Here is a 230,686-nt window from a genome sequence, read left to right on the forward strand (position 1 = left end):
TGCTGCGCGCCTGGTTCTCGATGAGGTCCCGCTCCTTCTTCAGCTCCTCGTGGATGATGCGGACGGCGAGGGCGCTCGCGACCTCGCCCGCGGCGTGCCCGCCCATCCCGTCGGCGACCACGAAGAGCGCGAGCTTCTTGTCGACGAGGTAGTTGTCCTCGTTGTGGTCCCGCATGCGGCCGACATCGGTCGCCGCATAAAACCTGATGTTTTCGGACAGGCCCATCGGTTCGGGCAGGCTAACCGAGGGCGCGGGAGGAAATCACTACCGATTGCGCCCACCACGAACCAGGCGGTGGAGGACGTCGACGGACGACCTCCTCCCGTCCATCGCGCCCTCACCGCGCCCGGGGCGTGGCCGCTGGCGTGCGGCGCGTGCGGCGCGTGCGGCGTGCGGCGTCGGGCGACGCTCGGGGGGCGGGTGGGGAATCGACCGCGTGGCCGCGGTTGCGAGCGGCGGTACATTCAGAGCGCGTAGAATGGGGGTTGTATGCGGCTCGTCCTCTTCGATAACACCGACGTCGGGTGGGGTAGCGCGCGGCGGGCGAACGGCGCGAGGCGGCGCGATGACGCGGCGGCGCGCGCGCGCCCAGCAGCGGCCGACGCCGCCGGTTCCGCCGAGACCGGGGACCTCGAGGTCCTGGGCGAGGCCGTGGGCGCGACGATCGGGCTCACGCCGATCTGGCGCGCCGGTGCGCTCCTGCACCGCATGACGGGCGCGGCCGACGCGTGGCAGTCCGCCGCGAGCTGGGCCGAGGCGCTCGGCTGGGCGGCGCGCGCGGCGCGGGAGCGCGGCCGGAAGATCGCGTCGCTGCAGGCCTGGGGGCACGGCGGCTGGGGGTACATGCGCATGGGCGAGACGCGGCTCGACGAGGCCGCGCTCCGGCCCGGCTCGCCGCTCGATGAGGCGCTCGACGCCCTGAGGGCCGAGCTCGCGGGGCCGGACGCCGTCGTGTGGCTCCGCTGCTGCAGCGCGTTCGGGCACACCGGCCGGTCCTTCGCGCAGGCGCTCGCGAGGCGGCTCGGCTGCCGCGTCGCGGGGCACACGTACATCATCGCGTTCTACCAGAGCGGGACACATTCGCTGCGCCCGGGCGAGACGCCGTCGTGGGATCCAGACGAGGGCGTGCGCTTCGCCGGCGGGATGCCGACCGGCGCCAAGTGGTCGTCGCACGGGGCGCCGAACACCGTCTCGTGCCTGGCGGGCGATCTTCCGCAGGGCTACTGACGCCGAAGGCGCGGGTGAGGCCCCGCCGCGGGCGAGGCCCGGCTCGCTCGGGCGCTCGACCCGCGCCGCCGCGCCGGCGTACGCTGCCGCCATGACGTCGTCCGGAGCGCAGCGAGCGCGCGCGCTCGATCTGCTGAGCCGCGGAGACATGGCAGGCGGGATCGCCGGGCTCGAGGCGCACGTCACGGGCGCGCCGGACGACGCGGGGGCGTGGCTCGCGCTCGGCGCCGCGTACGCGGCGGAGGAGCGCTGGGCGGACGCGGCGAGCGCGCTCGCGCGCGGGGTGGAGACCGGCGGAGGGGAGCAGATCGAGGCGCGCCTCGCCTACGCCCGCGCCCTGGTCCGCCTCGGCCGGCTCGACGAGGCGGCCGCGGAGCTCCGGCGGGGCGCGGCGATCGAGCCGCCCGATCCGCGGGCGCTGCGCGAGCTCGGGGTCGTGCTCTACGATCTGCGCCTCTACGACGAGGCGGCGCGCTGGCTCGCGCGCGCGTGCGAGGCTGCGCCGGAGGACGCGCGGGCGGCCTTCGCGCTCGGGCTCGCGCACGAGGCGCGGCGGGAGATCGCGCCGGCCATCGCGGCCTACCGCGAGGCGGTGAGGCGCGCGCCCTCGTTCGCCGACGCCCGGCTCACGCTCGCGGACGCGCTCGCGTCGATCGGGGAGCACGACCGAGCGCTGGGCGAGCTCGAGGCGCTGCTCGCGCGCGAGCGGAGCCACGAGCAGGCGGCGAGGAACCGCGAGGTGCTGCAGCGCGCGCTCGCCGAGATGCGCGCGCGCCGGCTGCTCGGCAAGACGGAGCGGGAGCTCGCGCGGTCGGCGCTCGTCATGGAGGCCCAGCTCAGGCGCCGCGAGGCGCGCGCGGCGCCCGCGACGGCGGAGGGAGCGGCGGCGCGGCAGATCGTGCGCTACACGGCGCCGCTCCTCGAGCTCCACGTGACCCTCGACTCCCCGAACAATGGCCCCGGGAGCGGCGCGATCGAGGCGCTGCACCTGGCGCTGACCGATCCGGACCGCGCCGCGCGCGCCGAGGACGACGTCTTCAAGGTCACGGTGATCGGCGAGGACGGCCGGCAGGCGCCGGTGAGCTACGCGACGGGCGCGTCGCTCACGCTCGTGCGCGAGGCGATCGGCTGCCCGATGACGCAGGCGAGCGCGCTCTATACGTCGCTGCTGAAGGGGAGCCCCTCGGTCGACTGGGGCGGCGCGACGCTGCGGTTCGCGAGCGTGCCAGGCACCGGAGCGGCGCCCGGCGGCGAGCGGCACGGCCTCCTGGTCGGCCAGCGCGACTAGCCTCGGCTCGGCGGGGCGGCGCCGCGGGGCGCGTCGCCTGGCGCGATCATCCCGAGATCGAGCAGCGAGGAGTAATGCCCGTCCGGCGCGAGGATGACGTGGTCGACAAGCGGCACGCCGATCACCTCTCCGGCGGCGGCGACCGCGTTGGTCATGGCCACGTCCTCGGGCGACGGCGCCGAGTCGCCGCTCGGGTGGTTGTGCACCAGGACGAGCGCCGAGGCCGCGTCGGAGAGCGCGGCGCGAAGGATGTCCCTGGCCGTGACGGAGCACCCGTGGAGCCCGCCCTGCGCGACCCTGCGCGCTCCCCTCATCCCGTTGCGGCCGTCGAGCGAGATCACCCACATCTGCTCGTGATCGAGCGGGCCGAGCTGCGCCGCGCACCACGCCGCGATCGAGGCCGAGGTGCGCACCGGAGGCCGCGGGCGCACCGCGCGCTCGAAGGCGCGCCGCCCGAGCTCGAGCGACGCGGCGATCCGGAGCGCCTTCGCGAGCCCGAGGCCGGGGTGCTCGGCGAGCGCGTGCGGGCCGAGCCGCGCGAGCCCCTCCAGCCCCGCGAAGCGCGAGAGGAGCGCGGCGGAGACGAGCGTCACGGGGGTGCCGACCAGCCCTGTGCCGAGCACGATCGCGAGCAGGTCGGCGTCGCCGAGCGACCAGATCCCTTCCTCGAGCGCTCGCTCTCGCGGGCCGACGAAGGCGGCCAGCGCCGCGGGGTCGTCGGTGCACGTCTCGGGGAGGTGATCAGGGAGCAAGGCGGCGCGCTTCCACGGGCTCATGCGCGAGCGACAAGCACGCGGCGGGCCCGCCTGCCGGCCCGGGGCGCCGCGGGGGCGCGCGCGACGGCGAGGCGGCGGAGCGGCGGCGGAGGGTGGCGGCCGCCAGGCCCTCGCGCCGTCGCGCCCTCGCCCGGAGCGCGAACGACGACGCGCGCGCGTCACTCGACGCGGACGATCGTCTCCGCGGGGAGGCTCTCGGCGAACGCGTCGCGCGCCGCGCGCACCCTCGCCTCGACGAGGCCGTCGAACGTGAGCTTCGTGCGGTACTCGACGCCGGACCACCTCGGATAGGAGCCGATGTCGACGTCGCGGTGGGCCTCGACCACGCGGTCGAGCATCGGCTTGAGCTGCCCCTCGTCGAGCGTCGTGAACACCGCGAGCGAGACGAACGGCGCCCCGCCGGAGAGCTCCGCCTGGATGAGCGCCTGCTTGGCCCGGAAGATCTGCGGCACGCCGGGCAGCATCCACACGTTGCGCATCACCACGCCGGGCCACGCGGCGCTGCCGCCGGTCACGAGCCGCGCGCCCTCCGGGATGCGGGCCATGAGCAGGTGCCCCTCGGTGAGCCGATCGCCATAGTAATCGCGCAGGAGGCTCTCGATGTTGGGCGCGCTGACCACCGGCACGCCGAACGCTCGCGCGACGCCCGCGATCGTCAGGTCGTCGTGCGTCGGGCCCACGCCGCCGCTCGTGAAGACCCAGTCGTGCGACGCCGCGAGCGCCCGCACCTCGGCGGCGATCACCTCGAGCTCGTCGAGCACCATGACCGCCCGCTCCAGCCTGACGCCGAGCGCGCGCAGGGTGCCCGCGAGCACGACCAGGTTCTCGTCAGCGATCTTCCCGCTGAGCAGCTCGTTGCCGATGATCAGCGCCGCTGCGGTCCTCATGTCACCCTTCTTCCGCTCAGCTCTCGAACTCGCGCGTCACCGGGCGCCCGTCGGCGTCCATCCCGAGCAGCTCCTCGACGCGCTTCTCCGCGCGATCGAGGCGCTCCTGCGCCGACCGCGAGAGGCGGATGCCCTCCTCGAAGAGCGAGAGCGCGCGCTCGAGCGGCAGGTCGCCGCCCTCGAGCTCCGCGACGATCTTCGCGAGGCGGCGCGTCGACTCCTCGAACGACATCGCGTCGGCGCCCGCGGCCGCGCCGCCGCTCCGCGGAGCGCGGTCGGCCTCGGCCTTCGCCGGCGCCCCGGCGGCGCGGGGCTCCGCGCTCGATTCGACGCGTGACTCGACGCGTGGTTCGGCGCGTGATTCCACGCCCGCGTCGCCCTCGTCCGTCGCGTTGCTCATCGTCGTCATGAGCCAGGGTCCCCCGGGGGTGCGGCCGGCGCAAGCAGGACGGCGCTCGCGCCGGGCGGCACCGCCGGCACGAGGAGCACGCCGTCGGGATCGGCCACGACAGGGACCGCCAGCCCATCCGGCCGGACGAGCCGTGCGGGGCGCGAGGAGGCGCTCATGGACGCGCTCCGGTCGTTCGGGACGATGGCCACCCACACGACGCCCGTCGCCAGCGCGGAGCGCGGCGGATCGAGCGCCCGCGCGTCGACGCCGGAGAGGGCGGCCCGCGCGAGCGCGCGCACCCCTTCGTCAGGATCGAGATCCCGCGCCGCGACGAGGACGCGCCCGCGCTGCACCTCGGTGCGCCGGGACAGGCCGCGGACGATCGCGCGGCGCACCGCGGGGTCGTCCTCGAAGCGGTACGCGCGGGCGAGGAGGGAGACGCTGTCGGGCATGGGGTCGCTCCCGAGGCCGAGCGCGACGTGCGCGCGCACGACGGGATCGCTCCCCTCGAGCAGCCGCTCGATCCTGCCGCGGACCACCTCGTCGTCGCGGGCCGCGAGTGCGCGGGCGGCGAGCGGCGACAGCGGTCCGCCCGCCTCTGCGAGCGCGGCGAGCCGCGAGGTCGCGATCGCCCCGCCCCCGGGCTCCGCGAGCAGCGCGACGCCGGCGGAGATCGCCGCCGCGTCGGGCGCCGCGTCGCCGCTCTTCGCGGCGCTCGCGTCGCCGCCCGGCGCCGCGGCGCCCGACGCGGCGAGCGCCGCGAAGAGCGGCGCGAGGGCGGCGAGGGCGCGCTCGCCCCGCGCGAGCGCGCCGCGCGCCGCCGCGTGGACCGCCGCGCGATCGCAGGAGGACGGGGAGCAGGCGCCGACGACATCGACCGCGTCGCGGAGGCCGAGCGCCACGGCGCCGAACACCCCGACGGCGCGATCGCTCGACCCCTTCGGCGCGGCGAGCGCGGCGAGCAGCCGCTTCTCGAGCGCCTCGGGCGCGTCGCGCAGCGCGAGCCCGCGGACCACCCCGGCGCGCAGGCCGAGCCTGCGGAGGTCCGCGTCCTTCGCCGCGCGCGCGCCGTCGAAGAGCTCCGCGACCGCGGCCCGCGCCTCGGCCCCCGGCATCGTCGCCAGCGCGAACGCGGCCGCCGTCGCGAGCTCGGGGCGCTCGCTCGGGAGCCGGCGCAGCTGCCGCGCCGCCTCCGCGCCGCCCGCGCGGCCGATCGCCGCGACCGCGCGGGGCCGCGCGTCGTCGGGGAGCAGCGGGAGAGAGCGCGCGAGCGCCGGCACGAGCCGCTCCGCCGGCGCGAGCTCGGCCAGCCTGAGCCCCTCCATCCGCCCGAGCTCGGATCCGAGCAGCGCGGCCACGGCGTCCGGCGCCTCCGGCGCGCCGAGGTAGACGAGGATCTCCGCGGTCGGCTCGAAGAGCCCCGGCTCCGGCTTCCGGAGCCACGCGCGGGCCTTCGCCAGCGCCGCCTCGTCGCCGAGGCGCGCGAGGGCGCGCGCGGCGGCCACCTGCGCCGCCCTGTCGCCGCCCTCGAGCATCGGCCGGAGCGCCGCGATCGCCCGGAGATCGCCGAGATCGCCGAGGAAGCTCGCGAGCGCCGGCTCGAGGCGCTTGCGGCTGCCGAGCAGGAGCTGGAGCGACGCGGGCGGGTGCGCCTTGAGCGCGCGGGCGGCGGCCTCGCCCGCGGCCCCGCCCTGCACGATCGCGTTCACGAGCACGCCGAGCGCGCGCCGCTCGCCGGTGCGCGCGAGCGCGAGGGCGGCGGTGCCGCGCAGCACCTCGCCGAGCGGCGAAGCGGCGCCGCGCGCGGGCGCGCTCTCCGAGAGCTCGCGCGCGAGGAGCTGGCGCACGCTGTCGCGCTGCGCGTGCGGCGCGAGCGCCCGCACCGCCGCGAGGCGCGCCCTGGGATCGCGCGCCCCCGGGGCGCCGTGCTGCTCGAGCGCGGCGAGCAGCGCGCTCACCGCCTCCTCGGTGCCGATCGCCCCGAGCCGCTCGATGCCGCGGAGCCGCGCCGCCGGGTCGCTCGACGAGAGCAGCCGCTCGCCGACGGGCACGCCGAGGCTGCCGCGCAGCGGCGTCGCGCCGGCCTCGGCCCCCGCGGGCGCCTTGCCGCCTTCCTCCGCGGCCTGCGGCGCCCGGGCGGTCCGCGCGGCCGGCTGAGGCGCTGCCGAGCCCGCCATCGCGGTGGCCGCGAGCGCCGCGGCGAGGCCCAGGGCGCGGGGGGTTCCAGGGAGGAATCGCATTCGCTGCACCGCACTATCCCGCGATCGACGGCCCGCTGTCACGCCCCAGGCCAAGCCGTGTCAGCGCCGCGTGACAGCCTGGAATTTGATGGAAGCACGCGCTAGGTCGACCTACCGTGCAGCCGCGAAATGCGGCTGTGAGAGAGGTGAAGCTTGATCGACCTGGTACGGACACTGGAAAAGGCCATCACGGTCTCCGCCGGCAAGGCGTGGCCGGTCTTGCGGCGACTGAGCCGCCTCGGCGGCGAGCCCAGGCCGTTTCACCCGAAGTGGAGCGACAAGCCGATCCCGAGGGGCGGCGAGCGCACGGCGCCCCCGCTCGGCTGGCCTCGCGAGACGGACAGCCTGTGCCCGCGCTGCGTCAAGGAGGCGCGCGCCGAGATCCTGAGTGGCAGGGCGGACTGGACCAGGCTCATCACGGACAACCCCGGTGAGATCCGCGCCAGCATCGTCGCGCGCGAAGGGCGCGTGGTCATGGAGAAGACGTGCCCGAAGCACGGCTTCTTCTCGGACACGATCTCGATCGACCCGGCGTTCCTGGCGCGGATCGAGCGCCTCTTCGGCGGCCGCGACGTCGAGATGACGAAGGACAGGATCCACGACCACGGCTCGAGCACCATCCGTTACGGCCGCGGCGCGGTGCTCACGGTCGACCTGACGAACCGCTGCAACATGATGTGCGACCCGTGCTTCATGGATGCCAATCAGGTCGGCTACGTGCACGAGCTCTCCTGGGAGGAGATCACGCGGATCCTGGACGACGCGGCGGCGGTGCGCCCGCGCCGCCAGATGTCGATCCAGTTCTCCGGCGGCGAGCCGACGCTGAGCCCGCACTTCCTCGACGCGATCCGGTACGCGCGCGAGAAGGGGTACTTCGCGGTGCAGTGCGCGACGAACGGGATCCGCTTCGCGGACGAGCCGGGCTTCGCCAGGAAGGCCAAGGAAGCGGGCCTCCGGATGGCGTACCTGCAGTTCGACGGGGTCACGAACGAAGCGAACGGCCACCGGAAGATCGGGAACCTCTACGACGTGAAGCTGCGGGCGATCGAGGAGCTCTCGGCCGCCGGGATCGACGTCATCCTGGTCGTGACGATCGTCAACGGGGTCAACAACGATCAGGTGGGGCCCATCATCGACTTTGCGGTCCAGAACGCCGACAAGATCACGGTCGTCAGCTTCCAGCCGGTCAGCTTCACCGGCCGCGACGAGGACATCTCCGACGAGCTGCGCGAGAAGCAGCGCTATACGCTGAGCCACCTCGCGCACGACATCGCCCGGCAGACCGGCGTGACCGACCCGCTGCGCGACTGGTTCCCCCTGTCGGCGCTCAGCCCCTTCGGCAACGTGACCGACCTCCTCGACGGCCCCGACAAGGACTGGGGGCAAATCAACTGCGGCTGCCACCCGAACTGCGGGATCGGGACCGTGCTGTTCGTCCACAAGAAGACGAAGCGGATGGTCCCGCTGCTCGACTTCATCGATGTCGAAGGGCTGCTCTCCGATCTGCGCGCGATCTTCGACGCGGGGCGCGGCCGCGCCCTCACGAAGGCGCAGGTCGTCGCGGCGCTGCTGCGCCATTACCAGCCGGACAAGGCGCCGCCCGGCTTCCACCTCGCGACGCTCGTGAAGCAGTTCATGAGCCAGACGGGCGCCGCGCACGCCGGCGAGGGCGACGCCCGCGAGTACGAGTGGCGGGTCCTGTTCGTCGCGGGCATGTGGTTCCAGGATCTGTTCAATTACGACTTCCGCCGCACCGAGATGTGCATCATTCCGTACGGAACGCAGCTCGGCGAGATCAGCTTCTGTGCGTACAACACCGGGGCTGGATGGCGGAACATCCTCGAGAAGATGAAGGCCAACGCCACCGTGGCCGAGTGGTACAAGAAGCACGGTAGGCACCCTGTCTATGCGAAGAATCAGGATCTTCCTTTACCGGCCTACGACAACCCCCTAACGATCATCGAGCACGACCTTGCGTTGCGCGAGCGCGAGCAGGGCGGCGCGCGCCCACGGCGGGCGGCCCGGCGGCTGCCGATCGTGAGCTGATCGTGAGCTGATCGCGCCTCCTCCTCCCACGCCGCGCGCGGCACCACAGCCCCGGATCGCCGACAGACAGGTCACGTGAGCCCCTGGGCTCGGCGCCTCTGGGCTCGGTGATCAGTCGCAGGGCGCCTCACATCGACACAGAGTCCGGTTCTCCTCGCGGCCGTGTGGGCCGTGTGGGAGGAGCACGCGCTCGCGCGAGCGGCGCGGGAGTCGTGGAGAACGCACCACGCATGGTGTAGTCTGGTCACGTGACCTTGCACGCGGGCCGCTATGAGAGCTTGCGCGCCATCGCGTCAGGCGGCATGGCGACGGTGTATCTCGGGCGTGCCGTGGGCGCCGGCGGGTTCGAGCGCCTCGTCGCCCTGAAGATGATGCACCCGCACATCGCGGCGGAGCCCGAGTTCGTCGCGATGTTCCTCGACGAGGCGCGCCTCGCGGCGCGGGTCCGCCACCCCAACGTCGTCGCGACGTTCGATCTCGTCGAGGACCCGCTGTTCCTCGTCATGGAGTACATCGAGGGGCCGTCGCTGCACAACCTGCTCCGCACGTGCGCGCGGGCGAAGCGGCCCGTCCCGCTCGGGATCGCGCTCCGCATCTTCCTCGACGTGCTCGCGGGTCTCCACGCCGCGCACGAGCTCACGGGGAGCGAGGGCGAGCCGCTCAACCTCGTGCACCGCGACGTCTCGCCGCAGAACGTGCTCGTCGGCGTCGACGGCATCGCGCGCATCACCGACTTCGGCGTGGCCCGCGCCGAGACGAGGCTCGTGTCGACGCGGGGCAACGCGCTCAAGGGCAAGCTCGCCTACATGGCGCCCGAGCAGATCCGGGCCGCGAACGTCGATCGTCGCAGCGACGTGTACTCGGCCGGCGTGGTGCTCTGGGAGATGCTCACGGAGGAGCGCCTGTTCAAGGCCGACAACGACGGCGCGCTGCTCGCGCAGATCCTCGAGGGCGCGCCCACGGGTCCGCGCGGGGTGGTCCCGTCGGTGCCGACCGCGCTCGACCAGATCTGCCTGCGCGCGCTGCGCACCGACCCCGACGACCGCTTCCCGACCGCCGCGGCGTTCGCCGAGGCGCTGGAAGACGCGGCCACGCAGACGCCGGGCCTCGCCGTGTCGTCGCCCCGGGCGGTGGAGGCGCTCATCAAGGAGGTCGGTTTGCGCGGGCCGCCGGAGGGCCTCGGCGGGCCGGTCAGCGCGCGGAGCGGTCCCGCGTCGGCGCCCAGATCGGTGCGATCGCCGCTGAGCCAGCGCTCTCCGTTGAGCGATCGTCTGCCCCTGAGCCAGCGCGCTCCGTCGAGCGATCGTCTGCCCCTGAGCCAGCGCGCTCCGTTGAGCGATCGTCTGCCCCTGAGCCAGCGGAGCGCCGAGGCGGCGCCGGACAACTCGGGCGTCGAGGGCAGCGCGCCGGGGCTGGGCGCCGTCGTCTCCGAGGCCGTCTCCCGCGGCCGGCACCACATCGTGCGCCGCCGCGTGCTCGCCAGCGCCTGCGCGGTCGCGCTCACGCTCGGGGCAGGCGCCTTTCTCGCCGTCGGCCAGCGCGAGCCCGCCGCTCCCTTCACGGCGGAGAGCGCCTCTGTCTCCCGGATCTCGTCCTTCTTCCCCGCGGCCGCGGCGGCCAGCGGGCCGGTCCAGGCGGACGCGCCCGGGCATCCCGGCGAACCGGCGGGATCCCCGGTCCCCGGCGGCTCCGCTCAGGGCGCTGTTCCTGACAGCTCCGCTCAGGGCGTGATTCCTGGCAGAGCCGCCCAGAGCTCCGCCCCGGGCTCCGCGGGAAGGCCCGCACAGGTCCCTGCTCCCACCGCGAACCGTGCGACGAGCCCCGCTCCGCGGCCGAGCTCCAGAGCGGCCCCGCCCACGGCCGTCAAGCCCAGGACGAGCCGGCCCGACACGCGCACGACCAGCGGATCCACGGCCCCGACGGCGAAGCCGGCCACCCGCTCATCGACCGTTCGGAGCGCGGCGCCGAAGACCCCGCCAAAGGCGCCAGAGCCGAAGCGGAGCGCTCCACGGACGACCTCCCGGACGCCCTTCAAGCCATCAGGCCTGTGACGCACACAGGGCTGTGACGCACGACGTCACTGCGGAGATAGCCCAAGACGGTAGCTGCGCATGGCCCCAGCGCGCCCCCCGGGCCGAGCCATGATCCTTTTCGCCACCTCGTCCAACACTCCGACCATGGAGACACGTCCAATACCCCGACGACCGCGAGCACCCGCGACCTCGGCGCCGATAGCGCGACGTCGGGTCGCGCTATCGCACATTGAACGCGCCGCAGCGTGGCCTACATGCTCACGGAAGACAGCAGAACGTCAGTGGTCGCCTCACGAGCGCGATAGGGGAGGTAGGCTATTCTTGTCGTGGGGCGGTATGTGCTCGCCCAAGTGAAAGACGCGCCGCACGTCGGACGTTACCCCGGGGGGAACCAGCTCATGCGCTCGCTTTTCGAGCAGGTCGTCGAGTGCTGTGGCCTCGCGCCCGCGTTCGCCAGAAGGATCATCCAGGAGGCCTGCGAGCGGTGCGACGTGTCGCCGCCCGAAGCGATGACGCCAGCCGATCTCATCCGCTCGCTCCCGCACATCCGCCAGGCCCTCGGCGTCTTCCTCGATCCTGGGGAGGTGGCGCTGAAGACGGCCGCGATGCGAGCCCTCGTCAAGGGCTCCTGGCCGTCGATGGCCGCGGTCGTCCCCCCTGATTCGAACCAGGAGAGCCGGACGGCTCAGGACGAGCCCAAGGTCAAATCGAGCTCGTAGAGCTCGTAGTGCGAACGCCGCATTCCGAGCGCGACATACGTCGACTGCGCTCGCGCGTTCGCGGTCTCCACGTACAGGCGAATGCCGCATACGTCCCCCGCGTCCGCCGCCATCTCGTGGACTCGCCGGTACAGCGCCCGGAAGACCCCGCTGCGCCGCTGCGCGGGGGTCACATAGACGGACTGGATCCACCAGAAAGTGCCGTTTCTCCAGTCACTCCATTCATAGGTTATCATCAGCTGCCCGGCCATCTCGGACGCGTGCTCGGCCACCAGATAGAACCCTTTGGCCTCATCCGCGATCAGCGCGGCGGCGCCGCGGAGGGTGGTGGCGGCATCCAGCACCTTGCCCTCCGTCTCGAGCGCCATGGCCCGGTTGTTCGCCGCGATCAGCGCGGCGTCGGTGGGCGCCGCCCGGCGGATCACGAGCGCTGTCACGAGGCGACCTCCCGGCGGGCGTCGCAGGGACGCTCTCCGCCCGTACGGCCGGAGAGCTCGGGAGCGCGGCGTCGGATCGACATGGCCGACCCCATAGCGCGGGCAGCACGGCTGCTCAATCACTACGCGCACGCACGACGCGCGGCGCCTCGATCCAGCGACGAGCGCGGCCGGCGATGACCGGTCGCGAAGGCGTCGCCGCGGCGCGTTATGTTTCAAGGAGCGATCCTCGATGGGCGCGCGCGGCGCGCGGCGCGCGGTCCGTGGCTCGGCCGCGCCGGCGGCCTCTTGCGCCGGTTGGCGGAGGTTGTGCTCCTCGCCCGATCGCGCATACCCTCCGGGCGCCGAAGCCTCCCGGAGGGTGACCCTTGACACTGCTCGTCAGCGACTCGATTGCCCAGCGCGTCCAGCGGCTGGAGATCCCTTTCAACAGCTTCGGGGTCGATCCTTACGGCATCTCCCAGAAGCACCTGGGTCTCTTTTTCTCCCTCCTGGACTTCTTCTATCATCACTACTTCTCGGTGGGCGTGACGGGCCTGGAGAACGTCCCCGCGCGCGGGCGGGCGATGCTCGTCGGCAATCACTGCGGGGGAGTCGCCATCGACGGGGCGATGGTGGTCGCGTCGATGTTCTTCGAGATGGATCCGCCGCGCCTGGCCGAGGGGATGGCGGAGAAATTCATCAATCGCCTCCCCTTCACCTCGCTCTGGTCGAGCCGCACAGGGCAGTTCACCGGCCTCCCCGAGCACGCGAGCCGCCTCCTCGAGGACGAGCGGCTGCTCATGGTGTTCCCCGAGGGGGCGCGCGGCACCGCCAAGCTCTACAGCGAGCGCAACTCGCTCGTGCACTTCGGGTCCGGGTTCGTCCGGCTCGCGATGAAGACGAGGACGCCCGTCATCCCCTTCGGCTTCGTCGGCGGCGGCGAGGCGGTGCCGACCATCGCCAACTCGTACACGATCGGTCGGCTGTTGGGGGTGCCGTACATCCCCATCACCCCGTACCTCATCCCGGCGCCGCTGCCGGTCCAGCTGGAGATCACCTACGGCGAGCCGATGACGTTCGCCGGGACCGGCGCCGAGGAAGACGAGGTGATCCTGGGCCACGTCGAGCAGGTGAAGGCGAGGATCGCCGAGCTCATCGAGGCAGGCCGAAAGCGGCGCCGCGGGAAGCTCTCGCTGGACTGGCGCGGCGCCACGCCGCCCAGGCCCGCCTCATCGAAGGAGCACGCATGAGGGTCCTCATTCCAGGGATCACCGGCCAGCTTGGCCGCATGGTCGCGACGCGCCTCCTCGAGGAGGGGCACGAGGTGATCGGCATCGACCGGCGGCCGTGGCCGAGCGCCCCGGCCGGCATCGAGATGCACAACGTGGATCTGCAGAAGCGCGCCGCCGAGGACGTGTTCCGCAAGGCCCGGCCCCAGGCCGTCATCCACATGGCGACCGTGACGCACCTCGTGGAGCAGACGGAGGAGCGGTATCGGATCAACCTCGGCGGCACGCGCGTCGTCTTCGACAACAGCCGCGCCTGCGGGGTCGAGCACGTGATCTTCGTCGGCCGACACACCTACTACGGCGCCGGCCCCGAGTCGCCGCTCTACCACACGGAGGAGGATCCTCCGATGGCGGTGTCCACCTTCCCCGAGCTCGCCGACCTCGTCGCGGCCGATCTCTACGCCTGCACGGCGCTCTGGCGCGCTCCGGAGCTCTGCACGACCGTCCTCCGCATGTGCTACACGCTCGGCCCGACAGGCCACGGCACGCTGGCGAGCTTCCTCCGCGGCCCCCACGTCCCGTACGTGCTCGGGTTCGACCCGCTGTTCCAGTTCATGCACGAGCAGGACGTCGTCACCGCCATCTGCCTCGCCCTCGAGAAGCGCATCCGCGGCGTCTACAACGTCTCTGGCCCGCAGCCTGTGCCCCTGTCGCTCATCATCCGGGCGGCGGGCCGGGTGGCGGTGCCCCTCCCCGAGTTCGTCCTGCGCAACGCGCTCGGCCGCTTCGGCCTGCCGAAGCTCCCGCGCGCGGCGCTGACCCACATCAAGTACCCCGTCGTCGTGGACGGGGCAGCGTTCCGCGCCGCGACCGGGTTCAAGCACGCCATCGACGAAGCCCAGGCCATCCGCGAGTACCGCGACGCCCACCCGGTCCCGGCGAGCCGCTCCTGAGCCGGGGATAACCTCTCATGAGATAAGGAGGTCCCGATGTTGTCCGAGAAGGTCAAGCAGTTCGCGCCGGCCAGGCTCACCGCGGACATCGGCGATCTGCCCGAGCCGGAGAAGAGGGCGCTCGCCAAGCTCATCGAGGCTTCGCGGCAGCTCGATCCCGTGTTCGATCGGCAGGCCTACGCCGGGAACCCGGAGCTCCGCGAGGAGCTCGTCGCGGACGGCACCCCGGAGGGGCGGGACAGGCTCGCCTACTTCGACATCATGCGCGGCCCATGGGACAGGCAGGATCACCACCGCCCCTTCGCCGTCGACGAGCCCCATCCGCCTGGCGCCGGCTTCTACCCGGAAGATCTCTCGGCCGACGAGCTCAACGCGTGGATCGAGCAGCACCCGGGCGACAAGGAGGCCTTCACGAGCCTGTTCACGCTCATCCGCCGGGACCAGGGCCGGCTCGTCGCCGTGCCGTACAGCCAGGCTTATGCGGCGTGGCTCGGCCTCGCCGGCGCGCTCCTCGAGGAGGCCGCGGCGCTCACCGCGAGCGAGAGCCTGCGACGGTTCCTGAGGTCCCGGGCCGCCGCGTTCCGCTCCGACGACTACTATGCATCCGACAAGGACTGGATGGACCTCGACAGCCGCGTCGAGGCGACCATCGGCCCTTATGAGACCTACGAGGACGAGCTCCTCGGCCTCAAGGCCTCGTTCGAGTCGTTCGTCACGGTGAGCGACCCCGACGCCTCCCGGAAGCTCTCGAAGTACAAGGAGCTCCTCCCGGAGATGGAGCGCAACCTGCCTGTCCCCGAGGACGTGAAGACGGCGCGCGGCGGGGAGAGCCCCATCCAGGTCGTCGACCTCGTGTTCAGCGCTGGCGACGCCCGCAAATCGGTCCAGACGATCGCGTTCAACCTGCCGAACGACGAGCGCGTCCGCGCCGAGAAGGGGGCCAAGAAGGTCCTGCTCCGCAACGTCATCGAGACGAAGTTCGAGCTGATCATGCGCCCCATCGCCGAGCGCATCCTCGACCCGGCGCAGCTCGATCACCTGTCCTCCGACGCGTTCTTCAACGAGACGCTCTTCCACGAGCTCTCGCACAGCCTGGGCCCTGCGTTCACGACCGTGGGCGGGGAGCGGGTCGAGGTGCGGATCGCGCTCGGCCCGACATACTCGGCGCTCGAGGAGGCCAAGGCCGACGTGATGGGCGCTTACAACGTCCTCTTCATGATCCATCTAGGCCACTTCGCGGCCGATTTCAGGGAAAAGCTCCTCATCTCCTATTTCGCAGGGCTCTTCAGGAGCACCCGCTTCGGCGTGGCCGAGGCGCACGGCAAGGGGGCCGCGCTCCAGATCAACCGGTTCCTCGAGGAGCGCGCCGCCCGCTTCGACCCGGCGACACGGCGCTTCACCGTCGACGCCGCGGAGCTCGAGGCCGCGATCACCCGCCTCGTCCGCGACCTCTGCATGGTGCAGCACCGCGGCGACAGGCAGGCCGCCGGCGAGCTCCTCGCCAGGTACGGAGAGGTCTCGGAGCCAATGCGCCAGGCGCTCGGCGGCCTCGAGGGGATCCCGATCGACATCCGGCCGATCTACCCGCTCGCCGGCGAGTGAGCCGCCGGCGAGCGGCGCTCACGGCCCGATCTGCACGAGGAACGCGTCGCCGGCGCCCCGGCTCGTGGCCGTGGCCGCCCCGAGATCGAGGACGCCGTCGAAGCGGCCGGTCACCCAGCTGTCGCCGAGGAGATCGACGGCGACGGCGGTGCCGCGCTGCTCGCCCGAGTCGCCGAACGAGCGCAACCAGATCGGGTTGCTGGCAGGGTCGAGCTTCGCCACGAACACGTCGGCGGCGCCCATGGCGGAGTCCGCCTCGTTGCCGATGTCGAGGCTCCCCTGGAAGGAGCCGGTGAGGAGGATGTTGCCCGCCAGATCGACCGCGACGGAGGCGCCCTCCTGATCGGCGTCGTCGCCGAAGTCCTCGCACCACTGGAGGACGCCGTTCTCGTCCAGCCGGAGGAGGAAGATGTCCTTGTCTCCATTGCTCGTGAGCAGCGACTCGCCGAAGGAGATCGCTCTCCGGAACGAGCCGGTCACGAGGATGTTGCCCGCTCCATCGACGGCCACGCCGAGCGCTTCGGCCGCGTTGGTCGCGTCGGCCGCCTTGCTCCAGACGTGATCGCCCGAGGGGTCGAGCTTCGCGACGAACAGGTCGGTCTTGGCCTCGGTGGTGAGCGGCTTCTCGCCCCCGAAATCGACCTCCCCGCTGAACCAGCCGACGACGATGATGTTGCCGTCGCCGTCGACGGCGACGCCCGTGCCGGCCTGATCTCCCTTGCCGCCGAGCCGCTTGGCCCATTCGACGTGGCCGGCGGCGTCGAGCTTGGCCAGGAAGGCATCGCTCCTGCCGTGGCTCTCCAGGGTGAACCGCTCGCCCTGACGGCCCTCGCCAAAGTCGAGCGTGCCCGAGAACTCGCCGGTGATGAAGGCGTTCCCCGCCTGATCCACGGCGACCGCCGCCGCCTGTTGCGTGGCCTCGTCGCCGAAGCGCCGGCTGAACCGGTGCGCCCCGGTCGCGTCGAACCGCGCCACGACGACGTCGGCGCGGCGGCCGGCGCCCGCGAGCACGCCGCCGCCGAAATCGACGTCGCCGGCCACGCTGCCCGCGAGCACCACGTCGCCCCCCGGCGCGAGCGCGACCGCCCGGGCGACGCTGTCCGCGAAGCGGCGGCCGAACCGGAACCGCCCCTCGCGCGTGGAGGCGTCGCGGGAGAACGAGACGAGAAAAGAGTCCGGCTCGGCGAGCGCGCCCAGCTCGTCCGACGGGCCCGCGCCGAGATCGGTGCTGCCCGACGCCGAGCCGACCACCACGACGGCGTCGGCCGAGGCGGCGATGCCCAGGCCCTGCTGAGCGCCGGCCCCGCCGAGCGCGACGCTGTGCACGGGATCGCCCGTGCACGCTCGCCCGTCGCAGTTCTCGTCCTCGGGCGTGGCGCAGCTCTCGAACGTGGGCAGCACCTGGCCGACGCAGGCGCCGACGTCCGTCCCGTCGTCATTGCACGCGGCGACGCCGCCCACGCAGAGGCCGACGCCCTGCGTGCCCTGCGGCCCCGCGTAGCAGGCCGCCTCGGTACGGGGAACGCAGATCTCCTGCTCCTCGCTGCCGCCGCCCGCCCCCACGCCGCCGCCGCCGGCTCCCCCCTGGCCCACCGGCGCGGGATCCGCCGCCACGTCGGGGAACGGCGCGATGAAGGCGCACGCGCCGAGGCCGGTGCAGGCGAAGGCGAGCGCAGCGACGACGCCCGCTCCGGGGCGATGTGCGCCGCTCACAGCACTCCCTGCACGGCGACCCCGGCGCCGTCCGCGCCGACCCATGGCGAGAGCGCCGTCGGGCCGGGGGTGCGGGGCGCGGGCGCAAGCCGCCGCCCGGCGGCGTCCGGAGGAGCCGCGGGCGAGGAGGACGAGGGCCAGAAGAGGTACGTGGCGACGCCGCCTGCGATGAGGGCGGCCCCGGTGAGCACCGTGCTCGTGACGGCGAGCGCTTGCCCGCGGTCGTGCAGCGCCTGCCGCTCGCCCAGCGAGCCCGGGGCAGGGTTCGCGTTCTTCTTCAGGAAGCTGTGCCGCACGTCGTACGCCACGACGCCCGTGACCACGGCGCCGGCTGCGAGCGCGGCCGCCGTGCCCCCGACGACCACCGGCGAGATGCGCGGGCCGGGCGCGGGCGCGCTGGGCAGCGCCCGGCGCGCGGGCGCGATCGACAGCAGGACCGCGGGCGATCGCTTGCGGCCGAGATCGGCCCGCAGCTCGACGACCGCGCCCGTCTCGGCCTGCACCGACGCCTCGAACCGCGCCGCATAGTTCTCGGCCTCCACCACGACCCGCCGCGCCCCGGGGCTCACGAGGATGGCCGCGCCGACGAGCGCGGCGTGGATCGGCTCACCATCGATCTCGACGCGCACGCCGGTCGCGTCCTCGGGCAGCTGCAGGACGATCTGCGACGTCTTCACGCGGAGCTTCTCTAGTCGTGCCCGCGACTCCCTGGCGAGCGCGAGCTCGTTCCGCGCGGTCGCGCCGGACGCGGCGAGCTCAAATGCGTTGAGCGCCTCGACGACGTGGCCGAGCGCTTCATGACAGACCCCGAGGTGATACCAGAGAGGCGGGGACACGACGATCTTGCTGATGCGCTCGTACGTCTCCAGCGCCTCTGCCCACCGGCCGCCGTCCTCCGCAGCGAGGCCGAGCGCGAAGAGGCGCCGCGCGGACGCGAGCTCCGCGGCGCTCGGCTTGTGGGGCGCAGCGAGAGCCGCAGTGTCGCTCGCGACCGGGGCCGGCGGCGCGCGCCCGGCGTCCTCCGGGGGAGGCTCGGCGAACGCAGCCGGACCGACGCCGACCAGGGCGAAGAATACCACTCCGCCGATGGTGATCCGATGCTTCACCCACGCCTCCTTCCATCACCAAGCGATAGAGGCAGTCTAACCGTACTCACGCAGATCGATCCTCGACAACTGGAAAATTGTTTGAGATTGGCGTCCGATCCTGGAACGCTCTTGCACGACCCGCCTGGAACACTCTCCCACTGTCGGTGAGGGCTTCAGCATGGTCGGATTCACGACGACACAGGAGTCGCAGGTACGAGCTGTGATAGCGCCCGTCGATCTTGTGCCAGGCCAGCTTCTCGGCCGCTATGAGCTGCTGATCGCCATCGCGCAGGGCGGAATGGGGACGGTGTGGGCGGCCCGAGAGCGCGGCGGGGCGGCGGGCGACAAGATCGTGGCAGTCAAGACGATGCTGCCGGCGCTCTCCAGCGATCCGCGCTGCAAGCGCATGTTCCTCACGGAGTCGCGCATCGCGGCCCGGATCAAGCACCCCAATGTGTGCGCGATCCTGGATCAAGGTGAGCAGAGCGGGGTGCTCTACTTCGTGATGGAGTGGATCGACGGCGACGCGCTCGTGGCGCTGCTCGGCGGCAGCACCCGCAAGCAGGGCAGCCCGCTCCCCCTGCCCGTCGCGGTGAGGATCGCGATCGAGGCGGCGCGGGGGCTCCATGCGGCCCACGAGCTACGGGACGACGGCGGCGCGCTGGTCGGGCTCGTTCACCGGGACGTCTCGCCGCACAACATCCTGATCACGCGGGACGGCTCGGTCAAAATCGCCGATTTCGGCGTGGCCAAGGCCATGGCGCAGGTGGACAACCCGACGACCAACACCGGGCACATGAAGGGCAAGATCCTCTTCATGGCGCCCGAGCAGGTCTATAGCGAGCAGCTGGACCGGCGGTCCGACGTCTTCGCGCTCGGGATCGTGCTCTATCAGCTGACGACGGGCACCCACCCGTTCGCCGCCAGCCACGACCTCGCGACGATGGCGCGCATCGCGCGGCCCGAGCCGGTCGATCCGCCGGGCACCCTCGTCCCCGGGTACCCCGCCGCGCTCGAGGCGGCGGTGATGCGCGCGCTCGCCAAGGATCCGGCCGAGCGCTTCGCGACGATGGCCGAGCTCGCGGACGCGCTGGAGGCGGTGAGCGCCGATCTCGGCAGCCGCCCCGGCGAGGTCACGGGGTACATCCGCAACGCGCTCGCCGCGCGCACCGCGCGTCGCGCGGCGCTGATCAAGGACGCGCTGCGCGCCGCGGAGGGCAGATCGCGGGGGCGCCCCCCCTCGCGCCTGGACCCGCGCCGCCGCGCCCGGACGATCGCCACCGCGGCGGCGCTCGTCGCCTCGGGCGCGCTGCTCGGGGCGGCGACGCTCCTGTGGATCGGCCTCGGGGAGGGCCCCGGCGCGCCGCCCGTGGCGGTGCCCGCGGCGCCGGCCATCGCGGTGGAGCCGCGCCCGGGGGTCGTCACCGCCGAGCCGCGCGCCCCGGAGCCCGCGCACGTGTCAGAGCCGGCCCCGTCCACCACGCCCGCGGCGCCGCCGTCCTCCACCCCCGCCGCGAGCGCGAGCCCGCCTCGCTCCCGATCGCCTGGCGAGACCGGGCGCGCCAAGTTCCGCGAGCCCGGCTTCTAGCGCGCGCCGGGGCCCCGCCCCGCGCCGACGAGCGCGCGCCGGGGCCCCGCCTCGCGCCGACGAGCGCGCGCCGGGGCCCCGCCTCGCGCCGAGGAATATTCGAGAGGCGCCGGTTGTCCTCGGGCGGCCGGGCTTGCTATGAGCTCCCACCCGTTATGCACGACGTACGCGCCCTGAACGAGCTGGTCGCCAAAGAGAGCGCCTTCATCGACACCCTGCTGAGCGAGGTCGGCAAGGTCATCGTCGGTCAGACGTACATGATCGAGCGCATCCTCATCGGGCTGCTCACCGGGGGGCACGTCCTCCTCGAGGGCGTCCCGGGCCTCGCCAAGACGCTCACGGTGCGGACGCTCTGCGACGCCATCCACGCGAAGTTCTCGCGGATCCAGTTCACGCCGGATCTGCTGCCCGCCGACCTCATCGGCACCGTCATCTACAACCACCAGAAGGGCGACTTCACCTCCAAGCTGGGCCCGATCTTCGCGAACCTCGTGCTCGCCGACGAGATCAACCGCGCCCCCGCGAAGGTGCAGAGCGCGCTCCTCGAGGCGATGCAGGAGCGGCAGGTCACGATCGGCGACACGACCTACCCGCTGCCGAGCCCGTTCGTGGTCATGGCGACCCAGAACCCGATCGAGCAGGAGGGGACCTACCGCCTCCCGGAGGCGCAGGTCGACAGGTTCATGCTCATGGTCAAGGTCGGGTACCCCGCGCGGGCCGAGGAGCGGCAGATCATCGACCGCACGACGTCCGCGATCGAGGGCAAGGCCGCGAAGGTGACGACCCCCGAGGAGCTCGTGTCCGCGCGCAAGGTCGTGCGCGACGTGTACATGGATGATCGCGTGAAGGACTACATCGTGGACGTGGTCTTCGCGACGCGCGAGCCCGGGCAGAAGGGGATGCGGGAGCTGAGCAGCCTCATCGAGTACGGGGCGAGCCCGCGCGCCTCGATCGCGCTGGCGCTGGCGGCGCGCGCGCACGCCTTCCTGCGCCACCGGGGCTACGTCACGCCGGAGGACGTGAAGGCGATCGGCCCCGACGTGCTCCGGCACCGGGTCGTCCTGACCTACGAGGCGGAGGCCGAGGAGGTCACGTCCGAGCAGATCGTCCGGCGCGTGTTCGAGGTGGTCGAGGTGCCGTGATCAAGGCCTCCGGCTCGAAGAACCCGCTGCCGCCGGAGCTCCTGAAGCAGCTCCGGCGCATCGAGATCCGGACGCAACGGCTCGCCAACGAGCAGCTCTCCGGGACGTACTCGTCCGTCTTCAAGGGGCAAGGGCTCTCGTTCCGCGAGGTGCGCGCGTACCTGCCCGGCGACGACGTGCGCTGGATCGACTGGAACGTCTCGGCCCGCATGAGCGAGCCGTTCGTGAAGGTGTTCGTCGAGGAGCGCGAGATGACCGTCATGCTGGTCGTCGACGCCTCGCAGAGCGAGCAGTTCGGCACGCGGCGCGCGTCGAAGGCGCGCGTCGCCGCCGAGATCGCCGCGCTCTGCTCCTTCAGCGCCATCAAGAACAACGACCGCGTGGGCCTCGTGCTCGCGACCGAGGCCATCGAGAAGCTCGTCCCGCCGAAGAAGGGGGACAAGCACGTGATGCGCGTCATCCGGGAGATCCTCGGGCACGAGCCGAAGTACACGGGGACGAACCTGAAGCTCGCGCTCGAGACCCTGGTGAAGGTGGCCAAGCGGAGGAGCGTGGCCTTCGTGATCAGCGATTTCTTCGCCTCCGGCTTCGAGCGCTCGCTCTCGCTCGCGAGCGCCAAGCACGACGTGATCCCGGTGATGCTCGTCGACCCGCGCGACGAGGAGCTGCCCGACGTGGGGCTCGCGACGTTCGAGGACCTGGAGACCGGGGAAGAGGTCGTGGTGGACACCGGCGATCGGGCGGTGCGCGACCACTACCGCGCCGCCATGCGCAAGGTCCGGAGCGACCGCGACAAGCTGTTCAAGAAGCTCGCGCTCGACGCCGTGGTGGTGAAGACCGGCGAGAGCTTCGTGAGCCCGCTGCGCGACCTGTTCGCCAAGCGGGCGCGGAGGCTCAGGCGATGAGGACGCGCCGCTCGGCGGTCCACGCCGCGCGCGGCGCGAGCCCGCTCGCGTGGGCCGCGCTGGCGACGGCGCTCGCGTGCGCGGCGCCGGCGCGATCGCAGCCGGACGCTGGCGGCGCCGGAGGGCCCGCCGCTGACGACACCCCGCCGCCGCCGGCGCTGCCGACCCCGGCCCCGGCAGCGCCGGCGGCGAAGGAGCGCGGCGAGAGCGTGTGGGCCTCGTGCGCGGAGCACGTGCCGCCCGGCGCGACGCGCCCCCGGATCGAGGAGACGTTCCCGAAGAACGGGTTCAGCGGGTACGCGGCCCACCTCGAGATCACCGTCACGCACGGCAAGGGCGAGACGGTGCTGCCGGAGGGCTTCAAGGTCCAGGGCGACAGCGACGCCGCGCGCGCGATCCAGAAGGCGGGGTTCGTCCTGCCGGAGGCCGACGCGGGCGCGGGGCCGACCAGCACGACGACGGCGACCGACGCCGGCGCCACGACCAAGCTCGTCATCCCGTTCGTCCCGCTGCCCAAGGAGCCCGGGAGGAGCGCCCTCCTGCTGCCGCCGGTGCCGATCGCCGTGTCCCGCGCGAGCGGGGAGCTCGTCACCGTCTGCACCCGGCCGCACGAGATCGTGATCGAGGACCCGATCGCCAACGAGCGGGATCCCAAGGTCAAGCCGAACCCGCCGCCGAGGCCGCAGCGGGAGGAGTGGGTGCTCGCGAAGCAGCTCACGGTCGGCATCCTCATCGGCGCGGCGCTCGGGCTGCTCGTGGCGTGGCTGGTCCGGCGCTGGCTGCGCCGGCCCCGCGTCGTGGTCGCGCCGCCGCCCAAGCTGCCGTGGGTCGCCGCGCTCGAGGAGCTCGAGGCGCTCCGGCGCTCCGACCTGCTCGGCGAGGGGCGGACCGGCGAGTACTTCGATCGCGTGAGCGACTGCGTGCGCAAATACCTCGGCGCGCGGTACGGCTTCGACGGCCTCGAGACGACGAGCGACGAGATGCGGGAGCTGCTCGCGCGGGTGCGCCCGCCCGTGCCGGTGCTGCCGCAGATCGCGCGGTTCCTCGCCGACTGCGATCTCGTGAAGTTCGCGCGCCTCCAGCCGAGCGAGGCCGACTGCCTCACGGCGCTCGACGACGGCGAGAACATCGTGCACCGCACGACCCCGCCGGCGGCGCGGCCCGGCGACGGCGCCGGCCCCCGGAGCTCGCCCGCCGGCGGGCAGCAGCCGCCCGCTCGCCCGTCCGGGGCGCCGGAGGAGGCGCCTTGAGCCGCACGAAGCGCGCATCGCTCGCCCTCATCGCGACGCTCGTCGTCGCCGCGCTCGCCTGCGTGTACCCCTACCTCGCGCGCCGCGAGGCCTGGTCCTCGGCGAGCTGGCAGAACCCGTGGTTCTTGCTCGCGCTCATCGCGGTGCCCGTCGTCTGGTACTGGGGCATCTTCGCGGAGGACGCGCGCAGGCCGCGGCTCCGGCTCGGCACGGTCGCGCCGCTCGCGCGCGGGCCGCGCGGCCTGCGCAGCCACCTGCGCGACCTGCCCGGCGTGCTGCGCGCCGTGGCGCTCGCGCTGCTCGTCCTCGCGATGGGGCGGCCGGTCAGCGTGCTCCGCGAGCAGCGATCGGACGACAAGGGCATCGACATCGTCGTGGCGCTCGACCTGTCGGGCTCGATGCGCGCGATCCTCGACGCGCGGCCGAGCGACCTCCCCGGCCAGCCGAAGCTGCCGCGCGGCAAGCGGCTGACCCGGCTCGACACGGCCAAGCTCGTCCTCCAGGACTTCATCAGCCGCAGGAGGACCGATCGCCTCGGCGTCGTCGTCTTCGGCAAGGCCGCCTACGTGCTGTCGCCGCCGACGCTCGACTACCACCTGCTGACGCAGATGGTCTCGCAGATGACGCTCAACGTGATCGACGGCAGCGCGACGGCGATCGGCGACGCGCTCGGCACCGCGGTCGCCCGCCTGCGCAGGAGCGACGCGCAGTCGAAGGTCGTCATCCTCCTGACCGACGGCGACTCGAACGCCGGGGCCATCTCCCCCGAGTACGCGACCCACCTCGCGACCTCGCTCGGCGCCAAGGTCTACACGATCCAGATCGGCACCGACGACGAGGTCGAGGTCGAGGACGGCATCGATCTCTTCGGGCAGCCGCGCTACGTGCGCCACCGCTTCCCGGTGAACCCCGCGCTGCTCCAGGAGATCGCGCAGAAGACCGGCGGCGCGTCGTACGTGGCGACCGACGCGAAGGCGCTCGCGGACAGCATGCACGACGTGCTCGACCGGCTGGAGAAGACCCGCTTCGAGGCGTCGAGCGCCGCGTACGAGGATCTCTTCCCGTTCCTGCTCCTGCCCGGGGTGTTCCTGATCGGGCTCGACGCGCTCCTGCGCGCCTGGCTGCTCCGGAGGTTCCCGTGAACTTTGCGGCCCCCTGGTTCCTGCTCGGGACGGCGTTCGCCGCGCTGATCGGCCTCCTGCTCATCCTCGGCGGCTTCGGCGTGGCGCGCGCCATCAAGCGCTTCGGCGACGAAGATCGCGTGAAGGCGCTCACCACCGCCGATCCGGCGAAGCGCCGCGCCTGGAAGGGCGTGCTGCTCGTGCTCGCGACGGCGCTCGCGTTCGTGGCCGCGGCGCGCCCCCAGTACGGCAAAGGCACGCGGCTCGTGCCGGCGACCAACGTCGACGTGGTGATCGTGCTCGACTACTCGAAGAGCATGTACGCGCGCGACGTCGAGCCGTCCCGCATCTTCCGGGCGAAGGTCGAGGTCGCCCGCCTCATCAAGGATCTCGAGGGCGCGCGCTTCGGCGCGGTCGCGTTCGCCGGCGAGCCGATGGGCTTCCCGCTGACCGCCGACGGCGCGGCGATCGCGCAGTTCTTCCGCCAGCTCGACCCGAACGACATGCCCATCGGCGGGACGGCGATCGCGCGCGCGCTCGACCAGGCGAACGAGCTCCTGAGGCGCGATCCGAAGTCCGCCGAGCACAAGCGGATCATCCTGCTGGTCACGGACGGCGAGGACCTCGAGGGCTACCCGCTGAGCGTCGCCCAGGCGATCGGCGCCCAGGGCACGACGATCCACGTCGTTCAGATCGGCGGGCGCACGCCGGAGCCGATCCCGGAGATCGGCCAGGACGGCCGCATCGTCGGGTGGCGGACCGATCGCCAGGGCAAGCCGCTCACGACCGAGCTGTCGCTGTCGGGCGAGCAGCAGCTCGCGTCGATCGCGCAGGCGACGCCGGGCGGGCAGATCATCCGCGCAGAGAAGGGGACCACGGGCATCGAGACGATCGCCGCGGAGCTCAGGCGGCAGATGAAGAGCGAGCTCTCGGAGCGGGTCGAGACGGTCTACGCGGACGTCTACTTCTACCCGCTCGGCCTCGCGATCCTGCTCCTCATCGCCGAGGTGTTCCTCAAGGACGCTCCGCGCCGTCGCTTCGTGGCGACACACCCCGAGGCCGCGCCGAAGCGCGCCGGGCTGCTGCAGAAGGGGCGCCCGCTCGGCGCGGACCTCGCGGCGGGAGCGGGGCCGACGCCTCGGGGCAACGCGGGAGGGCAGCATGCCGCGTCGTGATCGCAAGCGCGTGGATCTCGCCGGGTTCTTCGCGCGCCGCGGGCGCTGGATCGCGATCGGGCTCGCCGCCGCGTGCCTCACCGGGGCCGCGTTCTCGGCGGCGACCGGGTGCAGCGGGTGGGATCCGACGTCCCCGTTCGAGCGGAACGCGCCGGCGGTCGACCAGGCGATCCGCGATCTCGACGCGGGCAACCTCGAGTCTGCCGCGCAGGCCCTCGAGAGCTACCTGGGGACGGGCGCGTGCAGCGACGCCGGCATCGGGCTGCCGGACTCCGTGCGCCAGAAGCCGAACGGCTCGTTCGATCTCGGGCTGACGCTGTTCCACCTGGCCGAGCGCTACGGTCATCGGTTCGGTGACGAGGAGCTCGCGGACGGCGGGCCGGAGCAGGAGCAGAGCGACGCGCTGCGCGGGATCGAGATCGACTGCGCGCTGGTCCTCGTGAAGGCGATCGGGGCCGATCCGAGCGTGCCGGCCGACCTGCGCGCGCGGGCCCGCTACCTCTCGGGCAACCTCGAGTTCTTGCGGCGCAAGTACGAGGATGCGGTGACGTACTACGACCAGGCGCTGGCCATCATCCCCGGGGTCCTCGAGGAGGCCGGCGGCGACGGCGTCGGCCGGGACGCGGCCTGGAACCGGGCGATCGCGCTGCGGCGCATCGAGGACCAGAAGGACGCCGCGCCGCCGGACGCCGAGCCCGATGCGCCGCCGGACGCCGAGCCCGACGCGCCGCCGGACGCCGAGCCCGACGCGGGCGACGACGGCGGCGAGCCTGACGCGGGCAACGACGGCGGCGAGCCTGACGCGGGCGACGACGGCGGCGGCCAGGACGCGGGCAACGACGGCGGCGACCAGGATCAGAGCCCCGACGCTGGCCCGCAGGATCAGACGCCCGACGCCGGCGCACCCGAGCAACCCGAGCCGCCGCGCGAGCAGCCCCAGGAGCCGCCGCAGACCGGCCGGCAGGACGATCGCATCCTCGACCAGCTCGAGGAGGCGCCGACGTATCAGGAGCAGGAGGCGAAGAACAAGGCCGGTATGCGGCGCGGCCGCGGCATGGAGGACAAGTGACGCTCGCGCTCGCCCCCCCGCGCCTCGCGCCGCTCGCGGCCGCGCTGCTCGTGGCGTTGCTCGCGTTGATCGCCCCGCTCCGCGCGCGTGCCCAGCAGCAGCCGGAGCTCACGGCGCGCGCGAGCTCCACCGACGTCGAGGTCGGCGAGCCGTTCACGGTCGAGGTGAAGGCGCTCGTCGAGCGCGGCGCCGGCATGCCCTCCGATCCGGAGCTGCGTGTCCCGCCCGACCTCTCCATCGTCTCCGGACCGAGCATCGGGACGCAGATGAAGACGCAGCTCGGGGGCGGCGTCATGATCACGCAGCTGGGCATCAGCGCGACGTGGCAGATCGTCGCGAACAAACCCGGCCGCTACACCATCCCGGGGCCGACGATCTCCTGGAACGGCAGGCGCCTGCCGGCGGCTCCGATCCTGATCAAGGTCACGCCGGCGAGCGGGCGGCCTCGCCGGCCGAGCAACCCGTTCCTGTTGCCCGGCGGCCCGCTGCAGGGCTTCCCGTGGCCGTTCGGCGGTCCGGGCGGCATGTTCGACGACGAGGCGACCCAGGACGAGCCCGAGGCCGAGGCGACGGAGCTGGCGATGCCGCGCGAGCCCGACCCGGTGGTGTTCCTGCGCGCCATCCCCGACAAGACGACCGCGGTGGTCGGCGAGCAGGTCACGGTCTCGTTCTACCTGTACTTCCGCGAGAACGCCGAGATGACCGAGCCCCGCGCGACGCCCGCGCCGGACTTCCTTCGCCACACGCTCCTCGAGGACCCCCGCACCGAGCGGCCCGTGTACACGCGGGTCGGCGGGTACCGCTATGCGGCCCGCCTCGTCGACAAGCTGGCGCTGTTCCCGCTGAAGACGGGCGAGCTGCGCACGGGCAGCATGCAGACGCGCATCACCGGTCGCCGGATCGGCGCGCGCGTGCTGCGCGAATCGAACGACGTCGTCGTGAAGGTCACGGAGCCGCCCCTCGCCGGCCGCCCGTCCGGCTATGCCGTCGGCGACGTCGGTCAGTTCACGCTCAAGGCGACGGTGCAGCCGCGCCAGATCGAGCAGGGCGGCTCGGTGGCCGTGAACGTGCAGATCGCGGGCACCGGCAACTTCCCCCAGTCGCTCCGGGTGCCGGAGCGGACCGGGCTCGACTGGCTCGACCCGGAGAAGCGCGACGCGATCGAGCCGCGCGGCGGCGCGATCGGCGGCACCCGATCGTTCGGCTACGTCGTCCGGATCCAGGAGAGCGGCGCGGTCGATCTCGGGAAGATCGAGCTCCCCTACTGGGATCCGGCGCAGAAACGCTACGTGGTCGAGCGCGCCGAGCTCGGCGTCGTCCAGGTCAGCCCGGTGGCTCCTCCGGCGTCGTCCGGGCCGCCGTCCAGGGCGCCTCTCGCCGAGGGCGACGGCGCCGGCCGTGGCGCGCCGTTCGCCGGCATGCCGGGTCTCCGCACGTCGCTCGGCCCGCACACCCCGCCCGCGACGCTGCCCCTCGACGGCGCGCCGTTCTGGCTGCTCCTCGCCGCGCCGCCGCTCGCCGTCACGCTGTTCGGCGCGGGCGATCGGCTCTTGCGCCGGGCGCGCGATCGCCGCGCGGCGGGCGCGACCTCGCCCGCCCGGCTCGCGGCGATCGCCCAGCGCGAAGCGGAGGAGGCGGCCGCTCAGGGAGATCTCGGGGCGACGGCCGCGGCGATCGAGCGCGCGGTGCACCGGGCGATCGAGTCCGCGACGGGCCTCCGCTCGCGCGGCGTCCTGCTCGCGGAGCTCCCGGGCGAGCTCGGCCGGCGCGGCGTCCCCGGGCCGCTCTCGTCGCGCGCGTGCGAGGCGCTGGCCGCGTGCGAGGCGATCCGGTTCGAGCCGACCGCGCAGGAGGGCGGCGGCGCCGCCGCCGCGGCGCTCGTCGAGCAGAGCCGCGCCGTCGTGAACGAGCTCTCGCGATGGAAGCCCGCATGAACGGCCGCCGCAGGCGCCTCTTCGTCGGCGCGCTCCTCCTCGCTGCCAGCCTCGCGCCGGCGCTGCCGTCGAGCGAGGCGCGCGCGCAGCCGGCGGAGTCCCCGGAGGTGATGTTCCAGGAGGGCACGGCGGCGCTCGGCCGCGGCGAGTACGGCGCGGCGATCGACACGTTCGAGCTGCTCGCCGACCGCGGCTTCGTGCACCCGGACGCGAGCTACAACCGCGGGCTCGCCTACGTCACGCGCGTCCGCGAGGGCGCGGATCGCCCCGGCGACCTCGGCCGGGCGGCGGCCGCGTTCGAGGAGGCGCTGCGGCTCCGTCCGGGCGACGCCGACGCGGATCGCGCGCTGGATCTCGTGCGCGCCGAGATCACCCGCCGGCGCTCGCGCCGCGCCACGGATGCGGTCGACGTGCGCCCGACGCTCGGCCGGGTCATCGTCGGCCTCGCCTCGGAGCGCACGTGGGCGGCAGCCGCGCTCCTCGCGTCGCTGCTCCTCGCCCTGGGCGTGGTCCTGCGGCGCCGCCCTGCCGGCCCTGCGCACGTCGCGGGCAGCGTCCTTGCGCCGACGGCGCTCGTCGCGCTGCTCGCGCTGGTGCCGCTCACCTATGCGGCGCGGCACCTCCGCCTCACGACCCGGGCCGGCGTCGTGGTGGTCCCCGAGGTCCGGCTCCTCGACGAGGACGGGCGCGCGCTGCCCCGCGCGGAGCACAGCGCGATCCCCGAGGGTGCGTCGGTCGAGGTCGGCAGGAGATCGGGCGGGCTCGCGGAGGTCCGCTGGGGCGCAACGGAGGGATGGGTTCCGGCGTCGAGCATCCGGCTGCTCGCTCCATGAGCCGCGCCATCGTGTGCTAGGTTGTCCGCGTGTGGGTACGCCGCGCAGCCATTCGCCCCGTCCCCTCGTACGCTCAGGTGCCGGCGCGCGTCCTGTCCGAGATCGAGGATCAGCTCGCCGAGGATGACGACGACTCGCGCAAGCAGCTCGACGACGCGTTCACGCGCTTCGAGCAGACGCAGCCTGCGCTCGCGGACCGGATCTCCTCGGTGCTCTCCGGCCCGCTCGACGAGACGGCGCTCGCCCTCGGCTATTTCCTGACGCTCGCGATCTGGCTCGCCTTCGACGAGCTGTTCGGTCAGGACCTCGACGAGGTCACCGAGACGGCGCTCACGGGCGTCGAGGAGTCGCTGAACCTGGACGAGCAGATCCGCCTCCACGATCCTGCCGAGGCGGTCGACTCGGACGACGTCATCGCGATGGAGCAGCCCGACGTCCTCGCCTTCGTGCAGGAGCACCTCGACGCGGCGCTCGAGGCGAACGCGCACGAGGTCGACGTCGACGACGTCCACTCGATCTACCGGGTGGTGCTGATCGAGGTCCTGGCCCTGAGCTACGCCGTCCGCCCGCCCTCGAACTGGGTAGCACTGACGACCGAGTTCACCGCCTAACGCGTCTCCCCCGTCCCTCCACCTCCTTCTCTGGACCACGCCGCCAGAGCGGCGTTCACCCGCACAGGAGACGGGCCCAGATCGGCGTTTTCGGCGCACAGGCGCACTCCAGTGCGCCGAGCACCGAAAACGCCGAGGTGGGCCCGTATCCGCAGCGGGTGGACGCCGCTCCTAGTGTGCTGAGAAGGTGGCTAGGAAGGCTGGCATCTCGGCGCTGCGGCCGTCCTGGAGGAGGACGGTTCGGCGCGGGGCGTTGATCGCGTCGAGCACGGCGACGAGCTCGCGGAACGGCGTCTTGTCGTCGCTGTGGAGCACGGCCTGATCGGCGCGGCGGTCGCTCGGGGCGCGGTGCTCGCCGCTCCGCTCCCACTCGCGCTGGATGGCCTCGCCGAGCTCTCTGTAACGGATCGCGGTGGCTCCCGCCCCGCCGATCTCGACAGGACGTTTGGGGACGCTCACCTCGCTCAGGACAGTCGCGCCCTGCTTCCACACGAGGTTGAACTGGTCCTCGCCGACGTGGACATGCATCGTCCTGAGAGGCTCTTTCTGGCACTCCTCACCGCACCCCGCGGCGGCAGGCACCTCCGCGCTGGTCTTGAGCCGCGAGTTCGTGACCCACACCGCCGTGATGAGCAGGAAGGCGATGGTCACCATCAGCAGATCGATGAACGGAATCATGTTGATCTCGCTGTTTCTCGCCCGCCTCTCGCCACCTCCCACGTCGACGCCCGCCATGGCTGCCTCCTCGTGTGCTCGTGTTGTCGCGGCGCACGCGCCAGCTCCGCGGCCGCGCTGCGATAGGAGGACAGAGCGCGGCGCGCGCCGGATGTTCCTGGAAAGCACCAACGTCCGCTCCCCCGCCACGGGTGAACCGCTCGCGCGGGTGGGCCGCGCCGGCGATCCCGATGAGCGCGACGAGCGCACTCTCAGGCGGCCCACACTCCGCATCGTCCACTATTTCGGAGGCGCTTCACTCCGCCCAGCCGCAAAAAGACGCAACGCGTCAACATAAAGCAGCCTCATCCTTGGACGCTCTGAACATGGACAGGGCGGACGAAAAGCTCGATTTTCTCGGCATAGGAGCAGAGGCAGGTGCTCGTCGACACGGACGACAGGGCGTCGTGCCGTCCTCGGGCCAACGCAGCGTGCCGACCCTCGTGCGTCATGGCCGAGCTGTCCCTTGACAGACAATCCGTTATAACGGATGATGGACCTACGGGTTGGAGGTGAAGCGGATGCGCCCCCAGAGTGCTCAAGTGATCGACCTCGAGGAATACCGGCAGCAGCGGCGAGCGGCTCGGAACGAGCATGCTCCCGAGAGCGACAGGAAGACGTTGTCGGGCGGCGCATTGACCATGCATGTCGCCCTCTGGTGGTTCCCGATGTGGACGTGGATGCCCGTCTGGCAGATGCGATGAAGACCGTCCGTCAGAACACGCCACGGAGCTCGCCTGGGCTCGTTTCCGGCGATGGGCTCGGCGCGTCGTTGCCCGTGGAGGGCTACCAGAACGGCGTCCAAGCGTCCGCCGTATCGGCGGGGCGCCCTTCATCGCCCGCTGGACCGCGCTCGCAGCGCAGACCGGAGAGCGTCGCTGGCCCCGCGAGCTCGTACTCCAGCCGCGCAAACGGAGAGGGGCCGCAGCGGGACGTGGACGAGGCCTCTGGAGACGCCTGGGCCTACGAGATGGCCCCGCAGGACGCCTCCTCGGCGCTCACCGGCATCGTCGGGGCCAACCTGCGTCGCCTCCGGACCAAGCGAGGGCTCTCCCTCGAGCGGCTGGCGAAGGCGTCCGGCGTGAGCCGGGCGATGCTCAGCCAGATCGAGCTCGGCCAGAGCACGCCGACGATCAACGTGCTCTGGAAGATCGCGCGGGCGCTCGGCGTGCCCTTCTCGGCGCTGATCAGCGACCAGTCGCTCGGCGGCACGTCGCTCATCCTGGCCGCGCGCGCCAAGGTGTTGACGTCGCATGACGGCTCGTTCACGTCCCGCGCGCTGTTCCCGTTCGACGTGCCGAGGACCGTCGAATTCTACGAGATCACGCTCGCGCCCCTCGCCACGGAGCACGCGGATCCTCACCCGCCGGGCACCGTGGAGAACCTCGTGGTGACCTCCGGAACGCTGGAGATGGTCGTCGGCGCCGAGCGGCATGTGCTTGCGACCGGCGACGCGATCATGTTCGACGCCGACGTGCCCCATCAGTACAGGAACCTGACCGATCAGCAGGTCATCCTGTACCTGGTGATGACGTACGTCGAGAAGACGGGCTGACAGGGGCGCTCGACAGCTCGGATCACCGAGGCGCCAGGACGCCGAGGGGAAAAGCACGTCTCCCGGCGCTGCTCTTCTCCCTCCGGTGCCGCGGCGACTCCGTGTGTTCTGCGCTGCGCTCGGGAAATGCCGGCCGCGCCGCCGCGCTCACCTGGATATGCTGGCGACGTTCGAGCCGGCGCCCATGTTGCTCGTGCCGCTCGCGCCGACGCCCATGCCCATGCCGGTGCTCATGCACATCATCATCGGCATGTTGCCGCACATCATCATCATCGGCATGCCCATTCCCATCATCTTCATGATGGCTTCACAGCGCTGGCGCAGCATGTCCATCCCCATGCCATCCATGGGAATCATCTTGCAGACCATACCCTCTTTATCCATCTCACAGGTCATCCGCGCCATGATCGGCATCTGACCCATCATTCCCATCATCTGGGGCATCATTCCCATCATCTGGGGCATCATTCCCATCATCTGGGGCATCATCCCCATCATCTGGGGCATCATTCCCATCATCTGGGGCATCATTCCCATCATCTGGGGCATCATCCCCATAGGCCCCATCATCGGCAGGCTCATCATCGGCATCATGGTGTTTCCCTCCGCGCTGCGCTGGTTTCGTTCGCGGTCCAGGCTAGGTGCTCGCGTAGGTAGGGGCAAGCAACGCCACCTGGCCGCGCCCCTTTTCCTCCGATGGAGCAGACAGGTCGCCGCCCCCGACGGATGCTGCGCCGGTTGAGCTCGATGCCCACGTGTGGTTGTGCTCGTTCGGACAGTCGATGACAGGTGGAGCTTCATGAACCGCGCGGCCTCACTCCGGGCAAAGGACATGGACGCCACGTCTCAGCCCCCGAGATACGCGGGTAGCTCCGCATACCGCTTCTGCCCGAGGACATGAATGTTCGGCGCGGTGCAGCGTCGCCCCTGGCCTGCCGGACGCGATGGCGGGCCGAGGCGAGGCCCACGGAATCGACCGCTGACCGACGCCGGCCAAGCATCACGCCGCGGCGTCGCGCGCCCGTCCGCGCTATCATCGCGCCGCCTCGTCCCGGGCAGCCTGGCCCTCGCCGCATGTCCCAGCCCCCTACCGCGCCCGCGTTCGCCGAGATGACCGTCGGCGCGCACCGCCTCGCGCTCCTCAAGGACGGCGCGCAGGCGTACCCGGCCATGCTCGAGGCCATCGCCCGCGCCCGGCGCACGATCTGCCTCGAGACGTACATCCTCCGGGGCGATCGCACCGGCCAGCGCTTCGCCGAGGCGCTCATGGAGCGGGCGGCGGCCGGCGTCGAGGTGAACGTCCTCTTCGACGCCTGGGGCTCTTCCGTGTCGTCGTCCTTCCTCGACGGGCTCCGCCGCGCCGGCGTCCGTCCCCTCGCCTTCCGCCCCCTCGACCTCTCCGCCCCCCTCGGGAAGGTCGCCCGCCGCGACCACCGCAAGGCGCTCATCGTCGACGGTGCGGTCGCCTTCACGGGCGGCCTCAACCTCTCCGACGACTACGCCGCTCCGGAGGATGGCGGCGCCGACTGGCGCGATACCCACCTCCGCATCGAGGGCCCCGCCGCCGCCGAGCTCCAGTACTTCTTCTTGCGCACATGGCAGCGCACAGGCGGCGCTCCCATCGACGACGAGCGCTACGGCTACGCCGAGCGCAGGCCCGACCCGGCCGTGCAGATCATCAGCAACGACCTCCCCCGCCGGAGGCACCGCCACGGCATCCGCGAAGCCTACCGGCTCGCCATCGAGCGCGCCCGGCGCAGGATCTTCATCACCAACGCCTACTTCCTGCCGCCGCTCCGGATCATCCACGCGCTCTCCGCCGCGGCTCGCCGCGGCGTCGACGTCAGGATCATGGTCGCCGGCACCACCGACGTGCCCGCGGTCCTGCTCGCGTCGCGCGCGATCTACGGCCACCTCCTCGACGCCGGCGCGCGCATGTTCGAGTGGCGCGGCCGCGTCCTTCACGCGAAGACCGCGGTCATCGACGGCCTCTGGTCCACCGTCGGCTCCACCAACCTCGACAGCCAGTCGCTCCGCATGAACCTCGAGGTGAACGCCATCATCTCGCACCGCGGGTTCGCGGGCGCGATGGAGCGGATGTTCGCCGACGACCTCGCCCACTGCCGCGAGATCACCGTCGCGCGCTGGGCCCGGCGCCCGCTCTGGGAGCGCGCCGCCTCGTGGACGGCCTACCTCGCGCGCGACTGGCTCTGATCCCGCGCTGTCCGCCGCGCTCGGCCGGGGGTGCTACCGTTGCCGCATGTCCGATTTCCGCCGCTTCCGCGGCACCGAACGCTACCTCACGAGCGAGGCGCTCGAGGCCGCCGTCAACTGCGCGCTGGTGCTCGAGCGGCCGCTCCTCGTCAAGGGAGAGCCCGGCACCGGCAAGACGCTGCTCGCGGAGGCCATCGCTAGGAGCCTGTCGGCCGAGCTCATCACCTGGCACGTCAAGAGCACCACGCGGGCCCAGGACGGGCTCTACGTCTACGACACCGTGCAGCGGCTCTACGACGCGCGCTTCGGCGACGGCGATGTCCGCGACATCCGCCGGTACATCAAGCTCGGCCCGCTCGGTAATGCGTTCAACGCCTCGGCGCGCGTCGTGCTCCTCATCGACGAGGTCGACAAGGCGGACCTCGAGTTCCCGAACGATCTCCTCCACGAGCTCGATCGGATGCGCTTCCGCGTCGCCGAGACCGGCGACGAGATCGCCGCGCGGGAGCGGCCCGTCGTGATCATCACCAGCAACAACGAGAAGGAGCTGCCGGACGCCTTCCTGCGCCGCTGCGTCTTCCACTTCATCGATTTCCCGGAGCCCGAGCTCATGCGGGAGATCATTCGCGTCCATCACCCCGATCTCGATCGGACGCTCGCCGACCAGGCGATGCAGGTCTTCTACGAGATCCGGAAGAACACACGGATCCGGAAGCGCCCCTCGACGAGCGAGCTCATCGACTGGATCGCCGTCCTGCGGAGGGCGGGCGTGGGTGAGGTGAAGCTCGACAAGGCGCTGCCGTTCCTCGGCGCGCTGCTCAAGAAGGAGCAGGACCTTGTCGCGCTGGCCGATCAGCTGGCGGGCGGCAGGCGGTTCCGGTCGTAGCGATGTTCGTCGCGTTCCTCTACGAGCTCCGGGCCCGCAAGGTCCCTGTCGGCGCCCAGGAGGCCGTCGGCCTCGCGCGCGCGCTCGCCGCTGGCCTCCACGAGAGCTCGCTCGAAGGCTTCTACCACGTCGCGCGGGCCATGCTCGTCCACTCGGAGGCGCACCTCGACGACTTCGATCTGGCGTTCGCCGAGCACTTCCGCGGCGCGCACGTGGAGGCCAAGGCGGTCACGGAGGAGCTCCTCTCGTGGCTCCGGGATCCCATCAAGAGGCGCGCCCTCTCCGACGAGGAGAAGGCGATGATCGAGGAGCTCGATCTGGAAGAGGTGCTCCGGCGGTTCGAGGAGCGCCTCCGCGAGCAGCGCGAGCGCCACGACGGGGGGAGCCGGTGGATCGGGACCGGCGGCACCTCGCCGTTCGGCCGCGGCGGCTTCCATCCGAGCGGCATCCAGGTCGGCGGCCCCGCAGGCGGGCGCAGCGGCGCCGTGCAGAACGCCGACGCCCGCCGCTACCGCCCCTACCGCAGCGATCTCACGCTCGACGTGCGCCAGATCGAGGTGGCGCTGCGCAAGCTGCGCGCCTTCGCGCGCGAGGGCGGCGATCGCGAGCTCGACATCGAGGCGACGATCGACGCGACGGCCAGGAACGCGGGCGAGATCGAGATCGTCACGAGGCCCCCGCGCCGGCCGAACACGCGCGTGATCCTGATGATGGACGTGGGCGGCTCGATGGATCCCAGCGCCGCGCTCGTGTCGCAGCTCTTCAGCGCGGCGAAGCGCGCGACGCACTGGAAGGAGCTGAGGAGCTACTACTTCCACAACTGCGTCTACGAGAGGGTCTTCAGGACCGAGGGGCTCCTCGACCCGGTCCCGGTGCGCGAGCTCCTCCGCGAGTGCGGCAAGCACCACAAGCTCGTGATGGTCGGAGACGCCTCGATGGCGCCCTACGAGCTGCTCGGCTCGTCGGGCTCCGGCGGCGGCGCAGGCTCCTCGTTCGACCCCGACGCGCGGCTGCCCGGCGTCGCCTGGCTGATGATGCTCCGCGACCATTTCGATCGCGCCGTGTGGCTGAACCCCGACGGGATCGGCCCCTACCCCCACCCGACCGTCGACGCGATCAAGGGCATCTTCCCGATGTTCGCGCTGACGCTGGAGGGCCTGGGAGAGGCCATCGCCGAGCTCGTCCGCGGCCGCGGCCGCGCCTGATCCGCGCGGCCCGCGTCAACGGCCCGCGCGGCGGAACACCTCCGCCGTGGCCGACGCGACGAGGGCGCGGTCGAGCCAGCGGTCGAGCTCGCGCTCGCTCCTGCACGCCGAGATCTTCGCTGCGGCCGCCTTCGTGAGCCGCAATCCTCGCCGATCGAGGACACGCCTCAGCGCGTCGCGCTTGCCCTCGAGGATCCCCTCCTCACGCCCCGCTTCGCGGCCTTCCTCGCGCCCCTCTTCACGGCCTTCCTCGCGCCCCTGCTCGCGCCCCTCTTCACGGCCTTCCTCGCGCCCTGCATCGAGCACGGCGTCGAGATCCGCATATCCGCGCCGCTGGAGGAGGTTGGTCAGCGTGCTCTTCTCCGCCTCGCTTCGATCGTAGAGCGCCTCGACGCGGACCGCGTTCTTCAGGATGCCCGGCGCGCTCAGCTGCTCCCCGGGGAGCGCGACGCGCACCTTCCGGTGCGGCTCGTGCACCTCGACCCGCCGTGGACCGATGAGGCGCACAACCCACAGGAGCTTCGTACCGGCCGCGAGCAGGTCGGCGATCTTCTCCTTCAGCGCCTCCTCGTCCTGCCCCACGTCGGCGTACTCGATCGCGAGCTCCGGCACGCCCTTCACCCAGCCCGGCCTGTCGGGCACGTTCCCTACCGCGACGTCCGGCGCCCGGAGGGTGCCCGGATCTGGGGAGTACCCCGTGTCCACGCCCACCTCCTTGACCGCCGGGTCCCACCCCACGACCGAGCTGCCCAGGTGGTTCGGCCCCGAGGCGCGCCCCCCCGTGGGGGGGCAGTAGACGGGGTGGCCGTTCGACAGCTCGTACGGATCACCCGCGCGGAGGTGCTCCGCGCGAAAAGGGCCTCGCTCCGCTGTCCGGCGCTTGACCTGCATGAGGGGACGTTAGCACGCCGGAGTGGCGTCCCGGGGGAGCTCGCCACGCTCCGCGGCCGTCACGCGTTCGGCAACCACATGCGGAACGCCGCGCCCCCGCACCGGCCCGCCGTCGCGGTGATCTCGCCGCCGTGCGCCTCGACGATGACCCGGCTCAGCGCGAGGCCGAGGCCGGTCCCCTTCACCTTGGCGGTCACGAGCGGATCGAAGAGGTGGTCGGCCACGCACGGATGAACGCCGGGGCCGTTGTCCTCGACCTCGAGGTGCGTGCGCTCATCGCCCCTCCACGCCCGCGTGACGATCACGCCGCCGGCCCCCTCGTCGAACGCCTCGATCGCGTTGAGGTAGAGGTTCGAGAAGACGCGCTCGAGAAGGATCGGGTCGCACAGGAGCGTGAGGTCGGCCGGCGCGACGGCGACCTCGAACCGGACCGCCGTGCGCAACACCAGCGCGTGCCGCGCGCTCTCGATGAGCCGGCCGAGGTGCGCCGGCTCGCGCCGCAGCGGCTCGCCGCGCGCCAGCCCGAGGACGCTGCCGATGACCTCGTGCGCCTTGCGGATCTCGCACGTCACCCGATCGAGGTGGCGCAGCAGGCAAGGCCGATCGTCGAGATCGCGCTGCGCCAGGTAGAGCGACGACTCCGCGACCGCGAGGGCGTTGCGCAGCTCGTGCGCGACGCTCGCGCCGACCGCCCCCGCCGCGGCCAGGCGCGCGGCGCAGCACGCCGTCTCGTGACCCTCCTTCGCCATAAAGCAAAGCCCAGCGTAGCCGATCCACGAGCGATCGCCCGCGCGCGCTCCGCGCTTCGCGCGTCGCGTTCCGTTCGCCGCCGCCGCCGCCGCCGGGAGGATCTTTACGACGCGACCGTCCCGGGCTGGCTCACTCGGCGTCCGCGGCGACCGGGAGGGCGGGTGTTTGCTCCGGAGCCGACTTGACGCGGCGCGCCCGATCGAGATCGAAGAGCGAGAAGCGCTCGCCCGCTGCGGAGCCCGCCGGCGAGGTGCGGCCGAACAGCTGAAGCCGCACGGCGCGGTGCGGCGGCGGCGTGATGGCGCCCGGCGCCTCTCCCGGCTCTCCCGCGATCACCGCCGCGACCTCGGACGACTTCACCGCACCCGAGCCGCGGATGTCGACCTCGACCTCGAGGGCGACGAGGTCGCCCACGAGCCCGGCGCGCGCGAGCGCCGAGTGGACCTCGGGCCCGCCGACCTCGGCCCGCACGAGGTACTGGCGCACGTCGACCATCTTGGCGAGCCGCTCGATCTCCCGGCGGATCGGGAGCGACGCGGCCGAGAGGGCGGCGCTGCAGCGGGCCGCGAGGAGCGCCTCCGCGTCGGCGCCGATCGCGGAGCGCGCGAAGGCGAGCGCGTAGCGCGCGCCGGCGATCAGCTTGCTCAGGGACGGGTCCTCCGGGCCGAGCTTGACGGCGCCGCGGAACACGAGCCCGCGCGGGCTCGCGGCCGACATCGCGGCGACGAGCGCGTCGAGCGCGGCGGGATCGAGATCGCGCTCGAGGCGGAGGTCGACGTACTCGTCGAGGCTGATCACGCCGAGCGAGAGCGCCGGCGAGAAGGTCATGTCGGGCTTCGGGTGGAAGCCCGCGGTGTAGGTCATCGGCGCGCCGACGCGCCGGAGCACGCGGGGCAGCTCGCGCACGACGTCGAGGTGGCCGAGCAGCGCCATCGGCCCGGCCTTCTCGAAGCGGAAGCGGTAGCGGAAGCCGCCGCGCCCCTTCGGCGCCGGCGCGATCCGCCGCGCGCGCTGGGGCGCCTCCCCCGCGGCGCGCGAGGGCTCCCTGTCGTCGCCGCTCGCCGGCTCCGCAGCGGGCGCGCTCGCCCGCTCCGCGCCTCCATCGCTCGCCCGCTCCACGCCGCCTCCGTTCGCCGGCTCGCCAGAGGGCCCCCCGGCGGCCGCGGGCGGCGCGGCGCCTGCGTCGGTGAGCACCGGCAGCGAGCGCCGGTGGGCGCCGAGCCGATCGAGGAACGTGAGCCGCTCCTCGCGCATCTGCGTCATATCGCAGGCGACGCCGCAGTCGTAACAGACGAGCCGCCGCGTGTCGGCCTTGGCGTCGTCGAGGTTCGTGTGGTGGACGAACGCGCCGGCGACCTTGCCGCACGGCGGGCTCAGGCGGCTCTGGAGCGCCTTCCTGTACTCCTTCGCGAGGAAGCCCTCCTCGAGGCCGACGTCGATGTGATCCCAGGGCAGCCGCGCCGTCACGGGGAGGGTTCCGAGGTACTTCGCGCGGTCGACGCCGACGTGCGTGAACGCCTCCTCCCACACGGCGAGATCGAGCTGGTCCTCCCACGAATCGAAGCGGGCGCCGCGCCGCCAGGCCCGCTCGAGGACGTCGGCGAGGGGGCGGTCGCCGCGGGCGAAGATGCCCTCGAGGACGCTGGCGTGGGCCTCGTGGGTCTTCAGCGTGACGGCGCGATACGGCCGCACCGTGTCCTTGAGCAGCTGCTGCTTGCGCCCGACCTCGCCGAGCGTGTCCATCGCCGCCCACTGGAAGGGCGTGTGAGGCTTCGGCACGTGGGTCGAGACGCTGACGGTCACGTCGACTGGCTTGCCCTTGCCCGCCGCCCTCCGCCCGGCGCCGGCCGCGCGGGCGCCCGTCTCGACGATGCCGCGCACGTCCTCGTCGGTCTCGGTCGGCAGGCCGATCATGAAGTAGAGCTTCATCTTGCCCCAGCCCCGGCTGAACACGCGCTCGGCCGTCTCGAGGAGCTGCTCCTCCGTGACGTTCTTGTTCACGACGTCGCGCATCCGCTGGGTCCCCGCCTCCGGCGCGAAGGTGAGGCCCGTCGCGCGCACGCGCTTGAGCTCGTCGAGCAGGTCGGGCTCGAGCCCGTAGGCGCGCAGCGACGAGACGCCGAGCGAGATGCGCTCCGCGGTGAGGCGCTCGGTGACCTTCTTGATGAGCGGCGAGATGCACGAGACGTCGGCGGTCGACAGCGCCGTGAGCGAGACCTCGTCCTGGCCGGACCTCTGCACCGCGCGCATCACGGTGTCGACGATCTGCTCGGGATCGCGCTCGCGGACGGGTCGGTAGATCATGCCGGCCTGGCAGAAGCGGCACCCCTCGGTGCAGCCGCGGGCGATCTCGATCGACATGCGGTCGAAGATGGCCTCGGGCCCGCCGGTGGGGCTCTCGTCGGGGAACGGGTACTGGTTCAGATCGACGAGGGCGCGCTCGATCGGGAGAGGGATCCCGGAGGCGAGCGGGCGGTCCACGACCTCGAAGCCGGTGTCGGGATCGAGCCGGGTCGCGTAGAGCGAGGGCACGTAGACGGCGCCGAGGCGCGCGATCGCGACGAGCCGCTCGCGCCGCGGCACGCCCTCGCGCTTGAGCCGCGCCCACGTGAGGGCGACCTCGGTCGCCTTCTCCTCGCCGTCGCCGATGACGATGGCGTCGAGGAAGGGGGCGATCGGCTCGGGGTGGGTCGCCGTCGGGCCGCCCGCGATCACGATCGGGTCGTCCTCGCCGCGGTCCGCCGCGCGCAGCGGGATGCCGCCGAGGTGCAGCATCGTGAGGATGTTGGAGTACGTGAGCTCGAACTGGAGGGAGAAGCCCACGACGTCGAAGTCCCTGAGCGGGCGCGCGGACTCGAGGGACACGAGCGGCAGCCCGCGCTTCACGAGCTGGGCCTCCATGTCGACCCAGGGCGTATAACAGCGCTCGGCCAGCGTGCGCGGGTCGTCGTTCAGGAGCTTGTAGAGGATCTTGAAGCCGAGGTGGCTCATCCCGATGTCGTAGACATCCGGGAATGCCAGGCAGACGCGCGCCTCGACCGACGCCCAGTCCTTCACGACCGAGCCGACCTCGCCGCCCGCGTAGCGCGCGGGCTTCTCGACCTGATCGAGGAAGGAGGCGTACGGGTGATCGGCGAGCAGGGGGAGGCTGTCCATGGCGCCTCGGCGCGTAGCATGGCCGGCCGGCGCCGGCACCCGCGGCCCGCTCGAGCCGGCTCGATCCGCCGTCCGGGGCCGCAGGCCGGAGCGGCGCGGCGGTCTCCTTGGGCTATGCTCACGACGTGCGCGAGCGTGATGCCCATCATGTGGAGCTCGACCGGGCGCGGCACGTCGAGTACCGGGACCCCAGCGAGTTCGACCGGATCGCCTTTGCCATGCGCACGCTGGACCGCCTCCGGCCGAAGCGGATGACGGTGGCCGTCTACCCCGCGCTCGCCGCGATGCGCGTCGAGCGCGGGAGCAACTTGCATCGCGGCGAGGGCGGCTCGTGGGCGATCGTCGGCATCCCGCCGCACGCGAGCCGCGAGCACATCGCGTACGCCCTCGCCGAGCTCGCGGGCGTCGAGTCGGTGCCCTACGCCGTACAGAGCCTCCTTGCCGCCGACAGGAACACCGACGCCTAGGCGCGCGCGCCGTAGCGTTGGAGCGCCGGAGCGCCGCTGCACGGACATCGCCTCCGTCCCGAGATCGGCCGCGCGCGGCGGCGGGGCGGATGGTATTGCGCCCCGCACGAGGGAGAGCGACGCTGCGCCCGTGCCTGCTCCGATCCGGCAACACATCGCGCGCCACCGCGCGGCGAAGGCGGTGTGGAGCGTCATCATCAGCCTGGATCGCCACAACGGGCCGCGGGCCGCGAGCGCGATGGCCTTCGACGCGTTCCTCAGCCTGATCCCGCTCGCCGCCTTCGCCGGCTATGTGCTCAGCCGGATCCACCAGTGGTCGGATGTGGTGGTGCGGCCCATCCTGCAGGCGGCGCCCCCGGACGTCGCGAAGCTCGTCTCGGAGGAGCTCATCCGGCTCTCGCAGTCGTCGGCGGTCGCGCCGATCAGCATCACCGGCTTCCTCTGGATCACGTCCTCCGGGCTCTCGACCGCCATGGGCGTGTTCGACACGATCTACAACACGCGCGAGCGCCCCTGGTACGTGCGCAGGGCGATCGCGGCGGCGTGCGTGATGGCCAGCCTGGCCGTGGTGCCCGTGGTCGCAGGCGTCGGCGTGCTGATCGGCACGCTCTCCGGATCGATCGGCGCCCGCATCGTCGCCTTCGCCCTCCCCGGGGGCCTCGTCATCTGCATGGTCGCCGCCTTCTTCAGGATCTCGATCCAGCGCCCGAACATCGAGCGACGCCGGATCTTCCCGGGCGCGGTGCTCACGGTGGTGCTCTGGTCCGCCGTGTCGACCCTCTTCTCGCTCTACGTGGCCACGCTCGGCCGCTACGCCACGTTCTACGGGAGCCTCGCGACCGTCGCGATCTTCCTGTTCTGGCTGTGGCTCCTGGCGCTGGCGCTGCTCATCGGGGGCGAGCTGAACGCGCGCCTGGAGCGGGAGCGCGCCGGCGTGACGTCGATCCCGCCCCCCGGCAAGTGGAGCGCGCTCGCGCTCTCCGACCTGCCCGAGCTCTCCGACCTGCCCCAGGGCGTCACGCCGCCGCCCCAGAGCGCCACGCCGCTGCCCCTGAGCACCACCCTCCCCCAGGGCGCGGCGCTCCCCCGCGGGGCCGCGGCGCGGCTCGGCGACGCCCAGGGCGCGGGCGGCGCGGACGAGGACGAAGCGCGCGGCGCGCCGAGCTCGCCGCGCGAGCACCAAGCCGCGGGGTAGGCCGAAGCGGCGGAAGGCCGACGCCCCCGGCGGCCGCGCGCTGAAGGACGGACGGTCGACGCGCGACGGTTCGGCTCGGCACGGGCGGTGAAAGCGCCTTCGCTCGTCCGCCACTCGGCGCTCACTCGGCGCGCATTCGCACGGTGGGTGCGCGCAACTCGCGCAGGGGCATGTCGAGGGCGGGCGTGAGGGGGAGCAGTCGAGCGTGCACGCGCACTACGGAGCGGGGGGTGACGGGGGCGGCAACCGACGCGCCGCGCCTTTGCCGGGCGACGCCGGGCTGTACTTTCTGGGGGCGCTGCACGAGCTCGTCGCCGTCGGCCTGCACCGCCCAGCGCTCGAGGCGCTGTGCGCGGGGCAGCGCGACCTCGCGGAGCCGCCCATCGACCGCGCCTACCTGCTCAAGATCCTCGACGAGGAGATCTGCCGGCAGTTCGGGCATCCGCTCCGGCCGCTCATCGAGCTCGTGCTCAACGCGGCCGACGCGGCCCGCGCGCCGCAGCCCGTCGTCGACGTCGCCGTCACCGACGGGCGCGTCGAGGTCAGCGACGCCGGCGCCGGCATGGGGCTCCGGGCAATCCTCTCACGGCTGCTCATCCCGTTCGCGACGGACAAGCGGCCAGGGATCGATCTCGGCCGGTTCGGGGTCGGGTTCTTTTCCGTGCTCGGGCTGGGGCTCTCGGATCCGGAGAGCTTCAGCCTGCACCTCACCACCGGCGACGGCGTCGAGGGCTGGGCGATCCGCGTCGTCGCCTGGCCCAGCGCGGGCGACGCGAGCAGCGCGCCTGCGGCCGCCTCGGAGGAGCCCGGGCAAGCCCGCGGCCGCGCGTCGCCCGAGCTCACCGCCGCCCTGATGTGCTCGGTGCGCCGGATCGCGCCGCTGCTCGGGACGCGCGTGCGCGTCACCTCGGCGCTGCTCGAGACCGCCACGGTCCGCGCTTACCTGCGCGACGCGCTCCACTTCTTCCCCGCGAGCCGCGCCCTCGTGCTGCTCGACGGCGCGGCCGTGAACGACGGCCGGCTGATCTCCGGCGGGCAGCTCATCCAGGAGCGGGTCGCTGTCGCGCCGCAGCCCCCCGGCGCGGCCGCGCTGGAGTCGCGGCCCCACCTCGAGGCGGAGCGCGACGACGCGCTCCTCGCGCGGTTCCACGTCGGCGGGCGAGGGCTGCTCCCGAGCATCTCGGCGGCCACCTTCCACGCCGGGGTCAAGGTCGACGCCTGCCTCGCCCTCGCCGAGCTCGCGCTCATCGATTTCCCGGCCGCCGTGGAGCTCACCGAGGGGCGGGACGCGCTCAAGGTCGGGCCCGAGTTCACCGCGGTCGCGACCGCGTTCTACCGGCGCCTCATCGAGCTCGCCGCGGCCAGCGGCGAGGGCCGTCGCACGCGCGACAGGCTCGCCGAGATGGCCGCCCAGATCAGCGCGCTCATGCTGCAATCCGCGGGCTGGGACGAGGTCGCCCTCGATCTCGCGCGGGCCCTGCTCGGCCCCGGGCGCTGCATGGTGACCCCCGAGCGGCGCGAGGCGCTGCTCGGGTTCCTCGGGCCGAGCGTGGCCGAGCGGCTGTTCGTGCCGGAGAGCTTCTGGGCGGAGCGCGAGTGGCAGCCTCACCTGCCCGGCGAGCGCGAGCTGCTCGAGGACGAGCTCGAGATCGACGCGCCGGAGACGCTCTCGGCCCTGGCGCGGCGCCGCGGCGACCTCGGGGGGCTGCCGCTGCTCGTCGCGCGGGCGACGAGCCCGCACACGACGATGGTCGCCCTCTGCCGGAGCCGGCTCCAGCCGGATCGCGGCGCGGGCGCGGCGGCGCGCCGGGCGCCGGGCGCGCCGCCGCTCCCCGACGCGCCGGGGCGGCGTCCGGCCGGGCCGCTGCCGTGCCTCGGCACGCGCCGGCTCCTGCTCATCCGCGACGACAGCGCGGCGGTGCGGCGCCCCTCGGGCTGGAGCGACGGGTACGCGCTGCGGGCCGCCTTCGACCGGGCCTCCGGGGTGCGCGAGGCCGATCTCGAGCGCGATCTCATCGTCGGCGAACCCGTGGACGGGACGGCCTTCGCGGCGCCCCGGCCCGGCGAAAGGACGTCTGGAGGCGAGCCATGACCCAGATCTCGTACGGGCTTTTCTCGGAGCTCTTGCTCGTGCGGATCCACGGGCGCGCCGAGGCCTACCTGCAGGCGAGCAGCGCGGAGCGCCTCGCGCTCGTCGCCGCCTGCCGCGGCGAGGCCACGGTGCCCGACCTCGCGCAGCGCATCCTCTCGCGCACCATCTACGCGCAGGCGTCGTCGCGCATCGGCCCGCTCCGCGAGCTGCTCCAGAACGCGCTCGACGCGTCGCCGCCGGGCGCCCGCATCGACGTCCGCTCGTCCGAGGACGGGCGCGAGATCTCGGTCACCGATCAGGGCCGCGGCATGGGCCGGACCGAGCTCCTCGCCGACCTGCTCGTGCCCTTCCGGAGCGGCAAGGCGGGCGAGCCCGACGCGATCGGCGAGCACGGGATAGGCTTCTTCTCCGTGCTCGAGATCGCGCCGTGGATCGAGGTGGTCACGGCGACGCCCTCGGGCGGGCACCGGCTGCTCGTCGCGCCGCTCGGCGGGGGGCCGCCCTACGAGGACTTCTCGTGGACGCTCCTGTCGTTGCCCCGCCCCTCGCCCGCGCCGTACGCGGACGGCGGCCGCGCGGGCGTCCCCGCGTCGCCGCGCGCCTCCGAGCCGCCGCGCCGCCCGACGACGGGCACCTCGGTGAGGCTGTCGCTCGCGCAGCCGATCTCGCGGCCGGCGCTCGCCGCGGAGGTCACCGCGGCGGTGGGGCTGGTCGACGCGGCCGTCGCGCGGATCTACGTGGACGGCGCGCTCGTCAACACGGCGCGCGGGCGCCTCCGCCGCGCCGCGGAGGTGCCGCTCCGGCTCCCGCCGTCGGGCGAGCTCTGCGGCGCGGTCGAGCTGCTCGTCGGCCGGGGCGACGGCATCGAGCCGCAGCTCACGATCACCCAGAAGGGGCTCACGGTGGCGACGCGGATCGATCCCTTCCCCGGCCCCGAGCTCGGGCTTCACCGCGAGCTCGCGCGGGCGATCACGGCGGCGGGCTTCGGCCTGGTCGCGGAGCTGCCGCTCGGCGTGCCGCTCAACAAGGGCCGCTCCGCGGTCGCGGCCACCGCGTCCACGGCGGTCGAGGAGGCGCTCATCGCTGCCTTCGAGCGGTTCGTCCTGCGCGACGCCCTGTACGACCGCGAGCTCCTTCGCGCTGTCGATCACCGCCTCTCCTCGGTCCTCGACCGGCTCCTCCACGCGGCGCTGCTCGGCGAGAGCATCACGATCGCGTCCGCGCAGGCGGTGGACGAGCTCGATCCGGTCGCGCGCACCCCCACGGTGGCGGCGCCCGAGCACGTCATCCGCTTCGCGAGCGGTCTGCTCGACGCGCCCCTCTTCCGGTCGATCGTGGTCGACGCCGGCCAGCGGCCCTCGGGGGCGGCGCTGTCCCCGCCCGGCCAGGTCCACTACCGGAGCGCGCCGCTGACGCTGCGCGAGCTGCTCCAGGCGCACCGGACCGGCGCGCTCCGCCCGCTCGAGGCCGCGCCGTCGCTGTCGTCGAGCCAGGTCCGCAGCACCGCCCGCTGGCCGCTCGGCGCCTCCGGTCCGGGGCCAGAGGCCGCCGTGGGGCGGGAGGCGCCCGGCGTGCGGCCCGGGGAGCTCGTGTACCTCGCGCTCGACGAGCCGCTCGCGCAGGCGTTCTGGCGGCGCCTCGCGAGCGAGGGCGCGGCGTCGCAGCCCCTCCAGGCCGCCGCCGGGGCGCCGCCGCGGGCGCCGAGCGCCGCCCCGTGCCCGATGCCCCGCACCTCGCGCGAGGCGCTCCTCAAGACCGCGATCGACGTGCCCGGCGTCCGCGCCGTGGCCGCGGCGATGACGATCATCGAGCGGCTCGACGCGGCGATCTCCGAGTCCACGGACCTGCCGGCGTCGCCGATCTGGGTGCACCAGGACCTCTACGGCCCCGACGAGATGGCGCACACCGACGGGAGCGGGATCAGCGTGAACCTCGCGTCGGCGCGGGTGCGGGCGCTGCTCACCGCGGTGCTCCTGCGCGACGACGCGGTCGCCTTCACGGCGCTGGCGGATCTCCTGCTCCACGAGAAGACGCACGTCTCGCTGGCGAGCTACGTCCCGCGCCCGACGGCCGAGCACGGCACGAGCTTCTACCGCCGCAAGGACTGGATGCGCCGCCGCCTGCTCGCGGCGATCGCGAGCGGCGCGGTCGCCGACCCGATGCGCTGGCTCGCGGTGGCGCGGCGGGGGCTCGCGAGCGCGGCGCTGCCGGCGCCTTCGGAGCTCTCGCAGGCGTTCCTCGCGGCGGCCGCGGCCGCATAACGCATCACGCTGGTCAGAGATAGGCTGTTCGACCTGCGGTGAGATCGCCACGGGGCGTCGCGCGAACGGGCGCTCGGAGGACCCGAGCGCCCTCATGAAGCATTGAACGCCATGTGGCAGCGGACCTGCGTCTCGGTCGGCCCGAGCTCAGGTACGCAAACCATGATCACCGTGACGCGCCGGCACAACCCGACACAGCTCCAGCAACGTGGAACCGTTCCGGCGCGCTTCCCTGAACCGGCTCAGCGGGAGACGAGGTCCTGCATCCAGGCGACGTCGTCCGGCGTCGTCTCCTGGAGCTCGCCGGCCCACTCCTCGTCGGTCATGCGCTGGAAGTCCCCGGTGATCTTCTCGAAGTACGAGGAGGCGAGCCCCACGAAGGCGCGCGGCGCGCCGCACGGATCGGCGGTGACGACCATGAGCCGCGGCCGGCCGGTGCCCACGTGCAGCACGCGCCCGACCGGCGCGCCGCCCTCGTCGGTCGGCTGCGTGTGCACGTCGGCGATCGTCGGGTCCTCGGCCACCGTCTGGAAGACGTCGTAGAAGAGCCCGGCGTACCAGCCCTCCGCCCCCTCGTCCGAGCCGCAGCCGTGCTGTATCCGGACGGCCTGGTTGATGAAATCGAGGTGCTCCGCCGTGAGGGGCACCCCGGCGCGCTCGTTCTCGGCCATTTCGCCGAGCGTCCGCGCGACGCTCTGCAGCCGCGCGAAGTACGCCGGGACCCGCTGGTCCAGCAGCGCCGGCGCGTTCGACAGATCGAGCGCGTCGACGACGCGCCCGCCTTGCTCCGCCAGCTCGGCGATGCGCGCATAGAACGCCGGGTACGGGTCGACGTAGGCGTCCGGGAACTCGCACGTGGCGCCGCTCGTGTACGACTGCTTGGCGTAGAGCAGCGTGTCGTGCCGGAGCTCGGCCCACGAGGCCAGCTGGGTGTTCAGGAGGCGCCGGCCCCACGCCTCGGTCTTCGCCACCGCGGGCAGCCCCGCGGCGTCGGCGAGCGCCTTCGCCGGCGACAGCTCCCGCAGCGCGCCGAGCCAGCGGTTGTAGAGGTTCTTGCTCCAGAAGTCGCCGGGGTGCGCGTCGACGAGCACGCGCATCATGTGCAGGTCCGGCGCGTAGGGGAACTGCCCGAGCTCGGGCGCGAGCAGCTGTCCCGCCTGATCGTTGCCGAGCGCGGCGAAGCCCACGTCGAGCGGGCTCGGCATCATGCGCTTGACGGTGCCGCCCTTCACCCGATCGTAGACCACGTTCGAGAAGACGTGGGAGTCGACGACGTACCGCTGGCCGAGCAGCGCGAAGCTCGACGAGAGGGGCATCGTGCCCTTGTCGAGGCCGTTGATCATGATGTGGCTCGAGATCCGCTGCGTCCCGTGGCCCTTCTTCACCACGACGTCGATGATCTGCTCGTCCGAGAGCCCGGCGAGGCCGGCGGCGTCGGCGAGGCCGAGGTCCTTGAGCAGGACGTCGAGCTCGGGCAGCGTCATGGTGTCGCTCTCGCCGACGAACGTCTGGACCGTGTCGTCGATGCGCGTGTACCGGGCGAGGGTGTTCTCGTCGGCGAGGGCGCGCAGCGCGTAGGCGCCCTCGAGCTGCCGCCGCTGGAGGATCTGCGTGCCGTCCTGCTGGGTCTCCAGGAAGCGGAAGTCGACGCGGCCGAGCCACATCATGCTGCGGAAGTAGCGCTGGAGCTCCGGCGCGTCGGTGTAGTGGCCGCGTGGCTCGAACTGCGAGAAGTCCATGATCCGGCCTGTGCCGAAGAGGAGCACCTCGGCCATGCCCTGGTGGGCCTTGGCGCCCGCGACGAGCTCGTCGATCTTCGCGGCGTCCGCGCCCGCGACGGGCGCGACGGGCGCGTCGTTCAGGAGCGAGAGCGCGACAGCGGTGAAGAGGTCCACGTCGGCGCGCGCCTCGGCGCCGAGCTCGCCGGCGGCGCCCGCGGCGAGCCGCGCGCGCATCTCCTCGAGCATCGCCCCGAGCTCGGGCGCGAGCGCGGCGAGCTCCACGTCCTTCAGGATCGCGTCGTACGAGCGGTGGACCGCGTACAGGATGGAGTCGGCGGACACGTAGAGCGGCAGATCGAGCGCGTAGATGCTCGCGTAGCCGTAAGTGAAGGTCGGGAAGGCTTTCTTCTCCGAGATGACGAAGCCGTTCGCGGAGAGCTTCGCGAGCTCGTCCTGGTCGAGGGCGAGCGTGGAGCCCTGGACGAGCGAGAGGCCCTCGGCGTCCGCCGGCGCGTAAGGCAGGTCCGAGGCGAAGGGGACGGCGTACCTCGAGGCGAAGTCCTCCGCGGTCATGTTCGCCGAGGACTCCTGCTCATCGAGCAGCGCGTTGAGCTCTGCTTGCTGCTCGGGCCCGAGCGGCGCCGGGGGCTGCTCCGATTGCGTACCGCCGCTCTGCGTACCGCCGGTGTCGGGCTGCTGGTTGCTCTCGCCGGAGCAGCCGCCGGCGAGCGCAAGGAGGATCGGGACGACGTGAAAGTGAAGAAGCATTTTGCGCATCGTGTTTCCCTTCCAGAGCGCGCCTCCAGTGCGCGGGGCGCGGCGACCCCGCTACGGGCAAGGACAGTGCCGCGGGCGCGAGGCGCGCTCCCGTCCTCGTCCGAACAGGAAAGATCTGCTCCGATGCATCAGGATACGACGCCATCGGGAGGGCACGCCGCCGAGGAGGACCGGCGCGATGTCGCCGCGCCGGGATCGGATCGGGCCGCTCGCGATCTGCGCTTTGCGCGGAGAGCGCGTGGATTGACCATGAAGACCGTCGGCGAGAAGAAGCTCTCGTGTTGTCCTGACGACTCTCCTGTTCACTCTTCGCGCCGATCGGTGCTTGAGGGACCGCCGCTCGTGAGCCGCCCATTACTGTCGATTTCTTGCTCCCCATGACAAAATGGGAACACCGCTGTTCAACGGGGCCCCGAGGAAACTTGGCGGCCCCACGCACGATGAGCGTGACGGCGGCGAATCGGATCCACTACAAGGGGCGCCGGAGGCCAACCATGACCATCACGTTCTATTACGCCCCTCAGTCCAGCGCTGGTCGCATCCGCATCTCGCTCGCCGAGCTCGGCGTCCCCCACGAGGCCGTCCGGGTCGATCTGCGCGCCGGAGACCAGAGGAAGCCGGAGTTCCTCGCGCTCAACCCCAATGGCCAGGTGCCGACCCTCGTGATCGACGGCACGCCGATGTTCGAGTCGGTGGCGATCCAGATCGCCCTCGGCGAGCGCTACGGCGTCCAGAAGGGCCTGTGGCCGGCCCCCGGCTCGCCCGAGCAGCTCATGGCCCTGACCTGGCTCGTCTGGGGACAGGTCAACGTCACCAGCGCCCTGTACCGCTACATGAAGAACACGAGCGAGTGGTTCCCCAAGGAGCAGCAGGACGCCAAGCAGGCCGAGGCCGCGCTGAACGAGGTGCGCGGCCTGCTCCGCATCCTCGACGGCCGGCTCGACGGCCGCCCGTACGTCACCGGCGAGCGCTGTACCCTGGCGGATCTCGATCTCGCGTCCGTGCTCGGGTGGGGCCTGTCGATGACCAAGATCGACACCTCGGATCTGAAGAACCTGAAGGGCTGGCTCGGCCGCATCATGGAGCGCCCGGCCGTGAAGGCCGCCATGGTCGACGACTGAGCCCGCGGGCGCCTCGCTCGCCCCGAGCGGGCGAGGCGCCGCCGCCTCTTCACCGCCCGCGCGGCCCGCGCCGACCGTCACGCGCGCTGTCGGCGTCATGTCGGCGCGATGTCGGGGCCCGCGCCCCGAGCGCCCTTGCGCGCGCCCGGCGCGTCGCGCTCCGAGCCCCCTTGCGCGCGCCCGACACATGCTAGAACTCGGCCGCAATGACGGTCCTCCAGGTCGCCGACCTCAGCTTCGGTTACGGCGCGGACAGGCTCTTCCAGGGCATCACCTTCTCCCTGGAGCAAGGCCAGCGCGCCGCGCTCGTCGCCCCGAACGGCGCAGGCAAATCGACGCTGCTCCGCCTCGTCACCCGCGAGCTCACCCCCGACACGGGCTCGGTCGTGATCCGCAAGGGGATCCGGTTCGCGTACTTCCGGCAGTCGCACGAGCTCGCGGCCGAGGGCACGGTGCTCGACGCCTTCCTCTCCGGCTTCTCCGAGGTGCTCGAGCTGCGCCACGCCCTCACCGCGGCGCAGCACGCGGCCGCCAGCGGCAGCGAGGCCGACCTCGCCCGCCTCAGCGATCTCACCGACCGCTACCACATCGCCGGCGGCGACGACCTCGAGCGCCGCGTGGAGATCATCGCGGCCCACCTCGGGTTCTCGCCCGCCGACATGGAGCGCCCCGTCGCGAGCCTGTCCGGCGGCGAGCGCGGGCGCCTGCAGCTCGGCGTCGTGCTCGCCATCGAGCCCGATCTCCTGCTGCTCGACGAGCCCACGAACCACCTCGACATCGAGACCATCACCTGGCTCGAGAAGCACCTCGCGGGCCTCGGCGGCGCGCTGCTCTGCGTCTCGCACGACCGCGCGTTCCTCGACGCCGTCTGCCCGCACACGTTCGAGCTCGGGCAGCGCAGCTTCCGCGCCTACCCGCTCAAGTACAGCGACTACGCGCTCGCCCGCGAGGAGGACCTCGCCCGGGAGCGGGAGCTCGCCGAGCGGCAAGAGGCGTTCGTCGCCAAGACCGAGGACTTCATCCGGCGCAACATCGCCGGCCAGAAGACGAAGCAGGCGCAGAGCCGGCGCAAGATGCTCGACAAGCTCGAGACGATCGACCGGCCCGAGGACGTGTGGGCGACCGCCGAGAAGGTCCGGTTCCGGTTCGCGCCCGCGCCGCGCAGCGGGGACATCGTGCTCGACGCGCGCGGGCTGGGCGCCTCGCGCGGCGGGCGCACGCTCTTCTCCGGGGTGGACCTCCTCCTGCGGCGCGGCGACCGCGTCGGCATCGTGGGGCCCAACGGGACCGGCAAATCGACGCTGCTCAAGCTGCTCGCCGGCGCCGGCGCGCCCGAGGACACGGGCGACGTGCGGCGCGGGACGAACCTCTGCCAGGGCTACTTCGACCAGCACCTCGGCTCGCTCGACCCGTCGAGGACCGCGGTCGAGGAGATCCGCAGCGTGCGAGCCGACATGAACGTCGACGCGACACGCCAGTACCTGTCGCGCTTCCGCTTCTACGGGGACGACGCGCTCCGGAAGGTGCAGGGCTTCTCCGGCGGCGAGCGGAGCCGGCTCGCGCTCGGCAAGCTGCTCCTCGAGCCGCGCAACCTGCTCTTCCTCGACGAGCCGACGAACCACCTCGACATCCCCGCCGCCGAGATCCTCGAGGAGGCGCTCGCGGGCTTCGAGGGCACGGTGCTGCTCGTCTCGCACGACCGCAGGTTCCTCGAGGCGGTGACGACGCGCATCGTCGCGGTGCGCGAGGGGCGCGTGGACATCTACCCGGGCGGCTTCCGCGACTACCGCGACAACCTCGAGAAGCTCGCGGCCGAGGCGGAGGAGGCGGAGCGCGCGCGCGAGGAGGGCGAGAGGGCGAAGGGCGCGCGGGGAGCGCGGAAGGCGGCGAGCGCGCCGCCGCCGCGCGAGGAGCCGCGGGCGGAGGCGGCGGACAGGGGCGCGAAGGCTCCTGGCCGCGCGGTGCGGCGGAGCGGCGCGACGATGCCGCCGCCGGACGACGCGGGCGCGGGCGACGCGGCGGCGCGGCGCCGGGCGTTCGAGAGCGACAAGGCGGCGGCGCGGGCGACGGAGCGCAAGCGCAAGCGGGTCAAGGAGCTGGAGGCGGAGATCGCGGCGGGCGAGTCGCGGCTCGCGGAGATGCGCGAGGCGCTCAAGCAGGACCCGGGCGGCGACTGGGCGAAGCTCGCGGCGGCGGCGCGCGAGGAGCAGGCGCTCGCGAAGCGCGTCGACGCGGCGATGGCGGAGTGGATGGCGCTGAGCGAGGAGCTCGGGGCCGCGGCGACGGTGGGAGGCGAGGCGTGAGGGGGGCGGGGGGCCCGCCGGGGGGACGCGTCGCAGAGGGGCGCGTCGCAGGGGGGCGCGTCGCGTGGGCCCGTGTCGCGGGGGTGCTGCTCGCGCTCGCCGCGGCGGCGCTCGGCCCGGCGTGCAAGGAGAAGCGCGACGACGGCACCACGCCGGCGCAGGCCGTCGCCGAGCTGCCGCCGCTCGAGCTCCGCGACGACACGGCGAACCTGATGCTGACGTGGATCGACGAGAAGGGCGACACGCACGTCGAGATGCGCCCGGCCGACGTGCCGGCCGAGGGCCGCGCGCTCGTTCGCGCCATGCTCTCGGACCGGACGGAGGGGACGCGGGACGCGTTCTACGTCGCGGATCTGACGCAGAAGCGGCCGGACGGCACGTATGCGGTCCGGACGATGCCGCGGAGGGAATGGGAGTCGCTGCTGGAGAAGCGGCGCGCCGAGCACCTCGCGAAGACGGCGCCGCCGCCCGCGGCGCCGGGCCCCGGCGGCTCGGCGGGCGCCGGCGCGCCGGGCGCGCCGAGCCACCTCGCGGGGGTCACGGTGATCATCTACGGCGCCTCGTGGTGCAAGCCGTGCCACCAGGCCGCGGACTACCTGCGCTCGAAGGGGATCGCCGCGGTGGTGAAGGACATCGAGGAGGACGCGGGCGCGGCCGCGGAGATGCAGGACAAGCTCGCGAAGAGCCACCAGCGCGGCGGCAGCATCCCGATCATCGACGTGCGGGGGCAGATCCTCGTGGGGTTCAGCCCGGGGGCCATTGACCAGGCGCTCGCGCGGGCGGCGGGCGGGACGACGCTCTGAGGCGCTGACAGCCGGCAGGGAGGGCCCAGCGCTGGCCGGACTCCAGGGTGCGATGTTACAACGAGCGCGAACACGCCGGCCTCTTCGATGATGGCGCCGGCGGTAGCTCCTGTCCCGCAGACCAGCGCGCCCGGCATGGCGAATTCACAGAAAGGATCGAGCCGTGGGTATCCAGAAGCTGAGCATCGCTGGATTCCGCTCATTGCGTGACGTGACATGGCAGCCTGGCCGGCTGAACGTCGTCATCGGTCCCAATGGTTCTGGCAAGTCCAACTTGCTTCGTGCGCTCGCGGTGCTCCAGAGAAGCGCGCTGGGCGAGTTGCCTCAGGAGGTACTGAGGTGGGGTGGCATCGGTCCTCTCCTCTGGGACGGCTCGGCGCAAGAGATCTCCTGGACGGTGAAGACGGACCCGCTCGGCGAAGCACGAGACCGCGTCAAGGAGGCGCTGACGTACGAGCTGCGCCTCCGGAGGCTCGGTGGGACGAGCGCGTACAGGATCGAGCATGAGCAGCTGGCGAACTATCATCTCAAGGACATTGGCCAGAAGGCTGAACCGAAGAAATTCCTCGAGAGGCGTCCTGGCCACGCGGTGATGTTCGATGCTCGGGAGCGCAAGCTGGCCGCGCACGATGGAAGCGTGCCCGACGACCAGACGCTGCTGTCACTCTTGGCAGGACCGTTCGGGAGCGCGCAGGTGCTGGGGTTCCGCGACGTGTTATCGGGCTGGTCGATCTACCATGATGTGCACGTCGATCAGCAGGCGCCGCTCAGGCAGGCCGCCGTGGCGAGGATGGAGCGCCGTATCGCCGCGGACGGGCAGAACCTCATCCCGGTGCTCCACACGCTCTACACGGGGAGCCGCGATTTCAAGAGGGTGGTGGATGACGCGATGCGCGCCGCGTTCGGCCAGGATTACGAGGAGCTCGTCTTCCCGCCGGCGGCGGACCAGCGGGTACAGCTCCGTGTCCGGTGGAGGTCTCTGCGAACAGAGCAGTCGGCCGCAGATCTGTCGGACGGCACGGTCCGCTTTCTCCTTCTGGTCGCCATCCTCGCGAGCCCCAGCCCCGCCGATTTCATCGCGATCGACGAGCCGGAGGTCGGTCTCCACCCGAGCATGCTGCCCATCGTGGCGGAGCTCGCTGTCGACGCGGCCGAGCGTTCCCAAGTCGTCTTTACCACGCACTCCGACCAGCTCCTGGATGCGTTCGCCGGGGAGCCTCCAGTGACCACGGTGGCGCGCTGGCAGGACGGTGAGACACGTCTATCGATCGTCGATGGGGATGAGCTCCGCAGGTGGCTCGATCAATACACGCTGGGCGCGCTGTTCCGCTCGAGAGAGCTCGAGGGGATGGTATGGAGATCGTCCTCTTCGTCGAGGGCCACACCGAGAAGGCGTTACCTGAGTTCCTGAAGCGGTGGCTCGACCCGCGGGTGCCGCAGCCCATAGGCATCAAGACTGTTCGCTTCGACGGTTGGCCCAATTTCTATGACGAGATCGCCAAAAAGGTGGAGCTGAACTTGACCGGCAAAACGGGCGCGGGTGTCGTGGGAGCCGTCGGCGTGCTCGATCTGTACGGCCCGACCATCTATCCTCCGGACAGGACCACGGTGCACGAGCGATACGCATGGTTCAAGAAGGATATCGAGAGCAAGGTGCGGAATCCGAGGTACCGTCAGCATTTTGCGGTACACGAGACGGAGGCATGGCTGCTGTCCAGTCCCTCGATTCTTCCAGCGGAGGTGCGCGGCGCACTCCCGGGCAAGTGCGCGCAGCCGGAGACGGTCAACTTCGACATGCCGCCCGCGAAGCTCCTCGATCGCCTTTATCGCGAGAAGCTGAAGAGGGGATACAAGAAAGTGATCGACGGCACCAACCTGTTCCGGACGCTCGATCCCGGCGTCGCTTACGACAAGTGCCCGCACCTCAAGCTCCTTTTGGACGACATGCTGGCGATGGCGCGCAGCGACTGAATGGCGGGACGCCGATCCGAGGCCTCCTCGGACAGTTCTCCAAGGCGTCACCACGCAAAGCGTGAAGTCGTCCCGGTCACATCCCGACGACATCTTGCGCGCCCCCCACCGCCTCTTGGCCAGGCCTGCCGATTTTCGACTAGAATAGAGGGTCCCTTTCCGCGAGGCCTCATGCGCGGCGCACCCACCGCTGTTGTTATCCTCCTCTCTTTTGCGGTCGCCGCGTGCGACCAGGCCGCGCCCCCGTCCGAGGCGCCACGCGATCCGGCCGCCGCCCAGCCGCTCGTCGCGGCGGTGACCCCGGTGATCTCCGCCGTCACCTGGCCGCCGGCCGCCTCGGTCGACCGGGCCGCGCTCGCGGCGCTCCCGGAGACCGCGGCCCACGCCGCCAGGACCTCGCGGGTCCCGGTGCTCGTGCCGTCCCAGCGCGAGCTCCTCGCGGCGCCGGTCCTCGTCGCCAGGGAGCACTGGACCTCGTTCTGGGCAAAGACGGACGCGATCACCGTCTCGCTCACAATGACCCGCCTCGCGCACAAATATCCGAGCATTCCACCGTTCCGGGGGGCCCGCGCCGTGCGCGGGGCGCCGGCGTTCGTCACGATGAACGAGGGTATCTGGAGCGCGTCGTGGATCGAGAACGGCGTCTCGTACGCGCTCGACGTCGAGTGCGCCTCCCCGGAGGCGCCGGCGTGCGCCTCGGACGCGCTCGTCCTCGAGCTCGCCTCGGAGCTCGTCTATGTGGGCGGCGACGAGCCCAGGGCCGCCGGAGACATGCCATGATCGCGCCGCTGCGCCCGCTGCGCCCCCGCTCCGCCGCGCTGGCCTCGCTGATCGCGACAGCCGCGCTCGCGGTCGCGCTCGCGCTCCCGACGCGCGCCGCCGCGGCCGATCCGTTCTCGTACCGCCCGGCCGGCGAGCTCCTCCCAGGCTCGGGAGAGGGGCGCGTCGACGACATGGTGTATGCCGCCTCCATGCGCTTTCCGCTCGAGGAGGGCCCGGCGTTCGCCAACTCCCAGGTCTACAGCAAAGGCGGGAGCGCGGGCCCTGCCGGTGGACAGTGCGACGCGGACAACTACGCCTATCCGTGGCGCGACAACTACTGCGAGCTGCGCTCGTGGGATATGCCTCTCTGCCCCTCCGGCACAGGGCACCAGGGGCAGGACGTGCGGCCGGCGACGTGCGAGGCGGGGAGACACTGGGTCGTCGCGGTGGTGGACGGCACCATCACGAGCGTCGGCAGCTACTCTGTCTACCTGACCGGCGAGGACGGGACTCGCTACGACTATCTGCACATGTCCGATGTCCAGGTCTCGCCCGGCCAGGACGTGTCGCGCGGAGAGCGCATCGGGCGGGTGTCCAACGTCTTCGGGGGCACGCCGACGACGATTCACCTGCACTTCAACGTGCGGCAGTCCGTGAGCGGCGTCGGCGTGGTCTACGTGCCGCCCTACACATCGCTCGTGGCCTCGTACGAGGCGCTGCTCAACAAGCCCCCCGAGGGCGCCCTCGAGACCGCCGGCTGCAGCGGTATCGCGGGGTGGGCCCGCGACCCGGACGCGGAGAGCGCGCCGGGCGACGCGCGGCTCTACTTCGACGTCCCCGCGACCGAGGCGGGCGCGGAGGGCTACAGCTTCCCCGCGGACCTGCGCCGCGACGACCCGTGCGAGCCGCTCGGCTCGTGCACGCACGGCTTCGAGGCGCCGATGCCGCTCAGCCTGCTCGGGGGCGAGCACGCGGTCCACGCCTACGGGGTCGACGCGCTGAGCGGCGAGGAGGTCGAGCTCGAGGGGAGCCCGAGGGCCCTCGAGTGCCCGCTCGATCTGCCCTCCGGCGTGAGGCGGCCGCTCGGCGGCGACGGCGCGCTGGGCGCCTGGGGGTTCTCGCGGTTCTGGGACGTCGCCAGCGCGCCGGACCCGGCGCTCCAGGCGCTGCCGGAGGGCGACGCGTTCCCGTCGTCGCCGCTGCTCGTGCGCGGCGACGACGGCGCGGCCTCCCTCTGGCTGATCGACGGCGCCGAGCGGCGGGCCGTGCCGGACGCCGAGGTGGCCGGCGCGTGGAATCTCGATCCGGACGGGGCTGTCGAGTGGCCGGCCGCGAGGCTCGCCGCGTTGCCGCTCGGGCCGGCGCTGCGGCCGCGCCCGTTCCTTGTGCAGGGCTCCGGGCCGCTCTACGTCATCGACGCGCCGCCGCTGCCGGGCGAAGCCGGCGGCGCGGGCGCCGGTGGGGCTGGCGAGGCCGGCTCCGGGGGCGCTCCGGCTGGAGACGTGGAGGAGGGCGCACACGGCACGAACGTCGGCGTTCACGGGCAGCTGCGCTGCGAGTGCGGCGCAGCCGGCGCAGGCGCCGCGGGCTCTGCCGGAGCGGGCTGGCAGCTCGGGCTCTTCGCGGCGGCGCTCGGCGCGGCCCGCACGCGGCGGCGCTCGGCGCGACGCGCGAGCGCGCCGCGTGAGGGCAGGCCGGCTCAGCCTTCGTGGATCTTGATCCCGGGGATCGACCGGAGCGCGCTCGCGTCCTCGACCCGAGAGCCCTCGAGGTAGACGTTCTTCAGGCTCTTGAGCTCCCGCAGCGGCGACACGTCGCTCACCCGCGTCCGCTTCATCTGGAGCATCTCGAGCTTCTTCAGGCCGGCGAGCGGGCTCACGTCGGTCACCTCGGTCTCATCGAACTGGAGCTCGGTGAGGCTGGTGAGGCCGGCGAGCGGCGAGAGGTCGGCGACGGGCGTGCGGCCGATGTCGAGCCGGTCGAGCTTGACAAGGCCGGAGAGCGGCGAGAGGTCCTTGACCAGGGTCGCCGAGATGCGCAGCGACTCCAGCCGCAGCAGGCCCTTGATCGGGCGGAGGTCGTCGATCTTGCCCGGCGGCAGGTAGAGCCCTTTGAGGCCCGTGAGCTCGGGGAAAATGCACGGATCGAGCTCGTCGAGCCCCTGGGCCTCGGACAGGTTCATGGTCTTGATGTTCTTGAGCTCGGCGCGCTTGATCGGCCCCTCGGGCTTCTGGAGCTGCTGCCGCACCCTGGCCTCGAGCGCCGGATGAGAGAAGGTCACCGGATCGCTCTTGGTGCACACCACGTCTTGCTTCTTCGGCGGCGCGCTGGCCGCCGCCGCGGGGCTCGCGGCAGGAGGCGCGTCGGCGGGCTTCACCGCGGAAGGCGCGGCCGAAGCCGCCCCCGCAACGGGCTTCTGGGGCTCGTCGCAGCCGAGGAGGAGAAGGGCGATGCCAAGGGATGCAAGGACGAGAGGGCGAATCATCGCCGCGATGATACACGAGACGACGCAGGAAGGCCGCGTCTTCTAAAGGGCGCTCGCGCGCTACAGCGGCAACAGCAAAAGCCCTTGTCGCGAGTCGAGCTGCTCGGAGAACCAGTCCCGGTGGCGCCGCTCCACCGCGAGCGAGTGCCGGAGGACGTCGCGCGCGCGCTCGGAGAGGCCTTCACGGAACGATATCATCCGCTCGTAAGCAGCGCAGCTGTCCTCCTCGTAATGCCTCATCGCCTCGAGGATCGCCCGATCTCCGACCATCCCGTTCGTCAGCGCCTTGCTCTTCAGCTTGGGTCGGACGGCGCTCTCCACCGGCGGCTCGCCTAGCTCGTGGGCCAGGGCGGCGAGCACCTCGAGGTGACGCTCGTGATCGTGAAGGAAGCTCGCGAGCCGGCTCTTGTCGCCTGGTCGGCTCATCCGCGAGAGCGCTGCTGCGAGCGCGTCCACCGTGGACCAATTGAGCTCGATCAGTTCGGTCAAGGACCCGATGAACGCGGCTTCGCCGCCGATCACGGACGCCATGGAATATCGCTCCTCTCCTCGCGGAAGCGGACCGCCCGCGTGAAGAGGGAGGTGGGCGGGTGCTTCTCCAGGCCTTCGATGCTCGCAAGCCCGGTGCCGGGGCCCGCCTGTGCAGCCGCTATCCATCGCTGCGCGCGCGTCGTCCAGGAAACCCGCGGTTCTCCACGCTTGTCGCCCGCCGCCGCGCCCGAGACGGCCCTCTCCAGGGCCTGCGCTCGAGGGGATGCGAAGACTCAACCCAGATCGAGGCCACGGCCCCGCGACGCCGGGTCGAGCGCGCGCCGGACCAGGACGGAGCCGTGGCGTGCCGGGGCGCAATCGGCGCGTGCTCGCGCCGCACCAGGCAACGAAGCGCGAGCACGTCCTGGACATGAGCGCACCTCCGCATGAAGCGCGGAGGCGGCGTCGTCCAGGTCAGGCTCAGGAGGCGGCGTTGTCCAGGTCAGGATCAGGAGAGGAGAGGTGGACTTCGGTCGAGAGCGCCCCGGCCCCGCGCTCGACGGAGATGCCGCTACTTCTTGCCAAAAAGGCCGCCGAGCGAGCCTGCGAGGCTGCCGACGTCGAGGTTGGCGATGGCGGGGGCCGCCGCGCCGAGCGCGGTGTCGACGTGGGCGGCGAGCGGCGCGGGGAGCTTCTCTTTGAGGAAATTGACCACCGTCTCCACGGCCACGCGGGCCTTGTCTTCCGAGATGCCAACCTTCTCTGCGACCTGTCGTACCAGCTCGTCCATGGCCTCGACGCTCATCCTTTCTGCGCGAGCCGCGCATCCGGGGCGAGCATCCACGCGCCGATCGGCGCCGGCAAGGGAATTCGGCGCCGCGCGCTGCGCGCTGCGCGCTCGACGACGTGGCCCCTCGCACGCCCCTCGCACCAGCGCGGCGGCATGTGCTCTCGTGGTGAGCCGCATCGTGGTGGGCCCCGCGCGACAATCCCCCTGGGCATTTCGTAAAGAGTATTGTTGAATCAGGGGATCTCGGCTTGGCCGGTGCGGGTGAGGAGGGAGAACCATGTCTGGGTCCGCGAGTCACGGACCTGCGCTCCTCGTCGAGCTCACCCGGACGGACGGTTTCCTCTGCATGGCTGCGTGAAAGGAGCGAGGCGTATGTCGAAATTCCGCTTGAGCCGACGTGCCATGCTGCGAGGCGCCGGCGCCATCGCCGTCGCGCTCCCGTGGCTGGAGATCATGGGAACCGAGCGCCCGGCGCGCGCGCAGCCCGCCCCCGCCCGGCGCTTCCTCGCTGTCTACACGCCCGGCGGGACCTTGATCGACCGCTGGCGTCCGACCGGCACCGAGACGAGCTTCACCCTGGGCCCCATCCTGGCGCCGCTCGCGCCGGTGCAGGACCGGCTGCTCGTCGTCGACGGCCTCGACATGAAGAGCGCGCGCGGGGAGCAGCACCAGTGCGGGATCATCGCCTGGCTCACGGGCACGGATCAGATGACCACCTCGACCGGCTACGCGAGGGGGCCGTCCATCGATCAGGTGATCGCCTCCCGGATCTCCGACGGTCAGAAGGCGAAGGCGAGCGTCCAGCTCGCGGTGCGCTGGGCGACGGGCAAGTCCCACGGCCTGATGTCGCCGATGAACATCGCCAACTTCGAGGACACCGCGCCGTACAGCCCCATCCCGCCGCGCATCGATCCGGTGGAGATCTTCACCGAGCTCTTCGGCACGCTGGACCCCGGCGCCAGCAACGACGCCGCCCTCCGCCTCGCGCGGAAGCGATCGATCCTCGACTACCTCGACCGGCGCTACGCCGGCCTCTCCGCGCGGCTCGGCGCGGCCGACAAGCAGAAGCTCGACCAGCACCTGACGAAGATCCGCGAGATCGAGCAGAGCCTCGGCAGCACGCCGGCTGCGACGAGCGCTTGCCGGGCCCCGATGATGGTCGACACGTCCGACTACAACCCGAGCGCGGGGCTCAACGCGGACGACCCCGGCTCGATCGTGGACAGCTCGACCGACGCGGCGATCCCCAAGGTGGGCAAGCTGATGACGGACATGCTGGTGATGGCGCTCGCCTGCGACATCACCGCGGTCGGCACCCTGCAGTGGAGCGACACCGAGGCGAAGTACACGTTGCCGTGGCTGAAGCTGACCGAGCACCACCATTTCTACCAGGAAATGGGCGGCTTCAGGCCGGCCGAGTGCGAGCTCATCTACACCTGGTACTCGGAGCAGCACCTCTATCTCTTGCAGGAGATGGAGAAGGTCGACATGGGCGGGCACTCGCTGCTCGACGAGAGCGTCGTCTTCTTCGGCTCCGAGATCTCGGATCCGCCGACCCACAGAAAGACGGACATGCCGTTCCTGCTGGCAGGCGGCGGCGGGGGCCTGCGCACCGGGCGCTGGGTCCGGTACCCGAACCTCCCGCACAACAACCTGCTCGTCTCGATCTTGAACCTGTTCGGCGACCCCCGGACCACGTTCGGCTTGCGTGAGTACTGCACCGGGCCGCTCACGAACCTCACGTAGGCATTTCGCGCGATGCCTGGCCTGGCGATGCGGTCCTTGAAACGCCTCTCGCCGGAGGTTCCCTATACCTCCCGCTCGAGCGCACGCACGAGGAGCGGCGCCACCGAGTGCAGCGCGCCGGGCGCATCGGCGAGCTGCTGGCTGCCAGGGTGCGAGTCGGTCCCGAGCAGCGTCGTGAACACGGAGGCCTTCCTGATCTTCTCGAGCGAGTCGCCCGGCAAGACGAGGTGGCTCGCGACGGCGTGGACCTTGGATGCGCCGGCGGCGAGGTAGGCGCGCCCCGCCTGGACGAGCGATGAGCCGGTGCGGACCATGTCATCGTAGATGACGACCTCGCGGCCCGAGACATCGGCGTTGATGCCGGTCACGCCGACGCCGTCGCCTCTCCGCTCCTTGTACACGAACGCCGGCTCGACGCCGAGGCCGCGGGCGAGGCTCTGCACCCACTTGGCCCGACCGGCGTCCGTCGCCGCCAGCACGTACGGGCGATCGCCCATCAGCTCGCGGACCGCCTGCGTGATGAGCGGAGCGCCGTAGAGGTGGCGCGTCACGTGCGAGTCGCTGAAGTAGAACTCGATGCCGTCGGTGTGCAGATCGAAGAGGAAGATGCGCGTGCCCGCGTCGCACGAGGGGATCGCCGAGATGAGCCGCGCCCGCGTCTTCGCGGTCACCACCTCGCCCGGCTTCACGGCCCTCTCCATGGTCGCGTAGCCGAAATAAGGCATCACGATGGAGAGCGACCGCGCGCCTGCGCGCGAGATGGCGCAGCCGAGATCGTAGATCTCCAGCCAGTCGAGGTCCCGGGGGGCGCCGCCGAGCAGGACCACGTCGCGCCCCCAGCAGTCGACCGCGACGCGCAGGTAGCGCTCGCCGTCGGGGAAGCTCTTGCGCTCGACGAGGCCGCGCTCGAAGTCGCCCGCGGCGAGGAAGGCAGGCTCGAGGTAGCTGTACGAGCTGATCGTGATGAGCAGGCGCCGCTGGCTCATCGCGCACCTCGGCGGGTCGTCCGGGCCGGAGCGGCGGGCCCTCGGCGCGCGCCCCGGGCAGCAGCGGCCTTCGCCGCCCTCGCGAACGGCGCAGGCTTCCCTGTCTTCGCGGACGGCGCGGCCTTCTCTGCCCTCGCGAACGGCGCGGCCTTCCCTGCCTTCGCGGACGGCGTAGCCTTCTCTGCCCTCGCGAACGGCGCAGCCTTCCCTGCCTTCGCGGACGGCGCAGCCTTCTCTGCCCGCGCGGACGGCGCGCCCACGCTGGCGAGGACGCTCTTCAGGTGGGACTCCGCGCCTGGTTCACTGGGAAAATCGACGGGATCGGGGAGATCTTTCATCTGCACGACGTCGCATCCTGCTTCACGCGCGGCCTCGTGCAAATGACGCCGGAACCTGGCGCGCGCGATGCCGCGGTGGTTGGTGCAGGCGAGCAGCCTGCCGCCCGGGGCGAGCACGCGGAAGGCGAGCGCTGCGAGCGCGCCGAAATCGCTCGCCGCGCTGAAGCGGCTCTTCTTCGTGGTCGCGAAGCTCGGCGGATCGAGCACGACAAGGTCGAAGCGCCGGCCCGACTGGGCGGCGGCCTTCAGCCACGGGAACACGTCGGCCTCGACCACGACGTGCGCCGCCGGGTCCGCGCCGATCGCGGCGAGGTTGTCGCGCGCCCAGGCGACCACGCCCCGGGACACGTCGACCGTCACGCTCTCGCGCGCGCCGCCCGCCACGGCCGCGACGGTGAACGCACCCGTGTAGGCGAACAGGTTCAGCACCCGGGCCCCCCGGGCCAGCTCCCGCACCCGCCGCCGGTTCTCGCGCTGATCGAGGAAGATGCCGGTGGAGAGCCCGTCGCCGAGCCGCACCTTGAACGGCAAGCCGTGCTCGAGGACGGTGAACTCCTCCGGGGCGTCCTCCCCCCGGCTGGCGTGCCGCGGCGCGAACTCCTCGCGCCGCGCGTCGACGATGACGCTCGCGTGCTTCGGGCGCGCCTTGAGGTAGACGCCCTTCGCCCCGAGCCGGTGGGCCGCGTCGAGCACGAGGTCCCGCGGGGGCGCGCCCGGCTCGCCCTCGCCCGCGCCGAACAGCGACACGACGAGGTGCTCGCCGTACAGGTCGACGGAGACGGAGGGGAGGCCGTCGCCCGCGCCATGGACGAGCCGGAGCGCCGTTGTGTCGCCGGCGCGCGCGATCCCGTACCGCCGCTCGGCGGCCTCGCGCATGGCGCGCTCGACGGCCGCGACGCCGTCTGCGTACGGATCCGCCGGCGCGGCCGCGAGCCACGCCTCGAAGGCCGCGGGCACCTGCGAGCGGAAGCTCGCGGCCGCGCCCGTGGCCGGGTGATCGAGGCGGAGCTCGGCGGCGTGCAGGAGCAGGCGCGGGGCCTCGGGGCCGCCGTAGAGCGGATCGCCGGCGATCGGGAGGCCGATCGCCGCGAGCTGCACCCGGAGCTGATGGGTGCGGCCGGTCTCGGGCTGGAGCTCGAGCAGGGCGCGGTCGCCGCGGCGCTCGAGGAGGCGGTAGCGGGTGATCGCCAGCACGCCGCTCGCGGCCCGATCCTCCCGCCCCGCGGCCCGATCCTCCCGCTTCGCGGTCCGATCCTCCCGCCCCGCGGTCCGATCCTCCCGCCTCGCGGCCCGATCCTCTCGCCTCGCGGCCCGATCCTCCCGCCCCGCGGCCCGATCCTCTCGCGCCCCGCCGGTCTCGGCGAGCGCGCGCATCGCACCTCCCGGCGCCGGGACGAGGCGGTGCCGGAGGGTGCCGCGCGGCGGGCGATCGCCGAAGCCGGAGACCGCGGCGACGTACGTCTTCTGCACCGTGCGCCCCTCGAACTGGCGCGCGATGGCCGCGTTCGCCTCGCGCCGCCGCGTGAACAGGAGGACGCCCGACGTGTCGCGATCGAGCCGCTGGTGGATCCCGAGGTACGCCTCCGCGTCGCCCCGGCCGCGGAGGAAGGCGCGGAGGCGCGTCACCATGTCGTCGATCCGCTCCGCCTCCGGCGCGTGCGTCGACAGGCCAGCCGGCTTGTCGACCACGATGAGATCGCCGTCCTCGGCGAGGATCCACTCCGGATGGATGTCGGGAAAGAGCTCCGAGAGCGAGAGGCGCGGGGTCATCAGTTCTGCTTGACGTCGGTGCCGGGCGGCGCCGTGAACTGGAACTCCGCCGGATCGATCGACGCGGGCTGCGACGCGTTCTCGAAGTCGAACCGGTTCCGGTTGCCCTGCGCGTCGACGATGAGGACGCGGCGCACGACGCCCGGATCCTTCTTCGCGAGGAGCGCCTTGTCGATATAGAACATCACGAATTCATAGTGGGGAGTCGGCGCCCGCGGCTTGCCGACGAGCACGGGGCCGCCCTCGAACTTCGCCTTCTCGTTGAAGGTGAACGTGAACGACGGCCGGAGCCCGTGGCCCATGAGGAACGAGAGGGCGCCCGGATACTCCGAGTTCTGCACCGGCGTGACGAACATCTGCCGGTCCTCGGCGACGTAGATCTTGAGCGACACGCCGTCGGACACGATGCGGTTCTGGTTCGGCGGATCGTAGCGAAACGAGATCCTGTCCGGCTTCTGGACCGACAGCGTGCCGCTCTGCTTCTTGACGGCCCCCGAGACCTTCTGCGTGTGCTCCTGCTTGAAGCGGGCAGAGTACGTCTTCTTGCCCACGAAGATCGCGTCGACCTCGGCCGCCACGGCGTCCGCGGATCCCGCCGCGGCGGGCGGCACTGCGGGCGGCTCCGACGTGCCGGGCGCGGGCGCGGAGGTCGCCGCCGTCGCCTCGGCGCGCCCGCCGCCCGCGTCGCGCTCTGCCGCGTCGCCGGCGAGCGGCCCCGCGTCGCGCCCCGCCGTCGCGGCGCCCGCGTCCTCGCGCTTCCGGCCCGCGTCCTCCGCCGGCGCGCCCGCGTCGGCCGACGCACGACCGCCCGCCGCGTCCGTCGTCACTGGAGCGCCCGCGCCGTCAGCCGCCGTGGGGGCGCTCGCCTGAGGCGGCGCGTCGGCCGGCTGCGGCGGCGCGTCGGCCGACTGCGGCAGGGCCGGCGCGGCGGCGGAGGGCGAGGCGTCGGGCGCCGCGCCGACGGGAGCGGGCGGCGCGTCGCAGGCCGCCACGACCAGGGCAGCGGCCGGGACGAGGGCGACGAGGCGGAGGCGGTTCATCGAAGAGCTCGCTTTCAAGGAGAGTGCGTCGCGTGTTCTAGGACAGGTAGGGCCGAGGTGGTAGCGCCGACCTCCACCGCCCCGGGGCCCGGGCCGACCGCATCGACCGCGCTCTCGCATCGTCGCGGGGGGCGGCTCGCGGCCGTCGTCGCTCGAAAAATGGGCCACGCCGAGGGCAGGGACGCCGACGCTCGCCGCAGCGCGCCGAGGGACGCCGGAGATCCCCAGGGCGGCGGAACGACGGCGCGACGGCGATGGGCGCGATGGGTGCGATGGGTCAGCGGAGCGGCGGACCCCTGCCGGAACGGCGGAACGGCGGAACGGCGGGGTGGACACGCGCTGGCGACGAGGTCGTCATGAGCACCCGGGGCGAGACCATGTCTTGACCCCTATTTCCACGTAGCCCAAACTCTCCGGCCGCATGCGCGCCGGCACTCCCTCCCTGATCGATGCGTCGTCGCTCATCCTGATCCTGGACGTCTCGCGCAAGCTCGCGGCGCCGTGCGATCTCACCGAGCTGCTCGAGCTCATCATCAAGACGGGGCGGGAGGTGATAGGCGCCGACCGCGGGAGCGTCTTCCTCTACGACGAGGAGGCCAAGGAGCTTTACTCCCGTGTCGCCACGGGCGAGGCCCAGATCCGCGTCAGCATCGACAAGGGCATCGCCGGGGAGTGCGCGCGCAAGCGCCAGACGATCCTCGTCGACGACTGCTATTCCGACCCGCGGTTCAATCAGGAGATCGACCGCCGTACGGGGTATCACACGAAATCCCTCATCACGGTGCCGCTCATCGGGCTCGACGACAAGCTCGTCGGCGTGCTCCAGATGCTGAATTCGAAGGCGGACCACTTCGGCCCCGACGAGCGCGACGTCGCCGAGCTGCTCGCGGCGCAGGCGGCCGTCGCCGTGCAGCGCACGCTCCTGCTCGAGGAGCGCATGATCAAGCTGAAGCTCGAGCACGACCTCACCATCGCGCGCGACATCCAGCAGAACATCCTCCTGCGGCGGCTGCCGCGCTGCCCCGGATACTCGCTGTCGGCGTTCAGCAAGCCGGCGGACGACACCGGCGGCGACATCTACGATGTCATCCGGCTCGAGGAGCGCGCGGACATGTCGCCGATGCTCCTGCTGCTCGCCGACGCGGCCGGCCACGGCATCGGCCCCGCCCTCAGCGTGACCCAGTTCCGCGCGATGCTCCGCATCGGCCTGCGCCTCTCGGCCGACATGGACGCGCTCATGCACCATGTGAACCAGCAGCTCATCGAGGACCTGCCGAACGACCGCTTCATCACGGCGTTCCTCGGGATCCTCGACCCGACGACGCACCAGCTCCGCTTCCACGCGGCCGGGCAGGGGCCGCTGCTCCACTACCGGGCGGCCGAGGGCCAGGTCGTGTGGCGCGATCCATCGACCGTCCCGCTCGGCATGTTCAAGGATCTCGACCTGCCCCCGACGCCGCCCCTCGTGATGGCGCCGGGCGATCTCCTCGTGCTGCTGACCGACGGCTTCTACGAGTACCAGGACGCCGCCGGGCAGGTGTTCGGCAAGGAGCGCGTCGGCGAGCTCATCCACCGCCTGCACGCGCGCCCCACGTCCGACATCCTCGGCGCGCTCCTCGCCGAGGTGCGCCGCTTCGCCGGCTCGGCCAAGCAGATCGACGACCTCACGGCGCTGCTCGTAAAGCGGGACGCCTAGAGCTCGGCTCGGGTCCGGCGGGGGCGTCCGGGGGTGCCTGCTTGACCTGCTCGTCGGCATCCAGGACATGGGCGCCGCGGGGCTCACCTCGTCGTCGGTCGAGATGGCGGGCCGGAGCGGCAGCGGCCTCGACCACAACCTCGACCTCGTGCCGCGGCGCGCGGCTCGACCTCGTGCCGCGGCGCGCGGCCCGGCTCACGCCGTCGTGCCGCGGCGCGCGGCCCGGCTCACGCCGTCGTGCCGCGGCGCGCGGCCCGGCTCACGCCGTACGAGATGCGACCGCCTCACCATCGACGCGGGCGGCGGCGAGGGGATCGACGTCGAGCTCCGCGCCCTGCGCGAGGCGCGCGATCGGTGCCTCGAGCCCATCGTGGGGCGATAGCTCACGGGGGCGCCTGCGGGCGTTCGGTTCCGTGGCTCCGCGGTTCCGCGCGCCCGCGCGGCGCCTTCGCCTATACTCGGAGCATGAAGCGCTGGCTCCCGCTCGGGCTCATCGGCGCCGGCGCCGTCCTCGGCGCGGCGGCGCTGCTGCTCTCGCCCTCCGAGGAAGAGCGGATCCGCGAACGGCTCACCCAGCTCGAGGACGCGGTGCGCATCGACGAGGGCGAGCGGAATCCGCTGGTGCGCCACGGCCGCATTCGCGGTGAGTTCGCCGAGATCTTCGCGAAGGAGGCGAGCGCCCGCATCGCCGAGATCGGCGACAGCCTCCGCGGCCGCGACGAGCTCGCGAACGCGGCGACCCAGGCAGCGGTCGTCTATCAGACCGCGGATGTGAGCCTGGGTGGCACGGAGATCCAGATCGACCCGGCCGGCATGACGGCGGAGGTGACCGCCACCGCGACGGTCACGGGCGCCCGGCATGGGCAAGAGGTCCGGCGCGACGAGCTGCCCGTAGCGTTACGGCTCGAGAAGATCGACGGCGAGTGGAAGATCGTCTCTGCCACCGTCCACCCCAGGCAAGCCCCTGGCGACGAGGGCCGCTGATAACCGCGCTCAGACTCGAGACGCGACGGGCCACGAACTTCGCGGCCTCCGGCTAAGGCATCTCCTTAGATTCTTCGGAGAGTTCACACGGCGACGGGGAGACGGGGAGGAGATCTTCGAATACTCCCTATCTCCTCGCCTCGCTGTTCAATTTTCCGTTGAAAAAGGCTGTAGCTAAGGGAGTTCCTTAGGGCGTCGAGGACACGCCAGGAGAGCGCTCGTGCGCACAAAAAAAAAGAAAGGCCGGTCGGGAAGAACCCGCCGGCCTGAGGCCCGCATTCGCGGACCCACCGGGACCGCACAGGAGCGCCGGTGGAGGGAGATCCACCGGAGTCCTGGGAAGGCCCACGATCAGAAGAAACAAGTCAGGAAAGCAATACGAAGCGCAATCAAGTAAAGAGCGAAGACAAAGCGAAGACGGGCGGGAGGCTAAGACAAATCAAGAAGCCAGTCAAACCGAAAGAAGAAGCTGAAGCAAAGAACGAAGCGCAATCCGGAATCGAACGGGCAAGATCAAGCGAAGCAGGGGAGAAGCTGAAGCGAAGCGCGAAGCAGCGTCAACATCGAGAGCGGCACAACAGATAAGAAAAGCTCCAACCGAAATCTGACAAGCTGATCAGGATGAGCCAACGCAACGGGCGACGCGGGTCGCGCGTACTTCGGCCATCCCTCCTCAATCGCCTCGTAAGGCGTCTGTCGACACGTGAACCGAAGCTCTCCGCCGGCACCGGCGACAAGTCAATCAAGGAGCCCGATACCGCAAGGGCCATGGCATTCGGGTGACGGCGGGGTCGCGATCGCTCGGCTTGCGCCGCCGCTCTCCTCGCTCGGCGTCCCCCCGAAGACTGAGGCTTGTATTGCGAAGGTCATGCCAGGGGTCATCCCCTTCGAGTCCGCATGAAACAGGACGACGAGCAGGGGCGACATCTGGCGGATACATAGAGCAACCGGCGGGCCAACGGCGGAGGCGCCGCGGTCCTGGCGCCCAGCAGCCAAAATTGCCGCTGAAACCCACCCTCCGATGCGCGCGCGCAGGCCCGGAGGCCAGCACCGGTCATACATTTCCGCAGGGACTGGTCCGATCCAGGGATGGGTTCAGATCCAGAACGCAGAGTTTACCTGGACGTGAATATGTTCATCCTCGAGCAGCTGGACGCCTTGCGCTGCACTGTGGAAGCGTAGAAATGCAACAGGGCAGGACGACTCCGATCGACGCTTTGCGTCGTATCTCGACGACGTGCTCCCCGCCAAAGGCGCAGCGCGCTACGCAGCGCAGCCCGCGATACGCAGCGCGGCGCGCAGCTCACCGCACATGGGGCGCAGCGCACGGCGCACGGCGCAGCTCGCTGCACATCCGGCAGAGCTCGCGGCACACAGCGCAGCTCGCTGCACACGGCACAGCTCGCGGCACATCCGGCAGAGCTCGCGGCACACAGCGCAGCTCGCAGGGCTACTTGCAGCCGGCCTGAATCAACGGCTCGACAACCCCGGCGATGTTCTCTTGGGGCGCCGAGAATCTGTGGCGCTCGAGCTTCCGCAAGGCGCCCAGGAACCTGGGCCAGCTGCCGCCGCAGGTCGCGAGCAGCGCCCGGAGCTCCGGAGTCCCCGAGTTGTAGACACGGAACTGCACGAGCGACGCGTTGTTGATCGGACGGCGCGCGCCGATGTCGGCCTTGAGCCGCGCCAGCACCGCGTCCTTCTCCGCCCGCTTCTCGGCGTCGGGCGCCGCGGACGCATACAGCCGATTGAGGTGGACGTAGGCCGCGTGCAGCGCGCGCGTCCGCACCTCGCTCCTCTCCAGCTCCCTCATGTAGGCCGTCTTCTCCGCGGAGAAGGGGCCCACCCGCTCGTCCAGGTAGTGCTTGGTCAGCTCGTCCCCGACGAAGCTCGCGAGGCTCTCGTTCAACCTCGTCTGCCCCTTCACGTACAGCGTCGCGTGCAGCGACTCGTGGAGCACCACGTTGGCGAGGTCGCCGAGCGCCTCGTCCCCGTCCGAGATCATCGTGGACAGGACCGGATCCTCGAGCCAGCCGAGCGTCGAGTAGGCGCCCGCCGGACGCACGTCGACGTCCCAGCCGGCCGCCTTGAGCGGCGCCGCGAACGCCTTGGCATCCTGGAGATGGAACCACCCCATGTAGGGGACGGTACCCACGATAGGAAAACTCCATGTCTTCGAGCGGAACCGGAGCGGCTCACACGCGCTCACCACCCAGACGGCGGCTGGGCGATCGAGCTCGACATACGTCCTGTAATTGCCGGTCGGGGTCAGCCCGTGGCGCTCACCGAAGCGCTTGATGTGCGGGACCTCGCGCAGCAACGCGCGCGTCCGCCACGGCTTGCGGGCGTCGAAGGCGGCGTCCTCGAGCGACTCGGCGCGCCAGGCCATCGAGAGCTGGCCGGCGCCCGCCTGCGCGATGTAGCGGGCCTGTGTACACGATGCGAGCAGGAGACAGAGCGCGACGAGCCCCGCGGCGGCGCAGACCATGCGCGCCGCGGAGCGAGGGCGCGACACGGACCACGAGGGCGCGGCGCCGCGACGGGCGCTGGCCGCAAGCCTTTCGCTCATCCTCTAGCTGATAGCTGGCCGCGCGTGCTTAACAAGCTCTTCCGCGCAGAGGACGCGCGTCCCGCGTGTGCCGGTGGAGCGCGCGGGGCCGCGCCCGGCCGATCAGGACGGCAGCGCCGCCCCCCACGAACTGAGCTGCACGGCCGGGACGATCGGCGCGCGTTCCCGCAGAGAGGGCTCCTCCGTGGCATAGAGGGGCTCGCGTGCGAGCGGGTAGTCGCGCGGCGCCCCGTTCGACAGCACCATCTGGATGGCGCCCAGGTGCCCGCTGCGGAACGCGGCGGCCGCGCACGCGAGATAGAACTCCCACGTCCTCATGAAGGCGCCGTCGAAGCCGGTGATCCGCTCGATCTTCTCCCTGTTCTCCAGGAAGTTACGGCGCCAGCAGCGCGCCGTGAGCGCGGAGTGGCGCCGCAGGTTCTCCGCGTCGAGCACGTCGAGGCCGCGCGTCGAGGCGCGCGTCGCCATCCCGTGGAGCGAAGGAGGCCAGTACCCCGGGAAGATGTGCTTTTGCAGGAAGGGGTCAGTCCGCGACGACTCCTGCTCTCTCGTGACGCTCTCGAGCACGCACACGCCGCCCGGGGCGAGCAGCGCCTTCACCCTGTCATAGAACACCTCGATACGTCGCTCGCCGGCATGGCACATCGAGCCCAGGGAGACGAGCCGGTCCCACCGCGGCTCGTCCTCGAGCTCGTCGCAGCTCATCACGCGGACCTCGACAGGGAGCCGCCGCGCCGCCGCCTGCTCGCGGATGTACCTCGCCTGGTTCTCGCAAAGGGTGATGCCGAGGCACTGCACCCCGTACGCCTCCGCGGCGTGGAACATGAGGTGCCCCCACCCGCAGCCGAGATCCACGAGCCGGTGCCCGCGCCGGAGCGCGAGCTTCCGCGCGACGAGGGAGATCTTGTGCGCCTGCGCGTCGTCGAGCGTCTCGCCCGGAGAGCTGAAGTAACCGCACGACGTCTGGAGGCGCCTGTCCAGGTAAAGAGGGTAAAAGTCGTTGCCTAGCCCATAGTGACGCTCGACGGCCAGCCTCTCGCGCTTCGCCGCCCCGGAGAGCAGCCCGAGCCGGAGCGCGTCGAGCACGCCCGAGAGGCCGCGGTCGAACGACGACGACGCGGGCACGAGGCGCGGCAGGCGCGCCTCCACGGACCGAGCGAGCTGGAACAGGCCGGCGAGCGAGTCCTCGAGATCTCCCTCGAACGTGACCTCGCGCCGGACATACGCCTCACCGAGGCCGAGCGTGCCCCGGAACGCCGTCTCGCAGAGCGACCGACGCGTCCTGAACGTCACGGCGAACTCGGGCGCGCCCGCGCCGAAGCGCAGCCGCTCGCCGCCCCAGAAGCGCAGCTCGAACGGGGTCCCGCCGTGGCGCTCCAGCAGGCGCGACGCCGCTTCCTTGAACCGACGAGACCACGGCGGCATTTCGCCCTTCCTGACGATGAACATCGGACCCCCTCCGCGGCCCCCCGGCCGCCCGACGAGCTGACCCGAGCTGCGCTTTCCCGTCAAGCGACATGTCATCCATGCAAAAGCCATCACAACGAGTCACAGAACGCCCACAGCGGCCGGCGGACACCCCGGACACGCGGTGTCGTCAGGGACAGGAGGAACGCAGTGGCTGGCTCGCTCATAGCACCGCAGTGCTGTTCGGGAGAGTCCCGACAACATGCTCGCGTGTCCGGGATGTTTCATGTTCCAGACGAAGGAGGGAAATCGGGAAGATGATTCGAATTTCTCCCTACCTTCCTGGTCGTGTTCCTGGTCGCGTGACGTACCCATCCGCTGTGCGCGCTGCACCCCCTCGCGCCCGGTGCGCGCCTGTGCTCCATCCCACCCGGGAAGCGCTCCGCTCCGTCGCGGCCGGGCGCGCAGGACGGCCTCGCGCCGCTCGCGCCGGGCACGCGCTGCGCTCCCTCGCGGCCGGGGCGCGGTCCGTGGTACGCAGGCCGGCCCGTGGACACGCCCAGCGATCCTCCCGCCGCCCCGCGAGACCCGCCGCCGCCCGCGCGGCGCGCAGGGAAGGCCGGCAGCGGTGAGCTCGTGTTCACGCGCGTCGGAGCGCGCACCGTGCTCGAGAAGGCGCTCGCCAGGAGCCCGCTCAGGCTGCTCGCTCCGAAGAACCACGGGCAGGCAGCGTGGGTGTTCGTCGCGAGCTTCGGCGGCGGCCTCGTCGGCGGCGACGAGCTCCACCTCCACGCGCGCGTCGGGCGCGGGGCCGCCGCGCTGCTCAGCACGCAGGCCTCGACCAAGGTCTACCGCTCGCCCCTCGGCAGCCGCCAGCGCTTCGAGGCCGAGGTCCAGGGAGGCGGGCTCCTCGTCGCGATCCCCGATCCGGTCGTCTGCTTCGCGGGCTCGCGGTACGAGCAGGACATCGACGTCGCGCTCGCCGACGACGCGTCGCTCGTGCTCGTCGACGCGCTGTCCTCGGGCCGGAGCGCGCGGGGCGAGCGCTGGGCGTTCGACAGGTACGCGTCGCGCATCCGGGTGAGCCGCGGCGGGCGGGCCGCGCTGCTCGACGCGACGCTGCTCGATCCGGCGCACGGCGCGCTCCCCGAGCGCATGGGGCGCTTCGACGCCCTCGCGACGCTCGTCGCGCTCGGCCCGCGCGCGGCCAGCGCGGCGGAGGCGCTGCTCGCGCCGCGGCCGCCGCCCGAGCGGCGCGCCGAGCTCGTCGCGTCGGCGAGCCCGCTCCGGGGCGGCGGCGCCGTCGTGCGCGTCGCGGGCACGAGCGTCGAGCGCGTCTCCGGCTTCCTCCGCGGCGCGCTCGGCTTCCTCGCGGGTGAGCTCGGTGATGATCCGTTCGCACGAAAGTGGTAGCTTCGCGCCGCGCCGGCGACGCCGCGGCGTCACCGCGCCGGAGAGAGGGCGAACATGCACCTTGCGCCTCGTGATCTCGACAAGCTCGTGCTGCACGGCGCGGGCTTCCTCGCCCAGAAGCGCCTCGCGCGCGGGGTCAGGCTCAACTACCCGGAGGCCGTCGCGCTCATCGCGACGCAGATCCTCGAGCTGATCCGCGACGGCCGCAGCGTCGCCGAGCTCATGGACGTCGGTCGCCGCCTTCTCGGGCGCGCGCAGGTGATGGCCGGCGTCCCCGAGATGATCGCCGAGGTCCAGGTGGAGGGGACCTTCCCCGACGGGACGAAGCTCGTCACCGTCCACCACCCGATCGCGCTCGAGCACGGCGATCTGGCGCTCGCGCTCTACGGCAGCTTCCTCCCCGTGCCCGACCTGTCGCTCTTCCAGCAGGCAGGCCAGGGCGAGGCGACCGCCGAGCCGGCGCCCGGCGAGGTGCTCGTGAAGCCCGGCGAGATCGAGCTCTCTCCCGGCCGGCGGCGGCTCTCCCTCCCCGTGAAGAACCTGGGCGACCGGCCGATCCAGGTGGGCAGCCACTACCCGTTCTCGGAGACGAACCGAGCGCTCGAGTTCGACCGCGCGGCGGCGGCGGGGATGCGGCTCGACATCCCCGCGGGCACCGCGGTCCGCTTCGAGCCGGGCGACGAGAAGACGATCACGCTGGTGCAGGTCGGCCCGCACGGCGGGGCGGCGCACGCCGCGCCGGAGGAGCAGCAGGCATGAGCCACAAGATGCAGCGGCGGCACTATGTCGATATCTACGGGCCGACGGTCGGCGACCGGGTGCGGCTCGGCGACACCGGCCTCATCGCCGAGGTCGAGCGGGATCACACGTCCTACGGCGACGAGTGCAAGTTCGGCGGCGGCAAGGTGCTGCGCGATCGGATGGGGCAGATGCCCGGCGCCTCGAACGACGAGGCGCTCGACTGCGTCATCACGAACGCGCTCATCGTCGACTGGACCGGCGTCTACAAGGCCGACATCGGCATCAAGCGCGGCCGCATCGCGGCGATCGGCAAGGCCGGCAACCCGAAGGTGATGGTCGGCGTCACGCCGGGCATGATCGTCGGCGTGACGACGGAGGTCATCGCCGGCGAGGGGCACATCGTCACGGCGGGGGGCGTCGACGCGCACATCCATTTCATCTGCCCGCAGCAGGGGTACGAGGCGCTCGCGGCGGGCGTCACCACGTTCGTCGGCGGCGGCACGGGCCCGGCGACGGGCACGAACGCGACCACGTGCACCCCGGGCGCCCGCCACATCTCGCTGATGCTGCAGGCGACGGACGTGCTGCCGCTCAACATCGGCCTCACGGGCAAGGGCAACACCTCGTCGCCCGAGGGGCTGCTCGAGCAGGTGCGCGCCGGCGCCGTCGGGCTGAAGCTGCACGAGGACTGGGGCACGACCCCGCCCGCCATCGACTGCTGCCTCAGCTTCGCCGAGCACGAGGACATCCAGGTCACGCTCCACACCGACACGCTGAACGAGTCGGGCTACGTCGACGACTCCATCGCGGCGTTCAAGGGCAGGACGATCCACTCCTACCACTCCGAGGGCGCGGGCGGCGGGCACGCGCCCGACATCCTGCGCATCTGCGGCGAGCCGAACGTGATCCCGAGCTCGACGAACCCGACGCGCCCGTACACCGTCAACACGCTCGACGAGCACCTCGACATGCTCATGGTCTGCCACCACCTCGACCGGAACATCCCGGAGGACGTGGCGTTCGCCGAGAGCCGCATCCGCGGCGAGACCATCGCGGCCGAGGACATCCTCCACGACCTCGGCGCGATCAGCATCATCTCGAGCGACAGCCAGGCGATGGGCCGCGTCGGCGAGGTGATCACGAGGACCTGGCAGACCGCGCACAAGATGCGCGATCAACGCGGCCGGCTGCCCGAGGAGCAGGGCGACAACGACAACTTCCGGATCCGCCGCTACGTGGCCAAGTACACGATCAACCCGGCCATCGCGCACGGCATGTCCCACGAGATCGGGTCGGTCGAGCCGGGCAAGCTCGCGGATCTCGTGCTGTGGCGGCCCCAGATGTTCGGCGTGCGCCCGGAGCTCGTGATCAAGGGCGGCTTCATCGCCTGGGCGCAGATGGGCGATCCGAGCGCGTCGATCCCGACGCCTCAGCCGTACTACATGCGCCCGATGTTCGGCTCGCTCGGCGCGGCGGTCGGCGAGACGAGCATCGCGTTCGTGTCGAGCCGCGCCATGGACGAGGGGAGCATCCGCAGGCTCGACCTGAAGAAGCGCCTCTCGGCGGTCCGCCGGTGCCGCAAGATCGGCAAGGCCGACATGCGCCTCAACAACACGCTCCTGCCGATCACGGTCGATCCCGAGACGTACGAGGTGAGGGCCGGCGGCGAGCTGCTCCGCTGCGACCCCGCGAAGATCCTGCCCCTCGCCCAGAGGTACAGCCTCTTCTGAGGCGGGGAGCTCGCTCTCGGCCGCTCCTCGCCCGCGGGTTCACCCTTCTCTCCGTCTGCTTCCGTCTGTCGCCGTCTGCTTCCGTCTGTCTCCGTCTGCTTCCGTCCGCTTCCATCCGCGCGCATGAACAGGTGGCTCCTCCTCCAGCTCTCCGACTCCGCGTTCCCGGTCGGAGGGTTCGCGCACTCCGCGGGCCTGGAGGCGGCGGTGCAGCTCGGCGAGGTGGGGCCCGGGAGCGCGCTCTCGTCGTTCGTCGCGAGCGCGCTCTGGCAGGTGGGCCTCGGCGCGCTGCCGCTCGTGCGGGCCGCGCACGAGCGCCCGCTCGACATCGCGACCGTCGACGACGCGTGCGACGCCTTCCTCGTGAACCACGTCGCGAACCGGGCGAGCCGGACGCAGGGCCGCGCGTTCCTCGCGACGAGCGCGCGCGTCTTCCCCTCCGCCGAGATCCGTCGCCTCGACGCCGCCGTGCGGGCGCGGGAGGCGCTGGGCCACCACGCGCCGGCGTTCGGCGCGACCCTCGCGGCGCTCGGCGTCCCGCGCCAGGACGCGCAGGCCGTCTACCTGCACGCCTCGCTCCGCGGCGTCGTCTCGGCGGCGGTGCGCCTCGGGCTCGTCGGGCCCCTCGAGGCACAGCGACTGCAACTCGAGAGCGCGCCGATCCTCGACGCGGTGCTCCATGAGTGCGGAGATCACGGTATCGACGAGCTCGCGCAGCCGGCGCCGCTCCTCGATCTCTTCGGGGCCACGCAGGATCGGCTCTACTCGCGTCTCTTTCAATCGTGAGGTGACAGCATGCACGACCCTGGCGATCACGGGCATGGGCACAACGGCCACGGTCATGGCCACGACCACGACCACGACCACGACCACGTTCACGACCACGACCACGTTCACGACCACGACCACGTTCACGACCACGACCACGACCACGGCCATGTTCACGGGGGTGGCCACGGGCATGCGCACGAGCACGGGCACACGCATGAGCACTGGGCGCATCCGGGGCTCTTCAGCGAGCGGGATGCGCCGAAGGACCGCGATTTCTCGGCGCGGGCGTTCACGGTCGGGATCGGAGGGCCCGTCGGCAGCGGCAAGACGGCGCTCGTGCTCGCGCTCTGCCGCGCGCTTCGCGACAGGATGCCGCTCGGCGTCGTCACGAACGACATCTTCACCCAGGAGGACGCCGAGTTCCTGCACCGCAACAAGGCACTGCCGCCGGAGCGCATCCGCGCGGTGGAGACCGGGGGCTGCCCGCACGCGGCGATCCGCGAGGACATCAGCCACAACCTCGTCGCGCTCGACGACCTCATGGATCACGTCGCGCCCGCGCTCCTCATCGTCGAGAGCGGCGGAGACAACCTCGCCGCCCAGTACAGCCGGGAGCTCGTCGACTACACGATCTATGTGATCGACGTCGCCGGCGGCGACAAGGTGCCGCGCAAGGGCGGACCGGGGATCACGCAGTCGGACCTGCTCGTCATCAACAAGACCGATCTCGCTCCGCACGTCGGCGCCGACCTCGGTGTCATGGAGCGGGACGCCCGGAGGATGCGGGGAGACGGGCCGTTCCTGTTCGCGCAGTGCAACCGGAGCCAAGGAGTCCCCGAGATCATTGACCACATCCTCTCCGCCATGCGCCGCGCAACCACCACGGCGCCTCCCGCGAAATAGGCCTCTATCGCGCGCCTCCCGCTGCGAGAAGCGCTGCGAGAAGCGCTCACGCTCCACAGGAGTCGGCATACCGGAGCACATCTGCGCCGGGCGCGCGGCGCTGTCCCCTGTTAAAGGAGGACAGCGGCAACGCCGCTTCGACTTCCGTTTCGCTGGAATACCGGTTCTATTGGACGGTAGGCGGACTTCGGACGGGTGGTAGAGGGCGGGGAGGGCTCCGCCGGGCGGAGCGACTTCCACCACGACCGCCGCGGTCGCCACGCGATCACGGCAGCGCCGGATGGCGAGGCGGCGCGGCGCACCCGTTGTAGACCAGAGGAGGAGGCATCAGTGAGCCAGGCCCGACCCCATGTGCTGGTGGTAGACGCCGAGAAGAGGGTCCTCGACAGGCTCGCGCTCGAGCTCGGCCAGGGCGGCTTCGACGTCACCTGCGCCGAGAGCGGGCTCGCCGCGATCGAGCTCGTCAAGGCGCGCCGCTTCGACCTCGTGGTCGCCGATGTGGGGGCGCTCGGCACGGAGGGCGCCGGGACCATCGCCGCGCTCAAGGCGCTCGGCCCGGACCTCGAGATCATCGTCGGCGCCCCGTGCTCGAGCGCGCAAGACGCGGTGGAGTGCATCGAGCGCGGCGCGTACGACATGCTGGAGAAGCCCTACGACATCGAGGACCTGAAGCGGCTGCTCGAGGCGGCGATGCTGCGCACCCACCTCGACGCCGTGGCGGCCGTCCACCAGGCGAGCGCCGCCCTCGTCGCGTCCCTCTCGCGGGACGACTTCCCCGAGCGCGCCGTGGATCTCGCGGCGAAGGTCGTCTATACGACCTGCGCGGCGCTCTCCCTCGCGCTCGATCAAGGGGCCGCGCTGTACCAGGCGGCCTCCGGCGCCGAGGTGCCCGCGGCGTTCATCGCTCGGCTCGCCGGGCGCATCGAGGGCGCGCTCGCGCCCGTCCGCCTGTCCGCGGACGACGCGCCCGATCTGCTCTGCACCGCAGAGGGCGATCGCTTCGGCGCCGCCATCGTCGCGCCGCTCCGCCTGGGCGAGAGCTCGTTTGGCGGCCTCGTGGTGCTCCGCGACGAGCGCCTGCCGGCGTTCACCAGCCAGGAGGAGCAGGCCATCGGCATCTTCGCAATTGAGCTCGCGCTCGCCTTTTACGGCCACAAGGTACGGCGCTCGCTCGGCCCCTGCGCCGCCTGACGCCCGCGCGCGGCGTGGACACGCGCGGCGCGCTCGTCCGGGCCGAGATCTGCGGCTGGCGCCCGCAAATTCTTCGGCAATCGAGCTCAAGATTCCCTCTGGCGAACGCGTTCGCGCCCCACTAAAGGAGGGGAGCGATGAGCCCCACCGCTGCACCATCGACTCTCCCCGCCAGGGCCCAGCGCGCCGCGACCTTCTACCGGGATCTCGTCGGCAAGAAGATCGCGATGGCGCTGAGCGGCGTCATCTTCTTCGGCTTCGTGATCGGCCACATGGCCGGCAACCTCCAGGTCTTCCTCGGCCGGCAGAAGTTCAACGACTATGCCGCCTTCCTCCACGGGACGCCCTCCCTGCTGTGGGGGACGCGGATCGTCCTCCTCGCCTCCCTCATCGTCCACGTCTACACGGGCGTGACGCTCGCGCAGCACAGCCGCGCTGCCCGGCCGGTCCCCTACCAGGTGAAGGGGCAGCGGCGCCCGAACGTCGCCGCGCGCACGATGCTGCTGAGCGGCGGCGTCCTCGGCGCCTTCATCGTCTATCACCTGCTCCACCTGACGACGGGCACCGTGCACCCCGACTTCGTGCCGCTCGACGCCTACGACAACGTCGTGAAGGGCTTCAGCCCGGGCCCCGCGGCGATTGCCTACGTCGTGGCGATGGGCCTGCTCGCGCTGCACCTCTACCACGGCGCGTGGAGCATGTTCCAGTCGGTGGGCCTCAACCACCCGCGCTACTCGCCGGTGCTCAAGAAGTTTGCCGCCGCGTCGTCGATCCTGCTCTTCGCCGGCTTCTCGTCCATCCCGCTGGCCGTCCTGTTCGGCATCGTCCGCTGAGCCCGGAGCGTCCGTCATCATGCAGCTCAATGCGAAGATCCCTGAAGGTCCCATCGAGAAGAAGTGGGACCAGCACCGCTTCAACCTGAAGCTCGTCAACCCGGCGAACAAGCGGAAGTACACCGTCCTCGTCGTCGGCACCGGCCTCGCCGGGGGCGCGGCGAGCGCGACGCTGGCCGAGCTCGGCTACAACGTGAAGAGCTTCTGTTTCCAGGACTCTCCGCGCCGCGCCCACAGCATCGCCGCGCAGGGCGGCATCAACGCCGCGAAGAACTACCAGAACGACGGCGACAGCATCTACCGCCTCTTCTACGACACCGTGAAGGGCGGCGATTACCGCGCGCGCGAGGCCAACGTGTACCGGCTCGCGCAGATCAGCGTGAACATCATCGACCAGTGCGCCGCGCAGGGCGTGCCGTTCGCGCGGGAGTACGGCGGCGTGCTCGCGAACCGCTCCTTCGGCGGGGCGCAGGTGTCGCGCACGTTCTACGCGCGCGGCCAGACGGGGCAGCAGCTCCTCCTCGGCGCCTACCAGGCCCTCGAGCGGCAGATCGGCCTCGGCAAGGTGAAGATGTACCCGCGCACCGAGATGCTCGACCTCATCGTCATCGACGGCAAGGCGCGCGGGCTCATCACCCGCAACCTGATCACCGGCGCGCTCGAGACGCACCTCGGCGACGCGGTCGTCCTCGCGTCGGGCGGCTACGGCAACGTCTTCTTCCTCTCGACGAACGCGAAGGGGTCGAACACCACGGCCATCTGGCGGGCGCACAAGCGCGGCGCGCTCTTCGGCAACCCCTGCTTCACCCAGATCCACCCGACGTGCATCCCGGTCTCGGGCGACTACCAGTCGAAGCTGACGCTCATGAGCGAGTCGCTCCGCAACGACGGCCGCATCTGGGTGCCCACGAACGCGGGCGACACGCGCCCGCCGGAGCTCATCCCCGACGGCGAGCGCGACTATTACCTCGAGCGCCGCTATCCGAGCTTCGGCAACCTCGTGCCGCGCGACGTCGCGTCGCGCGCGGCGAAGGCGGTCTGCGACGAGGGCCGCGGCGTGGGGCCGACGCGGCTCGGCGTGTACCTCGACTTCTCGGACGCCATCCGGCGCCTCGGCAAGCCGGCCATCGCCGAGCGCTATGGCAACCTCTTCGACATGTACGAGCGCATCACCGGCGACGACCCGTACAGCGTCCCGATGCGCATCTATCCGGCCATCCATTACACGATGGGCGGGCTCTGGGTCGACTACAACCTGATGAGCACGATCCCCGGCCTGTACGTGCTCGGCGAGGCGAACTTCTCCGACCACGGCGCGAACCGGCTCGGGGCGAGCGCGCTGATGCAGGGCCTGGCGGACGGGTACTTCATCATCCCCTACACCATCGGCGATTACCTCGCGTCGACGAAGCTCGAGCGGGTCGACGACCTCCACCCCGCCGTGAGGGACGCCGAGCGCGACGCGAGCGCGCGGTTGAACAAGCTGCTCGGCGCGAACGGCTCGCGAACGGCCGACTCGTTCCATCGCGAGCTCGGCAAGATCATGTGGGAGCAGTGCGGGATGGCCCGCAACGCGGCCGGGCTCAAGGGCGCGCTCGCGCGGATCCCGGAGCTCCGCGAGCAGTTCCACCGTGACGTCCGCGTCTCGGGGACAGGCACCGGCCTGAACCAGGAGCTCGAGAAGGCGGCGCGCGTCGCCGACTTCTTCGAGCTGGCGGAGCTCATGTGTCGTGACGCGCTCGACAGGGAGGAGTCGTGCGGCGGGCACTTCCGCGAGGAGCACCAGACGCCCGAGGGCGAGGCGAAGCGCGACGACGAGCGCTTCTCTTATGTCGCCGCCTGGGCATGGCGAGGCGAAGGTCAGGCCCAGGAGCTCCACAAGGAGCCGCTCCAGTTCAACGAGGTTCACCCCACGCAGCGGAGTTACAAATAATGCGCCTCACCCTCCATGTCTGGCGGCAGAAGGGCAAGTACGAAGCGGGCCGGTTCGTCACGTACGAGGTGCCCGACGTCAGCGAGCACATGTCCTTCCTCGAGATGCTCGACGTGCTCAATCAGCGGCTCATCCTCAAGGGTGAGGAGCCAATCGCGTTCGATCACGACTGTCGCGAGGGCATCTGCGGCATGTGCGGCTTCATGATCAACGGCCAGGCGCACGGCCCCCTCCGTGGGACGACCGTGTGTCAGCTGCACATGCGTCACTACAAGGACGGCGACGTGCTGTGGCTCGAGCCGTGGCGAGCCCAGGCGTTCCCGGTGGTAAGCGACCTCGCGGTGGACCGCAGCGCGTTCGACCGGATCATCGCGGCGGGCGGCTTCGTCTCGGTGTCGACGGGCAGCGCGCCGGACGCGAACGCGATCCCGGTGCCGAAGGTGGTCGCCGAGCGCGCCATGGACGCGGCGGCGTGCATCGGCTGCGGCGCCTGTGTCGCATCTTGTCCGAACGCGTCCGCCTCGCTCTTCACCGCGGCGAAGCTCACGCACCTGAACCTGCTGCCGCAGGGCGAGCCGGAGCGCGATCAGCGGAGCCTCAACATGGTCGCCCAGATGCGCGTCGAGGGCTTCGGCCACTGCACGAACGTCGGCGAGTGCGAGGCGGTCTGCCCGAAGGAGATCCCCCTCGACATGATCGCGAAGATGAACCGCGACTACCTGCGCGCGACGCTGGTCCACCGCGACGTGCAGGCCAAGGGCGGCACCGGCTGAGGCGCCGCACCCGCCGGCCTCGCTCGAGGCCGGCGGCGCTTCCCCTCCCTCCCCTCTCGTCGACAGCGAACGCTCTCCTCCCGCACGCCATGAACGGCGGCGCTCCGTCGCCGCCACCCCGCCGCCAAGGCGGGTGCGCCCCTGATTGACACCGGCTCGCCGCCCGGACGCGCTGCGCCGAAGGTGCGCCTGTGGCCCACGGGGTCAGGCTGGCCCTTCGGCCCATCACCGCCCGTACGGCCGGCCCCCGGTGCCTGCAGGCGCAGGCTGCAGCGCCTCGGCACGAGGCTCACCCGAGCACGGCCCCGCGGCATGACAGGCGAGCCCTGGTGCCGTGGGTGCGCCAGCACGATCCCGACGGCCGCCGCAGGTGTGGCACGAGGCCGCCCTCACCTTCCGTTTTCGTACAATTTTTCACCAAAAACACAAGGATTTGCAGGCCCCCTGTGGAAAACAAACCAGGAGTTTCCTGATCACCGACTCAGGGACTTCCTAAACCGTCTTCACATTGAGAGCCCCAACCGTACAGTCAACGTGGGATAAGCACTCGGCATGTTTCGAGAACATCTCGCCGCGACTCGCGCCTATGCCAGTGGGGGCTTTCCGAGCGTGGCGAGCCGTCGCTCCAGTAGCAGCGCAACCGCGAAGATGCCGTGGCGCTCTCCCGCGCCGCAATGAAACGTGTCAGGGTCAACAGGCACTTGTTCGAGGTCACGAGTTGGAATAACCTCGAAATTGTCCTGAACGGGATCAGTCGTCATAAGACAATTGTGGTCACCCCACACCATGTCGTAGACTAGGTCGAACTTAGAGCGCCGCAGCGAGGGGGGGCATCCCGCGGCGAGCGCGTCGAGGATCGCATCGAGTATCGCTCTTCTGCGGAAGCCGGTTCGAGGGGAGGGCCGGCAGGAGGAGAAGCCAGAGGCAACGGCCGCGGCGACCTTTCTCCCGGCGGGTCAGGAGATCCGCTTTCCACACGGGAACGACGCGCACCGGGACCGCAAACCAGACCGACCGGGGCCGGGCAGATCGCCTGACGGCGCCCTGCTGCACTGTTCGTGCTGCGCGCCGAAGGCGCGCGCCGGGGTCTGCGAGGCTGATCGGATGCGGGAGTTCGAACATCAGACAGGTCTCTTGGACGAGCGAAGAAGTAGGAGGGGAACTTCATGAGGTGCTGCATCGACGGCCTTAATCTGCATCCGACGAGCGTCCACGATGCTGCCGTTGTTCTCGACACCGTGACGGATCGGCTCCTCGCCGCGGGTGATCGGCGGGCGGCCTTCACCGACGTCTACGGTATCGTCACGCGCGCGGTCGCGGCGCAGGTCGGGCGACGCGATGGCATGTTCCTCGAGCCGGCGTGGATCTCGCGGCTCGCGGGCCGGTTCTGCGAGCGGTACCTCGAGACGCTCGGCTGGTACGATCGGGGCGCGGCGCAGGACTGCGGCGCCTGGCACATCGCGTACGCGAGCACGGCGTCGCGGTTCACGCCCCCCGTGCAGAACGCGCTGCTCGGCTTCAGCGCCCACATCAACTACGACCTGATCTTCGGGATCCACGCGACGATCGTGGAGTTCGGGCACGGCGCCGACCGGGCGATGCTCGCGCGGCTCAAGCACGATCACGATCAGATCAATACGCTGCTCCGCGCCTCGGTCATCGAGGCGCTCGCGCGCCTCACCGCGCGGCACGGCTGCCCCCTCAGCGCGTTCTTCCTGGACAACGCGCCGGAGGTCGCGATCTGGGTGTCCATGGAGATGCTCTCGCGGTGGCGCGAACGGGTCTGGGACGACGTCCTGGCGCTCCTCGCCGCGCGCGACGGGAGCGAGCGGGCGGCGCTCTCCCGCGGGATCGAGCGGCGCTCCACGCGCATCGCCCAGATGCTCGCGCTGCCCTCGCTCCACCAGGCGCCGCATACGGCGCTCCGCCTCCTGTCAAGGGCCGCGTGATCGCGGCCGACCGCAACCGGAGCCCCGCCCGATCGTAGAATGGGGGCATGAGCAAGCTGCCCAAGGAACCGCCTGCCGGCGAGATCACCCCTCCAGCGCTCTACCTGCGGCGGCGCGAGCTCCTCAAGAGCGCGGCGCTCTTCGCCGGCACCGCGTCGGCCATCGGCGGCGGCCTCGTCTGGCTCACGGGCGGCGCGGCGCGCCCCTCGGCGGCGGGCGCCCCCGGCGGCGAGGCCACGCCGCTCGGCAGCGCGGGCGCGCCGCCGGGGCCGCCCGCCGCCGGCGCGTCGTCCTCCGGGACGAGATCGAGAGACCCGTTCGTTACCGACGAAGCGCGGACCTCCTACGAGGACATCATTTCGTACAACAACTTCTACGAGCTCGGCCTGAGCAAGTCCGAGCCGGCCAGGAACGCCGGCCGGCTCAGGCTCCGCCCCTGGGCCATCGCGTGCGAGGGAGAGGTGAAGAAGCCCGAGGTCATCGACCTCGACACCCTCCTCCGGTGGTTTCCCCTGGAGGAGCGCGTCTATCGAATGCGCTGCGTCGAGGCGTGGTCGATGGTGATCCCCTGGCTCGGGTTCCCGCTGGGCGCGCTGCTCAGGCGCCTCGAGCCGACCTCTCGCGCCCGGTACGTCCAGTTCACCACGCTGCTCGATCGAGAGCAGCTGCCCGGCCAGCGGAGCGACGTGCTGGAGTGGCCTTACGTCGAGGGGCTGCGGATCGACGAGGCGATGCACCCTCTCACGATGCTGGCCGTGGGCCTCTACGGCAAAACGCTGCTCGGCCAGAACGGAGCGCCCATTCGCCTGGTGGTGCCGTGGAAATACGGGTTCAAGGGGTGCAAATCGATCGTCAGCATCAAGCTCACCGAGCGCCAGCCGGCGACGAGCTGGAGCCGCGCCGCGCCGGACGAGTATGGGTTCTATGCGAACGTGAACCCCGCGGTGGATCACCCGCGCTGGAGCCAGGCGACGGAACGGAGGATCGGTGAGCTGCGTCGCCGTCCCACGCTGCCATTCAACGGCTATGCGGAGGAGGTCGCCGGCCTCTACAGCGGGATGGACCTGCGGGAGAGCTTCTGATGATGCGCGCGCCAGCGAGGACGATGTCGCCGCCGCGCGCTGCCGCCGCCGGCGTGCCGGCTGGCCGGAAGCTGGCCTGGCTCCCGCCCGCGGTCGTCGCCGGCGGGCTGATCCCGCTGGCCGTGCTCGGCGTGCGCGCCGGGGCCGGGGCGCTCGGCCCGGACCCCGTCGCCGAGGCGCTGAACCAGCTCGGCCTGCTCGCGCTCGTGCTGCTCGTCGCCTCGCTGGCGGCGACGCCGCTCAAGCTCGTGTCGGGCTGGACCTTTCCGCTGCGTATCCGCAAGGCGCTCGGGCTGCTCGCCTTCTTCTACGCGTGCGCCCACTTCCTGACGTACGCGATCGTCGATCAGGGCCTCGAGGTGCGCGCGATCGGCGAGGACATCACGCAGCGCCCCTTCATCCTCGCCGGCTTCGTCGCGCTCCTCGCGCTCGTCCCGCTCGCGGCGACGTCGACCGCGCGCATGCTGAAGCGCCTCGGCGCCGCGCGCTGGAAGCGCCTGCACCGGCTCGCCTACGTCGCCGCCGTCCTCGGGATCGTGCACTTCTTCCTCCGCGTGAAGAAGGACACGACGGAGCCGATGATCTACGGGGCGCTGCTCGCGCTGCTCTTCGCCGTGCGCATCGCGAGCGCCGTCCTGCGCAGACGCGCGGCGCCGCGCTGAGCGCCGGCGTCGCGCCGTCACGTCGTCGCGCCGTCGCCGCGCGGCGAACCTGCCGCGCCGCGCCGCGCGTTCGGATACCATGGGGCTTCGACGTGGAACGCGTGAGGACGGCGTCATGAAGCTCTTCACCATCGGGGACAGCATCTCTCAAGGCTTCATGTCGCTCGGCGCGGCGCGCACCCAGCTCGCCTACTCCACGTGGATCGCGCGCGCGCTCGGCGTCGACGTCGGCGACGCGCTGTCGAGCCCGGCGTACCGCGTGCCCGACTACCCGGCCCACGGGCTGCTGCTCGATCTCGAGGTGGTGCTCCGCCGCCTCCAGCTCGCGTTCGGCACCACGATCGACAGGCTCGAGTGGGCCGCCGTCCTGCTGGAGATCAACCGGGTGCTCGACGTGGCCGAGGACTACTACGAGCGCGGCGAGGGGGCCGGCCCCTACCGCGGCGGGAGCGTCCCCTGGTTCCACAACGTCTCGGTGTACGGCTTCGACGTGGCCGACGCGTGGCTCGTGACCCCGAGGCTCTGCAGGGAGCGGATCGCGGCGGCGCCCGGCGCCACGGACGGCTTCCTCCAGGGGCCCAACGCGGCGTTCTACCGGACCGCGCTCCGCGTCCTCAACCCGTCGCGAGACGAGCGCCTCGACGGGTACAGCCAGCTCGACTGGCTCGGCCACCACGCGCGCGGCGAGGGCGTCGAGAACCTCCTGCTCTGGCTCGGCCCCAACAACGCAGTCGGCTCGGCGATCCTCCTCAGCGTCGCGGCGACCGAGGACAGGCCCGAGCGGCGGCCGGTCTCGCTCAGCTTCGACGAGCGGACCCGGGCGCAGTGGAACCTCTGGATGCCCGACGATTTCGTCGCCGAGTACGGCGAGCTGCTCGACCGGGTCGACACCCTGATGCGGCGCAACGAGAGCCCGGGCTGGCGGGTGTTCGTGGCCAACGTGCCTCACGTGACGATCGTGCCGATCGCCACGGGCGTCGGCGACCCGCTCCCTGGCTCGCCGCGCTACTTCCCCTATTACACCTATCCCCCGTTCGCTCGAGGCCCCCGCCTGATCGAGGCGGGCGCGCCGCACCTCACCGCGGCGGAAGCGCGGCGCATCGACGCGACGGTCGACGCCTGCAACGCGCAGCTCCTCCGGCTCATCGAGGAGAAGAACGCCCGCCACCGCACGCCCCGGTATCACCTCGTCGACGTCTCCGGCGGCCTGGACCGGCTCGCGTACCGGCGCACCGGCGGCGAGCCGTCGTACGAGTTCCCCGCGTACTTCGCGGCCAACGTCGCGCCGCCGATGGACACCCGCTTCTACCACGTCGATCGCGCCGGGCGCCGCAGGGCCGGCGGCATCGTCAGCCTCGACGGGGTTCACCCGAGCGTCATCGGCCAGGGCCTCCTCGCCCACGAGTTCCTCAAGGTCATGAAGGAAGCCGGCGTCCCCGGCGCCGACCCGGACCGCCTGCCGTGGCCCAGGATCGTGGCGAGCGACACGCTCTATCAGGACCCGATCCCGCTGATGGAGGAGATCTACCAGTACGAGGAGCTGTCGTTCGCGGTGCTCTCGGCTTACCGGTACCTCTTCGGAGGGTTCCAGGGCCGGCGCGGCAGCATCAAAGACTTCTAGAGCGGTTCCACCCGCCCATGGAGCGTCGCAGAGCGGCGGTCACGGCACTGCCGGAGCGCTCCCGCGCAGCATGAAATAGATGAGCACCCCCGTGACGGAGACGTAGAGCCAGAGGGGCAGCGTCACCCGAGCGATCTTGGCGTGCTTCGCGAAGTTCGCCTTGTAGGCGAAGTAGAACGACGTCAGCGCGAGCGGCACGATGCCCGCCGAGAGCACGATGTGAGAGATGAGGACGGCGAAGTAGACGGCGCGGAGCGGCCCGGTGCCCTGGTACTTCGTGTCGCCGTGGACGAAGTGATAGGCGAGGTAGCCGACGAGGAACAGCGACGAGGCCGCGAACGCCGAGACCATCAGGTACTTGTGCACGACCATCGCGCGGCGCTTGATCGCGAACCAGCCCGCGACGAGGAGCGTGGCGGCCGTCGCGTTCAAGGCGGCGTTCAGCGGGGGCATGAAGCGGAGATCCGCGCCGCCCGCGCCCCGCCGGATGATCAGGATGTAGGCGAGGAACGCCAGCGCGGCCGCGGAGAGCACGGCATTGAAGGCGTAGAACGATCGGTCGCTTGTGCGGGCGAGCAGGCCGACGGGCTTCAAGTGGCTCGAGGCGTGGGACGACATCGCGCGGTCCATACCAGAGGAGCGCGCCGAGCGCGAACGCGAGCGGGCGACCTCGGATCAGCGAGCGGGAGCGGACGGAAGCGGACACGAGCCGGCGGGAGCGGACGGAGACGAACGCCAGCGCTCGCAGGCCGACCGAAGCGGACGGGCGCGGACGGAGCCGCCCCGAGCGACGGCGGGCTAGGCGGAGCTCGGCGCGATCCCCATCGGGGGGCTGCGCTCGAGGTTCCGCAGCGGCTCGCGCATGGTCACGAACTCCTCGGCCGCGGTCGGGTGGATGCCGATCGTCGCGTCGAACTGCGCCTTGGTCGCGCCGCACTTCAGCGCGACGGCGAACCCCTGGATGATCTCGCCGGCGTCCGGCCCGACCATGTGGACGCCGAGCACCCGGTCGGTCGCGCGGTCGACGACGAGCTTCATCATCGTCTTCTCCTCGCGCCCGGAGAGGGTGTGCTTGAGCGCGCGGAAGGTCGAGAGGTAGATGGCGACGTCGTGGTGCTCTCGCGCCTGCGCCTCGGACAGGCCGACGGTGCCGACGTTCGGCTGGCTGAAGACGGCGGTCGGGATGCCGGCGTAGTCCACGCGCGCGCGCTCGCCGCGGAAGAGCGTCTTCACCAGCGCCATCGCCTCGGCGATGGCCACCGGGGTGAGCTGCACGCGCGAGATCACGTCGCCGAGCGCATAGATCGACGGGACCGATGTCTGGAACGCGTCGTCCACCACGACCGCGCCGTCCTCGTCGAGCTTCACCCCGACCTCCTCGAGGCCGAGCCCCCTGGTCTTCGGCAGGCGCCCCGTCGCATACAGCACGCGGTCGGCCGCGAGCTCGGTGCCGTCGGCGAGCGTCGCGCAGAGCGCGTCGCCCCGCCGCTCGAGGCTCTCGATGGTCGCGCCCAGGCGGAGGTCCAGCCCCTTCTTCTGGAGCTCGGCGGCAAGGAACGTCCGGATGTCGTCGTCGAAGCCGCGCAGGAGGTGCAAGCCGCGGTGGATCAGCGACACCTCGGCCCCGAGGCCGTGCAGGATGCCGGCGAGCTCGACCGCGATGTAGCCGCCCCCGACGATGACCGCCCGCCGCGGCATCGTCGGGAAGTGGAACAGGTCGTCGGAGGTGACGGCGAGCTCGCGCCCGGGGAGATCGGGGATCCAGGGGTAGCTGCCGGTCGCGACGAGGATCCGCTCGGCGGTGATCCTGGCGCCGTCGATCTCGACGGCGTGGGGATCGACGACCCGGGCGTGCCCCCGGCGGATGTCGGCGCCCGAGTGCTTCAGGAGCCGCTCGTAGACGCCGTTCAGGCGCTCGATCTCCTTGTCCTTGTTGCGGAGGAGCGTCGGCCAGTCGAACGACGGGCCGGCATGCCCGTTCCCGCTTTCGCCATGGCCGGGCACCGTCCAGCCGTAGCCGGCGGCGTCCTCGAAGTCCTCGGCGTAGTGCGAGGCGTAGACGAGGAGCTTCTTCGGGATGCACCCCAGGTTGACGCAGGTGCCGCCGAGGTGGCGCGACTCGGCGACGGCGACCCGCGCGCCGTAGGAAGCGGCCATGCGGGCTGCGCGCACGCCGCCGGAGCCGGCGCCGATGACGAACAGATCGTAATCGTACTTGGACATGGCGGACGACTATGCCCCATGCGGGGCGCGGTCGCCGCGCGCCGTGCGGTCGCCGCGCCCCCGGCCTCCGCTCCCTTCGGCTTCGGCTCGGCCACCGGCGCGGGGATTCTGCTACGGTCCCGCCGTTGCGCTCCTCGACCCACACTGGAACCTTCGCCGACGCTCCGTCACCGCGCCCGCGCGACGGCGACCCGCAGGAGCGTCCCGCGCCGCGCCTCGCGGGGCGCGCGCGCCGCGCCCTGCCCTTCGCGCTGGCGGCCGCGCTCGTCGCGTTCGTCCTCGGCCGGCTCGACTTCGACGCCTTCCTCGCCGCCCTGTCGCACGTCGATGCGCCGCTCTTCGTCGCCTTCGCCGCCCTCTTCGTCCTCGCGCTCCTCGGCGCCGACACGTTCGCGACCGTCCTCGTCTACCGCCGCCTGATCGCGCCCGTCGCCTTCCGCGATTTCCTCGTGCTCCGCGGCGCCTCCTACCTCCCGTCGCTGCTCAACCACCACGTCGGTCAGGCCTTCATCACGGTCTTCCTCGCGCGCGTGCACGCCGTGCCGCTCGCGCGCGTCGCCGGCGCGACGCTCGTCGTGTACGCGTCGTGGCTCGGCTGCCTGCTCCTCCTCGGCGCCGTCGCCGTGCCCGCGAACGGCGGGTCGCTCGCCGGGTCCGCCCTGCTCCTCGCGGCGGGCGCGCTCTACCTTGCGATCCTCGCGCTCCGCCCCGCCCGGCTCGCCCGCACGAAGCTCCTCGCCCCGCTCTTCGAGGCGGGCGTGCGCGGCCACCTCGTCGCCCTCGCCGCGCGTATCCCGCACCTCCTCGTCCTGTTCGCCGGCACCTGGCTCCCCTTCTGGTTCTTCGACGTGCGCATTCCCCTTGGAGCCGCCCTCACCTACATCCCGATCCTGATGGTGGCGGTGACGCTCCCCATCACGCCGCAAGGCTTCGGCACGCGCGACGTGCTCGCCGCCGCGCTCTTCGAGGGCTTCGCGGCCGGCGCGACGCGCGACGCACGCCTGGCCGCCATCGCCGCCTCGACGACGACGTGGGCCGTGGCGCTCACCCTCGTCGAGGCCGCGCTGGGCCTGGCCCTGCTCCGGGGCGTTTTGCCCCATATGGAGGCAAAGCGCCCCACCGACGCTGCTGCCTCCGATGCTGCCCCCTCCGCCAGGCGCGAACCGACATGACGCGGCTTAACGCGGCTCGCCATCGCGGAATTGTCACGGTATTTGCAAATATTGCAACTACGCTGTGGGTTATGGGCCATTGGCTCATGGTTTGCCATAGCGTTAAAGAAGTCGAAGAGGCCAAAGAGGCCAAAGAGAGATAGGTCGGCTGGGAGAAGGTTCGGCGCGACGAGTTTCGGGTTATAGTCTCCGACCCCCTGGCGTTGCTTTCGTCCTTCTGGCGGGCGCGTCCCGCCGAACATCGCAGACTGGGCAAGTCCGCGCCGAGCGACCCTCTATGAAGAACCTGGTTCGTTTCCTCGCCTCCTCCGATCACGACGTCGCCCGCGCCGTTCGGCACGTGCGCCAGCAGGTCCGCGGCTTCACCCTGCCCGCGCCGCGGCCGATCGTGGTCCCGATGCGCATGGCGTTCGAGGCGGCGCGCGAGGCGTACTACTTCGGCGCTCGCGTGCTCGTCTGCGAGCCGCACTTCAAGTCGCACTGCGCGCAGTACGGCAAGGGTGTCCGGACGGGGAACTTCATCCACTACATCCAGGGGCAGGGCGACATCCTCCTTGGCGACAACGTGGTGCTCGACGGCAAGATCAACTTCGTCTTCGCCCGGCGGTTCTGCGACCGCCCCACGCTGCGGATCGGCGACAACACAGGGATCGGGCACGGCTGCCGGATCATCGTCGGCAAGTCGATCACCATCGGCAAGCACTGCCGCATCGCGGGGAGCGTCTTCATCCTCGATTCGAGCGGCCACCCGAGCGATCCGGAGGCCCGGAAGCGGGGCCTGCCGCCCTCGGACGCCGAGGTGCGGCCGGTCGTCATCGAGGACAACGTATGGCTCGGGGCCCGGTCGATGATCTTCCCGGGGGTCACGGTGGGCGAGGGCAGCGTGGTTGCGGCGGGCGCCATCGTGATGGCCGATGTCCCTCCGTACACCGTCGTCGCTGGCAATCCGGCCCGACGGGTGGCATCACTGCGGACCGAGCCGGCGCCCGAGGCGAACCGCGCCGACGCGAAGAAGCAAGGCGCGGACGACGCGGGGAGGCGCTCGGTCTCCGACAGCGCATCTTGACCCTGGAGCTCTTTACATGGCGATCGAGGTGGAGAAGGTCATCGAGGTCATCGTCACGGTCGGCAGCTTGCCCGCTGAGATCAAGCCCGACGACGACATCTACGACGCGGGGTTCTCCTCGATTCGCGCGCTCCAGCTGCTCACAGAGCTGGAGGATCGGTTCAACGTGGCGCTCCCCGACGACAGGTTCACCGTCGCCCGCACGCCGCGCGCGCTGAGCGCTCTCATCCAGGAGCTCGCCCCGTGAGGAGGGTCGTCACGGTCGAGCTCGCGACGCCTGCAACCGAGATGGCGCAGGAGGAGATCCCGAAGCAGATCGCCTTCCTCTCGAAGGAGATCGCGAACATCCGCTTCGTCCGCGAGGGCGCCGCGCTGGAGTTCGAGGCCCCCGAGGAGCAGGCCGGCGCCCTCGCGAAGGCGGCCGAGGGCCTCGCGCGCACCATGCAGCGCAGCCTGCGCCAGCTCAAGCGGAAGCTCGTGTACCGCAGCCCGGCGTGTGATCGGGTGGAGTTCCGCGGCGGCGCGCTCCCCGGCGGGATCACGCAGATGGGCCAGGGCCAGGTCGCCCTCGAGGGCATCCCGCTGCGGCTCTATCGGTACTTCGATCGCTCGCTGGAGGCGCTCGGCGCGCCGTTCTCGCCGAGCCCGATCCTGGTGCCGACGTTGATCCCGGCGGCGACGCTGGCGAAGTGCGACTACTTCCGCTCGTTCCCGCACATCGTCACGTTCACGTGCCACCTGCCGGAGGACATGCCCCTCATCGAGGATTTCCGGGCGAGGCACCAGGACCGGGACACCCTCGACGAGCGCGCGCTGAGCGACATGGCGCAGCCGGAAGTGTGCCTCTCGCCGGCGATCTGTTACCACGTGTACGCGGCGAACCGGGACCGGGTGCTGCCGGCGGGCGGCGCGCGCTACGCCCTCGCGGGCCGCTGCTTCCGCTACGAGTCGAGCAAGATGGTCGACCTGCGGCGGCTCTGGGAGTTCACGATGCGGGAGATCGTCTTCCTCGGGTCGCGGGAGGAGGTCCTCGCGCTGCGCGAGCAGGGGAACGAGCTCGTGGCGCGCTACCTCGACGAGCACCGGCTCGCCGGCGAGATCCGGACGGCGAGCGACCCGTTCTTCATCGCGCCGGACGCGGCCGCCAAGACGTACTTCCAGATCAGCAGCGAGACGAAGTACGAGATCTCGCTGATGCTCCCGGAGGGCGAGCGCGTGGCGGCCGGCTCGCTGAACTACCACACCGACTTCTTCGGCCGCGCGTTCAGCTGCAATGTCGAGGGCGCGGGCCCGATGCACAGCGTGTGCATCGCGTTCGGCCTGGAGCGGTGGGTCTACGCGTTTTTGGCCCAGCACGGCGACGATCCGACAGGCTGGCCCGAGCTCGTGCGGCGGTCTCCCGAGATGGCCAGTCTGTAGAGAGGCTTCGCTGCCATGCAGCTCGAGCGCGTCGATCCGGTCGCGGCGGCGGACGAGGCCAGCTTCGTCCTGCGCGAGGCGTGGCCGCTGCCGGTCCTCCACTACACGGCCGACTACCTGAGGTGGCAGTTCGGCTCCCCCGGACCGGCGCCGCAGGCGGTGCTCGCGCGCGAGGGCGGCGAGCCGGCCGGCTTCATCGGCGTCGCCCCGCGCCGCTTCCGCTTCCGGGGAGTCACGTCGGAGGGATATGTCCTCTCGTTCGTGAGCGTGCGGCCGAAGTTCCAGGGACAGGGGCTTGCGAGCCGGCTGTACACGGAGCTCCTCGCCGGCCTCCGGGCGACCGGCCTGCCGATCGCGGTGTTCGTGGAGGCGCGGTCCGCGCCCGCGCAGCGCGTGCTCTTCAAGGCGGTGGCGGCGGTGGGCCTCGAGCTGAAGCAGCTCACCGCGTGCCGGAACCACGGCTTCCTCCCCCGGGCCGGCGCCGCGCCGCCGCGGGCCGTGGCCGCGCCGGCGGGGGCCTTGGAAGACGCGCTCGCCGTGATGGGGGCGTGCGGCGACGAGCGCGTGCTGTGGTCGGCGCCCGACGCGGCCCAGCTCGAGCACGGCCTGCGCGATCCGCGGCCGCGCCGGCTGCTGCTCGTCGAGGAGGCAGGCCAGGCCGTCGGCGCCGCCGCGGTGTTCCTGTCGGAGATCGCGACCGCTCGTGGGATCGACCGGGTGGCGACGGTCGACACGCTCTTCCTGCCGGAGCCGACCGCCGATCGGCTCGCGGCGGTGATGCGCGCGGCGTCGGAGGTGTTCGCCGGAGAGGCGACCGCGCCGGTGGTGAGCGCGCCGAACCTGGCGATCGTCCCCCAGGACCAGCTGAGGCCAGCCGGCGTGCGCGCGACGGCCGCGACCTTCGACGCGTTCGTGATCCACCCGAAGGGCGGGCCATGGCTGGACGCCGAGACGACCAACCTCGAGGTCGTCTGACCCGAAGGTGCCCGGGGGAATCCATCTATTTTGCAGATGGTTCCCATCAGAACAATGCCGATTCACAAGATGGATCAGCGGGCGCATGCTGAGGTCATGACCAACAACACTTCTTCGATGGTGATCCGGCGCTCTGGCGAGCGCGGCTATGCCGACCACGGGTGGCTGCAGTCGTTCCACACGTTCTCGTTCGCCGACTACCAGGATCCGGAGCACATGGGCTTCCGCGCGCTGCGGGTCATCAACGACGACCGCGTCGCCCCGTCGCGGGGGTTCGGGATGCACCCGCACCAGAACATGGAGATCGTCACCTATGTCCTGGAGGGGGAGCTCGCGCACAAGGACAGCATGGGGAACGGGTCGATCATCCGCCCAGGCGAGGTCCAGCGCATGTCGGCGGGGACGGGCGTGTACCACAGCGAGCACAACACCTCGCAGGCGGGCCCGACCCACCTGCTGCAGATCTGGATCGTGCCGGATCGGCGCGGATATACGCCGAGCTACGAGCAGAAGGCGTTCTCGAAGGAAGAGCGCCAGGGCAAGCTGCGGCTCGTCGCCTCGCAGGACGGGCGGGAGGGCTCGGTCACGGTCCACCAGGACGTGAGCCTGTTCGCGGGGCTCTTCGGGCAAGGCGAAGAGGCGCGCTACGAGCTCCCGGCCGGTCGAAACGCCTGGGTCCACGTCGCGCGCGGCAGCGTCGAGCTGAACGGGACGCTGCTCGAGGCCGGAGATGCGGCGGCCATCGGCGCAGCCGGCGCGGGGGAAGCAGGTCAGTCGCTCCACCTCGTCGGGAAGGGCGCGGGCGAGGTGCTGCTGTTCGACCTCGCCTGAGGGCGGCTCTCGCGCCCTCCGCTCGGCGGCGGCTCAAAGAGACAGATGAGACAGCGCGAGATCGCGCCCATGATCCACGGCGTCAGGAGAAGCCTGCCGCCTGCAAGGGAGCTCCCTGGGGCAAACAGGCACCTTGCGGGCGGCGGCTCGACGCACCGCCATGATCATCGCCCCCCTCGCTCGACCCCCGCAGAGGCGCGATGTCGCCGCCGCGCTGCGGGTCCGACGCCAGGAGGCAGCTGAATCCGTGTGTCTCGATCTGGCAGGCTTTGCGCGCCTCTCCCGCTTGCTCGTCGGCGGCATCCGCTCCATAGAGATCTCATGGATGCCATCGATCTCCTCGTAAGCCACCACCGCGAGCTCGAGCAGCGATTCTCCGAGCTGAAGGAGGCCTCTTCCGTCACCGCAGCGCAGTTCACCGCTGCCGCCGACCTCCTCGCCACCCACATCACGATCGAAGAGCAGGACTTCTACCCGGCGGTCCGGGCTCGCCGCACCGAGGATATCCTCCTCGAGTCGCTGGAGGAGCACCTGTCCATCAAGCGCGTGCTGGCCGATCTCGTGGCCCTCGACGCCGCGGACGAGACGTTCGGGGCCAAGGTCCATGTGCTCGCCGAGCAGCTCGAGCACCACCACAAGGAGGAGGAAGAGCACCTGTTCCCCAAGGTCAGGAAGCTCCTTGACGACGGCGCGCGCGAAGCGCTCGGGCAGCAGATGCACGCGAGGATGCGCGCGCTGCAGCAGGGGGAGCCCCGCAGGCTCGTCCTGGGCCAGACCGACGCCGCAGCGCCCCTCCCCTGAACCCATGTCCCTCCAGCCCGCTCTCCTCGGTGGCCCCCGGCGCCGTGAGCGCCCGGACGCGGCGCCCGCATACGCCGGCCCACGCAAGCCCACGCAGGCCCACGCAACTGCCCACGCAACTGCCCACGCAACTGCCCACGCAACTGAGCGATGAGCGACGGCTGTTAGAAACGATACCCTCACGCAACACGCGCGTGCTGAAGCCGGACGTAAAAACCTGAGCCGCATGCAGGCGCCAGCGCCACCATACAAGTCAACGAAACCTGAGAAATTCGTCGGAGCGAATGCGATTTTTCTAGTAGGAGTTTTCCTACGGTCGTTATTCTAGCCTGCTGCGAGTCTCGTGGCGGTGGTCCGGAATGGCCGCGGGAAGAGAGCATGGTGCGAAGAAGCCGATGGGCAGGGCCTGATGCCGTACGCCAGCTGCTCGGCGCAGCGGGCGCAGTCTGGCGCGCGAGCGAGCGATGCCCGACGCTCACCGGGGATCTTCGACGGAGGTAGGATGACGGCTCGACCTGTACTCTCGATTGACACATCCTTCGATCCGGACAGCGCGTGGTTCGCGGCCGGACGCACGCAGCTCTACGGGCGTATGGGAGAGCAGTTCTCCATCGTACCGTTCGGACGCGCCAGCGCGGAGCGGAGGAGGATACTCCGCCAGATCGCGCGCGCCGAAAGCACCGGCAATCCATTCCGGGCGATCGTGGTGTCGTCCCACGGCAAGACGAGCTGCGTTGTGGACGACGAGTCGCCCGACGGCATCCTGCTCTCGCACGAGAGCCCTGCGCAGGAGATCGAGCTCTGGGCGCGCGGTCGCGTGCTCTATTTCTGCTGTGGTGAGACCGCGAACGGGCCGCTGTTCGACAGGCTCCTCGACGGGGGAGCGCGGGCGGTGGTCGGCTTCACCGGGAGGCTCGGCGCCACGACCGTCGACGGCAAGTTCTTCTGGCGGCTGCTCGATCACGAGCTGGTGACCTGCGCGCTGCACGACCAGCAGGTGCCGGGCTTCGAGAGGGCGAGGCAGCAGTTCCTGGAGCGCGTCACGCTGCGTCTCACGTCGCTCCCCGACGACGGAGCGGTGCGGGACGAGCTCTCGAAGATGAGGGATCAGCTCGTGTCGATGGTGATCCGGGGCCCGGGGAAGGGCTAGCCCCAGCGCGGCGCGGTCTCCGGTAGACCGAGCGCCGCGCGGTCCGGTAGAACCGAGCTCGGCGCTGGTAGGGCGCCGAGCGGTCCGGTAGATCCAGGAGGGCCATGAGACGCAAGCCGACGGCGGTGCTCTCCTCGGCGGCGCTCCTCCTCGCCGCCATGGCGGGCGACGGCCTCGCCAGCCCGCGCGCGGCCGTGCGCGAGCAGGCGAGCGACGCATGGTTCATGGACGGCGGGCGCCGCGTCGACGTCGAGCGGCTCGGGCCGGCCGCGCTGGGCGCGTCCTCGACGCCGCGCGCGCTCGCGCCGGTGCGGCTCCGCTATCCAGGCGGCCGGACGGTCCAGGCCAGCGTCGGCGCGACCGCGATCGTGGAGGTCGAGCCGGGCGCCGAGGGCGCGCTCGGCGCCGCAGGCGTGGAGGTGGTGAGGCCGCTGATGCCCTCGATCGGGCTGTGGCTCGTCAGGGACACCGGCGGCGGCGATGGCCTCGACCTCGCCCAGCGCCTCCAGGGCGCGGCGCGGCCGGCCTTCGTGCGCGAGGCGATCCCGGACCTCCACGTGCGCCTCAAGGCGCACGGCGCGCCGTTCGCGCCGGACGACCCGCGCCTGCCCGACCAGTGGTACTTCGACGACCTCCGGATGCAGGAGGCCTGGGGGCGCACGCAGGGGGACGCGGCCACCTCCATCGTCGTCATCGACACCGGCTGCGACCTCGATCACCCGGACCTCGCCGCGAAGATGGATCCAGGCCTGGACGTCATCGACGGCGACGACGACCCCACCTACCAGCCGGGCGGGCAGAGCGTGAACCACGGGACGGCCTGCGCGGGCCTGATCGCCGCCGACACCGACAACGGCGTGGGCATCGCGGGCGGCTGCCCCGCCTGCAGGCTGCGGTGCGTGCGGCTGCTCGACGACGAGCCGCGGCCGATCTCCGCCTCGGTCGACGCCTTCGAGTTCGCGCTGCAGGTGAACGCCGCCGTCGTGTCGAACAGCTGGGGGTACGCCGATCCGATGCCCGTCCCCAGGGTGGTCGAGGCCGCGATCAACCGCCTCTTCGACGCCGGGCGCAACGGGAAGGGGGCGCTCGTCCTGTTCGCCGCCGGCAACGACGACCGGGAGATCCTCGACGACGAGCTCCAGGCCGTGCGGGGCGTCCTTACCGTGGGCGCCGTCAACCACCTGGAAGACGCGACGTCGTTCACGAACCGCGGGAGCTCCCTCGATCTCGTCGCGCCCACGGGGACGCTGAGCACCGATATCGCCGGGAGCGAGGGGGACGACGCGAGCGACTACACCTCTCGGTTCGGCGGCACCTCGTCGGCGTGCCCTGTCGCCGCCGGCGTCGCGGGGCTGCTCGTGAGCGCCGCGCCCGAGCGGACCGCGGGCGAGCTCTACGACGTCATGATCCGGACGGCGCGGCTGGCGCCGTACGCGGTACCCGACGAGAGCGGGCACGATCCCATCTTCGGGCACGGGATCATCGACCCTGTCGCGGCGCTCACGGAGGTGCTCGGGGACGAGCCGCCGCCGCTGGCAGGAGGCGGCGAGGGCGCCGACGACCAGCACGCCGGCTGCGCGTGCGCCTCGGCCGGCGCGGGCTCGGGCGAGCGGCGAGGCCTCGCGGCGGCGCTCCTCGGCCTGGCCGCGGCGGCGCGCCGGCGCGGCGCGTCCCGCGCGCGCCGCGGAGGGTGACCTCAGGCTCCGGGCTGCCGCCCGGCCCGGAGCGCGTCCCGCTGCGCGAGGAGCCACGCGCGCGCCTCGCCTTCCGTGTCGAAGAACGCGATGGAGTGCGAGCGCTGCGCGAGGAGGTTCATGCTCTTGAAGATGAGCGTCCCGATGACGCGGAGGGAGAAGCTCGCTCCGAAGAGCGCGACCGCGTCGAGGCGCGCCGAGCTCAGCCCTTCCGCGAACGCCTTGCGCGCCGGAGGTGAGATCGCCCCGTTGCCGCGCGCATCGGAGAGCACCAGGACGTCGCGGCCGCTGTCCCTCAGGCGCTGGCACGCCGCGGTGATCGTGCGCGCCATCTGCTCCGAAATATCGCCCACGACCGTGATGAACAAGACGCCGTCGGGCTCTTCGCGGAGGTCGAGGCGCGCGCCCTCCGGTCGGGGATCGCTCATGCGCCCCGTCGCGCGGCCCGGAGCGCATCCCGCTGGGCGAGCAGCCATGCGCGCGCCTCGCCTTCGGTCTCGAAGAACTCGACCGGATAGGATTGCCTCGACAGGATCTGCACGCTCTTCGCGGCGAGCGTCGAGACGACGCGCACGGCGAAGCTCGCGCCGAACAGCGCGATCGCGTCGAAGCGCACGCCGCGGAGCTCCTCCGCCATCACCTTGCGCGCCGACGCCGAGATGGTCCCGAGGCGGCGCGCATCGGAGAGCACGAGGACCGCGCGGCCGCCCTCCGACAGGCGCCTGCACGCGGCGGAGATCGCGCGCGCCGTGTCGTCCGAGATGTCGCCCTCGATGGCGGTGCACAGGATCCCGTCGGCGTCCTCGCGGAGGGCCTGGCTTGCGTCGTCGATGCGGGGGTCGCTCATGGCGTTCCACGGTAGCTCGTTTGCGCGGCGGTACGACGTTCGCGCGATCACGGACGGCACCCGCGCGACGACCGGCGAAGCGGCCGATCGAGCGCGTGGGTCGCCGTTCAGGGCCCGCGCATGCGCCGGATCATCCGCGCGCCGCGCGAGCGCGTCCGTCACGGCTCGCGCGCCCGCCGGGGAGACGCTGGCGCGCCGCGGCGACGCGTGGAACATCGGACATGGACCCTGCGAAGAAGACGCACATCCTGCCCCCGCGGGCGCGCCGCGGGGGGTGATGTCACGCCTGGGTTCGCCGCCCGGCCCGGTGCGCTCCCCGCTGCGCGAGGAGCCACGCGCGCGCTTCGGCTTCCGTCTCGAAGAACACGAGCAGAGGGAACCGCTTTGTGAGCAGGTTGATGCTCTTCATGATGAGCGTCGCCATGACGCGGATGGAGAAGCTCGCCCCGAAGACCGCGATCCCATCGAGGCGCGCCGAGCGCATCCCATCCAGGTACACCTTGCGCGCCGCCGGCGTGACCGCCCCGCAGCGGCGCGCGTCGGCGAGCACCAGGACGTCGCGGCCGCTGTCCGTCAGGCGCTGGAAGGCGTCCACGAGCGCGCGCGCGTTGTCCTCCAGGACATCGCCGTCGGTCGCGATGACCAGGAGGCCATCGGGCTCTTCGCGGAGCTCGAAGCGCGCGCCCGCCGGACGGGGATCGCTCATGTCGGGCATGGTAGCCCATCCCCGCGACGCCCGCCCCGCGCGCCGGCGCTGCGCCGATGGCGCGCGCCCCGGAGGGCGGCGGCGTTATGCGCCCTGCCGCTGCGTGGCCCGGAGCGCGTCTCGCTGGGCGAGCAGCCACGCGCGCGCCTCGTCCTCCGTGTCGAAGAACGCCAGCGGATAGACCTCGCCCGTGAAGAATTGCACGCTCCTCGAGGCGAGCGTGGTCACGACGCGCAGGGAGAAGCTCGCCCCGAAGACCGCGACCCCGCTGAAGCGCACGCCGCGCAGCTCTTCCGCCAGCGCGCTGCGCGCCGCCGCCGTCACGGTCCCGACGCGGCGGGAGTCGGAGAGCACGAAGACCTCGCGGCCGCTGTCCGCCACGCGCCTGAACACGGCGCAGAGAGAGCGCGCGATCTCCTCCGAGATATCGCCCTCGATGGCGAAACAAAGAATGCCGTCGGCGTCCTCGCGGAGGAAAGGGCATGCGTCCTCGGAACGGGGCTCGCTCATCTCCCGCAGGCTAGCGCATTCGGCTCACCGCAAGACGAGCGCTCGCGGGCCGGCGCGGGAGAGCGCTCGCCGGGTGACGCGCCTCACAGAGCACCGCTCCGCGCGCCGCCGCTCCGCGCGTCGCCCGGCGCGCAAGCCCCCGCTCAGCGCCTGCGCCGGCGCGCGACCGCCGCGAGCAGCGAGGCGCCCAGCGCGCAGCCGAAGGCCGCGGCGGAGCTCGAGGGCGCGGCGGCCGGCGCCACGACGCGGCAGCCGCACCCGCCGTCGTCGACGCCCGCTGCCCCCTCGGCAGGCGCCTCGCCGCCGGCGCCGCCGCCACCGCCATCGCCGCCGGTGGCCTCCGCATCGGCCCGGCACGCGGCGACCTCGTCCGGCGTGCCGATGCACAGCGTCGGCTTGCGCGATTCGCCTTCTTGAAGGCCGTTCACCACGATCACGGCGAGGTCGTCGGCGCCCGCCGTGTCGACGAGCGCCTCGCCGGAGGTGACGTCGCCGGCGCGCACCACTTCGCCGTACACGCGGCCGCGCCGCGCCGCGAGCAGCAGCGCGAGGCCGGAGAGCTGCGCCGGATCGTCCGCGGGCGCCGCGAGCGCGGCCGTCATGGTCGCGCGCCCGCCGGGGGGGACGCTGAAGTACTGCGCCGACGCATGGAAGACGCGCAGCCCGTCCGCGTACGGCGCCGCGACCTCCTCCGGGGCGAGCCCGCGGTAGCCGGACCCGGCGGCGTAGGAGCGCCCGGGATCCGCGGCGGATCCGGTGAGCAGGTTCCAGGCGGCGAACTCCACGAACGCCTCGGCGAACGTCGTCTGCGCCTGCGACGAGAGCAAGGGGTCGAGCTGCTCGAACCACACCGGATCCGCCTCGCCGAGCGCGCCGTCCTCGAGGCGCTCCCAGAGCGCGCGAACCGTGCCGTCTCCGAAGCGCTCCTCGAGGAACTGGAAGAAGAGCGCGCTCCCGTAGCTGAAGGGGTCCACAGGGCCGGTGAAGGGCACGTCGAGCGACCGATCCGTGTTCGCGAGGTAGCCGTCGACGAAGCCCTCGAAGTCCTTCAGCGAGGGGTCGAACGACTCGGTCGCCCAGACCGCGGTCCCCTCCGTGATCAGCGTGTCCTGGCCGTGGTCGTAGGCCGCCTGCACCGCGTGGAAGAGCTCGTGGCTCCCGAGGATCCGGTTCGCCGTCAGCGTCGACGGATAGCCGTAGCCGCTGTAGTCGTTCTCCTGGGTCATGAAGCCGGCGCAGCGGTCCCCGGCGTCCTCGGCGCAGGCGTCGACGCGGAACACGCCGTCGCCGACGCCGGCGAAGTCGACGAGGTAGACGTCGAAGCGGCCGTCGCCGCCGTTGTCGGGCAGGTCCTCGTCGCTCCTCGGCGGCCGGAAGCCGAGGACGTCTCGGTAGTGGGCGATCACCTCGTCGTAGACGGCCGCGACCTCCTCGACGAAGTCGGGGACGCCCGTCGCGTCGTCGTCCTCGGCGGGCACCGCGCAGCGCCCCTCGCGCGCGAAATGGACCAGGAAGCTCCCGGACGCCGACGCGAAGGTCTCGACGACGTCGTCCGGATCGAACCGGAACTGGAGGCTCGTGCCGCGCGAGTCGGGCCGATCGAGCGGCGCCGCGGCGGGGCCGTCGAGCGGCGGCGCCGCGGTGTCGTCCGCGCCGCAGCCCGCGAGCACGGCCGTGAGCATGGCCGCCGCGCAGGCCAGGCCGCTGCGCCACGGGGCCGCGGCGCAGGCCAGGCCGCTGCGCCGCGCGGGCACCGCGCCGGCGGTCCGCGTCACGGCAGGAACGCCCACCGGACCTGGAAGTTGGCGGAGCCGGTGTCCTCCATCGGGACCATCCCGGTCTCCTGGCACTGCGCCTGCGTCTGCTCGTTGTAGAAGTGCGTGACGGTCAGCTTGAGGCTCCGGCCGTCGGCGAGCCGGAGCACGTAGACGAGGCCGGTCATCTTCACGCACCCGGGGTAGGTCCAGTAGCCGGAGAGCGCCGTCGCCGGGGAGTCCAGCCCGGAGCCGTCGGGGATGAGCTCGCAGCTCTCGGTGAAATACTCGTCGCTGCGGAGCCTCAGCTCGCCGGGCGCCTCGGTGATCCCATCGTAGTCCGGGGTGCCCGGGAGCCGCGCCGCCGTGACGCAGGACGGCCCGGAGTGGCCGCTGTTGATGCGCACGATGTAGCGCCGGAAGGCGATGTCCCAGTCCATGGACTGGAGCGACGCCTCGTCGGAGATCTCGACCTTCTCGAGGCCGGCGTCCGTGAACCGGGCATAGACGTAGGCGTCGGGATCGGAAGCGAAGGGGCCGCCCGCGGTGGCGTCGACGAGGGAGCGGATGCCGGCGCCGTCCTGCTCGTTGAGGATCTCCCCTGCTGCCACGGTGTCCTGGAGGTTCATCTGCTGGAAGACCTCGTCCTCGCAGGGCACCGGCGTGGGCTCCGAGCAGACGGGCCCGGCGGGACCGCTGCCCCCCTCGCCGCCGCCTCCCGCGCCGCCAGGGTCGATCGGGTCGTCGGAGCCGCACGCGCACAGGGCAAGGAAGGCGAGGCTGGCGGCGACGAGGGGAGACGCAGTCGAGGAGCCCATTGGCGACATGGTAACCCAAAGTCGGAGCCGGCGTGCCGCTAGGGCGCTCGGCTGCGCTGGTAGAGCCACCAGTCTCCGACGTGGTCGACGGCGACGATGCTCGGGTCGTTCGCGAAGAGGTGATTCGCGCCCGCTCGCCGGCGGACGAGGAACCAGTCGAAGAAGGCGCCGTGGCGGCGGACGTCGAATATCGAAGGCGTCCACTCCCACCGGAGCGGCGTGGGCGGCGGGACGACGGCGTCCGGCTCCTCGCGGGGCCTGTAGGCGACGGGCGAGGCGTCCCAGACGGCGAAGTGGAAGCTGAGCCAGCCGCCTCGCGTGGCCTGCACCCAGGCGGGGAGATGGATGAACGGCGTCGTCGTCCGGGTCGAGCCGCCGTGATCGAAGACGAGGTAGAGCAGCCTCGGCGCCTGCGGGATGCGGGCGATGATGGCGTCGAAGTCCCGCGTGCTCTGGTCGAATCGGCGGTAGTTGTCGCGGACCACGGCGCCGAGGGAGAGCGCGGCGGCCGAGAGCGCGAGCACGGCCGGCACCTTGAGCCAGGGCGATCGCGGCAGGTCCGGGAAGGCGCCGAGGGCCAGGAACAGCGCGGCGACGATCTCGCGCGGGTAGACGTACCACCAGAGGCCGATCTGGAGCGGCAGGGTCAGGAACAGGCCCAGGAACACGGCCGCGCAGGCGACCGGAACGAGGGCGGCGAGGCGCGCGAAGGACCGCTGCGGCGCGTCCGTCGCGGGTGAGGGCGCCGCGTCGGCGCCGGCGCCGGCGAGCCGCGCGGCGGCGCCGGCGGCGCATACGAGCAGCGCGGCGAGCACGAAGCGCGCTGCCCGGCCGGCGGCCACCGCCTCGGCGGGATCGGTGAAGCTCGTGAAGAGGAGCGATGGGATCTCGCGGAGCCGCTCCCAGTGGAGCGCGGGCGTGATGGGCGCCGCGTGCAGCGTGTCGGTCCGGACCGCGAGCCACGCCGCGAAGAGGGCCAGCGAGGGCGCGAGCGGGAGCGCGATGGGGCGGAGCCGCCGCGTCGCCGGGAAGACGACGATCGCCGTGCCGACGACGGCGGCGAGCGCGAACGGGAAGCGGAAGATGTGCGTGAAGAACAGGGCGACGAGCGCGAGCGCGAGCGCGATCTGCCGGCCGCGTGAGGGGCGATCGAGGAGCAGGAGCGTCAGGCCGACGACCATCGCGAAGAGGCCGAGCGCGCCCATGTGATTGAGGAAGCCCCAGTGGGTGAGGTTGCACCAGACGAGGAGCAGGCCGAGGACGCCGAGGAGCGGGCTCCGCTTCAGGCCGTGAAAGAGGACGGCGAGGCCCGCGGGCAGGAGCGCGAGCATCGCCGCCGCCGCGACCTTCACCGCGGCCACGGGAGGGAGGACGAGCATCAGCAGGGCACCCAGCGCGTACATGGACATGTACGGGACGGCGAGCGGCTGGAGCGTGAACTGCTCGCGGAAGTGCCACGCCGGGTCGAGGTAGTGCCTGAACGCCGCCGTCTCGGCCGCGTGGAACGGGAGATCGGTCATCGGCGGATAGCGGACGACCGCGAGCGGGACGGCGATCACATAGACGGACGCGGCGACGACGACGAGGGCGAGCGCCGCGCTGAGCGGCGCGCGGTCGACACGCGGTCGACACGCGCCGCGGCGGAGCAGGCCGGAGAGCGCTCGGACCGCGGAGCTCGCGCCGCGGCGGAGCAGGCCGGAGAGCGCGCGGCGCTCGGGAGCGGGCGCCGCCAGAGGCTCCGCCGGAGGGGACGGGGTACCCAAGGTGGCGGGAAGCTATCATCTCGGAACCGAACCGAGGCCCCAGGAGGCCCTCCTGGAGAGGTCGCGATGTGCCGGCTCCCCCTCCCGAGGGGGGTTCGGTCGATCTGCAACCGACAATGGGGCCTCGGATGTCCGCCGCGAGAGGTCGCGATGTACCGGCTCCCCCTCCGAGGGGGGTTCGGTCGATCTGCAACCGAACGTGGGGCCTCGGATGCCCACCTGGAGAGGTCGCGATGTGCTGGCTCCCCCTCCCCGAGGGGGTTCGGTCGATCTGCAACCGGTCCGAGGGCCTCGGATGCCTGCGCGCAGAGGTCGCGATATGCCGGCTCCACCTCGGCGACGCCAGCGCCGTCACGCCAACCCCGCCGCGCGGCCCTTGCGGCCACCCGGCTCCGGGACGCAAGCTGCGCGCATGGCACGCCGCTTCAACACGGCCGGCCCCTGCCGCCCCGATTTGCACTACATGATCCCGGCCGAGCGGCGCCTGCCCGAGGCGCCCGGCCTGGTGGAGCAAGGCGCCTACTTCGTGGTCCATGCGCCACGACAAACGGGGAAGACCACGGCGCTCCGCGCGCTCGCCGATCAGCTCACCGCCTCCGGCCGCTGGGCGGCGCTGCACTTCTCCTGCGAGGCGGGTGAGGCGGCAGGCGACGACTACGGCGCGGCCGAGCGCATCCTGCTCAGCTCGCTCCGGGCGCGCGCCGAGCTCACCCTTCCCCCGGCGCTGCATCCGCCTGCCTTCCCCGACGCCCCGGAGGGCAACCGCGTCGAGATCGCGCTGCGCGCCTGGGCCCGCGCCTGCCCGCGGCCGCTGGCGCTGCTCTTCGACGAGATCGACGCCCTGCGAGGCCAGAGCCTCCTCAGCGTGCTGCGCCAGCTGCGCGCCGGCTTTCCCGATCGCCCCGCCGACTTTCCGGCCGCGGTGGCGCTCTGCGGGCTGCGCGACGTGCGCGAGTACAAGGCGGTGAGCGGCGGCGACCCGGGTCGCCTCGGCACGGCCAGCCCGTTCAACGTCAAGCTGAAGTCCCTCAAGCTCGGCGATTTCGACCCCGGCGAGGTGCGCGAGCTCTACGCCCAACACACGGCCGACACCGGCCAGGTCTTTGCTGAAGAAGCGGTCGAGCGGGCCATCGCGCTCACGGCCGGGCAGCCGTGGCTCGTCAACGCGCTCGCCCGCGAGATCGTGGAGGAGCTCGCGGTGCCCGCGAGCGAGCCGATCACCACGGCGCACGTCGAGACGGCCAAGGAGCGCCTCATCCTGGCGCGCGCCACCCACCTCGACTCGCTCGTCGCCCGCCTGCACGAGCCGCGCGTCCGTCGCGTGCTCGAGCCCATCCTCTCGGGCACGCTCGCGATCGTCGGCGACGCCTACCAGGACGATCTCCAGTACGCCCGCGATCTCGGGCTGATCGCGCCGGGCAACCCCGCGCGCATCGCGAACCCGATCTACCGCGAGGTCATCGCCCGCGTGCTCGCCGGCGACGTGGAGCCCGTCATCCTGGCCGAGCCGAGGAGCTTCGTGCTGCCCGACGGCCAGCTCGACGTCGCGCGCCTGCTCCGGGAGTTCGCCGCCTTCTGGAGGGAGCACGGCGAGGCGCTCTCCGGCAACCTCGGCTACCACGAGGTCGCGCCGCAGCTCGTGCTGATGGCCTTCCTGCAGCGGGTGGTGAACGGCGGCGGGCTGTTCGAGCGGGAGTACGGCCTCGGCCGGGGGAGGATCGACCTCCTGGTCCGGTGGCCCTACCGCGCGCCGGACGGGTCACGCGCCGTGCAGCGCGCGGCGCTGGAGCTCAAGGTCTGGCGCGAGGGAGAGAAGGATCCCACGCCGAAGGGGCTCGCGCAGCTCGACGGCTACCTCGCCCAGCTCGGCCTCGACGAGGGCGTGCTCGTGCTGTTCGACCGCCGCGCCGCGGCGGGCGACGTCGAGGCGCGGACGCGGCTCGAGGAGGCCCGGACGCCGTCGGGCCGGCAGGTGACGCTGCTCCGGGCCTGAACGGCCGCGGGCCGCGCGAAGCTCACGGCGCCCCGGGTCCCTTGCCCCTCGCCCCCGCGGCGCTCGCGATCTGGGCCTCGAGCGCCGCCACGCGCTCCAGCGCAGCCTCCTTCGCCGCGCGCTCCGCCTCCTTCGCCGCGCGCTCCGCCTCCGCGGCGGTCGGGAAGAGCTCCTCGCCCTCGGGCCCCGTGGCCAGCCGGAGGCGCGCCTCCTCGCCGGCGCCGATCACCCGCAGCCAGCAGCCGAGCACGCGCGCGTGGATCCGGTCGACGTTCGTCGTCTCCACCCGGACGAAGCCGCGCGTCTTCAGCCTCCGGTAGCGCTGCCACCGCACCCGATCGCGGCCCCGCTCCCAGTCGGGATCGAAGATCACGAGCTCCTTCACCCCGAGCTCCCGGTAGCGCTCGGGCGCGTCCACGTAGTCCTTGTAGGGCTCGTCGGACGAGACGACCTCGAGCGCGAAGCTCGGGGCGATGCCCGTCTCCCACACCTTCCAGCTCCGCACGCGCCGGCCCGGCGGCACGCCAGGCAGCACGTACACGTCCGGGGCCACGACCTTGGAAGGATCGAACTGCCGATAATAGATGAACTGGTCCGCCCCCACGAACCTCGGCCGACCGAGCGCCTCGTACCAGCGCTCGATGAGAGGACGGAGGAGCTCCACGATCCACGTCTGAAGGGAGTCCTCCCCCATCTTCTTCTCCACCGGATAGAACGTCGGATCACGCTCCTTGCCGTCACGGTGCGCCCGCCGATGGACCTGCCTGTGCGCCTCGGTCGACATGCCCCATCCTACCCGACCGGGGCTCGCGCATCGACCCGCGCCGCTGCGACGCGCGCATCGACCCGCGCCGCTGCGGCGCGCGGGGCCCGCTCCTCGGCGCTGCACCTGCCCGCGCGACGCCGCCGACGCGATAGGCTGCGCCCACGTTGCTGCCCCTGCGCCTCGCCCCCCATCCGACCGACCTGCGCGGCCTCCCCGCCGCGTCCCGCCGCGAGGCCCGCGCGGCGCTCGCCGTCACCGCGCTCGCCACGGCGTGGTTCGCGCTCGCGGCGGCGTGGGAGATGTTCGGCCCCGTCCTCGCCGGACATTACGCGTCGTCGGCGAGCGTCGGGATCATCGCGGAGAACATGCTCCGCTGGAAGATCCCCGGACCCGTCTGGGAGTACACAGCGAGCCGGCCGGCGCCCGGGATGTACTACTGCCATCACCCGTGGGGGATCTTCTGGACGACGGCCGCGTTCATGAAGGTCCTCGGGCGGCACGACGTCGTCTGCCGCCTGCCCGCCGTCCTGCTGAGCGCCGCGACGCCGCCCCTGCTCTACGCCCTCGGCCGGAGCATCTACCGCCCCGCCGCAGGGGCCGCCGCGGCGGCGGCGTTCGTCGTCCTGCCGATCACGCTGTCGTTCGCGAACTTCAACGCGCTCGAGGTCCCGGTCATGGCCTGGACGCTGCTCGGGCTCTTCGGCTACGTCCGCCTGTTACAGACGTCCAGGCGCCGCTACCTCGCGGTGAGCGCGCTCGGGCTCGCGCTCGGGATGCACGCCGACTGGCCCGCGTTCGTGCTCACGGGCGGGCTGCTCGCGTTCGGCGCGATCCGGGCCTACCTGCTCCCGAGGCGCGTCTTCGGCCCGCTCCCCGAGCGGCGCTACGCCGCGTGGTGGGTGCTCACCGCCTCGATCGCCGCGCTGACGGCCGCGCTCTACCTGGCCCTCTTCCAGCAGGCCGGCAAGCTCGGCGACCTCCTGACGAGCTACGGGCTCCGCTCCTCGGGGAACGCCGAGCCGCTCAGCAAGGTGCTCGAGAGCCGGCGGTACTGGCTCGAGCTCTCGTTCACGCCGATCGCCATCGCCGCCGGAAAGCTCGCCGCGATCGTCTGCGCGGCGCGGCTCGCCCTGCTCCGGCGCGAGCACGACGCGCTGCCGCTGCTCTACCTCGCGACCGCGACGGTGCAGTACGTCGTCTTCCGGCAAGGCGCCGACATCCACATCTTCTGGCCGCACTACTTCGCGGCCTATTTCGCCCTCGCCGCCGCCGCCCTCGTCGACACGGGCGCGTTGCTCCTGGAGCGCGCCGCCGCCGCGCGGCGAGCCGCCCGGATCGCGACGCCGTCGGTCGGGCCGGCGCTCGACGCGCCGCCAGGCGGGCCGGCGCTCGACGCGCCGTCAGGCGGGCCGGCGCTCGCGGCGCTCGCGCTGTGGCTCGTGCCGCTCGCCGCCATCCTGCGCGACGGGGTCCCGGCGCTGCGCTATGCGCGCGAGACAGGCGGGCGCTTCAACGAGCGGGGGCACCTCATCGACTCCGACGGGGCGAAGACGGCGTTCCTGCGATGGCTCGCGCCGAGGCTGCCCGGGACGACGACCGACGCGCCCGTCGCGATGCACGAGAGCATGAAGGCCACCTGGGCCCAGGTCTGGGCGCTCGGCGGGCGCGTCGTGGCGCCCAACCGACCCCCGCCGAAGGAAGCCCCGCCGCGCGGCGCCTACCTCGTGGACGCGCGGTTCATGCTCGATCGGGATCAGGCGAGCCTCGCGCAGCGCTTCGCCGTGACGGCGGTGGGCCCGTTCTGGGCGCTCGGCGCGGGCGACGGGGCGCGCACCTCCCCGGCGAGCGGCATCGAGGCGTTCTCGTTCCGCGAGCGAGAGCCGGGGCTCCTCGCCTGGTACCTCGTCTCGGGCACCGAGCCCGAGCGCGAGATCGTGCCGGATCCGTTCCTCACGTGGGAGCTCCGCACGCACTTCGGACAGCCGGCGGAGCCGCCGGCCGCGCCGCCCGAGACGCTGGAGCAGAAGCGGATCGCGCACAACATGGCGCTGGCCGCAGGCGACGGCGCGCGCGCGGCGGCGATTTTCGGGGAGATCAGCGCCGCGCTCGCGCCGATCGGGGCGCGGTTCGACGACGGCACGGAGCTGCTCGGGACGACGTTCCACGAGGGCGCCCGCTCGCTCCTCACGATCTTCGTGCGCGCGGGGGGCCCGGCGGCGAGCGACGTGGTGCTCGCGGTGCGCTCCCGGGTCGTCGAGCGCGCCCCGCTGTCCACGACGATGGCGGACCCGGTCGTCCGCGAGGTCGGACTGCCGACGGCGATCTCGCCGCAGCGCTGGAGGGCAGGCTTCCTCTATGCCGATCCGGTGCCGATCCGGAAGCGGCCAGGGACGGAGGTGTTCTGGGCGTCCCTGACGGCGCGCGAGCGCGGCCGCGCGCCGAAGCTCGTGGATCGCGGCGGCGCGTCGGAGGTCGAGGTCCTGCGGCTGCGATGAGCGGGCGCGCCCCGCTATCCCCGTGGACAAGGCCCCGCGTTCCGGTTTTACCTTCGGGCATGAGCTCTCGCCGAACAGGGTTGGTTCTGATCCTCGCGCTCGCCGCGGGCTGCGGCGCACCAGCGCCAGCCGCCCAGTCGCCGGCGCAGCCCGCGTCGCCGGCGCAGCCCGCGTCGGAGGGGCCGACCGGCTCGACGTCCCCGGAGCCGGAGACCTCGGCCCCCCCGGAGCCGAAGCCCGCGGCGCCCCCGCCGGACGCGCAGGCCCCCGCGGCGGCCACGCCGGCGGCCCCGCCGCCGCCGGCCACCGCGAGGCCGGACGGCAACGTGAGGCCCGGCCAGGCCACCGCGACCGGCACGCTGGGGGGCAACATCTCCGAAGCGCAGGTCCGCGACGTCGTGGAGAAGCACGGCGAGATGTTCGACGAGTGCTACAAGATCGGCGTCAAGAGCTCGCCGAAGTTCACGGGGAAGGTGACCGTCAAGGCGACCATCGGCCCGACCGGCAAGGTGAACAAGGCCGACGTGGTGAGGTCGACCGCGAAGAATCAGCAGGTCGATCGCTGCGTGGCCGATACGTTCGAGAAGATGCAGTTCCCCACGCCGCAAGGCGGGGTGACGACCGTCATCACCTTTCCCATCGAGTTCAGCGGCGTCGAGCTCGTGCAACCCTGAGGGGAGCCCTTGCCGCGCGAGGCCAGGTTCTTCCTGGCCGGGCGTGAGGTCTCGCTGAGCTGCCCGGCCCCCCGGGCGGGGGCCTGCCGGAGACGCGCGACCATGAATGAGCCTGGACGACGAGGTCCTGGGCGCGAGCCCTCTCGAAGGCCGCGTCGGGCTTGAAATTTACAATGCTTCACGGTGCGACGTCACACCGAGAGGCCATGGCACACACTGCCGACCAAAGTGTCTGTCATGAGAACCGCTATTTCGCGTTGCGCAAAGCCCCGCCCGGAAGACATGATGAAGCCTCGCTCTGGTGCTTTCGGCGGCTCGCCAGGGTCCGCCGCCATCAACGCTTGACCTCTTGGAGAGAGCCATGAAATCGAGATCTCGCCTGTCGTCCTTCGGTCGGGTTCCGCTCGGACATCTGCTGCGCGTCGCCTGCATCGGCGCGGCGCTGCAAGCGGCCGCGTGCTCCAGCGACGACGGCCCCAGCAACGCCGGGGACAGCGGCGGCACGACAGGGAGCTCGGGGAGCACGGGCAGCGCGGGCAGCGCGGGCACCGGCGGAGACGACGTCGGCGGCGTGGCCGCGGGCACCGGCGGAGACGACTTCGGCGGCTTGACCACGGGCGCCGGCAGCGGCAACAGCAGCTCGGGGAGCGGCGCGCCCAGCAACGAGGACACCTGCGATGGCCTGGACAACGACGGCAATGGCATCGTCGACGACGTCGACGTCGGCGGCGACGGCGTCTGCGACTGCCTCCGCATCGCCACGCTGGGCAAACCAGGCCGGTGGGGCGACGGCGACGTCTTCGAGTCCTGGCTGAACCAGCGCAGCATCAACGGTGCCGTCGGCCTGAACGACGCCGAGCTCACCGCGGAGGAGCTCGCGAAGCACCAGGTCATCGTCATCCAGGACGTGAGCGACATCGGGCGCACGTACTCGGACGCCGAGGTCGAGGCGCTCCGCGACTGGCTCTCGAAGGGCGGCGGCCTCATGACGTTGATCGGGTACGGCCAGACCAGGGAGCGCGCGAACGTCAACACGCTGCTCGCTCCGCTCGGCGTCAGCTACGACGAAGAGCAGATCCTCCCGAGGCGAGGCGGCGCCACGGTCCCCATCACGGAGTGGAGCGGAGGGCATCCGGTGCTCGACGGGATCGAGGCTGTCGGCGTGGACACCGGCTACCCGGTGGTCGGCGAGGGCACCACGCTGGCGACCGGCGACGGCTACGACGTGCTGAAGGCGCTGGAGATCGGCAATGGCCATGTCCTGGTCTGGGGCGACGAGTGGATCACCTACAACACCGAGTGGGTCGATCATCCCGAGTATCAGGTCGAGCGCTTCTGGCTGAACGCCATCAAATGGATGACGCCAGCCAACGAGTGCCAGGTGGCCATCCCACCCCAGGTCAACTGAGCCCCTCGATCTCCCGCGCATCGATCACGCGGCCCGGGAGCCCTCGGCGCGCCGCGGGCCGGTCACGGTCCGGTAGAGCTCCTCGTATTTGCCCACCATCACGGCGCTGCTGAAGCGCTCGCGCGCGCGGCGCGCGCAGGCGGCGCGATCGAAGCGGGCCAGGCCCGCGGCGAGCGCGGCGAGGCGCGACAGGTCGCCCGGCGGCGCCAGGTAGCCGGTGACGCCCTCGTCGACGATCTCGGGGAAGGAGCCGCGGCGAAAGCCGAGCACCGGGGTGCCGCAGAGCATGGCCTCGATGGCGATCAGCCCGAACGGCTCCTCCCACTGGAGCGGGCAGAGGACGGCGCGGGCCCCGCGCAGGAACGCGACCTTGCGTTCGTGGCCCATCTCCCCGAGATCCGATACCCCGCTCTCGCGGAGGCGCGGGACGACCTCCTGGAGATAATAGATCTGGTCCTTGGGGTGCGCGCGGCCCGCGAGCTTGATCGGCAGGCCCGCGGCCCTCGCGATGTCGAGCGCCAGGTGGGTCCCCTTCTCCTCGGCGTAGCGGCCCAGGTGCGCGAGGTAGCCCTCGTCGCTCAGGCTCGGCGGATAACGCGCCGGCGTGACGCCGTGATGGATGACGCACGAGCGCGGCAGCGGGATCTCCAGGGCGCGCTGCCGCGCGCTGATCGCCACGTACGCGACCTCCGGGTGGCGCGCGTAGATGCGCGAGCTCTCGCCGCAGGGCGCGTGGTGCAGGGTGTGCACCGCCGGGACGCGGACGAAGCGGGTGAACGGGACGGCGATCGGGCTGTTCACGTGGATCACGTCGAACCCGTCCTCGCGCGCGATCTCCGCGAAGGCCCAGGCGACGTGGTTGACCTCGTCTTCCGGCATCGGAGGCCAGATCGGGCTCCCGTAGAGGGACCGGCGACGGCAGGTGACCACCGAATCTCCCGTCGCGAAGAGCGTGACCTCGTGTCCATGCGCCGACAGACCCTCGGCCAGCTCGTGACAGAACAGCTCGGTCCCGCCGTACCCGGAGGGAGGCACCCGGATGAACGGGGTGGAGACGATCGCGATCCGCATGCTCTTTGCTCCTCGGTCGCCGCGCCGCGACCGGGGCGCCATGCTCGCCCCCGCTCGCAGCGGAGCGCATACCCGCAACCGGGACCCATCAACGAGCATGCCAGCGGGCTGCTCTCACCTGCCCGGCCGAGGGAGCGCGCGAGGACAGCTGCTGCGCAGCAGACGCAGCGCAGCGCGGCGCGGCGCCCGCCAAGCCAGCGCGATCCGAACCAACGAGCGGCGGTGCGGCGCTTTCTTCAGGCGTCCCGTGCGTCTAGGATGCGCCCTCCCGCTCGCTCCTGCGCGCGGGGCAGCGCGGGGACCGTCGAGAGCCCGAGCGCCCCAGCCAATCTGCACACAGGTGGTCAATGACTTCGAGATCGAATCGTTACGGATCCGCGCTCGCGTTGAGCATTTCGCTGGTGGCCACCGCGGGCTGCCAGATGGCGACGATGCCCGATCGCGGCCTCATCAATGAGGACACGGGAGGGGGCGGCGGACAGGGAGGCACGGGCGGAGGGGGCGGCATCGGTGGCTCCGGCGGCAATGACGGCGGCGGGAGCAACGACGGCGGCGGTGGCTCCGGCGGTGGCGACGGTGGCTCCGGCGGTGGCGATGGTGGCTCCGGCGGTGGCAACGGCGGAAGCGACGGGGGCGCCGGCGGAGTCGATGGCAACGGTGGCAATGGCGGCGACGCAGGAGCCGGTGGCGGCGGCGGAGCAGGCGGCATCGACGGACCCGGCGGGGGCGGCGGAGCGGGCGGCAGCGACGGCTCCGGCGGCAGCGGCGGGGGCGGCGTCCCGTGCACCGCCGACACCGATTGCCCCGCGCCCGACAGCGAGTGCGCGATCGCGAGGTGCGCCGACGGTGGATGCACGACCGAGCCCGTGGCCTCGGGGACGTCCGTGAAGGTGCAGGTGGCCGGCGACTGCCGCGAACGCGTCTGCGACGGTGACGGCGCGGTCACGGAGGTCGACGACGACGGCGACGTGCGCGACGACCACAGCGAGTGCACGGTCGACTCCTGCCGCGGCGGCTCGCCGATCAACGCCCCGGTCGAGACCGGCACCTGGTGCTCGCGGGCCGACGGCGGGCTGTGCAACCCCGCCGGGGTCTGCGTGCAGTGCCTCGTCGACACGGACTGCCCGACCGAGGTGTGCATCAACTACGTCTGCCAGGCCGCCTCGTGCGAGGATGGCCTGCGCAACGGCGACGAGGGCGGCATCGACTGCGGCGGCAGCTCCTGCCCTGCGTGCGGAGCGCCGGCCAGGGTGACGTCCGTCGACTATCCGGTCATCGCGGTCGGCGGCGCGCTCGTGCTCACCGGCTCCGGCTTCACCGGGGCGACGGGGGTGACCGTTGGCTTCGCGCCGCAGCCCTTCACGGTCGACTCCGACACGCAGATCACGATCCCCGCGCTCTCGAACGAGACGCCGATCGGCCCGGGGGACATCGTCGTGAACCGGCCGGGGGCGCGGTGGACGTCGTTCCCGGTGACGGTGATCCAGCTCCAGATCAACGAGATCGACGCCGACACGGCGGACAGCAGTGACGTGCTCGAGTTCATCGAGATCAGCGCGGGCTGGCGGTACGTGAACCTCGCCGGTTACACGCTCGTGCTCTACAACGGGGCCACGGACGGCTCCTACCGCGCGATCGAGCTCAACGCGACGACGGACGTGGGCGGCCTCCTGCTCGTCGGCAACAGCGGCGTCGTACCCGCGCCCGCCCTCGTCTTCTCGACCAACACCCTGCAGAACGGCCCGGACGCGGTCGCCTTGTACCAGGCGCTGCCCGCGGAGTTCCCCACGTCCACGCCGGCCACGGCGGCGCGCCTCATCGACGCGGTGGTCTACGGACCGGCGGCCGAGGAGGACACGCAGCTCTTGAACGCGCTGATCTCCAGCGCTCCGGGGCGCGTTCAGGTCAGCGAGGGCGCGACCTCCGCGCTGTCGCAGACGCAGTCGATCCAGCGCTGCGCCGACGGCCTCCGCGACGGCCGCCGCTTCGGGGCGGCGGCGCCGACCCCTCGCAGGCCCAACACCCTCCCCTGCCCCTGAAGGCGCGGCGCCACCGGCGTGCCGCGCCGCGCCGCCGCCCGGCGCTGGCTCCAGAGCTCAGCGCTCGAGGTGGACGTCGAAATCCTCGATGCTCACGGCGAGCTCGTAGCGCTCCTCGATGAGCCCCGCGAGCTCGGGGAACCCGTTCAGCGTGTCGCGCGAGTCGATCGCGTCGCCGGTCACCGAGGGGAAGACGTCGTGGCGCTCGACCACGATCGCGGCCGGCGGGCTCGCGGCGAGGTCGCGCATCAGCGCGTCGCGCGCCTCCTGCCGGGCCCACGCCGCGCGCTGCGGGACGTTGTAGAGGTAGCGCGTCGCCGGCGGGCGATCGGCGAGATCGTAGATCACCGGCTCGAAGCCCCACACGAACACGGGGCGCCCCGGCGCGACGCGCTCGCGCAGCCACGCGGCGACCTCCCGGTTCGCCGCGGCGTTGACGTCGGCGACCGACGCGAGGCGATCGAGGCGCGCCTGGTCCCTCGCGCCCGTGGCGAGCACCGCGAGCCGCTTGGCGCAGCGCTCGATGTAGTCGTCGGCCACGTCCTTGGTCGCGGAGCGAGCGAAGGCGGTCGCGACGAGCGCCGCGAGGAGCGCCGCCGCGGCCGCCTTCACGCCGGACCGCGTGCACCGCTGCCACGCCTTCCAGAGGCCGAGCGCGGCGAGCATCGCGGTGAGCGGCCACGTCGCGCCGTAATGGTAGGGGAAGAACTTCGCCTGCATCACGACGCCGACGAGGTGCATGGCGATCACGCCCGCGAGCAGCGCCACGCCCGCCCGCTCGTGGCGGTCGGGGTGCAGCGCGACCAGGCAGGCGAGGCCGAACGCGAGCGGGCCGGAGTAGTGGACGAGCCACTCGCAGACGCCGTACCACGCCATGCCGAGCACGCTCGCTCCGCGCCACCCGAGCGCGGTGTAGTGCGGCGTGAAGACGAAGAGGACCTCGCGCAGATCGCCGAGCGCGCCCCTCAGGGCGAACCAGGCGGCGCAGGCGAGCACGGGGAGCACGCCGCCGAGCGCGATGAGCAAGGCGGGCCGGAGCGCCGCCCAGAGGAGCGCGGCCGCCGTCGATCGGACCGGCCCGGACGCAGGCGCCGCAGAGCGCGCCGGCTCGCCCTGGATCGCGGTCGGACCCGCGTCGCTCCGGCGCCGGACGGCGGCCCGCTCCGAGCCGCGCCGCGCGAGCTCGGCGAGGGCGGGCGCGGCCAGCGCGACGGCGAGCACGACGCCGCCCCCGGCGAGGGGCGGCTTGAGGAGGCCGGCGGCGCCGAAGAGCGCGCCCGACACGACCAGCGCGGCGCCGCGCGGGGCGGCTCGGATCGCGCCGTCGCGGCCGCGCGGCGTGGCGACGAGCAGCGCGGCGATGGTGAGCATGCCGCCGAACGACTCGGGCTGCGCCGTGTGCCAGAAATCGAGCTGGGCGTGCACCAGCACGGCGAGCGCGGCGGCGACGACCCCGATCCTCCGGTCGCCGAAGAGGCGAGCGGCGAGCGACGCCATCGCGAGGCACATGCCGGCGAGGCCGAGGACCTCGATGACGCGGATGCCCCACTGCGCGGGCCCGAAGAGGGCGCGGGCGAGCGCGTAAATGAGGAAGATGCCGGGCGGCTTGAAGTCGAACGCGTCCCTGTAAGGCATGCCGCCGTCGAGCACCGCGCGCGCGACCATGGCGTAGATGCCCTGATCGCGGCCGTAGCCGTAGGTCAGCACCTGCAGCAGCAGGAACGCGATGACGCCGAGCGACGCCGCCCGGATCGCCCGCGCCCCCGCGACGCGCGGCGGCCCGGCGGCGAGGCGCTCGCGCGCGCTCTCGCTCGAGGGGGCCAGGGGGGCGGGGGCTGCGGTCGCATCCGGCGCGGCGTCACGCACGGGGCCCTTGTACCGGCTGGGGCCCGCCAGCGTCTACGTGCGTCGACATCCGATTCCAGCCGCCCTGCGCCGGGCGCCTGGGTGGAGGCGTGCCTCGGTGGAGGCGGCTCGCCGTGGGCGAGACCGACGCAACCGACGCAACCGGCGCGACCGACGCGCCCCACATGGCCCACGCGCACGCGACCTTCACAAAGGATACACACCGGACGAACACTGTGTCGTTGCTCTCGAAGGGCGGGCGGCGTATACGACCCTGCCGCCTTGCCCGGAGAGGAGAAAACGGGCGCTCACGGCGGCGCGCGTTGGAGGCGCGGGAAGCGATGGTCGAAGTTCGCATGCCACAGCTCGGCGAGAGCGTGGTCGAAGGAACCGTCTCGAGGTGGCTCGTGCGCGAGGGCGATTTCGTCAAGCGCGAGCAGCCGCTGCTCGAGGTTGCGACCGACAAGGCAGACACGGAGATCCCGGCGCCTATCGCGGGTCGTGTCTCGCAGATCGCGGTGGCCGAGGGTACCGTCGTCGCCAAGGAAGGTCTGCTCTGTCGGATCGACGAGACGGCGCAGGGCGAGGCCCAGGCGACGGCCCAGCGCGCGAGCGCGCCGCCGGCGCCGGCGCCGTCCGAAGCGCGGCCCGCCGCGCCGGCGCCCGGCAGCAACGGGCACGACGAGAGCGCCCGCCCCCTGACGAGCCCGTCGACGAAGAAGCTCGCGCGCGAGTCGGGCGTCGACCTGCGCGACGTGCACGGGACAGGCGATCACGGCCGGATCACGCGCGACGACGTGATGCGCGCGGCGCACGGCGCGTCGGCCGAGCCGGCGCCTCAGCCGAGCGCGGCGGCCCAGCCGGCGAGCGCGGCCGCGGAGCTGTCGCAGCTCATCCAGGCGAGCGGCGGGTTCGTGCCGCCGGTGCCCGGCGTCGGGTACGGCGCGTACAAGGTGCCGCCCTACTCCCCGAAGCCCGGCGACAAGGTGGTGCCCTTCAGCCGGCGCCGCCGCATCACCGCCGACCACATGGTCTATTCCAAGGTGACGTCGCCGCACGTGGTGACGGTCGCCGAGGTCGACCTGCACGAGACGTCGAAGCTGCGCGACCTCCACAAGGACGAGTTCAAGAAGGCGGGCGTGTCGCTCACGTTCCTGTCCTTCATCTGCGCCGCGGCCGTCCGCGCGCTGCGCGAGCACCCGGAGTTCAACGCTCGAGTGCTCGAGAACTCGTACGTGGTGCTGCGCGACGTCAACCTCGGCGTGGCGGTGGACACGCCCGGCGGCCTCATCGTCCCGAGCATCAAGCACGCGGACGAGCTGTCGCTGCGCGGCATCGCGAGGAGCATCGACGAGCTGGCCGGGCGCGCGAAGTCCGGCAAGATCACGGCCGACGATCTCGCGAACACGACCTTCACGGTCTCGAACCCCGGCCTCAAGGGGAACCTCTTCGGCGGCGCGATCATCTCGCAGCCGAACGTGGGCATCCTCCGGATGGGGGAGATCAAGAAGCGCGTCGTGGTGGTCACGAAGGACAAGGAGGACTCGATCGCGATCCATCCGGTCATGTTCCTCGCGCTCTCGTACGACCACCGCATCATCGACGGCGTGCTGGCGAACTCGTTCCTCTGGCGCGTCACCGACATCCTCACACGCGGGGAGTTCGAGGTATGAGCGCGACAAGCGAAATTCAGGGCCTGCGGGCGCTCGGCGAGGTCGATCCGGAGATCGCCGAGCTGATCCGCCTGGAAGAGCGGCGGGAAGCGGACACGCTCCGGCTCATCGCGAGCGAGAACTACGTGTCTCGGGCGGTGCTCGAGGCGACGGGCTCGGTGCTGACGAACAAGTACTCCGAGGGGTACCCGCAGAAGCGGTATTACGAGGGTCAGCAGCAGGTCGACGTGGTCGAGGAGCTCGCGCGGACGCGGGTGGCCAAGCTGTTCGGGGCCGACCACGTGAACGTGCAGCCCTACTCCGGCAGCCCGGCCAACCTGGCCGTCTACCTGGCGTTCGCCCAGGCGAACGACACGATCATGGGCCTCGGCCTGCCCGCGGGCGGGCACCTGACCCACGGCTGGTCGGTGAGCATCACCGGGAAGTACTTCAAGAGCATCCCGTACGGGGTTCGCGAGAGCGATCACCGCATCGACATGGATCAGGTCCGCGACCTGGCGCGCGCCAACCGGCCGAAGCTCATCTGGTGCGGGACGACGGCGTACCCGCGCACGCTCGACTTCGCCGCGTTCCGGTCGATCGCCGACGAGGTGGGGGCGATCCTGGCGGCGGACATCGCGCACATCGCGGGGCTCGTGGCCGCGGGGGTGCACCCGTCGCCGGTGGGCATCGCCGACGTGGTGACGTCGACGACGCACAAGACCTTCCGGGGCCCGCGCGGCGCGATGATCCTCTGCAAGAAGGAGCACGCGAGCGCGATCGACAAGGCGGTGTTCCCGGGCCTCCAGGGCGGCCCGCACAACCACACGACCGCGGCCATCGCGGTCGCGGCGAAGGAGGCCTCGGAGGAAGGGTTCCGGGCCTACGCGAAGCAGATCGTGGTGAACGCGCAGGCGCTCGGGCGCGCGCTGGAGTCGCGCGGCTTCCGGCTCATCACCGGCGGGACCGACAACCACCTGCTCCTCATCGACATGACGCCGAAGGGGATCGCGGGCAAGCCGTACGCGCAGGCGCTCGATCGCGCGGGCATCGTGGCGAACTACAACTCGATCCCGTTCGATCCGCGCAAGCCGTTCGACCCGTCGGGGCTCCGCATCGGCACGCCGGCGGTGACGTCGCGCGGGATGGGCGTCGCCGAGATGGAGCGCCTCGCGGCATGGATGGATGAGGTGGCGCAGAACGTGAACGACGAGGCGCGCATCGCGCGCATCGCCGCCGAGGTCGCGGAGCTCTGCCGCGGCTTCCCGGCGCCCGGCATCCGGCTCTAGCCGGCCCTGCGGCGAGCCACGGCGCCGCCACCGAGGACGCCATGGAGAGCGATCTCCTGGCGTCCTCGGCGTTTTTGTGGCCGAGCCCGAGGACGCCACGGAGAGCGATCTCCTGGCGTCCTCGGCGCCCTGTCAGCGTCACTTCACGTAGAGCTGCGCGGCGGCGACGCCCGAACCGGCGGTGGCCTTCACGATGAACTTGGCGTTGATGCCGACGGGGAGCGACCAGCGGTAGCAGTTGCCTCGACCGCCGAGCACGGCGTTCGAGCCGCTCGAGTTGTCCTGCGCCAGCACCGAGGAGCCCATCGGGATCGGGGTCAGCGCGACGAGGCTGATGTCGAGCTCGGTGATCCCCGCGCCGACGCCGACGATCGTGTAGCACTTGCCGGGCATCAGCTGGATCTGCTGCTCGAGGGTCTGTCCGGCGCTGAACTGCCCCGCGATCGGCCCTCCCTCCTTCGTCATGCCGGGCGCCTCGGTCGCAGCGAGGTTGTTCAGCGGGATCGTCGCGGCGGAGGCGAGGTTCGGATCGATCGCCGACGCGCTGCCGGAGCTGCTCCCGCCGCTCGGGGCCGGCTGCTGCCCGCCGGTCTGCTGGCCAGGGATCGGGAACGGCCAGGGAAAGCCGCCAGGCTGCGCCGTCGGGGCGGGCTGCGTCGTCGTCGGGGCAGGCTGCGTCGGGGCGGGCTGCGTGGGTGCAGGCTGCGTCGGGGCGGGCTGCTGGTACCCGGGCTGCTGATACCCCGGCTGCTGGTACCCGGGCTGCTGATAGCCAGGCTGCTGATACCCGGGCTGCTGATAGCCAGGCTGCTGGTACCCGGGCTGCTGGTAGTAGCCGGGCGGGGGCTGGTTCGCGTAGCTCGGCGGCGTGGACGCCTCCCGCTGTTGACAACCAGCAGCGAGGGCGACGGTGAGGACCAGGGCGGGCAGGACGCCAATCGTACGGAGCAAAAGAACCTCCTCGAATTTCCGGCGGAACGCCGCGTTCAATCTCACTGACGGGCTCGCGACGCAACGGGTGGCTCGCGGGGAGCTCCCCGGCGCGCCCCCCGAAGCCCGCTCAACCGAGCTCCAGGTCCGTCCGCCGGATGTCGCTTTGGACGTGGCACGCCCTCGCTTTCATCGCGCCCACCCGACGGATTGATGCTGTTTCTGCCATGATTTCCCGGGTTATTGCGGCCAGGCGCGGCTGGCCGGGGCCAAAAAGTGAGGTAGCCTACGGCATGACCGACCACGGCTCCCGAGCGAAGCTCGATCGTCCCGGAGAGTTTGCTCAGTGGTTCCTGGAACGAGAGATGCTGGCGAGCGCCGGCATGGGGATCGCGGCCGACAGGGCGCGGCTGCACCTCGGACGCGCGGTCACGTTCCTGGAGCAGGGAATGCTGCGCGAGTCGCTGGTGGAGGCGAACTCGGCCGCGTACCTCGATCAGGCGATCCGACCCGAGGCGCTGCTCATTGCGCGCATGTGCATCCTGCGGGAGTTCGTGGGCGAGCCCGGCGGCTGAGCGGCGCGGCGGCGCGCGGGGGTGAACGCCCGCGCCGGCTTGCCTGCGGGCTTGCGCCGCCGGCGCAGCCGCGCAAGACGCCTCGCACATAGCCCCCGCCCTCTGGCGGGTGTATGAGCGCCGCGAGCACAGCTGTCCCAACGAGGGGCCGCGGCGTGCGGCAGGGCTGTGCGCGAGGAGGCCGCAGATGACGGTGACGGGTAGGTCGTTGGGTTCAGCAGTGCTCCTGGCTCTCTGGGCGGCAGCGCTGGGCTGCGGCGGCAGCAGCAAGGAGTCGGAGTTCGCGGACGACGCCCCGGACGCGGGGACGCCGCCGCCCCCGCAGCCGACAGCGTCCGTGCCGCCCCCGGACGCCGGCCTGCCCCCGGTCGCGGCGCCCACGGTAGCGCCCTGCGATGGAGTCCAGTCGCTCGCGATGACCACCATGTTCCAGGGCCGCGCCGCCGGTGAGGCGCCGAAGATGCAGCCGGAAGGGGCGCCCGTCTGCAGCGTGGTGCCCGAGGGACAGACGGCCTCGGGGCAGACCTTCATGCTCCAGCCCGGCTATTGCTATACGTTCCTGGCGCAGGCGCTCCCCACCGTCACCGAGGTGGACATCCAGCTGGAGCTCGATCTGAACGCCGGAGGGCAGCCAGGGCTCGCTGCGTTCAACCTGAAACCGGTGCTCGCCGTCGACTCGGACACCGGCCCGACAGCCGCCATCGGAGCCAAGCAGAGCTGCTACCAATGGCCGTTCCCCATCGCGGCGACGGCCAAGCTGGTTGTCAAGGCGCGCACCGGCTCGGGACCGGTGGCGGCGCAGGCCTACAGCCGCAAGAAGTGAGCTGACCTCGCCGCGGGGGCGGCGGCGGCATCGAGCCGCCCGGCCCCCCGGCGGCGGCGCGCGTTGCCGGCACGCGACGGGGCCGCCCCGCTGCGCGCGCTGGACGCCCTTCCGCCGCCGCGGCGATGGTGCGCCGAGGCCATGGAGCAAGAACGGCCACGTCGCCGTGGCCGCCCTGCGCTCCGCTGGGAGATCCCGTAAGACTACAGGAGCGCGTCCTTGATGGCCTTGATCGGCCGAGCGCGGACCGACTTGCTCGCCGGCTTCGCGGCAAAGGTCATCGGCTGCTTGGTAAACGGGTTGATCCCCTGGCGCGCCTTCGTCGCAGGGCGCTTGACCACCCGGAACTTCGCGAAGCCGGGCAGCGTGAACACGCCCGACTTCTTCAGCTCGCGATGACCGATCGTGATGAGGGACTCGAGAACGTTCTTCACCTGCTTGCGGCTCAGCTCATCACCGGCAGCTTCGGTGATGGCCTGGATCAGGCCGCTCTTGCTCAACGTCTTCTTCGCGCCGCCCCCGGCCGTCTTCTTACTTGCCATGGCACTCTCCTCGGACATGAGCTCGCGCGCGACACCTCGCCGCGCACAGCCTCAGTGAACCTTACACACGACACAGGACAAAAAAAGACAAAAATGCGGGGAGAAATAGCGATTTCTGAGACGGGGCATCGCGCGGACCCCTGAAAGACCGCGCCGGAGCGGTGCGCCAGAGGGGGAACCAGCCGCCGGGAAGGGCGGCGGCGCGGCGCCGTCGCGGGCCGGAGAGCGTCAAAAAACGCCTGGAATGGCGCGGTTTTGCGCGCTCCACGTCATGCGCGCGCCGCCTGGGGCGGCCGCGCAGGCGGCCGCCGCGACCTGGGCATACCCGCGGAGACGCGCGGAACAGGCCCTCAGCCGGCGCGCAGCTCGTCGAGGAGCGCCCGGGCTGCCTCGAGCGAGCCGTCCTCCGAGACGGACTTGTCGAGCATCAGGCGCGCTTTCCGGCGGTCGCCGGCCGCGAGCGCCATCGCCCCGAGGTGGTAATAGGCGAGCGCCCGCGCGGCGGGCGTCGTGCCTCCCTCGCCGGGCTCGGGGGAAATCTTCATCAGGGTGACCGCGCGGTAAGCGCGCGCGGCGATGTCCTCTTCCCCCAGCCCGAGCGCGCTCTCGCCGAGCTCCATGGCGAGCTCGCCGTTCTGAGGATCGTTCTCGAGCGCCCTCGTGAGCGCCGTGAGCGACTCGTGCAGATTCCCCTCGGCGTCCTCGATGCGCGCGACGCGGTGGTAGACGGCGCCGAGGTGCCGCGAGCGGCGCCCCTTGGCAGCCACGATGAGCTCGGCGGTGACCGCGCGCGCTTCCCTCGAGTCGCCCGCGGCGATGAGCGCGTCGACGAGCAGCAGGGCGACTTCGTTATCTTCCGGGCGCAGGGAGCGCGCCTCCCGGAGCGCCGCGGCCGCCTGCGCGGCGTCGCCGACGTCGAGCAGGAGGCGGCCAGAGGCGACGAGGAGCGTGAAGCGGCCGGCCACGTCGGAGGCCGCGGCGGCGTCCTCGAGCGTGATGGCGGCGAGCTCGCGGTTCGCGCCGATCTCGGCGTAGAGCGCGCGCAGGCGGTCGCGGATCTCGGCGTTGCCCGGCGCGGCGCGGCGCGCGCGCTCGAGCCCGCCGCGGGCGTCGCCCAGGTGGCCCGCGCGCGCGCAGGCGCCGGCCAGGAGGAGCGCCGTGGCGACGAGGGCGTCGCCCTCCTCGAGCGCGATGAGCCTGCGGTAGACGGCGCTCGCGGCGTCCCACCGCGCGGCGGACTCCTCGAGGCCGGCGAGCGCCTTGAGCGCAGCGCGGTCCTTGGAGTCGGCGTGGAGCAGATCGCCGAGGTGGGCGCGCGCGCGCTCGACGTCGCCCGAGCGCGCGAGGATCTCGGCGAGGCGCAGCCGGAGCGCGCGCGGCGAGGCGGCGCCCGCCCCCTCCGCCGCGGCCTCGCTGGGCGCGCCCGCAGCCTCGGCCTCGGCGGACCGCGCGCCCGCGTGGTCCGCGCGCGCGAGCGCCCGCTCGAGCTCGGCGACGAGCTCGGCGGCGTACTCGGCGCCGCCGAGCGCGTAGGCGCGCTCGAGATCCGCGAGGGCGCGATCGCCCTGGCCGAGCGCGCCGTGGACCTCGGCCCGCGCGCGGTAGAGCCACGGGTCGTCCGGGCTCGCCTCGAGCGTCGCCGTGAGCGCGCGGGCCGCGCGGGCGTGGTCGGAGACCGCGCCGCACGCGTCGATGAGCGCGATCAGGACGTCGCGATCCCCGGGCGCGACGCGGAGGGCGCGCTCGAGGAGCTCGGCCGCCGCCGCGGCGTCGCCCGCGCGATCGCGGAGGATCTCGGCGGCGCGGCAGAGCGACTCGACGCGCGCCTCGTCGGCGTCGGCGACGTGCGCCGTGAGCACGTGGAGCTCGGCGAGGGCGTGCCAGGCCTCGCGGGCCGCGTAGCGCGACGCGAGCTCCTCGCGGAGCCGGTCGTTCGTGGGGCAGACGGCGTACCCGGCCTTGAGGGCGGCCTCCGCCGCGGCGTCGTCGCCGCGCGCGCCGTGCAGCTCGGAGAGCTCCAGGGCGAGCTGGGCCGCCTCGCCGCCCTGCTCGGTGCGCAGGAGCTTCTCGAGCGCGTCGGTGAGGTCGTCCGCGTTGTCCCGCTTCCGGCTGAGGCGCACGAGCGCGCGGAGCACGTCGCGGTTCGCGCCGTCCCAGTCCGCGGCCCCGAGGTAGACGTCGCGCGCGCCGCGATCGTCGCCGCGCTGCTCGAGGAGGGCGCCGAGGCGCATCGAGAGCGACGCGATCGAGGCGACGTCCGCGCGATCCTTGGCGGCGTCGAGCTGCAGCGCGAAGAGCTCGCCGAGCTCGTCGGTGCGGCCGGCCTCCTCGAGCATCGTGGCGAGGAGGATGGCGGCCTCCACCTGGGTCGGATCCTCGTCGAGGATGTCGCGGAGCAGGGCCGCCGCCTTCTCGGGCGACCCCTGCGCGAGGAGGCGCGCGCGCTCGAGGCGCAGCGCGCAGCGCTCGGAGAGATCGTCGACCAGGGGCGCCGTCTCCTCGAGCAGCGCGGCGAGGCGCGCGGCGTCACCGCTCCGCCGGTACACGCCGGCGAGGGGCGTCCAGATCTCGCGCTCGGCGGGCTCGCGGGCGCGGAGCTCCTCGTAGAGGCGCGCCGCGCGGACGAGGTCGGCGAGCGGGCCGGCGGCGAGCTCCGCGGCGTGCAGGAGCAGCGCGCGCTCCTCCTCGGGCGCCGAGGCGCGCGCGGCGCGCTCGGAGAGCCACGCGGCGGCCGCGAGATCGCCGGCCTCCTCGCGGAGCTCCGCCAGCGCGACGAGCGCCCACGCGGAGCCGGACGGATCGGACGAATCGGACGAAGACCGCGCGCCCGAGCCGACGATGCGCTGCAGGATCGACTCGGCCAGCTCGCGATCGCCGAGCGCGCGCGCGGTGCGGACGGCCTCCTCGAGGACCCCGGGGCCCTCGACCTCGGCGAGGAGCAGCAGCGCGTCCACGAGGGCGCGCGGCCGCCCGCTCTGCCGGGCGAGGCGCTCGAAGAGGCGAATCGCCCGCGGGTTCCTCGGATCGGTGCGGAGCGCGTCGCGCAGGATCGCCTCGGCCCGGTCCGGATCGGCGTGGAGCTCGAGCGCCTCTTCGAGGAGCGAGATCGCCTGATCGACGTCCGCCGCGTCTGCCGCGAGCAGCGCGGCCAGGCGGTACCGCGGCCCGGCGCGATCCGCGCCGCCCGCGGCGGCGGCCGGCGCGTCGGCGAGGCCGATGCGCTTGCGGAGGACGTCCGCCTGCGCGGCGCGGTCGCCGAGGCGCTCGTAGATGGCCTCGAGCGAGCTCCACAGCTGCTCGATGTCGGCGCCCGCGTCGCGGCCCGCGCGGTCGTGGAAGGGCGCGCCGGCCGCGATCTTCGCCTCCGCGCGGCGGTAGACGGCCGCGGCGCGCTCCTGATCGGCCGGCGAGAGCTCCAGGGCGCGGCCGAAGCGGAGCAGGAGCGCGACCTCGTACGGCTCGGAGGCCGCCCGGGCGACGAGCCGCTCGACGACGTCGACGTACCGCTGCGTCTGGCCCGAGCGGCGCGCGAGATCGAGGGCGGCGTCGTGCGCGGCGCCCGCGCCCGGCGTGAGATCGAGGACGCGCAGGCGGGCCGAGAGCGCGAGCTCCGGGCGATCGAGCGGGCCTTCGTAGAGCGACGCGAGCTCGCCGAGCGCCGCGGCGGCGTCCTCGGCGGGCTCGAGCGCAGGGCCGGCGAGCCGCGCCTCGAGGGCGCGCGCGAGCAGGTCGTGGCGCCCGCGGGCGCGCAGGGCGGCGAGGAGCTTCTCGTGCTCGGCGTCGCTCTCGCGCGCCGCCTCGAAGGCGGACTCGACGTACTCCGCCTCGCGGTCGGGCGCCCCCTGCCGGCGCGCGATCTCGCCGAGCGCGAGCAGGACCTCGGCCCGGCTGAACGAGGTGGCCGACGGGAGACCCACGCTGGAGCGCGTCGGCGGCATCGTGCTGCGCCGCGCGCCGACGAGCCCCTCGCCGTCGTCGCGGGGCCGGCGCGCGACGAGCAGCAGCGCGCGGTAGGCGCGGTGCGCGCGCTCGAGCTGGCCGTCCTCGAGGGCGAGGCCGGCGAGGCCGTGGAGCGCGTCGGGGTGCGCGGGGTCGACGCGCAGCGCGAGGTCGAACTCCGCCATCGCGCGGGCGCGATCGCCCGTGGCGAGGGCGACGCGGGCGAGCTCGTAGTGGACGAGCGCGCGCTCCTTGGGGCGGCGGGCGCCGAAGTCGGCGATGATCCCGCGCAGGGCCGCGGTCGCGTCGTCGGTCCGGCCGGCGGCGGAGAGGGCGCGGCTCCGCGCGAGGCGCAGCGAGAGGTCGTCCGGCGCGAGCGCGATGGCCTCGTCGAACAGCGGGATCGCGGCGGCGGGCGAGCCGCCGCGCGTGAGGTAGAGGTCCGCGGCCTCGCGGAGGAGCGAGAGCCGGGCCGGCGCCTCGTCGGCGCGCGCGGCGTCGCCCGCGATGAGCGCGGCCAGGGCGCTCCACGCGCCCGACGCGCGGTAGAGGTACGCGAGCCGCTCGCGCAGCGGCGCGGGCTGCGCGGCGCGGGGCAGCGCTCGCTCCAGGGCGGCGCGGGCGCGATCGGGCTCGCCGGCGGCGAGGTACGCGTCCGCGAGGCGGAGCGCGGCCTGGTGCAGCTCCTCGGGCCCTGCGCCGGCGCAGAGCCGCTCGAGCGCCTCGGCGGCGGCCGCGTGCTCGCCGCGGCGCGCGAGCAGCCGGGCGAGGGCGTCGAGCGCCTCGACGGACCCGATGTCCGCGGCGCGGCGGTAGCTCGCGATCGCGCGCTCGGGCTCGTTGAGCTCGTGCTCGGCGAGGGACGCCGCCTGGAGCCAGAGCTCGGCGGCCGCCCCGCCGGCGTCCGCCGACCCGCGCGCGGCCGCCTGCTCCTCGCGGAGCAGCATGAGCTCGCGGTGCAGCCCGCCCGCCTCGAGGAGCGAGGCGAGCCTGTCGACCGACGGGCCGTGCCCCGGGCTCTCGGCGAGGTTCCGGCGGAGCAGCGCGATCGCCTCGGACGCGCGCGTGGCGCCCGCGAGGAGCTCCGCGGCGTCGTAGCGGAGCGCGACGCGGCGCTCGAGATCGCCAGAGACCTCGATCTGCAACTCGCGCAGGCGCACGAGCTCCTCGCGCCGACCGGCCGCCCGGAGCAGCGCGGCGAGGCTCTCGCCGACCGGCTCGTCCGTCGGATCGTCCGCGAACAGCCCGCCGTAGAGGGCGATCGCCTCGCCGGGCTCCGCCGCCTCGGCGGCGACGCGCAGCAGCCGGCGCCGCTCGCTCGACGCGAACGGGAGCGCGGCGCCGCGCCGGCACAGCGCGACGATCTGCGGCCCGTCGCCCGCGCCCGCGAGCATGCCGACGAGCGCGTCGATCACCCAGAGAGCGGCGCGCGAGGCCGGCCACGCGCCGGGCCCAGGGGGCTGCCCCTCCTCGTCGCCGAGGCGCTGCACGGCGATCTCGAGGAGCTCCGCCGCGATCTCGCGGGCCCGCGCCGCGTCGCCCGCGTCGCGCGCCGCCTCCACGGCCTCGCGGTAGAGGGCGAGGTCGTGCCCTGTCGCCGCGGCGAGCCGGAGCAGCGTCGGGACGAGCGATGGCCCGCGCCGTCGCCGCAGGAGCTCCGCGAGATCGAGCAGGATCGCGCGGTTCGCCGGGTCGTGGAGGAGCGCGCGCTCGAACGCGCGCTCGGCGGCGTCCTCGTCGGCGCGCGCGTCGCGGTGCCAGCGGCCCACGCGGGCCGTGAGGTCGCGGAGCGTGGCGGCAGGGACGTCGCCGCGGCGCTCGAGCTCGGGCAGCGCGTCGGCGATCGTGTGCCAGCGGCCCGCGAGGTCCGTGAGCCGCAGGAGGCCCTCGGGCGGCTCGGCGCCGGGCGACAGGAGGAACGCGCGGAAGGCGAGATCGAAGGCGCCCTCCCGGTCGTCGCCTCGCTCCTCGAGGAGCGCCGCGGAGGCCTTCAGGATGGCGACCCGCTCGGCGTCCGTCCCGGCCGCGGCGAGCCGCGGTTCGAGCAGCGCGATCTGGCCGCGCCAGTCGTCCGCGTCGGCGCAGATCTCGAGCAACGCGCCGACGGCGGCGACCAGCGCGCCGCGGTGCTCGGCCGACGCCGGGTCGATGCGGCGGAGCAGCTCCTCGAGCCCCGCGCGCGGCGTGGGCGAGCGCGCGGCGCGCTCGTCGCCGCCGTCGGCCGCACCGCCGCCGCCCTCGCCGCCCGCGCGGCGCGCGTCGCGCTCGGCCTCGTGCGCGCGGCGGTAGCCCTTCACGGCGAGCTCCCACGCGAGCGTGCGATCGCGGTGCGTGTCGCCGAGGCGCTGGAAGAGCTCCACGCTGCGCGCCGCGCCCGCCCCGCCGGGGAGCGCGCCGGCCGCGGACGCCTCGACCTCGAGCAGCGCGACGAGGTCGCCCCAGCGCTCCGCGCGCGTGTAGAGCGCGGCCAGCGCGTCCCCGCTCTCCGGGTCTGGCGCGAGCTCCTCGCGGATGCGGCGCCACGTGGCGATGGCCTCGTCGGCGTCGGCGAGCTCGCGCTCGAAGAGCCGCGCGACGCGCCCGAGATCGCGCCGGCCGCCCGCGCCGCCGCGCACGGCCGCGCGGCGCTCCAGCACGGCCGCGAGCTCGCGGTACCTCCCGCCCTCCTCGAGGAGCGCCGCGAGGCCGTCGAGCGCCGCGAGATCCTGGCGGTCGTCGACGAGGCGCGCCGAGTACGCCGCGATCGCCCGCGCCTCGTCGCCGAGCCGCGAGGAGGCGAGCCGCGCGAGCTCGCCGAGGGCCTCGCGCCGCGCCGCCGGGTCCGTCTCGATCGCGGCGAGCGTGTCGAGCACGTCGCACCGCTCGGCGACGCGGTCGCCCTCCGCGAAGAGCCGATCGAGCGCGCGGGCGGCGTCCCGCGCGGCCTCCGCGTCGCCGCTCGCCTCGGCGAGCGAGAAGAGCCGGCGGAAGAGCGCGATCGCCCCGTCGGCGTCGCCGAGCCGGTCGCGGCGCAGGAGCGCGGCGTCGCGCACGAGCGAGAGCGCCTGCCGCGCGTCGCCGGCGCGCGGCTCGGCCGCGGCGAGGACCTCGGCGAGGCGGTCGTGCCGGCCGAGGCGCTCGGCGAGCTCGGCGAGCTCCGCGCGATCGCCGGCCTCCGACGGCCTGAGCTCGACGAGCTCGGCGAGCCGCGCGAACGCGCCCGGCTCGTCGCCGAGGGCGTCGCGGCGGAGCCGCACGATCTCGCGCAGCAGCGCCGGGCGATCGCCGACGTCGGCGCCCTCGAGCTGGATCTCGAGCACGCGCACGAGGTCCGTGGGCCTCTTCTCCTCGCGGTAGCGCTTCGCGAGCAGCGCGGCCGATCGCTGCCGCGCGCCGGCCTCGCCGGGCGCCTGCTCGGGCGGCAGCGCCCCGAGGATCCGCTCGAGCAGCGCGAAGGCGTCGACGGAGCGCGGCGCCGCGCGGACGGCGCGCGGCTCCGGGGGCGCGTCGAGGAGCTCCTCGACCACGGGGAGCGCCGACGCGGCGTCGCCGACCCCCTCGATCCAGAGGAGCGCGACGCGCTCGCGGAGCCGATCCGCCGCGTCGCCGGAGAGCCTCGGCAGCTCGGCCGACAGGAGATCGATGAGCGGGCGGTGCCTGCCGTGCCGCTCGTAGAGCCGCTCGAGCGCGGCGCGGGTGCGCGCGTCGTCCTGGAGCGGGAGGAGCTGCTCGAGGTAGCGCATCGTGCGCTCGCCGTCGCCGGCGAGGTCGCGCGCGACGGCCGCGGCGTCCTCCAGGAGGAAGACGCGCTCGTCGGCCGCCGAGGTGCGCTCGAGCATCGCGTCGTAGAGCGCGAACAGGTCCTCCCAGCGCTCGGCCGCGTTGTAGGCGAGCTTCAGCCGCTCGAAGCCCCAGAGCGAGCCAGGCACGAGCTCGACGAGCCGGCGGAGCAGCGCGAGGGCGGCCTCCGGCGCGTCGAACCACTCCTCGTGGTGCTCGACGGCCCGCCGGCCGATCTCCTCGACGATGTCGGGCGGGAGCGCGGCGCCCGCGTCGAGCGCCGCGGCGTGCGCGGCCGCGACGCGCTCGGGCTGCTTCGCCCGGCGGCCGAGCTCCTCGAGCCGATCCCAGAGGTCGAGCTCGCCCGGCAGCTCGGAGACCGCGCGCAGGGCGACGTCGAGGCCGCGCGGCGCGTCGTGGTCGTGGTGCTCCAGCAGGCGCTCGAACCAGCCGCGGCGGACGGCGGCGCGCTGCGCGGCCGCGAGGCTGCCCGCGTCGAGCGCGGCGCCCGGCGCCGCGTCCGCCGGCGAGCTCGCGAGGAGCGCCTCCAGCAGCGCGACGCGCGCCTCGGCGTCGTCGAGCGCGTCGCACGCGCGCTCGAGGAGGAGCGCCGCGCGCGCCTGCGTCTCGGGGCGCCCGAGCGCGCGCTGCACGATCTCGAGCACCGCTGGCTCGATCGTGCCAGCCTCGATCGCGGGCGCGACCGCGTCGAGCGCTTCCGCCGGCCGATCCAGCCGATCGAAGAGGAGCGTCGCGAGCTCGACGTCGAGCGCGACCCGCGCGCCGCCCTGGCTCCGGTCGCGGCGCACCGCGAGCACCTCCGCCGCGCCCTCGTGATCGCCCACCTCGGCGAGGAGGCGCCCCCGCGCCGCCAGCGCGTCGTCGTTCTCGGGATCCGCCTCGAGCAGCCGGGCGTAGAGCGCCGCGGCCGCCGCGCGGTTGCCGATCTCCTCTTCCCACGCGGCCCACGCCGAGAGCGCCCTCGGGCGCTCGCCCTCGTGCCCGCGCTCCACGAGGAGCGTGAAGAGCCAGCGCCGGTCCACGCGGCGCGCGAGCGTGTCGGGGCTCTGCGCGAGGAACGCGCGGAACGCCTCGAGCGCGGCGGCGTCGCGCGCGCCCGGCGCGGCGTCGCCGTCGTCCTGCGGCGAGAGCAGGCGCCGGTAGACGGACGCGGCGTCGTCCTGCCGCTCGGGATCGGCGGCGAGCACGCGCGCGAGCGCCGCCTCGATCGCCCGGACCCGCGCCGCCGCCTTGCCGGCGGGCGCGCTCCCCTCCCCCTCGGCCCTCATGCGATCGCGGAGATCGAGCGCGGCGTCGACGAAGCGCGGCGTCGCGCGCGCCCGGATCGCCGCGTCCTCGAGCGCGGCGAGCGCGGCGAGCGCCTCGTCGTCGGACGCCGCCGTCTCGAGCAGGACCTCGCAGACGGCCGCGAGCCGGGCCCATGCGCCCTGCCCGCGGTAGAGCGCCGCGAGGCGGGCGGCGGCGTCGCGGTGCTTCGGCGCGACGGAGAGCACGCGCTCGTAGAGCTTCTGCGCCCGCTCCGGATCCGCGAGCGGCCCCTCCGCGAGCCCGGCGGCGCGCTGCCAGGCCGTCACCGCGGCGTCGAGGTCGCCCGGAGCGGCCTGCGCCGCCGGGGCGTCGGGCGCGTCGGGCGCGTCGGACGCGTCGGACGCGCGGATGCCGAACGCCGCGAGCTCGCCGAGGCGCTCCAGCCAGAGCGCCTCGTCCTGCGGATCGCCCGCGGCGGCGACGCGCCGCTCGAGCACCTCGCGGAGCAGCGCCGCGTCGCCGGCGGACAGCGCGAGCGCCTCCATCGCGGAGAGCGCAGCGCCCTCGAGCGCCGCGCCGCTCGCGAGGATCGCGCGGTAGTGCGCGACCGCGCTCGGGACCTCCCCGCCCCTCGCCGCCGCGTCCGCCATGCGCAGCTCGTGGGCGACGCGCGCGTCGGGCGCCACGCCCGGGAGCCGCTCGGCCAGCGCGCCGTAGAGCGCGCCCCACGCGCCGCCCGCCGCGTACGTCTCGAGCAGCGCCTCGTACGCCGCGTCGTCGCCCGGGTCGTCCTCGATGGCCGCGCGGTACGTCGCGGCCGCCCCGGCGAGGTCGCCGACGTCGCGGCGCTGGATGGTGCCGATCGCGTGCAAGAGCTCCCGCCGCCGCGCGGGCGCGCACGGCTGCGCGAGCGCCTCGCGGTAGAGCGCGAGCCGCTCCTCGGGGCTGCCCTGCTCGCGCAGGAGCGCGTCGACGCGCGCGATGAGCTCGAGCGACGAGGGCTCGAACGCGAGCGCGCGGCGGTAGAGGGCGAGCGCCTGCGTCACGTCGCCGCTCGCGAGCAGCGCCTCGCCCGCGCGCCGCGCGAGGTGCGACAGCGCCGGGCTGTCCACCGCGCGATCCCCGAGCGCCCCCGCGAGCGCCGGCGCGCGGCGCGCGGACTCGCTGCCGTGCTCCGTCAGCCGCTCGACCTCGGCGACCCACCGCGCGAGCCTCTCCGGCGCGTACGCGGTCGCGAGCGAGAGCCCGCGCGCCGACAGATCGAGCGCCTTCTTCGGGTCCCTGAGCTCGCGCTCGGCCACGGCGGCCGCCTCCTCGAGCGCCGCGAGCCTGCCCGACACGTCGGCCGGCGTCGGCGCGGACGCGCCGGGGGCCCACGCGACGGGCCCGAGCTCCGCCTTCGTCTCGAGCACGCGCACGAGCAGCGGCGCCGCCTTCTCCGCGCGCGCGATCGGCTCCAGCACCGCGCAGGCCGCGAGCCGCTGATCGTCGGTCAGCAGGAGGTGGGAGCTCTGCCGCGACGACTCCGCGCCGGCGGCGCCGTTGCCGGGGGGCGCGCCCAGCATCTTCTCGACCGCGAGCCGGCTCGATCGGTCGGCCGGATCGAGCGCGAGCGCCTGGCGGTACGCGGCGATCGCGCCGGCCGGATCGTCGAGCCGCGCCATGCGGATCGCGCCGATCCGGGCGAGCACCGAGGCGCGCTCCTGCCCGGCCGCGAGCTCTGCCTCGGCCTCGAGGAGCGCCTCGAGCTCGGCCCAGCGCCGCTCCTGCTCGAGCAGCGGGATGAGCCGCGCGTGCGCCTCGCGCGACGCCCCGAACGCCGCGAGGTAGCGGCGCCATGCGGCGACGGCGGCGGGCAGATCCGCGAGCCGGGTGCGCAGCTCGGCCGCGCGGAAGGCGAGCTCCCGGGCCGCGCGGCGGTCCGGCTCCGCCTCGGCGCGCCGCTCGAGGACCCACGCGAGGCCCTCGTGCGCCGAGGTGGCCTCGTACAGCCGCTCGAGCGCGGCGAGCGCGCCCGGCTCGCGCGAGGAGCCCGACTCCGCGAGCCTGCGGTAGGCCGCGATCGCGCCCGCGGCGTCGCCGAGCTCCTCCTCGTAGAGGCGCGCGAGCCGCTCCGCCGCGGCCTCGCGCGCCTCGGCCTCCGGCTCGGCCCCGGCGAGCCGCTCGAGCGCGCCCGCGAGCCCGCGCGCGTCGCGCTCGCGCTCGCAGAGCTTCGCGAGCCCGCGGGCGGCGCGCCGCACGGCCGCGTCGTCGGGCTCGCCGTCGAGCGCCTGCTGGAAGGACGCGCGCGCCTTCCTGCCGTCCCCGAGGCCCTCGTACAGCTCGCCGAGCTCGGCGGCGATGCGCGCCTTGAGCGGCTTCTCCTTGGCGCCGGACGACGCGCGCACGAGCACGCGCGCCGCGTCGGCCTGGCGGTCGAGCGCCGACGCGAGCGCGACGAAGCGCTCGCGCACCGCCTCGTCGGACGGGTCGACCGCGAGGATCTGCTCCGACAGCGAGAACGCCGACGCGAGATCGCCGAGCCGCTGGAACTGCAGCTCGACGAGCCGCTTCTGCACCTCGACGCGGCGCGGCCCGCGCAGGTTCTCGATCTGGAGGGCCATCATCCGCGCCGCCTCCTGGGCGTCCCCGCGGCGCGCGTGGGCCGCCTCGAGCGCCGCGGCCGCGCGCACGAGGACGGTCTTGCGCGCGAGCAGGGCCTCACCGGCGCGGAGGGCGGCCTCGTGGTCCGGGTTCTGCGCAAGCACCTCCTCGACGTGCGGCAGCGCCCGCTCGATCTCCTTGAGCGGGCCGCTGTAGAGGTCGATGAGCCGCGCGCGGATCTCGAGCGCGTCGGGCGGCGGCGCCTCCGCGGTGAGCGCCTGCTCGAGCATCCTCGCGATCTCCTGGTGCCGCCCGGCGCGCGCGTAGCGCGCCTCGAGCTCCCAGCGCGCCGAGGAGTCGCCGGGGTCGACCTTGAGGATCTGCTGGAGCAGCTTGATCGCGCGCTCCTCGTCGCTCGCGCCGTTTCCGCTGACGTCGACGAGCTCGAACGCGCGGTGGAGCAGCGACAGCTGCTCGGTGCGGTCCGCGCGGTGGCCCGCGGCGAGGGCGTAGAGGTCCGCGAGCTTCGGCGGCTCGTTCGCCTCCTGGAGGATGCGCTCGAGCCGGAAGAACGCCTCCTGATGCGAGGGCAGCACCGAGAGCGCCCGCTCGAGGTAGGGGCGAGCGCCGCCGGGGTCGCCGAAGGAGTCGGCGAGGAACTCGGCGGCGCGCACGAGGACCTCGGCCTGGGCGGCCTGCGGGAGCATCCCGAACCGCCGCTCGCCGACGAGGCGCTCGTAGGCGAACGCGAGCTCGGAGAACCGGTCGTGGCGGGCGGAGGCCTCGTGGAGCTTCGTCCAGAGCTCGGGGTGCAGGCTCCCCTTGGCCGCCGCGGCCACGAGCACGTCGAGCGCGGCCGCCTCGTTGTCGATCCCCTGCTCGAGCGCGGCTTCGAGGTTGTCGATACGGAACGAGACGCGCGCGCTCTTCGTGTCCTGCTGCATGTGGATCCGGACCTCGGCTGGCGGTGGTGCAAGGGGCCGGCGTGCCGGCGCTGCCGTCGAACCTGCGCCCGCAGTGCGCTGCGGAGCGCTGCCCAAGGTAACAGGAGCGTTTCCCAAATGGGTAAATGGGCTCGTGGACGGGGCCCTGGCTCGGGCGGGAGGCCCGATCGTCGCGGGCGGCGGCCCTGCGCGGCGCGGGAAGCGCGTGAGCGTGAGGGAGGGTGGAGTCGAGCACTGGCGGAGCAGAAGAGAGGAGGAGATGCGACAGCGGTGGCACGCGCGTTCGTCCTGGTGGCGGGCCGCGCGGCCGCGCTGCGGCGCTGATTGCGGGAGGGACGGGCTCACGGAGCTGCTGGGCTCGGCTGTGCGGTTCGGTTGCAGGGCACGCGCGCGCACACCGCCTCGATGGCTGCGGCGCGAGGTGGATCTGAAACAGGGGAGCGGAGCCCGCAGGACCCCCGGCCGTTTGGCCGCCCTCGCCGTCACCGCGAGGAGGGCCCTCTCGCCGCCGCCCGGAGCCCCGGGGCAACCGGCCCGGCAGGCGTCCTACGCCTCACGCGCGCCCCGCGTCGCCGCCGCTCAATCCTTGTAGATGTCGAATTGCTCGTGATAGCCCAGCGGATCCCTGCCACGGTAATCCCAATCGAACCATAGCTCGTCGAACTGAGGTTCGATCGTCCCCAGCACCTCTCTCTCGCTCGCGTCATCGAAGACCCTGACCTCCCCATCGACGTGGAAGAGGTTGAAGAGCCTCGGGCGCCCTCTCCTGGACCTGGCGACGACCAGGCCCCGATGATGGTCCGCCCGCTCCAGGACATGGCTGATCGCCTGCGCCAACGACCGCACACGCACCAGGCTGCGCCTGAACCTCCGGTACTCGCTCAGATAGTACTCCACCGAATTGCCGGAGCCGATCCCGTACACCAGCCCGTCCGTCCGATCGACAATCACCGGCGCGTTCCCGAAGAACGTCTCACCGTCTTCCGCGTCACAGATGAAGGAGACCCAGCCAGACTCGAACTCCAGCGGCTCGCCCAGCATGGCCACCTTGCCTTTGCCATAGCGCGCGTCCAGACACTCCTCGGCCAGAGCCTGTGCCGTCGTCACATCGACAGAATGCGTCCTTTGCATCGTGTTCTTGTCCCCCTGTGAGCCAGCTCGAGAGCCTCGGTAAAACGCCACTTCCTCGCCAGCGACAGCGTTGCTTGGCCGCTTCGAAGCTGAGCCCGAAGCGGGCGCGGCGCGAGGCAGCGCCGGCGAGGTGGATCCTCTCGACGACGCGGCTCACGCCGGTCGGTGTCCGTGTAGACCTTCACGAGCGAACAGCACGCGTTCACCGAGCCGCTCGCGCACGCTCGACGCGGGCTCGGCGGGCGCCGGGCTCACGACCGGAGCAGGCGCCGCGCCGCTCGCACCAGGGGGCGCCTGCGCGGGCGGGGCGGCCGCGGGCGGAGCCGATGCACCGCAGGCGAGGACCGAAGCCGCCGCGCAGGACGGGAGGAGAACGGCAGCGAGGCGCATTTTCACGCGCGTCACCGTACAACCATTCCGACTCGGCAGGGCGGGGAAAACGGGATCGCTGGACGCCAATGCCGTCGCAGCGCAATGCCGCTTCGAGCGCCCGGGCGTGGCGCGCGCGACGGTGTCGTTCGCGCGGCGGCCGGCTCCCCGCCGGCTCAGGGCGCGCAGGCGCCGGTGCCGTTGTTCTCCTCGCGCACGCTCTCGGGCGGCCAGTCGAGGCGCTCCACGAACGCCTCGACCTCGCAGCTCGGCAAGCTCTCGTTGCCCATGATCTCGATCCAACCACCGATCGTCCGGGCGCCCAGGCCACGGAGCGTCGCGAGCGAGCGGTTCTCCTCGACGATGAGGCTATCGAGCTCGGCCAGACCCTCGAGTCCGGTCAACCCGAGCAGCGCGTCGTTGTCCTGGATGACGAGCTGGCTCACCCGGACCAGGCCACGCAGAGCGTCGATGTCCACGAGCGATCCGTTGCCTTCGAGCCTCACGACCTCGGTCACGCCGTCGCCCGCGCTGAACGAACCGAGCCCGTCGAGGCTGGTCAGCGCGGGGTTACCGACGATCTCGATCCCGTTTCGGACGTCGCGGAGGCCGCTCAGGTGCCGCAGATCCGTGAGCCGGGGATTGTACGCGATCGACAGCAGAGAGAGAGCCGAGATCTGCTCCACGCCTGTAAGGCTCACGAGCCCGGCGTTATGGCCCAGGGAGAGCACCGACAGCTCGGTCACGCCGGCGAGGTCGGACAGGTCCGCCAGGGAGCCACAATCGGAGATGAACAGCTCTCGCAGGCGCGTCAGGCCGCCGAGATCGATCCTGGTGAGCTTGGGGTTGGAGGTGAAATAAATCGACTGCACTTCGCTCGAGTCCGAGCCGAGGTGCGCGAGAGCGTCGGCGATCACCAGCTCGGGATTCGATTCGATAACGGCATACAGGACACCACGGAGCGAGAGCATGCCCGCGAGCGTGCCCATCGATGAATTGCCGGTGATGATGAGACCGTCGACGGTCTCGAGGCCCCCGAGCCCGACCAGGTGCCGGAGACGCTCGTTCCGCGCGATGGAGATGGATCCCGCGTGGCGGAGCTGGTCGAGGCCGTACAGCGAGGTCAGCTGCGGGTTCTCCGCCAACACGAGGTTCTGGACGGTCGAGAGCCGCGAGACACCGTTCAGCTCGCGGAGCCCGTCGTTCCCGCTGATGGCGAGCTCCTCGAGATCCTCGACGGCCCCGAGGCCGTCGAGGCTGGTCAGCCCGTCGTTGTCGATCACGCTGAGCCGCCCGCTGCGCAGGCTCTCCACCCCGCGCAGCGTCGCCAGCCCGTCGTTGCCCTCGATCCAGAGCTCCCCCTCCTCGAAATTCTCGACGCCTGGCAAGAACAGGAGCGCATCGTTGTCGATCAGGCGGAGCGTCCCCCGGCGGAGGCCCTGAAGCCCGTCCAGCGACACGAGGTGGTCATTGCCCTGGATCAAGAGCACCCCTTCCTCGAGCCTCTCGAAGCCTGACAGAGAATCTAGCTCATCGTTGTCGATCACGTGCACCTCATGTGCGTTCAGCCCGACGCCGGCGACGCTCTCGAGGATCGGGTTCTCACGGATCTCGATGAGTCCTTTGACCTGTTTCAGGTTCGGAAGCTTGCCGAGGCGGAGCAGCGACGCGTTCCGCGCGACCTCCAGCCGCGCCCCGACGACGGAAAGGGAGTCGAGGCCGTCGAGGCTCGACAACAGCGTGGTGTCGCTGATCACGAGGCGGCCCGTGATGGTCGTCAGACACGCGAGCGGGGACAGGTCGGAGACCTCGCCGCCGATGTTGAGCCTGCCATTGAGCCGAGTGACGCCGCGCAGCTTCTCGAGATCCTCCTGGCGATTGACATTCCAGGTCCCGTTTTCCACGCGGGTCGGGTCGCACCCCTGCTCGGCGCCCCCCGCGCCCCCGGCACCTGCGCCACCGGCACCCGCGCCACCGGCACCCGCGCCCCCCGCACCTGCGCCGCCGGCACCCGCGCCCCCGGCACCCGCGCCACCGACGCCCGGCCCGCCACCCGAGGATTGACCGCCTGAACTGGCACTCGCGCCGATCGCCGGGTCGCCCGAGCTCGATGCCGTGGCGCCGGCACCACCAGCCCCTGCCGTCGCTCCGACCTCGCCTTCATCCGCCGACGGTCCCTCGATGTCGAGCGCATCCCGGGCCCCACAAGCCGGAACGAGCGCAATCGCCGCAAACACGCCCACCCACCACGGGTTCCGCATGCCGCGAGGTTGGGCTCACCGCGATCCCGCGTCAAGAACGACCGGGCGCTGGAACTGTGCGGTTACAGCACGGAAATTTTGCAGGAGACGCGAAGCGCGTCATGCCCGTCTCGCTCGTCTGCGACCTCTGATAGGTCCGCTCAGGGTGGCTGTGGAGTCAACGCTGTTCGTCCGGCGCATGGATCATCTGTTGATAGAGCGCCGCGCTTGCAGAAGGGATCGCTTGCGATCTCGCACACGCAGCCTGATCACCACGGGCCGCGGCCCGGGAGCCACGGCGCGCGAGCTTGCGCCGAGCTCGTCTCTGCGCGATCTTCTCGCCATGCAATTCGTCGAGGTGCTCACCAGAGACGGCATCGCCGAGGTCACGCTGAACCGACCGAAGGTCAATGCCATGAGCCAGTCGGTGCTCCGCCAGCTGGCCGACGTCTTCCAGCGGCTCGCGGAGGACGACGCCGCGCGGGGCGTGCTCGTCCGGGGCGCCGGCAACTGCCTGTCTGCGGGTCTCGATCTCCGCGAGGTCGCGTCGCTCGATCGAGAGGGGCTTACAAGCTTCCTCGACGACTTCGACGCCGCGTTCGGCGCCGCTTTCCGTTTTCCGAAGCCGTTCGCCGCCGCCGTTCACGGCCACGCGATCGCGGGCGGGCTCCTGCTCGCGATGTGCGCTGACTTCCTCGCCCTCGGCGCCGGCGACTACAAGGTCGGTCTCCCCGAGCTCGCCGTGGGCATCGCCTTCCCGCGCGTCGCCTTCGAGATCGCCCGCACCGCCTCTCCCCCCCGCGCTCTCCGGAGGCTCGTCTTCGGCGCGGAGCTCCATTCCCCCGCGAGCCTCTTCGACATGGGCGTCGGCGACGCGCTCTCCGCCGAGCCGCTCGAGGACGCGCGCCGCTTCCTCGCCACGGCGTGCGGCCGCCCCGCAGCGGCGTTCCGCCTCGCCAAGGCGAGCCTCCGCAGGGAGGCGTGGGAGCGGGTCGCGGCGCAGCCGACGGCCGAGCGGGAGGCTTTGATGGACGCGCTCCTCTCCTCGAAGCAGGCCTTTCTGCCGGCATGAACGCGCAGCGCGCGGCGCGCAAGGGCTGTCGCTCGCGCTCCTGAGCGCGGAGGGGACACGTCGCTCGAGCTTCAGCGCTTCTTGCGTCGCCCCGGGTTCGATGGGCTGGACGCCACGCGGGCCGCGTCGTGTCGCGCGGGGAGCCGGACCTCTCGTGCGCTCTCGATCAGCGCTCGCACGACGGGCGCGCGTGAATCCTCGGCGCGCCACGTGACGAACTCGCTCAGGTTGAGGTGGAGGCCTTCGATGGGGCGCCACACCATCGAGGCCTGCGAAGCCATGTCCGAGATCTTCTCCCCGGCGAAGGTGACCGCATCGCCGATCGCGACCAGCGCCATGAGCGCCTCGAGATCGATCACCTCCGCCGTCACGTGCAAGGTCACGCCCTGGGCGCGCGCCGCCGTGATGAGGTCCGCGTGGAGCCGCGGATAGAGCTGACGTGGCTGGAGGAGCACGCGCTCGCCCTCGAGGTCGCGAAGTCGAACCTTCTTGAGGCGCGCGAGCCGGTGGTCAGGCGAGAGGAGCAGGCCGAGTCGGTCGCGGGTCATCTCCAGGTGGCCGAGGGCGTCGTCGCTGGGCGCGTAGGCGCCGTAGCCGAAGGCGATCGTCCCTTGCCGCAGCGCCGTCCACTGCTCGACGCTGCTCATGGGGACGAGCTGCAGCCCGACGCGGGGCGTTCGCCTTCGGAAGGCCGCGACGAGGGACAAGAGCGCCCCCATGAAGGTCGTCCCCGATTCGAAGCCGATGACCACGGTGCCGAGCCTCCCTTCGGCGACCCCCTTGGCTTCGTCGACGGCCGCGTCGACGCTCGCCAGGATGCTCCGGGCCCTCTCGGCGAAGGACTTCCCGGCGGCGGTGAGCTTGATGCCACGTCCCTCGGGCTCGAAGAGCTCGACGCCCATCTCCTCCTCGAGGTCCTGCATCTGCCGGCTCAGCGGCGACTGCGAGACGTGGAGCCTCTCGGCGGCCCGCCGGAAGCTCTGCTCCTCGGCGATGATCACGAAATAGCGCAGGTGTCGGAGTTCCATGGGTTCGACCGTTGCCTTGAAGGTATCATACCAGCCAAATCAATGTCTTGGACGGCTCGATACATGAAGCGTACGTAAGCTCTCATGAGCACAACGAGTCCAACGTCCCCCCGCGTGCTGGTGTCCGGCGCCAGCATCTCCGGTCTCACCACCGCCTACTGGCTCGCCCGCTATGGCTTCGAGGTCACCGTGGTTGAACGCGCGCCGCATCTGCGGCCGGGCGGCCACGCGCTCGATGTGCGCGGTCCGGCCCTCGAGGTCGCGGAGCGGATGGGCATCCTCCCCGCGATCCGCGATCGCAGCACGAGGCTGACGGGCATCGCCGTGGTCGACGCGGACGGCAACGAGCTCTTCCGCAGCACCGAGAGCACGTTGACGGGCGGCCGGCTCGACAGCCCTGATGTCGAGATCCTGCGGGACGACCTCTGTCAGGTGCTTCACGAAGCCGTTGGGAGCCGGGTCGAGTACGTCTTCGGCGACTCCATCGCGTCGCTGACCCAGGACGAGTCGGGCGTCGACGTCACGTTCGCCACCACTACGCCGCGCCGCTTCGACCTCGTGGTTGGCGCCGATGGACTGTATTCGGGGGTGCGGCGGGTTGCCTTCGGCCCCGACGAGCAGTTCCTCCGTGCCGTCGGCGACCTGTACGTCGCCACCTTCGGCATGCCGAACTTCCTCGGCCTCGAGCGCTGGCAGGTGATGTACCGGCAGCCTGACTCCGTGGGCGCGCTGGTCATGGGGTTGCGGAGGGATGTGAACGCGAGGACCTACCTCGGCTTCAACGCCCCGGAGGGGCTCGCCTACGACGCTCGCGACATCGACGCGCAGAAGCGGATGCTGGCCGAGCGCGTGGCGGGCGCTGGATGGATGATCCCGCAGATCGTCGAGCACATGATGCGCGCGACCGACTTCCACTTCTACTCGCTGAGCCAGGTCCGCACGAGCACCTGGTCGCGCGGGCGCATCGTGTTGGTCGGCGATGCTGGCTACGCCGTCTCTCTGGGCACGGGTCAAGCCACCTCGGTCGCGATGGTCGGCTCCTACGTCCTGGCTGGTGAGCTCGCCGCGCACAGGGATGATCTGGTGAGTGGCATCGCCTCGTACGAGGACGATCTGCGCGCCTACGTGACTCGCAATCAGGACATCGCGCTGGAGCAGGATGCCAGGCAAGACGGACCGCCGACCGAGGACGCGATCACGGGCGGCCTACCGGATTTCGGAGCGCTGACGCTGCCGTTCGCGCTCAAGCCCTACGAGGGTCTGGTGAGGCGCTCATGAAATCCATCAGCCGTGAACGCGGCCGGGACCTGCGCGACGGGAGCAGCCGGAGGTCGCATCAGGGGAGCGGCCCCCACAGCGTGCCGCAAACTCCACCCGTGTAGTTGATGCGGTCCACGTATCCATACCCCGTGACTGGTGTATCGGGACACTGGTATCGATTCGTGCCGATCGAGGTCGGGCTCTGGGACGACGGGGAGCCGGTACCCCAATCCCCCCCGGGCGTGCTGCACCGGATCGTCGCCGGCGAGCAGAATCCCTGGCCACTGCTCGTGACGCACTGGACCCCCGTCGCGACCTTATCGCTGGGGCAATCGGTCGTCCAGGCGTGGTTCGTCGTGGACGATGGACCGGGCGTACAATAGATCCGGAACTGGGATCGAGACGAATTGCTCTCCCAGCGGGTCGCGAAGCTCCCGTTCGCGCACGTGGGCGAGACGATGGGGGTGCATCCGCCGATTCCGCAGCTCCCCGACGACCACTCCGTCCAGCCCGACACCGTCGAGGCCAACGTCGCGTCACCGGTCTCCTCCGTGCCGTCCGACGCATCTCCGTCTGACGCGTCCATCGCGCAGCTCGCATTGACGAGGGCGACGCACGCGAGGAACGCTGTTGCCAATGACCCTGTTCGCATGTTCTTCATCCTTTTGCTGTTGTGGGTGTGATGCCTGCCAGCGGCTCGTCCGCTTCGATGGATGCGGCTTGCCCGCGTCGAGGGGGAAGGAGGGTGAGCCGATCGAAAAATGTCGACTCGCTTGCGACGGCACGCCGCAACGCGCGCCGATTGATGCCACGTCGGATCGCGCCATGCGCCGCGGCTGCGCCGATCAGCTCGTCACAGACGGCGTTTCACGTCACCTATCCCGTGACTGCATCTCGCTGATCGGAGTCTAGTGTGCAGCATCGCAAAGCGCAACATCTGTCCTCACCAATTCCGTGCACCCGATGCCGGCGCGCGATGGTCTGACATCACATCATGGAATCATCCAGCACGGGAGTGCGCGTTCATCCTCCTCCCCGGCGCAATCTACTCCTGTTGCAATTGGATTGTTCTACTGTCCTCCGTCGCGTTGCGCCTCACGGCAGGCCGAGCGTCCGATGGCCGGCCACTGGCCCGCTTCGGCCGGCCGGAGCGGCGCTCTCATGGCTGGCGCGCGACCCCCCGTAAATCGCGCAAAGCGGCTGTACGACTCCCCGCAACTCGCCGTCCAGATCGAGCCGCCCCGTCACTTGCCCCGCGTCTTCGCCGCCTTCTGCCGCCGCACCATCTCCGCGATCCAGACCGGCGCGAACGGCGGCGTGCAGCCAGGCGACGCCGGGTAGTCCTTGAGCACCTCGAGCCGCTCGCCGATGGCCACTGCGCGGGCGCGCAACCCGGGGTTGTGGATGCCGATCTCGGCAAGACAGTGGTTCATCGACCACTGCTTCGGGCCCGGCGCCGCCTTCATCTCCGCCTCGATCTGGTCGAGCAGCGCGGAGAGATCGAGGCCGGCTGGGCTCTTCACGACGCGATCCGTCGTCAGGCTCCAGCCGGCGCGCCCGACCAGCTCGCTCGCGGAGTCCTTCCAGCGGACACGCAGCTCCTCGACGTGGCGCGACGCCTTGACCACGTTGACGAGGAACCAGTCGAGGAGCTTGGGATAGCCGATCTCCCGGACCATCGCGTCCAGCTCGTCCGCCGACAAGGACTTTGGCTTGAACACGAGCGTCGCCAGGAGGCGGGCGTCTGGGTCCCCGGTGCGCCACAGCTCGCCGGCCAGGGCGTGGTCCGTCTTCAGCTGCTTCGCGAGCGCGCGGAGCTGGGTGAGGTTCACGCCGTGGGCGTCTCCCGCGCGGGCGTTGACCTCGCGCATCTTGTCATTGCTCAGCGCGGCGAGGTCCCGCATGACGTTGGTGAGGTCCATGGCCTCGAGCTAGCCGTATCCGCGGGCGCCGTCCAGCGGCGCGGCGTCGCCTCGGGTCGCGACGCGGACTGGTCGTTGAACCAGCGTCGTTGTTCCAGGAGGGCCGGCATGCCCCCGCGAGGACGACTACAGCGGGGAGCAGGATTCGTGGGATACGGGCTCAGCCGCTAGGCAGACGCGTGAGGCGTACGAAAGTACGCCGCAGGGGGCGCTCGCATCGCGGCGCCGGCACATCGCCGCGAGCAGCGGTGCCACAATCTATCATTCACACCAAAAGCGCGGGCCAGCTCGAGGAACCAACCGACTTCCTCAGCAGGGTGGCGTACGATACTCCAGCACTCGCGCTGCGCGGGGGCAGTGGGGTCAGCATGCATTCAAGCCACGATCGCCAGCGGCCAGCGCACCGCCAGGTCAGCGGCTTCCTCATCGGCGGAATCGTCCTTCTCGGCTGCGGAAGCACGGTCCGCGAGGAGGACCCCCGGCCTTCTTCCGGAGGCACGGGTCACGCGGAAGGCACCGGAGCGACAGGCGGCGGAACATCGGGCGGAGGAACGGGCGCGAGCGGCGGCCTTGGGAGCGACGCTGGGAACACGACCGCCGCCGCGGGCAACTCGGGCGGCAGCGGAGGGGCGTCGGGCGGAGCAACCGGCGAAGGCGGAGGAACCTCAGGCGGAGCAACCGGCGAAGGAACCACACCGGCCGAATGTGAGGCCTGCAACGCCGGCGATCCCTGCGCCGGCGGGCTCACCCCCCAGATGCGTTGCAACGACGGCACCTGGGATCACGACGGTGATCCTGCCACGTGCTGCTCCCCGTGGGCCACGTGTGCTGCCGGCACGTACGTCTCGCGCGCAGGCAGCGCGGCCACGGATCGAGAGTGCACGAGCTGCCCGTCTGGCAGCTTCAGCCAGTCCTCCAACATGGACAAGTGTTCGCCGTGGACGGGTTGCGCGCCGGCTTCGAGCTCATGGCCACAGGGCGGTGTGGCGACACCCGGAACAGCGACCGCCGATGCCGTATGCGCCGACCCTTATTTCAAATTCGGTTCGGAGGGCTTGTACGTGGCCTTTGCCGTGGCGGTCGACAGCGGCGGCAACGTTTACGTCGCGGGAAACACTTACGGCGCGTTCGGATCGGACGGCGGTGAATCGGACGTCTTCGTCCGCAAGCTCGATGCGCATGGATCCGTTGTGTGGACTCAGCGGTTTGGGACATCGAGCGACGACCATGCCAAGGGCGTGGCGGTCGACGGCAGCGGCAACGTCTACGTGGCTGGAACCACGGGGGGCGGGCTCGAGGGTGCCAACGGAGGCTTTGGCGACGCGTTCGTGCGGAAGCTCGACTCGAGCGGCGCGACGCTGTGGACACGGCAGCTTGCCACGTGGCGTTCGGAGTCGGCAAACGCCTTGGCTGTCGACGGCCAAGGAAATGCTTATGTTGCCGGAACCAGCTACGGGGGCCCCCAGGAAACGGGTGAGGCGTTCGTGACCAAGATCGACACGAACGGCGCGCCAGCGTGGACTCAGCTGTTTGGTGGGCCAGACGAGGACGAAGCCATGGCCGTAGCGGTCGACGGCAGCGGCAACGCCTACGTCGGCGGATACACCTCCGGTGGCGTCGTCGCAGACTCGGACCGAGGACAGCGGGACGCCTTCGTCCGCAAGCTCGACTCGAGCGGCACGACGTCATGGACTCGGCAGTTCGGGTCCACGGAGAACGACTTCGTCTTCGCAGCGCGCGTGGACGGCAGCGGGAACCTCTATGTTGCGGGGAGCACCGCCGGCGAGGTCGGCGGCCCGAACGAGGGATCCCCAGAAGCCTTCGTGCGCAAGTTCGACGCAGGCGGCGCGACGTCATGGACTCACCACGCCGGCAATGCGTCCTACGGCTACGGCTTTGCCCTGGCCATCGACGGCAAGGACGAAGTCTACCTCGTGGGATCCACGAGCAGCGGCGAAGAGGACGTCTACGTGCGCAAGCTCGACGCGAGCGGCGCAGCGCAATGGACCAAGGAGATCGGGACGCCGCGCACCGACACGGCGCTCGCCGCGACCGCAGACGCCGACGGCAATCTGTACGTCGCCGGGTACACCGGCGTGTTCTTTACCACGTCGGACGCATTCGTCCTGCACGTGCCCACCGAATGACCCTGAGCCATCCGCCCGACGGGCCGCCGGGAATACGCTGAGCGTCTCTAGAGCGGCGGTCACCCGCACAGGAGACGGGCCCAGATCGGCGTTTTCGGCGCGCAAGCGCACTCCCGTGCGCTGAGCACCGAAAACGTCGAGATGGGTCCGTATCCGAAGCGGGTGACCGCCGCTCTAGTGGCGTCAAAGGCTCATGCCTACGCCCATGCGGAGCCGCATGGCCACCGCGGCGCCGACCTCGCCCTCGTCGCTTCCCGCGCGTTGCTGCTTGAAGACGTACGTCTGCGCCGCCGCCTCGACGCCGAGGTAGAAGCCCCCCGCCAGATCGATGTTCACCCCTGTATCGACGCCGAACGCCCCTGCCAGTCCATGGCGGTCGGGCGCGCGCCCAGCGGTCTCGAACCGCTGCCTCATGACGGCCAGGCCGACGTCCACGCCGACGCCGAGGCTGATCACGGGCAGATCCCAGGAGCGGGACAGGCGCACGTCCAGGCCCAGCTCATCGTCGCTCGCCGTGAGGTGCTCGTTCTGGAAGGCGCTGCGGCACGCGCTGAGCCGGGGCGCGACGCCGAGGTGCTGGAGCTCGATCCCGTATCCGACGAAGCCGCCGTGACAGAGCGAATCCCCCGGGACAAGGGGCGTCCTGAGCTGATAGCCCGCCACCGGCCCGTGCGCGACCTCGCGGACGCCGCCGCCCTTGCGCACGAGCCGCGCGAACATGACGCGGCTCAACCGCTCGTCGCCGACATCCATCGTTTGCCCGGCCCCGGCATCGACGCTCCCCTCCAGGAGAAAGTCGGGGCCTCGCCCCCGCACGAAGTAACGACCAGGGCGCAGACTGACGGTCCGCGTCGCGTCGCTCGCCCCCACCTCGGCCACCACCGCGCCCTCGCTGGAGTCCCGCATCACGAGGTAGGCCCTGCCGGCAGGAAATCGGAGCATGCCCCGGAGCGACGCATGGACAGGCAGCTCCGTCAGGACGAGCTTGCCCTGGCCGCGGAGGTCGTAACGGAAGGTGGGGTGTTGCGCCCCGGCCCACGTGCGGCTCGTGGCGCGCAGCGTGCTCTCGTACGCATGGCGGTACGCCTCCTCGAGGGAGACGGCGCCGTCTCGATCGGCGTCGGCCGTCCCGAGCAGCCCCGAGACGAGCGCATGGGTGAAGAACGACCCTTTGAGCTCATCGGACTCCTGAGCGTCCTCGTTCCCGGAGCTCGACGTGAGCGTCACCATCCCTTGCCCGGCCAGCCGCTGATCGAGCTTGATGACGAAGGGCGGCGCGCTCGTGCCGCCCTTGACCCGCGTCAGCGCCCCGGAGCGGCACGAGTCGACGATCAAGAGCCGCGCCGAGGCCGCCGAGCCGCGGACGAGCTGCTCGAACTCCGTCAGCGAGAGCGGCGTCGGCCCGAGGTGAAGCGCGTTCGCGTCGGCGTGGCCGGAGTAATAGACGAGGTAGAGGACATCGGTGTCCGGGCTCGATATCGCCGCGCGGACACGGTCGTTCATCGTGATGAGCGTGCGCCGGACCGTCTCTACGCCCTCGCTCCGCAGGAGCACCAGGTTCGCCGGGGGAAAGCCGCCGAGGTCCTTGAGCACATCGTACATCTTCGCCGCGTCGTCCTCGGCGTACCGGAGCTCGACCTCGCCCTTCTCTCCGGCGTTGTTGCCGATGAGCACAGCGAAGCGCTCGATACGCGCCTCGGCCGGGGCCGCCGAGGCGGCGGCGGCCAGACCGCACGCCGCGGCGGCGAGCGCCGCTCTGGGACGGCCGATCACGGCGACGCCGCGACCTTCTCCGCCGTGAGCGCGTCGACGTCGCAGCCCGGCGGGGCGGGCGGCGCGTCGGGGTGAGCCGCGAGCGCGGCCCGGAGCGGCTCGACCGCGATCGCCTCCGAGCAGAACAGCCCGAAGATGCGCTCGGTGCCGAGCGTGTCGTCGAGCACCGTGCTCTGGGGGAGGAGGACCTCCCGGCCTGGCTCGATCCGCGCCGCGACAGGACCGCTCGGATAATAGACGCTCGCCTGGGAGGCCCCGTCGACGCTCAGGATCGCGAGATATCGCGCCTCCGCGCTGGAGTACGTGAACTGGATCGCGTCGCCGGGCTGGAGCCGCTCGCCGGCGCCGCCGGGCAGGACGCTCCCGCCGCGCTTGACGTAGAAGCCGATGCGCTCCGCGCCCTTGATGCGCTCTCCGGGGAGCTCCGCGTCTCGTCCCTCCGGCCCGGCGTGGAAGCGGAAGAAGAAGAGCGCCGCCGCCGCCGCCGCGAGCGCGCTCGCCGCCGCGGGCGCAAGCCACCGGCGCGGCGGGCGGACCTTCTCCGCGGCGCGGGCCGCCGGGGCGCCGCGGGCGAGCCGCAGGGGCGGCGCCGACGCCGTGAACGAGGCCCGCGCCGCCTCCATCTCGGAGCGCCGCGCCGAGCACCGCGAACAGCCAGCCACGTGCGCGCTCGCCTCCTGCGCCGCGGCCGCGTCGAGCTGGCCCGCCATGAGCTCGTCGAGCTTCAGCTCCGAGAGGCACCCTTCGGGTCGCGCTGGCGTCATGGACTCGAACTCCCTTCTCTCATCTGGTCGGAGAGCGTGGCCTTCAGCCGCTCCAGCAGATTGCCGACGTGCCGACGGGAACAGCCCATCACGCGCGCGATCTCCTCGTGGGTCATCTCATCGGAGTAATAGTGGACGGCGACCTGCGCGAGGTCGCCCGGGAGCTGCGCGAGGAGCTCCCGCGTGAGGAGGGCGTTCTCGGCGGACGCCGCCGCGCTCTCCTGCTGCAGGGGTGCAACGTGGGTGTCGAGGAGCCGCAGCCGGTTCTTGTGATCGCGGATGCGGTTCAGGCACGCGTGCGTGGTGGCGCCGTAGAGCCAGCCCACCATCGGGCCCTTGCCGTCGAGCTGCCCGGGCTCGCCGAGCAGGGAGGCGAAGACATCCTGGAGGATCTCCCGCGCCTCCTGCTCGTTCCCGAGGAGCCGCCGCGCCCGGCGCAGCACGATGTGCCCATGCTGCCGGTAGGCCGCCTCGATCAGCGACACCAGCGCCTCGCGATCCTCCACGTCCGAGCGTGTACCACGATCAGTGCCAGTCGGGGTACGTCAAATCCTCGGCAGGCGCCATCCGGACGGTGAGCGACGCGCTCGACCCGTCGGCGGAGGGACGGATCTTGATCTTCACGTCATAGCCGGCGCAGGCGTTGTGCTCCGCCTCCGTCGTCGCCGCGGCGTCGCAGGCGTCGAACGCCGCTTGCAGCTCTGCGTCCACGTCGCCTTCGCGGCTGACCACATCCATGACATGGAATCCGGGGGAGAGCCGTCCTCCGAAGAGATTCGACCAGAAGCTGTCTTCCGCCATCTCGCTCTCGACGTACACGATCACATGGTCCTCATCGACGCCGAGCGAGGTGCCCTCCCCGGCCGAGGCCTCGTCGAGCGCCGCTTCGACGGTGGCGATGCCGACCCGGGTGTCCACGACGCCGAACTCGCTGAAATCGTTGAGCGCGCTCTCCGGCGGGGGCGCATGGATCGACAGCGTGAAGCTCGCGGGGAAGCTCCCGGTCACCGCCGTCTGGACGGGGAAGTTCTCGACATCGCCCTGGGTGTTCCAGACCAGCACGGCGTCCACCGGCCCCGTCGGCGCGACGTCGAGCTCATTGACGATCGTGCCCTCGACCGTCAGGAGGGCCTCGCCCGGATACTCGGAGCCGACCTGGGGGTCGCCGCACGCGGCGAGCAGGAGCGGGAGCGCACAAGAGACAATCGAACGATGCTTCATGACATCTCTCCTTGAGAAGAAAAAAAGAACAACGAGCCCTGGTGAACGAGCAAACCAGCCATCCGCGAGAGGACGCCGCGCGCAGCGCGCGCTGTCGCCGCCGTGGTGCGGTCGCGCCGCCGACGGAGCTCTCCTGGATGCACGGCGGGACGCCCGCCGTTCGGTGCAGCGCGGCGCCCCAGAGGGGACCCGCCTTCGCTGGCCCCTTCGACATGGAGAGACCGCAGGGGTCCCTGTTTGGGCACGGCTCGATGTCGATTGTTCATCTTCCATCGTCACTGTACTTTTGCCTCCCCATCACCCAACCGAGCGACGCCCTGAAGCGGGCGCTCGCGCCGGTCGCCTCGAGCGCGAAGGGACGACGCACACCCACGCCTGAGCCCCTCGCTCGACCCAGGACGGGGGATTGGATAACAGCTGTTACAAAGTCGCGCGGCGGGCCGAGGTCGCTCACAGGCGTGCCGCCCGGCGGCCGTCGAGGCGGGTCGCCGGGCGCCGAGTTGTGATACTGCTCGTCTCCCCGGGGGGAGAAGGAAAGCACCATGTCGGAGTCGAAGCTCGCCGCGCCGCAGATGGTCATCGACAGCCGTATGCTCTATTCGAGCTGGGTCCCAGCGGATCCGGCCGCCGCCGCGGCGCTCCTGCCGGACGGCATCAGGCCGGCGGAGAACAAGGCCATCTACATGAACCAGTACGTGGTCGACAAACCGGAGCAGACCTCCGGCTTCGGCGCCTATTCGCTCACCTACCTGGGGCTGGATCTCGCGGATCACACGACGCCCGACGGCGGGAGCCCGGCCCGGTTCTTCACGCACTACTTCAACTCCTCCGAGACGGTGCGCCAGTACGTGCGCGAGCGCGGCGTGCCGGCGTCGCCCGGGGCGACGACGCTCGAGCTGCACGGCAGAGAGCTCGTGGCGACCACCTCGGTCGACGGCGTGCCCATCATCCGGACCAGGGCGCTCGTCGGCAACAAGATCGCCGTGGTCGCGCGCGGCCACCTCGCCTACGTGACGAAGGTCGGCGGGCGGCTCGTCGCCGGCAACTACCCCTATATCGCGGACATGGCCGACCCGTACGAGCTCCTCGCCGTCGAGTTCCTCGCGAAGGATCATCCGGTGTACGCGCTCCGGCCCGGGAGCCCGATCCAGGTGGTGAAGACCGCCTCATGGTACTCGCCCCGCAGCTCCTTCGTGTATCCGGGCGGAGAGCGGGACCTCTTCTGACGGCCCCGCCCCCGGCCGCCCTTCGCTCCGGCGCGGCGCTCGCCGCGGCCGGCGCGGCAGCGCGTGTCGGGAGTTCACCGGGACGCCAAGGCCGCCAAGAGAGCCAGGATTTTCTCTCCCTGGCGTCCTTGCGCCGGATGGCTCGTATTCACTTCATCCGAGCACCAGAGCGCCCTCCCCTGTGAGCCCTTCGCCGCCATGGCGGGGCGAGCGGCCCTGTACCGATCCTGCCCGCGCCGGCGAGCGCGCGCACACACACACCGAAGGACAGTCCGCCAGGGTGGATTGGATGGGATCCCGCCAGAGCGCGCGATCGCGAATGGAGAGAAGCCTGGAAGACCCGTGAGCGCCTGGTCCTCGATCGTCGCGCCGCGGGCGGCGACGGAGACCCGCGCGGCCCCGTCGTGCACAACGCGGCCCCGGGTACGTCGGTTGCTCCGAGCCCGTCCGCGGCCGGAGCCGGCCGCTCGTACAAGGGAGAGAACGAATGAATCGACTGATTCGACTCGGAGCACTCTCGGCCTTCCTGTCGCTCGTCCTCTGGGGCGGCAAGGACGTGGCGGCCGCTCCGATCCCCGCCGCGCTGAGCAGCAAGCAGCTCAAGGACCTGACGACCGCGGACGAAGACACCACGTGCCAGTCGCTCACGCCGAGCCTCGTGCTCACCAGGGAGGACACCTGCGAGTTCGTCGGACTCCTGTGGTCCACGGTCGGGCAGGAGTGCACCGTCGTGAGGGACAAGTGCCTGGCCGAGGGCCAGCAGCCGCCGGCGCGAGCGGACGATACGGCCACGGCGAGCTGTCTGCCGCCGGCCGAGTCGCGCGTCGGCTGCACCGCGACGGTGGCCGAATACGAGGCGTGCATGCTTGCGAACGCCGAGAAGGTCCGAGCGCTCAGCTGCGACTCCGCGACGAGCGCGCTCGAGGCCCCCGTCGCGGCGTGCGACCTCATCGCGCAGAAATGCCCCGATCTCGGCAACACGGACGATGACCAAGGCGAGGGCGAAGCGCAGCCCTGACGCCACCGCAAGGCGCGCCCCGCAGGCCCCCGCCCGCCCCGGGCCGGCCGCGAGGCGCGCCGCGGCTACAGCGCTGCGCTCCCGATCTGCTGGATCGTCGCCTCCACCTGCAGCCGCTCTCGCTGCTCCGGAGACGACTGGATGAGCTCGTTCAGCTTGCTGTAGATGACATAGAGCTTTCCATCCCGGAGCACGCCGGTCGTCGGATAGACGTCGCCGAGCCGCTGGACCGCGCGCAACCTCGCGGTGCTCCAGCCGTCCTCGCTCGACAGCGAGAACGCCGCGTTCGACGCGACGCCCGCGGCCTGGTTCGCGACGACCACGAGATCCTTCTTCCCCACCAGGGTCAGCCCGTCTCCGCCCACGAACCGCTCGGCGACATCGACCCTGGAGAACCGCGAGGGGTTCGCGAGGGGCACCTTGAACAAGCTGCCATCGCTCTTCTTGACGACCAGCAGATAGCCGTCGGGGTGGACGACCACCCCGTTGAGGTTGATCCCATCGCCGGTGAATCGCTCGTCCTGCAGGAAGACGGCCGCGTTGCCCTGCGAATCGACCTTGTAGATGGTCGGCGAGAAGCTGTCGGTCACATAGGCATTGCCGGCCGAGTCCAGGGCGATGCCGTTCACGAGGTGAGCGCCGGGGGACAGCGGCGCGAGATCCACGTAGTGGATGGCCTTGCCCGTGGAGAGATCGTAGACGCCCACGGCGGCCACGTTCTTCGGCCCCGCGGCAGACGGCTTGACGCTCGCGCCGAGATCGGAGCTCACCGCCCAGAGGCGCCCCCGCTCGACGTCCACGGCGATGCCGAGCACCGAGCAGAGGCGTGGGTCGTCGACGACACGGGAGACGCCGCCGTCGCCGTCCACCGCGTAGATCGCCCCCTCCCTGAACGAGCTCACAAGGAATTTGCCTCTGCTGCTGTCGAATTCGATCGTCTCCGGATACAGCGCCGGCCTGTGGACGGTGATGGGCTGTCCCGTGCGCTCCAGGGTGACGACCTCCGTGCGAGCGCAGCCGGCGGCCGTCAGCCCGATCGTCGCAACCGCGCAGAGAGCCCGGGCGGTCAACCCCGCACGCGCCGAGCGCGCAGCCGTGCGCCGAACGCTCGGCGTCCTGTTCATGATCGACATGTCAGCTCCTGTTCTGCTGAGGTATCCCCTCAGTTTCTTCGGAAATTCAGAGGGAGACGGGGAGACGGGGAGACGGGGAGGGAAACCTTCAAATACTCCCTGTTTCCCCGCCTCCCTGTTCAATTTCCCCGCTGAAAATGGCTGCAAAACGAGGGGGATTCTCGGCCTGTTCTGGACAGGCCCGTGGGGTGTGCGGAGCGCGCTATCGAGGCGCGCTGCCGGACGCCCGCGGGCGCCTCTCCCACGTCGTCCATTCGTCGACGAATCGCTCCTCGATCCAGGCCTTCGCGGCGCGCGCGTGCCTCAGCTCCTGGCGCAGCTCGAGCACCAGAACGGCAGCCTGGGTGTCCTCGCGCTGCGCGTCGGGGAGGAGCAGCGCCTCCTCGAGCCGCGCCTCGATCTCCTGCTCGCGGCGCGCGAGCTCGACCATCTGCTCGCTCGCGGCGGCCGCGTCGGGCGGCGATGCCGTCGCGTCGAGGGCAGCGCCGCGATCCCGCGCGAGCGCGTCGCCCGCGCCTGCCGCGAGCAGCGGCGGCCGCGCGCGCGCGACCTGGACGCTCAGGCCCGCCGCCATCACGCCGGCCGCGGCGAGGCCGGCGATGGCCCGCCGCCGGCCCCGAGGGCTCGGCGTGGATCGCGCCCGGCTCCCCGCATGCAGGAGGCGCCTGACGCGCGGAAGGAGCGCGCCGGACGAGCGCGCCATGGCCGGGACCAGCGCGCGCCGCGGGGCGAGCGACGCGCCCGACGCGACCTGGACCAGCGCGCGCGCCAGACCGAGGGGATCCCCCGTGAGCTCGACGGCGCGATCGTCACAGGCCAGCTCCGCTGTCTGGCGGAAGCGGGACGACGCCCAGTGCACGAGAGGATTCGCCCACAGGACCGACTGCACGAGGCCAGCGGCCGGAAACCACAGCCCGTCGCGGCGCTCGATGTGCGCCAGCTCGTGCGCGAACACGGCATCGACCTCGGCGTCGGTGAGGGCTGCGAGCCTCGCCAGCGGTATGCAGATCTCGGAGGCTCCGATCACGAGCGGGCTGCCGATGCCGGCGCTCTCCGTCAGCGCGACCCGGCGCAGCCCGGCCCGGGCGCGCAGCCACTCCAGCCGCTGGAGCAGCCGCGCGTCTTGCACCTCCCTGCGCCCGCGGAGGCCACGCCACAGCAGCAGCGCCGACGTGGCGAACCGCAGCAGCCCCAGCGCGGCCGCTCCGGCCGTGCACGCAGCGAGCAGGCTCCACCCCGGGCTTCCCCCCGCGCGCCGCGCCGGCGATGCGGCGCCGGCGCTCTCCCTGGTCGAACCGCCCATCTCCGGCGCGGCATCGAGGACCGCCGGCGCGGGAGCGTCCTCGAGCGACAGGACAGCGATCTCTCCAGGAGATGCCGTGTCGCCGGGCGCGCGCTCGAAGCCCCACGACATCGCCGCCGCGAGCAGCATCGTCGCGAGCGGGCCGAACAGCGCCATCTTCCAGAGCAGGTGCCGCGTGGAGGACGACAGGGATCTGCGGCGAGCCAGGAGCGCCGCCGCCCCGGTCCACACCGCGGCGTGGGCCGAACAGGTGAGCAGCAGCGCCAGCCAGAGGGCCGCCATGCCGGACCAGGTGCCCGGCCCTGCGAGCAGGTGGAGCGCCAGGATCACGCGCCTTTCTCCTTGATCAGCCGCTGCATCTCCTCGAGCTCTTCAGGGCTGAGCTGCTCCGACTCCAGGAGCTGCGCGGTGAGGGCCGACGCCCTGCCGCCGAAGAACGAGCGGAGCACGCGGTGGAGCACGCCCCTCGCCGCCTCCTTCTGGTCGACCGACGCGCGGTACACGAACTGCCTGCCAGACCGCTTGCGCTCCACCCACCCCTGCTGGCTGAGCCGCTGCAGCAAGGTCGCCACCGTCGTGGGAGCGAGCTCCCGCCCGTCCTCCGCCATCGCCGAGACGACATCCCCGACGGAGCCTTCCCCGACGGCCCAGAGGGCCTTCATCACGGCGAGCTGCAGATCGGTCAGCGCTTCGGTTCCCACGACGACAAGTGTCGTTCATGGGCGGCCGTCCGTCAACTACAAATGTAGTCGTCTGAGTTCCGGGGGGACGGCCGCCGGGATCCCGAGCCCGGGTCGAGCCGCGCGCTACGTCGGCAGCTCCTCGAACTGGGGGAAGGCGTCCGTGATCCGGTGCCAGGGCGCCTTCGAGCCGACGTAGATGTGGTGATCGGGCCCCTTCGTCGGCGCGCCGTCGAGCGTGCCGAGCTGCACGTGAGCGAACCGCTGCTCGCGGACGACGTCGTACACGGGCGAGAAGCACTGCTTGCAGAGGCAGCGGTACCCGTCCTCGGACTCGCCGACCCGGAGCAGGTGCTCCCGCCCTGCGGTGACGCGGAGCCTGTCGATCTCGATCCCGCCGACGGCGGCGCAGGCGGCGCCGGTGCGCCTCCGGCACCTCGAGCAATGGCAGTAGAAGGCGTAGCCGAACGCGTCGTCGACCTCGAAGCGCACGGCACCGCAATAACAAGCTCCGTTCAACATGGCCCGTCTACCTCTCTCGAACGCGGCGCCCGGGAGCGCCGCTCTGGCTCCCTCGAACGCGGCGTCTGGGAGCGCCGCTCTGGCCCTCGCGCCCCCTCACCCGTCGGGGAACGGGATGAACTCGATATCGTCGCCCGGCACCCTGGGGAAGCGCCCGGCCTTCCAGTCCTGCTTCGCCCGCTCGATGCGCTCCGGCGAGCTCGAGACGAAGTTCCACAGGATGTGGCGGTCGCCGTCGAGCGGGGCGCCGCCGAGGAGCATCACGCGGCTCTGCGAGAGCGCGCGGAGCGCCGGCTGCGCTCCGGCGCGGAACACGAGCATCGTCCCCTCGCCGAAGCGCTGGCCCTCGCAGCCGACCGACCCGTCGATCACGTAGGCTGCGCGCGCCGCGTGCTCCTCGGGCAGCGGGAGCGTCGCGCCCGCGTCGAGCTCCGCGTGCACGTAGAGCGTCGGCGACAGGACGCCGACCGGCGAGCGCGCGCCGTAGGCCTCCCCCGCGATCACGCGCAGCACGGCGCCGTCCCGGGTGACGACGGGGATCGTCGCCGCCGGGTGGTGCTCGAAGCGGGGAGCGTCCTCCTCGTGCTCCATCGGCAGCGCGAGCCAGCACTGGACGCCGTGGAGGTGCGTCTCGTGCGCCAGGTCGCCGCGCTCGGAGTGGACGATGCCGCGCCCGGCGACCATCCAGTTGACGTCGCCCGGCCGGATCGGCTGCGCCGTGCCGAGGCTGTCGCGGTGGAGGATCTCCCCCTCGAACAGGTACGTCAGCGTCGCGAGCCCGATGTGCGGGTGCGGGCGCACCGAGATGCCCTGTCCAACCGTGAAGCGCGCAGGGCCCATGTGGTCGAAGAAGACGAACGGGCCGACGAGCCGGCGGCGGACCGACGGCAGCACGCGCCGCACCGAGAAGCCGCCCAGATCGCGGGAGCGCGCGTCGATGACGAGCTCGATGGCGTCGGTGGGCGAGTCCACGCAGGCGGGTTCATGGTCGGCATAAAGGCTCATCGGGGGCTCCTTCGCAGCGCTGGGCGGGGGTGCGCGGGGCGTCGCCTCGGTCCAGCGATCGCTACCCTAGCCCAGGAGGAGCTCCGGATGTCGAGCGCCTCATGGCCCAGGTGTTTGCCTGGCTGCGTGTTAGGTGGTGCCGAGCCGCCCGGCCCCCGGGGAGGGTGCCCGTCGCGCGGGGCAGCGACGGGCAGAACATGGAATGGTCCGGGCCTGTACGAGCTCGACTGGGGGCCCGGGGCTCTGCGTGTTCGCGAGGACGCGCTCCCGCAGCGCTGCGGGGACTCTTCTGTGCGCGCTTCGGGAACGAGACGCTGTCGTGTGCCCCCCACGTTCGGGCGCACGAGCGATGTCGTGCAACTCGGAGCGCGACCGCCGGCGCGCCGTCAACCGCGGCGGCGGCCCGCCCAGGGCGTCGCGGCGGGTCGCGCTCGCTCGTGGCGCTGGCACGCGGGCGACCTCGTGCAGCCCAGGCGCACCGCCGTCCGTGCGCTCTCTGGCCACGTGGACAGACCGCCATTGACAGCAGGCTGACGAAGACGGGCACCGCAGACAGCTGCGCAGTGGCCCACGCTCTGGACGGCACGACCCATGTGCGTTGGGATGCCTCCTCTAGATTGCATTTGACGCCCAATCCTGCCATCAGAAGAATTGGTTGCATCGCCACGTTCTCCGGGCGACGCCAAAGGGAACTATAGATGAGCTCAAGAACGAGTCTGCTTCTCGGCAAAAGCCACCGTTAGTCTGAAGGCCAAGCGGTGGACCGAGATTCATCCAGAGTTCTGAAAATGTCCACAGATGACATTCGGGATGCCACTGCGAAACAAAATTTCAGGGGCAGACTCCAGCAAACGAGACCGCGCGCGTCAGTGCCGACGTGGTGACCAAAGCTTCGCGTAAACAATGAGGGCAAACCCCACCATTCCGCGAGGAATCTACTGCACCATGCCAAATGATGAGATTGACATCAGCCTCCGCAAGCGCGTGGATGGGTCAAGAGTCATACAGCCATGAAGCACGGGGCCGAGGAGTTGTTCAACGTCGTATATCGCTACTACCCTCGGCGAGTTCCGTACGAGGATCTTGGTCGCGTACAAACAGAAGAGGATCGACAGCTGGTGGACGCACGTCGCCGAGCCGGCGCCGATTGCGAACGGTGGCTTGGCATGTTGCGGCGCCTGCGTGAGCAGTTCCCCGAGAACGAGGTCGACAATTTCTCAGTTCATCTCACGATGGGAAGTCACGACGGCTGTTATTCCGGTTCTCTCTATCTTCCGAAGGCCACCGGAGAACACCGACATGCAGTCGAATTGAGGGTGAGCTTTCTGGTCCCTTATTACATCGTCTACAGCTCGCGCCTCGTTGATGATCTCGAGGGGATCGAGAGGAAGAAATCGCTCCGCGCGACGCCACCTCGTGCCGTCACGATCTTCGTCCATGATACGGCCTACATCCTGCCCGCCTGGGTTGGCAAGCTGATCAAGCTGGTCAAGCCCGAGCTTGTTGAACCACCTTCGATGGAAGATAAACCCACGAGGCAGGTCATCTCCTTTGAGCTATCGCCCGATGAGCAGCCGTACGCTACAGGGATCGCCCAAGAGATCGAAGCGACATGGGGATACGAGCGCATGCCGCCGGAGGTCGGCAACGTGGTCGTGCCGGACGTGGCGACCAATCTACGACGTTTGGGAGAGGCCAGGCTATACGATTGCCTTTTTTCAGACGCATGGTAAGCCGGTGATGCTCTCAACCTCAACACTCACGACGGCAGCGGTGGCGACGGCGGGGAACCCCAGCGAGGCGGCCGAGGCGGGCGAGACGTACGGGGCGGAGCGCTGGGGGATGGGTTTTACTCCTGTCTCGGCGGCCGTGGAGGCGACGGTGGGCCCGGCGGCTACGGCGGCCCAGGGCGCGGCGGCGACTCCATCGGCGTCGCCTACGTCGACGAGGACCAGCTCACGCTCGAGGGCGTGACCATCGAGACCGGACAGCCGGGCAAGGGCGGCATGAGCTGGAACCACGATGGCAGCACGACGGTGGGAGAGAGCGGCGAGGCCCACCCGACGCTTCGCTTTCCCGAATAGCCGAAGTCACGTCCCGGCGAGAACGGCGCAGAGCTCCACGAAGCTACGAGGGAGCTTCGGAATCCGAGTCCACGAGCCAGCTATCCAGGAAGCTGGAGGCCCAAGCAACCATGGAGGCCGGCGGCTCGCCTTCACCGTCCCACGAAGCGACCAGCGCTTCGAGCTCACGCTTGGCAGCCATGGCGCGGAGAGTCTCCGGCGATTCGTCGTGCGGGCGCATGCGCGCAAGCTCCTCCAGCATCTTGACCTTGTGCAGAAAGCCATCCGTCGACGCTGACAAAAAAACCGCTGCCGACTGTCGTTCTGACTCCGGCAATCTTCGAACCATCGCAGGCCACCTGAGAGTCCATCCAATCTGGTGATGCGCCCGGAGCACAGTAAGCACCGCAACGAACCGTTCCGTGAGGCTGCTCTCATCGACCTTTGCACGGGGTGCCGACACTTCGGACGGCGATGGCTTCACCCATGTGTGGTGATCCGAAAACAGGCAGTCGTAGAGCCTGACTTCCCCAGGAATCCGCAGATTCGTCGCCACAGCCGGCACGAGTACGGTTCCGACCTCTGGCGGCATGCGCTCACAACCGAAGGTTGCTTCGATCTCGTGGGCGATCCAGTCCGCGTACGGCTGCTCGTCAGGCGACAGATCGAAGGTGACGTATTGCCGCGTTATGGTGACGGTCCTTGGGCGTTCATGGTCCGGGTTTGAGATGAGCCTCGGATCGAGCGGGCTTCGAGACACGATGAACAGCATGTCCCGGAAGGTGATCGAGAAAGCATCCCTCAGATCCTTCACTATTTCGACCGTGCGAGGACTGTGGATGATGTAGTAAGGAGCGAGAAAGCTCACTTCAAACCAGAGCGTTCGGCCGGCAGACTGTGGCAGATCGATCGTAAATGAATAGCAACCATCGCAGCCACCACTGTGGAGATGTAACGACTGGTCCGTGAGCATACCGGGAAAGCGTTCCCCGATGCGACGCCGCATGGCGTGCCAGCGCTCGTCCTTTGCAGCCTGGATCCGCGCGGCCACTAGCCGGGCGTGATCTTCGGTTTTGTTGCGGAGCTGTTCGTCGACATCATGGGTTATCCCAACCCCGCGTGGATAGTATCTGTAGACAAGATCTAGCAGCTCACCCAGGTCGTGTTTCATGGACTCATTACCCTAGCACCGAGACCATCGTATCTTTTCGCAAACCGTATTCTCATCTCGCTTCTGAGTCGATCGCAGAATATGCCAGGCGGAAGATCCTCGCCCCCTTGGTTCTCGTACAATTCTCTCGCCGACGCATTCGTCACATCAGCGCTGATGGATGCTGCCCTGTCCGGTGAGATCTTGCCCCAGATCTCACTTCGGATAGGCATCCCGATGCGAATCACACACGCGTCGTCGCCCTCTTGATTGTGACCAAAAAACAGATTTGCCTTTGCCTCCTGCCAACCGCTCACGGTCCCGTCGTCGGCGACGATCGTAACAAAATTGAACGCCCGCGGGTCAATCGGTTTAGTACCGGTGCACCCCATGCTCGGAGCGCCGCTCTGCTGGCAGGGATCTGCCGGCTTCTCCGGGCTCGGAGTCGGGCGCGCTTCTTCCTCCTCCTCTTCTTCGTCCTCCGTCTTGTTGCACTGGATCTTGCGCTCGCCGCCTTCCGGCGGCTCCGCCCCGAAGTCCCCCGACGCGACGGAGGTGAAGACAGGAACGGGCGGCCCGACTGGTCCACCTGCACCTTCACCCTTCACCCAGTCCTCGCGGGGATAGCAGTCTCCTACCGTCCAGTTGCATGCCGCCAGGATGCAGATGGCAAAACCCACAATTATCAGGAGAATTCTCTTTGCGTTCATCTTATGCTCCATCGAAGCACAGGACCGACGACGACAAGCACGGACACGTAGCCTGGGAGCACAAGGCTGCTCCCGCCGACCCAATCCACATTGACGCTCACCGACACGCCGAGCGGTCCTGCAACGTACGCGTTGGTTTGCGCATGCGCGCCTACCGCCATCCCGGCGACGTGCCCACACAATGAGCTTCCGCAGGCCGGCATGAAGTAGATCGCGACGGATGGGCCAGCGCTGAAATCGCCATTCTTCCAACCATATCCGAGAGCGGCGATGGTGCTATTGTAGACACCGGCCCCACCTATCTGGATTGGAGGCACGACGCTGAGCAGATCGTGAACATTGAATAGGATGTTGCCGTTGATGCGCCACGATATTCCCGCGTGCGGACTCACCGCCAGGTGCGTCACGGTGCCAGCCTGGATCCCCCCGAAGCTAATTCCGGCACTCAGCTCGGATGCGTCTGCCTGCGTCGGAACGACACTGAGCAGGAGAGCGAACACTGCCGACGATGCGCTCTGCCGGCCTGTCGTCCTCATCGTCTCCCTCACCGTCTTCGGAAACGCGCGAGCAAAGTGGCGATGCGGGCCATTCTTCTGAAAACAGGATTGGGCGTCAAACCGAATCTAGACGAGGGCACCACCATGGACGTGGGTCGTACCGTCCAGAGCGTGCGCCAGTGCGCAGCTGCCTGCGTAGCTCCAGTGCTCGTCAACCTGCCGGCACGGGTCGTGAGAGCGCGCTAGCCGCCGCGCGGCCCGGGCTGCACGACGTGACCCGCGAGCGCGACCCGATGCGCGCCGCGGGCGCGCCGCGGGCGCGCCGTGCCTTGGCACGGTGACGCGAGCACGGCGCTCGCCACCAGGATGGACCAGAGCCCGACCAGCAGACGAGCGTGCAGCGGCGCTCGCCTCGCCCCCCGCCCCCTCGCATCGCCGACGCTGAATCCCACCACGGCATGGCGGACCGAGGGCGAAGCCAACCGGCGGCTGAGGTGCTCGCCGAGCGCGCCGGGCGCCTGGAGGCCGCCCGAGCTCGCGTGCCCCGGTAGTTCGTGTCGAACTACCGGGAGCGCAGAACTACCGTTTCGTGCACCTTCCGGCGGCATCGGTCAGGGTTGCGAACGAACCCAACGAAGAGGCGTTTGCTGGGCTGCGCCCGATCAGCAGCAGCGGCGAGATCCCGGCGCACTCCCGCAAACCCCGCCGGGTCACCGCCACGGCGCCGCCGGCCTCAGGGGCGAGCTGCGGGTCGGGACCCGGAGCTGGAGGTGGTGAGCGCCGTCTCCCCGTCGGTGGCGGCGCCCCCGCCCGTGAACGGCGTTGTGCAGAACAGCGCCTCGACATTCGCCTCCTGGCAGTGGCCATAGGCGCCGGGGGTGCGGTCGCAGCTGAGGGACCGGCACTCCGCAACGTCGAAGCAGATGGCGCCTTCGGACTTGCTGCCGGGGGCGACGTCGTTCAGGCCGTCGTGACAGACGCCCTGATCGCAGTAACCGCTGTAGTTGTCGACGCTGACCAGACCGTCGAACGCGTCGGTGTTCTGGCTGTAGCAGTCCTGGTGGCTGCGGCAGGCGGTGCAGGTGGCGGCCAGGCTGGCCTGGGAGGTGATCTTCATGAGGCCGCTTTCGCAGTCGCCAGGGTCCAGGGCCTGCTCGCCGTTCTTGTGGAGGGGCTGGCAGGTGTGCTCCTCGGGATAGTCCCCGCCGGAGAAGTAGGCGCGTAGGGCGGCCGTGGTCGGCATGCAGCGGAGCCCGGGCGCGCACAGGTCGTCAGAGCTGCCGTCGCAGGAGCTCCCCTCGGCTGGCAAGGGCGGAGCGGGGCGGCAACGGTCGCCATCCGTCTCGCTGGTGCAGACCAGACCGGCGGCGCAGAACAGGTCGGGGCAGAGCTCACCCTCGGCGGGCAGCACCAGGCAAGTCCCGGCGGTCGACTCGGCGCTGGCCGGTTTGCAGATGGTCCCCTTGCAGGGGTTCCCGCCCAGCGCGGCGGCGCCGGCCAGGTCGCAGGCGCTGCCCGGTTCCAGGGCCGGCTTCAGCAGGCCGGTGATCTCCAGGGCGCCGTCGGGCTCGCGGCAGCCGTCGCCGGACCGGCGCAGGCGGGCGATGAGGTCGCCGCCGGCCTGTTCGTCGTAGATGAACTGGGGGTTGCCGAGGGCGGGCAGCATCGTCGCCTCGCACAGGGCGGTCTCGCCGGCGGCGCAGGCGGCGTCGTCGGCGTATTTGCCGGTCGTCTGGGTGCAGCAGCGCTGCACCCCGGCGCAGCGGGCGGCGGACCATTCGGCGCAGAACGCGGTCAGGGGCACGGGATCGGCGGGCGCCGGCGAGTTGCCGTCCGAGTCGCCGCCCGACGAGCAGCCGGCCAGGATCAGGGCGGCGGCGAGGGCCAGGGCGGTGCGTCGCAGCGACGGGGCGGTAGAGCGGAAGCAAGTCGATAACATGGGCGCGGCTTCTATCATGTCGGGTAATGGAGTCGACGGGCGGTGGAGCCCGAGCAGCCGGCCGATCGCCTCGTGGACGACACGAGCCGCGACGTGATCCCCGAGGGCGACGGCGCGGCTGAGGGCGCTGGCCAGCGAGGCGACCACGGCGGCGCGAGCGCGCTGGCTGGGTGAAATTGTGAATGTTCACAGCAGCGCGCACCTCGCTAGCCGAGCGGCAGGCTGGTCGATCGAAGTTGACACCGGACATGTGAACGCTCACACTGTCGGCCGGTCGTCTTGCTTTTGCTTCGCTCCGGATGGGCCCTCATGCGCATCCAGGAGACGGTCATGAAGTAGCGCTCGGTCATGTCGCTCGCGCCTGGGATCGCGGTCCTGGCCAGTGGGGACCGTGGCTGCAGCAACGATCCCAGCGGAGGGAACCCCGGAAGCGACCCGACGTCCCCCGCCCAGCAGCAGGCCTCTCCGGGGGCTGCACCATGAACATTCTGGTTGTGTTGTACGGCAACGCCAGCTGCTCGATGATGGGGTGGCTACTGCTCGCGCGCTTCATTGTCCTGTCGGAGCCTGCAGGCTGTGGCGTGAAGGGGGCCTATTCGATGCATGGATAAGTTTGATACAGCATCATTTTTCCAGGAGTGAGGCGGACCGAATAAGGTTCGATCTGCCGATCGACGTGCAGCATGGCTGTACGATGGGACGGCCGCTGCGAGGGGCTTGATTTCCGCGTTTGGATCTCCTGGCCCCGGCATCTCATCCATTCTCACTCCAGCTTTTCGAGCGCGCTCGCATGCCGAGCTCGGCCGGCGAGGTCCGCTGGTCGCAGGCGATCTCAACGGGACTCGCACGAGATTCGCGCGCCTGGCGATCGCGCCCGTGGAGGGCTCGACCCCATGTCGGCGTCAAGTCACCATCGTAAATCTATATCTGAGCTTATCGCACCTTCATGAGGATCAGGCCCGTTCGCGATGCACAATCGGCTTGACGGGCCTGCCAGCCCGGAACAATAGATTCCCTCTTCGTGCTGCCTGACGCGCGAGAAATGAACTTATCCACTCTGCGCGCATCTTGACAATCATCCGCAGCGGCAATGGCCGGCGCGGCGGCCCGCTCGGGAGCCTTGAGGGCGCGGCGAGCGACCCCGACCTGCGCAAGGGCAGCGTTGAGCCGGGAAGACTCCAGTTTTACTTACTTAATATGACGAGGAGGACAAGATGAGATTCGGAACCAAGCAGAGCTTGCTTGCGGCGGCGACGGGCATCCTCGCCGTGTCGTGCGTCATCGGCCCCGAGGGGGCGTACGACGCCGAGCTCGAGGAGGCAGGCTCGCTCGAGGGCGCCATCACGATCGATGCGAACGCGGTCTACACGATCGTCGGCGTCCAGAGTGGAAAATGCGTGCAGGTGGCTGGAGGCAGCACCGCTGATGGAGCGGCCATGCAGATCGCCAGCTGCAACGGCTCGACGCGGCAACAGTTCCGCATGGAATCGGCAGGCGGCGGCTACTATCGCATCCGCAACGTCAACAGCAACCGTTGCATGGACGTCGCGGGCGCCTCCACCAGCGACGGCGCCGCCATCCAGCAATATTCCTGCTGGACCGGGACAAACCAGCAGTGGTCGTTCACGGACGTCACCGGCGGCGTCGTGCGCCTCACCGCGCGCCACAGCGGCAAGTCCCTGGACGTCTACGGCCGCGGCACCGCGGACGGCACCGCCGTGATTCAATGGGCGTCGAACGGCGGCACCAATCAGCAATTCCGACTCACGCCCGTGGGCTCGGGAACCGGCGGCTCCGGCGGCAGCGGCGTCACCAGCGGCTCCGGCGCCACCAGCGGCTCCGGCGGCGGGGGCGGCGCCGGCGGCGCCGGCGGCAGCGGTGGCTCCGGTGGCGGCGGCGGCTCCCCCGGCACGCGCAGCGCCGGCTGCGGCATTCCCACCTCCCTCACCAGCGGTAACCGCACCATCAACGTCAACGGCACCACGCGCCAGTACGTGCTCGACATTCCGGCGAACTACGACCCGAACAGGGCGTATCGGCTGGTGTTCGGCTGGCACTGGCGCGGCGGATCGGCCAACGACGTCGTGAACAACGGGTACTATGGGCTCAAGGCGCTGGCGAACGGCAGCACCATCTTCGTCTCGCCGAACGGCATCGACAACGGCTGGGCCAACACGGGCGGGCGCGACGTCGCCTTCGCCCGCGCCATGGTCGACTCCCTCAAAGCCAACCTGTGCGTCGACACGAGCCGCGTCTTCGCGACCGGGTGGAGCTTCGGTGGGATGATGTCGAACGCGCTCGGCTGTGATATGCCCGACGTCTTCCGGGCCATCGCGCCGATGTCCGGCGCCCTCTACAGCGGCTGCAACCAATCCAACACCCAGCCCGTCGCCGTCTGGATGTCGCACGGCCTGTCCGACAGCGTCGTCCCCATCTCGGCCGGAAGAGCCGCGCTCGACGTCTTCGTGCGCAAGAACGGCTGCAGCACCGAGACGAGCCCCGTGGGCTCCAACTCGTGCGTCGCCTATCAAGGATGCCGGGAGGGATACCCGGTGCACCGCTGCGAGTTTCCCGGTGACCACCAGACACCGAGCTTCGCGAGCTCGGCCATCTGGAGCTTCTTCACGCAATTCTGACCTCGCGCCCCGCCGACACGGCGGCTCGGGCAGCGGCAGACGCGCCCGCCCGAGCCGCCGCCAGCCACCGCCAGGGAAGAGGTAACCGTAGCGGCCCAGCATGGCCTTGAGGCCCGCGCCGAAGCCGGGGCGTTCGAGCGGCGCGGGCCCCGCGGGCGGGCTCTGCGCGGGCGCGTTGGTTCTGCCGGCGCTCTCCCTCGACGCTCACGAGGGCTACACCATGTTCACGACGATGCTTCCTCCCAGCTCGACCGACGCCGCCCGAGTCCACCGGTTCGGCGGCCCCGAGGTCATCGTCATCGAAGAGGTGCCGGTCCCGCTGCCGGGCCCGGGCGAGGTGCTGGTCCGCGTCGCGGCGGCCGGAGTCGGGCCGTGGGACGCCTGGATTCGTGCCGGCAAGAGCGTGCTGCCCCAGCCGTTGCCGCTGACGCTCGGCTCGGACCTCGCTGGTGCCGTGGTCGCGGTCGGCCCCGAGGTGACCGGCCTCGCGCCGGGCGCAGCGGTCTTTGGCGTCGCCAACAGGCGCTTCACCGGCGCACAGGGTACGTGTCCGGCGACCCGCATGCTGTCTTGGAGCCCCTGCGCTGCGTAGAAACCAGCGCCGGAGGTGTGGATGGACGAGAGCAGACGCATCTGGCGCGACCGGGTGGCGCGCTGGCACAAGAGCGGGCACTCCGCCCGCGTGTTCGCGCAGCAGGAGGGGGTCAGCGCAGGCACGCTCTACTCCTGGAGCCGTCGACTGGGGATGAAGCGGAGCGAGTACCGGCAGCGCTCGGAGAAGGCAGCGCTGCCCGCGTTGCTGCCTGTGGTGGTCGCCCCGTCGAGCGCTACGGCGTGCTCGCCCGGCACCACGCTGGAGATCGTGTTTCCGGACGGGGCGGTCGTGCGCGTGCCGACGACGTTCGACGAGGACACGCTGGCGCGCGTCGTTCGCGCACTCGCAGGCGCGCGATGATCCCGGGCCGCGTCTCGATCTACGTCGCCACCGAGCCGCTCGACTTACGCCGATCGTTCGATGGCCTCGCCGCCGTTGTGCGCGAGGTGCTGCGGCAGGATCCGCTCTTATGTGTCGTGGTTCGTTATGTGGCGCGGCGGCGTTCGGTGCGTGGAGCGACGCGCGTTCCACCGCGGTCGCTGCGGAGCTACCCCCCACATAACCGCCGTGGTGCTCTCCCTACCGGCGCCGGAGTGATTCCGGCGTGGACGGAGGCCACGACATGCTGGAGTCATATTTCAAGTATCCCGGAGTTCTCCGACGGATGCGCCGTGGGCCGCTCGCGGACGACATCGATCGCCTCGCCGAGGAGCTCGGGCGGCTGGGCTACACCCGTGCAACGGCGAGGCGCTACCTGAGCCTGGTGGCGACGTTCAGCCGGTACGCGCAGCGGATGGGCGTCGCATGCCCAGAGACCCTCGACGTTGCGCTGATGGAGCGCTTTCTCACTCAGATGCCGACGTCCGCTGGAACCCGTTCGGTCGCACGCTCAGCACTGGGGCACGCGATTCGGCGGGTGGCGCGATGCCATCCAACCTCGGTGCCCCCAGCGACGCCTGACGACCCCAACGATCGGCTGCTTGTCGCATTCCGCGGGTACCTTCGGAACGTCCGCGGCCTGCAGCCGCGGAGCTGTGAGGGCATCGTGTTGGTCACCCGACGTTTTCTGCGCTGGTGCCGTTCCTCGCGGCCGGAACAGGCTCTTTCGGAGCTCGGTGCTCAAGACGTTCTGGCATTCGTGACACATCTCGGCGCGACCTGCGCCACTGACGGAACCCGATCCGCAGCGGTCTCTCACGTCCGTGGTTTTTTGCGGTACCTCCACGGAGAGGGAGTGCTGCAGGACGATCTTGCGCGGCTCGTCCCGCAGGTGCCGATCTGGAGGTTGGCGAAGGTACCGGGGTATCTTGCGTGGACTGACGTCCGCTCGGTGATCGACTCGATCGACGACACCACCGCCGTTGGCAAGCGCGATCGAGCACTGCTGCTCATCCTCGCGACGACAGGCCTGCGGAGCCAGGAGGTGCGTCGCCTGGAGCTTCGCGACATTCGCTGGCGTACCGGCGAGTTGTACATCCGCCGGATCAAGACCCGACGCGAGCGCGTCGTCCCGCTGCTCGAAGAGGCGGGCCGCGCCCTGGCGACGTACATCCTCTCCGGGCGACCTCCCGGCGCCCACCAGACGGTCTTCGTCTGCCATGTGCCGCCCGTGAGGCCGATTTCTTTCAGTAGTACCGTGGCCGCCATCGTTCGTCGACGGCTGGCGCGTTGCGGTCTCCAAGCTCCGCGCGTCGGCGCTCACCTGCTTCGACATAGCATCGCGACACGGCTCGTGCAGCAGAAGCGGCCCATCAAGGAGGTGGCGGATTTGTTGGGACACCACTCGATCGACACCACCGCCATCTATGTGAAGGTGGCGGTTCCGCAGCTGGAGGGCATGGCACTGCCCTTCCCGGGGGCGACTCATGAGTGATTTCGCAAACCACCTTGCCGTCAAGGTCGGCGACTACATCCGGCTACGCCGCTCCCTCGGACATGTCTTCGAGGTGCAGGCGGCGACGCTCCAGGCGTTTCACCGCTTCGTTGCGAAGCAGAACCACCCGGGCCCTCTCACGGGGGACCTCGCGCTCGCATTCGTGCTCAGCTGTAAGGTGACGCCCAACGTCCGTGCGCGACGGCACGCGGTGCTTCGACGCTTCGCGGAGTACTTCACGATCTTCGAGACGAGCACCGAGGTGCTCGATCCCGAGGCGCTCCCCCGCTCTCGCGCCATACCGCCCGCGCGAATTCTCGACGACGCAGAGCTGGCACGGCTCCTCGCTGCGGCGCTGGACCTGGGCGAATGCGACGCGCTGCGCGGGCGGACGCTCTACACGCTGATTGGGTTACTCGCGAGCACGGGTCTACGCTCCGGGGAGGCATTGCGCCTCGATCGCACCGATGTAGACTTGGCGCGCGGTGTCCTTGAGATCCGGCGGACCAAGTTTCGGAAGGACCGCCTCGTACCCGTACACACCACGACTAGTGCGCAGCTCCAGAACTATGCTTCAGAGCGCGACCGCGCCTTTCCTCGCGTGACCTCCCCCGCCTTCTTCCTCAGCCTGCGCGGTGAACGTCTGTCGCCCTCGGGCTTCGGTACCGCCTTCCGCCAGGCCCGCGCCCGCGCCGGGCTCGACGGAGATCACCCGCGGCAGCTGCGCCCCCACGATCTGCGCCATCGCTTCGCGATCGCGCGCCTTGTGGCGTCGTACCACGCCGGCCTGGATGTCCAGGCGCAACTCCCGTTACTGGCCGCATACCTCGGTCACGTCCGCTACAGCGACACCGCGTACTACATCACGGGCACCGCGGAGTTGCTCGGTCTCACCGCCGAGCGAGTCTTCGGCGCGCAGGAAGGTGTGCGATGAACGCGCGGCCGACGCTCGCGAAACTCCTGGAGTCCTTCTTTCGGCGCAGACTTGTGGAGCAACGCAATGCCAGTCCTGCAACCGTCGCGAGCTACCGGGACGCCCTGCGACTACTCGTGCGCTACGCTGCCGAACGGACGAAGCGTGAGCCGTGCGCGCTCGCGGTCACAGACTTCGATCGCGACCTCATCCTCGACTTCCTCGATCAGCTGGAACGAGTGCGCGGCAACCAGGCGCAAACCCGCAACGCTCGTCTCACGGCAATCCGGTCCTTCTTCCGTCACGTCGCCGCGACCGATCCCGCGTCTATCGGCATCGCGCAACGCATTCTGGCGATCCCGGCGAAGCGCACCACGTCGGCGACGCCGCGGCATCTAGCCGAAGACGAGCTTGCGGCGCTGCTGAACGCTTCCGATCCGAAGACGGTGCAGGGCCGTCGCGACCATGCCCTGTTGCTCTTCCTCGCCCGCACGGGGGCGAGGGTTTCGGAGGCCATCGGGATCGACGCAGCAGATCTACGACTGGAGCCGCCCCAGCAGGTCCTCCTCCGTGGCAAAGGCCGCAAGCAACGGCGCGTGCCCCTCGCCGCCGACCTCGCGCAGACACTGCGCGCGCTCTGCCGCGAGAGGGGTTTGGGATTCGACGAGCGGCGTCCAGTTTTCATCGGGGAAGGTGGTGAACGGCTGACCCGCTTCGGGGTGACACATCTGGTCCGCCGGGTCGTCGAGCGTGCCACGGTCAATGCGCCCACGCTCGCGGGGACGCGGGTCTCGCCCCACCTGTTTCGACACACCCTGGCGATGCAGCTGCTGCGAGCCCGCACGGACCTGGTCACGATTCAGGCCTGGCTCGGACATGCCCAGGTCGCCACGACACATCGTTACGCGGAGGCGGACGTCGAGATGATGCGCAAGAGCCTCAGGGAGGCGAAGGTCACGGGAGGTTGTGCAGACCGCTACCAACCGACGGACGAGGTGCTCCAGATCCTGGAGAACGTCTGAGAAAATGTGTCGGGATCTTCCGCAGCGACCGCGGTGGAGCGCGCGTCGCTCCACGCACCGAACGCCGCCGCGCCACATAACGAACCACGACACATAAGAGCGGATCCTGCCGCAGCACCTCGCGCACAACGGCGGCGAGGCCATCGAACGATCGGCGTAAGTCGAGCGGCTCGGTGGCGACGTAGATCGAGACGCGGCCCGGGATCATCGCGCGCCTGCGAGTGCGCGAACGACGCGCGCCAGCGTGTCCTCGTCGAACGTCGTCGGCACGCGCACGACCGCCCCGTCCGGAAACACGATCTCCAGCGTGGTGCCGGGCGAGCACGCCGTAGCGCTCGACGGGGCGACCACCACAGGCAGCAACGCGGGCAGCGCTGCCTTCTCCGAGCGCTGCCGGTACTCGCTCCGCTTCATCCCCAGTCGACGGCTCCAGGAGTAGAGCGTGCCTGCGCTGACCCCCTCCTGCTGCGCGAACACGCGGGCGGAGTGCCCGCTCTTGTGCCAGCGCGCCACCCGGTCGCGCCAGATGCGTCTGCTCTCGTCCATCCACACCTCCGGCGCGGATCTCTACGCAGCGCGGAGGCTCCAAGACAGCATGCAGGTGTTGACGCTCAGGCTGATTGATGGCGTTGCGCGCCGTCTGGTTGATGGCCATCACGAGCCTGCGCGGGCGAGGTCGAGGAGGGCGATGGCCATCACCCGCGTGCACGGGCGGCGCCGCTGGGCGATGGCCATCTCCGGCGCGCGGGGGCCCTCAACGCGCGATGGCCATCGCGTCGGATGACCCGTAGGCGCCGACGGCGCGATGGCTGCCGGCGCCTGCCACGCGTGAGCGTAGACGCCGTTCAGTCGGCGTCACTCTTCACGTCGCCGATCACCCGGGCCATGACGTCTCGCTCGACGAGCTTCTTTTTCCGCCGAGCCGACTCGCGCAGCGCGGCGGTGGCCACGCGGTCGAGCTCACGCAGGCTCGAGCCGGCGGCCTCGTGCAGCGAGGTCAGCGCCTCGGAGGTAAAGAGATCGCGATCGCAGCCGGCACGGCCGAGCCGCAGGCGGACATACTCGCTCGTATCATCCGCCGTCATCGGTCCGATCGACAGGCGCCGGTCGATCCGCGAGTACAGGGAGCGGTTCTTGCGCAGCTCAAGCCGGTCCTTGAGGTCGGGCAGCCCCACCAGAATCAGACTCAGCAGCGCCCGGCTGTCCCATTCGTAATTTGCCAAGATGTGAAGATGGTCCAACGTGTCCTGATGAAGTAGGTGCGCCTCGTCGAGCAGCAAGACCGGGTGAATCCGTTCTCGTCCGAGGTTCTCGACGTGCGCGCTGATCGCGTAGAAGACGGCGGCTGCGGTCGCGGCAGGGGTCAGGCCGAGGGCCTGGCAGAGCTGCCGGTAGAAGTCGCGGCGTCCGAGCGTGGCGTTGTGGCAGTAGGTCAGGCGGAATCCGGCCTGCGGCAAGCGATGGCGCAGCGCACGCAGCACGCACGTCTTGCCGGCGCCCGGCTCGCCGACGAGCAGCACCTGGGAGCGCTCGTGGACCGCGTCGCACAGCTCCTCGACGAGCTCATGTTTCGAGGGCGGCAGCCAGAGATCGCTGTCCGGGATCTCCTTGGAGAAGGGCGACTCGGAGAGCCCGAGGAATCGGACGAAGGACTCGCTCATCGAGCACCTCCCTCGGAGCTGTCGTCGGGCTGGGAGGCCTGCGGCCTTTCGCTTCCAGCCTGCAGCAGCGCCCTCGTCGGAGCGAAGTCGGTGGGGCGGCTCGGCCCTTGTGCGAGCGGACCGCCGCGTGGTGGCCGCCGGCGCCACGCGTTCTTCGCCGGATCGAGGTGGCGGAGCGGCAGGCGCTTGCCCTCGTGCTCGACCCACGGGGTCGCGTCCGGGGCGACGTGACAATGAGCCACCGTGACGAGCTGGCCAGCCAGGTAGCCCTGGTCGAGCTCCCACGCTTCGCCGTCGATGGAGATCACATTGTCGCTGGACACGCGCCGCCGGCTGCGTTCGGTCAGCGCGGCGCGCAGCGCCCGCTCCTCGACCGCGCCCTCGCCGGCGGGCTTTTGCGCGTACAGCTTCGCGGGGCTCTTGCCCATCAGCCCGGCGTGCGGCGCCGCGTGATAACGCCGTTCGAGGAAGGCCTTGAGCCGTGCGTCGATGTCCTTGAGCGACGCGACCTCGCCGAGGAAGCTCAGGCACCCCTCGCGCAACGTCCGCCAGAAGCGCTCCATCTTGCCGCGCGCCTGCGGGTCATAGGGCTTCGCATGCAGCAGGGTGATACCGAGTCGCGAGCACGCCGTCCGGAGGACTTCGCCCCGGTAGGTGGAGCCATTGTCCAGGTAAAGGGCATCCGGTTTGCCGTGACGGCGAAGCGCGTCCACGAGCAGCCCGAGCATGTCGACCTCCCTCTCGGTCGAGTGCGCCTCGAGCGCGACGACGTAGCGAGAGGCATCGTCGAGCAAGCCATGGATGCGGACAGGCACCGTCCGACCGCCCATGTTGCACTGCGGCAGGTGGCAGACGTCACCGTGCCAGAGCGCTCCGGGCCGCTCGGCCTGCCAGCGCAGCCGTGTCTTGGGCTGTTGCTCCGAGCGCGCCGCCCGACGCGACAGACCCGCCGCCGCATACAACCGTCGCACGGTCGGCGCCGAGACCTGGCCCGGATCGATGCGCCCCTCGTCGACGAGCGCGCTCAGGATGAGCGACACCGAGGCGGCGGGATGCTCGCGCCGGATGTCGAGCAAGAGCTCGCGCAGCTCGGCGCGCAGCTCCTGCGCGAAGCCGCGATCGGAGCGCGGCTCGGGACGAAGGCCGGCGAGGCCTGCGGCGCGGTACGCATACAGCCAGCGCTCGAGCGTGGGGACCGAATAGGTGCGTGTGCTGTCGGCGCCCGGCGGCCGGAAGCGCTGGGCGCTCAAGGCGCGCAGCTCGGTGGCGAGCCGTCCGCGGCCGAGCTCGCGGTGCATGACGGGGCCGATGACCGAAGCGCGAAAGATCGCGACGGCCTCGGCGTGATCGGCAGGTCCGAGATCCATATCGAAGGGTCCTTTCTGCGCCCTGCGGCGCGGGGCCCTTGTGCGCCACCGAGGCTCGTCGAGGGAGGGATCCTCTCAGGTGGGCCTTGTTCTCTGGGCTCGTCGCTGACAGCCGCCCTCACGCTGCGTGCGCGGCGCCGAGGAACGCTCGGTGCTCCAGCGCTTCGCCCCGGGAGGTCGGAGCCGCGTAGGCGGCGAGCGAGGCCGCCGCGCTCGCTGCCACGCGGCGCAGCATCGCGCTGGGATCAGACGACGGCAGTGCGGCAAAGAGGCGTCGATGCGCGACGGCGCGCGTCCAGCGGCGGAGCGTGGCCCAGCCGGTGAAGGCCGTGGCGCCCAGGATCGTCTGCGGGCTGATCCGCCGGCGCACCTCGCGGGCGGTCGCCAGCACGAGCCCGTAGAGCGCAAGAGCGAAGCCGATCGCCGCGGCGCTGTAGTGCCGCCGCGGCAGCAGCTCGCGTGGACCGACGAGGATCACCGCCCCGCAGGGCAGGCAGCGGTAACGGCGCAGCTTGAGCACGAGAAGAACGGCGGGCGCGTTCGGGCCGGCCGGGCCACGCACCTGCCGCTCGCGAAGGCCATGGCCGTGGAGGCCAAGAGGTCCCCCGACGGGGTGGCTCGCCGCTCCGCACGCAGGGCAGCGAGCGGGGCGCACGGCCTCGACCGTGGGCAACTGCTGCTGCCAGCTCTTGATATCGAGCGCGCTGTGGACGAGACTGTGACCGCTTCGATTCCTCGACACGCGAACCGGAGCACGACGAGGAGGTTGTCCGCCAAGACTGGGCCTCCTCGTCGCCTTTTGTGGCTGGCACCGCGCCGACGCTCCGCTCCCACTCCGCGGCCGCTCCTACACCCGTGGGCGGCGGGAAAAGCGACGATGAGCATGACAATTTCGGTCGGGACGAAGCAATGCATCTCGGCGTGGCGAGCCGGGGCGGCGACGCGAACGTCCGCGTTCCCCATGATCTGAAAAAAAAGCGCAGGGAAGAGCAGACGGCGTGGGAATTTGAGATAGGTCGCGGGAATGCAGCCGGCGGGCACGACGAGGCGCCCCTGCACTCACGGTGGACGATGCCTCGTGCGGGGATGCGTACCCTCCTCCATCAAAGAGCTTGAGCGAGATGTCGGCCTGAAGCCTTATTGAGGCTGGGCGCTAACAGCAGGTCGCCGGACGGGTACGTCGATACCCGTATCCATCACGCGCCAGGCACGTCGGACGCGGTAGGCGCGCTGGCGGTCGCGGGGATCGAGGCACCGCTCGAGCGAGCCACGCTCGCGCCCAGGCGTCACGAGGTGAGGCGCAGAATCTGCGGATCGGGGGAGCTATCAACGCCCCTCGGAACGAGCCGTCAGGTGCGCTCGGAATCGGCCGTCACGTCGGCCCGGAATACGCACTCGGGGCAGGGGCTGCTCGAATGGATCGGCTGGGGGCGAGAGCCGCCGTCCGCCACGTTGCGGTGGAGCGGCCGCGTCTGTCCGCGGGCGGTCGCGGCTGCGCCGGGAGCCGCTTCGTGCAGAACTTACCGCCAGCAAACGCACGCGCACGGCGCTTCTCGGCGAAACAGCCTAGCGTGCTCGCGGGACCGCGACGGTGCAAGATGAGGCCCGTCAGGCGGTTGCCGCGGACTGGCGCCCAGACTGCCCGCACCGGAACCGTTCGACCTGCACGCGACGGCCGTCACGCGCCGTCGAACAGGCCCCACTTGACCGCATAGATCACCCAGGGGCGCCGGTAGCGGCGGTGCACGCGCGCCACCTCGCGTGCGCAGTCCAAACAGCAGGCATCGGCCGACCCTACGCAGCGTCAGTACGTGCTTGCCCGATACGTGCTGCACGTGTTCGGGCGTCCAGTCAGGGCCAGCAGACGAGGATGGGATCCAACACCGACACAGCACCACGGCGCGCCGGCAGTAGCGTTCGATCGATTGCGGACCCCAGCCGGCCCGACGAGCTCGGTCGACGACGCGCAAGCCGGCGCCACGCGTCCTTGCCCCAGCTCAGCGACGAGCGCACCAGGAGCGTGCAGAAGCGGTCTTTACCGATGCCCTATGACCGTTTGAAGCATCATAGGCCAAAGGGGACCTCATGCCGAGACTCACATGTCTCTTCAGCCTTGTGTACCTGCTGCCGGGGTGCACATCGAATCATGGCCCGGACGGAACTTCGAACCATTCCGTGTGCCCCAGGGACCTGTCCGCGGCAATCGTATACAGTTACGAGAGCGATTGGTGGGCCGCCCAGGACGAGCGAGCGGGCCTCGCTCAGGCACTGGCCCGTTACGGATTTGCATGGAATGGGGGCCAGCCAGGGTCATCCTCGGATCCATCATTGTGTCCCATCCGCATCTATGAATTTCACATCGGTACCAAGCGCGACGAGCAGACCGTCCAGACATTGATGAAGAGGGGCGAGGCGTGCGCACATGACATCATCGCCATTGGAAACAGCGGTGTCGCGCTCAGGGCCATCGTGGCGTTCGACGACGACGCGTTGCGGTACGTCGTATGTCACCCTGACATCATCGCGCTCAGGATTCCGGTCATCGTCGCCGGCATCAACTGGCAAGGGCCAGAGGGGGCGATCTCAGCCTCTACGTCCCCCTGCCCCAGCTGGAGCGTCCTCTCCAGCCACGGCGATCAGCGCAAGATGGGGCTGCCAGCGGACGTGGACTGGATCCAGGAGATCGTCCCGTTTCGCATGGGGCTGCAGTTCCTCGTAGACCTACTGAACTATGCCGAGCCGCTCGATCAAGCGGCGAAAGACCGGCACCCGTGGCGCAAGCCTTCGTATGAGTTTCAAGTACTGGTCGACTCCAGCACCCCGTCGGATCTCCTACGGAACGAGTTCGAATCGGAAGTCGAAGATTTCAATCGCGGACACGCCACAGGGCGCCACTTTCACTCGTACCGCGATCCGCTCTACTCGCTCCCAGGATCCGCTCGAATTCACCTGTGGCCGCATGGACATATCGAGAGTCCGCTCGGGGTTCCCCCGAAAGAAACGTACGACTGGTTCAAGGAACGCATCCGAGCCGGGATGGAAGCGAAAGTCGATGCCATCATCTCGTACATCCCATGGACGTACCATGATCAGCGAGGCTGGGTCTCGCCGCAGCGCTATTTCAACGACTACCAGCACGACAACGGATTTCCGCTACAGCGGAACATTCCAGATCTCGGACATGCGCACATACAGACACGCCACGGATATCTTCTGACCGTCGTCGACGATCTCGCGGATCAGGGACTGCTGGCCGGCGAACGCCTATCGATCCGCCTCGGTGCGCATGATGCGCGGCAGATGAATGGAACGCCGATCAACTTTGCCGCAGGCTGGGAGATAAACCTTGAGCGCGCGGCGATGATGGGAATGTACGTCCCCTTCGAACTCCTAAACTTCTATCATGCCGACCCGATCAACATGGTGAGCGAGGATGTCCGCTGACTCCCGTGGTTCCCAAGGTGGATGCCTCGATCATGGGTGGCCTCGGCACGCGGATCGCTCGACTCTATGTCGTGCAGGGCTCGCCGTCGTTTTCCTGGTCGCATCCGCCGTCAGCGCAGGGATCATGCTGGATCGGCAAGGAGAAGCAGAGTTGGTCGCCCATCAAAAGGGTGACTGGTTGCTGGACGGCATTCTCAGCACGGCGTCCCTATACAAAGCCATCTACGATGCGCAACCCGCTCGCTATCTGAGCAAGACCGCCGACCGACTGGCCTCCGAGGTTCGCCAGACGCTGAATCGAAAGATAAACGAACCAGACCTGCAGGGCGAGAACCCAATTATCGTGCTCATCATGTGGGGGGCACCAAACGGAACCAAGAAGGATCCGATTATCATTCCTGAGCCCCGAGCTCCGCGCCAGAGCGAAGCCCTCACCCTCGCGCTGAATCAGGTCATTGCGGAACGCGAAGGGGTACCGTCAAACGGGTCGAGCAAAACGCGTGACATGGACAGCTGCCCTCGCGTACAAGCGGAGCTCGCAGAGAGCATGCCTGACTGGATCTGCTCTTGCAAGCCGATTCATTCGCGAGCGAAGATCCGTCCTGACTCCGCCACGAGCGCCCCGTGGGCCGCAGCAATATTACTACCGCGACCCTCGTCGATTCCATATCTATACATCCCGATCGCATCATTCATCGTGGCCCTACTCTATCTCCTGCAGCAGGTATTCGGCATATATCATCATCTCGCCGACCGCGTCAGACTGCTGCTGCGCATCGACCAGACCATTGAACTCCTGCGGGTACCCGCGTCAGAGGAGGAGCTGCTCAATCGATTACCCGAGAAAATCAAGGGCTGGGAACCTTGGCGACCTGACGCTTGCCTCGTCTACATCCCGACTGACGAGCGCGCCTCAACATGGAGGCTGCGTAGCGGGTATGGCATGGATGGCATACAGGAGCAACTCCTGGGTGAAACAATCGGCGATCAGTCCTTTCCAGCATGCACGACGGAGGAGCCGGACCACCACCTACGAGCCCGCGACACCATCCTGACGCGGAGCATTCGCAATCGGGCACAGGTGAGCGGCGAGAAGCAGGATATTCCAGAATATTTCAGAAGTCGCGGGATCACCAACTTCATCGCCACGCCCCTGCTCTCGGCGGACCGACGACAAGTCTTTGCTGTCGTCGGAACGATGTCGAAGCCTAATGCGTGGTCAAGACCATGGTCCAAAAACCTCGAGGAAGAGCTGCTCCGATACGAATGCGCACTCTTCGCGATTACGATCGAGCACTGCAGAGTCAGGAACCAGCAGGTTGACAACATGCGGCGACTAGCTCAGGAAAGCCAGTGGAGGCATCTGTCAGCGGGTCTGTCGCACCAGCTCAAGAACCTTATGCTCAAGGCGAGCCCATCGTCGCTCCACACGCTGCGCTCTCGCTTGCCACCGGACGAACGCTGGCTACTTGACATGATCTTCGTCAACCATCGAGACATCAATCGACGAATAGAATGGCTGAGTCAAGTCAGTGGTCTCCGCGTATCTGAAGCTACGGTCGTGAGCTGCGATCTGGTAGACGATGTCATCGTCCCAGCGCTCGTCAATGGATCCCTGTACCATATCTGTTCATCAACCTCTTCTCGTCCGCTCATCGGAAGTTCTGACGACAGGAATTTAAGCCGGCTGTTCAGCGCGGTGAAGATGTTGGCAAACGGAGCCCATCGCATCGACGATCACGAGCTCCTTTCACGGATCGATGAGGGCCTCGGCTCCCTGAGGCAGCACATGGCTGTAACGTCGCTGTACCGTGCGCTTATGCAATTTGTACTCCGCGCAACGTCGCTGCACATCACCGACAGTGATCCAGGCTATCAGAATATTCATGAATTACTCTATGCCAGCGACTTCGAGCCTCCGTACCGCGGACCCGCGCACGTCCAGGGGCGGTTCTGCCGTGAACTGCTCCAGGGATGCTTCGAGGAGTTAATCATCAATGCGCTCGCCGCCATGGCCCGCAGCTATGCTACCGACCCCGACCGCAACGTGGCATTCTTCCAGCTGACCGTGTCATCGTCCAAGGACACAAAGGTTCAGGTCGAGTTCGCCAACTCGGGCGGCCCCATCCCGCTCGACACACTAACACGGCAAGCGGAAACTTTGACTGGCGACTCTTCATACCTGGCGACTGGTGTCGGTCTACTCTCTACTCGATATTTTCTCGAGAAGTATTATGGCGCTAGCTGCCTGACCATGACACGGGACGAGACGCGCGGGATTAACCTGATCCGAGTCCTCATTCCTAGCGGAGCGGAGGCGATTTCATGAGTAACGACTGGGAACGTTTTCGTCAGGACCGCTTCGTGGTGGCACTCGTTGACGATGAGAACTGCCCGACGCTCCTCTCGGCCATGTATCAAGCCCAATTATTCGCATTTCGGCACGACGTGGGCAAATCGATCCAGCAGATGCTCGACTGGCCTGTCTTTGGCTTAGGATTCCGTGACAACCTGGGCGCCGGGGTTGACATCTTGCCGTTTCGCCAGGCGGACCCGTTGAACCAGATAGCTCCCAAGGTGAAGGCGGAGAACCGAGGCCTCTATCCCGAGCTGGCGCTGTGCCGTCGAGCTCAGACCACCGACGCCGACGGGGAAAAGGGGCCTGACGGGGCAGACGTGCCCAGTCTGGACGTAGCAGCGATCGACCTGAACCTGCGGGGACGCGAGGCACAGGACAATCCGCGCTACGCGGTTGAGGGGCTGTGGCTCTGTCGCCTCCTCTCGAGGGACTGGCCGGGTGCCACCTATTTCGTGTACAGCGCGTACCCGATGGCCAATACGCTGCTCGAGCCTCTCGTCATAGACAACGAAGAGCTCGACAGCGAACGGCCTCGAGGATTCTACGTGCTCCGCAAGCGGGAGCCGGCGGACCTAGCAGCCGCGATCAAATCGGTGTTGTGCACAAGGCAGACGAATATCGTCAAACACTGGTATCGCATCGATCGGGAACGTGCGTCCGATGCGATCGGGCGGATCGTCGTCGGGGTTCGCGCGTTGGGTAAGGCCAGCGCTGGGGGTACGCCCGACGATGTGTTGCGCGATACGCACGAGGCGGTCACCGGACGCATCTCCGGACGGTGGTCACTTGGGCGACTGTTTCCCGAGGTGGGCTCACTTTTTCTCCGCATTCGGAGTCAGCTCGGCGCAGCCGACCCGGCGGACGCGGGCGTGTTCAGCGGAGATCCAGAGGCCCAGAGGAAGCAGTTGATCGATACTCTGAAGGCGCTGAATAATGAAATTCGACCAAAGGCTATTTCTGCCGGAGTAGGGACGGGCTACGCCGAGATGCGGCGTACGATCGAGTGGGCGAGCGGGTACAAAATCCCGATCCTGATCCTCGGGCCAATCGGGAGCGGCAAGACCACCCTGGCCGAGGAGATCCACCAGCTCTCCGGACGCAACGGCGCTCTGCTGAAGCTCAACTGCGCCGAATACCTGGACGTACGAGATCTGCAGCATGCGCTGTTCGGCGTCGTGGAGCGCGCCTTCACCGAGGTCAAGGCGCGCGACGGACTGGCCGTCGAGGCAGACCACGGCACGCTCTTTTTGGACGAGATCCATATGCTCCCGCCGCAACTCTGCGGCTCGCTGTTACGCTTCCTCGATGAGATGATCGTGCGGCCGTTGGGGGGCGGCCGCCGCTCCTGGAAGAAAGTAGATGTCCGCCTCCTCTGCGCGACCAGCGAGGACCTGCATCGCCTCGTTCAGCAGGAGCGCTTTAGCGCCGCACTCTTCAGTAGACTGAGCATTCTATCCGTCCTAATGCCGGCATTACGGGACCGCAGCAACGACATTCCTGACCTGGTGAGCCGATTCCGAACCGAGTGGGCCACTGAGCATCACGTCGATCCACCAGCCTTCTCGGCTGCGGCGATAGCGGAGCTGCAACGGAGAGAGTGGCACTACAACATCCGTGAGCTGAAGGGCTTCGTCCAGATCACCCTCGCGCTCGCCCGCCATGAGAGGCGGTGCTTGATTAATCCAGAACACCTCGCCGCCCCTGTGGCAGAGCAAGGGGCCTCTGATGACGAGCTCGTTCTGGAAATGGTCACGCGCTGGCTGGCTTCAGACGGAGAGACGAGCCTCGACAAGCTACGCTACCGGTACGGCATCCGGGCGCTGGTGCTCTTGATGGACCGTATTCGGGCAGGGAGAGTTGACAAGTTCCAGACGATCACTTCTCTAGCCGACGCGCTCGGGGTGACGGAAGCTGCTCTCCAAAACGTAGTACGCCGCAACATCGAACGCGAGGGCCGGCACGAACGGCCCAGGAGGTTGTGCAAATGAGCGTGGTGCCCACACCGATAGCGTTCTCCCCCGGCAGCGTGACCTGCTTCTTCCTGCCATGCCGCCAGTCTTCTCCGGCGGAGACCGCATCCAAAGGTTGCGCAATCAACATCAGTCAGGGGGTCACCGCTGGTCTCAGGACTGGCGGCTCGATGGCGACGTTCCTCAACGGAAGACCCATCGATCTGCCAACCGTGCGACAGGTGCTCGACGAGCTCGCACCGGAACCAGTACACGTCTTTCTGGAAACGCCACTCCCCATCGGGTGCGGGTTCGGCGTCAGCGCAGCCGCGGCGCTGTCCACCGCGTTCGCGTTGACGCGGCGCTTCGGTCTGCAGCGCTCCCGTGAGGAGGTCGCGCTCGTCGCGCATGTCGCCGAGGTCAGCAATCACACGGGCATCGGGGACGTCGCAGCCCAGCTCTGCGGAGGCGTCGTCTATCGACGTTGCCTGAGCGATCCATTCGATGCCCTTCAGATTCCGATTCAGGTCCCGCAGCTCTACTATCGCGCCTACGGGCCCCTGTCGACCGCGGCCATCCTCGCGTCCCCTGATCGCTACGCCGCTGTCGTCAGCGAGGGTGAGCGAGCCATAATCTGGTTGACACGGAACTTTGATAGTTTGACTATATGCAATATATTCGACCGGTCGGTCGAGTTCACCGAGCGAACCGGCCTCCTTACCGACCCTCGTGTCATCGACGCGTTGGCGGAAGCCCGCGCTAACAACGCCAATGCGATGATGATCCTCCTAGGTCACAGCGTACTCAGCACGCAACCTGGCAGAGAAGATCCGGCCTGGACCCCATGCATGGTAGATCGAGAAGGAACGAGGTATTTGCAATGACCCACGTCCCCGATTCCCACCCGCGCGCTCTCTCCCTGCGACTCCGTGAGCGACTCGTACAGGGGCTTCGGCTAGGTATCACCTCCGAAGCCGGGCTGATCGCGCATGGCCGCGGTGAAGCTCTCGACTACCTCCTCGGTGAGAGAACCCACGACTTTGCGGAGCAGGCGATCGGAGTCGCGGCAGCGTTCATCCTACTCGCGACACATCCAGTCGTGTCAGTCAACGGGAACGTCGCAGCGTTGGCCGCAGATGCACTCGTGGCGCTGGTCGAGCGTTGCCCCGCGATACGGCTGGAGGTGAACCTGTTCCATGCCTCCGATGAGCGAGAACGGCGCATCGCGTCTCATCTGGCAAGGCATGGTGCCAGTAACGTTTTGCACCCGAGCGAGCACCCATGGGAGCCGCTGCCGCGGCTGGAGCACAACCGGCAGAAGATGTGTAGAGATGGAATCGCCGCCGCAGACGTAGTGCTCGTGCCATTGGAAGACGGTGACCGCTGCGGGGCGCTGGTCGCATCTGGAAGAAGAGTGATCACCATCGATCTGAACCCGCTCTCACGGACAGCGCAGCGCGCGCACGTCACGATCGTCGACGAGTTGACTCGAGCGCTGCCCAGGCTGCATACCCAACTGGCAAGCGATCAAGCAACTGCTCGCGAATCGCTCGCCGAGAGGATCGAGCGCTACGACAATGCGCTCCAGCTCAGGCGGGCAGTGGCAGTGTTAAGAGCTGGAGTGAGCCCTTCGTGAGAGAGTCCTCTCTCCGGTGGCGTAGATCGGGCACAAGGAGAAGCCTTACATGCTCCGGGTTAGCCCTACGATAGCGTAAGGCCTCTGCTGTTCGGGCTGCTCCCGGGGCGGCTCGCTCACGACGACTCCTGCGGACTCACTCCCGTGTAACAGACCTGTTTCCCGTCCACCATCCAGGGGCCAGGCCCGCCGCTCTCAGGCCTCGGCGCGCGGGGAGCCGACCAGGAGCTTTCCCGGGCCGACGCCTGGCGTTTCCATGCCTACCTCACCCAGTCCGCCGCGGCGACCGAGGCGCTGAAGGTGCTGGCACGTGCCGTGCTCCCGAGGCTTCGAGGGGAGGACAGAACAAAGCACACGGCGCCAACCGAAACCAGGGTGCCCCGGATTCGGGCGACGCGTTAGGACGGTTGAGTCGCGCCCTGCAAGTTCAGCGACCAAACGAGGGAGAATCTAGATTCTGCTGTGCCTGCGCTGCGGCAGAGCGGGGCTCGACAGGAGCCGACATCAGTGAAGAATTTTGCTGGACCATGCCGGTAGCATGAGCATCGAGCCAGCCTCAACAGAGTGTTCAAAGTATCGGGACGTCATCGCGCGCTGGCGTGACTCCGGCTCATCAGCCTCAAGGCAGAAGTGTGTGAACAAGGAACGGCGGTCAACAATTCGAATGGCGGGATTGGCGATGAAGTCGGCCACGGTAGAATCACCTCGTAGAGTCGGAAGCCAGCCCGTAGCACTCGGTCACCAGGCGAGACGCGGTACTTACGTCGAGATTCTCGCCGCGAACTACCGGAGATTTCACCCCTTCCATCGTAGCTACTCGGCGGCGTCGCGTCCGGGACGTGCGTTGCACGCGTTGCTCGCACGCGCCCATCGCATGCGACCGACATATGACCCGAGGTGAAGTAAGAAAACCGCGATGCACTGCTCCGAAGCGAGGAGAGGATCCATATGGTTTCCGTTGTTCTCATTCGCTCAGGCTCCGAATGCGTGGTCACAATGCCGCCCGGCACACGGCTCGCGGACGCCTGCCTGCAGAGGAAGCCGAGCCCGCTGCCGCTTGGCTGTCGGAAGGGTGGTTGCGGTACCTGCCTCGTACGGGTCGTCGAGGGGGCGCCCGGGCCGCGCACGGAGCGCGAGGACGATTTCTTCCGAAGGACCGCGTTTGATCGGCCGGAGCTGCGCTTGGGGTGTCAGCTGTGGCCGCATAGATCGCTCGTCCTCGAAGCCGTGATTTCCAGAAAGGAGGTCCTGTGATTCAGTTGTTAGAAATCGGGCTGTCCACGAATGTACTCGACAATCCGCCCGACGTCGTGGCATCCGTCGAGCGGCTCGCCCAAGACTTCCATGCGGTCGAGCTAGAGCTGGGCGAAGCAGCGGAGCGCGCGGTTTACGATGCGACGGAAGAAGCGTACGCTGCGATCGTTGAGGCAATCCGTCGGGTGTGCTCGGAGAGGTCGATTTACCTCAGTGTTCATGCGCCGTACCTCGACCACAATCTTGCGTCCGAAGATGCGGACGTCCGGCGCAAGTCGCAGGAACGGCTTCTACGTGCGGTGCGCATCGCTGCCGATCTTGGGAGCGACAAGGTAACCTGCCACCCAGGTTACTGCGGCGGGCGCGATGTAGAGTCGACCGTGAAACACCTCATCTCATCGCTGGAACGGATGATGCTTGCGGCGGACGCGTTGGGCGTGCGTCTGTGCTTGGAAAACATGGGCGCCGACAGGCTCGACTATATCGTATACTCGGCCGAACAGCAGGTGCGGATCTGTCGCGCGACCGGTGTCGGGGTGGCGCTCGACATCGTCCATCTCGCGAGCGTGAGCCCGGAACCCGCGGCGTTCACCGACGAGCTTCGCCGGCTGATCCCGTGGGTGCGCAACGTGCACGCGGCGGACATGGTTGTCCCGAAGCACGTCCATATTCCCATCGGCGAAGGTAATCTGTCACTTACCGCAATTCTCGGCGAGCTCGCCGCGGGCGGCTACAGCGGTCCCGCGATTGTCGAGGAGTTCGGTGGGCCTTACCCAACACAGCGCTTCATCTACAGCGCGCTCGCGTATCGTGAGCGCCTGCGCCGGGGGGCGTAGCATGACCACGACTCCCTTCCGCCAGGGGCTTCACGCCAGTGCGCCCGTCGTCATCTCCTTCCTGATGTCGTTCTTCGGGGTGGGCATGTTGAGCCGCGCTGCCGGACTGTCGCTCGGCCAGTCGGTCGCCATGAGCGCCTTCGTCTTTGCCGGCCCCGCACAGTTCGCGATCTTGACCGCGTTCCAATCGGGGGCCTCGACTGCGGTGATTCTGCTCTCGGTGCTGGTTATCAATTTTCGCTTCTTCGTGATGGCGGTGAACCTCGTGCGATCATTCCGCGGCGTTCCGCTCGTACAGATCGTACCTGCACTGCCGATGCTGAGCGCCAGCACCTTCGCGGTGACCGCTGTCGAAGCGGGAGAGCGGAGCGGACGGGACAACTTCCGGTACTTCATGGGCGTGTGCTTGGGCAGCTACCCAGTCGCCGTCGCGATGACAGCTGCGGGGTATCTGGCGTCGCGGGGGTTCGGGTCTAACGCCCTGCGCGCGGTGACCGTGATTCTTCCTCTCTATTTCGGGATCCTTCTCGCAAAGGAGCGGGGCAGCCCGTCGAGCCTCGCCGCCGCCATAGCTGCGTTCTGTCTCAATCCGATTTTAAGCCTCGCGCTCCCTCGGGACGCGGCAAGTCTGGGAGCGATCTTCGTCGCCGCCGTGATCATCGCGGGCTTCACCGCGGACGGCAGCGATAACGACAAGGAGGCCGGGGTATGAGCGCCGTCATCGATTCCACCATCGCCGCCGCCGCCGCTGTTACATTCGCGCTCCGCTGCTTGCCGTTTCTAGGAACCGGCCTCGTCGCGCGGATGCCCCGATCTGGCGAGCGCTTCTTCATGCTGTGCGGGTATTCGATCATCGGCAGCCTCATGGCGGAGAGCATCTTCGGCTCGCTTGACTCGTCCATGCCCGCAGGCCCCGCTCTCACGGATGTCACCCTGCGGCTTGGGTGCACGGCTGTCGCAGCGTTCTCGATGCTCCGGTGGAAGCGACCGGTGCTGAGCCTGATCATGAGCTTCGGACTTTTCTGCACGCTCGACGTGCTTTTCCGGAGGGTTACAGCGCCATGAAGGAACGTCCTCGAATCCTAGTCCTCAACTCGACGAACCCGAGTCGCCTCGCCCATGTTCGGAGGCTCTACCAGCTTCGCGATCGATTCGAATTCACTCTCATCTGCGACGCCCGGACCGACGCCGGCTGGCAGGGGAAGTTCTTCCCTCGCGTCATCGCTGCCGACATGATCGACACGGCAGACGAATTTCCGCGCATCCTTGCGGAACTTCGGCCCCTTGGGCGACCTGACGGCGTCCTCAACCTGTCTGAGTTCTGCGTTCCGCTGCAGACGAAGCTCTGCGTGCATTACGGGCTTCCAGGTCCGAGCGAGGAAGCCGCGCGCTACGGGCGCAACAAGGCGCAGATGCGAAGGCTGCTGGCTTCACTGGGCATGTCGGTGCCGCGCTCGGTGAACGTCGGTCCCGCGACCGTTGAGCGCGCGCGCGAGCTCCGGTATCCGGTCGTCGCGAAGCCCACCTCCGGCGGCGGCTCCACGATGGTGCATCGCTGCGAGACTTTCGAGGAGGTCGTGGAGTTTGTGGTGGTGACCGCTGGCCGTGCGCTCGCGGCTTACGGCGCCGAGGCGCTCGCTGGCAGCGAAGACACAGAGCCGCTCGTCGTCGAGGAACTGCTCGGTGGTGATGTGCTTTACCCAACGCGGCTGCCGTACCCAATCGGCGAAATTAGCGTCGAAAGCGTTCACCACGAAGGCCGGACGCAGGTTCTTGCGATCCATGACAAGCCACTTCCCAGCAATGGCCCCTACTTCGAGGAGTACGTCTGGTCGACGCCGAGCCGGATTCCGGAACGACTCACTCGGCTCGCCGCCGATTACGTGGACCGCATTCACCGGCGCCTCGGAGCCCACGTGCTCCACACCGAGTTCCGCACATTCTCCGATGATCTCGTGCCCCTCGAGTTCGGCGTGCGAATAGGCGGCGCCTGCATTTATCACACCCTCAGGTGCTCGACCGGCAACGACTATATTGATATTTTGCTTGATCTCTGCTGCGGCATCGCGCCGACGGTGCGGGTCGACCGTAGGGTACCGACGATCGCTCATGCGCTCTGGGCTCCGACCGACGGTCGCATAACCCATATATTCGGCGAACCGGCGCTCACACGATCGCCGCACTATGTTGAGCATGAGCTGTTCGACGACATCGGCACCATCGCGCGTCGGGCACCGTTGAGTTCGCGCGCGAACGGCCATGTCATTTACCAGTCGGAAGCGGGCTTCGAAGCAGTCGAGGGCGAGCTCCTCGACGCGCTGGCTTGCTTCGAGATCGCGGTGGAACCGATCTAGTCTGGGGGTCAGGTGAAGCCATGTTTTCACTCGAATTGGATCGGCAAGCGATCAGCGAAGGACTCATGCTGGAGCGCGTCTCCGAGGAGGCTCGCGAGGTTGGGCACACATTGTCGCTCACGGCGAACGAGAACGTGATGTCGCGGACAGCAGCAGCAATCCTGTCGTCAGAGTTCGAATCCCGTTATCATCTCGGCGACGATTCGCTGGGCAGGGTCGTGCCCGCGGCAACGAAGGGGGCGCTGCATTACCGCGGTCTTCCCGCTGTTTTCGAGCTCGAAAAGCTAGCATCCGAAATCACGACGGCTCGGTTGGGGGCGGCGGCGGTCGACTTTCGCCCGCTATCCGGTGTACATGCGATGATGACAACGCTCCTCGCGCTCACTCGACCAGGCGACATCGTCCTCTCGCTGCCTCCGGAGGTGGGCGGACATTTCGCGTCGCGCGCGTTGGTCCAGTCCATGGGTCGGATCTCGCTTTTTCTGCCATGGGACGCGCAGGCGCTCGACGTGGAGGCGGGCGCCCTCGGTGCTGATATAGCACGCTACGGTGCACCGCGGCTGGTTCTTCTCGATCCGGGAATGCCCCTCTTTCCGTTCCGCCTCGATCGCCTGCGGGAGGCGCTCCCGCGCGAAACGATCGTCGTTTACGACGCGTCCCACACGCTTGGACTCATCTTCGGCGGTTGCTTCCAGGACCCGCTCGCGGAGGGAGCCGACGTCCTACAGGGCAATACGCACAAGACGTTTCCAGGCCCCCAGAAGGCGATGGTGGCTCTACGCGATGAAGGTCTCTCCGCTATCTATCGCGACGCGATGAACCAGGGCTTGGTCTCGTCGCAACACACGCACCACGCGCTGGCCTTGTACGTGACGGTTCTCGAGATGGAACGCTTCGGTCGTGCGTACGCGGAGCAAGTTCAGAGAAACGCAGCGGCGCTCGGCAACGCGCTCTTGGCTCGCGGCCTGGGCGTCTTCACCCATCGCAGCGAGGTGACGCGGAGTCACATCGTGCTGGTCGACAGAACGGCCAATTTCGCGGCCGAGGAAGCGTGCAGATTGCTTCTTCGCGCCGGCTTGTCGACGAACTCACGGCCCTTCGGTGGCATGCAGGTGCTCCGGCTGGGTGTGCAGGAACTCACCCGGCGGGGTATGCGGGAGGCGGAGATGACCTATCTGGCGAAAATCTTCGCGCGTCTTCTCGTCCACGGCGAGGATCCTGCGCGGGTGCGGCCGGACGTGCTGGCCCTACGGGTGGAATTTCCGCGAGTGACCTACTCTTTTGACGGGGACCGCGAGCTGAGCGTCTGGCGATCACGCGTGGAGCGCGAGCGAGCCCGCACGTTTCGAGCCGTCAAGGAGAATGGTCCGCGAGCGCGGCCGCGTGACCCGCGGTGAAAGCAGGTCATTGCCGCCCTGCGCGCGGGGCGTCCGCGTGGGCCTGGTGACCACCATGGGCACCCTCCACGCCGGCCACATCGCCCTGGTGAAGGAAGCGCTGCGCCACGCGCCCTTCGTGGCTGTGACGGTCTTCGTCAATCCCACCCAGTTCGGCCCCAATGAGGACTTCGCGCGCTACCGCCGTACGCTCCCAGCCGACGCCGAGAAGTGCGAGGCCGCGGGCGCCGCCGTGGTGTTCGCGCCCGACCTGGACGGCATGTATCCGCCCGACGATGACGCACGCGTGCGCGTCGGCCCGACCGCTGCGCCACTGTGCGGCCCTCACCGGCCCGGCCACTTCGAGGGCGTGGCCACCGTCGTCGCCAAGCTCTTCGCGCTCACTGGGCCCGCGGTCGCCGTCTTCGGCCGGAAGGACTACCAGCAGCTCCGGGTCATCTCCAGGATGGCGACCGACCTCTTCTTCCCCGTCGAGGTGATCGGCCTGCCCACCGTGCGCGATCCGGACGGACTGGCGCTCTCGTCGCGCAACGCCTACCTCTCGCCGCAGGAGCGCGCCACCGCGCTGGCCGAGCGCGCGAGTACTCCCTCGGACCTATTGCAAGAGCGACGGGCTCGATCGGGCGCGGCCAAGCCGCGAAACGCGCCCGTTTCATGGACGTCACAAGCGGCGGCAGCCCCGTCCGCGCGCCGCTGCGCCGCCACGCATGAATCCATGGGGAGACGGCCCGAACGGCCACCTGGCATGCCGATTGCAATGCGCCTCTCCAGAACCGCGCCGATGACAATGTCACGTGAGACCGGAGCGCCATCGGGACACCGATGTCCAAGCGTCGCGCGCACAGGCGTGTGCGTCTGAGGGCACGGTTTATATGAAATCTCCGAAGGAAAGTTCGCCGCGATGAAGATGGGAGAGCAGTACAGGGGCTTCGTCACGATCGACAGGATCGGAGGGCAGTATCCGCTCGCTTGGTCGCCGGGCCCCATGAATTTGTATGTCCGCGGCGACATTCTTCTTTTGTCATTGGACTCTCCGTTATTTTCGAAGGGGGCAATTCATTTCGGCTTGGGAGCGGAGAGTATTGCCGGTCATATCCAGGAGCGGATCGGCGTCACGCCCGAGCACATCGACCTGCAATTGGACCATGACGATGCGCTGCAGCGGGCGGCCTCGTTTATTGAAAGGATGCGACCCGGAGTAATCGGCATCTCGACCAAGATCGGATCACTTGACGACCTGTACTTATTGTTGTCCACTCTTGCCGATATCAGAAACAAGGATCCGTTCTATGCACCGAAGATCGTATTTGGCGGTGTCTACGCGACGTTCGCGGCGGAGGACCTGTTCGACATCGCGACCGACAAGCTCGGGCCTTCGGCGCGGAAAGATGTCTATGTGGTCGCCCGCCAGGGGGAATATCCCCTGACGGAGCTCATCGGGCGCGGTTTCGAGAACATCGAGGACGTCCCGAACGTCATGTACTTTGACCCCGTGGCCCAGAAGGTGATGTCGACGTCTAAGGCGAAGGTGCCGATGCCGTTCGGTGAGGTCGCGTTGCCGACCGCGCAGACGGTCCGGGAGGTCCTCGGCAAGAAGGGGATGATCTGGGCGGAGTTCAGCCGCGGCTGCCAATCGTTCTGCACGTTCTGTTCGATCAAGGAGCTGAGGGGTAGCCGGGATCTGGAGGAGCGGCCCGCAGAACTCGTCGTCCGCAACCTGGAGGAGCTTGCCGACCTTGGCGTCCGATCGATCGCCTTCGCGGACGACGATTTTCCCCTCACCTCCGACAACGCCCAGCGGTTCGCCCGGCTCATGGTCGCCACAGGGCTGAACAAGCGGATATCGTTCTCGATGTCCACCCGCGCGACCAACATGATTCGGCCCGGGGACGACGAGGTCGAGCAGCAGCGCAAGCTCGACTGTTTCCACGCCTTCGTTGATGCGGGCCTGAAGGACGTCTTCATCGGCTTGGAGAGCTTCTCTCCGCCGCAATTGCAGCGGTACGGGATCCTGCCGAGCGGCCGGAGCACGAAAGGGGAGAAAAAGCAGGCGGACGCAAATGCCCAGGTTGTGGATCTGCTCGAAAATTCGGGCGTCACCCTCGTCGCGGGCTTCATCTCGATCGACCCGATGATGACCGACATCCGTGAACTCGAGTTCAACCTGAGCATGCTCAAGGAAAGCAAGATGTACCGGCACGTCACCAACCCGCTCCACGTCATGCGGGTCCAGGTGGGGACGGCCTACGAGAACCTCGCCAAACGCGCGGGCCTGATCTCGGACGACAAGCGGGTCGACCTGGTGTTCTACGACAGCGACTATGCCAGCGAGATCGTCGAGACGGTGGCGCAAATCTCCGGCAATTGGAATGCCCGCAAAGGGTCGACGGACTACGCCCTCAAGACCCTGCGGTTCTCGTCGTTCTCCGATCCCGCCAAGTTCGAGAACGCCCAGATGACGATCGAAAGCATCCGGCTGATCGACCTCGACTTCGGCCTGGAGATGTGCAGGGTGGCCAAGTCGGTGCCCGTCCTGGTGGAGGACGACGGCAAGCCGGCGATGAGGATCAGGGTGGCCAAATCGCTGCCGGTCCTGGTGGAGGACGACGGCAAGCCGGAGATGAGGGTCAGGATAGCGCCCGCAGGGCAGTCGAAATTCCTGAAGGACCTGGCCGCCGTCGTGATCGAATTCGAACGGAGGAGGCAGCGGATATTCAGGGAGTTCCTGGAGTTCGATTTTATTCGCGACAATGCGGAACTGTCGCGAGCCGTCCATGCCGACATCGAGAAGCTCGACGCCTTTTCCGTGCGCTTGCGTGGAGACTACACGCATGTCATGGAGCAGAAGGCGTTCTTGGGCAAGCGCACCCGGAAATCGGTCGATGGAATGATTGCGTAAAAAACTTGCCCATTGTATCGATCGGATGTGGGATCCGAGGCGGACGATCGCACCCGGTCGCCACGGCACGGGGCAATTCGGCCGCCGCCTGAGGTCAGGCCTAGTCCACTCGGGCGATCGGAACCGGAAGCAGGGAATGATCATCGAGGACAAGCTGTGCGGTGCCGTCGTCGTCGACGAGCCCGTACTGGTCGAGCTGGTGGAAACCGCGCCGGTCCAGCGGCTGAAGGGCGTCACGATGGGCGGCATCGTCGCCCTGCTGGGTATCTCTCCGCGGACGACGAGGTACGAGCATTCGGTCGGCGCCATGCTGCTCACCCGACGGCTGGGCGCCAGCGTGGACGAGCAGGCGGCGGCGCTGCTGCACGACGTTAGCCACACGGCGCTGAGCCATGTGATTGACTACGTGTTCAATCGGGCCTCGGCCCAGGATTTCCATGACGACGAGAAGCTCGACTACGCCGGAAGGACCGAGATCCCAGAAATTTGCGGGCGGCACGGCCTGGATCTCGTCGCCATCCTGGACGAAACCCGCTATCCGCTCCTGGAGCAGCCCGCGCCCCGTCTGTGCGCGGACCGCACCGACTACACCCTGCGCGACCTCGAGCCGCTCGGCATCGCTTCCGCCGAAGAAGCCCGGTCGCTCCTGACGAAGATCACGTCGGTCGGCGGGCGGATGGCCTTCATCGACGCGGAGTCGGCGCGTCAGTTCGGCGAGGGCTACCTGGCGTGCGCGAGGAGGAGCTGGGTGAATCCCCGTCACGTCGCGTTCTACGAATTGTGCGGGCAGGCGCTGCGGCACGCGTTCGACAGGGGCTTCCTCCGTCACGAAGATATATGGGGCACGGACGACGACTTGTGGGCCAAACTGCAGGATGCCGGTCGCCGGGACGGAGCCGTCGCCGAGGTGATGGACGGGCTCGCCCCCGACGTGGAGTTCGTTGCAGCACCGCCGGACGAGGCCGACCTCAGCGCTAGGGCGAAGGTGCGGTGGATCGATCCCGAGGTCGCCATCGATGGGGATGTCGTTCCCTTGTCAGCCATCTCGGCCGAATATGCCGCATCCATTGCCGAGTACCGGGACGCGAACTCAGATGTCGTCCACCTTCGGTTCTCCGATGGCACCCGGCCGGTCGGTCGGTCGGTTCTCCGGGGAGTCCGCAGCGCCTCTGGCTGACGGCCTCGAAATCAGCGGCAGATCCCAAGCGTTCCGTCCCCGACCCGATGGTGGTGTCGAGGTTCACGCCGGTTCGCACACGCGAGCCATCAGGAGATCAGAACCCGTGCGAGGGCGGGATCCAGAGCGTCGGTGCCAAGCGAGGAGGCGGGCTCACCGGCGGCGCTGGGAACGGGGAGGATGGCGAGCCCGTACGGACAGCAGGCCCCACGAGCCATGGAGGAGGAGGAGACGGCGACAGGGCAGACGGTGGTTGCCAGGTCGGGTCATTCGCGATCTATGGCGCGTGGGGCGGCGTCGGTGCGCCTGGCGAGGGCATCGGGCGGCTCAGCGAGACAGGATGGGATGGGAGGGCGACAAGGGCGGCGAGGGCGGCCGCGGCATGCCGGGTCAGGGCGGCGGCGGGGGCGGCGGCCGCCGAGGCGGGCTCGCCGTGTGCGGCGTGGCCTCCAAGGGAGGCTGCCGGCGGCCGCTCGGGAGGCGCCGGCGGCTGCGGTAGCTGAGGCGGCCGCGGGGGCGGGAACGCGCACCCGACCATCGGGATCCTCGCGCTCCACGCCAGGCTGACGGTGCGCGATAGCGTAATCGAGATGCTCGACGCTGGGTGGGGTGGGGCGGCGATGGGGGACCACCGGAGCTGGGCGGCGAAGGCGGCCGAGGAGCACCGGGCGGTTCCTTGGGGGGGACGCACATGGTCCCTGTGGCGGGGCAGCGGCACCGGCGGCTCCGGTGGCTCCGGCGGCGGCGGCGGCTCCGCCGGCACGCGCAGCGCCGGCTGCGGCATTCCCACCTCCCTCGCCAGCGGCAACCGCACCATCAACGTCAACGGCACCACGCGCCAGTACGTGCTTGACATTCCGGCGAACTACGACCCGAACAGGGCGTATCGGCTGGTGTTCGGCTGGCACTGGCGCGGCGGATCGGCCAACGACGTCGTGAACAACGGGTACTATGGGCTCAAGGCGCTGGCGAACGGCAGCGCCATCTTCGTCTCGCCGAACGGCATCGACAACGGCTGGGCCAACACGGGCGGGCGCGACGTCGCCTTCGCCCGCGCCATGGTCGACTCCCTCAAAGCCAACCTGTGCGTCGACACGAGCCGCGTCTTCGCGACCGGGTGGAGCTTCGGGGGGATGATGTCGAACGCGCTCGGCTGTGATATGCCCGACGTCTTCCGGGCCATCGCGCCGATGTCCGGCGCCCTCTACAGCGGCTGCAACCAATCCAACACCCAGCCCGTCGCCGTCTGGATGTCGCACGGCCTGTCCGACAGCGTCGTCCCCCTCTCGGCCGGAAGGGCGGCGCTCGACGTCTTCGTGCGCAAGAACGGCTGCAGCACCGAGACGAGCCCCGTAGGCTCCAACTCGTGCGTCGCCTATCAAGGGTGCCGGGAGGGATACCCGGTGCACCGCTGCGAGTTTCCCGGTGACCACCAGACGCCGAGCTTCGCGAGCTCGTCCATCTGGAGCTTCTTCACGCAATTCTGACCTCGCGCCCCGCCGACGCGGCGGCTCGGGCAGCGGCAGACGCGCCCGCCCGAGCCGCCGCCGAGGAAGAGGTGACCGTAGCCGCCCAGCATGGCCTTGAGGCCCGCGCCGAAGCCGCGGCGTTCGAGCGGCACGGGCCCCGCGGGCGGGCTCTGCGCGGGCGCGTTGGTTCTGCCGGCGCGCCCCCTCGACGCTCGCGAGGGCCACACCATGTTCACGACGATGCTTCCTCCCAGCTCGACCGACGCCGCCCGAGTCCACCGGTTCGGCGGCCCCGAGGTCATCGTCATCGAAGAGGTGCCGGTCCCGCTGCCGGGCCCGGGCGAGGTGCTGGTCCGCGTCGCGGCGGCCGGAGTCGGGCCGTGGGACGCCTGGATTCGTGCCGGCAAGAGCGTGCTGCCCCAGCCGTTGCCGCTGACGCTCGGCTCGGACCTCGCTGGTGCCGTGGTCGCGGTCGGCCCCGAGGTGACCGGCCTCGCGCCGGGCGCAGCGGTCTTTGGCGTCGCCAACAGGCGCTTCACCGGCGCACAGGCGGGCTATGCATTGGCGCAGGCATGCATGGTGACGCGCAAGCCTCTCCGGTTCGACGACGTGCAGGCCGCCTCCGTGCCGGTCATCGCCGTCACGGCGTGGCAGGCGCTGTTCGATCAGGCCCAGCTCGAGGCCGGACAGACCGTGCTGGTGCACGGCGCGGCCGGCAGCGTCGGCGCGTACGCGGTGCAGCTCGCGCGCCGGGCCCGCGCCCGTGTGATCGCGACGGCCTCGGCCAAGGATCGCGACTTTGTCCGCAGCCTCGGCGCGGACGTCGTCGTGGACTACCGGAGCGAGCGCTTCGAGGATGCCGCCCAGGACGTCGATGCCGTCATCGACCTCGTCGGTGGCGACACGCAGGCGCGGTCCTTCGCCGTGCTCAGGCCGCGTGGCAGCCTGGTCTCGGCGGTGTCGACCCCTGATCAGGAGGAGGCCGCCCGTCGCGGCGTGCGGGCAAGCTTCTTTCTCGTCGACGTCACGACGGCGCACCTCGACCGCATCGCCGCCCTGCTCGACGCGGGCGAGCTCTCGGTCGACATCGGCGCCGTGCTGCCGCTCGCCGAGGTCCGCGGCGCGCACGAGATGCTCGACGGCACCCGCCCCCGCCCGCGTGGCAAGATCGTCCTGACCATGGCGCCTGCTCGCTGAGGTCCCGCTCAGCGTCGTCGCGGGCGACGGCGGCAAGGGCGGGGTTGGCGGAACTGGCCAACTCGGCGGCATTGGTAAATGGGGACTGGGGGCCGCGATGGCGAAAAGTGGCCCTGGCCGAACGATGCACCAGATGGGGCGCACGGCATGTACGGCGGGGATGCGTGCTCGGCAGCCATTCCCTGAGTAGGGACAACGCCACACGCTCGGTGGACAGGCACCGGCTGCGCGCTGACGGCGACGCGCGCAGATCTGAGGTACAGCGCACGTGAGCCTGACCCCGCCGTGGGGCTGCGCCGCGCTCACGCTCGAGACCTCCCGCGCCGAGCAGGCTCAAGGCTCGAGGCCGCGCCGACGTGCGCCTCGACCTCCGATCGTCCGCGCCGAGCTCGGCCGCGACGATGTGCAACCCGCTGCGCTCAGCTCGAGCTCGTCTTCAGACCCGGGCGAAATTGACAAGCCGTAGCCGCAGGGACGCAATCCATTCCCTGAATCACAGTTGACGCCGCCCCTCCGCACAAGCATCTAGGAAAATCTGGAGGATGAGCATGCGCCACAGGCTGAAATTGAAGGCGATCCCTGTTCTTATTCCTCTCTGTTTCACGGTGTGGGCATGCAACTACGACGTGGGCGAGTGCTATCTTAGAGGGGAAAGCACAGGGGCCGGAGAACCATACCCACCTGGATCAGCAGCTACGGGGGACTGGTTCGGGAACGGTGACGACGTGGGCAGCGGCTCCTCTGAGGAGATGGCCGGTTGCACTCCAGACAGGTCATGCACAGACATGTACGTCGACTGCCAGGACAAAGGCTATCCATGCAACCGTATTATTGATGGCGGCAAATCTCTTTGCGCAATCTGCAGGCGCGACTGTCAGCTCAAAAAGCGATACACGTACGACGAGTGCTATCGGTGTGGATTTGAATGAACACGATGTTCCAGAAATCCATTCGGGACGCAACGCATGTTGCCTTCGATACACCGACAACAGAGCGCCTGGCACGACTCGGCGCGGACAATACGGTACGTGCGTCCGATTGCCTTATTATCGGACCGAGTCGAATGGATACCATGGAGCATGCCCGGACGCGCGAGGCATGGTGGTCTTCGTCCGAAGAGTGGGACCGGCTCTATTCATCGGATATCCGCTGGGATCTGCCCGTTGTCCTGTGGGTGTCATCGAGCCTCCACGAGCGAGTCAACCTCTGGAGGGCCTGTAGCTGGTTGCGTCACCTAGGGATCGCGCGTCACAATGTCTTTATCGCCGACTTTGATCCAGTACACCGCTCAAGGATCCCCGAGGAACCGCTGCCTCCGTTCGACTGCTCCGCATCGGTGTCTGATCATCCTGACGAGGTTCTTCTGGAGCGCCTCGACAAGGCTCGCCCCTGGCCACGGGAACGCTACGATCGTGCCGTCCGCCTCTGGGAGAGGTACGTCGATACGAATCCGTTGCCTTTCGTCGAAAGGTGCACACGTGGCGTCAAAGGGTTTCCAGAGCTCGCTCCCTTGTGGGCGCTTCTCTCTTCCTTCTTTCCAAGAAGGAGCATGAGAGGAGCCATACGCCTCAGTCGATTCGACGAGCTCATCTTGGCTCTTCTGTCGACGGAGTGGCGGACTCCGTTGGCCGTGTGCGGCGACAAATCGAAATTGGGCGTCGAGCTGTGGCAGTTCCTCGACTGCACGGGCGATCTGTTCCTACCACGCCGGCTGGAGCAATGGGCAGATCACGATTCGAGTGCGGTTGTCGAGCGGGCGACGGGACCGAAGCCGGCAGATGGCTACCCGATGCTATCGCTGGTCTATCGGCTCACCGACCGTGGCATGAAGCTCCGAGAAGGACTCGATCGGCTCGCGGATGCGCCAAGCCTGCCTATTGCCGGGACCGAGGCGTATTCGACGTCATCTCCATGGGTGGTGCTCGATGATGGACGGCTAGCTCGGTTGTGATGGCCAGTCTTTACCGTCCGCTGACAACGGAACGCCCCTCGGGATGAGCGTTCGTCAACCAAGTGATCAGCTAGGTCAACGCGGGCCGCCGGAGGGAAGGCCGGGCCGAAACCCCTCTCGAGCGGCTCATCCCTGGCGACGGAGGGCCCTGAGCCCGAGAAGCTCCTTCCAGCGCCGGCGGTGTCCGGCCCCGCGCGCGGCGTCTCAGCGGCTGGCCGCCGCCCAGCTGGCCAGCCGGTGCGCCTCGAACCAGCGCCGGGTGGCCTCGGCGCCATTCTCGATCAGCGCGTCCATCTGGGCGGGGGTGATCTCGAAATCGGTGGTGGGGATGTTCGCGTTGTCGATGAAGACGGTCCTCTGGATGGCCGCGCTGTCGAGGTGCCGGAGCGTCGAGGTATCGAGGATGAACGAGGTAAGGGACTTTACATAGCCCTCCAGGCCGTCGATGCGAGCTGGCAGAGGGCGCCAGCCGTCCTTTGCGGAGTCGATCTGCGCCTTCGTCCCCAGGCTGAAGCCGAGCGTGCCGGGGTTGATACCGACCGCCTTGCCGAGCAGGCCCAGGATCGGCCGGCGGTGCGTGCCGTCGAAGAGGTCGATGGGGTAATTCCACGACACGCCGCCGTCCACGTAGAGATCGCCGCGGAAGGGGTAGGCCTCGAAGAAGAGGGGGATGCTCATCGACATGCGCACGGCCTGATAGACGGGGACGTCCGCGTGCGCCTCGGCGGAGAAGACCTCGGCCACCTGCCTGGTGAGGTTGGTCGTCACGACGTAGAGCGCGCGCGCCCTGCCCGGGTGCTGCGCGGCGAGGGCCTGGAGGTCGCCGAAGGTGAGGTCGGGCTGAGCGCGCCCCGTGAGGACCCCGGTGAGTTCGGCGATCTGGGCGCGGAGCCAGGTCTCGAACGCCTTGCCCGGATGGATGCCATAACCGTCGAAGAGCCGGACCGTGCCGCCGACGACCCAGCCGCCGCCGTCCATGAACGAGGTGAAGTCGGTCGAGCGCAGGATACGCCCCACCTGCTCCGCGCCGGCGCCGACGGCGAGGAGCGCCGCCGTGATCGCGCCGGCCGAGGTGCCCGCGACGCTGGTCACGGCGGCCAGCGCGTTCCGCTTCTCGAGCTCGTCGATGGCCCCCACGTACGCCATCCCCTTCACACCGCCGCCCTGAAACACGAGGTTTCTGATGGTCAAGACGCAGCCTCCCGCGAGCCATCGTATGCCGAAGGAGGCGCGCTCGTGCGGGTTTATGGGCCCGATGTTTGGCTAACCGATGTTGCTCGGCCGGTACCAGTCGAAGTTGTTGTGGAACGGAAAGCTGTTGATCCCCAGGCTGATGCTGGCGTCGAGCGCGCGGACGTGGTGCCACCAGCCCACCGGGATGAAGAGCGCCTCGCCCGGCTCTAGCACGACGTCCTTCACGAGCACCGGGGCCATCGAGCCTTGCTCCGGATCCCGATCGGCGTACATCGCGCGTGCGCCGTCGAACAGCGACGTCTCGAACGGCGCGATCATGCGATAACGCTTCCTGCCGTACACCTGCCCGAACAGGATGTTGGACGTGTCGTAGTGCAGCGGCGTGACGGTCCCGGCAGGGCCGAGCCAGAGCGCCGAGGCGCCCAGCAGCCGCTGAACGGCGCAGTACCCGTCCGGGAGCACCACGTCGTCCAGCAGCGCGCCGAGCTTCGTCCGCTCGAGGACGCGGTTGTTGGCGACCATGTAGAAGTCGTTCGTCTCCTCGCGCGCGGCGCCGACGATGCGCGCGACGAAGTCGCGCAGCGGTGTGCTCTCCGTGTGCCGCGCCGCGTGCATGTCGTAGTCGGGATCGCTCTGGCGTCCTGTCGTGACGTCGACCACGACATCGCCGAAGCGCTCGGAGAGGTAGGCCGGGGTCCACCGGCCGAAGGCGGGCCAGCGGGTCACGACGTCGGTCAAGATGACCGGGATGTTGCCGGCGACATAGACGTCGCGGAGCTCCTCGCCAGACACGCCGGAGCGCCGCGGAATTCCCGTCGGGTCGCAGGCGGTCGACGCCATTCTCTGCTGGAGCCGCGCCAGCATCTCGTGCCGCCGCGCCGACCTGGCGAAGGGCCGAGCGGCGACGAAGATGGGCGAACGGACGATGGCCGAGAGCAGCTGTCCGATCTGTGCGCTGCCGACGCCGGCCGCCTGGAGCTGCTCCGAGATCACGCCCTCGGGCACGCCGCGCAGCAGGTTCTCCGTGGCCCAGCGCCACCACTCGGGCGCAACTTCCAGCTCGCATTCCTGTTCGCCCATCTTCGACCTCACGATGTTGGGGAGCGCAACGGTGCGACGATCGAGCGCCTCACTCGCACGGAGGAGGCGGCGGCATCGGCGGGATGATCTCCCCACCCTCGCAATCCGGAGGAGGCGGCGGCATCGGTGGGATGACCTCCCCGTCTTCCCCGTTCGGCGGCGGCGGCGGCATCGGCGGGATGATCTCTCCACCCTCGCAATCCGGAGGAGGCGGTGGCATCGGCGGGATGACCTCCCCGTCTTCCCCGTTCGGCGGCGGCGGCGGCATCGGCGGGATGATCTCCCCACCCTCGCAATCCGGAGGAGGCGGCGGCATCGGCGGGATGATCTCCCCATCTTCCCCGTCCGGCGGCGGCGGCGGCATCGGCGGGATGATCTCGCCATCCTCCCCGTCCGGCGGCGGCGCCATCGGCGGGATGATCTCCTCGTCCGGAGGCGGCGGCGGCATCGGCGGGATGATCTCGCCTTGATCGCCCGGGCCGTGTCCCTCGTCGACGCCCGCAGGACCACAGGCGACCACGAAGACGGCAGCAGCCGCTGCGGCCGCTCGAGACACCCGCTGCACCAGGGCCGCCGTCCGAGGCGGCGGCGTGGGCAGCGGCGACAACAAGGCTGCATCTTCCGGAAGAAAGCTACGGGACATGAACACCTCCGCTCGCGGCAGCCTGCAGGGCATGTGCCATCTCGCTACCGCCGGATATCCCCGAGCTCTCGCCTTCTACACCGCCGCCCGCCCCCCCGTCGCGCGTGGCCCAAAGTGGCTCAGCGGGACGCGGCTCACCGCAGGGCCCGCGCGAGCGCCGCGTCGTCGACCTCGTCCTCCGCGGCGCTCTCGAGCGCAGCGCGCAGCGCATCGTCGGCCGTGGTCCCGGCGGCGACGCGGATGTGCTCCTGCGCCTCCGGGTAGCCGGCGACGCGCAGGAGCAGGGCAGCGCCCACCCGGCGATCCAGCGGGGCGCTGGCGTCGTCGAGCGTGTGGAGCGCGTCCTCGGGGGTCAGGCCGACGGCGCGGTAGTCGTCGCCGGCGAGCAGCTTGCGGAGGTCCTCGCGCCAGAGCGCGAGATCGCGGCCGCGCCGCTCCAGCGCGTCGGCGCCGCGCGGCGCTGCGCCGCCGGCGACGCCCTCGTGCGCATCGCGGATGCGCTGCGCCAGCGTCTCTGTCAGGGCTTCCCCCGTCCGGAGCACGACCGGACCGTCGCTGCCCCGGCGAAAGAGGAGGAGCCGATCGTCGCGCCTCTCGACCGAGTCGAGCTCGGCGTAAGGGAGCCAGACGGTCGAGAAGGGCCGCTCGACGCGCACGCCGTCGGTGCCCACCACGACCTGGGTGCGGCGCATGGCGCGGCGGAGAAGCCAGGTCGACAGCACGGTGAGGGCAAACCACGCCACGACCGGTCCGGAGCTGCCGGTGAGCGGCTCGAAGAGCGCCGCGATCACGACGAGCCAGAGGATCATGAAGGCCGGCAGACCGAAGCAGCCGGCCACGAGCTCGCGGTGAACGCTGCCGAGCGAGACCGCGACGCGCCGCTCCGTGGGGCCGATCCCGAGCGCCGCGAGCAGGCGCGCGCCCTCTTCCTCCCGCGCGACGTGCACCTCGAGCACCCGCCCGCGGCGCAGGCGGAGCTCGACGCGGACGCGAAGGTCCGACAGGACAAGGCCGGAGCGGATCTCGGCGAGCGGGATCGAGCGCTCCGCGGCGCCGGAGTCGAGACGCAGCCCGGCCGTGTCGGCGGCCACGCGCACCGGCCCCTTCCAGCCGACGGCGGTGGTGGTGAGCAGCGCGCTCACGAACGAGAGGCCCAGGCCGACGACCACACCGGGCGCGGTGAGGGTCAGGGCGTGGAACGCGAACCCGCGGACGCTCGGATCGTCGCCCAGCACGTGCGCGAGGACCAGGGCGATCACGCTGACCAGCAAAGGCCCTCCCCCGCTCGCCAGCAGCGCGAGGCCTCCGAAGACGCGGCCGATGCCCTCGTAGCGCCGCCCGACGCGGCGGCTCGTCAGCTCGAAGGCAGGTCGGGAGGTCGCCCGCATCGCCGGGGCCATTCTGCGCCCGTTGTCGGGGCGATCTCCAGCACGTAGTTCTCGGCTCGCCCCTTGGCGTTACTCGCCGTGCTCCCCCTTGCGTCCGTTGCCGCTCGCAGCGACGGCGCCAGCCCCGGGCGCGAAGGCTCCGGCGGCGCCGAGGGGGGCGGCGCACAGCGCTGCGCCGGGCCGTGCAGGGCGCAGCCGCGCCGGCATGAACAGACCTCGCCGCGCATTGACGCGCATTGACGTGTATTTACACGGCGAGGTCGTTAACCGTGGATCCAGTAGCGGTAGCCGTTGGTGCGGAACGGCACGTCGAGCTCGCGGCAGATCTCGGCGATCACATCGGGGGTGAAGAAGTAGTTACGAATGCGGGCGATGTGATCGCCGTCGGTCTCGATGGTCCAGACGGTGCGCACCGCGGCTCCGGTATCGTGATCGAACCAGAAGAGCAGCAAGAGCTCGCCGCCATGCTCGCGCACCTCGCAGCGCGGCGGGCCGCCGAGGTAGCCCACCAGGTGATGTGCATCGACCCCACCGGCATCGGTGGTCGTGATCGGCGAGAGGCTGCCGACGAACGACCCGGTGCGCGGATCGGAGCCACGGGCCATGGTGTCCTGCACCAGGTCCTCGGCGTCCCATGGGCTCCGGGTCAGGTAGCGGCAGCAGCGGTACAGCTCGGGCCGGTGCGGCTCGAACACGTCGAGGAACCGCTGCCATGAGCCCACGCGACCATCGGCTTGCCGGGCTGCGCGAAACCGCCTCGAGCCCCCGGAGAAGATGCGCGGGGTGATGCGCCGAGACTGCAGCCTCCCGTCATCATCTGCGGCCCCGGCGAGGCAGGCGCGGCCCCGAAAGGGCACCCATCAACGCAGCCGTCGGCACACCCGTAATCCATGTTTCCCGCAGCCAAACAGATGCGACGAGCATGGCACATGGTTCGCTTGGCCCCTCTGCGTAATCTGATCCTCGTGAGGGCGCCGCATTCCTGACGAACACGACGCCCTGGCTAGGTTCAACCTGGAGGATTCTTTCATGGTAAGGATGCAGAAAGTGTGGCTGGCCATCCTGGTGGCGGCCGTGGCCGGGGGCGCCGGTGTCGCAGCGCTCCCGAGCGCAGCGATCGCCGCGGGGAAGTGCGATGGCAAGGCGAAGCCCTGTCCGCTCCAGCAGTGGATGCGCGACAACGCAGGTACGCACATGGCATCTGGCAACTTCTCCGCGGTTGCGAACGCGATGGAGAAGGCAGGCAAGTTCGGCGGTCCTAACATGACGGACTGGGCCAAGATGGCCAAGAAGACGGCCGACGACGCCAGGGCCAACAAGACGGACGACGTGAAGGCCGACTGCAAAGCGTGCCACGACGCCTACAAGGCTGCCTACATCAACAACGAGGCTCTCCGGAACAAGCCGCTCCCATAAGCAGCGCAGAGAGCCGAGCCGCCCGAGCGCGGGGGGCGCCAGGCGGGCCATTTGGGCGGCCGGGGCGCGTGATGCGTTCATCCCGCTGACCGTCCCCGAGTGCGCCGCCTGCTCTGGGCGCTGCAGTGGACCGCGCCGGCTGACCCCGACGCGGTCCTGCGCTGGTCCTGGTGGCGACGGCATCATCAGGCACTGGCGCGCCGCTGTCCCTATCGGCGCCGTGGCGCTCGGCCGCCGTAATTGCAGCTGCAGTACTAACCGTGGATCCAGTAGCTGTAGCCGTTGGTGCGGAAGGGCACGTCGAGCTCGCGGCAGATCTCGGCGATCACATCGGGGGTGAAGAAGTAGTTGCGAATGCGGGCGATGTGCTCGCCGTCGGTCTCGACGGTCCAGACGGTGCGCACGGCCGGTCCGGTGTCGTGATCGAACCAGAAGAGCAGCAAGAGCTCGCCGCGATGCGCGCGCACCTCGCAGCGCGGCGGGCCGCCGAGGTAGCCCACCAGGTGACGGGCATCGACCCCGCCGGCGTCGGTGGTCGTGATCGACGAGAGGCTCCCGACGAACGACCCGGTGCGCGGATCGGCCGGGGTCTCGCGCCCGTACTCGGTCACCACGCCGACGATCTCGGTGATCGAGCTGTCGAGGAGCAGCGAGGTCAGGGCCTGCAGGTCGCCGGCGTTGAAGGCGGCGCAGAAGGCGTCGAGCACGCCCGGCGCGGGCGCCCGCGGCTCGTCGGCCTCGGGCGCCACGAGCTTGCCGCGGCCGCGGTGCAGCGCCGCCTTGACCGCGCCGACCGAGGTCGAGAGCGACGCGGCGACCTCCTCGAGCGACAGATCGAACACGTCCTTGAGCACGACCGCCGCGCGCTCCTGGGGCGACAGGTGCGCGACCAGGGTGCCAGCGGCCTCGCGCGACGCCCGCTCGTCGGGCGCGTGCCCTGGCGCCGGAGCCGCTGCCGCGGGCTCACCGAACGCGTCGCGCTCGAGCCGCTGCCGCCGAGCGCGGTCGATCCAGAGGTTCGACGCCACCCGGAACAGCCAGGCGCGCGGGTTGGGCAGCTCGTGGAACAGGGTGCCGAGCGTGACGAAGCCGCGGGCCATGGTGTCCTGCACCAGGTCCTCGGCGTCCCACGGGCTCCGGGTCAGGTAGCGGCAATAGCGGTACAGCTCGGGCCGGAGCGGCTCGAACACGTCGAGGAACCGCTGCCATGACGCCTTCACGTCATTGCTCAGCTCGCCGAGGTCGCGCGGCTCGTCGCTCATGACCAGACCGGCTCGTAGCACAGGACCGACAGCCCGCCGCCCAGGTTCTGGGTCCGGATCTGCCGCAGCGAGAGGCGCTGATCGCGGCGCGCGAACAGCGGCGTGCCTCCCCCGAGCACCACCGGGTGCACCACCAGGCGGAGTTCGTCGACCAGGCGGTGCTCGATCAGCGTCGACACCAGGGCGGCGCCGGCCCAGGCGACGATCGGCTTGCCAGGCTGCCGCTTGAGCGCGGCGATCTCCTCGGGGTCACGGGCCACGCGGGTGTTGGCCCACGCGGCGTGCGTCAGGGTCCGGGACAGCACCACCTTGGGCAGGGCGTTCATCTTGCGCGCGAACGCGAGGTCCTGCGGCGAGCGCGGGCGCGCCTCGGCGTCGGGCCAGTACTGGAGCATGAGCTCGTAGGAGGTGCGCCCGTACACGGCCAGGCCGACGGAGTCGATCATCTCGTCGCAGTACCGCTCGAACTGCGGGTTGCCGTCCTGGAACCAGTCCAGCTCGCGGCCCGGGCCCTCGATGTAGCCGTCGAGGGAGGTGATCATGGAGACGTAGAGGCGTCGTTCGGTCGGGGGTGTCGTCGTCATGGCCCACCGACGAACGGCGCGGCCGGAAGGATACGGGGGGCGAGAATTTTTTTGGAAGGAGAGAGAAGGGTCCCCACCTCTCCACCTTGGTCTGTATCTATCTCTCTCCTCCCCGTCTCCCTGCGTACTCTCCCTTTCTCTGCCTCCCGCCATCCCCGCGGCGCGAGAGCGTGCTGACCCACAAAATGTGAACGCTCACAATAACGCGGGCCTCGCTGTTCGAGCCGCGCCTGGAGACCGTGGTGCTCCTGCGCAGGACCAGCGCGGCGCCTCACGCCCGCTCCTCGTGATTGACGCTGCGCTCCGGAGGAGCCCCGCCAGCCGTGTCCTCCCTCGGGCTGGACGATGCGATGCCTGCGGGCCGGTCGATTCGAATTGACGCGGGCAATGTGAACGTTCACAATCAGCCTGAACCGCATCTGTTTGCTTCGCCCTGGATGGGTCGTCATGCGCGCCGAGGCGTTCGTCATCCGATCGCTCTCGGCGCTGATTCCGTTCGCTCGGCCGTCTCCGATGCGATCACGGATGAGCTCTTGATGGGCTGCCGCTACGCCGTCTTCGACCACGCGACCCAGGCGCCCGGTGAGCCCATCACCGTCCAGGGCTTCGACGCGCCCCGTAAAAGCTAGCTGCCGCAACCGCTCACGGCGCGACGCACGGGCATCGATGCTCGTGCGCCGAACGCCATCCTGACATGCATCCAAGAGCTCAGAGGAGATCATGAAACGACCTCGCGCCTTCCTTCTTCTGGCTGGGGCCACGCTCGCGACGACCAGCGCCCTGAGCGGCGCCGCACATGCGCAGTCGAGCATCGACATCTCGATGACGGAGGCGCCCGCCACGCCGCGCCTGCAAGGCCCGTTCGTGTACGGTGCCGCGCCCTCGTCGCCGTTCTTGTTCGCCATCCCCGCCACCGGCCGGGCGCCGCTCGAGTTTTCTGTCTCGGGGCTGCCCGCGGGGCTCACGCTCACGTCGTCCACGGGGATCATCTCGGGGACGACGCCGGCCGCCGGCTCCTATCCGGTCCAGGTCACCGTCACCAACGCCGCCGGCACGGCGAGCGCCACGTACACGCTGCAGTCCGGCAGCACGCTCGCCCTCACGCCTCCGATGGGCTGGAACAGCTACGACTCGTTCGGCGCGAGCGTCACCGAGCAGGACATGATCGAGCAGGCGCAAGCCGTGAGGACGTACCTGCAGCCGTACGGCTGGAACACCGTGGTCATCGACTATCGATGGTACGAGCCCGGGCAGCCGATCGACGCGAACGGCCGCTATGTGCCGGCCACGGGCAAGTACCCATCGGCGACGGGCAGCAACGGTTTCAAGACCCTCGCGGACGGCATCCACGCGATGGGCCTGGGCTTCGGCATCCACATCATGCGCGGCGTGCCGCGCAAATCGTACAACGCGAATCTCCCCATCGCGGGGTCGAGCTACACCACGCGCGACGCGGGCAACCCCGACGATCCCTGTCCCTGGGATGAGCACATGTGGGGCGTTCGCGGCGACACGCCGGCAGGACAGGCCTGGTACGACGCGCTCTTCCAGCAGTACGCGTCCTGGGGCGTCGATTTCGTGAAGATCGACGACATGCTCAACAACTCGACGCGCAGATACCACCAGGCCGAGGCCGATGCGATCCACAGGGCCGTGGAGAAGACCGGGCGCTCGATCATGCTGAGCTTCTCGCCGGGTCCCAACGATCCCTCGTGGCTGATCGCCTCGTCCGGCCACCTGAACGGCAACGCCAACATGTGGCGCGTCGTGAACGACTTCTGGGATTACAACGCGCTCACCGATCTTCCCGGAGTGCTCCGCGCCGCGAGCACCTGGCAGGGCGTGAGCGACCTCACCCCGGGCCACTGGCCCGACCTCGACATGCTGCCGCTCGGCTACCTCGGCCCGCGCAACGAATGGCACGCGTCGGGTCAGACGAGGTTCACCAAGAACGAGCAGGTCACGATCATGTCGCTCTGGACCATGCTGCCGTCACCGCTCATGTTCGGCGGCAACCCCGCGCGGCTCGGCTCGGACGCGTGGACGCTCGCGCTGCTCACCAACGAGGAGGTGCTCGCCGTGAACCAGGACGCGCTCGGCGCGCGCGGCCGCCGCACGACGGTGGACGGCGGCGAGATCTGGGTCCGTGACCTGAGCGGCGACCGCAAGGCCGTGGCGTTCTTCAATCATGGAGACCGGGACATGACGATGTCCGCGTCGTTCTCGCAGCTGGGCGTCACGGGAACGCCGGTGATCCGGGATCTGTGGCGCCGCGCCGACGTGAGCGGCATGAGCGACGCCCTGTCCGCCGACGTTCCCGCCGGCGCGGCGCTCATGTACACGCTGTCGCCGCCGGGCGGGATGGGCGAGGTCTCGAGCGCGGCCGCCACGAGCGGCTCGAGCGGAGGCGGAAGCACGAGTGAAGGCGGCGCCGGAGGAGGTGGAGGCGACACGGGAGGAGGAGGTGGAGGCGCCGGGACGGCGGGCGTGGGCGCCGGCGGAGCCGGCAGCGGGGGAGAGGCCGGCGCTGCGGGCAGCACCGGCGAGCCGAGCGGCTGCGGCTGCACGGTGCCCGGCCACCGTCGCGCGCCCGCGGCGCTCCTCCTGCTCCTCGCGACGACGGCGCTCGGCGCGCTCCGTCGGAGAGCAGCCAGACGCAACGACGCGAACGTCGTCTGCCGCTGATCCTGGCGGCGCGCCGCCCTCCGCGCAAGCTGCGACGACGGCGATGGGCAGACGCCTTCGGTGCTGTACAACGAAGGCTCCCCCTTGCCGAGGAGCTGCCGCATGACGCGTCGTCTTCAGGAATGCCTGCTCGCGATCATGGACCGCAAGAACCACTGGGCCTGGGCGCACCTCACCGGCCCCGGCCTCACGCGAGACCAGCTCGCGGTCCACTTCAGGCACGAATACCGGGTCTACGTGCGCGACTTCCCGGTGCTGCTCGCGCGCGTGCTCGGCCAGTCGCCGCCGGCCGCGGTGCGCAGCGCCCTCGCCGAGAACCTCTTCGAAGAGCAGACGGGCAAGCTCTCGCTGGGCGTGTCGCACCCGGCGCTCTTCCTGGAGATGATCGACGGCCTGGGCATCCCGCGCGCGGCCATCGAGGACGCGTCGCTCCCGCTCGAGCCCGAGGCCCACGCCTACAGGGCGCTGCTCGACCACGTGAGCGCGGCGCCGCCGTGGGTCGTGGGCGCGGCGGTGCTGACGATCTTCGTGGAGGGCAGCGTGCACGAGCGCGCAGAGCTCCTCGGGCAGCGCGAGGCGCCGCCGATCGAGGAGGCGCTGCGCGCGCACCCGATGGTGCGGCACTACGGGTGTCCGCCCGAGCGCATGCGCCTGGCGAGGGCGCACCGGGCTGTCGAAGGGGGGCACCGGCGGGACGCGTGGGAGATGGTGCTGGGGCACGCGCCGGACGAGGGCCCGATGGCGGACGCGATCGCGTCCGCGGTGGCCGCTGCGCACGCGGCCTGGCTGGCATACCGGGATGGAGTCGCGCGCGCGATGGGGCTCCGTCAGGCCTGAGCTGGCCCCGGCGCACTCCTCCGGTTCTGCCTGACACGCGCGGCGTTCACTGGTAGTATCGCGCGCATCGCTTGGGCCGTTCTGCGCCCGTTCTTGAGGAGATCTCCCAGTATGTCCTTCTCGGCTCGTTCCTTTGCCTTCTTTGCCATGTTCACGCTCGGGTCCGTGGCCGCGTGCGGCGGCGAATCCAGCTCCGGGGCCGGCGGCGCCGGCGGGTCGGGCGACGACGCCGCGGGCCCGGGCCCCGGGAGCACCTCCTCCGGCCCCGGCGCGACCAGCGGCGGCGCCTCGAGCGGCGGCGGCGCCACGAGCGGCAGCGCCACCAGCGGCAGCGCCACGACGAGCAGCGGCTCAGGCGACGTCGCCGCGAGCGCCACGAGCAGCGGCTCAGGCGACGTCGCCGCGAGCGCCACGAGCACCGGCGCCGGCGACACAACGACCAGCACGGCGGCGACCGGCGGCACGGACCCCGGCGGCTGCAGCATCTTCTGCTCCGACTTCGAGGGCGGCTCGCTGCCTTCCGAGCTCCAGTTCTTCCCGGACTACCTGCGCGCGAGGATGGGCGAGTTCGTGACGCTGGACAGCACAGGTCACAGCGGCACCCACTCCGTCAAGGTCTCGGGCACGGACTTCAGCCAGATGCTCGGCGTGGCCGTGCCGAGCAACTTCTGGGGCAGGATCTACCTCAAGAGCGCCACCGACATCCAGATGGGCCACAACACGTATGTCGCGGCCGTGGAAGGCAACGGGGATCCCAACAACGGGGAGCAGATCCGCATCGGCGAGCACCAGTGTCAGCTCGAGCTGAACCGCAAGAGCGACGACAAAGAGAAGCTCTCGAACGGCGGAACGTACATGTGCAGCGGCGGCGTGAAGCTCGTCGCGAACACCTGGTACTGCCTCGAGTTCCACTACGACGGGCCGGGCCGCTCGGTGAACGTGTTCGTGGACGGCACCGAGGTCACCGCGATGGGCGTCACGGACTGGGGCCCGTACGACTACAAGCTCTTCAAGTTCGGGTTCGAGAAGTACCACGGCGGGGCCAAGACGATGTGGTACGACGACCTCGCGCTCAACTCGGAGCGCGTCGGCTGCGGCAAGTGAGGCCGCGCCGCCCGGCGCTGGAGGGAGCCTGAGGGGCCGCGGGGACGCCGCGGAGACGAGATGAAGGCGATTGTCACTCGTCGATGACGGCGTTGACGATCCCGTCGAAGAACTCCGCGTTCCCGACCGCGTCGAGCATCCGGTTCCAGCCGATCTCATCGAACGGCGTCGGCAAGCCGTGGTTCGTCAGGATGACCCCGATCAGCTCGCGGCGGCGATCGATCCACAGGAAGCACCCGGTGCCGCCCGCCTTGCCGTAAGAGCCGCTCGAGAGGCGCGACCCGCCGTTGGAGAAGCGGTGGGTCGCGAGCTCCCAGCCATACCCCTTGGGCGTCATCAGGAGATTCGTTAGCGGCGACACGTCGGTCTCCGACGCCCTCACCTCGGGCGTCTGGTTGCTCACCATGGCGGCGGCGACCTGGCGGCTCAGGACGCGGACGCCGCCGTACCTGCCGCCGTTCAGGATCATCTGGCAGAACACCGCGATGTCCCGCGCCGTCGAGAAGACACCGTCACAGCCGGCGATCCCGCCGAGCGCGTGATCCTGCTCGTCCTGCACCTCGCCGCGCACCACCCTCCCCCGGATCTCGGAGTAGCCCGTGGCCGCGGTCCGCGAGATGAGCGCCCCCGACGGGTTGAAGGTCGTGTCGCTCATGCCGAGCGGGCCCCAGATGCGCGCCTTCGCGAAGGCGTCGAGATCCATGCCCGAGGCGACCTCGATCACCCGCCCGAGGAGGCGGTAGGTGAGATCGCTGTAGAGCACCTGCGTGCCAGGCACGTACTCGAGCGGCGACTCCGCCATGCGCTGCCAGACGCGCTCGCAGTCCGGATCGTCCAGGAACTGGCTGTCCAGCGGCAAGCCTGCCGTGTACCGGAGCATGTCGCGCACCTTGATGGCCTGCTTGCCGTTGGCCGCGAACTCCGGGATGAAGTCGGCCACCCGATCGTTCAGCCGAAGCACGCCGTCCTGCGCGAGGATCACCGCCGACGTCGCCGTCGCGAGGACCTTGGTGATGGAGAGCAGGTCGAACAGCGTGTCGAGCGTCATCGGCTCGTCCGCGCCGCGGACCCGGGAGCCGAACGCCCGGTGCCCGACGATCCTCCCGCGCCGCGCTACCAGGGCGACAGCGCCCGGGAACAGGCCGTCGGTCACCCGGCGCTGGATGCGCGCGAAGACGTCCTCGAGGCGCTCCGAGCACAGACCGACGCCCTCGGGCCGCCCAGGGACGAGGTGCTCGTACGTCGGCTGCGCGTACGCCTCAGCCACCTTGGTCGACAGGAACGCCGGCGCGAACGCGGCCACCGCCGCCGTACGGCCCAGCCCCTGGAGAAGGCGCCTGCGATTGAAAGATCCATGCTCGGTGCACATGCTCGCTCCTGATCCGTGATCCGTAGGGGGCGGGTCGTGCCGCTGCAGAGCCCGCTCGGGCGCGCCTTCGCGCGCCGTCGCTGAGGTCGCCATCGACGCTCGCGATCGCCCGAATTCCTGGACAGCAGGAGGCGTGCCGAGCAGCGTCCCCGACGGTTCGCGGCGCCGCCGCGCGAGGGCTCCGGCGGACGGTGCGCCGATCGTGCACCCGACTGCACGATCGGCCGCGCGATCGCCTGCGCGGCCGCATCGCTCTGCACGGTTTTGCATGATTCGTGCAAACCAACGCCGAACCAACGCACGGCGGCGCGCGGCGCCGCGTAGGATGTGCTCGTGGACGAAGGCTTTCCCGGCGGCGATGTGCGGGGCTCCTGCACGACGGCGCTCCGGCTCGCGATCGTGGCCGGCAGCACGGTCACCTTCGCCCCGCTGCCGCCCCACGGCCGCGTCGTCCTCGGCCGCGACGAGGGGTGCGACGTGCGGATCGACGATCGCTCGGTGTCGCGCCGGCACGCGGCGCTCCACGTCGGCCCGCCGCTCCGGATCGAGGACCTCGGGAGCGCCAACGGCACCTTCGTCGGCGAGCCGCAGGCCCGCGCGCTGACGGCGCGCACGCACCGCCTGCGGCGCCTCTCGCGGGAGAGCGCGGAGGTCGGCGTCGGCGAGCGCTTCAACCTCGGCGCGACCACCGTCGTCGTCGGCCGCGCGCCCGCGGGGGCGGCCGAGGAGCCCGACCGCGGCAAGCCGCCCGTGGACATCGTGCTGCTGGCCCCGGTGATGGTGGCGCTCTACGAGCAGGCCGCCCGCGCCGCGCGGAGCCCCATCAGCGTGCTCATCCTGGGCGAGACGGGGGTGGGCAAGGAGGTGCTCGCCCGGACCCTCCACGCGCGCTCGCCGCGGTCGAGCGGGCCCTATGTCGAGCTGAACTGCGCCGCGCTGCCGCCGTCGCTCCTCGAGGGCGAGCTCTTCGGCCACGAGAAGAGCGCCTTCACGGGCGCCAGCCACGCCCGCCCCGGCCTCCTCGAGGCGGCCCACGGCGGCACGCTGTTCCTCGACGAGATCGGCGAGCTGCCCCTCGCCTTCCAGGCGAAGCTGCTCCGCGTCCTCGAGGACCGGAAGGTGCTCCGCATCGGGGGCCGCACCCCTCGCCGGCTCGACCTCCGCTTCGTGGCGGCGACCAACCGCGATCTCGAGGCGGAGATCGCGCGCGGCGCCTTCCGCCAGGACCTCTACTTCCGGCTGAACGGCATCTCCCTCGTCGTCCCGCCGCTCCGCGAGCGGATCGCCGAGATCGGCCCGCTCGCAGGCAGGTTCCTCGAGGAGGCGTGCCGGCAGCTCGACCAGCGCGGCGCGCCCCGCATCTCGCCCGAGGCGCTCGCCGCCCTCGAGGCGTACGCCTGGCCGGGGAACGTGCGCGAGCTCCGCAACGTGATCGAGCGCGCGGCGGTCCTGTGCGCAGGGGAGTCGGTCCTGCCCGCCGATCTGCCGCCGCACCTGACGAACGGCGCCACGCCCCCGTCGAGCCGCGCCGCGTCGCGGCCCAGCGGCACCATCCCGCCGCCGCCGCCCTTGCCGCCGAGCGGCGCCGCGCTGCCGCCCGGCGGCGCCGCGCCCCTGCCCAGCGGCGCCGCACCCCCGCCCAGCGGCGCCGCGCTGCCGCCCAGCGGCGCCGCGCCCCCGTCGAGCGGCGACGCACCTCCGTCGGGCCGCGTCGCGCTGCCGCCGCCTCCGCCCAGCGGCGCCGGGTTGCCGCCGGCCGACGCGCCGCCGCCGAGCGGGGACGCCCTGGCGAGGCTCCGGCTCGAGATGAAGGCCGCCGACCGACAGCGCGTGGTCGAGGCCCTCGAGCGGTCCGCGGGCAACCAGACGCGCGCCGCGAAGCTCCTCGGCGTCTCGCTGCGCACGCTGATCAACCGCATCGACGAGTACGGCATCCCGCGGCCGCGGAAGCGATCGCCCTGAGCGCTCACGAGCGCGACGAGAGCGCCGCGCCCCCGGCGCCCAGCGCGCGGGACGCCCCCTCCCGGATCGGCGTTGCTACGCTGATACAGCGTCACTATCGACTCGACGCTGGCAACCGACAGGTGGTCAAGAGGGAAGTGTCGAAAGGCAGCCTGAACTCCTGCCAATCGGGTCCCACGGTGAGCGCCCGCGACGGCAGCGTCGACCTCAGGGAGCGGGGGTGAAGGCGACGGTGAGCGTGTAGGGGCCGCTGTTGATCGACGTGTAGGCGTCGACGATGACGAACAGGGGCTCGCCGCCGGTGACATCGATCACGAGCGTCTCGTCATGGCCGCGGCCTTCGTCGTCGACGCACGCGAGCTCGGAGCCGAAGTCCGCGCAGCTCTCGCGCAGGTAGATGCCCAGGTCGGTCTCGGCGGACAGCGTCAGCGTGAGCGCGCCGTCGCTCGGCGGCGTGAACCTGTGGATCGTCTCCGGCGCGTCCCATCCGAGGCAGCTGCCCTCGAACACCGAGGGGCCGGTCGCCGTGTTGCCCGTGTTCTCGCCGATCACGAGCTCGACCGCGTTCTCGCACAGCACGTCGGGCTCGTAGGCGCACGTGGCGGAGCAGCCATCGCCGCTCGTGGTGTTGCCGTCGTCGCATTGCTCGGCCGAGCCGACGGTCCCGTCGCCGCAGACGACCGGCGTGAAGCTGACGTTCAGGGTGTAGGGACCGGCCTCCCGCGGCTCATAGGAGTCGACGACGATCGGCACGGTCTGGCCGTCGCTCACGTGGATCTCGATCCGCTCTTCGTCGGGCAAACCATCGTGGGGGTAGTTCTCGTCGGAGCAGTCGATCTCGGAGAGCATGTCCGCGCACGAGCTACGGGCATAGACGCTATGCTCGGTCGGCGACTCGAGCTCGACCACGAGCGTGCCCGACTGCCCGGCGGGCGGCGTGAACAGGTGGATCTCCTCCGGTCCGTGCCCCGTGTTGCCGAGGTAGCAGGTCCCTTCCAGCCCGCTCGTGCCCCCCGACGTGTCGCCGTGGATCGTCGTCGAGACGATCGGTGTCGCGCTCGCGCAGGCGGCCTCGGCGATCGGGGTGCAGGTCGCGGCGCAGTCGGTGTCCGCGCAGTCGTAGGACCCGTCCCCGTCGTCGTCCTCGTGGTTCGCGCAGTCCGTCTCGCCTGGCGTGCAGACGCCGCTCAGGGTGTCGCACACGCCGAGCGAGGGGCACTGCGCGTTCGAGGTGCACCTCGGGACGCAGGCCCGGATGCCACCGCCGATGTCCTCGCAGGCATAACCGTCGCGGCACTCCGACGACGCGCTGCAGAGCGCCAGGCACGCGCCCACGCCATCGAAGATATCAAGACAGACCCCGCCGTCGCACTCTCCGCCCGGCGTTGGCTCGGCCGCGGGCTCACACAGGTCCGAGCAGAGCCCGGACGGGTATCCAAGTTCCTCCTCGGAGAGGCAGATGTCCCCGGTGCACTCATCGTCCATCGCGCAGGCCTCGTACAGCGCGCCCGCCGGCCCGCTTCCGCCGCTACCGGTGCCGGTTGGCTCGGCGCCGCCGCCGCCGCCGGTGCCGGTTGGCTCGGCGCCGCCGCCGCCGCCGGTGCCGGTTGGCTCGGCGCCGCCTCCGCCGCCGGTGCCGGTTGGCTCGGCGCCGCCGCCGCCTCCGCCGGTGGGCTCGGCGCCGCCAGCACCGCCACCGCCGGTTGGCTCGGCGCCGCCGCCGCCACCGGTGCCGGTTGGCTCGGCACCGCCGCCTCCGCCGCCACCGGTGCCTGTTGGCTCGGCACCGCCGCCTCCGCCGGTGGGCTCGGCGCCGCCAGCACCGCCTCCGCCGGTGGGCTCGGCGCCGCCAGCACCGCCTCCGCCGGTGGGCTCGGCGCCGCCAGCACCGCCTCCGCCGGTGGGCTCGGCGCCGCCAGCACCGCCTCCGCCGGTGGGCTCGGCGCCGCCGCCGCCGCCACCGCCGGTGCCAGTTCCGGTGCTCGTGGCGTCGACGCCGCCGCCACCGCCAGCGCCGCCGGAGCCGCCATTGCCGCCGGCGCCGACCTGGCCGTCATCGTCTCCGCAGCCCGCGGCAGCCGACAGCGCCAGCACGAAAAGACCTGCAACGAGTCGTACGTTCATCCACCTGCTCCAACGCAAGAGAGAGCTGTCGTGACGCGACGTGGGCCTCACCCCCACGGCGCAGCGTGATGCCATCTTCGGCACAACCGATCCGCCTGGCAAACCCCCTTTCATGAAGGCCGCCTGCCTCCGCCGCGCGCCAGTGCGCGCGGCCGCCGGATCCGGGCGTGGCTGCGCATCGCACGGAGAATCGCGCGCGGAGCGCACAATGCGCCTGGATCGTCTGCTGAGAGGGCTGCTCTTCTTTCATCAAACGCTCCGGACTCGCCCTCCGACAGTACGCGCATTGAGGGTCGGTGTTTCAGGCACATTGGCACGGAGGGCTCCGCAGCCAGCGGAGTGACCTCCTGGGGTAGCTGGTGTTGATCAGGAACCTCGTATCGGAAAAACCTGCCGCGAATACCTGGGCAAGAGCAGGATCGGGATCCGAGTGAAGCGGCCAGGCGCGGGGCCCTATGCGCTGTCGAGCATGATGGACGCGAGCTTCATGGCCGCTGCCTCCAGGTGCGCCTGGCGGCGACGTCGCCCACACTCTCCCAGGTGAACGCGTGACCAGCATTTTGTTGGGTTTCCTTGTTGTGTGAACGTTCACATGTCGTTTATCATCTCGGCCACTCGAAGCGCTTCGAAAAGGAGGGCCGATGCCCGTTTCTCACCCCGGAGGAAATTTATGATCACAAGAGTCACGGGCGCAGCGCTGCTCGCCGCAGGGACCCTGACGCTGGCCGCGTGCAGTCGCAGCGACGACGGCGAGTCCGGCGGCAAGGAGCTGCGCATCTGGCACTACGAGGCTCCCGAGAGCGCCATGGGCGTGGCCTGGAACGAGGCCATCAAGGAGTTCGAGGCCACTCATCCGGGCGTGAAGGTCAAGCTCGAGGAGAAGGGCTTCGAGCAGATCCAGAAGACCGCGCCCATGATCATGAACTCCAAGAGCGCCCCCGACGTCATGGAGTACAACAAGGGTAACGCGACCGCCGGGCTGCTGTCCAAGCAGGGCCTGCTCGAGGACCTCACGCCCGAGGTCACCAAGCGCGGCTGGGACAAGCTGATCAGCCCGAACGTGCAGGCCGTCGCCAGGTACGACGAAAAGGGCATCATGGGCGGCGGCAAGTGGTACGGGGTCCCCAACTACGCCGAGTACACGCAGGTCTACTACAACAAGGACCTGTTCAAGAAGTACGACCTCCAGGTCCCGACCACGTTCGACGAGCTCACCAAGGCGATGGACGCGTTCGTCGCCAAGGGCGTCACGCCGCTGGCGAACGCCGGCGCCGAGTACATGGCGCAGCAGTACGTCTACCAGCTCGCGCTGGAGAAGGCCGACCAGCCGTGGGTGAACGCGTTCCAGCGCTACACCGGCAAGGCCGATTTCACCGACCCGGCATGGACGTACGGGGCGACCACGTTCGCCGACTGGGTGACGAAGGGCTACATCGCCAAGAACTCGGTCAGCGCCAAGGCCGAGGATGCCGGGGTAGCGTTCATGAGCGGCAAGTTCCCGATGATGTTCTCCGGGAGCTGGTGGTTCGGCCGCGTGGCCAAGGAGGCCAAATTCGACTGGGGTACCTCCGTGTGGCCCGGCGCCAAGATGACCCTCGGATCGGGCGGAAATCTGTGGGTCGTGCCGGCAGGATCGAAGAACAAGCAGCTCGCCTACGACTTCATCGACATCACGCTGAAGAAGAAGATCCAGAACATTCTCGGCAACGCGGGCGCGGTGCCGGTGGCGGCCGACAGCTCGGCCATCACCGAGCCCAGGGCCAAGAAGCTCAACGACGACTTCAACACCCTCGCCCAGTCGAGCGGCCTGGCGTACTACCCGGACTGGCCGGTCGCGGGCTTCTACGATCAGTGGGTCTCGCATACCCAGAAGCTCATGAACGGCGATTCGCCGCAGTCGGTGCTCAGCGGAATCCAGAGATCCTACGACAGCGGCCTGCCCAAGTGACGACACGCAGCTTGACGGGGCGTGACCGGCTCGCCTACCTGCCCTACCTGATCCCCGGGCTGCTGCTGTTCGCCGGGGTCATCGGGGCGCCGTTCCTGATGAACATCGGGACCAGCTTCACCGAGTGGGCCGGCGTCGGCACCCCGACGTGGGTAGGGCTGGACAACTACCGGGAGCTGGCGACCGACGGCGAGTTCTGGGCGTCGTTCCGGCACAACGCGCTGGTCATCGTCGGGATGGCGATCCTCCCGACGATGATCGGTCTCGTGCTGGCCTCCGTCTTGACCGACCTGATCGACCGGCACTTCGGCCCGCGCACCGCCAGCGCCCTGCGCGCCTGCATCTACCTGCCGCAGGTCCTGCCAATCGTCATCGCGGGCATCGTGTGGAGCTGGCTGCTCGCCCCCGAGAACGGCGCGGTGAACGTCCTGCTGGACGCGATCGGGCTCGGCTCGCTCGCGCATGACTGGCTCGGCGATCCCGCCACCGCGCTGTGGAGCGTCATGGGGGTCATGGTCTGGATCCAGATCGGATTCCCCCTCGTGATCTTCATGTCCGGGCTGCAGCGCGTGGACCCCTCGCTGTACGAGGCGGCCGAGATCGACGGGGCCTCGTGGGCGCAACGCTTCTGGCACGTCACCATCCCGCAGATCAGGCCCGAGATCTTCGTGGTGCTGCTGTGGACGACGATCGCTGCGCTCAAGGCGTTCCCGCACATCTTCGTGCTCACCAGGGGCGGCCCGGGAGGCGCGACCAGCGTGCCGTCCTACTACTCCTACGTCAATTTCTTCGAGAAGACCGACGTCGGCTACGGCTCCGCGGTCGCCACAGTGCTGACGCTGATCATCATCGCGCTCACCATCGCCTTCCTGCGGCTGCAGGGCGGTGAGCTGGGGGAGGAGCGGTGACCGTGACGCTGACCGAGAGCCCGGTGAGCGCACCCGCGCGGAACCGGCCGCGGCGGCGCCGCCGGGGTCCGTCGGCCTACGCGGTGCTGGTGGCGCTGGCCGCGCTGGCCGGGATCATGCTGATCCCCTTCGCCGTGGTGGTCTTCAACGCGCTGAAGACGCCGGAGGAGTACACCGCCAACGGCCCGCTCGCCCCGCCGGAGGGATTCTATCTCGAGGGGATCAAGGACTTCTGGGAGCGCGTCGGCTTCGGCCACGTCCTGCTCAACAGCCTGCTCATCAGCGGCTCGGTGGCCGTGCTGGCGGTCCTGCTGTCGGTCCTGAACGCCTACGCGCTGGGCATCGGCCGGATCAAGGGACGGATGTGGGTGCTGGTCCTGCTGCTGATGGCCAACACGCTGCCGCAGGAGTCGCTGGTCTACCCGCTGTACTACCTGGCCAACAAGCTCGGGCTCTACGACACCCGGATCAGCGTGATCATCGTGTTCGCCGTCGTCCAGAGCGCGTTCGGCACCTACCTGCTGTCGTCGGTGATGTCGGCGTTCCCCCGGCCGCTGCTGGACGCGGCGCGGATAGACGGCGCCAGCCGGTGGCAGATCCTGTGGCGGGTGATCGTGCCGGTCGTGCGGCCCACGCTGGCGGTGATGCTCGTCTTCTTCTTCATCTGGACCTGGAACGAGTTCCTGATCCCCCTCGTCTTCCTCATCTCCAACGACAACCAGACGGTCTCGGTCGCGCTCGGCGTGCTGCAGGGGCAGCGGCTGATGGACGCCACCATGTCCAGCGCCGCCGCGCTGCTCGGCCTGCTGCCGACCATCGTCTTCTTCCTCATCTTCCAGCGCACGCTATCGCGCGGACTCACAGCAGGAGCGATCAAGGAATGAAGTTCAGCGACGGTTACTGGATGATGCGCAAGGGCGTGCACGCGGTCTACCCGATGGAGGTCCTCGACATCGACGCCGGGCCGGCGTCGTTCGTCGCGCACGCGCCCGTCCAGCGGATCCGGCACCGCGGCGACCTGCTCAAGGGACCGGTGGTGACCGTCACCTGCGCGTCCCCGATGCCGGACGTCATCGGTGTCACCATCACGCACTTCGCGGGCGAGCGGCCCCGCGGCCCGGCGTTCGAGCTGGCCACCGACCCGACCGGGGCGGTGACGTTGGACGAGGAGGCGGCCACGCTGACCTCCGGCGCGCTGTCGGTGCGGGTCGGGCGCGGCGAGGGGTGGAGGCTGGACTTCCTGGCCCGGGGCCGCCGCCTCACCGGCAGCGCGCAGAAGGCGACGGCGATCATCGACACCGACGACGGCCGCCACTACGTGCGCGAGCAGCTCGACCTCGGCGTGGACCACTTCGTGTACGGGCTCGGCGAGCGGTTCGGGCCGCTGGTCAAGAACGGCCAGGTCGTGGACATCTGGAACGCCGACGGCGGCACGTCCAGCGAGCAGGCGTACAAGAACGCGCCGTTCTTCCTCACCAACGCGGGCTACGGCGTGTTCGTCGACCATCCCGGGCGCGTGTCGTTCGAGGTGGCCTCCGAGGCGATGGCGCGGACGCAGTTCAGCGTCGAGGGCCAGTCGATGCGCTACTTCCTCATCTACGGGCCGACGCCGAGGGAGATCCTGCGCAAGTACACAGCGCTCACCGGGCGGCCCGCGAGGGTGCCGGGCTGGTCGTACGGGCTGTGGCTGTCCACCTCGTTCACCACCGATTACGACGAGGCGACCGTCACCTCGTTCATCGACGGGATGGCCGAGCGGGGCCTGCCGCTCAGCGTGTTCCACTTCGACTGCTTCTGGATGCGCGAGTTCCGGTGGTGCGATTTCGAGTGGGATCCACGCGTGTTCCCCGACCCGCCCGGGATGCTGCGCCGGCTCAGGGGGCGCGGCCTGCGCATCTGCGTCTGGATCAACCCCTACATCGGGCAGCGCTCGCCGCTGTTCGAGGAGGGCAGGGCGCGCGGCTACCTGCTGCGGCGCCCCAACGGCGACGTGTGGCAGTGGGACCTGTGGCAGCCGGGCCTGGCCGTGGTCGACTTCACCAACCCCGAGGCCCGCGCGTGGTACGCCGCCAAGCTCGACGCGCTGCTCGACATGGGCGTGGACTGCTTCAAGACCGACTTCGGCGAGCGCATCCCCACCGACGTCGTCTACCACGACGGGTCCGACCCGGACCGCGCGCACAACTACTACGCTTATCTCTACAACCAGACGGTGTTCGAGCTCTTGCGCAAGCGGCGCGGCGAGGGCGAGGCGATCGTGTTCGCCCGCTCGGCCACGGCGGGCGGGCAGCAGTTCCCGGTGCACTGGGGCGGCGACTGCGAGTCGACGTTCGAGGGCATGGGGGAGAGCCTGCGGGGCGGCCTGTCGCTGGGCATGTCGGGATTCGGCTTCTGGAGCCACGACATCGGCGGATTCGAGGGCACCCCCGACCCGGCGCTGTTCAAACGATGGATCGCGTTCGGGCTGCTATCGTCGCACAGCCGGCTGCACGGAAGCCGCTCCTACCGGGTGCCATGGCTGTTCGACGAGGAGTCGGTGGAGGTCCTGCGGCGCTTCAGCCGGCTGAAGATGCGGCTGATGCCCTACCTGGCCGGGGCCGCGCGGCAGGCGTACGGCGAGGGCCTGCCGATGATGCGCGCGATGGTCGTCGAGTTCCCGGACGACCCGGCCTGCACGCATCTCGAGCGGCAGTACATGCTGGGCGACGACCTGCTTGTGGCGCCTGTCTTCTCCGCCGACGGGGAGCTCTCCTACTATGTGCCGCGCGGCGTTTGGACGCACTACCTCACCGGGGAGCGCGTCGAGGGCGGCCGCTGGGTGCGCGAGCGCCACGGGTTCGACAGCGTGCCGCTGCTCGTCCGGCCGGGGGCGGTGATCCCCGAGGGCGCGGTGGAGGACCGTCCCGATTACGACCACGCGGATGGTGTAACGCTGCGCGTGTACGAGCCGGCGGACGGCGCCCGCGTCACCACCGTGATCCCGGGCGCGGACGGGGACGCGGTCACGACGTTCACCACGTCCCGGGACGGCCCGGTGGTGCGGGTGGAGGCCGCGGGCGCCCCAGGTGCCTGGAACGTTCTCCTCGTCAACCGCCGCGTCGCGGCCGTTGAAGGCGGGGAGAGCGCGGAGCACCCGCGGGGAGCGCTGGTCAGGGCGACCGGCGGCGAGCTGGTCATCACGCTGGAAGAGAAGGGCTCAACCACGGCGCCCGGTCCCAAAGGAGACGACCGATGAAGAGATTTCGCTCAATCGCTGCTTCCGTTCCGTTCGTCCTCGCGCTTTCGTTTCACCCCTCGGACTCGAGCGCGAGTGACATGCTGCCGTTCCAGGATCCCGGTCTGGGGATCGAGATCCGCGTCCGCGACCTCCTCGGCCGGCTCACGCTCGACGAGAAGATCTCGCTCCTGCATCAGTTTCAGCCTGCCATTCCGCGGCTCGGCATTCCGGACTTCAAGGCCGGCACCGAGGCGCTGCACGGAGTGGCCTGGTCCACCGATCGCGACAACGGCGGCGCCGTCGTGACGGCTACCGGCACGGTGTTCCCGCAGGCGATCGGCCTGGCGACGACCTGGAACACGGATCTCATCCGGCAGGTCGGCGAGGCTGTCGGAGACGAGGTTCGCGGCCATCACGCGCTCGCCCCTCGCGTCTGGGGTCTGCAGGTGTGGACGCCCGTGGTCAACCTCCTGCGCGACCCGCGCTGGGGGCGCAACGAGGAGGGCTATTCCGAGGACCCGCTCCTCTCCGGCGCGATCGCCACGGCATACGGGCGCGGCCTCGAAGGGGACGACCCGCTCTACCTGAAGACCGCGCCGGTCATCAAGCACTATCTCGCCAACAACAACGAGATTCATCGTGACACCACGTCGTCGAACCTGCGCCCCCGCGTGAAGCACGAGTATGACGAGCTGGCCTTCAAGATACCCATCGCCGCCGACGCCGTGACCGGCGTCATGACATCTTACAACCTGGTCAACGGCAGGCCGTGCACCGTCAACCCGGATGTCGGCGAGGTCGTGCGGAGCTGGACGGAGAAGACGCTCTACAACGTGTCCGACGCCTGGGCCCCCAACAACTTGAGCGCCTCGCAGAAGTACTTCGCCACGAGTGAGGAGGCCTTCGCGGCCACGCTCCTGGCCGGAGTGGACAGCTTCACCGTCGACGACGCCAACAGCGCGCGCACCATCGAGATTCTCCACTCGGCGCTCGCGCAAGGGCTTCTCACCGAGGAGGACATCGACGCCTCCGTCGAGCACGTCCTTTCCGTCCGCCTCCGGCTCGGCGATTTCGACCCGGACGGGGGCCCCTACGCCGGCATCGGGCCCGAGGTCATCGACAGCCCGGAGCACCGCCAGCTGGCCCGCCGGGCCGCCGACGAGGCCATGGTGCTGCTCGCGAACAGGCGTCGCCTCCTGCCGCTGGACCCGTCGGCCACGCGGCGGATCGCGGTCGTCGGGCCTCTCTCGGACACGCTCTACACGGACTGGTACTCCGGGGCGCTGCCGTACCGGGTCACGCCCCTGGACGGCATCCGCGAGCGGCTCAGCGGCGCCACTGTCCTCTCCAGCGAGGGCGTGGACCGGATCGTGCTGCGCGACGTCGCGAGCGGCCGCTACGTGACCGCCGGCGCGGACGAGGACGGGGACATCCTGCGCGTCGGCGCGGCCAGCGCGGGTCCCACCGAGGAGTTCGACGTGTTCGACTGGGGGCAGGGCATCGTCACGTTGCGCAGCGCGGCCAACGGCAAGGTGGTCGACCGCTTCAACTTCGGCCCCAACTTCGCGAACCGCGCCGCCCAGCCGTACGGCTGGTTCGTCCAGCAGCAGTTCGTCCTCGAGCCGCAGAGCGACGGCACGCACGCCATCCGCTACGCCGGATACGAGAAGGCATTCGACTGGGCCGGACCCGAGGTCTACCTGACGATCGCCGAGGACGGCGCGCTCGCCCTGACCGCGACCGAGGCGGCCAACGCGGCTCACTTCGCGGTCGACGTGGTCCGGAGCGGCGTCGACGAGGCCGTGCGCGCGGCGACAGGCGCCGACGCCGCCGTGGTCGTCGTCGGCAGCATGCCGTTCATCAACGGGCGGGAGGATCACGACCGCACGTCGATGGCGCTGGCCGAGCGGCAGTCCGCCCTGGTACGGGCGGTGCTCGCCGCCAATCCGCGCACCATCCTCGTGATGGAGAACAGCTATCCGGTGACCATCCCGTGGGAGAAGCTCCACGTCCCCGCCATCCTGTGGACCACCCATGCGGGCCAGGAAACCGGCCATGCCATCTCCGACGTCCTTTTCGGCGACCACAACCCTGCCGGGCGACTGACCCAGACCTGGTACCGCTCGGCGGACGACCTGCCGGACGTCCTCGAGTACGACATCATCAAGGCCCGGCGGACCTATCTCTACTTCGACGGTGATCCGCTCTATCCGTTCGGATACGGGCTGTCGTATTCGACCTTTGGGTACGACAACCTCCAGCTGAGCGCCCGGTCGGTCCAGGCCGGCGACCAGATCTCGGTGCGCGTCGACGTCACGAACACGAGCCTGCGGGCCGGCGACGAGGTCGTTCAGCTCTACAGCCGCCAGCCATCGTCGCGCGATCCGCAGCCCGCCAAGCAGCTGCGGGCGTTTCGGCGGATCCATCTCGCGCCGGGCGAGAAGCGGACGGTCGAGCTCGCTTTCGCCGCCTCCGACCTCGCCCACTGGGACGTGACCCGGAGCCGCTGGGTCCTCGAGGCCGCTGGCGTCGAGCTGATGGTCGGCTCCTCCTCGGCCGACATCCGCCGGAGCGCGGTCGTGCGCGTGCGCGGCGAGCGCATCCCGGCGCGCGACCTTGCCCGCGAGACGCGAGCGCTCGACTTCGACGACTACGCCGGCATCGAGCTGGTCGACGAGAGCATGGAGTGGGGCGATGCCGTGGGCGCCACCGCGGGCGACTGGCTCCGCTTCTCCGATGTGGAGCTGGGCAGCGGTGCCAGCCACTTCAGCGGCGGGTTCGCCCGCGCCGAGGCGGGCGACGCGCTCGTCGAGATCCGGCTCGACGATCCGGTCCGCGGCAAGGTGGTTGGGACCGCCGTCGTGCCGAGCACGGGCGACGTGTACGCCTACGCCACCGCGACCGCCGAGCTCGACGGCGCTTACGGGCGACACGACGTCTACCTCGTCTTCCGTGGAGCCGCCCGCCTGTCGACGTTCGCGATCGACTGAGGGGCCCTTCGACGTAGGTCTCCGCATACCCGTCTCCGTGCCGGTTTATCCCGGCGCACGGGAGGGTGGGTGGGATCACGTTACGCCCGGGTCATCCCCGACGGGTGACGGGCTCTTCGGTGGGCAGGAGGGGCGTGGCGGCGCGGGGGCGCGGCGCCACGGCCGCGCTCAGTACATCAGGTTGCCCTGGCCGAGCACGAAGGTGATGTTCTGACCGAACTGGGCCCGGGCGGTCGTCACGCGCGCGGTCGCGTTCACGATGCGGTTGCGGCGCTCGACCGCCGAGCTCGCCGCGAGGCCCTGGGCGATCTCGGCGCGCGCGAGGTCGAGCTGCTGCGCCGCGGCGGGATACAGCGTCATCGGGGCCATCACCTCGATGGCGTCGTCGATCTCGACGCGGGCGAGCTCCATCAGCTTCTGCTGCACGTCGGCGCGCGTGTTCGCGAACTGGTCGACGAGCACCCGCGCGGCGTCCAGCCGTTGCTTCGCGATGTCGGCGTTGAAGGCGGCGTTCAGCGCGCGCAGGAAGCGAGCGATGGCGTTCGCGTCGAGCGGCACGAGGTTGAGCGGCGTCCCGAAGCGCTGCTCGAGCTCCTGGGCGGCCGGAGAGAAGAGGAAGGGCGTCGAGGCGTAGAACGTGACGGCGTCGGTGATGCCCGGAGCCGCCTTGTCGTTGATCTGAAGGTTGTTGTGGAAGAAGGGCGGCGTGTCCGCGGCCTCGATGAGGGGCGGCGGGTTGAAGGTGCCGTTGCCGAACGAGTTGGGGAAGCCGATGCCCGTGGCGTCGAAGTTGGGCGCCGGCAGGTCTCGCCCGCCGAAGCCGCCGTCCGCGAGGAACTCGCCCCCGAAGCTGCCCCCGTTGACCGGCGACCCCTTGGTGCGCGTGCCGGTGTCGAAGTTGCGGTTGTTGCCGGTGTCCTGGAAGTTCGCGCCGGCGTTGTGGTGGCACAAGTCGCAGCGGCCGCGGTTCGGGTCCATGAACGCTTGCCGGCCGTCCTCCGCCTCCGCGTCGAACAGGCGAACGCTCGCCAGATCGAGCTCGTTCAGCCGCCCCAGGCTGAGCTGGAAGGCCAGGGTCACGTCCTCTTCTTCCGGTGTCGGCAACCGGAAATCGACGCCCGGCTCGCGGGCGAGGCGCTTGGGAAAGTGCTGGGTGATCGCGTCCTTGAGGAAGCCGCGCAGCGTGCCGTCGCTCGAGCCGTCCCCGCCCCAGCCGGTCCGCTCCGTGGGGGGATTGGTGGTGCCGTCCCCCGAATCCGCCCGGATGCTGGTGCTGAGCGAGAGGACGTGGTTCACCCCGCGCGAGACGAACCGGTGCGTCGGATCGGCGAAGCCGTCCACGTTCTCGAGGATGGCCGCGTCGTCCAGCAGATCCGATGTCTCGAGCTCGGCGAGCTCCGGCACCTGCCGGAACACGAAGAGCGGGTCATTGGGGTTGGTTTGGTCGAGGGCCTGGATGAACGGCACGTCGAGCGTCGTGTTGTTGGCCACGGGGTGGCAGGTGCCGCAGGTGCGGCCGTTGCCCTCGAACGTCTCGTGGAAGAAGACCCCCGCGCCCGCGCAGATGTCCTGCGAGACGAGCCCGGCGACCACGCGCGGATCCTGCGCGCATTCAGCGAGCCGATCCGCCAGGGCGAGCGATTGCGAAGCTTCGCCGAGGGGCTCCGGAATCTCGTCCTCTGCCTCCGAGCACCCCCCGGCGAACAGCGCCATTCCGACCCCGCACGCGAACAGCAGCCCCGTCTTCGAGCGTCCCATCAAGCTCTCTCCGTTAGAGGCGCAGCGCCCGGCCGTGGCGAGCGGCCACGATCAGGAAAGCGGCGCGTTTCATCCACTCTTCAGCTGTGGTCGCGGAGCCATTCGAGCCGCCCGGCGGTGCGGCGCGGGCCTCGTGAGCCACGCCCCGGCGGGGAAACCGCCGGAGAGGCAGCCCTCGCCGCCCGGCGCGCGAGGCCGCGCGCCGGGGGCGTCAGGCGGTGCTAGGAGCGACCTCAGACGAGCGATGATGTAGCTGAACAAAAACGATGTTCAACGTTCGGCGCGGCCCAGAGCTCCATTTTTAAATATTCTTTACAAACAGGCCCGGGATGCGCTGAGCACCGAAAACGCCCAGCTGAGCCCGTATCCGAAGTGGGTGACCGCCGCTTTAGAGCCCGCGGATCCAGGTGCGGAGGACGGCCAGCCCGGCCTCGTCCACGATCTCGGTCCCGAGGGGCGGCATCGAAGGCCAGTCCGGATCGCGCCTCCGGGCGCGCTCCACCACATCACTGCCGTCGGGATCACCCGGGTCGATCACCGGGCCGACGGCGGTGCGGTAGGTGGCCGTCGACTCGACGGACGCGAGCTCGCCGACCCGCAGCGTGAAATCGAACCTGCGCTCCGGGTCATAGCAGCGCGCGCCGTCGCTCTTCGGGCGGCTCCGGTTGTGGCAGTGGCTGCAGTTCGCGTGCAGCCAGCCGAGGGCGTCGCGCGTCACGGCGTCTCCGGGCAGCTGGATCGGCAGGCGCGGAGGATCCGACAGCATCCCGCGTGCGATGACCTCGTCGAGGTCGACCTCGCCCCGGCTCGTGGCGAGCTGGATCGCGGAGAAGCCGAGCACGCGGCTCCTGGTCCCGCCGTGGCAGCCCATGCACTCGGCCGCCGCGGGCACGTCGTGCGGCGTCCCGCGCGCGTCCGCGGCGCCGCCGGGCGTCGCGAGCGCGTCGGTCCCGTCGGCGTTCCAGACGTAGGCGACCGAGGCCCAGTCCTCGGGGGCGGGGCCCACCTTGGCGAGCAGGCGGGTCTCGACGAGCGCCCCATCCCTCCGGAACTCCTTCCACAGGCGGGTCCCGTCGGGGAACTGCCATGCATCCTGATCGCCGGTGTCGATCTGCGCGCCGGGCGGCAGCCGGATGAACCGCTGCTTCTCGGCGCCGTCGCTCCAGAGCGCGAACCCCGGCTCGTAGGCCACCACGTCGCTCGCCACCGCGCGCGCGGCGATGTCAGCGTAGAGGCCAGTCTCCGACAGCGCCGCGGGCAGCTCGGCCTGGCGCTCTGGATCGGGCGGATCGCACTCGTGGAAGTCGTCGCAGCCGGCGGCGGCGAGGCCGGCGGCGGCGAGCCAGAGCAGGGCGGAAGCAGCGCGGGTCGGGCGCCTCTCGCGGGTGGACATGGCCGTATCTAGACAGAGGCCATGTGCCATCTCCAGTGATGGTTCGTGATAGAGAATATCATCATGGTGAATCTATCGACCATCGACCTCAACCTGCTCCACGTCCTCGCGGTCACGCTCGAGGAGCGCAGCGCGACGCGCGCCGCGCGCCGGCTGGGCGTCACGCAGTCGGCGGTCTCGAACGCGCTCGCCAGGGCCCGCGAGCTGCTCGGCGATCCGCTGCTCGTCCGCGATGGCCGCGGCATGGCGCCGACGCCGGCGGCGGACGAGCTGCTGCCGGAGCTCGCGGCGGCGATGGGCCAGCTGCGGTCGATGATCGAGCTCCGGCGGGTGTTCGACCCGCGCTCGTCGACCCGGGAGCTCACGCTCGCCTGCGCCGACAACTCGCAGATCGCGGACGTGCCGCCCGTCGCGGCGGCGCTCGCGCGGGAGATGCCGCTCGCGCGGCTCCGCGTGGTGAGCATCGATTACCTGGTGGCGTCGGGGGGCATGTCCGCGGGCGGGCTCGACGCGGCGATCGGGGTGCACAAGCGCGACCCTGGGCTGCGCGTCGCGCCGCTCTACCGGGATCCGACCGTGGGAGTCGTCCGCCACGATCACCCGATCGTGGGCCAGCGTCTGACGCGGGGCTCCTTCCCGCGGCTCGGCTTCATCGACGTGCACATCCCGCTCGGCCGTCCGGGTCGTGGTCACGCCATGGTCGAGCAGGCCCTCCGCGCGCAGGGCCTGGTCCGCCGGATCGCCCTGGTGGTCCCTGGTTTCGCGGCCGCGACGATGGCGGCAGCGGCCAGCGACCTGGTGGCGTTCATGCCTCGCCGCGTCGCCGTGGCGCTCGGGTCGCACCTCCCTGTCCGGATCGTCGAGCTGCCCGTGAAGGACCTCGGGCACGAGATCTCGCTCGCGTGGCATGAGCGGACGCACAAGGACCCGGCGGCCGCCTGTCTGCGGAAGGTCATCGTGGAGACCCTGCGTGCGGCTGGCGGCGGCTGCAACGAGACCCCGCAGATCGTGTAAGGACCGACGGCATCTTCGCTGGCAGCCTTGAAGAACACCTCGCTCGAGTAATCCATGAACAGCGTGTGGATCGTGTTTGCCGCCAGGGATTCATAGACGAACCACTGCCCGTCGCTGATCCTGCGGTACCAGAGCTGAATGGGCATGTCCCCCACGGTGATGGTCGACATCCTGAACGGCCGCGGAAATCTCTCGTTGGTCCCGTTCCAGACCTTGATCCACTGGTCCGCGACGTGGGACTGGAGCTTGCGCGGCTCCGCCGGCCAGTTCGGTATTCCGCACGCACCGCCGATCAGCTTGGCGGTCCCCGGCCCTTGGCCGTCGCCGGGGTCGACGAAGCCACACCCCGTGAAGCCCG

The 230,686-nt window shown here is 70.7% G+C and carries 185 protein-coding genes and 1 pseudogene (2 of these 186 cut by a window edge); 115 read left to right on the forward strand and 71 right to left on the reverse strand.

The features are described from left to right. Positions 1 to 226 carry the 5' portion of a Stp1/IreP family PP2C-type Ser/Thr phosphatase gene (locus WMF29_RS34470; RefSeq protein ID WP_012239102.1) on the reverse strand. Its footprint begins 1,112 nt before the window's first position, so only the first 226 of its 1,338 coding nucleotides appear in the window; the start codon lies at positions 224 to 226; the stop codon falls past the left edge of the window. A gap of 264 nt (positions 227 to 490) precedes the next feature. On the opposite strand from WMF29_RS34470, the gene WMF29_RS34475 reads away from it, so the two are divergent. Both WMF29_RS34475 and WMF29_RS34480 read left to right on the forward strand, forming a co-directional pair. Beyond that, positions 491 to 1,228 carry a hypothetical protein gene (locus WMF29_RS34475; RefSeq protein ID WP_437324352.1) on the forward strand — a complete coding sequence of 246 codons (738 nt, stop codon included), beginning with the start codon at positions 491 to 493 and terminating at the stop codon, positions 1,226 to 1,228. Between the two features lie 91 nt (positions 1,229 to 1,319). Next, positions 1,320 to 2,516, forward strand: coding sequence for a tetratricopeptide repeat protein (locus WMF29_RS34480; RefSeq protein WP_437324353.1), 1,197 nt, complete (start codon positions 1,320 to 1,322; stop codon positions 2,514 to 2,516). Here WMF29_RS34480 and radC read toward each other — a convergent pair. From radC to WMF29_RS34500, 4 genes are all read right to left on the reverse strand, one after another. Continuing rightward, complete coding sequence (radC, locus tag WMF29_RS34485; RefSeq protein ID WP_437324354.1) at positions 2,513 to 3,268, reverse strand: RadC family protein; 756 nt, start codon at positions 3,266 to 3,268, stop codon at positions 2,513 to 2,515. The genes WMF29_RS34480 and radC overlap by 4 nt on opposite strands. Before the next feature lie 182 nt (positions 3,269 to 3,450). Beyond that, on the reverse strand, positions 3,451 to 4,179 hold the full coding sequence (locus tag WMF29_RS34490; RefSeq protein ID WP_437294310.1) for a competence/damage-inducible protein A: 729 nt from the start codon (positions 4,177 to 4,179) through the stop codon (positions 3,451 to 3,453). Positions 4,180 to 4,195: 16 nt separating this feature from the next. Then, positions 4,196 to 4,579, reverse strand: a complete 384-nt coding sequence (gene xseB, locus WMF29_RS34495) for an exodeoxyribonuclease VII small subunit (RefSeq protein WP_437324355.1) — start codon at positions 4,577 to 4,579, stop codon at positions 4,196 to 4,198. A 5-nt stretch (positions 4,580 to 4,584) separates the two neighbouring features. Continuing rightward, positions 4,585 to 6,810, reverse strand: coding sequence for a HEAT repeat domain-containing protein (locus WMF29_RS34500; RefSeq protein WP_437324356.1), 2,226 nt, complete (start codon positions 6,808 to 6,810; stop codon positions 4,585 to 4,587). Positions 6,811 to 6,963: 153 nt separating this feature from the next. Here WMF29_RS34500 and WMF29_RS34505 point away from each other — a divergent pair, with 153 nt between their 5' ends. The 3 genes from WMF29_RS34505 (at position 6,964) to WMF29_RS34515 (ending at position 11,608) form a co-directional block, all read left to right on the forward strand. Then, positions 6,964 to 8,856, forward strand: a complete 1,893-nt coding sequence (locus WMF29_RS34505; protein ID WP_437324357.1) for a radical SAM protein — start codon at positions 6,964 to 6,966, stop codon at positions 8,854 to 8,856. A 248-nt stretch (positions 8,857 to 9,104) separates the two neighbouring features. After that, positions 9,105 to 10,907, forward strand: a complete 1,803-nt coding sequence (locus tag WMF29_RS34510) for a protein kinase domain-containing protein (RefSeq protein ID WP_437324358.1) — start codon at positions 9,105 to 9,107, stop codon at positions 10,905 to 10,907. Between the two features lie 380 nt (positions 10,908 to 11,287). Continuing rightward, complete coding sequence (locus tag WMF29_RS34515; protein ID WP_272095434.1) at positions 11,288 to 11,608, forward strand: hypothetical protein; 321 nt, start codon at positions 11,288 to 11,290, stop codon at positions 11,606 to 11,608. Here the strand turns inward: WMF29_RS34515 and WMF29_RS34520 are convergent. After that, a complete protein-coding gene (locus WMF29_RS34520) occupies positions 11,575 to 12,045 on the reverse strand; it encodes a GNAT family N-acetyltransferase (protein ID WP_437324359.1) in 471 nt (156 codons plus the stop codon). The genes WMF29_RS34515 and WMF29_RS34520 overlap by 34 nt on opposite strands. 368 nt (positions 12,046 to 12,413) lie before the next feature. Between WMF29_RS34520 and WMF29_RS34525 the strand changes: the two genes are divergently transcribed. Genes WMF29_RS34525 through WMF29_RS34535 form a run of 3 tightly spaced genes read left to right on the forward strand, consistent with a single transcriptional unit; the run spans position 12,414 to position 15,811 of the window. Further along, on the forward strand, positions 12,414 to 13,277 hold the full coding sequence (locus WMF29_RS34525) for a lysophospholipid acyltransferase family protein (RefSeq protein WP_272095436.1): 864 nt from the start codon (positions 12,414 to 12,416) through the stop codon (positions 13,275 to 13,277). Continuing rightward, positions 13,274 to 14,209: an SDR family oxidoreductase gene (locus WMF29_RS34530; protein WP_437324360.1), complete on the forward strand. Its 936-nt coding sequence runs from the start codon at positions 13,274 to 13,276 to the stop codon at positions 14,207 to 14,209. Before WMF29_RS34525 ends, WMF29_RS34530 begins: the two co-directional genes overlap by 4 nt. A 36-nt stretch (positions 14,210 to 14,245) precedes the next feature. Continuing rightward, positions 14,246 to 15,811 (forward strand): dipeptidyl-peptidase 3 family protein, encoded by a 1,566-nt coding sequence (locus WMF29_RS34535; protein ID WP_437324361.1) that lies wholly within the window; start codon positions 14,246 to 14,248, stop codon positions 15,809 to 15,811. Positions 15,812 to 15,829: 18 nt separating this feature from the next. Here the strand turns inward: WMF29_RS34535 and WMF29_RS34540 are convergent, their stop codons facing one another. Further along, on the reverse strand, positions 15,830 to 17,524 hold the full coding sequence (locus tag WMF29_RS34540) for a hypothetical protein (protein WP_437324362.1): 1,695 nt from the start codon (positions 17,522 to 17,524) through the stop codon (positions 15,830 to 15,832). Continuing rightward, positions 17,521 to 18,630 carry a hypothetical protein gene (locus tag WMF29_RS34545; protein WP_437324363.1) on the reverse strand — a complete coding sequence of 370 codons (1,110 nt, stop codon included), beginning with the start codon at positions 18,628 to 18,630 and terminating at the stop codon, positions 17,521 to 17,523. The genes WMF29_RS34540 and WMF29_RS34545 overlap by 4 nt, the downstream gene beginning before the upstream one ends. Positions 18,631 to 18,853: 223 nt before the next feature. On the opposite strand from WMF29_RS34545, the gene WMF29_RS34550 reads away from it, so the two are divergent. The 10 genes from WMF29_RS34550 (at position 18,854) to WMF29_RS34595 (ending at position 30,240) form a co-directional block, all read left to right on the forward strand. Beyond that, the gene (locus tag WMF29_RS34550; protein WP_437324364.1) at positions 18,854 to 20,200 is read left to right on the forward strand and encodes a protein kinase domain-containing protein; all 1,347 of its coding nucleotides are present in this window, start codon (positions 18,854 to 18,856) and stop codon (positions 20,198 to 20,200) included. A gap of 155 nt (positions 20,201 to 20,355) precedes the next feature. Beyond that, complete coding sequence (locus tag WMF29_RS34555) at positions 20,356 to 21,342, forward strand: AAA family ATPase (RefSeq protein ID WP_272095442.1); 987 nt, start codon at positions 20,356 to 20,358, stop codon at positions 21,340 to 21,342. Beyond that, entirely contained in the window at positions 21,339 to 22,247 is a 909-nt protein-coding gene (locus WMF29_RS34560; protein ID WP_437324365.1) for a DUF58 domain-containing protein, read from the forward strand. Before WMF29_RS34555 ends, WMF29_RS34560 begins: the two co-directional genes overlap by 4 nt. Then, complete coding sequence (locus WMF29_RS34565; RefSeq protein WP_437324366.1) at positions 22,244 to 23,497, forward strand: hypothetical protein; 1,254 nt, start codon at positions 22,244 to 22,246, stop codon at positions 23,495 to 23,497. The genes WMF29_RS34560 and WMF29_RS34565 overlap by 4 nt, the downstream gene beginning before the upstream one ends. Beyond that, entirely contained in the window at positions 23,494 to 24,639 is a 1,146-nt protein-coding gene (locus tag WMF29_RS34570; protein WP_437324367.1) for a VWA domain-containing protein, read from the forward strand. The genes WMF29_RS34565 and WMF29_RS34570 overlap by 4 nt, the downstream gene beginning before the upstream one ends. Next, positions 24,636 to 25,793, forward strand: a complete 1,158-nt coding sequence (locus WMF29_RS34575) for a vWA domain-containing protein (protein WP_437324368.1) — start codon at positions 24,636 to 24,638, stop codon at positions 25,791 to 25,793. Before WMF29_RS34570 ends, WMF29_RS34575 begins: the two co-directional genes overlap by 4 nt. Then, positions 25,780 to 26,862, forward strand: a complete 1,083-nt coding sequence (locus WMF29_RS34580) for a tetratricopeptide repeat protein (protein WP_437324369.1) — start codon at positions 25,780 to 25,782, stop codon at positions 26,860 to 26,862. The genes WMF29_RS34575 and WMF29_RS34580 overlap by 14 nt, the downstream gene beginning before the upstream one ends. Further along, on the forward strand, positions 26,859 to 28,796 hold the full coding sequence (locus WMF29_RS34585) for a BatD family protein (RefSeq protein ID WP_437324370.1): 1,938 nt from the start codon (positions 26,859 to 26,861) through the stop codon (positions 28,794 to 28,796). Before WMF29_RS34580 ends, WMF29_RS34585 begins: the two co-directional genes overlap by 4 nt. Further along, positions 28,781 to 29,629: a hypothetical protein gene (locus WMF29_RS34590; RefSeq protein ID WP_437324371.1), complete on the forward strand. Its 849-nt coding sequence runs from the start codon at positions 28,781 to 28,783 to the stop codon at positions 29,627 to 29,629. Before WMF29_RS34585 ends, WMF29_RS34590 begins: the two co-directional genes overlap by 16 nt. 29 nt (positions 29,630 to 29,658) lie before the next feature. Beyond that, the gene (locus tag WMF29_RS34595) at positions 29,659 to 30,240 is read left to right on the forward strand and encodes a hypothetical protein (protein ID WP_437324372.1); all 582 of its coding nucleotides are present in this window, start codon (positions 29,659 to 29,661) and stop codon (positions 30,238 to 30,240) included. Between the two features lie 171 nt (positions 30,241 to 30,411). On the opposite strand, the gene WMF29_RS34600 is transcribed toward WMF29_RS34595, so the two are convergent. Then, positions 30,412 to 30,975 carry an ExbD/TolR family protein gene (locus tag WMF29_RS34600; RefSeq protein ID WP_437324373.1) on the reverse strand — a complete coding sequence of 188 codons (564 nt, stop codon included), beginning with the start codon at positions 30,973 to 30,975 and terminating at the stop codon, positions 30,412 to 30,414. Positions 30,976 to 31,888: 913 nt separating this feature from the next. On the opposite strand from WMF29_RS34600, the gene WMF29_RS34605 reads away from it, so the two are divergent. Beyond that, the gene (locus tag WMF29_RS34605) at positions 31,889 to 32,509 is read left to right on the forward strand and encodes a helix-turn-helix domain-containing protein (protein ID WP_308738114.1); all 621 of its coding nucleotides are present in this window, start codon (positions 31,889 to 31,891) and stop codon (positions 32,507 to 32,509) included. Positions 32,510 to 32,656: 147 nt separating this feature from the next. On the opposite strand, the gene WMF29_RS34610 is transcribed toward WMF29_RS34605, so the two are convergent. Beyond that, entirely contained in the window at positions 32,657 to 33,103 is a 447-nt protein-coding gene (locus WMF29_RS34610; protein WP_437324374.1) for a hypothetical protein, read from the reverse strand. Between the two features lie 480 nt (positions 33,104 to 33,583). Between WMF29_RS34610 and WMF29_RS34615 the strand changes: the two genes are divergently transcribed. From WMF29_RS34615 to WMF29_RS34625, 3 genes are read left to right on the forward strand one after another with little or no spacing between them, the layout of a single operon-like run. After that, a complete protein-coding gene (locus tag WMF29_RS34615; RefSeq protein WP_437324375.1) occupies positions 33,584 to 34,723 on the forward strand; it encodes a phospholipase D-like domain-containing protein in 1,140 nt (379 codons plus the stop codon). A gap of 46 nt (positions 34,724 to 34,769) precedes the next feature. After that, a complete protein-coding gene (locus WMF29_RS34620; protein ID WP_272095456.1) occupies positions 34,770 to 35,609 on the forward strand; it encodes an AAA family ATPase in 840 nt (279 codons plus the stop codon). Between the two features lie 2 nt (positions 35,610 to 35,611). After that, positions 35,612 to 36,814, forward strand: a complete 1,203-nt coding sequence (locus WMF29_RS34625; protein ID WP_437324376.1) for a vWA domain-containing protein — start codon at positions 35,612 to 35,614, stop codon at positions 36,812 to 36,814. 15 nt (positions 36,815 to 36,829) lie between these two features. On the opposite strand, the gene WMF29_RS34630 is transcribed toward WMF29_RS34625, so the two are convergent. The 3 genes from WMF29_RS34630 to WMF29_RS34640 form a co-directional block, all read right to left on the reverse strand. Beyond that, positions 36,830 to 37,705 carry a Uma2 family endonuclease gene (locus WMF29_RS34630; RefSeq protein ID WP_437324377.1) on the reverse strand — a complete coding sequence of 292 codons (876 nt, stop codon included), beginning with the start codon at positions 37,703 to 37,705 and terminating at the stop codon, positions 36,830 to 36,832. Between the two features lie 59 nt (positions 37,706 to 37,764). Next, positions 37,765 to 38,454, reverse strand: a complete 690-nt coding sequence (locus WMF29_RS34635; protein ID WP_437324378.1) for a sensor histidine kinase — start codon at positions 38,452 to 38,454, stop codon at positions 37,765 to 37,767. 130 nt (positions 38,455 to 38,584) lie between these two features. Next, on the reverse strand, positions 38,585 to 41,611 hold the full coding sequence (locus WMF29_RS34640) for a TIGR03960 family B12-binding radical SAM protein (RefSeq protein ID WP_437324379.1): 3,027 nt from the start codon (positions 41,609 to 41,611) through the stop codon (positions 38,585 to 38,587). 125 nt (positions 41,612 to 41,736) lie between these two features. On the opposite strand from WMF29_RS34640, the gene WMF29_RS34645 reads away from it, so the two are divergent. The 4 genes from WMF29_RS34645 to WMF29_RS34660 all read left to right on the forward strand — a co-directional run bounded on the left by WMF29_RS34645 (position 41,737) and on the right by WMF29_RS34660 (position 47,626). Then, on the forward strand, positions 41,737 to 42,078 hold the full coding sequence (locus tag WMF29_RS34645; RefSeq protein ID WP_272095461.1) for a hypothetical protein: 342 nt from the start codon (positions 41,737 to 41,739) through the stop codon (positions 42,076 to 42,078). 130 nt (positions 42,079 to 42,208) lie between these two features. After that, positions 42,209 to 43,273: a YihY/virulence factor BrkB family protein gene (locus WMF29_RS34650; RefSeq protein WP_437324380.1), complete on the forward strand. Its 1,065-nt coding sequence runs from the start codon at positions 42,209 to 42,211 to the stop codon at positions 43,271 to 43,273. A gap of 205 nt (positions 43,274 to 43,478) precedes the next feature. After that, on the forward strand, positions 43,479 to 45,365 hold the full coding sequence (locus WMF29_RS34655) for an ATP-binding protein (RefSeq protein ID WP_437324381.1): 1,887 nt from the start codon (positions 43,479 to 43,481) through the stop codon (positions 45,363 to 45,365). After that, on the forward strand, positions 45,362 to 47,626 hold the full coding sequence (locus tag WMF29_RS34660; RefSeq protein WP_437324382.1) for an ATP-binding protein: 2,265 nt from the start codon (positions 45,362 to 45,364) through the stop codon (positions 47,624 to 47,626). Before WMF29_RS34655 ends, WMF29_RS34660 begins: the two co-directional genes overlap by 4 nt. A 242-nt stretch (positions 47,627 to 47,868) precedes the next feature. On the opposite strand, the gene WMF29_RS34665 is transcribed toward WMF29_RS34660, so the two are convergent. After that, entirely contained in the window at positions 47,869 to 50,124 is a 2,256-nt protein-coding gene (locus tag WMF29_RS34665; RefSeq protein WP_437324383.1) for a DUF3160 domain-containing protein, read from the reverse strand. A 494-nt stretch (positions 50,125 to 50,618) separates the two neighbouring features. Between WMF29_RS34665 and WMF29_RS34670 the strand changes: the two genes are divergently transcribed. From WMF29_RS34670 to WMF29_RS34700, 7 genes are all read left to right on the forward strand, one after another. Next, the gene (locus tag WMF29_RS34670) at positions 50,619 to 51,245 is read left to right on the forward strand and encodes a glutathione S-transferase family protein (protein WP_437324384.1); all 627 of its coding nucleotides are present in this window, start codon (positions 50,619 to 50,621) and stop codon (positions 51,243 to 51,245) included. A gap of 206 nt (positions 51,246 to 51,451) precedes the next feature. Further along, entirely contained in the window at positions 51,452 to 53,548 is a 2,097-nt protein-coding gene (locus WMF29_RS34675; protein ID WP_437324385.1) for an ABC-F family ATP-binding cassette domain-containing protein, read from the forward strand. Then, a complete protein-coding gene (locus tag WMF29_RS34680) occupies positions 53,545 to 54,351 on the forward strand; it encodes a glutaredoxin domain-containing protein (RefSeq protein ID WP_437324386.1) in 807 nt (268 codons plus the stop codon). Before WMF29_RS34675 ends, WMF29_RS34680 begins: the two co-directional genes overlap by 4 nt. A 163-nt stretch (positions 54,352 to 54,514) precedes the next feature. After that, complete coding sequence (locus WMF29_RS34685) at positions 54,515 to 55,762, forward strand: AAA family ATPase (protein WP_437324387.1); 1,248 nt, start codon at positions 54,515 to 54,517, stop codon at positions 55,760 to 55,762. Then, positions 55,705 to 56,322: a DUF4276 family protein gene (locus tag WMF29_RS34690; protein ID WP_437324388.1), complete on the forward strand. Its 618-nt coding sequence runs from the start codon at positions 55,705 to 55,707 to the stop codon at positions 56,320 to 56,322. Before WMF29_RS34685 ends, WMF29_RS34690 begins: the two co-directional genes overlap by 58 nt. A 171-nt stretch (positions 56,323 to 56,493) precedes the next feature. Beyond that, complete coding sequence (locus WMF29_RS34695) at positions 56,494 to 57,102, forward strand: hypothetical protein (protein ID WP_437324389.1); 609 nt, start codon at positions 56,494 to 56,496, stop codon at positions 57,100 to 57,102. Beyond that, positions 57,099 to 58,859: a M23 family metallopeptidase gene (locus WMF29_RS34700; RefSeq protein WP_437324390.1), complete on the forward strand. Its 1,761-nt coding sequence runs from the start codon at positions 57,099 to 57,101 to the stop codon at positions 58,857 to 58,859. Before WMF29_RS34695 ends, WMF29_RS34700 begins: the two co-directional genes overlap by 4 nt. Here the strand turns inward: WMF29_RS34700 and WMF29_RS34705 are convergent. The 3 genes from WMF29_RS34705 to WMF29_RS34715 form a co-directional block, all read right to left on the reverse strand. Then, on the reverse strand, positions 58,784 to 59,569 hold the full coding sequence (locus WMF29_RS34705) for a leucine-rich repeat domain-containing protein (RefSeq protein ID WP_437324391.1): 786 nt from the start codon (positions 59,567 to 59,569) through the stop codon (positions 58,784 to 58,786). The two genes, WMF29_RS34700 and WMF29_RS34705, sit on opposite strands and share 76 nt — an antisense overlap. 60 nt (positions 59,570 to 59,629) lie before the next feature. Beyond that, a complete protein-coding gene (locus WMF29_RS34710; protein WP_437324392.1) occupies positions 59,630 to 60,100 on the reverse strand; it encodes a ferritin-like domain-containing protein in 471 nt (156 codons plus the stop codon). Between the two features lie 511 nt (positions 60,101 to 60,611). Then, positions 60,612 to 60,845, reverse strand: a complete 234-nt coding sequence (locus WMF29_RS34715; protein ID WP_437324393.1) for a hypothetical protein — start codon at positions 60,843 to 60,845, stop codon at positions 60,612 to 60,614. Between the two features lie 387 nt (positions 60,846 to 61,232). Between WMF29_RS34715 and WMF29_RS34720 the strand changes: the two genes are divergently transcribed. Beyond that, entirely contained in the window at positions 61,233 to 62,576 is a 1,344-nt protein-coding gene (locus WMF29_RS34720) for a DUF1552 domain-containing protein (RefSeq protein ID WP_437324394.1), read from the forward strand. A 62-nt stretch (positions 62,577 to 62,638) separates the two neighbouring features. On the opposite strand, the gene prs is transcribed toward WMF29_RS34720, so the two are convergent. From prs to WMF29_RS34735, 3 genes are read right to left on the reverse strand one after another with little or no spacing between them, the layout of a single operon-like run. Further along, positions 62,639 to 63,562 (reverse strand): ribose-phosphate diphosphokinase, encoded by a 924-nt coding sequence (gene prs / locus WMF29_RS34725; protein ID WP_437324395.1) that lies wholly within the window; start codon positions 63,560 to 63,562, stop codon positions 62,639 to 62,641. Then, the gene (locus WMF29_RS34730) at positions 63,559 to 65,670 is read right to left on the reverse strand and encodes a class I SAM-dependent methyltransferase (RefSeq protein ID WP_437324396.1); all 2,112 of its coding nucleotides are present in this window, start codon (positions 65,668 to 65,670) and stop codon (positions 63,559 to 63,561) included. Before WMF29_RS34730 ends, prs begins: the two co-directional genes overlap by 4 nt. Continuing rightward, complete coding sequence (locus WMF29_RS34735) at positions 65,670 to 66,710, reverse strand: LolA family protein (RefSeq protein WP_437324397.1); 1,041 nt, start codon at positions 66,708 to 66,710, stop codon at positions 65,670 to 65,672. Before WMF29_RS34735 ends, WMF29_RS34730 begins: the two co-directional genes overlap by 1 nt. A 421-nt stretch (positions 66,711 to 67,131) precedes the next feature. Here WMF29_RS34735 and WMF29_RS34740 point away from each other — a divergent pair, with 421 nt between their 5' ends. The 3 genes from WMF29_RS34740 to WMF29_RS34750 all read left to right on the forward strand — a co-directional run bounded on the left by WMF29_RS34740 (position 67,132) and on the right by WMF29_RS34750 (position 69,390). Beyond that, positions 67,132 to 68,406: a SpoIIE family protein phosphatase gene (locus WMF29_RS34740; RefSeq protein WP_437324398.1), complete on the forward strand. Its 1,275-nt coding sequence runs from the start codon at positions 67,132 to 67,134 to the stop codon at positions 68,404 to 68,406. A 67-nt stretch (positions 68,407 to 68,473) separates the two neighbouring features. Then, the gene (locus WMF29_RS34745; protein ID WP_437324399.1) at positions 68,474 to 68,788 is read left to right on the forward strand and encodes a hypothetical protein; all 315 of its coding nucleotides are present in this window, start codon (positions 68,474 to 68,476) and stop codon (positions 68,786 to 68,788) included. An 83-nt stretch (positions 68,789 to 68,871) separates the two neighbouring features. Then, the gene (locus WMF29_RS34750; protein ID WP_437324400.1) at positions 68,872 to 69,390 is read left to right on the forward strand and encodes a nuclear transport factor 2 family protein; all 519 of its coding nucleotides are present in this window, start codon (positions 68,872 to 68,874) and stop codon (positions 69,388 to 69,390) included. A 1,450-nt stretch (positions 69,391 to 70,840) separates the two neighbouring features. On the opposite strand, the gene WMF29_RS34755 is transcribed toward WMF29_RS34750, so the two are convergent. Together WMF29_RS34755 and WMF29_RS34760 are read right to left on the reverse strand one after the other, a co-directional pair. Next, entirely contained in the window at positions 70,841 to 71,956 is a 1,116-nt protein-coding gene (locus WMF29_RS34755) for an aminopeptidase (protein WP_437324401.1), read from the reverse strand. 102 nt (positions 71,957 to 72,058) lie between these two features. Next, complete coding sequence (locus tag WMF29_RS34760; protein WP_437324402.1) at positions 72,059 to 73,405, reverse strand: class I SAM-dependent methyltransferase; 1,347 nt, start codon at positions 73,403 to 73,405, stop codon at positions 72,059 to 72,061. Between the two features lie 507 nt (positions 73,406 to 73,912). Here WMF29_RS34760 and WMF29_RS34765 point away from each other — a divergent pair. From WMF29_RS34765 to WMF29_RS34825, 13 genes are all read left to right on the forward strand, one after another. After that, positions 73,913 to 74,776 (forward strand): urease accessory protein UreD, encoded by an 864-nt coding sequence (locus WMF29_RS34765; protein WP_437324403.1) that lies wholly within the window; start codon positions 73,913 to 73,915, stop codon positions 74,774 to 74,776. A gap of 54 nt (positions 74,777 to 74,830) precedes the next feature. Further along, positions 74,831 to 75,535: an urease subunit gamma gene (ureA, locus tag WMF29_RS34770; protein ID WP_272095497.1), complete on the forward strand. Its 705-nt coding sequence runs from the start codon at positions 74,831 to 74,833 to the stop codon at positions 75,533 to 75,535. Further along, positions 75,532 to 77,247 carry an urease subunit alpha gene (ureC, locus tag WMF29_RS34775; RefSeq protein WP_437324404.1) on the forward strand — a complete coding sequence of 572 codons (1,716 nt, stop codon included), beginning with the start codon at positions 75,532 to 75,534 and terminating at the stop codon, positions 77,245 to 77,247. Before ureA ends, ureC begins: the two co-directional genes overlap by 4 nt. Before the next feature lie 123 nt (positions 77,248 to 77,370). Next, the gene (locus tag WMF29_RS34780; RefSeq protein ID WP_437324405.1) at positions 77,371 to 78,033 is read left to right on the forward strand and encodes an urease accessory protein UreF; all 663 of its coding nucleotides are present in this window, start codon (positions 77,371 to 77,373) and stop codon (positions 78,031 to 78,033) included. A gap of 9 nt (positions 78,034 to 78,042) precedes the next feature. Next, a complete protein-coding gene (gene ureG / locus WMF29_RS34785; protein ID WP_437324406.1) occupies positions 78,043 to 78,921 on the forward strand; it encodes an urease accessory protein UreG in 879 nt (292 codons plus the stop codon). Positions 78,922 to 79,251: 330 nt separating this feature from the next. Continuing rightward, entirely contained in the window at positions 79,252 to 80,112 is an 861-nt protein-coding gene (locus WMF29_RS34790; RefSeq protein WP_437324407.1) for a response regulator, read from the forward strand. Between the two features lie 137 nt (positions 80,113 to 80,249). After that, positions 80,250 to 80,945 carry a succinate dehydrogenase cytochrome b subunit gene (locus tag WMF29_RS34795; protein ID WP_437324408.1) on the forward strand — a complete coding sequence of 232 codons (696 nt, stop codon included), beginning with the start codon at positions 80,250 to 80,252 and terminating at the stop codon, positions 80,943 to 80,945. Positions 80,946 to 80,964: 19 nt separating this feature from the next. Beyond that, positions 80,965 to 82,878: a fumarate reductase/succinate dehydrogenase flavoprotein subunit gene (locus WMF29_RS34800; protein WP_272095502.1), complete on the forward strand. Its 1,914-nt coding sequence runs from the start codon at positions 80,965 to 80,967 to the stop codon at positions 82,876 to 82,878. After that, entirely contained in the window at positions 82,878 to 83,651 is a 774-nt protein-coding gene (locus tag WMF29_RS34805; protein WP_437324409.1) for a succinate dehydrogenase/fumarate reductase iron-sulfur subunit, read from the forward strand. The genes WMF29_RS34800 and WMF29_RS34805 overlap by 1 nt, the downstream gene beginning before the upstream one ends. Before the next feature lie 1,166 nt (positions 83,652 to 84,817). Continuing rightward, positions 84,818 to 85,600 carry a DUF5995 family protein gene (locus WMF29_RS34810; protein WP_437324410.1) on the forward strand — a complete coding sequence of 261 codons (783 nt, stop codon included), beginning with the start codon at positions 84,818 to 84,820 and terminating at the stop codon, positions 85,598 to 85,600. 47 nt (positions 85,601 to 85,647) lie between these two features. Further along, entirely contained in the window at positions 85,648 to 86,682 is a 1,035-nt protein-coding gene (msrP, locus tag WMF29_RS34815) for a protein-methionine-sulfoxide reductase catalytic subunit MsrP (protein ID WP_437324411.1), read from the forward strand. A gap of 2 nt (positions 86,683 to 86,684) precedes the next feature. Then, positions 86,685 to 87,344: a sulfite oxidase heme-binding subunit YedZ gene (locus tag WMF29_RS34820; protein ID WP_437331196.1), complete on the forward strand. Its 660-nt coding sequence runs from the start codon at positions 86,685 to 86,687 to the stop codon at positions 87,342 to 87,344. Between the two features lie 115 nt (positions 87,345 to 87,459). After that, positions 87,460 to 88,965 carry a hypothetical protein gene (locus WMF29_RS34825; protein ID WP_437324412.1) on the forward strand — a complete coding sequence of 502 codons (1,506 nt, stop codon included), beginning with the start codon at positions 87,460 to 87,462 and terminating at the stop codon, positions 88,963 to 88,965. 39 nt (positions 88,966 to 89,004) lie between these two features. Here the strand turns inward: WMF29_RS34825 and WMF29_RS34830 are convergent, their stop codons facing one another. Then, positions 89,005 to 89,595, reverse strand: coding sequence for a DUF420 domain-containing protein (locus tag WMF29_RS34830; RefSeq protein ID WP_437324413.1), 591 nt, complete (start codon positions 89,593 to 89,595; stop codon positions 89,005 to 89,007). Between the two features lie 168 nt (positions 89,596 to 89,763). After that, positions 89,764 to 91,188 (reverse strand): glutathione-disulfide reductase, encoded by a 1,425-nt coding sequence (gene gor / locus WMF29_RS34835; protein WP_437324414.1) that lies wholly within the window; start codon positions 91,186 to 91,188, stop codon positions 89,764 to 89,766. Between the two features lie 125 nt (positions 91,189 to 91,313). Between gor and WMF29_RS34840 the strand changes: the two genes are divergently transcribed. The 9 genes from WMF29_RS34840 (at position 91,314) to WMF29_RS34880 (ending at position 100,296) form a co-directional block, all read left to right on the forward strand. Next, positions 91,314 to 92,360: a lysylphosphatidylglycerol synthase domain-containing protein gene (locus WMF29_RS34840; protein WP_437324415.1), complete on the forward strand. Its 1,047-nt coding sequence runs from the start codon at positions 91,314 to 91,316 to the stop codon at positions 92,358 to 92,360. A gap of 277 nt (positions 92,361 to 92,637) precedes the next feature. Next, the gene (locus tag WMF29_RS34845) at positions 92,638 to 93,426 is read left to right on the forward strand and encodes an acyltransferase (RefSeq protein ID WP_437324416.1); all 789 of its coding nucleotides are present in this window, start codon (positions 92,638 to 92,640) and stop codon (positions 93,424 to 93,426) included. Positions 93,427 to 93,442: 16 nt separating this feature from the next. After that, a complete protein-coding gene (locus tag WMF29_RS34850; RefSeq protein ID WP_437324417.1) occupies positions 93,443 to 93,673 on the forward strand; it encodes an acyl carrier protein in 231 nt (76 codons plus the stop codon). Further along, positions 93,670 to 94,845 (forward strand): hypothetical protein, encoded by a 1,176-nt coding sequence (locus WMF29_RS34855; protein WP_437324418.1) that lies wholly within the window; start codon positions 93,670 to 93,672, stop codon positions 94,843 to 94,845. The genes WMF29_RS34850 and WMF29_RS34855 overlap by 4 nt, the downstream gene beginning before the upstream one ends. Positions 94,846 to 94,860: 15 nt before the next feature. Continuing rightward, positions 94,861 to 95,820, forward strand: coding sequence for a GNAT family N-acetyltransferase (locus WMF29_RS34860; RefSeq protein WP_437324419.1), 960 nt, complete (start codon positions 94,861 to 94,863; stop codon positions 95,818 to 95,820). Between the two features lie 117 nt (positions 95,821 to 95,937). Further along, positions 95,938 to 96,651 carry a pirin family protein gene (locus tag WMF29_RS34865; protein ID WP_437331197.1) on the forward strand — a complete coding sequence of 238 codons (714 nt, stop codon included), beginning with the start codon at positions 95,938 to 95,940 and terminating at the stop codon, positions 96,649 to 96,651. A 321-nt stretch (positions 96,652 to 96,972) separates the two neighbouring features. Further along, positions 96,973 to 97,452 carry a hemerythrin domain-containing protein gene (locus WMF29_RS34870; protein WP_437324420.1) on the forward strand — a complete coding sequence of 160 codons (480 nt, stop codon included), beginning with the start codon at positions 96,973 to 96,975 and terminating at the stop codon, positions 97,450 to 97,452. 502 nt (positions 97,453 to 97,954) lie between these two features. After that, positions 97,955 to 98,602 carry a hypothetical protein gene (locus tag WMF29_RS34875; RefSeq protein WP_437324421.1) on the forward strand — a complete coding sequence of 216 codons (648 nt, stop codon included), beginning with the start codon at positions 97,955 to 97,957 and terminating at the stop codon, positions 98,600 to 98,602. Between the two features lie 104 nt (positions 98,603 to 98,706). Then, a complete protein-coding gene (locus tag WMF29_RS34880; RefSeq protein ID WP_437324422.1) occupies positions 98,707 to 100,296 on the forward strand; it encodes a S8 family peptidase in 1,590 nt (529 codons plus the stop codon). Positions 100,297 to 100,298: 2 nt separating this feature from the next. Here the strand turns inward: WMF29_RS34880 and WMF29_RS34885 are convergent, their stop codons facing one another. From WMF29_RS34885 to WMF29_RS34915, 7 genes are all read right to left on the reverse strand, one after another. Continuing rightward, positions 100,299 to 100,724 carry an STAS/SEC14 domain-containing protein gene (locus tag WMF29_RS34885; protein WP_437324423.1) on the reverse strand — a complete coding sequence of 142 codons (426 nt, stop codon included), beginning with the start codon at positions 100,722 to 100,724 and terminating at the stop codon, positions 100,299 to 100,301. Further along, complete coding sequence (locus WMF29_RS34890; protein WP_437324424.1) at positions 100,721 to 101,143, reverse strand: STAS/SEC14 domain-containing protein; 423 nt, start codon at positions 101,141 to 101,143, stop codon at positions 100,721 to 100,723. Before WMF29_RS34890 ends, WMF29_RS34885 begins: the two co-directional genes overlap by 4 nt. Before the next feature lie 280 nt (positions 101,144 to 101,423). Then, complete coding sequence (locus WMF29_RS34895) at positions 101,424 to 101,849, reverse strand: STAS/SEC14 domain-containing protein (protein WP_437324425.1); 426 nt, start codon at positions 101,847 to 101,849, stop codon at positions 101,424 to 101,426. An 84-nt stretch (positions 101,850 to 101,933) separates the two neighbouring features. Continuing rightward, positions 101,934 to 102,359, reverse strand: a complete 426-nt coding sequence (locus WMF29_RS34900; protein WP_437324426.1) for an STAS/SEC14 domain-containing protein — start codon at positions 102,357 to 102,359, stop codon at positions 101,934 to 101,936. Between the two features lie 143 nt (positions 102,360 to 102,502). Further along, the gene (locus WMF29_RS34905) at positions 102,503 to 104,149 is read right to left on the reverse strand and encodes an MXAN_6640 family putative metalloprotease (RefSeq protein ID WP_437324427.1); all 1,647 of its coding nucleotides are present in this window, start codon (positions 104,147 to 104,149) and stop codon (positions 102,503 to 102,505) included. Further along, positions 104,131 to 104,931, reverse strand: coding sequence for an HmuY family protein (locus WMF29_RS34910; protein WP_437324428.1), 801 nt, complete (start codon positions 104,929 to 104,931; stop codon positions 104,131 to 104,133). Before WMF29_RS34910 ends, WMF29_RS34905 begins: the two co-directional genes overlap by 19 nt. A 38-nt stretch (positions 104,932 to 104,969) precedes the next feature. Then, positions 104,970 to 106,694, reverse strand: a complete 1,725-nt coding sequence (locus tag WMF29_RS34915; RefSeq protein ID WP_437324429.1) for a hypothetical protein — start codon at positions 106,692 to 106,694, stop codon at positions 104,970 to 104,972. Positions 106,695 to 107,106: 412 nt separating this feature from the next. On the opposite strand from WMF29_RS34915, the gene WMF29_RS34920 reads away from it, so the two are divergent. Continuing rightward, positions 107,107 to 108,687 (forward strand): ATP-binding protein, encoded by a 1,581-nt coding sequence (locus tag WMF29_RS34920; RefSeq protein ID WP_437324430.1) that lies wholly within the window; start codon positions 107,107 to 107,109, stop codon positions 108,685 to 108,687. Between the two features lie 22 nt (positions 108,688 to 108,709). Here WMF29_RS34920 and WMF29_RS34925 read toward each other — a convergent pair whose 3' ends face one another. Then, complete coding sequence (locus WMF29_RS34925; RefSeq protein ID WP_437324431.1) at positions 108,710 to 109,471, reverse strand: Uma2 family endonuclease; 762 nt, start codon at positions 109,469 to 109,471, stop codon at positions 108,710 to 108,712. Between the two features lie 146 nt (positions 109,472 to 109,617). On the opposite strand from WMF29_RS34925, the gene WMF29_RS34930 reads away from it, so the two are divergent. The 3 genes from WMF29_RS34930 (at position 109,618) to WMF29_RS34940 (ending at position 114,030) form a co-directional block, all read left to right on the forward strand. Further along, the gene (locus WMF29_RS34930; protein ID WP_437324432.1) at positions 109,618 to 111,948 is read left to right on the forward strand and encodes an ArnT family glycosyltransferase; all 2,331 of its coding nucleotides are present in this window, start codon (positions 109,618 to 109,620) and stop codon (positions 111,946 to 111,948) included. 59 nt (positions 111,949 to 112,007) lie between these two features. Further along, positions 112,008 to 112,622 (forward strand): TonB family protein, encoded by a 615-nt coding sequence (locus WMF29_RS34935; RefSeq protein WP_437324433.1) that lies wholly within the window; start codon positions 112,008 to 112,010, stop codon positions 112,620 to 112,622. Between the two features lie 361 nt (positions 112,623 to 112,983). Then, positions 112,984 to 114,030: a hypothetical protein gene (locus tag WMF29_RS34940; protein ID WP_437324434.1), complete on the forward strand. Its 1,047-nt coding sequence runs from the start codon at positions 112,984 to 112,986 to the stop codon at positions 114,028 to 114,030. A gap of 24 nt (positions 114,031 to 114,054) precedes the next feature. On the opposite strand, the gene WMF29_RS34945 is transcribed toward WMF29_RS34940, so the two are convergent. Then, complete coding sequence (locus WMF29_RS34945) at positions 114,055 to 115,101, reverse strand: glycosyltransferase family 4 protein (protein ID WP_437324435.1); 1,047 nt, start codon at positions 115,099 to 115,101, stop codon at positions 114,055 to 114,057. A 386-nt stretch (positions 115,102 to 115,487) separates the two neighbouring features. Between WMF29_RS34945 and WMF29_RS34950 the strand changes: the two genes are divergently transcribed. After that, entirely contained in the window at positions 115,488 to 117,140 is a 1,653-nt protein-coding gene (locus WMF29_RS34950; protein ID WP_437324436.1) for a hypothetical protein, read from the forward strand. Positions 117,141 to 117,197: 57 nt separating this feature from the next. On the opposite strand, the gene WMF29_RS34955 is transcribed toward WMF29_RS34950, so the two are convergent. Then, positions 117,198 to 119,006 carry a glycosyltransferase family 39 protein gene (locus tag WMF29_RS34955; RefSeq protein ID WP_437324437.1) on the reverse strand — a complete coding sequence of 603 codons (1,809 nt, stop codon included), beginning with the start codon at positions 119,004 to 119,006 and terminating at the stop codon, positions 117,198 to 117,200. 335 nt (positions 119,007 to 119,341) lie between these two features. Here WMF29_RS34955 and WMF29_RS34960 point away from each other — a divergent pair, with 335 nt between their 5' ends. Further along, on the forward strand, positions 119,342 to 120,658 hold the full coding sequence (locus WMF29_RS34960) for a dihydrolipoamide acetyltransferase family protein (RefSeq protein ID WP_437324438.1): 1,317 nt from the start codon (positions 119,342 to 119,344) through the stop codon (positions 120,656 to 120,658). Then, positions 120,655 to 121,926: a serine hydroxymethyltransferase gene (gene glyA / locus WMF29_RS34965; protein WP_437324439.1), complete on the forward strand. Its 1,272-nt coding sequence runs from the start codon at positions 120,655 to 120,657 to the stop codon at positions 121,924 to 121,926. The genes WMF29_RS34960 and glyA overlap by 4 nt, the downstream gene beginning before the upstream one ends. 138 nt (positions 121,927 to 122,064) lie before the next feature. Here the strand turns inward: glyA and WMF29_RS34970 are convergent, their stop codons facing one another. Next, positions 122,065 to 122,877 (reverse strand): hypothetical protein, encoded by an 813-nt coding sequence (locus WMF29_RS34970; protein ID WP_437324440.1) that lies wholly within the window; start codon positions 122,875 to 122,877, stop codon positions 122,065 to 122,067. Positions 122,878 to 123,014: 137 nt separating this feature from the next. On the opposite strand from WMF29_RS34970, the gene WMF29_RS34975 reads away from it, so the two are divergent. Next, positions 123,015 to 123,431, forward strand: coding sequence for a hypothetical protein (locus WMF29_RS34975; protein ID WP_437324441.1), 417 nt, complete (start codon positions 123,015 to 123,017; stop codon positions 123,429 to 123,431). 208 nt (positions 123,432 to 123,639) lie between these two features. Next, the gene (locus tag WMF29_RS34980) at positions 123,640 to 124,254 is read left to right on the forward strand and encodes a hypothetical protein (protein ID WP_437324442.1); all 615 of its coding nucleotides are present in this window, start codon (positions 123,640 to 123,642) and stop codon (positions 124,252 to 124,254) included. Positions 124,255 to 124,457: 203 nt separating this feature from the next. Here WMF29_RS34980 and WMF29_RS34985 read toward each other — a convergent pair whose 3' ends face one another. The 4 genes from WMF29_RS34985 to WMF29_RS35000 all read right to left on the reverse strand — a co-directional run bounded on the left by WMF29_RS34985 (position 124,458) and on the right by WMF29_RS35000 (position 140,694). Further along, positions 124,458 to 124,796, reverse strand: a complete 339-nt coding sequence (locus WMF29_RS34985) for an HU family DNA-binding protein (protein ID WP_012239209.1) — start codon at positions 124,794 to 124,796, stop codon at positions 124,458 to 124,460. A 350-nt stretch (positions 124,797 to 125,146) separates the two neighbouring features. Beyond that, positions 125,147 to 137,290 (reverse strand): tetratricopeptide repeat protein, encoded by a 12,144-nt coding sequence (locus WMF29_RS34990; RefSeq protein ID WP_437324443.1) that lies wholly within the window; start codon positions 137,288 to 137,290, stop codon positions 125,147 to 125,149. 579 nt (positions 137,291 to 137,869) lie between these two features. Next, the gene (locus tag WMF29_RS34995) at positions 137,870 to 138,421 is read right to left on the reverse strand and encodes a hypothetical protein (protein WP_437324444.1); all 552 of its coding nucleotides are present in this window, start codon (positions 138,419 to 138,421) and stop codon (positions 137,870 to 137,872) included. Positions 138,422 to 138,966: 545 nt separating this feature from the next. Next, positions 138,967 to 140,694, reverse strand: coding sequence for a leucine-rich repeat domain-containing protein (locus WMF29_RS35000; protein WP_437324445.1), 1,728 nt, complete (start codon positions 140,692 to 140,694; stop codon positions 138,967 to 138,969). A 679-nt stretch (positions 140,695 to 141,373) separates the two neighbouring features. On the opposite strand from WMF29_RS35000, the gene WMF29_RS35005 reads away from it, so the two are divergent. Beyond that, positions 141,374 to 142,102: an enoyl-CoA hydratase/isomerase family protein gene (locus tag WMF29_RS35005; protein ID WP_437324446.1), complete on the forward strand. Its 729-nt coding sequence runs from the start codon at positions 141,374 to 141,376 to the stop codon at positions 142,100 to 142,102. Positions 142,103 to 142,173: 71 nt separating this feature from the next. On the opposite strand, the gene WMF29_RS35010 is transcribed toward WMF29_RS35005, so the two are convergent. Beyond that, positions 142,174 to 143,130 carry a LysR family transcriptional regulator gene (locus tag WMF29_RS35010; protein ID WP_437324447.1) on the reverse strand — a complete coding sequence of 319 codons (957 nt, stop codon included), beginning with the start codon at positions 143,128 to 143,130 and terminating at the stop codon, positions 142,174 to 142,176. 84 nt (positions 143,131 to 143,214) lie between these two features. Between WMF29_RS35010 and WMF29_RS35015 the strand changes: the two genes are divergently transcribed. The 3 genes from WMF29_RS35015 to WMF29_RS35025 all read left to right on the forward strand — a co-directional run bounded on the left by WMF29_RS35015 (position 143,215) and on the right by WMF29_RS35025 (position 145,073). Then, entirely contained in the window at positions 143,215 to 144,408 is a 1,194-nt protein-coding gene (locus tag WMF29_RS35015; RefSeq protein WP_437324448.1) for an FAD-dependent monooxygenase, read from the forward strand. A 131-nt stretch (positions 144,409 to 144,539) separates the two neighbouring features. Continuing rightward, positions 144,540 to 144,773 (forward strand): hypothetical protein, encoded by a 234-nt coding sequence (locus WMF29_RS35020; RefSeq protein WP_437324449.1) that lies wholly within the window; start codon positions 144,540 to 144,542, stop codon positions 144,771 to 144,773. A 63-nt stretch (positions 144,774 to 144,836) separates the two neighbouring features. Next, positions 144,837 to 145,073, forward strand: a complete 237-nt coding sequence (locus WMF29_RS35025) for a hypothetical protein (protein WP_437324450.1) — start codon at positions 144,837 to 144,839, stop codon at positions 145,071 to 145,073. A 561-nt stretch (positions 145,074 to 145,634) separates the two neighbouring features. On the opposite strand, the gene WMF29_RS35030 is transcribed toward WMF29_RS35025, so the two are convergent. Further along, complete coding sequence (locus WMF29_RS35030; protein WP_437324451.1) at positions 145,635 to 146,312, reverse strand: DNA alkylation repair protein; 678 nt, start codon at positions 146,310 to 146,312, stop codon at positions 145,635 to 145,637. Between the two features lie 983 nt (positions 146,313 to 147,295). On the opposite strand from WMF29_RS35030, the gene WMF29_RS35035 reads away from it, so the two are divergent. Then, entirely contained in the window at positions 147,296 to 148,459 is a 1,164-nt protein-coding gene (locus tag WMF29_RS35035; protein WP_437324452.1) for an SBBP repeat-containing protein, read from the forward strand. Positions 148,460 to 148,642: 183 nt separating this feature from the next. Here the strand turns inward: WMF29_RS35035 and WMF29_RS35040 are convergent, their stop codons facing one another. From WMF29_RS35040 to WMF29_RS35055, 4 genes are read right to left on the reverse strand one after another with little or no spacing between them, the layout of a single operon-like run. Further along, positions 148,643 to 150,232 carry a caspase family protein gene (locus WMF29_RS35040; RefSeq protein ID WP_437324453.1) on the reverse strand — a complete coding sequence of 530 codons (1,590 nt, stop codon included), beginning with the start codon at positions 150,230 to 150,232 and terminating at the stop codon, positions 148,643 to 148,645. Beyond that, complete coding sequence (locus WMF29_RS35045) at positions 150,229 to 150,996, reverse strand: DUF4384 domain-containing protein (RefSeq protein WP_437324454.1); 768 nt, start codon at positions 150,994 to 150,996, stop codon at positions 150,229 to 150,231. Before WMF29_RS35045 ends, WMF29_RS35040 begins: the two co-directional genes overlap by 4 nt. Then, positions 150,993 to 151,502 carry an RNA polymerase sigma factor gene (locus WMF29_RS35050; protein ID WP_437324455.1) on the reverse strand — a complete coding sequence of 170 codons (510 nt, stop codon included), beginning with the start codon at positions 151,500 to 151,502 and terminating at the stop codon, positions 150,993 to 150,995. The genes WMF29_RS35045 and WMF29_RS35050 overlap by 4 nt, the downstream gene beginning before the upstream one ends. A gap of 19 nt (positions 151,503 to 151,521) precedes the next feature. Beyond that, entirely contained in the window at positions 151,522 to 152,217 is a 696-nt protein-coding gene (locus tag WMF29_RS35055; protein WP_437324456.1) for a hypothetical protein, read from the reverse strand. 542 nt (positions 152,218 to 152,759) lie between these two features. Here WMF29_RS35055 and WMF29_RS35060 point away from each other — a divergent pair. Both WMF29_RS35060 and WMF29_RS35065 read left to right on the forward strand, forming a co-directional pair. Further along, entirely contained in the window at positions 152,760 to 153,443 is a 684-nt protein-coding gene (locus WMF29_RS35060; protein ID WP_437324457.1) for a hypothetical protein, read from the forward strand. Between the two features lie 487 nt (positions 153,444 to 153,930). Continuing rightward, positions 153,931 to 154,461 carry a hypothetical protein gene (locus tag WMF29_RS35065; RefSeq protein ID WP_437324458.1) on the forward strand — a complete coding sequence of 177 codons (531 nt, stop codon included), beginning with the start codon at positions 153,931 to 153,933 and terminating at the stop codon, positions 154,459 to 154,461. A 65-nt stretch (positions 154,462 to 154,526) separates the two neighbouring features. Here the strand turns inward: WMF29_RS35065 and WMF29_RS35070 are convergent, their stop codons facing one another. The 5 genes from WMF29_RS35070 to WMF29_RS35090 all read right to left on the reverse strand — a co-directional run bounded on the left by WMF29_RS35070 (position 154,527) and on the right by WMF29_RS35090 (position 159,104). Further along, on the reverse strand, positions 154,527 to 155,594 hold the full coding sequence (locus tag WMF29_RS35070; RefSeq protein WP_437324459.1) for a hypothetical protein: 1,068 nt from the start codon (positions 155,592 to 155,594) through the stop codon (positions 154,527 to 154,529). 202 nt (positions 155,595 to 155,796) lie between these two features. Then, positions 155,797 to 157,227 carry a M56 family metallopeptidase gene (locus WMF29_RS35075; protein WP_437324460.1) on the reverse strand — a complete coding sequence of 477 codons (1,431 nt, stop codon included), beginning with the start codon at positions 157,225 to 157,227 and terminating at the stop codon, positions 155,797 to 155,799. Beyond that, a complete protein-coding gene (locus tag WMF29_RS35080; protein ID WP_012239228.1) occupies positions 157,224 to 157,598 on the reverse strand; it encodes a BlaI/MecI/CopY family transcriptional regulator in 375 nt (124 codons plus the stop codon). The genes WMF29_RS35075 and WMF29_RS35080 overlap by 4 nt, the downstream gene beginning before the upstream one ends. Positions 157,599 to 157,703: 105 nt before the next feature. Next, a complete protein-coding gene (locus tag WMF29_RS35085) occupies positions 157,704 to 158,099 on the reverse strand; it encodes a GFA family protein (protein ID WP_437324461.1) in 396 nt (131 codons plus the stop codon). Between the two features lie 96 nt (positions 158,100 to 158,195). Continuing rightward, entirely contained in the window at positions 158,196 to 159,104 is a 909-nt protein-coding gene (locus WMF29_RS35090) for a pirin family protein (RefSeq protein ID WP_437324462.1), read from the reverse strand. A 1,010-nt stretch (positions 159,105 to 160,114) separates the two neighbouring features. On the opposite strand from WMF29_RS35090, the gene WMF29_RS35095 reads away from it, so the two are divergent. Together WMF29_RS35095 and WMF29_RS35100 are read left to right on the forward strand one after the other, a co-directional pair. Beyond that, on the forward strand, positions 160,115 to 160,837 hold the full coding sequence (locus WMF29_RS35095) for a hypothetical protein (RefSeq protein ID WP_437324463.1): 723 nt from the start codon (positions 160,115 to 160,117) through the stop codon (positions 160,835 to 160,837). Between the two features lie 33 nt (positions 160,838 to 160,870). Then, positions 160,871 to 161,188, forward strand: a pseudogene (locus WMF29_RS35100) (hypothetical protein); the annotation flags it as partial. Positions 161,189 to 161,231: 43 nt separating this feature from the next. Here the strand turns inward: WMF29_RS35100 and WMF29_RS35105 are convergent. The 4 genes from WMF29_RS35105 to WMF29_RS35120 all read right to left on the reverse strand — a co-directional run bounded on the left by WMF29_RS35105 (position 161,232) and on the right by WMF29_RS35120 (position 165,463). Further along, positions 161,232 to 162,338, reverse strand: coding sequence for a hypothetical protein (locus WMF29_RS35105; RefSeq protein ID WP_437324464.1), 1,107 nt, complete (start codon positions 162,336 to 162,338; stop codon positions 161,232 to 161,234). Beyond that, positions 162,335 to 163,027 carry a hypothetical protein gene (locus WMF29_RS35110; protein ID WP_437324465.1) on the reverse strand — a complete coding sequence of 231 codons (693 nt, stop codon included), beginning with the start codon at positions 163,025 to 163,027 and terminating at the stop codon, positions 162,335 to 162,337. Before WMF29_RS35110 ends, WMF29_RS35105 begins: the two co-directional genes overlap by 4 nt. Continuing rightward, positions 163,024 to 163,563 carry a hypothetical protein gene (locus tag WMF29_RS35115; protein WP_437324466.1) on the reverse strand — a complete coding sequence of 180 codons (540 nt, stop codon included), beginning with the start codon at positions 163,561 to 163,563 and terminating at the stop codon, positions 163,024 to 163,026. The genes WMF29_RS35110 and WMF29_RS35115 overlap by 4 nt, the downstream gene beginning before the upstream one ends. Positions 163,564 to 164,257: 694 nt before the next feature. After that, positions 164,258 to 165,463: a hypothetical protein gene (locus tag WMF29_RS35120; RefSeq protein ID WP_437324467.1), complete on the reverse strand. Its 1,206-nt coding sequence runs from the start codon at positions 165,461 to 165,463 to the stop codon at positions 164,258 to 164,260. Between the two features lie 42 nt (positions 165,464 to 165,505). On the opposite strand from WMF29_RS35120, the gene WMF29_RS35125 reads away from it, so the two are divergent. From WMF29_RS35125 to WMF29_RS35155, 7 genes are all read left to right on the forward strand, one after another. Then, positions 165,506 to 165,637 (forward strand): hypothetical protein, encoded by a 132-nt coding sequence (locus WMF29_RS35125; protein WP_437324468.1) that lies wholly within the window; start codon positions 165,506 to 165,508, stop codon positions 165,635 to 165,637. 1,040 nt (positions 165,638 to 166,677) lie between these two features. Further along, positions 166,678 to 168,099, forward strand: a complete 1,422-nt coding sequence (locus WMF29_RS35130) for an RICIN domain-containing protein (RefSeq protein ID WP_437324469.1) — start codon at positions 166,678 to 166,680, stop codon at positions 168,097 to 168,099. Between the two features lie 220 nt (positions 168,100 to 168,319). After that, positions 168,320 to 168,691: an alcohol dehydrogenase catalytic domain-containing protein gene (locus tag WMF29_RS35135; protein ID WP_437331198.1), complete on the forward strand. Its 372-nt coding sequence runs from the start codon at positions 168,320 to 168,322 to the stop codon at positions 168,689 to 168,691. Between the two features lie 21 nt (positions 168,692 to 168,712). Beyond that, a complete protein-coding gene (tnpA, locus tag WMF29_RS35140; RefSeq protein WP_437324470.1) occupies positions 168,713 to 169,054 on the forward strand; it encodes an IS66 family insertion sequence element accessory protein TnpA in 342 nt (113 codons plus the stop codon). Between the two features lie 262 nt (positions 169,055 to 169,316). Further along, complete coding sequence (locus WMF29_RS35145; protein WP_437324471.1) at positions 169,317 to 170,567, forward strand: tyrosine-type recombinase/integrase; 1,251 nt, start codon at positions 169,317 to 169,319, stop codon at positions 170,565 to 170,567. Continuing rightward, positions 170,560 to 171,501 (forward strand): tyrosine-type recombinase/integrase, encoded by a 942-nt coding sequence (locus tag WMF29_RS35150; RefSeq protein WP_437324472.1) that lies wholly within the window; start codon positions 170,560 to 170,562, stop codon positions 171,499 to 171,501. Before WMF29_RS35145 ends, WMF29_RS35150 begins: the two co-directional genes overlap by 8 nt. Beyond that, the gene (locus WMF29_RS35155; RefSeq protein WP_437324473.1) at positions 171,498 to 172,502 is read left to right on the forward strand and encodes a tyrosine-type recombinase/integrase; all 1,005 of its coding nucleotides are present in this window, start codon (positions 171,498 to 171,500) and stop codon (positions 172,500 to 172,502) included. Before WMF29_RS35150 ends, WMF29_RS35155 begins: the two co-directional genes overlap by 4 nt. Here WMF29_RS35155 and tnpB read toward each other — a convergent pair. The 5 genes from tnpB to WMF29_RS35180 all read right to left on the reverse strand — a co-directional run bounded on the left by tnpB (position 172,435) and on the right by WMF29_RS35180 (position 176,272). After that, the gene (gene tnpB, locus WMF29_RS35160) at positions 172,435 to 172,710 is read right to left on the reverse strand and encodes an IS66 family insertion sequence element accessory protein TnpB (protein WP_437324474.1); all 276 of its coding nucleotides are present in this window, start codon (positions 172,708 to 172,710) and stop codon (positions 172,435 to 172,437) included. The genes WMF29_RS35155 and tnpB overlap by 68 nt on opposite strands. Next, positions 172,707 to 173,048 carry an IS66 family insertion sequence element accessory protein TnpA gene (tnpA, locus tag WMF29_RS35165; RefSeq protein ID WP_437324470.1) on the reverse strand — a complete coding sequence of 114 codons (342 nt, stop codon included), beginning with the start codon at positions 173,046 to 173,048 and terminating at the stop codon, positions 172,707 to 172,709. Before tnpA (WMF29_RS35165) ends, tnpB begins: the two co-directional genes overlap by 4 nt. A 299-nt stretch (positions 173,049 to 173,347) precedes the next feature. Beyond that, a complete protein-coding gene (locus tag WMF29_RS35170) occupies positions 173,348 to 174,163 on the reverse strand; it encodes an ExeA family protein (RefSeq protein ID WP_437324475.1) in 816 nt (271 codons plus the stop codon). Then, positions 174,160 to 175,530, reverse strand: coding sequence for a DDE-type integrase/transposase/recombinase (locus WMF29_RS35175; RefSeq protein ID WP_437324476.1), 1,371 nt, complete (start codon positions 175,528 to 175,530; stop codon positions 174,160 to 174,162). The genes WMF29_RS35170 and WMF29_RS35175 overlap by 4 nt, the downstream gene beginning before the upstream one ends. Positions 175,531 to 175,648: 118 nt before the next feature. Further along, on the reverse strand, positions 175,649 to 176,272 hold the full coding sequence (locus tag WMF29_RS35180) for a hypothetical protein (RefSeq protein WP_437324477.1): 624 nt from the start codon (positions 176,270 to 176,272) through the stop codon (positions 175,649 to 175,651). A gap of 1,586 nt (positions 176,273 to 177,858) precedes the next feature. Here WMF29_RS35180 and WMF29_RS35185 point away from each other — a divergent pair. The 5 genes from WMF29_RS35185 (at position 177,859) to WMF29_RS35205 (ending at position 184,918) form a co-directional block, all read left to right on the forward strand. Beyond that, positions 177,859 to 178,974 (forward strand): hypothetical protein, encoded by a 1,116-nt coding sequence (locus WMF29_RS35185; RefSeq protein ID WP_437324478.1) that lies wholly within the window; start codon positions 177,859 to 177,861, stop codon positions 178,972 to 178,974. A 124-nt stretch (positions 178,975 to 179,098) separates the two neighbouring features. Continuing rightward, positions 179,099 to 181,303: a hypothetical protein gene (locus WMF29_RS35190; RefSeq protein WP_437324479.1), complete on the forward strand. Its 2,205-nt coding sequence runs from the start codon at positions 179,099 to 179,101 to the stop codon at positions 181,301 to 181,303. Then, positions 181,300 to 183,321, forward strand: a complete 2,022-nt coding sequence (locus tag WMF29_RS35195; RefSeq protein WP_437324480.1) for a sigma 54-interacting transcriptional regulator — start codon at positions 181,300 to 181,302, stop codon at positions 183,319 to 183,321. Before WMF29_RS35190 ends, WMF29_RS35195 begins: the two co-directional genes overlap by 4 nt. Continuing rightward, complete coding sequence (locus WMF29_RS35200; protein ID WP_437324481.1) at positions 183,318 to 184,166, forward strand: GHMP family kinase ATP-binding protein; 849 nt, start codon at positions 183,318 to 183,320, stop codon at positions 184,164 to 184,166. The genes WMF29_RS35195 and WMF29_RS35200 overlap by 4 nt, the downstream gene beginning before the upstream one ends. Beyond that, on the forward strand, positions 184,163 to 184,918 hold the full coding sequence (locus WMF29_RS35205; RefSeq protein ID WP_437324482.1) for a phosphopantothenate/pantothenate synthetase: 756 nt from the start codon (positions 184,163 to 184,165) through the stop codon (positions 184,916 to 184,918). The genes WMF29_RS35200 and WMF29_RS35205 overlap by 4 nt, the downstream gene beginning before the upstream one ends. Positions 184,919 to 185,422: 504 nt before the next feature. Here the strand turns inward: WMF29_RS35205 and WMF29_RS35210 are convergent. Beyond that, positions 185,423 to 185,611, reverse strand: a complete 189-nt coding sequence (locus WMF29_RS35210; protein WP_437324483.1) for a hypothetical protein — start codon at positions 185,609 to 185,611, stop codon at positions 185,423 to 185,425. A gap of 255 nt (positions 185,612 to 185,866) precedes the next feature. Here WMF29_RS35210 and WMF29_RS35215 point away from each other — a divergent pair, with 255 nt between their 5' ends. The 13 genes from WMF29_RS35215 to WMF29_RS35275 all read left to right on the forward strand — a co-directional run bounded on the left by WMF29_RS35215 (position 185,867) and on the right by WMF29_RS35275 (position 199,452). Beyond that, on the forward strand, positions 185,867 to 186,172 hold the full coding sequence (locus WMF29_RS35215) for a 2Fe-2S iron-sulfur cluster-binding protein (RefSeq protein WP_437324484.1): 306 nt from the start codon (positions 185,867 to 185,869) through the stop codon (positions 186,170 to 186,172). Next, positions 186,169 to 187,008 (forward strand): sugar phosphate isomerase/epimerase family protein, encoded by an 840-nt coding sequence (locus tag WMF29_RS35220; protein ID WP_437324485.1) that lies wholly within the window; start codon positions 186,169 to 186,171, stop codon positions 187,006 to 187,008. The genes WMF29_RS35215 and WMF29_RS35220 overlap by 4 nt, the downstream gene beginning before the upstream one ends. 1 nt (position 187,009) lies before the next feature. Next, complete coding sequence (locus tag WMF29_RS35225; RefSeq protein WP_437324486.1) at positions 187,010 to 187,720, forward strand: AzlC family ABC transporter permease; 711 nt, start codon at positions 187,010 to 187,012, stop codon at positions 187,718 to 187,720. Next, a complete protein-coding gene (locus WMF29_RS35230; protein WP_437324487.1) occupies positions 187,717 to 188,073 on the forward strand; it encodes an AzlD domain-containing protein in 357 nt (118 codons plus the stop codon). The genes WMF29_RS35225 and WMF29_RS35230 overlap by 4 nt, the downstream gene beginning before the upstream one ends. Continuing rightward, on the forward strand, positions 188,070 to 189,362 hold the full coding sequence (locus tag WMF29_RS35235; RefSeq protein ID WP_437324488.1) for an ATP-grasp domain-containing protein: 1,293 nt from the start codon (positions 188,070 to 188,072) through the stop codon (positions 189,360 to 189,362). The genes WMF29_RS35230 and WMF29_RS35235 overlap by 4 nt, the downstream gene beginning before the upstream one ends. A 20-nt stretch (positions 189,363 to 189,382) precedes the next feature. Beyond that, on the forward strand, positions 189,383 to 190,759 hold the full coding sequence (locus WMF29_RS35240) for a hypothetical protein (RefSeq protein WP_437324489.1): 1,377 nt from the start codon (positions 189,383 to 189,385) through the stop codon (positions 190,757 to 190,759). Next, positions 190,725 to 191,618 (forward strand): pantoate--beta-alanine ligase, encoded by an 894-nt coding sequence (panC, locus tag WMF29_RS35245; protein WP_437324490.1) that lies wholly within the window; start codon positions 190,725 to 190,727, stop codon positions 191,616 to 191,618. The genes WMF29_RS35240 and panC overlap by 35 nt, the downstream gene beginning before the upstream one ends. 42 nt (positions 191,619 to 191,660) lie before the next feature. Further along, a complete protein-coding gene (locus WMF29_RS35250) occupies positions 191,661 to 193,658 on the forward strand; it encodes a B12-binding domain-containing radical SAM protein (RefSeq protein ID WP_437324491.1) in 1,998 nt (665 codons plus the stop codon). Between the two features lie 136 nt (positions 193,659 to 193,794). Then, positions 193,795 to 194,835, forward strand: a complete 1,041-nt coding sequence (locus WMF29_RS35255) for an HD domain-containing protein (RefSeq protein ID WP_437324492.1) — start codon at positions 193,795 to 193,797, stop codon at positions 194,833 to 194,835. Positions 194,836 to 195,175: 340 nt separating this feature from the next. Then, entirely contained in the window at positions 195,176 to 195,334 is a 159-nt protein-coding gene (locus tag WMF29_RS35260; protein WP_437324493.1) for a hypothetical protein, read from the forward strand. Between the two features lie 70 nt (positions 195,335 to 195,404). Next, positions 195,405 to 196,322, forward strand: coding sequence for an alpha/beta hydrolase family esterase (locus WMF29_RS35265; protein WP_437324494.1), 918 nt, complete (start codon positions 195,405 to 195,407; stop codon positions 196,320 to 196,322). A 210-nt stretch (positions 196,323 to 196,532) separates the two neighbouring features. Then, positions 196,533 to 197,501, forward strand: a complete 969-nt coding sequence (locus WMF29_RS35270; protein ID WP_437331199.1) for an NADP-dependent oxidoreductase — start codon at positions 196,533 to 196,535, stop codon at positions 197,499 to 197,501. A gap of 925 nt (positions 197,502 to 198,426) precedes the next feature. Beyond that, positions 198,427 to 199,452 carry a hypothetical protein gene (locus WMF29_RS35275; RefSeq protein WP_437324495.1) on the forward strand — a complete coding sequence of 342 codons (1,026 nt, stop codon included), beginning with the start codon at positions 198,427 to 198,429 and terminating at the stop codon, positions 199,450 to 199,452. A 204-nt stretch (positions 199,453 to 199,656) separates the two neighbouring features. Here WMF29_RS35275 and WMF29_RS35280 read toward each other — a convergent pair whose 3' ends face one another. The 5 genes from WMF29_RS35280 to WMF29_RS35300 all read right to left on the reverse strand — a co-directional run bounded on the left by WMF29_RS35280 (position 199,657) and on the right by WMF29_RS35300 (position 204,479). Further along, entirely contained in the window at positions 199,657 to 200,643 is a 987-nt protein-coding gene (locus tag WMF29_RS35280) for a patatin-like phospholipase family protein (protein ID WP_437324496.1), read from the reverse strand. A gap of 72 nt (positions 200,644 to 200,715) precedes the next feature. Further along, positions 200,716 to 201,726, reverse strand: a complete 1,011-nt coding sequence (locus tag WMF29_RS35285) for a cupin-like domain-containing protein (RefSeq protein ID WP_437324497.1) — start codon at positions 201,724 to 201,726, stop codon at positions 200,716 to 200,718. A gap of 49 nt (positions 201,727 to 201,775) precedes the next feature. Beyond that, complete coding sequence (locus WMF29_RS35290; protein ID WP_437324498.1) at positions 201,776 to 202,336, reverse strand: hypothetical protein; 561 nt, start codon at positions 202,334 to 202,336, stop codon at positions 201,776 to 201,778. A 167-nt stretch (positions 202,337 to 202,503) separates the two neighbouring features. Next, positions 202,504 to 203,757, reverse strand: coding sequence for a hypothetical protein (locus WMF29_RS35295; RefSeq protein WP_437324499.1), 1,254 nt, complete (start codon positions 203,755 to 203,757; stop codon positions 202,504 to 202,506). A gap of 263 nt (positions 203,758 to 204,020) precedes the next feature. Next, complete coding sequence (locus tag WMF29_RS35300; protein ID WP_437324500.1) at positions 204,021 to 204,479, reverse strand: RNA polymerase sigma factor; 459 nt, start codon at positions 204,477 to 204,479, stop codon at positions 204,021 to 204,023. A 307-nt stretch (positions 204,480 to 204,786) separates the two neighbouring features. Between WMF29_RS35300 and WMF29_RS35305 the strand changes: the two genes are divergently transcribed. Then, positions 204,787 to 205,173 carry a hypothetical protein gene (locus WMF29_RS35305; RefSeq protein ID WP_437324501.1) on the forward strand — a complete coding sequence of 129 codons (387 nt, stop codon included), beginning with the start codon at positions 204,787 to 204,789 and terminating at the stop codon, positions 205,171 to 205,173. A gap of 254 nt (positions 205,174 to 205,427) precedes the next feature. Here WMF29_RS35305 and WMF29_RS35310 read toward each other — a convergent pair whose 3' ends face one another. Beyond that, positions 205,428 to 206,435, reverse strand: coding sequence for an RNA polymerase sigma factor (locus WMF29_RS35310; protein WP_437324502.1), 1,008 nt, complete (start codon positions 206,433 to 206,435; stop codon positions 205,428 to 205,430). Then, positions 206,432 to 207,019 carry a dihydrofolate reductase family protein gene (locus WMF29_RS35315; protein ID WP_437324503.1) on the reverse strand — a complete coding sequence of 196 codons (588 nt, stop codon included), beginning with the start codon at positions 207,017 to 207,019 and terminating at the stop codon, positions 206,432 to 206,434. The genes WMF29_RS35310 and WMF29_RS35315 overlap by 4 nt, the downstream gene beginning before the upstream one ends. A gap of 323 nt (positions 207,020 to 207,342) precedes the next feature. Between WMF29_RS35315 and WMF29_RS35320 the strand changes: the two genes are divergently transcribed. From WMF29_RS35320 to WMF29_RS35335, 4 genes are all read left to right on the forward strand, one after another. Further along, complete coding sequence (locus WMF29_RS35320; protein WP_437324504.1) at positions 207,343 to 207,648, forward strand: hypothetical protein; 306 nt, start codon at positions 207,343 to 207,345, stop codon at positions 207,646 to 207,648. Between the two features lie 91 nt (positions 207,649 to 207,739). After that, positions 207,740 to 209,704 carry a putative Ig domain-containing protein gene (locus WMF29_RS35325; protein ID WP_437324505.1) on the forward strand — a complete coding sequence of 655 codons (1,965 nt, stop codon included), beginning with the start codon at positions 207,740 to 207,742 and terminating at the stop codon, positions 209,702 to 209,704. A 102-nt stretch (positions 209,705 to 209,806) separates the two neighbouring features. Next, on the forward strand, positions 209,807 to 210,541 hold the full coding sequence (locus WMF29_RS35330; protein WP_437324506.1) for an iron-containing redox enzyme family protein: 735 nt from the start codon (positions 209,807 to 209,809) through the stop codon (positions 210,539 to 210,541). A gap of 111 nt (positions 210,542 to 210,652) precedes the next feature. Then, complete coding sequence (locus WMF29_RS35335) at positions 210,653 to 211,645, forward strand: hypothetical protein (RefSeq protein ID WP_437324507.1); 993 nt, start codon at positions 210,653 to 210,655, stop codon at positions 211,643 to 211,645. A 73-nt stretch (positions 211,646 to 211,718) separates the two neighbouring features. Here the strand turns inward: WMF29_RS35335 and WMF29_RS35340 are convergent, their stop codons facing one another. After that, positions 211,719 to 213,014 (reverse strand): serine hydrolase domain-containing protein, encoded by a 1,296-nt coding sequence (locus WMF29_RS35340; RefSeq protein ID WP_437324508.1) that lies wholly within the window; start codon positions 213,012 to 213,014, stop codon positions 211,719 to 211,721. Between the two features lie 333 nt (positions 213,015 to 213,347). On the opposite strand from WMF29_RS35340, the gene WMF29_RS35345 reads away from it, so the two are divergent. After that, complete coding sequence (locus WMF29_RS35345; protein WP_437324509.1) at positions 213,348 to 214,976, forward strand: sigma 54-interacting transcriptional regulator; 1,629 nt, start codon at positions 213,348 to 213,350, stop codon at positions 214,974 to 214,976. 207 nt (positions 214,977 to 215,183) lie between these two features. On the opposite strand, the gene WMF29_RS35350 is transcribed toward WMF29_RS35345, so the two are convergent. After that, positions 215,184 to 217,100 (reverse strand): DUF4215 domain-containing protein, encoded by a 1,917-nt coding sequence (locus WMF29_RS35350; protein WP_437324510.1) that lies wholly within the window; start codon positions 217,098 to 217,100, stop codon positions 215,184 to 215,186. Positions 217,101 to 217,770: 670 nt separating this feature from the next. On the opposite strand from WMF29_RS35350, the gene WMF29_RS35355 reads away from it, so the two are divergent. The 5 genes from WMF29_RS35355 (at position 217,771) to WMF29_RS35375 (ending at position 226,163) form a co-directional block, all read left to right on the forward strand. Then, the gene (locus tag WMF29_RS35355; protein ID WP_437324511.1) at positions 217,771 to 219,048 is read left to right on the forward strand and encodes an ABC transporter substrate-binding protein; all 1,278 of its coding nucleotides are present in this window, start codon (positions 217,771 to 217,773) and stop codon (positions 219,046 to 219,048) included. Positions 219,049 to 219,059: 11 nt separating this feature from the next. Further along, positions 219,060 to 219,956, forward strand: a complete 897-nt coding sequence (locus WMF29_RS35360) for a carbohydrate ABC transporter permease (protein WP_437324512.1) — start codon at positions 219,060 to 219,062, stop codon at positions 219,954 to 219,956. Positions 219,957 to 220,072: 116 nt separating this feature from the next. Next, the gene (locus WMF29_RS35365) at positions 220,073 to 220,840 is read left to right on the forward strand and encodes a carbohydrate ABC transporter permease (protein ID WP_437331200.1); all 768 of its coding nucleotides are present in this window, start codon (positions 220,073 to 220,075) and stop codon (positions 220,838 to 220,840) included. Then, positions 220,837 to 223,191, forward strand: a complete 2,355-nt coding sequence (gene yicI, locus WMF29_RS35370; RefSeq protein ID WP_437324513.1) for an alpha-xylosidase — start codon at positions 220,837 to 220,839, stop codon at positions 223,189 to 223,191. Before WMF29_RS35365 ends, yicI begins: the two co-directional genes overlap by 4 nt. Beyond that, complete coding sequence (locus tag WMF29_RS35375) at positions 223,188 to 226,163, forward strand: glycoside hydrolase family 3 C-terminal domain-containing protein (RefSeq protein ID WP_437324514.1); 2,976 nt, start codon at positions 223,188 to 223,190, stop codon at positions 226,161 to 226,163. The genes yicI and WMF29_RS35375 overlap by 4 nt, the downstream gene beginning before the upstream one ends. A gap of 168 nt (positions 226,164 to 226,331) precedes the next feature. Here the strand turns inward: WMF29_RS35375 and WMF29_RS35380 are convergent, their stop codons facing one another. Next, positions 226,332 to 227,921, reverse strand: a complete 1,590-nt coding sequence (locus tag WMF29_RS35380) for a hypothetical protein (RefSeq protein ID WP_437324515.1) — start codon at positions 227,919 to 227,921, stop codon at positions 226,332 to 226,334. 388 nt (positions 227,922 to 228,309) lie between these two features. Beyond that, positions 228,310 to 229,314: a hypothetical protein gene (locus WMF29_RS35385; RefSeq protein ID WP_437324516.1), complete on the reverse strand. Its 1,005-nt coding sequence runs from the start codon at positions 229,312 to 229,314 to the stop codon at positions 228,310 to 228,312. Positions 229,315 to 229,377: 63 nt separating this feature from the next. On the opposite strand from WMF29_RS35385, the gene WMF29_RS35390 reads away from it, so the two are divergent. Both WMF29_RS35390 and WMF29_RS35395 read left to right on the forward strand, forming a co-directional pair. Further along, positions 229,378 to 230,328 carry a LysR family transcriptional regulator gene (locus WMF29_RS35390; RefSeq protein WP_437324517.1) on the forward strand — a complete coding sequence of 317 codons (951 nt, stop codon included), beginning with the start codon at positions 229,378 to 229,380 and terminating at the stop codon, positions 230,326 to 230,328. A gap of 138 nt (positions 230,329 to 230,466) precedes the next feature. Next, positions 230,467 to 230,686 carry the 5' portion of a hypothetical protein gene (locus WMF29_RS35395; protein WP_437324518.1) on the forward strand. 23 nt of this gene lie beyond the right edge of the window, so only the first 220 of its 243 coding nucleotides appear in the window; it begins with the start codon at positions 230,467 to 230,469; its stop codon lies beyond the right edge, outside the window.

This window comes from Sorangium sp. So ce381, assembly GCF_051473845.1.
GTDB classification, from domain to species: domain Bacteria; phylum Myxococcota_A; class Polyangia; order Polyangiales; family Polyangiaceae; genus Sorangium; species Sorangium atrum.

Bases quoted from the DNA above. Each gene is read 5' to 3' on its own strand.
- WMF29_RS34740 (WP_437324398.1), top strand. From the start codon at position 67,132: ATGCGCGCCGGCACTCCCTCCCTGATCGATGCGTCGTCGCTCATCCTG.
- WMF29_RS34630 (WP_437324377.1), bottom strand. From the start codon at position 37,705: ATGCAGGTCAAGCGCCGGACAGCGGAGCGAGGCCCTTTTCGCGCGGAG.
- WMF29_RS34475 (WP_437324352.1), top strand. From the start codon at position 491: ATGCGGCTCGTCCTCTTCGATAACACCGACGTCGGGTGGGGTAGCGCG.
- WMF29_RS35240 (WP_437324489.1), top strand. From the start codon at position 189,383: ATGTTTTCACTCGAATTGGATCGGCAAGCGATCAGCGAAGGACTCATG.
- prs (WP_437324395.1), bottom strand. From the start codon at position 63,562: ATGAGCCAGCGGCGCCTGCTCATCACGATCAGCTCGTACAGCTACCTC.
- gor (WP_437324414.1), bottom strand. From the start codon at position 91,188: ATGTCCAAGTACGATTACGATCTGTTCGTCATCGGCGCCGGCTCCGGC.
- WMF29_RS34670 (WP_437324384.1), top strand. From the start codon at position 50,619: ATGACCATCACGTTCTATTACGCCCCTCAGTCCAGCGCTGGTCGCATC.
- WMF29_RS35230 (WP_437324487.1), top strand. From the start codon at position 187,717: ATGAGCGCCGTCATCGATTCCACCATCGCCGCCGCCGCCGCTGTTACA.
- WMF29_RS34780 (WP_437324405.1), top strand. From the start codon at position 77,371: ATGAACAGGTGGCTCCTCCTCCAGCTCTCCGACTCCGCGTTCCCGGTC.
- WMF29_RS35115 (WP_437324466.1), bottom strand. From the start codon at position 163,563: ATGAGGACGACAGGCCGGCAGAGCGCATCGTCGGCAGTGTTCGCTCTC.
- WMF29_RS35070 (WP_437324459.1), bottom strand. From the start codon at position 155,594: ATGTCGATCATGAACAGGACGCCGAGCGTTCGGCGCACGGCTGCGCGC.
- WMF29_RS34690 (WP_437324388.1), top strand. From the start codon at position 55,705: ATGGAGATCGTCCTCTTCGTCGAGGGCCACACCGAGAAGGCGTTACCT.
- WMF29_RS34880 (WP_437324422.1), top strand. From the start codon at position 98,707: ATGAGACGCAAGCCGACGGCGGTGCTCTCCTCGGCGGCGCTCCTCCTC.
- WMF29_RS35200 (WP_437324481.1), top strand. From the start codon at position 183,318: ATGAGCGTGGTGCCCACACCGATAGCGTTCTCCCCCGGCAGCGTGACC.
- WMF29_RS34800 (WP_272095502.1), top strand. From the start codon at position 80,965: ATGCAGCTCAATGCGAAGATCCCTGAAGGTCCCATCGAGAAGAAGTGG.
- WMF29_RS34490 (WP_437294310.1), bottom strand. From the start codon at position 4,179: ATGAGGACCGCAGCGGCGCTGATCATCGGCAACGAGCTGCTCAGCGGG.
- WMF29_RS35315 (WP_437324503.1), bottom strand. From the start codon at position 207,019: ATGACGACGACACCCCCGACCGAACGACGCCTCTACGTCTCCATGATC.
- WMF29_RS35055 (WP_437324456.1), bottom strand. From the start codon at position 152,217: ATGAAGCATCGTTCGATTGTCTCTTGTGCGCTCCCGCTCCTGCTCGCC.
- WMF29_RS34530 (WP_437324360.1), top strand. From the start codon at position 13,274: ATGAGGGTCCTCATTCCAGGGATCACCGGCCAGCTTGGCCGCATGGTC.
- WMF29_RS35130 (WP_437324469.1), top strand. From the start codon at position 166,678: ATGAGATTCGGAACCAAGCAGAGCTTGCTTGCGGCGGCGACGGGCATC.
- WMF29_RS34735 (WP_437324397.1), bottom strand. From the start codon at position 66,710: ATGAACCGCCTCCGCCTCGTCGCCCTCGTCCCGGCCGCTGCCCTGGTC.
- WMF29_RS35090 (WP_437324462.1), bottom strand. From the start codon at position 159,104: ATGAGCCTTTATGCCGACCATGAACCCGCCTGCGTGGACTCGCCCACC.
- yicI (WP_437324513.1), top strand. From the start codon at position 220,837: ATGAAGTTCAGCGACGGTTACTGGATGATGCGCAAGGGCGTGCACGCG.
- WMF29_RS34480 (WP_437324353.1), top strand. From the start codon at position 1,320: ATGACGTCGTCCGGAGCGCAGCGAGCGCGCGCGCTCGATCTGCTGAGC.
- WMF29_RS34860 (WP_437324419.1), top strand. From the start codon at position 94,861: ATGCAGCTCGAGCGCGTCGATCCGGTCGCGGCGGCGGACGAGGCCAGC.
- WMF29_RS34890 (WP_437324424.1), bottom strand. From the start codon at position 101,143: ATGAGCGACCCCCGCATCGACGACGCAAGCCAGGCCCTCCGCGAGGAC.
- WMF29_RS34615 (WP_437324375.1), top strand. From the start codon at position 33,584: ATGTCCCAGCCCCCTACCGCGCCCGCGTTCGCCGAGATGACCGTCGGC.
- WMF29_RS34730 (WP_437324396.1), bottom strand. From the start codon at position 65,670: ATGACCCCGCGCCTCTCGCTCTCGGAGCTCTTTCCCGACATCCATCCG.
- WMF29_RS34535 (WP_437324361.1), top strand. From the start codon at position 14,246: ATGTTGTCCGAGAAGGTCAAGCAGTTCGCGCCGGCCAGGCTCACCGCG.
- tnpB (WP_437324474.1), bottom strand. From the start codon at position 172,710: ATGATCCCGGGCCGCGTCTCGATCTACGTCGCCACCGAGCCGCTCGAC.
- WMF29_RS34580 (WP_437324369.1), top strand. From the start codon at position 25,780: ATGCCGCGTCGTGATCGCAAGCGCGTGGATCTCGCCGGGTTCTTCGCG.
- WMF29_RS34975 (WP_437324441.1), top strand. From the start codon at position 123,015: ATGTCGCTTTGGACGTGGCACGCCCTCGCTTTCATCGCGCCCACCCGA.
- WMF29_RS34515 (WP_272095434.1), top strand. From the start codon at position 11,288: ATGCGCTCGCTTTTCGAGCAGGTCGTCGAGTGCTGTGGCCTCGCGCCC.
- WMF29_RS34715 (WP_437324393.1), bottom strand. From the start codon at position 60,845: ATGAGCGTCGAGGCCATGGACGAGCTGGTACGACAGGTCGCAGAGAAG.
- WMF29_RS35310 (WP_437324502.1), bottom strand. From the start codon at position 206,435: ATGAGCGACGAGCCGCGCGACCTCGGCGAGCTGAGCAATGACGTGAAG.
- WMF29_RS35120 (WP_437324467.1), bottom strand. From the start codon at position 165,463: ATGTTATCGACTTGCTTCCGCTCTACCGCCCCGTCGCTGCGACGCACC.
- WMF29_RS34935 (WP_437324433.1), top strand. From the start codon at position 112,008: ATGAGCTCTCGCCGAACAGGGTTGGTTCTGATCCTCGCGCTCGCCGCG.
- WMF29_RS35350 (WP_437324510.1), bottom strand. From the start codon at position 217,100: ATGAACGTACGACTCGTTGCAGGTCTTTTCGTGCTGGCGCTGTCGGCT.
- WMF29_RS34810 (WP_437324410.1), top strand. From the start codon at position 84,818: ATGAGGTGCTGCATCGACGGCCTTAATCTGCATCCGACGAGCGTCCAC.
- WMF29_RS35250 (WP_437324491.1), top strand. From the start codon at position 191,661: ATGAAGATGGGAGAGCAGTACAGGGGCTTCGTCACGATCGACAGGATC.
- WMF29_RS35325 (WP_437324505.1), top strand. From the start codon at position 207,740: ATGAAACGACCTCGCGCCTTCCTTCTTCTGGCTGGGGCCACGCTCGCG.
- WMF29_RS34850 (WP_437324417.1), top strand. From the start codon at position 93,443: ATGGCGATCGAGGTGGAGAAGGTCATCGAGGTCATCGTCACGGTCGGC.
- WMF29_RS35095 (WP_437324463.1), top strand. From the start codon at position 160,115: ATGAAGCACGGGGCCGAGGAGTTGTTCAACGTCGTATATCGCTACTAC.
- WMF29_RS34590 (WP_437324371.1), top strand. From the start codon at position 28,781: ATGGAAGCCCGCATGAACGGCCGCCGCAGGCGCCTCTTCGTCGGCGCG.
- WMF29_RS34865 (WP_437331197.1), top strand. From the start codon at position 95,938: ATGGTGATCCGGCGCTCTGGCGAGCGCGGCTATGCCGACCACGGGTGG.
- WMF29_RS35085 (WP_437324461.1), bottom strand. From the start codon at position 158,099: ATGTTGAACGGAGCTTGTTATTGCGGTGCCGTGCGCTTCGAGGTCGAC.
- WMF29_RS35145 (WP_437324471.1), top strand. From the start codon at position 169,317: ATGCTGGAGTCATATTTCAAGTATCCCGGAGTTCTCCGACGGATGCGC.
- WMF29_RS34985 (WP_012239209.1), bottom strand. From the start codon at position 124,796: ATGGCAAGTAAGAAGACGGCCGGGGGCGGCGCGAAGAAGACGTTGAGC.
- WMF29_RS34760 (WP_437324402.1), bottom strand. From the start codon at position 73,405: ATGTTCATCGTCAGGAAGGGCGAAATGCCGCCGTGGTCTCGTCGGTTC.
- WMF29_RS35235 (WP_437324488.1), top strand. From the start codon at position 188,070: ATGAAGGAACGTCCTCGAATCCTAGTCCTCAACTCGACGAACCCGAGT.
- WMF29_RS34660 (WP_437324382.1), top strand. From the start codon at position 45,362: ATGACCCAGATCTCGTACGGGCTTTTCTCGGAGCTCTTGCTCGTGCGG.
- ureG (WP_437324406.1), top strand. From the start codon at position 78,043: ATGCACGACCCTGGCGATCACGGGCATGGGCACAACGGCCACGGTCAT.
- WMF29_RS35380 (WP_437324515.1), bottom strand. From the start codon at position 227,921: ATGGGACGCTCGAAGACGGGGCTGCTGTTCGCGTGCGGGGTCGGAATG.
- WMF29_RS35205 (WP_437324482.1), top strand. From the start codon at position 184,163: ATGACCCACGTCCCCGATTCCCACCCGCGCGCTCTCTCCCTGCGACTC.
- WMF29_RS35305 (WP_437324501.1), top strand. From the start codon at position 204,787: ATGGTAAGGATGCAGAAAGTGTGGCTGGCCATCCTGGTGGCGGCCGTG.
- WMF29_RS35195 (WP_437324480.1), top strand. From the start codon at position 181,300: ATGAGTAACGACTGGGAACGTTTTCGTCAGGACCGCTTCGTGGTGGCA.
- WMF29_RS34830 (WP_437324413.1), bottom strand. From the start codon at position 89,595: ATGGACCGCGCGATGTCGTCCCACGCCTCGAGCCACTTGAAGCCCGTC.
- WMF29_RS34825 (WP_437324412.1), top strand. From the start codon at position 87,460: ATGAAGCTCTTCACCATCGGGGACAGCATCTCTCAAGGCTTCATGTCG.
- WMF29_RS35260 (WP_437324493.1), top strand. From the start codon at position 195,176: ATGGGATGGGAGGGCGACAAGGGCGGCGAGGGCGGCCGCGGCATGCCG.
- WMF29_RS34620 (WP_272095456.1), top strand. From the start codon at position 34,770: ATGTCCGATTTCCGCCGCTTCCGCGGCACCGAACGCTACCTCACGAGC.
- WMF29_RS35150 (WP_437324472.1), top strand. From the start codon at position 170,560: ATGAGTGATTTCGCAAACCACCTTGCCGTCAAGGTCGGCGACTACATC.
- WMF29_RS34555 (WP_272095442.1), top strand. From the start codon at position 20,356: ATGCACGACGTACGCGCCCTGAACGAGCTGGTCGCCAAAGAGAGCGCC.
- WMF29_RS35135 (WP_437331198.1), top strand. From the start codon at position 168,320: ATGTTCACGACGATGCTTCCTCCCAGCTCGACCGACGCCGCCCGAGTC.
- WMF29_RS35295 (WP_437324499.1), bottom strand. From the start codon at position 203,757: ATGCGGGCGACCTCCCGACCTGCCTTCGAGCTGACGAGCCGCCGCGTC.
- WMF29_RS34925 (WP_437324431.1), bottom strand. From the start codon at position 109,471: ATGTCGACCGAGGCGCACAGGCAGGTCCATCGGCGGGCGCACCGTGAC.
- WMF29_RS35170 (WP_437324475.1), bottom strand. From the start codon at position 174,163: ATGAGCGAGTCCTTCGTCCGATTCCTCGGGCTCTCCGAGTCGCCCTTC.
- WMF29_RS34710 (WP_437324392.1), bottom strand. From the start codon at position 60,100: ATGGCGTCCGTGATCGGCGGCGAAGCCGCGTTCATCGGGTCCTTGACC.
- tnpA (WP_437324470.1), top strand. From the start codon at position 168,713: ATGGACGAGAGCAGACGCATCTGGCGCGACCGGGTGGCGCGCTGGCAC.
- WMF29_RS35285 (WP_437324497.1), bottom strand. From the start codon at position 201,726: ATGGGCGAACAGGAATGCGAGCTGGAAGTTGCGCCCGAGTGGTGGCGC.
- WMF29_RS34635 (WP_437324378.1), bottom strand. From the start codon at position 38,454: ATGGCGAAGGAGGGTCACGAGACGGCGTGCTGCGCCGCGCGCCTGGCC.
- WMF29_RS35385 (WP_437324516.1), bottom strand. From the start codon at position 229,314: ATGTCCACCCGCGAGAGGCGCCCGACCCGCGCTGCTTCCGCCCTGCTC.
- WMF29_RS35225 (WP_437324486.1), top strand. From the start codon at position 187,010: ATGACCACGACTCCCTTCCGCCAGGGGCTTCACGCCAGTGCGCCCGTC.
- WMF29_RS35375 (WP_437324514.1), top strand. From the start codon at position 223,188: ATGAAGAGATTTCGCTCAATCGCTGCTTCCGTTCCGTTCGTCCTCGCG.
- WMF29_RS34875 (WP_437324421.1), top strand. From the start codon at position 97,955: ATGACGGCTCGACCTGTACTCTCGATTGACACATCCTTCGATCCGGAC.
- WMF29_RS34960 (WP_437324438.1), top strand. From the start codon at position 119,342: ATGCCACAGCTCGGCGAGAGCGTGGTCGAAGGAACCGTCTCGAGGTGG.
- WMF29_RS34995 (WP_437324444.1), bottom strand. From the start codon at position 138,421: ATGCAAAGGACGCATTCTGTCGATGTGACGACGGCACAGGCTCTGGCC.
- WMF29_RS34910 (WP_437324428.1), bottom strand. From the start codon at position 104,931: ATGGGCTCCTCGACTGCGTCTCCCCTCGTCGCCGCCAGCCTCGCCTTC.
- WMF29_RS35190 (WP_437324479.1), top strand. From the start codon at position 179,099: ATGCTGGATCGGCAAGGAGAAGCAGAGTTGGTCGCCCATCAAAAGGGT.
- WMF29_RS35355 (WP_437324511.1), top strand. From the start codon at position 217,771: ATGATCACAAGAGTCACGGGCGCAGCGCTGCTCGCCGCAGGGACCCTG.
- WMF29_RS34750 (WP_437324400.1), top strand. From the start codon at position 68,872: ATGAAGCGCTGGCTCCCGCTCGGGCTCATCGGCGCCGGCGCCGTCCTC.
- WMF29_RS35065 (WP_437324458.1), top strand. From the start codon at position 153,931: ATGAATCGACTGATTCGACTCGGAGCACTCTCGGCCTTCCTGTCGCTC.
- WMF29_RS35215 (WP_437324484.1), top strand. From the start codon at position 185,867: ATGGTTTCCGTTGTTCTCATTCGCTCAGGCTCCGAATGCGTGGTCACA.
- panC (WP_437324490.1), top strand. From the start codon at position 190,725: ATGGTCCGCGAGCGCGGCCGCGTGACCCGCGGTGAAAGCAGGTCATTG.
- WMF29_RS35275 (WP_437324495.1), top strand. From the start codon at position 198,427: ATGAACACGATGTTCCAGAAATCCATTCGGGACGCAACGCATGTTGCC.
- WMF29_RS34500 (WP_437324356.1), bottom strand. From the start codon at position 6,810: ATGCGATTCCTCCCTGGAACCCCCCGCGCCCTGGGCCTCGCCGCGGCG.
- xseB (WP_437324355.1), bottom strand. From the start codon at position 4,579: ATGAGCAACGCGACGGACGAGGGCGACGCGGGCGTGGAATCACGCGCC.
- WMF29_RS35010 (WP_437324447.1), bottom strand. From the start codon at position 143,130: ATGGAACTCCGACACCTGCGCTATTTCGTGATCATCGCCGAGGAGCAG.
- WMF29_RS34870 (WP_437324420.1), top strand. From the start codon at position 96,973: ATGGATGCCATCGATCTCCTCGTAAGCCACCACCGCGAGCTCGAGCAG.
- WMF29_RS35330 (WP_437324506.1), top strand. From the start codon at position 209,807: ATGACGCGTCGTCTTCAGGAATGCCTGCTCGCGATCATGGACCGCAAG.
- WMF29_RS34795 (WP_437324408.1), top strand. From the start codon at position 80,250: ATGAGCCCCACCGCTGCACCATCGACTCTCCCCGCCAGGGCCCAGCGC.
- WMF29_RS35110 (WP_437324465.1), bottom strand. From the start codon at position 163,027: ATGAACGCAAAGAGAATTCTCCTGATAATTGTGGGTTTTGCCATCTGC.
- WMF29_RS35155 (WP_437324473.1), top strand. From the start codon at position 171,498: ATGAACGCGCGGCCGACGCTCGCGAAACTCCTGGAGTCCTTCTTTCGG.
- WMF29_RS34565 (WP_437324366.1), top strand. From the start codon at position 22,244: ATGAGGACGCGCCGCTCGGCGGTCCACGCCGCGCGCGGCGCGAGCCCG.
- WMF29_RS34665 (WP_437324383.1), bottom strand. From the start codon at position 50,124: ATGCGCAAAATGCTTCTTCACTTTCACGTCGTCCCGATCCTCCTTGCG.
- WMF29_RS34640 (WP_437324379.1), bottom strand. From the start codon at position 41,611: ATGGACAGCCTCCCCCTGCTCGCCGATCACCCGTACGCCTCCTTCCTC.
- WMF29_RS35255 (WP_437324492.1), top strand. From the start codon at position 193,795: ATGATCATCGAGGACAAGCTGTGCGGTGCCGTCGTCGTCGACGAGCCC.
- WMF29_RS34920 (WP_437324430.1), top strand. From the start codon at position 107,107: ATGGCACGCCGCTTCAACACGGCCGGCCCCTGCCGCCCCGATTTGCAC.
- tnpA (WP_437324470.1), bottom strand. From the start codon at position 173,048: ATGGACGAGAGCAGACGCATCTGGCGCGACCGGGTGGCGCGCTGGCAC.
- WMF29_RS35015 (WP_437324448.1), top strand. From the start codon at position 143,215: ATGAGCACAACGAGTCCAACGTCCCCCCGCGTGCTGGTGTCCGGCGCC.
- WMF29_RS34900 (WP_437324426.1), bottom strand. From the start codon at position 102,359: ATGAGCGAGCCCCGTTCCGAGGACGCATGCCCTTTCCTCCGCGAGGAC.
- WMF29_RS34805 (WP_437324409.1), top strand. From the start codon at position 82,878: ATGCGCCTCACCCTCCATGTCTGGCGGCAGAAGGGCAAGTACGAAGCG.
- WMF29_RS35045 (WP_437324454.1), bottom strand. From the start codon at position 150,996: ATGACGCCAGCGCGACCCGAAGGGTGCCTCTCGGAGCTGAAGCTCGAC.
- WMF29_RS35390 (WP_437324517.1), top strand. From the start codon at position 229,378: ATGGTGAATCTATCGACCATCGACCTCAACCTGCTCCACGTCCTCGCG.
- WMF29_RS34745 (WP_437324399.1), top strand. From the start codon at position 68,474: ATGGGCGCCGCGGGGCTCACCTCGTCGTCGGTCGAGATGGCGGGCCGG.
- WMF29_RS34895 (WP_437324425.1), bottom strand. From the start codon at position 101,849: ATGAGCGATCCCCGTCCGGCGGGCGCGCGCTTCGAGCTCCGCGAAGAG.
- WMF29_RS34990 (WP_437324443.1), bottom strand. From the start codon at position 137,290: ATGCAGCAGGACACGAAGAGCGCGCGCGTCTCGTTCCGTATCGACAAC.
- WMF29_RS35105 (WP_437324464.1), bottom strand. From the start codon at position 162,338: ATGAAACACGACCTGGGTGAGCTGCTAGATCTTGTCTACAGATACTAT.
- WMF29_RS34945 (WP_437324435.1), bottom strand. From the start codon at position 115,101: ATGCGGATCGCGATCGTCTCCACCCCGTTCATCCGGGTGCCTCCCTCC.
- ureC (WP_437324404.1), top strand. From the start codon at position 75,532: ATGAGCCACAAGATGCAGCGGCGGCACTATGTCGATATCTACGGGCCG.
- ureA (WP_272095497.1), top strand. From the start codon at position 74,831: ATGCACCTTGCGCCTCGTGATCTCGACAAGCTCGTGCTGCACGGCGCG.
- WMF29_RS34720 (WP_437324394.1), top strand. From the start codon at position 61,233: ATGCTGCGAGGCGCCGGCGCCATCGCCGTCGCGCTCCCGTGGCTGGAG.
- WMF29_RS34625 (WP_437324376.1), top strand. From the start codon at position 35,612: ATGTTCGTCGCGTTCCTCTACGAGCTCCGGGCCCGCAAGGTCCCTGTC.
- WMF29_RS35005 (WP_437324446.1), top strand. From the start codon at position 141,374: ATGCAATTCGTCGAGGTGCTCACCAGAGACGGCATCGCCGAGGTCACG.
- WMF29_RS34755 (WP_437324401.1), bottom strand. From the start codon at position 71,956: ATGAGCGAAAGGCTTGCGGCCAGCGCCCGTCGCGGCGCCGCGCCCTCG.
- WMF29_RS34845 (WP_437324416.1), top strand. From the start codon at position 92,638: ATGAAGAACCTGGTTCGTTTCCTCGCCTCCTCCGATCACGACGTCGCC.
- WMF29_RS34700 (WP_437324390.1), top strand. From the start codon at position 57,099: ATGATCGCGCCGCTGCGCCCGCTGCGCCCCCGCTCCGCCGCGCTGGCC.
- WMF29_RS35030 (WP_437324451.1), bottom strand. From the start codon at position 146,312: ATGGACCTCACCAACGTCATGCGGGACCTCGCCGCGCTGAGCAATGAC.
- WMF29_RS34675 (WP_437324385.1), top strand. From the start codon at position 51,452: ATGACGGTCCTCCAGGTCGCCGACCTCAGCTTCGGTTACGGCGCGGAC.
- msrP (WP_437324411.1), top strand. From the start codon at position 85,648: ATGAGCAAGCTGCCCAAGGAACCGCCTGCCGGCGAGATCACCCCTCCA.
- WMF29_RS34940 (WP_437324434.1), top strand. From the start codon at position 112,984: ATGAAATCGAGATCTCGCCTGTCGTCCTTCGGTCGGGTTCCGCTCGGA.
- WMF29_RS34705 (WP_437324391.1), bottom strand. From the start codon at position 59,569: ATGATTCGCCCTCTCGTCCTTGCATCCCTTGGCATCGCCCTTCTCCTC.
- WMF29_RS35335 (WP_437324507.1), top strand. From the start codon at position 210,653: ATGTCCTTCTCGGCTCGTTCCTTTGCCTTCTTTGCCATGTTCACGCTC.
- WMF29_RS35365 (WP_437331200.1), top strand. From the start codon at position 220,073: ATGCTGATCCCCTTCGCCGTGGTGGTCTTCAACGCGCTGAAGACGCCG.
- WMF29_RS34695 (WP_437324389.1), top strand. From the start codon at position 56,494: ATGCGCGGCGCACCCACCGCTGTTGTTATCCTCCTCTCTTTTGCGGTC.
- WMF29_RS34820 (WP_437331196.1), top strand. From the start codon at position 86,685: ATGCGCGCGCCAGCGAGGACGATGTCGCCGCCGCGCGCTGCCGCCGCC.
- WMF29_RS35270 (WP_437331199.1), top strand. From the start codon at position 196,533: ATGTTCACGACGATGCTTCCTCCCAGCTCGACCGACGCCGCCCGAGTC.
- WMF29_RS34885 (WP_437324423.1), bottom strand. From the start codon at position 100,724: ATGAGCGATCCCCGACCGGAGGGCGCGCGCCTCGACCTCCGCGAAGAG.
- WMF29_RS34610 (WP_437324374.1), bottom strand. From the start codon at position 33,103: ATGATGCCGATGATGAGCCTGCCGATGATGGGGCCTATGGGGATGATG.
- glyA (WP_437324439.1), top strand. From the start codon at position 120,655: ATGAGCGCGACAAGCGAAATTCAGGGCCTGCGGGCGCTCGGCGAGGTC.
- WMF29_RS35340 (WP_437324508.1), bottom strand. From the start codon at position 213,014: ATGTGCACCGAGCATGGATCTTTCAATCGCAGGCGCCTTCTCCAGGGG.
- WMF29_RS34600 (WP_437324373.1), bottom strand. From the start codon at position 30,975: ATGGCGGGCGTCGACGTGGGAGGTGGCGAGAGGCGGGCGAGAAACAGC.
- WMF29_RS35175 (WP_437324476.1), bottom strand. From the start codon at position 175,530: ATGGATCTCGGACCTGCCGATCACGCCGAGGCCGTCGCGATCTTTCGC.
- WMF29_RS35060 (WP_437324457.1), top strand. From the start codon at position 152,760: ATGTCGGAGTCGAAGCTCGCCGCGCCGCAGATGGTCATCGACAGCCGT.